At 59.7% G+C, this 228,930-nt stretch carries 214 protein-coding genes and 1 pseudogene (1 of these 215 only partly in view); 98 read left to right on the plus strand and 117 right to left on the minus strand.

The window, feature by feature from the left end; genetic code table 11:
* Positions 1-141: 141 nt before the first annotated feature.
* Complete coding sequence (gene ettA, locus WA225_RS12915; RefSeq protein ID WP_064118743.1) at positions 142-1,806, minus strand: energy-dependent translational throttle protein EttA; 1,665 nt, start codon at positions 1,804-1,806, stop codon at positions 142-144.
* A gap of 425 nt (positions 1,807-2,231) precedes the next feature.
* Between ettA and morA the strand changes: the two genes are divergently transcribed.
* From morA to WA225_RS12940, 5 genes are all read left to right on the plus strand, one after another.
* Complete coding sequence (gene morA, locus WA225_RS12920) at positions 2,232-6,080, plus strand: cyclic di-GMP receptor MorA (RefSeq protein WP_422608223.1); 3,849 nt, start codon at positions 2,232-2,234, stop codon at positions 6,078-6,080.
* Between the two features lie 239 nt (positions 6,081-6,319).
* A complete protein-coding gene (gene glyA, locus WA225_RS12925) occupies positions 6,320-7,573 on the plus strand; it encodes a serine hydroxymethyltransferase (RefSeq protein WP_007909785.1) in 1,254 nt (417 codons plus the stop codon).
* A 276-nt stretch (positions 7,574-7,849) separates the two neighbouring features.
* Positions 7,850-9,163, plus strand: coding sequence for a C4-dicarboxylate transporter DctA (locus WA225_RS12930; RefSeq protein ID WP_422608224.1), 1,314 nt, complete (start codon positions 7,850-7,852; stop codon positions 9,161-9,163).
* A 49-nt stretch (positions 9,164-9,212) separates the two neighbouring features.
* Positions 9,213-9,917 (plus strand): FadR/GntR family transcriptional regulator, encoded by a 705-nt coding sequence (locus tag WA225_RS12935; RefSeq protein ID WP_422608225.1) that lies wholly within the window; start codon positions 9,213-9,215, stop codon positions 9,915-9,917.
* Between the two features lie 19 nt (positions 9,918-9,936).
* Positions 9,937-10,647, plus strand: coding sequence for a GntR family transcriptional regulator (locus WA225_RS12940; RefSeq protein WP_422608226.1), 711 nt, complete (start codon positions 9,937-9,939; stop codon positions 10,645-10,647).
* Between the two features lie 115 nt (positions 10,648-10,762).
* Here the strand turns inward: WA225_RS12940 and yjiA are convergent, their stop codons facing one another.
* The 3 genes from yjiA to WA225_RS12955 all read right to left on the minus strand — a co-directional run bounded on the left by yjiA (position 10,763) and on the right by WA225_RS12955 (position 14,176).
* The gene (gene yjiA / locus WA225_RS12945) at positions 10,763-11,734 is read right to left on the minus strand and encodes a GTPase (RefSeq protein WP_422608227.1); all 972 of its coding nucleotides are present in this window, start codon (positions 11,732-11,734) and stop codon (positions 10,763-10,765) included.
* Positions 11,735-11,896: 162 nt separating this feature from the next.
* The gene (locus WA225_RS12950) at positions 11,897-12,094 is read right to left on the minus strand and encodes a YbdD/YjiX family protein (RefSeq protein WP_003228401.1); all 198 of its coding nucleotides are present in this window, start codon (positions 12,092-12,094) and stop codon (positions 11,897-11,899) included.
* Between the two features lie 15 nt (positions 12,095-12,109).
* On the minus strand, positions 12,110-14,176 hold the full coding sequence (locus tag WA225_RS12955; protein ID WP_422608228.1) for a carbon starvation CstA family protein: 2,067 nt from the start codon (positions 14,174-14,176) through the stop codon (positions 12,110-12,112).
* A 159-nt stretch (positions 14,177-14,335) separates the two neighbouring features.
* On the opposite strand from WA225_RS12955, the gene WA225_RS12960 reads away from it, so the two are divergent.
* Positions 14,336-14,704, plus strand: a complete 369-nt coding sequence (locus WA225_RS12960) for a PilZ domain-containing protein (RefSeq protein ID WP_422608229.1) — start codon at positions 14,336-14,338, stop codon at positions 14,702-14,704.
* A 65-nt stretch (positions 14,705-14,769) separates the two neighbouring features.
* On the opposite strand, the gene radA is transcribed toward WA225_RS12960, so the two are convergent.
* The 3 genes from radA to katB are packed head-to-tail and all read right to left on the minus strand — an operon-like array spanning position 14,770 to position 18,328.
* A complete protein-coding gene (radA, locus tag WA225_RS12965; RefSeq protein ID WP_126366560.1) occupies positions 14,770-16,137 on the minus strand; it encodes a DNA repair protein RadA in 1,368 nt (455 codons plus the stop codon).
* A 46-nt stretch (positions 16,138-16,183) separates the two neighbouring features.
* A complete protein-coding gene (locus WA225_RS12970) occupies positions 16,184-16,729 on the minus strand; it encodes an ankyrin repeat domain-containing protein (protein WP_422608230.1) in 546 nt (181 codons plus the stop codon).
* A gap of 57 nt (positions 16,730-16,786) precedes the next feature.
* Complete coding sequence (gene katB / locus WA225_RS12975; protein ID WP_422608368.1) at positions 16,787-18,328, minus strand: catalase KatB; 1,542 nt, start codon at positions 18,326-18,328, stop codon at positions 16,787-16,789.
* A gap of 286 nt (positions 18,329-18,614) precedes the next feature.
* Between katB and mscL the strand changes: the two genes are divergently transcribed.
* Positions 18,615-19,028, plus strand: a complete 414-nt coding sequence (gene mscL / locus WA225_RS12980) for a large-conductance mechanosensitive channel protein MscL (RefSeq protein ID WP_064118754.1) — start codon at positions 18,615-18,617, stop codon at positions 19,026-19,028.
* Between the two features lie 44 nt (positions 19,029-19,072).
* On the opposite strand, the gene WA225_RS12985 is transcribed toward mscL, so the two are convergent.
* Complete coding sequence (locus WA225_RS12985; protein ID WP_422608231.1) at positions 19,073-19,849, minus strand: ferredoxin--NADP reductase; 777 nt, start codon at positions 19,847-19,849, stop codon at positions 19,073-19,075.
* A gap of 322 nt (positions 19,850-20,171) precedes the next feature.
* Between WA225_RS12985 and WA225_RS12990 the strand changes: the two are divergent.
* Positions 20,172-20,884 (plus strand): annotated as a pseudogene (locus WA225_RS12990) (autoinducer binding domain-containing protein).
* A 174-nt stretch (positions 20,885-21,058) separates the two neighbouring features.
* Positions 21,059-22,183, plus strand: a complete 1,125-nt coding sequence (locus tag WA225_RS12995) for a methyltransferase (protein ID WP_422608232.1) — start codon at positions 21,059-21,061, stop codon at positions 22,181-22,183.
* Between the two features lie 71 nt (positions 22,184-22,254).
* Here WA225_RS12995 and WA225_RS13000 read toward each other — a convergent pair whose 3' ends face one another.
* The 3 genes from WA225_RS13000 to WA225_RS13010 all read right to left on the minus strand — a co-directional run bounded on the left by WA225_RS13000 (position 22,255) and on the right by WA225_RS13010 (position 24,949).
* Positions 22,255-22,422 carry a DUF2474 domain-containing protein gene (locus WA225_RS13000; protein ID WP_007909751.1) on the minus strand — a complete coding sequence of 56 codons (168 nt, stop codon included), beginning with the start codon at positions 22,420-22,422 and terminating at the stop codon, positions 22,255-22,257.
* Between the two features lie 70 nt (positions 22,423-22,492).
* Positions 22,493-23,500 (minus strand): cytochrome d ubiquinol oxidase subunit II, encoded by a 1,008-nt coding sequence (cydB, locus tag WA225_RS13005; protein ID WP_093434736.1) that lies wholly within the window; start codon positions 23,498-23,500, stop codon positions 22,493-22,495.
* Positions 23,501-23,503: 3 nt separating this feature from the next.
* Positions 23,504-24,949: a cytochrome ubiquinol oxidase subunit I gene (locus WA225_RS13010; RefSeq protein WP_422608233.1), complete on the minus strand. Its 1,446-nt coding sequence runs from the start codon at positions 24,947-24,949 to the stop codon at positions 23,504-23,506.
* A gap of 394 nt (positions 24,950-25,343) precedes the next feature.
* On the opposite strand from WA225_RS13010, the gene WA225_RS13015 reads away from it, so the two are divergent.
* Positions 25,344-26,582, plus strand: a complete 1,239-nt coding sequence (locus tag WA225_RS13015; protein WP_422608234.1) for an MFS transporter — start codon at positions 25,344-25,346, stop codon at positions 26,580-26,582.
* A gap of 5 nt (positions 26,583-26,587) precedes the next feature.
* Here the strand turns inward: WA225_RS13015 and WA225_RS13020 are convergent, their stop codons facing one another.
* Positions 26,588-27,139, minus strand: coding sequence for a DJ-1 family glyoxalase III (locus tag WA225_RS13020; RefSeq protein ID WP_422608235.1), 552 nt, complete (start codon positions 27,137-27,139; stop codon positions 26,588-26,590).
* 66 nt (positions 27,140-27,205) lie between these two features.
* Positions 27,206-27,655: a DUF4879 domain-containing protein gene (locus WA225_RS13025; RefSeq protein WP_422608236.1), complete on the minus strand. Its 450-nt coding sequence runs from the start codon at positions 27,653-27,655 to the stop codon at positions 27,206-27,208.
* Positions 27,656-27,877: 222 nt separating this feature from the next.
* Between WA225_RS13025 and WA225_RS13030 the strand changes: the two genes are divergently transcribed.
* Together WA225_RS13030 and trmA are read left to right on the plus strand one after the other, a co-directional pair.
* Positions 27,878-29,173, plus strand: a complete 1,296-nt coding sequence (locus tag WA225_RS13030) for an NCS2 family permease (protein WP_016986174.1) — start codon at positions 27,878-27,880, stop codon at positions 29,171-29,173.
* Positions 29,170-30,249: a tRNA (uridine(54)-C5)-methyltransferase TrmA gene (trmA, locus tag WA225_RS13035; protein WP_422608237.1), complete on the plus strand. Its 1,080-nt coding sequence runs from the start codon at positions 29,170-29,172 to the stop codon at positions 30,247-30,249. Before WA225_RS13030 ends, trmA begins: the two co-directional genes overlap by 4 nt.
* A 53-nt stretch (positions 30,250-30,302) precedes the next feature.
* Here the strand turns inward: trmA and WA225_RS13040 are convergent, their stop codons facing one another.
* The gene (locus tag WA225_RS13040) at positions 30,303-30,749 is read right to left on the minus strand and encodes a DUF2442 domain-containing protein (protein ID WP_422608238.1); all 447 of its coding nucleotides are present in this window, start codon (positions 30,747-30,749) and stop codon (positions 30,303-30,305) included.
* Complete coding sequence (locus tag WA225_RS13045; protein ID WP_422608239.1) at positions 30,746-31,174, minus strand: DUF4160 domain-containing protein; 429 nt, start codon at positions 31,172-31,174, stop codon at positions 30,746-30,748. Before WA225_RS13045 ends, WA225_RS13040 begins: the two co-directional genes overlap by 4 nt.
* Before the next feature lie 314 nt (positions 31,175-31,488).
* On the opposite strand from WA225_RS13045, the gene aroQ reads away from it, so the two are divergent.
* A complete protein-coding gene (gene aroQ, locus WA225_RS13050) occupies positions 31,489-31,929 on the plus strand; it encodes a type II 3-dehydroquinate dehydratase (RefSeq protein ID WP_064118766.1) in 441 nt (146 codons plus the stop codon).
* Positions 31,930-31,934: 5 nt separating this feature from the next.
* Complete coding sequence (locus WA225_RS13055) at positions 31,935-32,789, plus strand: shikimate dehydrogenase (RefSeq protein ID WP_422608240.1); 855 nt, start codon at positions 31,935-31,937, stop codon at positions 32,787-32,789.
* Between the two features lie 54 nt (positions 32,790-32,843).
* Here WA225_RS13055 and WA225_RS13060 read toward each other — a convergent pair whose 3' ends face one another.
* Together WA225_RS13060 and quiC are read right to left on the minus strand one after the other, a co-directional pair.
* The gene (locus WA225_RS13060; RefSeq protein WP_422608241.1) at positions 32,844-33,521 is read right to left on the minus strand and encodes a TetR family transcriptional regulator; all 678 of its coding nucleotides are present in this window, start codon (positions 33,519-33,521) and stop codon (positions 32,844-32,846) included.
* Positions 33,522-33,622: 101 nt separating this feature from the next.
* Positions 33,623-35,524: a 3-dehydroshikimate dehydratase QuiC gene (quiC, locus tag WA225_RS13065; RefSeq protein ID WP_422608242.1), complete on the minus strand. Its 1,902-nt coding sequence runs from the start codon at positions 35,522-35,524 to the stop codon at positions 33,623-33,625.
* Between quiC and WA225_RS13070 the strand changes: the two genes are divergently transcribed.
* Complete coding sequence (locus WA225_RS13070) at positions 35,523-35,768, plus strand: hypothetical protein (RefSeq protein WP_422608243.1); 246 nt, start codon at positions 35,523-35,525, stop codon at positions 35,766-35,768. The genes quiC and WA225_RS13070 overlap by 2 nt on opposite strands.
* A 24-nt stretch (positions 35,769-35,792) precedes the next feature.
* On the plus strand, positions 35,793-37,130 hold the full coding sequence (locus WA225_RS13075; protein WP_099757240.1) for an MFS transporter: 1,338 nt from the start codon (positions 35,793-35,795) through the stop codon (positions 37,128-37,130).
* A 115-nt stretch (positions 37,131-37,245) separates the two neighbouring features.
* On the opposite strand, the gene WA225_RS13080 is transcribed toward WA225_RS13075, so the two are convergent.
* The 4 genes from WA225_RS13080 to WA225_RS13095 all read right to left on the minus strand — a co-directional run bounded on the left by WA225_RS13080 (position 37,246) and on the right by WA225_RS13095 (position 41,020).
* Positions 37,246-38,124, minus strand: coding sequence for a DMT family transporter (locus tag WA225_RS13080; RefSeq protein ID WP_422608244.1), 879 nt, complete (start codon positions 38,122-38,124; stop codon positions 37,246-37,248).
* Positions 38,125-38,223: 99 nt separating this feature from the next.
* Positions 38,224-39,039: a sugar phosphate isomerase/epimerase family protein gene (locus WA225_RS13085; protein ID WP_422608245.1), complete on the minus strand. Its 816-nt coding sequence runs from the start codon at positions 39,037-39,039 to the stop codon at positions 38,224-38,226.
* A gap of 2 nt (positions 39,040-39,041) precedes the next feature.
* Positions 39,042-40,103, minus strand: coding sequence for a Gfo/Idh/MocA family protein (locus WA225_RS13090; protein WP_422608246.1), 1,062 nt, complete (start codon positions 40,101-40,103; stop codon positions 39,042-39,044).
* A gap of 140 nt (positions 40,104-40,243) precedes the next feature.
* Entirely contained in the window at positions 40,244-41,020 is a 777-nt protein-coding gene (locus WA225_RS13095; RefSeq protein WP_422608247.1) for an IclR family transcriptional regulator, read from the minus strand.
* Positions 41,021-41,197: 177 nt separating this feature from the next.
* On the opposite strand from WA225_RS13095, the gene WA225_RS13100 reads away from it, so the two are divergent.
* The 4 genes from WA225_RS13100 (at position 41,198) to WA225_RS13115 (ending at position 45,788) form a co-directional block, all read left to right on the plus strand.
* Positions 41,198-42,937 carry an FAD-dependent oxidoreductase gene (locus WA225_RS13100; RefSeq protein ID WP_422608248.1) on the plus strand — a complete coding sequence of 580 codons (1,740 nt, stop codon included), beginning with the start codon at positions 41,198-41,200 and terminating at the stop codon, positions 42,935-42,937.
* The gene (locus tag WA225_RS13105) at positions 42,921-43,754 is read left to right on the plus strand and encodes an aldo/keto reductase (RefSeq protein WP_422608249.1); all 834 of its coding nucleotides are present in this window, start codon (positions 42,921-42,923) and stop codon (positions 43,752-43,754) included. Before WA225_RS13100 ends, WA225_RS13105 begins: the two co-directional genes overlap by 17 nt.
* Positions 43,755-43,946: 192 nt before the next feature.
* Positions 43,947-44,834, plus strand: a complete 888-nt coding sequence (locus WA225_RS13110; RefSeq protein ID WP_422608250.1) for a neutral zinc metallopeptidase — start codon at positions 43,947-43,949, stop codon at positions 44,832-44,834.
* Positions 44,835-45,788: an alpha/beta fold hydrolase gene (locus WA225_RS13115; RefSeq protein WP_422608251.1), complete on the plus strand. Its 954-nt coding sequence runs from the start codon at positions 44,835-44,837 to the stop codon at positions 45,786-45,788. It abuts the gene before it with no gap.
* 115 nt (positions 45,789-45,903) lie between these two features.
* Here WA225_RS13115 and WA225_RS13120 read toward each other — a convergent pair whose 3' ends face one another.
* From WA225_RS13120 to WA225_RS13130, 3 genes are all read right to left on the minus strand, one after another.
* Positions 45,904-46,497 (minus strand): HAD family hydrolase, encoded by a 594-nt coding sequence (locus WA225_RS13120; protein WP_422608252.1) that lies wholly within the window; start codon positions 46,495-46,497, stop codon positions 45,904-45,906.
* Positions 46,494-47,363, minus strand: a complete 870-nt coding sequence (gene tesB, locus WA225_RS13125) for an acyl-CoA thioesterase II (RefSeq protein ID WP_003228466.1) — start codon at positions 47,361-47,363, stop codon at positions 46,494-46,496. Before tesB ends, WA225_RS13120 begins: the two co-directional genes overlap by 4 nt.
* 109 nt (positions 47,364-47,472) lie before the next feature.
* Positions 47,473-48,042 (minus strand): GNAT family N-acetyltransferase, encoded by a 570-nt coding sequence (locus WA225_RS13130; protein ID WP_064118780.1) that lies wholly within the window; start codon positions 48,040-48,042, stop codon positions 47,473-47,475.
* A gap of 82 nt (positions 48,043-48,124) precedes the next feature.
* Between WA225_RS13130 and WA225_RS13135 the strand changes: the two genes are divergently transcribed.
* Positions 48,125-49,045, plus strand: coding sequence for a histone deacetylase (locus tag WA225_RS13135; protein WP_422608253.1), 921 nt, complete (start codon positions 48,125-48,127; stop codon positions 49,043-49,045).
* 292 nt (positions 49,046-49,337) lie between these two features.
* Positions 49,338-50,585 (plus strand): TIGR03862 family flavoprotein, encoded by a 1,248-nt coding sequence (locus WA225_RS13140; RefSeq protein ID WP_422608254.1) that lies wholly within the window; start codon positions 49,338-49,340, stop codon positions 50,583-50,585.
* A gap of 187 nt (positions 50,586-50,772) precedes the next feature.
* Here the strand turns inward: WA225_RS13140 and WA225_RS13145 are convergent, their stop codons facing one another.
* Both WA225_RS13145 and yedA read right to left on the minus strand, forming a co-directional pair.
* Entirely contained in the window at positions 50,773-52,110 is a 1,338-nt protein-coding gene (locus WA225_RS13145; RefSeq protein WP_422608255.1) for a DEAD/DEAH box helicase, read from the minus strand.
* Between the two features lie 52 nt (positions 52,111-52,162).
* Entirely contained in the window at positions 52,163-53,098 is a 936-nt protein-coding gene (gene yedA / locus WA225_RS13150) for a drug/metabolite exporter YedA (protein ID WP_422608256.1), read from the minus strand.
* 162 nt (positions 53,099-53,260) lie between these two features.
* On the opposite strand from yedA, the gene WA225_RS13155 reads away from it, so the two are divergent.
* Entirely contained in the window at positions 53,261-53,716 is a 456-nt protein-coding gene (locus WA225_RS13155) for an Lrp/AsnC family transcriptional regulator (protein WP_422608257.1), read from the plus strand.
* Between the two features lie 128 nt (positions 53,717-53,844).
* Here the strand turns inward: WA225_RS13155 and WA225_RS13160 are convergent, their stop codons facing one another.
* The 3 genes from WA225_RS13160 to WA225_RS13170 all read right to left on the minus strand — a co-directional run bounded on the left by WA225_RS13160 (position 53,845) and on the right by WA225_RS13170 (position 55,849).
* Entirely contained in the window at positions 53,845-54,450 is a 606-nt protein-coding gene (locus WA225_RS13160; RefSeq protein ID WP_422608258.1) for a PolC-type DNA polymerase III, read from the minus strand.
* A 22-nt stretch (positions 54,451-54,472) separates the two neighbouring features.
* The gene (locus tag WA225_RS13165; RefSeq protein ID WP_186532398.1) at positions 54,473-54,952 is read right to left on the minus strand and encodes an NYN domain-containing protein; all 480 of its coding nucleotides are present in this window, start codon (positions 54,950-54,952) and stop codon (positions 54,473-54,475) included.
* 138 nt (positions 54,953-55,090) lie between these two features.
* Positions 55,091-55,849 carry a DUF2076 domain-containing protein gene (locus WA225_RS13170; RefSeq protein ID WP_422608259.1) on the minus strand — a complete coding sequence of 253 codons (759 nt, stop codon included), beginning with the start codon at positions 55,847-55,849 and terminating at the stop codon, positions 55,091-55,093.
* Between the two features lie 178 nt (positions 55,850-56,027).
* Here WA225_RS13170 and WA225_RS13175 point away from each other — a divergent pair, with 178 nt between their 5' ends.
* Both WA225_RS13175 and WA225_RS13180 read left to right on the plus strand, forming a co-directional pair.
* Positions 56,028-56,702 (plus strand): YciC family protein, encoded by a 675-nt coding sequence (locus tag WA225_RS13175; RefSeq protein WP_422608260.1) that lies wholly within the window; start codon positions 56,028-56,030, stop codon positions 56,700-56,702.
* A gap of 75 nt (positions 56,703-56,777) precedes the next feature.
* Positions 56,778-57,857 carry an endonuclease/exonuclease/phosphatase family protein gene (locus WA225_RS13180; protein WP_422608261.1) on the plus strand — a complete coding sequence of 360 codons (1,080 nt, stop codon included), beginning with the start codon at positions 56,778-56,780 and terminating at the stop codon, positions 57,855-57,857.
* 36 nt (positions 57,858-57,893) lie between these two features.
* On the opposite strand, the gene WA225_RS13185 is transcribed toward WA225_RS13180, so the two are convergent.
* The 4 genes from WA225_RS13185 to WA225_RS13200 all read right to left on the minus strand — a co-directional run bounded on the left by WA225_RS13185 (position 57,894) and on the right by WA225_RS13200 (position 62,510).
* Complete coding sequence (locus tag WA225_RS13185) at positions 57,894-58,730, minus strand: ABC transporter ATP-binding protein (protein WP_422608262.1); 837 nt, start codon at positions 58,728-58,730, stop codon at positions 57,894-57,896.
* Positions 58,718-59,521 carry an ABC transporter permease gene (locus WA225_RS13190; RefSeq protein ID WP_422608263.1) on the minus strand — a complete coding sequence of 268 codons (804 nt, stop codon included), beginning with the start codon at positions 59,519-59,521 and terminating at the stop codon, positions 58,718-58,720. Before WA225_RS13190 ends, WA225_RS13185 begins: the two co-directional genes overlap by 13 nt.
* A gap of 10 nt (positions 59,522-59,531) precedes the next feature.
* On the minus strand, positions 59,532-60,518 hold the full coding sequence (locus tag WA225_RS13195; protein WP_422608264.1) for an ABC transporter substrate-binding protein: 987 nt from the start codon (positions 60,516-60,518) through the stop codon (positions 59,532-59,534).
* Positions 60,519-61,019: 501 nt separating this feature from the next.
* Positions 61,020-62,510, minus strand: coding sequence for an aldehyde dehydrogenase (locus WA225_RS13200; protein ID WP_422608265.1), 1,491 nt, complete (start codon positions 62,508-62,510; stop codon positions 61,020-61,022).
* A gap of 221 nt (positions 62,511-62,731) precedes the next feature.
* On the opposite strand from WA225_RS13200, the gene WA225_RS13205 reads away from it, so the two are divergent.
* The gene (locus WA225_RS13205; protein WP_422608266.1) at positions 62,732-63,646 is read left to right on the plus strand and encodes a LysR substrate-binding domain-containing protein; all 915 of its coding nucleotides are present in this window, start codon (positions 62,732-62,734) and stop codon (positions 63,644-63,646) included.
* Between the two features lie 21 nt (positions 63,647-63,667).
* Here WA225_RS13205 and WA225_RS13210 read toward each other — a convergent pair whose 3' ends face one another.
* The gene (locus WA225_RS13210; protein ID WP_422608267.1) at positions 63,668-64,123 is read right to left on the minus strand and encodes a winged helix-turn-helix transcriptional regulator; all 456 of its coding nucleotides are present in this window, start codon (positions 64,121-64,123) and stop codon (positions 63,668-63,670) included.
* A 149-nt stretch (positions 64,124-64,272) separates the two neighbouring features.
* On the opposite strand from WA225_RS13210, the gene WA225_RS13215 reads away from it, so the two are divergent.
* The 9 genes from WA225_RS13215 (at position 64,273) to WA225_RS13255 (ending at position 74,389) form a co-directional block, all read left to right on the plus strand.
* Entirely contained in the window at positions 64,273-65,535 is a 1,263-nt protein-coding gene (locus WA225_RS13215) for an MFS transporter (RefSeq protein ID WP_422608268.1), read from the plus strand.
* A 94-nt stretch (positions 65,536-65,629) separates the two neighbouring features.
* Positions 65,630-65,926 carry a 2Fe-2S iron-sulfur cluster-binding protein gene (locus WA225_RS13220; protein ID WP_158960136.1) on the plus strand — a complete coding sequence of 99 codons (297 nt, stop codon included), beginning with the start codon at positions 65,630-65,632 and terminating at the stop codon, positions 65,924-65,926.
* An 88-nt stretch (positions 65,927-66,014) separates the two neighbouring features.
* On the plus strand, positions 66,015-66,767 hold the full coding sequence (locus tag WA225_RS13225) for a hypothetical protein (RefSeq protein WP_422608269.1): 753 nt from the start codon (positions 66,015-66,017) through the stop codon (positions 66,765-66,767).
* 15 nt (positions 66,768-66,782) lie between these two features.
* The gene (locus tag WA225_RS13230) at positions 66,783-68,135 is read left to right on the plus strand and encodes an ATP-grasp domain-containing protein (protein ID WP_422608270.1); all 1,353 of its coding nucleotides are present in this window, start codon (positions 66,783-66,785) and stop codon (positions 68,133-68,135) included.
* 59 nt (positions 68,136-68,194) lie between these two features.
* Positions 68,195-69,526: an ATP-grasp domain-containing protein gene (locus WA225_RS13235; RefSeq protein ID WP_422608271.1), complete on the plus strand. Its 1,332-nt coding sequence runs from the start codon at positions 68,195-68,197 to the stop codon at positions 69,524-69,526.
* Positions 69,527-69,557: 31 nt separating this feature from the next.
* The gene (locus tag WA225_RS13240) at positions 69,558-70,787 is read left to right on the plus strand and encodes an ATP-grasp domain-containing protein (RefSeq protein WP_422608272.1); all 1,230 of its coding nucleotides are present in this window, start codon (positions 69,558-69,560) and stop codon (positions 70,785-70,787) included.
* A gap of 31 nt (positions 70,788-70,818) precedes the next feature.
* Positions 70,819-71,715, plus strand: a complete 897-nt coding sequence (locus WA225_RS13245; RefSeq protein ID WP_422608273.1) for an EamA family transporter — start codon at positions 70,819-70,821, stop codon at positions 71,713-71,715.
* Positions 71,716-71,795: 80 nt separating this feature from the next.
* The gene (locus WA225_RS13250; RefSeq protein WP_422608274.1) at positions 71,796-73,082 is read left to right on the plus strand and encodes an aminotransferase class V-fold PLP-dependent enzyme; all 1,287 of its coding nucleotides are present in this window, start codon (positions 71,796-71,798) and stop codon (positions 73,080-73,082) included.
* Between the two features lie 113 nt (positions 73,083-73,195).
* The gene (locus WA225_RS13255) at positions 73,196-74,389 is read left to right on the plus strand and encodes a hypothetical protein (RefSeq protein WP_422608275.1); all 1,194 of its coding nucleotides are present in this window, start codon (positions 73,196-73,198) and stop codon (positions 74,387-74,389) included.
* A gap of 25 nt (positions 74,390-74,414) precedes the next feature.
* Here the strand turns inward: WA225_RS13255 and hrpB are convergent, their stop codons facing one another.
* Positions 74,415-76,934 (minus strand): ATP-dependent helicase HrpB, encoded by a 2,520-nt coding sequence (gene hrpB, locus WA225_RS13260; RefSeq protein ID WP_422608276.1) that lies wholly within the window; start codon positions 76,932-76,934, stop codon positions 74,415-74,417.
* A gap of 110 nt (positions 76,935-77,044) precedes the next feature.
* Between hrpB and WA225_RS13265 the strand changes: the two genes are divergently transcribed.
* Positions 77,045-77,464: a hypothetical protein gene (locus tag WA225_RS13265; RefSeq protein ID WP_016986146.1), complete on the plus strand. Its 420-nt coding sequence runs from the start codon at positions 77,045-77,047 to the stop codon at positions 77,462-77,464.
* Between the two features lie 12 nt (positions 77,465-77,476).
* The gene (locus tag WA225_RS13270) at positions 77,477-78,385 is read left to right on the plus strand and encodes a cation diffusion facilitator family transporter (RefSeq protein ID WP_422608277.1); all 909 of its coding nucleotides are present in this window, start codon (positions 77,477-77,479) and stop codon (positions 78,383-78,385) included.
* Here WA225_RS13270 and WA225_RS13275 read toward each other — a convergent pair.
* Positions 78,379-79,449 carry a DUF6515 family protein gene (locus WA225_RS13275; RefSeq protein ID WP_422608278.1) on the minus strand — a complete coding sequence of 357 codons (1,071 nt, stop codon included), beginning with the start codon at positions 79,447-79,449 and terminating at the stop codon, positions 78,379-78,381. The genes WA225_RS13270 and WA225_RS13275 overlap by 7 nt on opposite strands.
* A 446-nt stretch (positions 79,450-79,895) precedes the next feature.
* Between WA225_RS13275 and WA225_RS13280 the strand changes: the two genes are divergently transcribed.
* The gene (locus tag WA225_RS13280; RefSeq protein WP_008081091.1) at positions 79,896-80,375 is read left to right on the plus strand and encodes an Lrp/AsnC family transcriptional regulator; all 480 of its coding nucleotides are present in this window, start codon (positions 79,896-79,898) and stop codon (positions 80,373-80,375) included.
* A 279-nt stretch (positions 80,376-80,654) separates the two neighbouring features.
* Positions 80,655-80,864 carry a DUF2788 domain-containing protein gene (locus WA225_RS13285; protein WP_007909655.1) on the plus strand — a complete coding sequence of 70 codons (210 nt, stop codon included), beginning with the start codon at positions 80,655-80,657 and terminating at the stop codon, positions 80,862-80,864.
* On the opposite strand, the gene WA225_RS13290 is transcribed toward WA225_RS13285, so the two are convergent.
* The 4 genes from WA225_RS13290 to WA225_RS13305 all read right to left on the minus strand — a co-directional run bounded on the left by WA225_RS13290 (position 80,859) and on the right by WA225_RS13305 (position 87,359).
* Positions 80,859-81,494, minus strand: a complete 636-nt coding sequence (locus tag WA225_RS13290) for a pseudouridine synthase (protein ID WP_422608279.1) — start codon at positions 81,492-81,494, stop codon at positions 80,859-80,861. The genes WA225_RS13285 and WA225_RS13290 overlap by 6 nt on opposite strands.
* 72 nt (positions 81,495-81,566) lie before the next feature.
* Complete coding sequence (gene amn / locus WA225_RS13295) at positions 81,567-83,066, minus strand: AMP nucleosidase (protein WP_016986142.1); 1,500 nt, start codon at positions 83,064-83,066, stop codon at positions 81,567-81,569.
* Positions 83,067-83,257: 191 nt separating this feature from the next.
* A complete protein-coding gene (locus WA225_RS13300; RefSeq protein ID WP_422608280.1) occupies positions 83,258-84,907 on the minus strand; it encodes an acyl-CoA dehydrogenase family protein in 1,650 nt (549 codons plus the stop codon).
* 97 nt (positions 84,908-85,004) lie between these two features.
* The gene (locus WA225_RS13305; protein WP_422608281.1) at positions 85,005-87,359 is read right to left on the minus strand and encodes a 7TM diverse intracellular signaling domain-containing protein; all 2,355 of its coding nucleotides are present in this window, start codon (positions 87,357-87,359) and stop codon (positions 85,005-85,007) included.
* 348 nt (positions 87,360-87,707) lie between these two features.
* Here WA225_RS13305 and WA225_RS13310 point away from each other — a divergent pair, with 348 nt between their 5' ends.
* The 4 genes from WA225_RS13310 (at position 87,708) to WA225_RS13325 (ending at position 91,228) form a co-directional block, all read left to right on the plus strand.
* On the plus strand, positions 87,708-88,505 hold the full coding sequence (locus WA225_RS13310; RefSeq protein ID WP_016986138.1) for a hydroxymethylpyrimidine/phosphomethylpyrimidine kinase: 798 nt from the start codon (positions 87,708-87,710) through the stop codon (positions 88,503-88,505).
* Between the two features lie 18 nt (positions 88,506-88,523).
* Positions 88,524-89,147: a thiamine phosphate synthase gene (thiE, locus tag WA225_RS13315; protein WP_422608282.1), complete on the plus strand. Its 624-nt coding sequence runs from the start codon at positions 88,524-88,526 to the stop codon at positions 89,145-89,147.
* Positions 89,148-89,164: 17 nt separating this feature from the next.
* A complete protein-coding gene (gene hemL / locus WA225_RS13320) occupies positions 89,165-90,448 on the plus strand; it encodes a glutamate-1-semialdehyde 2,1-aminomutase (RefSeq protein ID WP_422608283.1) in 1,284 nt (427 codons plus the stop codon).
* 225 nt (positions 90,449-90,673) lie between these two features.
* On the plus strand, positions 90,674-91,228 hold the full coding sequence (locus WA225_RS13325) for a tetratricopeptide repeat protein (protein WP_003228518.1): 555 nt from the start codon (positions 90,674-90,676) through the stop codon (positions 91,226-91,228).
* A 122-nt stretch (positions 91,229-91,350) separates the two neighbouring features.
* Here WA225_RS13325 and WA225_RS13330 read toward each other — a convergent pair whose 3' ends face one another.
* A complete protein-coding gene (locus WA225_RS13330; protein ID WP_003185742.1) occupies positions 91,351-91,680 on the minus strand; it encodes a DUF1820 family protein in 330 nt (109 codons plus the stop codon).
* 133 nt (positions 91,681-91,813) lie between these two features.
* Here WA225_RS13330 and miaB point away from each other — a divergent pair, with 133 nt between their 5' ends.
* From miaB to lnt, 5 genes are all read left to right on the plus strand, one after another.
* On the plus strand, positions 91,814-93,142 hold the full coding sequence (miaB, locus tag WA225_RS13335) for a tRNA (N6-isopentenyl adenosine(37)-C2)-methylthiotransferase MiaB (protein WP_007909647.1): 1,329 nt from the start codon (positions 91,814-91,816) through the stop codon (positions 93,140-93,142).
* Between the two features lie 228 nt (positions 93,143-93,370).
* Positions 93,371-94,369: a PhoH family protein gene (locus tag WA225_RS13340; protein WP_008081076.1), complete on the plus strand. Its 999-nt coding sequence runs from the start codon at positions 93,371-93,373 to the stop codon at positions 94,367-94,369.
* The gene (ybeY, locus tag WA225_RS13345; protein WP_422608284.1) at positions 94,362-94,856 is read left to right on the plus strand and encodes an rRNA maturation RNase YbeY; all 495 of its coding nucleotides are present in this window, start codon (positions 94,362-94,364) and stop codon (positions 94,854-94,856) included. Before WA225_RS13340 ends, ybeY begins: the two co-directional genes overlap by 8 nt.
* A gap of 5 nt (positions 94,857-94,861) precedes the next feature.
* Positions 94,862-95,701 carry an HlyC/CorC family transporter gene (locus WA225_RS13350; RefSeq protein WP_007909641.1) on the plus strand — a complete coding sequence of 280 codons (840 nt, stop codon included), beginning with the start codon at positions 94,862-94,864 and terminating at the stop codon, positions 95,699-95,701.
* Between the two features lie 17 nt (positions 95,702-95,718).
* A complete protein-coding gene (lnt, locus tag WA225_RS13355; protein WP_422608285.1) occupies positions 95,719-97,242 on the plus strand; it encodes an apolipoprotein N-acyltransferase in 1,524 nt (507 codons plus the stop codon).
* A 42-nt stretch (positions 97,243-97,284) separates the two neighbouring features.
* Here the strand turns inward: lnt and WA225_RS13360 are convergent, their stop codons facing one another.
* Positions 97,285-98,052, minus strand: coding sequence for a YdcF family protein (locus tag WA225_RS13360; RefSeq protein ID WP_422608286.1), 768 nt, complete (start codon positions 98,050-98,052; stop codon positions 97,285-97,287).
* Between the two features lie 104 nt (positions 98,053-98,156).
* Positions 98,157-98,480, minus strand: a complete 324-nt coding sequence (locus WA225_RS13365; RefSeq protein WP_422608287.1) for a hypothetical protein — start codon at positions 98,478-98,480, stop codon at positions 98,157-98,159.
* Positions 98,481-98,733: 253 nt separating this feature from the next.
* On the opposite strand from WA225_RS13365, the gene leuS reads away from it, so the two are divergent.
* From leuS to WA225_RS13390, 5 genes are all read left to right on the plus strand, one after another.
* Positions 98,734-101,340 carry a leucine--tRNA ligase gene (gene leuS, locus WA225_RS13370; protein ID WP_422608288.1) on the plus strand — a complete coding sequence of 869 codons (2,607 nt, stop codon included), beginning with the start codon at positions 98,734-98,736 and terminating at the stop codon, positions 101,338-101,340.
* Positions 101,341-101,427: 87 nt separating this feature from the next.
* Entirely contained in the window at positions 101,428-102,033 is a 606-nt protein-coding gene (gene lptE, locus WA225_RS13375; protein ID WP_422608289.1) for an LPS assembly lipoprotein LptE, read from the plus strand.
* Positions 102,034-102,072: 39 nt separating this feature from the next.
* Positions 102,073-103,110 (plus strand): DNA polymerase III subunit delta, encoded by a 1,038-nt coding sequence (holA, locus tag WA225_RS13380; RefSeq protein ID WP_422608290.1) that lies wholly within the window; start codon positions 102,073-102,075, stop codon positions 103,108-103,110.
* Between the two features lie 183 nt (positions 103,111-103,293).
* Positions 103,294-103,458 (plus strand): alternative ribosome rescue factor ArfA, encoded by a 165-nt coding sequence (arfA, locus tag WA225_RS13385; RefSeq protein ID WP_053124158.1) that lies wholly within the window; start codon positions 103,294-103,296, stop codon positions 103,456-103,458.
* Between the two features lie 61 nt (positions 103,459-103,519).
* Positions 103,520-104,842 (plus strand): lytic murein transglycosylase, encoded by a 1,323-nt coding sequence (locus WA225_RS13390; RefSeq protein ID WP_422608291.1) that lies wholly within the window; start codon positions 103,520-103,522, stop codon positions 104,840-104,842.
* 126 nt (positions 104,843-104,968) lie between these two features.
* Here WA225_RS13390 and WA225_RS13395 read toward each other — a convergent pair whose 3' ends face one another.
* From WA225_RS13395 to WA225_RS13455, 13 genes are all read right to left on the minus strand, one after another.
* The gene (locus WA225_RS13395) at positions 104,969-105,919 is read right to left on the minus strand and encodes a S66 peptidase family protein (protein ID WP_422608292.1); all 951 of its coding nucleotides are present in this window, start codon (positions 105,917-105,919) and stop codon (positions 104,969-104,971) included.
* Between the two features lie 172 nt (positions 105,920-106,091).
* Positions 106,092-107,090: a lipoyl synthase gene (lipA, locus tag WA225_RS13400; protein ID WP_161986515.1), complete on the minus strand. Its 999-nt coding sequence runs from the start codon at positions 107,088-107,090 to the stop codon at positions 106,092-106,094.
* A 25-nt stretch (positions 107,091-107,115) separates the two neighbouring features.
* Positions 107,116-107,763 (minus strand): lipoyl(octanoyl) transferase LipB, encoded by a 648-nt coding sequence (gene lipB / locus WA225_RS13405; protein ID WP_008087909.1) that lies wholly within the window; start codon positions 107,761-107,763, stop codon positions 107,116-107,118.
* Entirely contained in the window at positions 107,763-108,038 is a 276-nt protein-coding gene (locus WA225_RS13410; protein ID WP_422608293.1) for a DUF493 domain-containing protein, read from the minus strand. The genes lipB and WA225_RS13410 overlap by 1 nt, the downstream gene beginning before the upstream one ends.
* 85 nt (positions 108,039-108,123) lie before the next feature.
* Positions 108,124-109,281: a D-alanyl-D-alanine carboxypeptidase family protein gene (locus WA225_RS13415; RefSeq protein ID WP_007909601.1), complete on the minus strand. Its 1,158-nt coding sequence runs from the start codon at positions 109,279-109,281 to the stop codon at positions 108,124-108,126.
* A 184-nt stretch (positions 109,282-109,465) separates the two neighbouring features.
* A complete protein-coding gene (locus WA225_RS13420; RefSeq protein WP_422608294.1) occupies positions 109,466-110,476 on the minus strand; it encodes a septal ring lytic transglycosylase RlpA family protein in 1,011 nt (336 codons plus the stop codon).
* On the minus strand, positions 110,476-111,486 hold the full coding sequence (mltB, locus tag WA225_RS13425) for a lytic murein transglycosylase B (RefSeq protein ID WP_422608295.1): 1,011 nt from the start codon (positions 111,484-111,486) through the stop codon (positions 110,476-110,478). The genes WA225_RS13420 and mltB overlap by 1 nt, the downstream gene beginning before the upstream one ends.
* 17 nt (positions 111,487-111,503) lie before the next feature.
* The gene (rodA, locus tag WA225_RS13430; protein ID WP_422608369.1) at positions 111,504-112,607 is read right to left on the minus strand and encodes a rod shape-determining protein RodA; all 1,104 of its coding nucleotides are present in this window, start codon (positions 112,605-112,607) and stop codon (positions 111,504-111,506) included.
* 31 nt (positions 112,608-112,638) lie between these two features.
* Entirely contained in the window at positions 112,639-114,534 is a 1,896-nt protein-coding gene (mrdA, locus tag WA225_RS13435; protein ID WP_422608296.1) for a penicillin-binding protein 2, read from the minus strand.
* Positions 114,535-114,544: 10 nt separating this feature from the next.
* A complete protein-coding gene (rlmH, locus tag WA225_RS13440; protein WP_003185785.1) occupies positions 114,545-115,012 on the minus strand; it encodes a 23S rRNA (pseudouridine(1915)-N(3))-methyltransferase RlmH in 468 nt (155 codons plus the stop codon).
* A 9-nt stretch (positions 115,013-115,021) separates the two neighbouring features.
* Positions 115,022-115,516 carry a ribosome silencing factor gene (gene rsfS / locus WA225_RS13445; RefSeq protein WP_042561254.1) on the minus strand — a complete coding sequence of 165 codons (495 nt, stop codon included), beginning with the start codon at positions 115,514-115,516 and terminating at the stop codon, positions 115,022-115,024.
* 72 nt (positions 115,517-115,588) lie between these two features.
* Positions 115,589-116,311 (minus strand): nicotinate-nucleotide adenylyltransferase, encoded by a 723-nt coding sequence (gene nadD, locus WA225_RS13450; protein ID WP_422608297.1) that lies wholly within the window; start codon positions 116,309-116,311, stop codon positions 115,589-115,591.
* Entirely contained in the window at positions 116,280-117,551 is a 1,272-nt protein-coding gene (locus WA225_RS13455) for a glutamate-5-semialdehyde dehydrogenase (RefSeq protein ID WP_422608298.1), read from the minus strand. The genes nadD and WA225_RS13455 overlap by 32 nt, the downstream gene beginning before the upstream one ends.
* 177 nt (positions 117,552-117,728) lie before the next feature.
* Here WA225_RS13455 and WA225_RS13460 point away from each other — a divergent pair, with 177 nt between their 5' ends.
* From WA225_RS13460 to WA225_RS13475, 4 genes are all read left to right on the plus strand, one after another.
* Positions 117,729-118,427 carry a DNA-3-methyladenine glycosylase gene (locus tag WA225_RS13460; RefSeq protein WP_422608370.1) on the plus strand — a complete coding sequence of 233 codons (699 nt, stop codon included), beginning with the start codon at positions 117,729-117,731 and terminating at the stop codon, positions 118,425-118,427.
* Positions 118,428-118,498: 71 nt separating this feature from the next.
* Entirely contained in the window at positions 118,499-119,815 is a 1,317-nt protein-coding gene (locus WA225_RS13465; protein ID WP_422608299.1) for a bifunctional DedA family/phosphatase PAP2 family protein, read from the plus strand.
* A gap of 309 nt (positions 119,816-120,124) precedes the next feature.
* Entirely contained in the window at positions 120,125-122,125 is a 2,001-nt protein-coding gene (locus tag WA225_RS13470; protein ID WP_422608300.1) for a hypothetical protein, read from the plus strand.
* 81 nt (positions 122,126-122,206) lie between these two features.
* Complete coding sequence (locus WA225_RS13475; RefSeq protein WP_422608301.1) at positions 122,207-125,707, plus strand: calcium-binding protein; 3,501 nt, start codon at positions 122,207-122,209, stop codon at positions 125,705-125,707.
* 471 nt (positions 125,708-126,178) lie between these two features.
* Here WA225_RS13475 and WA225_RS13480 read toward each other — a convergent pair whose 3' ends face one another.
* The 3 genes from WA225_RS13480 to WA225_RS13490 are packed head-to-tail and all read right to left on the minus strand — an operon-like array spanning position 126,179 to position 127,858.
* Positions 126,179-126,769 (minus strand): LON peptidase substrate-binding domain-containing protein, encoded by a 591-nt coding sequence (locus tag WA225_RS13480; protein ID WP_422608302.1) that lies wholly within the window; start codon positions 126,767-126,769, stop codon positions 126,179-126,181.
* Positions 126,770-126,779: 10 nt separating this feature from the next.
* A complete protein-coding gene (locus WA225_RS13485) occupies positions 126,780-127,496 on the minus strand; it encodes an LrgB family protein (protein ID WP_122608110.1) in 717 nt (238 codons plus the stop codon).
* Complete coding sequence (locus WA225_RS13490) at positions 127,496-127,858, minus strand: CidA/LrgA family protein (RefSeq protein ID WP_422608303.1); 363 nt, start codon at positions 127,856-127,858, stop codon at positions 127,496-127,498. Before WA225_RS13490 ends, WA225_RS13485 begins: the two co-directional genes overlap by 1 nt.
* 180 nt (positions 127,859-128,038) lie before the next feature.
* On the opposite strand from WA225_RS13490, the gene WA225_RS13495 reads away from it, so the two are divergent.
* The 3 genes from WA225_RS13495 to WA225_RS13505 all read left to right on the plus strand — a co-directional run bounded on the left by WA225_RS13495 (position 128,039) and on the right by WA225_RS13505 (position 130,993).
* Positions 128,039-128,494, plus strand: a complete 456-nt coding sequence (locus WA225_RS13495; RefSeq protein ID WP_007909575.1) for a MaoC family dehydratase — start codon at positions 128,039-128,041, stop codon at positions 128,492-128,494.
* A gap of 102 nt (positions 128,495-128,596) precedes the next feature.
* Positions 128,597-130,324, plus strand: a complete 1,728-nt coding sequence (locus tag WA225_RS13500; protein WP_422608304.1) for a C13 family peptidase — start codon at positions 128,597-128,599, stop codon at positions 130,322-130,324.
* A gap of 27 nt (positions 130,325-130,351) precedes the next feature.
* Entirely contained in the window at positions 130,352-130,993 is a 642-nt protein-coding gene (locus WA225_RS13505; RefSeq protein ID WP_008083662.1) for an oxidoreductase, read from the plus strand.
* Between the two features lie 135 nt (positions 130,994-131,128).
* Here WA225_RS13505 and WA225_RS13510 read toward each other — a convergent pair whose 3' ends face one another.
* The 4 genes from WA225_RS13510 to WA225_RS13525 form a co-directional block, all read right to left on the minus strand.
* Positions 131,129-131,413, minus strand: a complete 285-nt coding sequence (locus tag WA225_RS13510; protein WP_422608305.1) for a YceK/YidQ family lipoprotein — start codon at positions 131,411-131,413, stop codon at positions 131,129-131,131.
* Positions 131,406-132,053 (minus strand): flavin prenyltransferase UbiX, encoded by a 648-nt coding sequence (gene ubiX / locus WA225_RS13515; protein WP_422608306.1) that lies wholly within the window; start codon positions 132,051-132,053, stop codon positions 131,406-131,408. Before ubiX ends, WA225_RS13510 begins: the two co-directional genes overlap by 8 nt.
* Positions 132,050-133,399 (minus strand): UDP-N-acetylmuramate:L-alanyl-gamma-D-glutamyl-meso-diaminopimelate ligase, encoded by a 1,350-nt coding sequence (mpl, locus tag WA225_RS13520; protein ID WP_007909560.1) that lies wholly within the window; start codon positions 133,397-133,399, stop codon positions 132,050-132,052. The genes ubiX and mpl overlap by 4 nt, the downstream gene beginning before the upstream one ends.
* Before the next feature lie 363 nt (positions 133,400-133,762).
* The gene (locus WA225_RS13525; protein ID WP_422608307.1) at positions 133,763-135,676 is read right to left on the minus strand and encodes a sigma-54-dependent Fis family transcriptional regulator; all 1,914 of its coding nucleotides are present in this window, start codon (positions 135,674-135,676) and stop codon (positions 133,763-133,765) included.
* Positions 135,677-135,977: 301 nt separating this feature from the next.
* Between WA225_RS13525 and WA225_RS13530 the strand changes: the two genes are divergently transcribed.
* The 9 genes from WA225_RS13530 to WA225_RS13570 all read left to right on the plus strand — a co-directional run bounded on the left by WA225_RS13530 (position 135,978) and on the right by WA225_RS13570 (position 145,472).
* Positions 135,978-137,498 carry an aldehyde dehydrogenase family protein gene (locus tag WA225_RS13530; RefSeq protein ID WP_422608308.1) on the plus strand — a complete coding sequence of 507 codons (1,521 nt, stop codon included), beginning with the start codon at positions 135,978-135,980 and terminating at the stop codon, positions 137,496-137,498.
* A 304-nt stretch (positions 137,499-137,802) separates the two neighbouring features.
* Positions 137,803-139,173, plus strand: coding sequence for an ethanolamine permease (eat, locus tag WA225_RS13535; protein ID WP_422608309.1), 1,371 nt, complete (start codon positions 137,803-137,805; stop codon positions 139,171-139,173).
* 190 nt (positions 139,174-139,363) lie between these two features.
* Entirely contained in the window at positions 139,364-140,758 is a 1,395-nt protein-coding gene (locus WA225_RS13540; RefSeq protein ID WP_422608310.1) for an ethanolamine ammonia-lyase subunit EutB, read from the plus strand.
* Between the two features lie 5 nt (positions 140,759-140,763).
* Positions 140,764-141,588 carry an ethanolamine ammonia-lyase subunit EutC gene (eutC, locus tag WA225_RS13545; protein ID WP_422608311.1) on the plus strand — a complete coding sequence of 275 codons (825 nt, stop codon included), beginning with the start codon at positions 140,764-140,766 and terminating at the stop codon, positions 141,586-141,588.
* A gap of 115 nt (positions 141,589-141,703) precedes the next feature.
* Positions 141,704-142,165, plus strand: coding sequence for a GNAT family N-acetyltransferase (locus WA225_RS13550; RefSeq protein WP_003228592.1), 462 nt, complete (start codon positions 141,704-141,706; stop codon positions 142,163-142,165).
* A 229-nt stretch (positions 142,166-142,394) separates the two neighbouring features.
* Positions 142,395-143,045: a DedA family protein gene (locus WA225_RS13555; RefSeq protein ID WP_422608312.1), complete on the plus strand. Its 651-nt coding sequence runs from the start codon at positions 142,395-142,397 to the stop codon at positions 143,043-143,045.
* Between the two features lie 4 nt (positions 143,046-143,049).
* Positions 143,050-143,862: a zinc-dependent peptidase gene (locus WA225_RS13560; RefSeq protein WP_422608313.1), complete on the plus strand. Its 813-nt coding sequence runs from the start codon at positions 143,050-143,052 to the stop codon at positions 143,860-143,862.
* Between the two features lie 112 nt (positions 143,863-143,974).
* Positions 143,975-144,502, plus strand: coding sequence for an inorganic diphosphatase (gene ppa, locus WA225_RS13565; RefSeq protein ID WP_003205933.1), 528 nt, complete (start codon positions 143,975-143,977; stop codon positions 144,500-144,502).
* 223 nt (positions 144,503-144,725) lie between these two features.
* Positions 144,726-145,472, plus strand: coding sequence for a S24 family peptidase (locus WA225_RS13570; protein WP_422608314.1), 747 nt, complete (start codon positions 144,726-144,728; stop codon positions 145,470-145,472).
* 876 nt (positions 145,473-146,348) lie between these two features.
* On the opposite strand, the gene WA225_RS13575 is transcribed toward WA225_RS13570, so the two are convergent.
* Genes WA225_RS13575 through WA225_RS13590 form a run of 4 tightly spaced genes read right to left on the minus strand, consistent with a single transcriptional unit; the run spans position 146,349 to position 151,759 of the window.
* Positions 146,349-147,065 (minus strand): hypothetical protein, encoded by a 717-nt coding sequence (locus WA225_RS13575; RefSeq protein WP_422608315.1) that lies wholly within the window; start codon positions 147,063-147,065, stop codon positions 146,349-146,351.
* A gap of 2 nt (positions 147,066-147,067) precedes the next feature.
* Complete coding sequence (locus WA225_RS13580; RefSeq protein ID WP_422608316.1) at positions 147,068-149,002, minus strand: N-6 DNA methylase; 1,935 nt, start codon at positions 149,000-149,002, stop codon at positions 147,068-147,070.
* Between the two features lie 21 nt (positions 149,003-149,023).
* The gene (locus WA225_RS13585) at positions 149,024-151,567 is read right to left on the minus strand and encodes a DEAD/DEAH box helicase family protein (RefSeq protein ID WP_422608317.1); all 2,544 of its coding nucleotides are present in this window, start codon (positions 151,565-151,567) and stop codon (positions 149,024-149,026) included.
* On the minus strand, positions 151,568-151,759 hold the full coding sequence (locus WA225_RS13590; protein WP_422608318.1) for a hypothetical protein: 192 nt from the start codon (positions 151,757-151,759) through the stop codon (positions 151,568-151,570).
* A gap of 320 nt (positions 151,760-152,079) precedes the next feature.
* On the opposite strand from WA225_RS13590, the gene WA225_RS13595 reads away from it, so the two are divergent.
* Entirely contained in the window at positions 152,080-153,000 is a 921-nt protein-coding gene (locus tag WA225_RS13595; RefSeq protein ID WP_422608319.1) for a restriction endonuclease, read from the plus strand.
* A gap of 307 nt (positions 153,001-153,307) precedes the next feature.
* Here the strand turns inward: WA225_RS13595 and WA225_RS13600 are convergent, their stop codons facing one another.
* The 6 genes from WA225_RS13600 to WA225_RS13625 all read right to left on the minus strand — a co-directional run bounded on the left by WA225_RS13600 (position 153,308) and on the right by WA225_RS13625 (position 158,289).
* Positions 153,308-153,526, minus strand: coding sequence for a hypothetical protein (locus WA225_RS13600; protein ID WP_422608320.1), 219 nt, complete (start codon positions 153,524-153,526; stop codon positions 153,308-153,310).
* A gap of 204 nt (positions 153,527-153,730) precedes the next feature.
* Entirely contained in the window at positions 153,731-155,296 is a 1,566-nt protein-coding gene (locus WA225_RS13605; protein ID WP_422608321.1) for an AAA family ATPase, read from the minus strand.
* 155 nt (positions 155,297-155,451) lie between these two features.
* The gene (locus tag WA225_RS13610; RefSeq protein ID WP_422608322.1) at positions 155,452-155,673 is read right to left on the minus strand and encodes a hypothetical protein; all 222 of its coding nucleotides are present in this window, start codon (positions 155,671-155,673) and stop codon (positions 155,452-155,454) included.
* Positions 155,673-155,906, minus strand: a complete 234-nt coding sequence (locus WA225_RS13615) for an AlpA family phage regulatory protein (RefSeq protein WP_422608323.1) — start codon at positions 155,904-155,906, stop codon at positions 155,673-155,675. Before WA225_RS13615 ends, WA225_RS13610 begins: the two co-directional genes overlap by 1 nt.
* Before the next feature lie 110 nt (positions 155,907-156,016).
* Entirely contained in the window at positions 156,017-156,946 is a 930-nt protein-coding gene (locus tag WA225_RS13620; RefSeq protein ID WP_422608324.1) for a DUF6387 family protein, read from the minus strand.
* A gap of 98 nt (positions 156,947-157,044) precedes the next feature.
* The gene (locus tag WA225_RS13625; RefSeq protein WP_422608325.1) at positions 157,045-158,289 is read right to left on the minus strand and encodes a tyrosine-type recombinase/integrase; all 1,245 of its coding nucleotides are present in this window, start codon (positions 158,287-158,289) and stop codon (positions 157,045-157,047) included.
* Between the two features lie 281 nt (positions 158,290-158,570).
* Here WA225_RS13625 and WA225_RS13630 point away from each other — a divergent pair, with 281 nt between their 5' ends.
* Positions 158,571-158,810 (plus strand): type II toxin-antitoxin system RelB/DinJ family antitoxin, encoded by a 240-nt coding sequence (locus WA225_RS13630; protein WP_242206912.1) that lies wholly within the window; start codon positions 158,571-158,573, stop codon positions 158,808-158,810.
* Positions 158,800-159,108 (plus strand): type II toxin-antitoxin system RelE family toxin, encoded by a 309-nt coding sequence (locus tag WA225_RS13635; protein ID WP_422608326.1) that lies wholly within the window; start codon positions 158,800-158,802, stop codon positions 159,106-159,108. Before WA225_RS13630 ends, WA225_RS13635 begins: the two co-directional genes overlap by 11 nt.
* 66 nt (positions 159,109-159,174) lie before the next feature.
* Here WA225_RS13635 and WA225_RS13640 read toward each other — a convergent pair whose 3' ends face one another.
* The 6 genes from WA225_RS13640 to WA225_RS13665 are packed head-to-tail and all read right to left on the minus strand — an operon-like array spanning position 159,175 to position 169,358.
* Positions 159,175-159,987: a YfaP family protein gene (locus WA225_RS13640; RefSeq protein ID WP_422608327.1), complete on the minus strand. Its 813-nt coding sequence runs from the start codon at positions 159,985-159,987 to the stop codon at positions 159,175-159,177.
* A gap of 3 nt (positions 159,988-159,990) precedes the next feature.
* Complete coding sequence (locus WA225_RS13645) at positions 159,991-161,610, minus strand: DUF2300 domain-containing protein (protein WP_422608328.1); 1,620 nt, start codon at positions 161,608-161,610, stop codon at positions 159,991-159,993.
* Between the two features lies 1 nt (position 161,611).
* Complete coding sequence (locus WA225_RS13650) at positions 161,612-166,186, minus strand: alpha-2-macroglobulin family protein (protein WP_422608329.1); 4,575 nt, start codon at positions 166,184-166,186, stop codon at positions 161,612-161,614.
* On the minus strand, positions 166,183-166,833 hold the full coding sequence (locus WA225_RS13655; protein WP_034153738.1) for a DUF1175 domain-containing protein: 651 nt from the start codon (positions 166,831-166,833) through the stop codon (positions 166,183-166,185). The genes WA225_RS13650 and WA225_RS13655 overlap by 4 nt, the downstream gene beginning before the upstream one ends.
* Complete coding sequence (locus WA225_RS13660) at positions 166,818-168,530, minus strand: DUF2138 domain-containing protein (protein WP_422608330.1); 1,713 nt, start codon at positions 168,528-168,530, stop codon at positions 166,818-166,820. The genes WA225_RS13655 and WA225_RS13660 overlap by 16 nt, the downstream gene beginning before the upstream one ends.
* 36 nt (positions 168,531-168,566) lie before the next feature.
* Positions 168,567-169,358 carry a YfaP family protein gene (locus tag WA225_RS13665; RefSeq protein WP_422608331.1) on the minus strand — a complete coding sequence of 264 codons (792 nt, stop codon included), beginning with the start codon at positions 169,356-169,358 and terminating at the stop codon, positions 168,567-168,569.
* A gap of 278 nt (positions 169,359-169,636) precedes the next feature.
* Between WA225_RS13665 and WA225_RS13670 the strand changes: the two genes are divergently transcribed.
* The 5 genes from WA225_RS13670 (at position 169,637) to WA225_RS13690 (ending at position 176,041) form a co-directional block, all read left to right on the plus strand.
* Positions 169,637-170,770, plus strand: a complete 1,134-nt coding sequence (locus WA225_RS13670; protein ID WP_422608332.1) for a Fic family protein — start codon at positions 169,637-169,639, stop codon at positions 170,768-170,770.
* A gap of 106 nt (positions 170,771-170,876) precedes the next feature.
* The gene (locus WA225_RS13675) at positions 170,877-171,119 is read left to right on the plus strand and encodes an exodeoxyribonuclease VII small subunit (RefSeq protein ID WP_003228627.1); all 243 of its coding nucleotides are present in this window, start codon (positions 170,877-170,879) and stop codon (positions 171,117-171,119) included.
* The gene (ispA, locus tag WA225_RS13680) at positions 171,116-172,003 is read left to right on the plus strand and encodes a (2E,6E)-farnesyl diphosphate synthase (RefSeq protein ID WP_422608333.1); all 888 of its coding nucleotides are present in this window, start codon (positions 171,116-171,118) and stop codon (positions 172,001-172,003) included. Before WA225_RS13675 ends, ispA begins: the two co-directional genes overlap by 4 nt.
* A 91-nt stretch (positions 172,004-172,094) precedes the next feature.
* On the plus strand, positions 172,095-173,993 hold the full coding sequence (gene dxs, locus WA225_RS13685; RefSeq protein ID WP_422608334.1) for a 1-deoxy-D-xylulose-5-phosphate synthase: 1,899 nt from the start codon (positions 172,095-172,097) through the stop codon (positions 173,991-173,993).
* Between the two features lie 164 nt (positions 173,994-174,157).
* Complete coding sequence (locus WA225_RS13690; RefSeq protein ID WP_422608335.1) at positions 174,158-176,041, plus strand: TonB-dependent receptor domain-containing protein; 1,884 nt, start codon at positions 174,158-174,160, stop codon at positions 176,039-176,041.
* A gap of 111 nt (positions 176,042-176,152) precedes the next feature.
* On the opposite strand, the gene WA225_RS13695 is transcribed toward WA225_RS13690, so the two are convergent.
* The 12 genes from WA225_RS13695 to nrdR all read right to left on the minus strand — a co-directional run bounded on the left by WA225_RS13695 (position 176,153) and on the right by nrdR (position 184,986).
* The gene (locus WA225_RS13695; protein WP_422608336.1) at positions 176,153-176,953 is read right to left on the minus strand and encodes a cobalamin-binding protein; all 801 of its coding nucleotides are present in this window, start codon (positions 176,951-176,953) and stop codon (positions 176,153-176,155) included.
* Complete coding sequence (locus WA225_RS13700; RefSeq protein ID WP_422608337.1) at positions 176,953-177,372, minus strand: MFS transporter; 420 nt, start codon at positions 177,370-177,372, stop codon at positions 176,953-176,955. The genes WA225_RS13695 and WA225_RS13700 overlap by 1 nt, the downstream gene beginning before the upstream one ends.
* Positions 177,369-177,986: a GTP cyclohydrolase II gene (ribA, locus tag WA225_RS13705; protein ID WP_008081835.1), complete on the minus strand. Its 618-nt coding sequence runs from the start codon at positions 177,984-177,986 to the stop codon at positions 177,369-177,371. The genes WA225_RS13700 and ribA overlap by 4 nt, the downstream gene beginning before the upstream one ends.
* A 239-nt stretch (positions 177,987-178,225) precedes the next feature.
* Positions 178,226-178,963 (minus strand): substrate-binding periplasmic protein, encoded by a 738-nt coding sequence (locus WA225_RS13710; protein ID WP_422608338.1) that lies wholly within the window; start codon positions 178,961-178,963, stop codon positions 178,226-178,228.
* Between the two features lie 37 nt (positions 178,964-179,000).
* Entirely contained in the window at positions 179,001-179,504 is a 504-nt protein-coding gene (locus tag WA225_RS13715; RefSeq protein ID WP_007910933.1) for a phosphatidylglycerophosphatase A, read from the minus strand.
* On the minus strand, positions 179,501-180,466 hold the full coding sequence (gene thiL, locus WA225_RS13720; protein WP_422608339.1) for a thiamine-phosphate kinase: 966 nt from the start codon (positions 180,464-180,466) through the stop codon (positions 179,501-179,503). Before thiL ends, WA225_RS13715 begins: the two co-directional genes overlap by 4 nt.
* A 27-nt stretch (positions 180,467-180,493) precedes the next feature.
* Positions 180,494-180,994: a transcription antitermination factor NusB gene (nusB, locus tag WA225_RS13725; RefSeq protein WP_016984114.1), complete on the minus strand. Its 501-nt coding sequence runs from the start codon at positions 180,992-180,994 to the stop codon at positions 180,494-180,496.
* Positions 180,991-181,467, minus strand: a complete 477-nt coding sequence (gene ribE / locus WA225_RS13730; RefSeq protein ID WP_003228649.1) for a 6,7-dimethyl-8-ribityllumazine synthase — start codon at positions 181,465-181,467, stop codon at positions 180,991-180,993. The genes nusB and ribE overlap by 4 nt, the downstream gene beginning before the upstream one ends.
* A 91-nt stretch (positions 181,468-181,558) precedes the next feature.
* Complete coding sequence (gene ribBA, locus WA225_RS13735) at positions 181,559-182,650, minus strand: bifunctional 3,4-dihydroxy-2-butanone-4-phosphate synthase/GTP cyclohydrolase II (protein ID WP_008081846.1); 1,092 nt, start codon at positions 182,648-182,650, stop codon at positions 181,559-181,561.
* A 16-nt stretch (positions 182,651-182,666) separates the two neighbouring features.
* The gene (locus tag WA225_RS13740) at positions 182,667-183,344 is read right to left on the minus strand and encodes a riboflavin synthase (protein WP_422608340.1); all 678 of its coding nucleotides are present in this window, start codon (positions 183,342-183,344) and stop codon (positions 182,667-182,669) included.
* Positions 183,345-183,391: 47 nt separating this feature from the next.
* Positions 183,392-184,525, minus strand: a complete 1,134-nt coding sequence (gene ribD, locus WA225_RS13745) for a bifunctional diaminohydroxyphosphoribosylaminopyrimidine deaminase/5-amino-6-(5-phosphoribosylamino)uracil reductase RibD (RefSeq protein ID WP_422608341.1) — start codon at positions 184,523-184,525, stop codon at positions 183,392-183,394.
* The gene (nrdR, locus tag WA225_RS13750) at positions 184,522-184,986 is read right to left on the minus strand and encodes a transcriptional regulator NrdR (RefSeq protein ID WP_007910946.1); all 465 of its coding nucleotides are present in this window, start codon (positions 184,984-184,986) and stop codon (positions 184,522-184,524) included. Before nrdR ends, ribD begins: the two co-directional genes overlap by 4 nt.
* A 128-nt stretch (positions 184,987-185,114) precedes the next feature.
* On the opposite strand from nrdR, the gene WA225_RS13755 reads away from it, so the two are divergent.
* The 3 genes from WA225_RS13755 to trxA all read left to right on the plus strand — a co-directional run bounded on the left by WA225_RS13755 (position 185,115) and on the right by trxA (position 187,284).
* Positions 185,115-185,579 (plus strand): YbaY family lipoprotein, encoded by a 465-nt coding sequence (locus tag WA225_RS13755; protein ID WP_422608342.1) that lies wholly within the window; start codon positions 185,115-185,117, stop codon positions 185,577-185,579.
* Positions 185,576-186,229, plus strand: a complete 654-nt coding sequence (locus WA225_RS13760; protein ID WP_422608343.1) for a class I SAM-dependent methyltransferase — start codon at positions 185,576-185,578, stop codon at positions 186,227-186,229. The genes WA225_RS13755 and WA225_RS13760 overlap by 4 nt, the downstream gene beginning before the upstream one ends.
* A gap of 182 nt (positions 186,230-186,411) precedes the next feature.
* A complete protein-coding gene (gene trxA / locus WA225_RS13765) occupies positions 186,412-187,284 on the plus strand; it encodes a thioredoxin (protein ID WP_422608344.1) in 873 nt (290 codons plus the stop codon).
* 4 nt (positions 187,285-187,288) lie between these two features.
* Here the strand turns inward: trxA and WA225_RS13770 are convergent, their stop codons facing one another.
* The gene (locus WA225_RS13770) at positions 187,289-187,648 is read right to left on the minus strand and encodes a hypothetical protein (RefSeq protein ID WP_422608345.1); all 360 of its coding nucleotides are present in this window, start codon (positions 187,646-187,648) and stop codon (positions 187,289-187,291) included.
* Positions 187,649-187,783: 135 nt separating this feature from the next.
* On the opposite strand from WA225_RS13770, the gene WA225_RS13775 reads away from it, so the two are divergent.
* The 5 genes from WA225_RS13775 (at position 187,784) to WA225_RS13795 (ending at position 191,978) form a co-directional block, all read left to right on the plus strand.
* Positions 187,784-188,383 (plus strand): DUF2796 domain-containing protein, encoded by a 600-nt coding sequence (locus WA225_RS13775; protein ID WP_422608346.1) that lies wholly within the window; start codon positions 187,784-187,786, stop codon positions 188,381-188,383.
* Between the two features lie 140 nt (positions 188,384-188,523).
* Entirely contained in the window at positions 188,524-189,234 is a 711-nt protein-coding gene (locus WA225_RS13780; RefSeq protein WP_422608347.1) for an ABC transporter ATP-binding protein, read from the plus strand.
* Between the two features lies 1 nt (position 189,235).
* The gene (locus tag WA225_RS13785) at positions 189,236-190,501 is read left to right on the plus strand and encodes an ABC transporter permease (protein WP_422608348.1); all 1,266 of its coding nucleotides are present in this window, start codon (positions 189,236-189,238) and stop codon (positions 190,499-190,501) included.
* 11 nt (positions 190,502-190,512) lie between these two features.
* A complete protein-coding gene (locus tag WA225_RS13790) occupies positions 190,513-191,031 on the plus strand; it encodes a DUF3299 domain-containing protein (RefSeq protein WP_129395710.1) in 519 nt (172 codons plus the stop codon).
* A 248-nt stretch (positions 191,032-191,279) separates the two neighbouring features.
* The gene (locus WA225_RS13795; RefSeq protein ID WP_007910962.1) at positions 191,280-191,978 is read left to right on the plus strand and encodes an OmpW/AlkL family protein; all 699 of its coding nucleotides are present in this window, start codon (positions 191,280-191,282) and stop codon (positions 191,976-191,978) included.
* 365 nt (positions 191,979-192,343) lie between these two features.
* Here WA225_RS13795 and WA225_RS13800 read toward each other — a convergent pair whose 3' ends face one another.
* Both WA225_RS13800 and WA225_RS13805 read right to left on the minus strand, forming a co-directional pair.
* Positions 192,344-193,276 (minus strand): NAD-dependent epimerase/dehydratase family protein, encoded by a 933-nt coding sequence (locus WA225_RS13800; RefSeq protein ID WP_422608349.1) that lies wholly within the window; start codon positions 193,274-193,276, stop codon positions 192,344-192,346.
* The gene (locus WA225_RS13805; RefSeq protein WP_422608350.1) at positions 193,269-194,153 is read right to left on the minus strand and encodes a sugar nucleotide-binding protein; all 885 of its coding nucleotides are present in this window, start codon (positions 194,151-194,153) and stop codon (positions 193,269-193,271) included. The genes WA225_RS13800 and WA225_RS13805 overlap by 8 nt, the downstream gene beginning before the upstream one ends.
* Positions 194,154-194,477: 324 nt before the next feature.
* Here WA225_RS13805 and WA225_RS13810 point away from each other — a divergent pair, with 324 nt between their 5' ends.
* Positions 194,478-198,764 carry a DEAD/DEAH box helicase gene (locus WA225_RS13810; protein ID WP_422608351.1) on the plus strand — a complete coding sequence of 1,429 codons (4,287 nt, stop codon included), beginning with the start codon at positions 194,478-194,480 and terminating at the stop codon, positions 198,762-198,764.
* A gap of 122 nt (positions 198,765-198,886) precedes the next feature.
* Here the strand turns inward: WA225_RS13810 and WA225_RS13815 are convergent, their stop codons facing one another.
* Complete coding sequence (locus WA225_RS13815; protein WP_422608352.1) at positions 198,887-200,980, minus strand: mechanosensitive ion channel family protein; 2,094 nt, start codon at positions 200,978-200,980, stop codon at positions 198,887-198,889.
* Positions 200,981-201,379: 399 nt separating this feature from the next.
* On the opposite strand from WA225_RS13815, the gene WA225_RS13820 reads away from it, so the two are divergent.
* From WA225_RS13820 to WA225_RS13835, 4 genes are read left to right on the plus strand one after another with little or no spacing between them, the layout of a single operon-like run.
* A complete protein-coding gene (locus tag WA225_RS13820) occupies positions 201,380-202,306 on the plus strand; it encodes a DUF72 domain-containing protein (RefSeq protein ID WP_422608353.1) in 927 nt (308 codons plus the stop codon).
* Positions 202,303-203,100, plus strand: coding sequence for an endonuclease/exonuclease/phosphatase family protein (locus WA225_RS13825; RefSeq protein ID WP_422608354.1), 798 nt, complete (start codon positions 202,303-202,305; stop codon positions 203,098-203,100). Before WA225_RS13820 ends, WA225_RS13825 begins: the two co-directional genes overlap by 4 nt.
* A complete protein-coding gene (gene clsB / locus WA225_RS13830) occupies positions 203,097-204,371 on the plus strand; it encodes a cardiolipin synthase ClsB (RefSeq protein WP_422608355.1) in 1,275 nt (424 codons plus the stop codon). Before WA225_RS13825 ends, clsB begins: the two co-directional genes overlap by 4 nt.
* Entirely contained in the window at positions 204,368-205,354 is a 987-nt protein-coding gene (locus WA225_RS13835) for a lysylphosphatidylglycerol synthase domain-containing protein (protein WP_422608356.1), read from the plus strand. Before clsB ends, WA225_RS13835 begins: the two co-directional genes overlap by 4 nt.
* Positions 205,355-205,470: 116 nt before the next feature.
* Here the strand turns inward: WA225_RS13835 and WA225_RS13840 are convergent, their stop codons facing one another.
* The 3 genes from WA225_RS13840 to WA225_RS13850 all read right to left on the minus strand — a co-directional run bounded on the left by WA225_RS13840 (position 205,471) and on the right by WA225_RS13850 (position 208,521).
* The gene (locus tag WA225_RS13840; RefSeq protein ID WP_422608357.1) at positions 205,471-206,229 is read right to left on the minus strand and encodes an alpha/beta hydrolase family protein; all 759 of its coding nucleotides are present in this window, start codon (positions 206,227-206,229) and stop codon (positions 205,471-205,473) included.
* Positions 206,219-207,328: a DUF3182 family protein gene (locus tag WA225_RS13845; RefSeq protein ID WP_422608358.1), complete on the minus strand. Its 1,110-nt coding sequence runs from the start codon at positions 207,326-207,328 to the stop codon at positions 206,219-206,221. The genes WA225_RS13840 and WA225_RS13845 overlap by 11 nt, the downstream gene beginning before the upstream one ends.
* 170 nt (positions 207,329-207,498) lie before the next feature.
* Positions 207,499-208,521, minus strand: coding sequence for a GlxA family transcriptional regulator (locus WA225_RS13850; RefSeq protein WP_422608359.1), 1,023 nt, complete (start codon positions 208,519-208,521; stop codon positions 207,499-207,501).
* A gap of 101 nt (positions 208,522-208,622) precedes the next feature.
* Between WA225_RS13850 and WA225_RS13855 the strand changes: the two genes are divergently transcribed.
* From WA225_RS13855 to WA225_RS13885, 7 genes are all read left to right on the plus strand, one after another.
* The gene (locus WA225_RS13855) at positions 208,623-209,177 is read left to right on the plus strand and encodes a cysteine hydrolase family protein (RefSeq protein WP_422608360.1); all 555 of its coding nucleotides are present in this window, start codon (positions 208,623-208,625) and stop codon (positions 209,175-209,177) included.
* Positions 209,178-209,321: 144 nt separating this feature from the next.
* Positions 209,322-209,990 (plus strand): YjfI family protein, encoded by a 669-nt coding sequence (locus tag WA225_RS13860; protein WP_422608361.1) that lies wholly within the window; start codon positions 209,322-209,324, stop codon positions 209,988-209,990.
* 17 nt (positions 209,991-210,007) lie between these two features.
* On the plus strand, positions 210,008-210,706 hold the full coding sequence (locus tag WA225_RS13865; protein WP_064118871.1) for a PspA/IM30 family protein: 699 nt from the start codon (positions 210,008-210,010) through the stop codon (positions 210,704-210,706).
* Between the two features lie 212 nt (positions 210,707-210,918).
* Complete coding sequence (locus WA225_RS13870; RefSeq protein ID WP_422608362.1) at positions 210,919-211,569, plus strand: DUF2491 family protein; 651 nt, start codon at positions 210,919-210,921, stop codon at positions 211,567-211,569.
* Between the two features lie 15 nt (positions 211,570-211,584).
* The gene (locus WA225_RS13875; protein WP_422608363.1) at positions 211,585-212,010 is read left to right on the plus strand and encodes a DUF350 domain-containing protein; all 426 of its coding nucleotides are present in this window, start codon (positions 211,585-211,587) and stop codon (positions 212,008-212,010) included.
* Between the two features lie 17 nt (positions 212,011-212,027).
* Positions 212,028-212,726, plus strand: a complete 699-nt coding sequence (locus WA225_RS13880) for a DUF1190 domain-containing protein (RefSeq protein ID WP_422608364.1) — start codon at positions 212,028-212,030, stop codon at positions 212,724-212,726.
* Between the two features lie 2 nt (positions 212,727-212,728).
* Complete coding sequence (locus tag WA225_RS13885; RefSeq protein WP_422608365.1) at positions 212,729-213,886, plus strand: glutathionylspermidine synthase family protein; 1,158 nt, start codon at positions 212,729-212,731, stop codon at positions 213,884-213,886.
* 110 nt (positions 213,887-213,996) lie between these two features.
* Here WA225_RS13885 and WA225_RS13890 read toward each other — a convergent pair whose 3' ends face one another.
* Entirely contained in the window at positions 213,997-214,521 is a 525-nt protein-coding gene (locus WA225_RS13890) for a single-stranded DNA-binding protein (protein ID WP_008081898.1), read from the minus strand.
* 9 nt (positions 214,522-214,530) lie between these two features.
* Positions 214,531-215,928 carry an MFS transporter gene (locus tag WA225_RS13895; RefSeq protein WP_242206871.1) on the minus strand — a complete coding sequence of 466 codons (1,398 nt, stop codon included), beginning with the start codon at positions 215,926-215,928 and terminating at the stop codon, positions 214,531-214,533.
* A gap of 191 nt (positions 215,929-216,119) precedes the next feature.
* Between WA225_RS13895 and uvrA the strand changes: the two genes are divergently transcribed.
* A complete protein-coding gene (gene uvrA, locus WA225_RS13900) occupies positions 216,120-218,954 on the plus strand; it encodes an excinuclease ABC subunit UvrA (protein ID WP_422608366.1) in 2,835 nt (944 codons plus the stop codon).
* A gap of 65 nt (positions 218,955-219,019) precedes the next feature.
* Here the strand turns inward: uvrA and bfr are convergent, their stop codons facing one another.
* From bfr to rplE, 17 genes are all read right to left on the minus strand, one after another.
* Entirely contained in the window at positions 219,020-219,487 is a 468-nt protein-coding gene (gene bfr, locus WA225_RS13905) for a bacterioferritin (RefSeq protein ID WP_007918444.1), read from the minus strand.
* A gap of 149 nt (positions 219,488-219,636) precedes the next feature.
* Positions 219,637-221,091 carry a catalase gene (locus WA225_RS13910; protein WP_422608367.1) on the minus strand — a complete coding sequence of 485 codons (1,455 nt, stop codon included), beginning with the start codon at positions 221,089-221,091 and terminating at the stop codon, positions 219,637-219,639.
* A gap of 240 nt (positions 221,092-221,331) precedes the next feature.
* A complete protein-coding gene (gene rplQ, locus WA225_RS13915; RefSeq protein WP_003176402.1) occupies positions 221,332-221,718 on the minus strand; it encodes a 50S ribosomal protein L17 in 387 nt (128 codons plus the stop codon).
* Positions 221,719-221,760: 42 nt separating this feature from the next.
* Positions 221,761-222,762, minus strand: coding sequence for a DNA-directed RNA polymerase subunit alpha (locus tag WA225_RS13920; protein ID WP_003186012.1), 1,002 nt, complete (start codon positions 222,760-222,762; stop codon positions 221,761-221,763).
* Positions 222,763-222,784: 22 nt separating this feature from the next.
* Positions 222,785-223,405 (minus strand): 30S ribosomal protein S4, encoded by a 621-nt coding sequence (gene rpsD / locus WA225_RS13925; RefSeq protein ID WP_003176404.1) that lies wholly within the window; start codon positions 223,403-223,405, stop codon positions 222,785-222,787.
* Positions 223,406-223,423: 18 nt separating this feature from the next.
* Positions 223,424-223,813, minus strand: a complete 390-nt coding sequence (gene rpsK, locus WA225_RS13930; protein ID WP_002555466.1) for a 30S ribosomal protein S11 — start codon at positions 223,811-223,813, stop codon at positions 223,424-223,426.
* A gap of 30 nt (positions 223,814-223,843) precedes the next feature.
* Entirely contained in the window at positions 223,844-224,200 is a 357-nt protein-coding gene (gene rpsM / locus WA225_RS13935) for a 30S ribosomal protein S13 (RefSeq protein ID WP_009045849.1), read from the minus strand.
* A 129-nt stretch (positions 224,201-224,329) separates the two neighbouring features.
* The gene (gene rpmJ / locus WA225_RS13940; RefSeq protein ID WP_002555468.1) at positions 224,330-224,446 is read right to left on the minus strand and encodes a 50S ribosomal protein L36; all 117 of its coding nucleotides are present in this window, start codon (positions 224,444-224,446) and stop codon (positions 224,330-224,332) included.
* A 27-nt stretch (positions 224,447-224,473) separates the two neighbouring features.
* Complete coding sequence (gene secY / locus WA225_RS13945) at positions 224,474-225,802, minus strand: preprotein translocase subunit SecY (protein ID WP_003228718.1); 1,329 nt, start codon at positions 225,800-225,802, stop codon at positions 224,474-224,476.
* Complete coding sequence (gene rplO, locus WA225_RS13950) at positions 225,803-226,240, minus strand: 50S ribosomal protein L15 (RefSeq protein WP_003228720.1); 438 nt, start codon at positions 226,238-226,240, stop codon at positions 225,803-225,805. It lies immediately after the preceding gene.
* A 3-nt stretch (positions 226,241-226,243) separates the two neighbouring features.
* Positions 226,244-226,420, minus strand: a complete 177-nt coding sequence (gene rpmD / locus WA225_RS13955; protein ID WP_003176408.1) for a 50S ribosomal protein L30 — start codon at positions 226,418-226,420, stop codon at positions 226,244-226,246.
* A 2-nt stretch (positions 226,421-226,422) separates the two neighbouring features.
* Positions 226,423-226,923 (minus strand): 30S ribosomal protein S5, encoded by a 501-nt coding sequence (rpsE, locus tag WA225_RS13960; protein WP_003186035.1) that lies wholly within the window; start codon positions 226,921-226,923, stop codon positions 226,423-226,425.
* Positions 226,924-226,926: 3 nt separating this feature from the next.
* Positions 226,927-227,277: a 50S ribosomal protein L18 gene (gene rplR, locus WA225_RS13965; protein WP_003186037.1), complete on the minus strand. Its 351-nt coding sequence runs from the start codon at positions 227,275-227,277 to the stop codon at positions 226,927-226,929.
* Positions 227,278-227,287: 10 nt separating this feature from the next.
* Positions 227,288-227,821, minus strand: a complete 534-nt coding sequence (gene rplF, locus WA225_RS13970) for a 50S ribosomal protein L6 (protein ID WP_003176412.1) — start codon at positions 227,819-227,821, stop codon at positions 227,288-227,290.
* A gap of 12 nt (positions 227,822-227,833) precedes the next feature.
* Complete coding sequence (gene rpsH / locus WA225_RS13975) at positions 227,834-228,226, minus strand: 30S ribosomal protein S8 (RefSeq protein WP_007918458.1); 393 nt, start codon at positions 228,224-228,226, stop codon at positions 227,834-227,836.
* A gap of 209 nt (positions 228,227-228,435) precedes the next feature.
* The gene (gene rpsN / locus WA225_RS13980; protein WP_007918460.1) at positions 228,436-228,741 is read right to left on the minus strand and encodes a 30S ribosomal protein S14; all 306 of its coding nucleotides are present in this window, start codon (positions 228,739-228,741) and stop codon (positions 228,436-228,438) included.
* Positions 228,742-228,754: 13 nt separating this feature from the next.
* Positions 228,755-228,930, minus strand: the 3' portion of a protein-coding gene (gene rplE, locus WA225_RS13985) for a 50S ribosomal protein L5 (protein WP_003176415.1). 364 nt of this gene lie beyond the right edge of the window; only the last 176 of its 540 coding nucleotides appear in the window; its start codon lies off the right edge, out of view; it ends in the stop codon at positions 228,755-228,757.

Consider the following 228,930-nt stretch of genomic DNA (forward strand, 5'->3'; position numbering starts at 1 on the left):
AGCAAGCTCGCTCCCACATTTGAAATGCGTTCCCCTGTGGGAGCGAGCTTGCTCGCGATGGGTTCGACTCGGTTAAACCTGAAAAACACAGAAAAAAAACGGAGCCCGAAGGCTCCGCTTTTTCATGCAACCAACCTGATATCAGGCCAGTTTCTTGTGACGTACCCGGTGTGGCTGGGCAGCCGCTTCGCCAAGGCGCTTTTTGCGATCCGCTTCGTACTCGGTGTAGTTGCCTTCGAAGAAGATCGCTTGCGAATCGTCTTCGTACGCCAGGATGTGCGTCGCCACGCGGTCAAGGAACCACCGATCGTGAGAGATCACAATGGCGGCGCCCGGGAAGTCCAGCAGGGCTTCTTCCAGCGAACGCAGGGTTTCCACGTCGAGGTCGTTGGACGGTTCGTCGAGCAGCAGGACGTTGCCACCCTCCTTCAGGGTCAGCGCCAGGTGCAGACGACCGCGCTCACCACCGGACAGATCCTTGACGAACTTCTGCTGATCGCCGCCCTTGAAGTTGAAGCGACCAACGTAGGTGCGCGACGGGATCTCGTAGTTGCCGATGCGGATCTGATCGGAACCGTCGGAGATTTGCTGGAATACAGTCTTGCTGCCATCCAGGTCATCACGGCTCTGGTCAACGCAGGCCAGTTGCACGGTTTCGCCGACTTCGATGCTGCCCGAATCCGGTGTTTCCTTGCCCATCAGCATGCGGAACAGGGTCGATTTACCGGCACCGTTACCGCCGATCACGCCGACGATCGCGCCTTTGGGCATCGAGAACGACAGGTTGTCGATCAGGACGCGATCGCCGTAGCCCTTGGTGACGTTCTTGAATTCGATGACCTTGTCGCCCAGGCGCGGACCGGCCGGGATGTAGATCTCGTTGGTTTCGCTGCGCTTCTGGAATTCCTGCGATTGCATTTCTTCGAAGCGTTGCAGACGAGCCTTGGATTTCGACTGGCGGGCTTTCGCGCCTTTGCGCACCCACTCCAGTTCTTCTTTCATGGCTTTTTCGTGGGCCGACTGCTGCTTGGATTCGGCGGCCAGACGATCGGACTTGGCTTCGAGCCAACCCGAGTAGTTGCCTTCGTACGGGATGCCCGCGCCGCGGTCGAGTTCCAGAATCCAGCCAGCGACGTTGTCGAGGAAGTAGCGGTCGTGCGTGATCGCTACCACAGTGCCCGGGAAGTCGTGCAGGAAGTGCTCGAGCCACGCAACGGAATCGGCGTCCAAGTGGTTGGTCGGTTCGTCGAGCAGCAGCATGTCCGGCGCGGACAGCAGCAGACGGCACAGGGCCACACGGCGTTTTTCACCACCGGAGAGGAATTCGACCTTGGCGTCCCACGCCGGCAGACGCAGTGCGTCGGCGGCCACTTCCAGTTGGCGATCAAGGTTGTGACCGTCGCTGGCTTGCAGGATCGCTTCGAGCTTGGCCTGCTCGGCAGCCAGTTTGTCGAAGTCGGCGTCCTCTTCAGCGTAAGCCGCGTAGACCTCGTCCAGGCGCGCCTGGGCGTTCTTGATCACGCTGACCGCTTCCTCGACCACTTCACGCACGGTCTTGGTTGGGTCAAGTTGCGGCTCTTGCGGCAGATAACCGATGTTCAGCTCGGGCATCGGACGGGCTTCGCCCTCGAACTCGGTGTCGACGCCGGCCATGATTTTCAGCAGCGTGGACTTACCCGAACCGTTGAGGCCGAGTACGCCGATTTTGGCGCCCGGGAAGAACGACAGCGAAATGTTTTTGAGAATTTCCCGCTTCGGCGGAACAACTTTGCCCAGCCGATGCATGGTGAAGACGTATTGAGCCATGGAGAACCTTGGGTCAGTGACAGATGAATGATTGCAGCGCAGGCGAAGCCCGGCCAGACCATGCGCGTCGTTCACTTGATGGTTATCAATGCGTGCGCGCTGAAAAAGTCTGAGTCTAGGAGCTGGACCAGACGCTGTTAAAACGTAACGAGCGAAGGAAAGACAAGGCGAAAACAGGCGAGGACGTGGAGTTTACGGGTTGTAAATGAGCAGTCCGAGCCTGTTTTCAACGCAGTATTTCCGAGCGCAGTAGTTTTAACAGTGTCTGGGCTCCCGCGTAACCGGCAAAGCTACCTTAATGATCAAAGGCAGTCCAGCCGAGCGGGGCTGGCACTTCGCCACAACTCAAGGCATGCTAGCCGCCCTTTGGGCGTCCGGCTTATAGTGCACGTCGCGCCAGTCCAGCCAAACCGCAGGATTACAGCTTGTCCAATGTCACTCCGCCAGCCTCTGTGAGCAGCACCCAACCGGCGCCGGGCTCGCCCCTGCGCGGGACATTAAAGGGCGCGCTGGCGACACTGGTGCTTTTGCTATTGGCGCTGCTGTTCTGGCAATTGCTCGATCAACTGCGCGAAACCCAGAAAAACCAGCGCCAGTACACCATCGATTACACCGCCGACCTCGCCTCGCAGGTCAGCCTGAATATGGCGCTGAACGCGCAAATCGCCCTCAATCTGCTACCGATCGTCGAACAGCCACAATCAGCCGACGAACAGCAGGCACTGTTGCGCAAGCTCCAGCAATCGTTGCCGGACCTGCGCAGCATGGCGCTGCTCAGTCCTTCCGGGCGGATCATCAGCGACAGCGCTGCCGACAGCAACGACGCCGATTACCTCACCGAGCTGGTACGCCGCAGCCGCTCCCAGGCGCACTATTTCAGCAACGCCGATGATGGCTCGGTGGTGCACCTCTTGCTGCATCAGGCCAGCGGCAGCACCCGCGGCTATTGGGCCTTGCGGCTTACGCCGACGTTTTTCGACTCGCTGACCAAACAAAGCGAGACCGGCCTGCGTCCACTGTGGCTGGTGGAAAATCGTATCAACCATCAGATCATCAGCCGCGACGAAGCATTGTCCTCGGCCAAGCCTGGCGTGCTCAGCCCGGACGATCTGGCCAACACCGTGCTGACCGTGCCGCTGAGCAGCAGCGACTGGCAACTGCGCGGCCTGTTCGACCGCCAGCGCGTGCTCGAAGAATTGCTGCCAGCCTTCATCGGCAAATGCCTGTTGGGCCTGGCGTTCTCGATGCTGCCGGTGATCGCGCTGTTGAACATGCGCCGCCGCCAGCGCCAGTTGCATGAAGGTCGCCGGCGTTATCAGGACATTTTCGAAGGCACCGGCGTCGCGCTGTGCGTGCTCGACCTGTCCGGGCTCAAACAAGTCTTCGACAAGGCGCAGATCCAGACCAGTGATCAGCTCAAGGCCTGGCTCGATCAGCCGCAGCAGCGCCAACAGTTGCTGCAAGAATTGCGCGTGACCGAGGTCAATCAGGTGGCGCTGCAACTGCTCGAGGTCAATTCCTGCGAGCATGCCTGGCAACTGCTGATCGATGGTCATCCGCACTATCACTGCGCAATCGGCAATCAGGTGCTCGACGCGGTTCTGCAACAGCAAAAGCAGCTGGAACTGGAAGTCAAACTGCCTGGCAGCAGCGGGCGCGACCAGCACCTGTGGATGGTCTTGCGCCTGCCGCAGGAGCAGCACGACTACAAAGCGGTGATCCTCAGCATCAACGACATCACCAGCCGCAAGCTGATCGAACTGTCGCTGCTCGAACGCGAAGGTTTCTGGTCGGACGTGGTGCGCACCGTGCCGGATCATCTGTATGTGCAGGATGTGATCAGTCAGCGGATGATTTTCAGCAACCACCACCTCGGCCAGACCCTCGGCTACAACCGCACCGAACTGCACCAGATGGGCGAGTATTTCTGGGAAATCCTCCTGCACCCGGAAGATGCCGATTACTACCATCGCTCGCGGCAGATGCAGCGTCACGCCGGTTACAGCCAGTTGCTGCAATGCCAATTGCGTTTCCGCCATCGCGACGGCAAGTGGCGGCGTTTCGACATCCGCGAACAGGCGCTGGCCCGCGACAAGCACGATCAGGTCACGCGGATCATCGGCGTGGCCAAAGACATCACCGAACAGATCGAGGCCAGCGAATCGCTGCGTGACAGCGAACAGCGCTACCGCATGCTCGCGGAAAGCATCAGCGACGTGATCTTCTCCACCGACAGCAAGCTCTCGCTGAATTACGTCAGCCCGTCGGTGCAAGCCGTACTGGGTTACGACGCCGAGTGGATTTTCCAGAACGGCTGGCAATCGACCATCGCCAACCCGCAGCAACTGAGCGGCATTTACACGCTGATGGATCGGGTCAGCAAGGCGCTGGACAAACCCGAGCAACTGGCAGTGTTGCGCAATCAGGTGCAGACGCAGTTGTTCCTGTTCGATTGCCTGCGCGCCGACGGCCGCAAGATCCCGATCGAGCTGCGCCTGGTGCTGGTGTGGGACGAGCATGGCGCGTTCGAAGGCGTGCTCGGTGTCGGCCGCGACATCAGCCAGCAGCGCCGCGCCGAGAAAGACCTGCGCATGGCCGCCACGGTATTCGAGCATTCGACGTCGGCGATCCTGATCACCGACCCGGCCGGTTACATCGTTCAGGCCAACGAGGCTTTCAGCCGCGTCAGCGGTTACGCGGTGAGCGAAGTGCTCGACCAGTTACCGAACATGCTCACCGTCGATGAACAACAGGACGCGCACCTGCGGTATGTGCTCAAGCAATTGCACCAGCACAACACCTGGGAGGGCGAAGTCTGGATGAAGCGGCGTAATGGCGAGCATTACCCGGCGTGGGTCGGCATCACCGCGGTGCTCGACGACGAGGGCGATCTGGCCAGTTACGTGTGCTTCTTCAGCGACATCAGCGAGCGCAAGGCCAGCGAGCAGCGCATTCACCGCCTCGCCTACTACGACGCCCTGACCCACCTGCCGAACCGCACGCTGTTCCAGGATCGCCTGCACACCGCGCTGCAATCGGCTGAGCGGCAGAAGTCGTGGGTGGTGTTGATGTTCCTCGACCTCGACCGTTTCAAACCGATCAACGACTCCCTCGGCCATGCCGCCGGCGACCGCATGCTGAAAGACATGGCCACGCGCCTGCTGGCCTGCGTCGACGATGACGACACCGTGGCGCGCATGGGTGGCGACGAATTCACCTTGCTGCTGCAACATCGCTCCAGCCGCGAAATGGCCTTGAACCGGGCGATTCATGTCGCCGAACAGATCCTCGGCAGCCTGGTGCGGCCGTTCGTGCTTGAAGGCCGCGAGTTCTTCGTCACCGCCAGTATCGGCATCGCCCTGAGCCCGCAGGACGGCAACGAACTCAGCCAGTTGATGAAGAACGCCGACACCGCGATGTATCACGCCAAGGAACGCGGCAAGAACAACTTCCAGTTCTATCAGGCCGACATGAACGCCAGTGCGCTGGAACGTCTGGAGCTGGAAAGCGACTTGCGCCACGCCTTGGAACAGAACGAATTCGTCCTGTATTACCAGCCGCAATTCAGCGGCGACGGCAAACGCCTGACCGGCGCCGAAGCGCTGCTGCGCTGGCGCCATCCGCGTCGCGGCCTGGTGCCGCCGGGGGATTTCATTCCGGTGCTGGAAGAACTCGGTCTGGTGGTAGACGTCGGCGACTGGGTGATCAGCGAGGCGTGCCGCCAGTTGAAGACCTGGCACCAGAACCGTGTGCGCGTGCCGAAGGTGTCGGTGAACATTTCCGCGCGACAGTTCTCCGATGGCCAGCTCGGCACACGGATCGCCACGATCCTGCGCGAGACCGGCCTGCCGCCGGCATGCCTGGAACTGGAACTGACCGAAAGTATTCTGATGCGCGAAGTCAGCGAAGCCATGCAGATTCTCGCCGGGTTGAAAAACCTGGGCCTGAGCATTGCGGTCGATGACTTCGGCACCGGTTATTCATCGCTGAACTACCTCAAGCAATTCCCGATCGACGTGCTGAAAATCGATCGCACGTTTGTCGACGGTTTGCCGTCCGGTGAGCAGGACGCGCAGATTGCCCGGGCGATCATCGCCATGGCGCACAGCCTCAATCTGGCGGTAATCGCCGAGGGCGTGGAGACCCATGAACAGCTGGACTTCCTGCGCGAGCATGGTTGCGATGAGGTTCAGGGGTATCTGTTCGGGCGGCCGATGCCGGCGAGCCGGTTTGAGGCGCAGTTCAGCAATGACGCGCTGTTCATGTTCGACTGAAGATTTGCGGCGCGGCATTCGCGAGCAAGCTCGCTCCCACACGGGATTGATGTCGGTCAGAAAATCGCAGAGCACCTCGGTTACTGTGGGAGCGAGCTTGCTCGCGAAGGGGCCTTCAAAAGCACCGCACATCTGTCATGAATGCCACTTGTCTGCGACATGATGTCGTTTCATATGCCATCCAAAACCCATTGGGTTAGAATGCCCCCCTTTTCTGCCCCCGATCCTTGAGGACCGCCATGTTCAGCCGTGATTTGACTATTGCCAAGTACGACGCCGACCTTTTTGCCGCCATGGAGCAAGAAGCTCAGCGCCAGGAAGAACACATTGAGCTGATCGCTTCGGAAAACTACACCAGCCCAGCGGTGATGGAAGCTCAAGGCTCGGTCCTGACCAACAAGTACGCTGAAGGCTACCCGGGCAAGCGCTACTACGGTGGTTGCGAGTACGTCGACATCGTTGAGCAACTGGCCATCGACCGCGCCAAAGAGCTGTTCGGCGCCGATTACGCCAACGTTCAGCCGCACGCCGGTTCGCAAGCCAACGCCGCTGTCTACCTGGCCCTGCTGCAAGGTGGCGACACCATTCTGGGCATGAGCCTGGCCCACGGCGGTCACCTGACCCACGGCGCCAGCGTTTCCTCCTCCGGCAAGCTGTACAACGCCGTTCAATACGGTATCGATGCCAACGGCCTGATCGACTACGACGAAGTCGAGCGTCTGGCGGTTGAGCACAAGCCGAAAATGATCGTTGCCGGTTTCTCTGCATACTCGCAGATTCTCGACTTCCCACGCTTCCGCGCCATCGCTGACAAGGTTGGCGCTTACCTGTTCGTCGACATGGCTCACGTGGCCGGTCTGGTTGCTGCGGGTGTTTACCCGAACCCGGTGCCTTTCGCTGACGTCGTGACCACCACCACGCACAAGACCCTGCGCGGTCCACGTGGCGGCCTGATCCTGGCGCGCGCCAACGCCGACATCGAGAAGAAACTGAACTCCGCAGTCTTCCCGGGCGCCCAGGGTGGCCCGCTGGAGCACGTGATCGCCGCTAAAGCGATCTGCTTCAAGGAAGCGCTGCAGCCAGAGTTCAAGGCTTACCAGGAACAAGTGGTGCTGAACGCCCAGGCCATGGCCGAAGTGTTCATCGAACGCGGTTTCGACGTGGTTTCCGGCGGTACCAAGAACCACCTGTTCCTGCTGTCGCTGATCAAGCAGGACATCTCCGGTAAAGACGCCGACGCCGCTCTGGGCAAAGCCTTCATCACCGTGAACAAGAACTCCGTGCCAAACGATCCACGCTCGCCGTTCGTCACTTCCGGCCTGCGCTTCGGTACGCCGGCTGTGACCACTCGCGGCTTCAAGCAAGCTGAGTGCAAAGAGCTGGCTGGCTGGATCTGCGATATCCTGGCTGACCTGAACAACGAAGCGGTGATCGACGCCGTTCGTGAGAAAGTCAAAGCCATCTGCAAGAAACTGCCGGTATACGGCGCTTAATTGCGACGTTAAACCCGCAGCATAAAAAACCGGCCAAGTGATTGGCCGGTTTTTTTTCGCCCGGATTTTTTCAAACGCCCGAACCGCTCAAGAATGGGACTTGTCGCACAACTGGTCAGACCGGTCATGCCAATTCGTCATTTTTCACTTGCGATCATGGAAAACCAGCGCCTAGACTGCGCCTGCACTGGACATACCGGTAAGACCACAATAATTAAGTCCTGAATCTGATGCGCCACGCGCACGGCAGCCAGGACACCGACCAGGATTCCTCCCATGCTCAGATGGTGCTCGCGTTCAATCTTCCTCCAAGTGGTTCTCGGACTGGTGCTCGGCATCGTCTGTGGGCTGACCCTTCCTGAATACTCGGCCCAGCTCAAACCGCTCGGCGACGGCTTCATCAAACTGATCAAGATGCTCATCGGCCTGATCGTGTTCTGCGTGGTGGTCAGCGGCATCAGCGGCGCCGGCGATCTGAAGAAGGTCGGGCGCATCGGCCTCAAATCGGTGATCTACTTCGAAGTGTTGACCACCATCGCCCTGGTGATCGGTCTGGTCTTCGCCTTCAGCACCGGCATCGGCAGCGGCGCGAATATCCATCTGGAGCAACTTTCCGCCGCGGACATGGGCGACATCGCCCAGCGCGGTCAGCACATGCACACCACCACGCAGTTCCTGATGGATCTGATCCCGACCTCGGTGCTCGGCGCCTTCGCCGACAACAACATCCTGCAAGTCCTGCTGTTCTCGGTATTGTTCGGCAGCGCGTTGAATCTGGTCGGCGAAGCGGCGTCCGGGATCTCGCGGCTGATCAACGAACTGAGCCATGTAATCTTCCGCATCATGGGCATGATCGTGCGCCTGGCGCCGATCGGCGTGTTCGGCGCCATCGCCTTCACCACCAGCAAATATGGCCTCGATTCGCTGCAGCACCTGGGCAGTCTGGTCGGTTTGTTCTACCTGACCTGCATCGCCTTCGTCAGCGTGATTCTCGGTCTGGTGATGCGCGCCTCCGGCCTGCGTATGTGGCCGCTGCTCAAGTACTTGCGTGAAGAACTGTTGATCGTCATGGGCACCGCCTCGTCCGACGCCGTGCTGCCGCAGATCATGCGCAAACTTGAGCACTTGGGCATCGGCAGCTCGACTGTCGGCCTGGTGATTCCGACCGGCTACTCATTCAACCTCGACGGTTTCTCGATCTACCTGACCCTGGCCATCGTCTTCATTGCCAACGCCACCGGCACACCGCTGGCGATGACCGACCTGCTGACCATTCTGCTGGTGTCGCTGATTACCTCCAAAGGTGCCCACGGTATTCCCGGTTCGGCACTGGTGATTCTGGCAGCAACGTTGACGGCGATCCCGGCAATCCCGGTGGTCGGTCTGGTGTTGGTGCTGGCGGTGGACTGGTTCATGGGCATCGGCCGGGCGCTGACCAACCTGATCGGCAACTGCGTCGCCACTGTGGCCATCGCGCGCTGGGAAAAGGACATCGACGTACAGCGAGCGAACAAGGTGCTCAACGGTGAGCAGGGCTATAACTTTCAGCCGAGAAAACCGGTCGCCCAGGCGGCGGCCAAAGAATTCTGAATGACCGCCGTGCCTGCCCCTGCGCAGGCACGGCTCATGGAGCGAATACGTGATCACTACATCAACCGTCGTCAACTCAGTGGTAGAAAAACTGCGGGCCGCTTTGGCCCGTGGTCAGTGGCGCTCCGGCGACATGCTGCCGGGTCAGCGCGAACTGGCCGAACAACTGGGCATCAGTCGCCCAAGCTTGCGTGAAGCGGTCATCGTCCTGGAAACCCTGGGTCTGGTGCGTTCGATGCCGGGCAAAGGCGTGGTCGTGCTCGACGCGCAAATCGGCGATAGCCAGAACCACGACAGCGCGGTCGCAGGCGCCAGCCTCGAAGACGTGCTGCAACTGCGTTACACCCTTGAACCATTCATCGTCGGCCTGGTTGCGCAGTCGATCAGCAGCAAGGAAGTCGGCCAGTTGCGCCTGACTTTGATGGACATGCGCGAAGCCCTTGAAGCCAGCGACAGCGAGGCCGGGGTCAACGCCTACATCGCCTTTCATGAAGAGCTGTTCACCCTCACGTCCAACCCGATTTTCCAGAGCGTGGTGCAACAGACCAGCAACGCGCTCAAACAAAGCGCCGAAGTGCTGCGCAATTCCCCGGAACATCTGGCCGAACGGCTCGAAGAAAACGAAGCCGTGGTCCGTGCCATTCGCAGCAAGAACAGCGCCCAGGCCAGCGCCGAAATGCGTCGGCACATTCTGCGTGAAGGTCAGCGCATGGGCATTGAGCTGAATATTCCGGAAGACAACTTGAGTCGCTGATCCCTATTGGAGACAGGCCATGAACAGTTTCGCCTCACCGTCGCACACCCAGCCGGCTGCTGCGCCCCTGCCCTTCTCCCGCGTCAGGATGCCGGCGGACGATCTGTATCCGCGACTGTTGGATGCGATTCTGGAACAGCGCATCGACTCGACCAGCCGCTTCACCGAGGACAGTTTGAAAGAGATGTTCTGCGTCAGCCGCGCCGATGTGCGCAGGGTGCTGACGCAGTTGTCGCTTGAGCAAGTCATTGTGCTGCGCGCCAACCATCGCCCGCGTGTGGCTGCACCTGATCGGGAGCAGACCCGGCAGACTTTGCATGCGCGGCGGCTGACTGAAAACACGTTGGTGCGTCTGGCCTGCCAGCGCCCGCAAGCAGAAGGCTTGAAACGGCTGCGCGGGTTGATCGAGCGCGAACGTCAGGCGGTCGAGCAAGATCGGCGCGGGGCGGCGATTCGCTTGTCCGGGGAGTTTCATTTGCAATTGGCGCGGATGGCGGGGAATGCACCGTTGGCGCATTTTTTGGGCAGTCTGGTGCCGTTGACGTCATTGGCGATTGCGCGAAGTGAGTGCCAGACGCACAGCTGTTGCGCGTGGCAGGAGCATTTGGCGTTGGTTGAGGCGGTGGGAAATCGGGATGCTTCCAAGGCCGGGATGCTGATGAATCAACATCTGGATCATCTTGAGCAGACCCTGCTGGGTTCAGACCTTGAGCGATGTGCTGTCGGTTAGATCGCCTTCGCGAGCAAGCTCGCTCCCACAGTGAATTGCATTCGACTGACAGAGTGCGGTCGACTGTGGGAGCGAGCTTGCTCGCGAAGAGGCCATCACTGACAACCAAGATCCATCAGGCAGAAGCGACTTTGGCAAACCCCGCCCGAATCTTCTCTTCCGGCAAATCATCAGCAATGAACACAATCACGCTTTCCCGCGCCTCACCCTCGGCCCATTCGGTGTCCCAGTCGAAGCCATACAGCTTCAACACGCCCTGAAACACCAATCGCCGATCTTCCCCAGCAATGTTCAGCACGCCTTTGTAGCGCAGCAATTGCTTGCCGTGTTCTTCCAGCAGTTCGTTCATGAACTCGCTGAGCTGATTGATATCCAGCGGTTGATCGGTGCGCAGCACCAGACTGGAAATGCGATCGATCGACGGCGCCTTGCTCACCGGGCGCAGGCTCAAACCGCCGCCAAGATCGGCATTGAGATTGAAGCCGCGCACATCCAGCAGTTCAGCCAGATCGATGTTGCCGTGATCAACCACACGGATCGGCGCGCGACGGTTGATCCGCGTCAGGCGCTCGCTCAGTGCGTTGAACGTGGCTGCGTCGACCAGATCAGTCTTGCTCACCAGCAAGCGATCAGCAAAACCGATCTGCGCCTGGGCGATGGTCTGGGTCAGGTGCACGTCCGCGTGCGCGGCATCGACCAGGGTGATGATGCCGTCGAGCAGGTAACGCTCGCGCAGTTCTTCATCGATGAAAAAGGTCTGCGCCACTGGAGCAGGGTCGGCCAGACCGGTGCACTCGATCACCAGGCGGTCGAAGGCGATTTCGCCACTGTCCAACCGCTCAAGCAGCAGGTACAGGGCTTTGGTCAGGTCAGTATGAATGGTGCAGCAGACGCAGCCGTTGGCCAGGGTCATGACTTGCACCGGCTCATCACCTAACAACTGAGTGTCGATGCCGGCGTCGCTGAATTCGTTTTCGATCACGGCGATTTTCAGGCCGTGCTCGGCTTTCAAAATGTGGCGCAACAAAGTGGTCTTGCCGGCGCCAAGGAAACCGCTGAGTACCGTTACAGGTATGGGAGAAGACAAAACAGATCCCCTTCACAAAATGAATGAACAACACAAAAACAACTGTGGGAGCGAGCTTGCTCGCGAAAGCGGTGTGCCAGTCAAATCATTCATCAACTGACACTCCGTATTCGCGAGCAAGCTCGCTCCCACAGGGGATTACCTCAACCTTGCGCTGTCAGCTCAACAGCACTTCGGCCCACCCTTGCCACCGTAACGGGCTTCCTGACGTTCGCGGAAGAACATCTCGTAGCTCATCACCGGTTTGTCCGGGTGCTTGGTTTGCATATGCTCGACGTAGGTGTCGTAGTCGGGCATGCCGACCATCAGGCGCGCGGCCTGACCGAGGTATTTACCGAGGCGACTCAGGTCATTGAACATGGTGCAACCCTCTGGTTACGCGTCCGGCAGGGCCTGGAATGGCGATTCTTTATCCGTGCGCTCTTTTTTGCCCCAGGCGGCGATGCCGACCTTGAGCGCATAGAACAGGATGCTGAAGACCACGAACAGGAACAGCGCGGTAAGCGTTGCGTTGGTGTAGGCGTTGAAGATCACGTGCTGCATCTGATCGATGCTTTTGGCCGGGGCCAGAATCTGACCGTTGGCCAGCGCGTCGCTGTACTTCTTGGCCAGCGACAGGAAGCCGATCGCCGGGTTGGCGTCGAACAGCTTGATGAAGCCTGCGGTCGTGGTGCAGATCAGCAGCCAGGCGGCTGGCAACAGGGTGACCCAAATGTAGCGCTGACGCTTCATTTTGATCAGGACCACGGTGCCGAGCATCAGCGCGATACCGGCCAGCATCTGGTTGGAGATACCGAACAGTGGCCACAAGGTGTTGATACCGCCCAGAGGATCGATCACGCCCTGGTACAGCAACCAGCCCCACATCGCCACACAGCCGGCGGTGGCGATCAGGTTGGCGGTCCACGATTCGGTACGTCGCAGTGCCGGCACGAAGGAGCCGAGCAAATCCTGGAGCATGAAACGTCCGGCACGGGTACCGGCGTCGACTGCGGTCAGGATGAACAGCGCTTCGAACAGGATCGCGAAGTGGTACCAGAACGCCATGGTGTTTTCACCCGGCAGGACACTGTGCAGGATCTGCGCAATACCGACCGCCAGGGTCGGCGCACCACCGGCACGGGCCAGAATGGTGGTTTCACCGATGTCATGCGCCACCGCTTGCAGCGCCTCCGGCGTGATCGCAAAGCCCCAACTGGAGACCACTTGCGCAACCGATGCGACGTCACTGCCAACCACGGCGGCCGGGCTGTTCATGGCGAAGTACACGCCAGGCTCGATCACCGAAGCGGCAACCATAGCCATGATGGCGACGAAAGACTCCATCAGCATGCCGCCGTAACCGATGTAACGGGCGTTGGTTTCGTTATCCAGCAGCTTCGGCGTGGTGCCCGAAGAAATCAGCGCGTGGAAACCCGATACCGCACCACAAGCGATGGTGATGAACAGGAACGGGAACAGACCGCCCTTCCACACCGGGCCGGTGCCGTCGACGAACTGGGTCAGCGCCGGCATTTTCAGCTCGGGCATGGTCACCAGAATACCGATCGCCAGGGCGATGATGGTACCGATCTTCAGGAACGTGGACAGATAGTCACGCGGCGCCAGAATCAGCCAGACCGGCAGCGATGCCGCGACGAAACCGTAACCGACCAGCATCCAGGTAATCTGCACGCCGGTGAAGGTGAACGCCTTGGCCCACACCGGATCAGCGGCAATCTGCCCACCGAGCCAGATCGAACCGAGCAACAGCAACACGCCGACCACGGAGATTTCGCCGATGCGTCCCGGGCGGATGTAGCGCATGTAAATGCCCATGAACATCGCGATCGGGATGGTCGCCATCACCGTGAAGATGCCCCACGGGCTCTCGGCCAGCGCTTTCACCACGATCAGCGCCAGCACCGCGAGGATGATGATCATGATCAGGAAGCAGCCGAACAGGGCAATGGTGCCGGGCACGCGGCCCATTTCTTCACGCACCATGTCGCCCAGGGAGCGGCCGTTGCGACGGGTCGACATGAACAGCACCATGAAGTCCTGCACCGCGCCCGCCAGCACCACCCCGGCAATCAGCCACAGCGTGCCGGGCAAGTAACCCATTTGCGCCGCCAATACCGGGCCGACCAGCGGCCCCGCGCCAGCGATGGCAGCGAAGTGGTGACCGAAAAGAATGTGTTTGTTGGTCGGCACATAGTCCAGACCGTCGTTGTTGAGCACGGCGGGGGTGGCCCGACGCGGGTCCAGTTGCATCACATTGTTAGCGATGAACAGACTGTAGTAACGGTACGCAACCAGATAAATGGCCACGGCTGCGACCACGATCCACAAGGCGTTGATCGCCTCGCCGCGGCGCAATGCCACTACGCCCAGGGCGCACGCTCCTACGATTGCCAGCACTAGCCAGGGTAAGTGGCGTAGCAGGCTATTATTATTTTTCATTTTATTATTCCAGCCAGGGTGGACAAGAAAGACAGCCACCCCGAGTTTAGCGCTTACGGCGCCAAAGGCCATACCCCGACGTTGGTCTAGACGCTTTAGCGATTGGCTGGCGCCCGCATTCGCGGTCTATAGTCAGCGAACCTTCATGAGGATTGCGCCATGAGCGAGCACCCCGCCAATCGACGTCGTTTCAAACGTATTGCGTTCGATGCCAGAACCGAGCTGAGTCAGGGCGAGTACATCTGGCCGGTCAAGCTGATCGACCTGTCGCTGAAAGGGTTGCTGATCGAGCGGCCAGAGCCGTGGCTGGGGGACTCGGGGAAGGATTTCTTCGTCGACATTCATCTGAGCGATGACGTCGATATCGAGATGGACGTGCACTTGGCCCATGAGGAAAACGGCCAGCTTGGGTTTGTCTGCCGGCATATCAGCCTGGAATCGATCCAGCGCTTGCGACGGTTGATCGAGCTGAATCTCGCGGATGAGGTCGAACTGGAGCGCGAGTTGGCTGCCCTGATCGAAATCTAGAATCCACAATTGAACCCTGTGGGAGCTGGCAAGCCAGCTCCCACAGGTTATGCGGTGGGTTCAAGCTATTCGAAGAGTGCGTCGAGGGCCTGTTCGAGGCGGGTCACGGCAATGATCTGCAAGCCCGGCGGGGACTCTTTCGGGGCGTTGCCCTTCGGCACGATCGCCCGTTTGAAGCCATGCTTGGCGGCTTCCTTCAATCGCTCCTGACCGCTCGGCACCGGACGCACTTCGCCAGACAAGCCCACCTCGCCGAACACCAACAGATCATGCGGCAACGGCCGGTTGCGCAGGCTCGACATAACAGCCGCCATCAACGCCAGGTCAGACGCCGTCTCCAGCACCTTCACCCCGCCGACCACGTTGAGGAACACGTCCTGATCGTGGGTCGGAATACCGCCATGGCGATGCAAGACTGCAAGCAACATCGCCAAACGGTTCTGATCCAGACCCAGCGTCACCCGGCGCGGATTGGCCAGATGACTGTCATCGACCAGCGCCTGCACTTCCACCAGCATCGGCCGCGTGCCTTCCCATGTCGCCATGACCACACTGCCCGGGACTTCTTCCTGCGCACGGGTGAGGAAAATCGCCGAGGGGTTGGAAACTTCTTTCAAACCCTTGTCAGTCATGCCGAACACACCCAACTCGTTGACCGCACCGAAACGGTTCTTCACCGCGCGCAGTAAACGCAGACGGCCATCGGACTCCCCTTCGAAATACAGCACGGTGTCGACCATGTGTTCGAGAACGCGCGGACCTGCAAGCGCGCCTTCCTTGGTCACGTGGCCAACGAGGAAAATGGCCGTGCCGCTTTGCTTGGCATAACGCACCAGCAGCGCCGCACTCTCGCGCACTTGCGATACACCGCCGGGCGCCGATTGCAATTGTTCGGTGAAAATCGTCTGGATCGAGTCGATCACCATCACCTTGGGCTTTTCCTGACGGGCGGTGGCGATGATGGTTTCGATGCAGGTTTCGGTCATCACCCGCAACTGGTCCTGCGGCAAGCCGAGGCGGCGCGCGCGCATGGCCACTTGTTGCTGGGATTCTTCGCCAGTGACGTACAGCGCTGGCATGCTCTTGGCGAGATTGCACAGGGTCTGCAACAGAATCGTCGATTTACCGATCCCCGGATCACCGCCGATCAGCACCACGGAACCGTCGACCAGACCGCCACCCAGCACCCGATCCAGTTCACCGGATGCCGTCGAGAAGCGCGGGATCTCTTCAATACTGACTTCGGCCAGTGTCTTGATCTGCGCCTGCTGCCCGGCCCAACCCGTGCGACCGGCGGGCGCCGCGGCACCACCGCTTTCGATCATGGTTTCGGTCAGGGTGTTCCAGGCACCGCATTCACCGCACTGCCCGGCCCACTTGGGAAACGTTGCGCCGCATTCGGTGCAGCCGTACATGCGCTTGGCCTTGGCCATCTGAACCCCCGGGGCAAAACCGCGATGATAACGCAGACATCGCGGCTCAGCGCGGCGCCGCCGTGCGGATCTCGCCACTGGCCAGACGCGCGGCGCTATTGCCCAGCGGATCTTCGGCATTCAAGTCGGCGCCCTTGGCTTTCAGCGCCGCGAGCAATTCTTCGCGCTTGAACAACCCGGCGTACATGGCAGCGGTCTGCCCGGCGCCGTTACGTTGGTCGGGGCTGCAATCGGTGGACATCAAGCGCCTGGCGATCTGCAACTCGCCTTTGAAAATCGCCCCCATCAACGCCGTGTTGCCGCGTTGATCCTGGGCACAGGCATTCGCGCCAGCCGCAAGCAAACGCTCCACCGCCGGCGCCTGACCGTGATAAGCCGCCAGAATCAGCGCGGTGTAACCCTGGCTGTCACGGGTATCGAGTGAATAACCGGACTCGATGAAGGTTTCGAGCATTGGCACATCACCACGCCGGGCGGCGTCGAAATAGTAGTCCTGGAGTTGTGCCTGAATCGCCTCAGGGGTTTGCTCGACCGGTGCCGCCCACGCCGCGAACGACAGGCACCCGGATAACATTAAAAGACAGATTCGCATCAGCCATCTCCTTGAACGGAACGGGGCCTGACTCAGGCCCCGCCTGCTATATCGCAATCAGTCGACCAGTTTGGCCGCCAGCGCCTTGACTCGGCTCAGGTCGCCCCTGGCCACGTCTGTCACACCGCTTCCGTACTCCGGGTCGGCCTTATAAAGGAAGGACAGGATGATGTGCTTGCTCTCGTCATCGGTGCTGGCCAGCGAGCCACCGAAGTTTTCAATCAGATCGCGGCGTTCTTTTTTGCTCAGCGAACGATACAGATCGCCAGCCTGTTTGAAGTTCTGCTCGCGCTGGATCTTCGCCTGTTGAGTGCTGCCCGCCAGCGCCGCCTGGCTATAGCGCGCATTGGCTGTTTCTTCGCGCGGCTGCAAACGGCTCGGCTGATAGTTGACACCGGAGTTGCTGGCGCCAAGGTTCATCGCACCATCCTGGTTGCCGTTATTCACAGCGACCTTGGGCGCATTGATCGGCAGTTGCAGGGCATTGGCACCCAGGCGATACATTTGCGTATCGGCATAAGAGAACACTCGGCCTTGCAACAAACGGTCTTCCGACGGTTCGATACCCGGGACAACATTGGCCGGTGCCATGGCAACTTGTTCTGTTTCCTGGAAGACATTCGCCGGATTGCGGTTCAACACCATTTGTCCAACTTTTCGCTCAGCAACACCTGGCCAAATCTTGGTAGCATCCAATGGATCGAAGTCAAACTTGGACAGATCTTGTGGTTTCAGCACTTGAATGTACAAGTCCCACTTGGGGAAATTGCCTTTGTTAATGTTGGTAACCAAGTCGTTGGTCATATGACTGTAATCCTGACCTTGAACTTTCGCGACTTCTTTAGGCGCCAGATTCTTTAGTCCCTGCAAACTCTTCCAGTGAAACTTTACATAGCTGACTTCACCCTTGGCGTTAATCAACTTGTAGGCATGTACACCATTGCCGTCCATCTCACGATAACTGGCTGGCGTGCCGGCGTTGGAATACAACTCGGTTAATGTGCGGGTGGCTTCCGGTACGTGCGAGAAGAAATCGAAACGACGAGAATCATCATCAAGGTTAGTGCGCGGGTCAGGTTTGAAGGCGTGAACCATGTCCGGAAACTTGATTGCATCGCGAATGAAGAACGTCGGGAAGTTATTACCGACCAGGTCCCAGTTACCATCAGCGGTGTAGAACTTGGTGGCGAAGCCGCGCGGATCGCGCAAGGTTTCCGGAGAATGGTTACCGTGCACCACCGCGGAAAACCGCACGAACACCGGTGTGCTCTGGCCGGCAGCAAATACTTTGGCCTTGCTCAGGTCGCTGAGAGCGTTGGTGACCGTAAAGGTACCGTGGGCACCCGTGCCGCGGGCATGTACCACACGCTCGGGAATGCGCTCACGGTCGAAACGCTGCAGCTTCTGGATCAATTGCACATCCTGCAACAGCACCGGGCCGTTGGCTCCGGCGGTCTGCGAATTCTGATTGTCCCCCACCGCGGCGCCGTTATCGCGGGTCAACGGCGCGGCATGCACGGAGAAGGTCAGCAGGCTGGCGGTGAATACGCCAAGGGTGCGGCGATAGGGAAAAGCCCCCAAGCCAGGAGTGGTCGTCATATCAGGTTCCTCTGGTTTTTTTGGGCGCATCCAGGTGCGCCAATCAGAGGCTAGAGGGCGGAACCGGCAAACATAAATAGAAAGTTCGTAACTCGATGATTGAGAAATTTAGCTTCCCGATCAGCGAGTTACAGCGTATTTCGCGCGCGATTAGTGGCACTTTGCAAACTATTCGCCGATTAATGTGTCGATAAAAACGGGCATTGTAAGAAGGTGTTTCGCGCAGGACGCGTTTTGCTGATTTACACTGCGTACACCAAACTCATCTGTAACAAGGAAATAACCTATGGGCGTGCTAAGTGAGTTCAAGGCCTTCGCGGTCAAAGGCAATGTGGTCGACATGGCCGTCGGTATCATCATCGGTGCGGCTTTCGGCAAGATTGTTTCGTCGTTTGTCGGTGACGTCATCATGCCGCCAATCGGCCTGCTGATCGGTGGGGTGGACTTCAGTGATTTAGCCATCACGCTCAAAGCCGCCGATGGCGCTGCGCCTGCGGTGGTGATGGCCTACGGCAAGTTCCTCCAGACCATTCTGGACTTCGTGATCGTCGCTTTCGCGATCTTCATGGGTGTCAAAGCGATCAACCGCCTCAAGCGCGAAGAAGCCGTGGCCCCTACCCTGCCGCCGGTGCCGACCAAGGAAGAAGAACTGCTTGGCGAGATCCGCGATTTGCTCAAGGCCCAGAACAATCGGCCCTGAACCTGCTGCACAATAAACAACGGCGCCCGCGAGGCGCCGTTTTTTTACCAGTAGTTTTCCACCGCCACCTGACCAGGCCGGCGGGTAAGGCTGAGGCTCATGTGGCGTTTTTTCAGCAGCGCGCGCGTGTCATCAATCATCTGCGGATTGCCGCACAGCATCACCCGCGAATGTTCGGCTGACAGCGCCACACCGGCGGCGCGCTCCAGTTCGCCACTTTCGATCAGCGTAGTGATACGCCCATTTAGCGCACCGGGATGCGCCTCGCGAGTGACCGTCGGGATGAACTGCAATTTGTGCGCATATTCGCTCAGGTATTCGCGTTGCGTCAGTTCGGCAATCAATGCCTGATAGGCCAGTTCCCGCGCCTCGCGCACGCTGTACACGAGGATGATCCGTTCGAATTTTTCCCAGACCTCGAAGTCCTGCAGGATCGACAGGAATGGCGCCACCCCGGTGCCGGTGGATAACAACCACAGATCCCGACCGTCGACGAAGCGATCGAGGGTCAGATAGCCGAACGCCTGACGATCCACCAGCAATGTATCGCCAACCTTGAGCCGGCTCAGCTCACTGGTGAATTCACCGCCCGGCACCACGATGGAGAAGAACTCGAGAAACTCGTCGAACGGCGAGGACACCATCGAATAGGCACGCCAGACGATGCTGCCATCAGCCTTGGTGACGCCCAGCCTGGCGAACTGCCCCGCGCGAAAACGAAACCCAGCGTCGCGACTGGTCCGCAAGGTGAAGAGGCTTGGGGTCAGGGGTTGCACGTCAAGCAAGGTCTGCGTGGTGTACTTCTCTGCGCTGGCGGTCATGGGGCACTCCATTGAACGATCGCCGCCAGTGTCGCGCAAATGACGCGGGTTAAACACCGATGATTGGTAATGTTATTCGCAACGTTTGGCCACAAATACCAACAGAATCATTCCATTAAAAAAAAAATAAAAACTCTACTTCTTGAGATGTCACTTTAAATTCCATTACCTGACTCATTGCTAAGAACACTTTATGAAGATTCACTTCTGTTCAAGAGCGAAAAAATTTAGAGCCTATTGTAGGAATCATCCTACACTGCGATGCGTGCCGGATCTTTTGGATCCATTCGGTGCCCCCCGCTACACCAATGGAGATTCAGTAATGGAAACGTGGAAGGAATCGCAGTTGAAACAACTGACTTTCGCCAAGGGAATAGATGCTGCCTATCCGATTTTACTGCGATTTGCCGAAAACCTCGGGTTTAACTATTGCGCAATCGCAGTGACCTCTCCGCATCGGGAGTTACATCTTAATACCTTGCAAATCAACAATTACCCCAAAGAATGGAACCTGCAATATGAACAAAAAAGATACAGTCAAATCGACCCGGTAATAGCACACTGCAATCATTCAATGATGCCACTGGTATGGAATGAAGCGGTGTACAGAGATACCCCGGCGTTATGGCAAGCCTTGCAACAACACGGACTGCAACACGGCTGGACGCAGGCGTTCCACGACGAAGAAAGTGGCTTGTGCAGCATGATCAGTCTGGCCCGAAACCACTGCCCGATCAGTTCATTGGAGTTGTATGAGCATTTTGGCTATATGTTCTACGCCACCAGTCATCTGAGCGAACTGTCGCCAGGGCTTTGCCGGCGCAGGCCATCAAGCCCCGCCAACCGCATCTTTCGCCACGCGAACTGGAGGTTCTGCAGCTGTCCGCTAACGGCAAGACGGCCTATGAGATCTCGAAAATCCTGAGCCTGAGCGAGCGGACGATCAACTATCACGTGCAAAACGTGATCGAGAAACTCAACGTGTGCAACAAGATTTCCGCCGTTATCGCGGCCGCCAGAGCCGGCATCATCTAAACACCCAGCCTTGCCCCCGGATCAAAACTTGCGAGTATTTACAGAGAAAAAAACGTACCATTTGTGGCCTTTCTGAGTGATGACGTGAATGTTGCGTTGCAGTCCACTCAGTCAGTTCCGCCGCACGACGCCAGGGCAGCGGAACATCCGTCGATTACCCTGAGTCCCCGCCCCATGCCTTTGCTCGATACGCCCTTCGCTCAACTTGACCTGATCCGCCAGCCCGAACAGCAGGATGAACCGCTGCAGGCTTTCGATGCCGCAGACGAATACCTGCTCAACCATTTGGCGGCGCAGCAACCGACGATCGACACACGGGTACTGGTGCTCAACGACAGCTTTGGTGCACTGGCGGCCAGCCTGCTCGGCAAGGTTGCGGTCAATAGCAGTGGCGATTCATTCCTGGGTTTTCAGGGGCTGGAAAAAAACCTGCTGCGCAATGGTCATGCGTTCGACGCGATCAACCCGGTTCCGGCCAGCGCGCCGCTCAACGGACCGTTTGACTGTGTACTGATTCGTGTACCGAAAACCCTGGCGCTGCTGGAAGAACAACTGATTCGTCTGCAAGGGCAACTGGCACCCGGCGCGCAGGTCATTGCCGCCGCCATGGTCAAACATCTGCCGCGCGCGGCTGGCGATTTGCTGGAACGCTATATCGGCCCGGTACAAGCGTCTCTGGCGGTGAAAAAGGCCCGACTGCTGATCGCCACGCCCGAGGCGAAAGCCGTGGTGATTTCGCCCTACCCGTCGAGTTATCGTCTCGATGAGCCGGCCATCGAATTGCGCAATCACGCCAACGTGTTCTGCCGCGAAGGCCTGGATATCGGCACGCGCGCTTTCCTTCCACATCTGCCGAAGAATCTGGGTAGCGCACGTGTTGCCGATCTCGGCTGTGGCAACGGTGTGCTGGCGATTGCCAGCGCGCTGCAAAACCCTGATGCGCATTACACGCTGGTCGATGAATCGTTCATGGCGGTGCAATCTGCGCAAGAAAACTGGCGCGCGGCACTCGGTGATCGCGAGGTGATTGTGCGTGCTGCAGATGGCCTGGCCGGGCAAGCACCGCAATCGTTGGACGTGGTGTTGTGCAACCCCCCGTTCCATCAGCAGCAAGTGGTTGGCGACTTCCTCGCCTGGCGCATGTTCCAGCAGGCCCGCGAGGCGCTGGTGGTGGGCGGTGCGCTGTACATCGTCGGTAACCGTCATCTGGGTTATCACAGCAAACTGGCGCGGTTGTTCCGGGGCGTTGAGCAAGTCGCCGCCACACCGAAATTCGTCATCCTCAAAGCGCGCAAGTAAAGCGCAGGCAAAAAAAACCCTCCGCAAGGAGGGTTACAAAACCGTATCCGAAGGCGCCGGAACGGGATGATTCAATGCGTGGTCAGGCCTGCGGCATTCATGAACATGCGCATCAGACTGGCGGCGATAAACAGCACGCCGACGCTACCGACCCAGATCAAGGCCAACCAGCCGAGCCGCTGCCACAGCGGTTTTTTTTCGGCTTCTTCAATGTCGTGCAGGGAATGTTTGCCGGGCATTGTTGCGGTCCTCAGTCAGATTGATGGCGCCGCTACCGACGCCATCGCGGGCAAGCCCGCTCCCACAGGATTAGTGATAACCGTCTTCATGGGTGACCTTGCCGCGGAACACGTAGTAGCTCCAGAAGGTGTAACCCAGGATGAACGGGATGATGAACAGCGTGCCCACCAGCATGAAGCCCTGACTTTGCGGGGGTGCCGCGGCGTCCCAGATCGAGATCGACGGCGGTACGATATTCGGCCACAGGCTGATGCCCAGACCGCTGTAGCCGAGGAAGATCAGCACCAAGGTCAGCAGGAACGGCATGTAGTTGGCATTGCGCGCCACGGCGCGGATCAGGCCGTACATCGTCACCAGCACCAGAATCGGCACCGGCATGAACCAGAACAGATTCGGCATGCTGAACCAGCGCGAGGCGATTTCCGGGTGCGCCAGCGGCGTCCACAGGCTGACGACACCGATCACTGCCAGCAGCACGAACGCCAGTGGCCGCGCCAGATTGTGCATCTGCTCTTGCAGCTTGCCTTCGGTTTTCATGATCAGCCAAGTGCAGCCGAGCAAGGCATACGCCACGACCAACGCGGCGCCGCAGAACAGCGTGAACGGTGTCAGCCAGTCGAGTGAGCCACCGGCAAACTGCCGATTGACCACTGGCAGGCCGTCGATGAATGCACCCAGCGCCACGCCCTGGAAAAACGTCGCCGCTACTGAACCGCCGATAAAAGCCTTATCCCAAAGATGCCGCTTGTCGTCCTTGGCCTTGAAGCGGAACTCGAACGCCACGCCGCGGAAGATCAAACCGATCAGCATGAAAATCAACGGCAGGTACAGCGCCGACAACACCACCGAATAAGCCAGCGGGAACGCGCCGAACAACGCCGCGCCGCCCAATACAAGCCAGGTTTCGTTGCCGTCCCAGACCGGTGCGACGGTGTTCATCATTACGTCACGGTCGACTTTGCCGGGGATGAACGGGAAGAGAATCCCGATGCCCAGGTCGAAGCCGTCCATGACCACGTACATCATGATGCCGAAGATGATGATCACGGCCCAGATCAGCGGAAGATCAATACCCATGAGTCAAATCTCCTTGGTCAGGCGGACGTCGTCGCCGTGATCGGCATCCGCCGAATCGTCGGCAGCGGACAACGGACGAGCCGGTGTGCGTTTTTTGCCTGGACCACCCTCCGGCGTTTCCGTGCCTTCGCTGATCTTCGGCCCTTTGCGCACCAGGCGCATCATGTAACCGAGACCTGCACCGAACAGCGCGAAATACACCACCACAAACATGATCAGGGTGATGCTCATCTGCACGAAGCTGTGGTTGGAAGACGCATCCGCCGTGCGCATCAGACCGTAGACCACCCACGGCTGACGACCGATTTCCGTGGTAAACCAGCCAGCAAGAATCGCGATCAGACCGGATGGCCCCATCCACAACGCCAGATACAGGAACGGCCGCGAGGTGTAGAGCGTGTCGCGCTTACGCAACCACAGGCTCCACAGGCCGGTGAAAATCATCAGGAAGCCAAGGCCGACCATGACCCGGAACGACCAGAACACGATGGTCGAATTCGGCCGGTCTTCGGGTGGAAACTCCTTGAGCGCCGGCACCTGCTTGTCCAGCGAGTGCGTGAGGATCAGGCTGCCGAGGTACGGAATCTCCACGGCGAATTTGGTTTTCTCTTCTTTCATGTCCGGCCAGCCGAACAGAATCAGCGGCGTCGCTTCGTCGCCCTTGTTTTCCCAGTGACCTTCGATCGCGGCAATTTTCGCCGGCTGGTGTTCGAGAGTGTTGAGGCCATGGAAGTCGCCGATGACCGCCTGGATCGGCGCGACGATCAGCGCCATCCACATCGCCATCGACAGCATGGTGCGGATGGCCGGGTTGTCCTTGCCGCGCAGCAAATGCCACGCTGCCGACGAGCCGACGAAGAACGCCGTCGCAACAAAAGCAGCCGTTGCCATGTGCATCAGGCGATAGGGAAACGAGGGGTTGAAGATGATCGCCAGCCAGTCGGTGGGGATGACTTGCCCGTTAACAATCTCGAAGCCCTGCGGGGTCTGCATCCAGCTGTTGGAAGCGAGAATCCAGAACGTCGAAATCAGCGTGCCGATGGCCACCATGACGGTGGAAAAGAAGTGCAACCCGCGTCCGACCTTGTTCCAGCCAAACAGCATCACCCCGAGAAACCCGGCCTCGAGGAAGAATGCCGTGAGCACTTCATAGGTCAGCAATGGCCCGGTAACGGCGCCGGCGAAATCCGAGAAGCGGCTCCAGTTGGTGCCGAACTGGTAGGCCATGACCAGACCGGAGACCACACCCATGCCGAAGTTGACGGCAAAGATCTTCGACCAGAAGTGGTAGAGGTCACGGTAAGTGTCGTTGTGGGTTTTCAGCCACAGGCCCTCGAGTACCGCAAGGTAGCTCGCCAGACCGATGGTGATGGCCGGGAACAGGATGTGGAACGAGATGGTGAACGCGAATTGAATTCGGGCGAGATCTAGTGCCTCTAAACCGAACATATGGCTTCCTCTGTCAGGTAGTACCGGCTGCGGACCCGGAGGCCTGCACCCACTGCCCCCACGGATATGGAGTGCGGCGAATTCTGATTCGTTCTTTTTAAACAACCATCGCAACGCAGGGAGTCTGGCCAACTGGCCACCGGATCAATTCCGTCTGGGGTCTTGATCTGGATCAAGCAACGTTGAAAGAGTAGTCCCATTTTTGCCGATGAACTGCGTGGTCGTTTGCCGCGTGACAAGTTGCCTCATCGGCGTGGCAATGCTCTGCAATGGATTTCTTGCGGCGAGCTTGAGGAAATCGATGTCTGGCTAACTAAATTTTTTGTCATAGCAACTTCCTGTTACAGACTGGTGATAATCTCGCGGTTCCCCCCCGAGCCAGACCTGCCTTCAGATGCCCAGCCAAGAGCCCCTGCTGTTACGTCACCATCGTCCTTTCCTTGCGTTTTGGCTGGCGCGGATTTTTACCGCCAGCGGTTTTCAGATGCTCACCGTGGCGATTGGCTGGAACCTCTATCAGTTGACCGGCAACGTCCTTGATCTGGGTCTGGTCGGCCTGGTCGAATTCGCCCCGCGCGTGCTGTTCATGTTGCACACCGGGCATGTCGCCGACCGCTATGACCGGCGCAAAGTCGCGGCGATTTGCCAGTCGTTGCAGGCGTTGATCGCGCTTGCACTGGCGATCGGCAGCGCCACCGACCACGTGACCCGCGAAATGATCTTCATCCTCGCCTTCCTGCTCGGCGCGGCTCGCTCCTTCGAAATGCCCACCACTCAGGCGTTGCTGCCGAGCATCGTCCCCAGCGCGCTATTCCCGCGGGCAGTGGCGGCAGCACAGTCAGCGCAACAGTCTGCGACCATCGTCGCCCCGGCCCTCGGCGGTTTGCTCTATGCGTTCGGCAGTGTCTGGGTGTATGGCCCGACGGTGCTGCTTTATGTCATTGCCTGCACGCTGATGCTCAACCTGCCTGCGCGGCAGACGCCGTTGAACAAAGGCAAAGCCACACTGGATTCGTTGCTCGCAGGGATTCGCTTCATTCGCAGCCGCCCGGACATTCTCGGGGCGATTTCGCTGGATCTGTTCGCGGTACTGCTCGGCGGGGCCACGGCGCTGTTGCCGGTGTTTGCCAAGGACATCCTGCTGACCGGGCCGTGGGGCCTCGGCCTGCTGCGTTCGGCACCGGCAGTTGGCGCGCTGGGGATGTCACTGTTCCTCGCCCGATTTGCCGTGGAGCGCAATGTTGGCCGGGTGATGTTCACGGCGGTCGGCGTATTCGGCGTAGCGACCATCGCCTTCGGCCTGTCCACCTCGTTCTGGTTCTCCCTGGCGGTGCTGGTGGTGCTCGGCGCGGCGGACATGATCAGCATGGTGATCCGCGCCTCTTTCGTACAACTGGAAACCCCGGACGAAATGCGCGGCCGGGTCAGCGCGGTCAATGGCCTGTTCATCGGCGCTTCCAACCAGTTGGGCGAATTCGAATCCGGCGTGACCGCCCACTGGTTCGGCACCGTACCGGCAGTGGTCATGGGCGGCATCGGCACGCTGGTGGTGACGGGAACGTGGATCAAGTTGTTCCCGACGCTGGCTAATCGGGATCGGATGCATGTGCCGGTGGAGGAGGCGAAGGTCTGAAGCCTTCAGACCAACAACTCCCCCGCCACTTTCGCCCGCAAGGCCCTGCCGCCCAGTTGCTCGACCAGTGTCAGGGCAAATTCCAGCGCAGCGCTGGAGCCTTGCGCGGTGACGCAGTTGCCGTCGACCACCACTGATTGATCAACAAATGTACAGCCCGAGAGTTGATGGCTGGCGCTGGGTAAACAGGTCATCCGTCGTTGACGCAGCACACCAGCGGTTTGCAGGGCGACCGCCGGGGATTCGGCGATGGCGGCGAACAGGCGGCCGGCGCTGGCCTGATCCTTGAGCAGTTGTTGCAGCGGTTGATGTGCCGCCAGGTGTTGCGTACCGACGGCGCCGCCGGGCAAGACGATCAGGTCGAAGGTTTGCGCCAACACATCGACCAGCATGCCGTCAGCGGTCAGACGCGTACCGCGGGCGCAGGTCAGCATACGCCGGCCTTCAATACTGGCCGCTACCACTTCGACGCCGGCGCGGCGCAGCACGTCGATCAGGGTCACGCTTTGCAGATCATCGATGCCCTCGGCGAGGGTAATCAGGGCTCTAGAGGTCATGGGCGCTATCCGCTGGGTAATACTTCAAGCGTAGTCAGCTTCACCCGGATCGCGCTGCAACAGCCGTTACTTGATGTAAAGCTGGGTCGACATCGTGTTGCGCGGCGCGTTGATCGACGTATTGCTGAAACTGAAGGTGCCTTCCTGTTTGCCTGCAAGATCGAAGGTATAGAGAGACCCAACGGTGCTGCGGCCAGGGGTGCATTCGGTCAGGTTGCCATTATCGAAAGCACACACAGGGGTCCGGGTGCCATTGACTTCAAAACCGTCCAGGGTAGCGCGCGGCTGATTCTGGCCGTAACCGACCTCCAGCACATAGACCTTGATGCTCGGGCCGTTGTGATTGCATTGGGTCTGCGTCTGCCCGTCGCCGATGTCTTCTAGCCCGCAGGCAGGCGATTGCACCTTGATCACTTTCACTTGCGTCAACTGCGCTGCCGACGCCGCCCAGGCACTCGAGGCTGCGGCCATCAGCAATGCGATTAACCCGAAAGCGTTCATCCAGCCCTTGCTCATACGATCCCCAGCGCAAAAAATTCAGCGCGCAGTATGGCCCAGTTGGCTTCAGCGCAAAACTTCGCCGACGATCGACACCAACAACCGCCATATTCCTCACGCTGCTGGTATGATGCGCGGCTTTTTCCGGCCCACCACAATTTTCCAGGCGCTTGCGACGGTCTGTGCTTTGCTGTTGAGGTCGATACATTCACGGCGCCACGCGCGCCACGGGGAGCAGACATGCTGGAAAGGCTGTTTCAACTCAAGGCACATAACACCAACGTGCGCACCGAGATTCTGGCGGGCATCACGACTTTCTTGGCCATGGCCTACATTCTGTTCGTCAACCCGAGCATTCTCGGCGAGACCGGCATGGACAAGGGTGCTGTGTTCGTCGCCACCTGTCTGGCCGCCGCGATCGGTTCGACCGTCATGGGCCTGATCGCCAACTACCCGATCGCCCTCGCCCCGGGCATGGGCCTGAACGCCTTCTTCACTTACACCGTGGTTCTGCACATGGGCCACACCTGGCAAGTGGCGCTGGGCGCGGTGTTCATTTCGGCGGTGCTGTTCTTCCTGCTGTCGATCTTCCGTATCCGTGAATGGATCATCAACAGCATCCCGCTGCCACTGCGTTCGGCGATTGCCGCCGGTATCGGTCTGTTCCTGGCCCTGATCGCCCTGCACAACGCCGGCATCGTCGTCAGCAACCCGGCGACCATGGTCGGCCTCGGTGACCTGAAACAACCGGCACCGATTCTCGCCACCCTCGGTTTCGCCCTGATCGTTGCCCTCGAAGCGCTGAAAGTGCGCGGCGCGGTGCTGATCGGCATTCTGGCGGTGACCATCGTCTCGATCGCCATGGGCTTCACCCCGTTCGGCGGCGTGACCTCGATGCCTCCTTCGCTGGCCCCGACCTTCCTGCAACTGGACATCAAAGGCGCACTGGACATCGGTCTGGTCAGCGTGATTTTCGCCTTCCTGTTCGTCGACCTGTTCGACAACTCCGGGACCCTGATCGGCGTCGCCAAGCGCGCCGGCCTGATGGGCAAGGACGGCCACATGCCGAAAATGGGTCGCGCATTGATCGCCGACAGCACCGCGGCCATGGCCGGCTCGCTGCTGGGCACTTCGACCACCACCAGTTACATCGAATCCGCAGCCGGCGTCAGTGCCGGCGGCCGTACTGGCCTGACGGCCATCGTCGTGGCGATTCTGTTCCTGCTGGCGCTGTTCTTCTCGCCTCTGGCGGCCAGCGTTCCGGCGTTCGCCACCGCGCCGGCACTGCTGTTCGTCGCCGTGTTGATGACGTCGGGCCTGGCGGAAATAGACTGGGACGACATCACCGTTGCCGCACCAGTCGTGGTGACCGCGCTGGCCATGCCGTTCACTTACTCGATCGCCAACGGCATCGCCTTCGGCTTCATCTCCTGGACCGTGATCAAGCTGCTGTCGGGCCGTGCCCGTGAGCTGAACCCGGCGCTGGTGATTCTGTCGATTCTGTTCGTGATCAAGTTGGGTTGGTTCAACGCATGACATTCGATTCCCAGGCTTACGCCGAGCAACTAGACGCCAAGGTCACGCGTTTGCGTGACCTGCTGGCACCGTTCGATGCCCCACCGCCGACGGTGTTCGACTCGCCGCTGCAGAACTTCCGTCTGCGCGCCGAGTTCCGCCTGTGGCGCGAGGGCGGCGATCGGCATTACGCAATGTTCGCTCAGGACGACAAACGCACGCCGATCCTCATCGAAACGTTCCCGATTGCCAGCCTGCGCATCAATCAGTTGATGCCGCAGTTGAAGGCGGCGTGGCAGGCCAGTTCGGCACTGAGCCACAAGCTGTTTCAGGTTGAATTCCTGACCACGCTGGCCGGCGATGCGATGATCACCCTGTGCTACCACCGTCCACTGGACGAACACTGGCACGCGGCGGCGACCAAACTGGCGGCGGATCTCGGCGTCAGCATCATCGGTCGCTCGAAAGGCAAACGCGAAGTGCTCGGCCTCGATTACGTGGTCGAGAAACTCGACGTCGGCGGTCGCACGTTCAGCTATCGCCAGCCGGAAGGCGCGTTCACCCAGCCTAACGGCACGGTGAACCAGAAGATGCTCAACTGGGCGTACGAAGCGCTGGGCGATCGCACTGACGACTTGCTGGAGCTGTACTGCGGCAACGGCAACTTCACTTTGCCGCTCGCCACCCGCGTGCGCAAAGTGCTGGCCACCGAAATCAGCAAGACTTCGGTCAACGCCGCCTTGAGCAACCTCAGCGAAAACGCTGTGGATAACGTCACGCTGGTGCGTTTGTCCGCCGAAGAGCTCACCGAAGCGCTCAACGAAGTGCGCCCGTTCCGCCGCCTGCAAGGCATCGATCTGAAGAGCTACGAGTTCGGCAGCGTCTTCGTCGACCCGCCACGCGCCGGCATGGACCCGGACACCTGCGAACTGACTCGGCGTTTCGACAACATCCTGTATATCTCCTGCAACCCGGAAACCCTGGCAGCCAACATCGCCCAGTTGCACGACACGCACCGCATTACCCAGTGCGCGTTGTTCGACCAGTTCCCGTGGACGCATCACATGGAATCGGGTGTGTTGCTGACCCGACGCTGATTGCGGGACGCTGAAACGAGAAAGCCGTCGTGATTGACGGCTTTTTTGTGCCTTTACAACGCGGGATCGGCCTTGCGTGGTCGCCCGCCCTTCTTGCCATTCGCTCGAGCAGCTTCGGACTTTGCAGCACTGCTTTGACGACCGTTACGCGATGCAACCACCGACGCAGCCATCTTCATGAGTGACGGGCTCGCTGAAATCATCCCGGCAATGGAAACGTCAAGGTCTTTGCCCTCATGGCAAAGCGCAGTCCCTGCGAATCCGACGGTTAGCCCCTCGTAATCGGCTACATCAAACCCGTCAAACTCTGGATACTGGTTCACCGGAAGCAACACACCGCTGCCATCCTCAAAACGGATGACCAGAGATGATTCTTCAAAGGTTACGGAGACAGCCTGCAAGCTACTCGCTCGGCGTGCCTCCCCTTGCAGGATGGCGGCGTCGATCATCTCCTCCGTCAGGGGACGATGTGTGGATGGCTTAGCCTTGATGACTTTCATAAATCGATTTCCACTCCTTCCAATGCGCCTATCAATGTCAGGAGGGTTTTGCCCTCTTCTGGCAGATAACGCGCCGATCCCACTCTGTATGTCGTGTCAGTGACGAGTTTCATCCCCAGCACTTCGTTTGAATGGCTGTCCCACAATTGATTGTCGAGACAGACAGTTTGCAATCTTGACCACCAGATCCCGCGTGCTCGTCGCAGATGAGCAGGCTGCTCAAGAGATCGACACAAGCCTTCCAGCACGGTTAACGGTGGTCGACGAGAAAGCGGCATGACATCCCAAAGCTCAATATCGTTGTGCCAGAAACTGAACTGTAATCGGGCGCTCCAGCTACCAGCATTCACGTGAACGTGCGGGGGGCAATGCTCATCTCGCAACATGATGACAATCGACAATCCTTTGTAGCTGCACACCTTCATGCTAACCCATCCGTTAGGTTAATAAGTTTCAGGATTCAAGATTCCTTTCAAATCCGACGACTGGTGATCGGCACATGACGTTTCACCGCTTTTCAGGCTAGCGTCGCAACCGGTCATGAGCCGGTGAATCTCCAGTGAAAAACGTAAGCAAAGCTGTCGTCATATCTCGATCAATATTGCTTCTGTGCGATCACCGAACATAAACCGCCACGTCCAATTTTGTTCAATTGACCATGGTAACCATCTAGTACATTTTATCTCCACAGGCTGAAACCCTCGGCCAAAGCCAAAAACAATAAGTGGAGTCACCCCTCATGCCCCCTATCGTTCTGGTGCTCAACGGCCCGAACCTGAACCTGCTCGGCACCCGCGAGCCGGCGACTTACGGTCACGAAACCCTGGCGGACATCTCGGCCCTGTGCGGTCGTGCGGCCGAAGAATTCGGCCTGGCCGTCGAGTTTCGCCAGACCAATCACGAAGGCGAACTGCTCGACTGGATTCACGCCGCCCGTGGCCGTTGCGCCGGGATCGTGATCAATCCGGCGGCGTGGACGCACACTTCGGTGGCGATTCGCGATGCGCTGGTGGCCAGTGAATTACCGGTGATTGAAGTGCACTTGTCCAACGTCCACGCCCGCGAACCGTTTCGTCATCACTCGTTTGTCTCGGCGATTGCCACGGCGGTGATGGCCGGTTTTGGCAGCAATGGCTATCGCCTGGCGCTGGAACATTTCAGTCAGCGGTTGAAGGGGTGAATCACATGTCTCGCGATAACGTAATACTCGCCGGGCTGATCGGCGCTGGCATTCAGGCCTCGCGTACGCCGGCGCTGCATGAACATGAAGGCGATGCGCAGGGCATGCGTTATCTGTATCGATTGATCGATCTCGATCAGTTGCAAATGGACAGCACCGCCCTGCCCGACCTGCTGCTGGCGGCCGAGCGGATGAACTACACCGGGCTGAACATCACCTTCCCATGCAAGCAGGCGATCATCCCGCTGCTCGATGAGTTATCACCGGAAGCCGAAGGCATCGGCGCGGTGAATACCGTGGTGCTGAAGGACGGCAAGCGTGTCGGCCACAACACCGATTGCCTCGGTTTCGCTGAGGGTTTTCGCCGCGGTCTGAAGGACGCTGCCCGTGAGCGTGTGGTCCAGATGGGTGCCGGTGGCGCAGGCGCGGCGGTGGCCCACGCGTTGTTGAGCGAAGGCGTACAGCAACTGAGCATTTTTGATGTCGACAGTGAGCGCGCCGAGAGTCTGGCGAACAACCTCAATCAGCATTTCGGCTTTGCTCGTGCGGTGGCCGGCCGGGACTTGCCGAGCACGCTGAATCAGGCCGACGGTCTGGTCAACACCACGCCGATGGGCATGGCCAAACTGCCGGGCATGCCGGTGCCGGTCGAGTTGCTGCGCAAGGAATTGTGGGTGGCGGAGATTGTGTACTTCCCGCTGGAGACCGAACTGCTGCGCAATGCTCGCGCGCTCGGTTGCCGGACGCTGGACGGCGGCAACATGGCGGTGTTTCAGGCAGTGAAGGCGTTTGAGTTGTTCAGCGGCGTGGTGCCGGATGCGCAGCGCATGCTCGCGCATTTTCAAAGCATGAACGGCTGAAGATCAACCTTGTCCCCTGTGGGAGCGAGCAGGCTCGCTTCCACAGGGACAGCGTCAGGCTTGCAGGTAGCGCAACACCGATTCGCAAATCATCTCGCGATGCCGCTGCTTGATGCTTTCATCCGGCAGATCGATCTGAAAAATCTCGCCAAAGGTGTGCCGGTTCGACACGCGATAGAAGCAGAACGAGCTGATCAGCAGATGCACATCCAGCGCATCAAGCCCGGCACGGAACACACCTTCATCAGCGCCACGCCGCAGAATCTCGCTCAGCGAATCGAGGATGGTGTTATTCATCGCCTTGATCGCATCGGAGCGCTTCACGTATTCGGCGTTGTGGATGTTTTCGATGCTGACGATGCGCACAAAATCGACGTTACGATCATGGTGATCGAAGGTGAACTCGACCAATCGGCGAATCGCCGCCACCGGTGCCAACTCGGCCAGGTGCAGACGGTTTTCAGTGCTGCGGATATCACCGTAAAGCTTCTCCAGCACCTCGACGTACAACTGCTCCTTACTGCCGAAGTAGTAATAGATCATGCGCTTGGAGGTGTGGATACGCTCGGCGATCGCGTCGACGCGGGCACCGGACAAACCCTGCTGGACGAACTCGACGATCGCCTCCTGCAGGATGTTCTCGCGGGTCTTTTCCGGGTTGTTCTTGCGACTCTTGCGCGGCTCTACAGCGGAAGCTTCAGGAGCTGCGGAAAGTTCTGTATTCATCGTCATTGCGGGCTCACGGCCATCACTGCACAGGCGGCGATTATGGGCCGCGCAGCACAGTGAAGGAAGCCGCGCGGCCTGTGTTTAATCCCGCGTTTACGAATTTCCTACAACTTCGCCTGGCGCACGGCGCCACTGCGTGATTTGGCCATCGCCGCCAACCGCACCGCGACATTCGCTGCGCCGTAACCGGCGTAGCCGTTCTTGCGCTGAATGATCTCGAAGAAGAAGCGCCCTTCGAACGGCTCGGTGTAGACGTGAAACAGCTCGCCGCCCTGCGCATCGCGGTCATATAGCACGTTGTAATACGCCAGTTCACTGAGGAATTCGTCGTCGAAATCAAAGCGTGCGGCGAGGTCGTCGTAATAGTTGAGCGGGATATCCAGCAGCGGCACGCCGGCCTCTTTGGCGCGACTGACTTCGGCGAAGATGTCGTCACAATCGAAGGCGATGTGATGCACGCCGGAGCCGCGATAACTCGACAGCGCGTGGGAAATGGCGGTGTTGCGGTTCTCGGAAATGTTCAGCGGCAAGCGAATCGAACTGTCGCGGCTGCGCAGTGCACGGCTCTTCACCAGACCGTAGGGGTCGGGCAGCACCACCTCATCATCGGCCTCGAAATCCAGCAGGCTCTTGTAGAACAGCACCCAACTGTCGAGACTGTCGGCCGGCAACGCCATAGCCATATGATCGATACGCTTGAGACCGCCACGGGCCGGCGCTTCTGCCAGCAGGTTGAAATCGGTGCCGTAGACGTCGGCCTGTTCATCCACCAGATAAATCAGGCTGCCGTCCGGTGCGCGCACCGCCGCCAACTCCAGTTCGTTGGGGCCGACCAGACCGCGATAAGGCTGACCTTTGTAAGCGACGGCACGAGCCAAGGCACTGGCGCTGTCGTTGACTCGCACAGCCGTGGCACACAGTGAAGGGCCGTGGGCTTCAAAAAAGCTGTGAGCAAACGAATACGGTTCGGAGTTGAGGATCAGGTTGATGTCGCCCTGACGCAACAGGCTCACACTCTTGGAACGGTGCTGCCCGGCCTTGACGAACCCCAAGCGCTCCAGCCAGTTCGACAGTTTGGCGCCGAGGCTTTCATCGACGGCAAACTCGAGAAACTCGATGCCGTTGTACTCGCTGGCCTTCGGCGTTTCGAAGAGAATTTCGCGGTTGGCCACAGGTTCAGCTTCCTGCTCCAGACGCTGGCGGGTCTTCTCTTCCAGATACAGCAGCGAACGCAAACCGTCGGCAGCGTTGGCCCGTGGTGGTGCGGCGCGGAAACCGTCGTTGAAGATTTCCAGCGACAGCGGCCCGGTGTAACCACTCTGGATGATTGGCGCGAGGAACCCCGGCAAATCGAACTCGCCCTGGCCTGGGAAGCAACGGAAATGCCGGCTCCACTCCAGCACATCCATGGCCAGAATCGGTGCGTCAGCCATTTGCACGAAGAAGATTTTGTCGCCGGGAATGTCGGCGATGGCACGGGGATCGCCCTTCAACGACAAGGTATGAAAGCTGTCGAGCAATACGCCGAGGCTTGGGTGATCGGCCTGACGCACGATGTCCCAGACCTGTTGATAAGTATTGACGTGGCGGCCCCATGCCAGCGCTTCGTAGCCAATACGCAGGCCGCGCGCGCCCGCGTGTTCAGCCAGCAGGCGCAGATCATCGACCAGGATTTGTTGATCGCCGAGGCTGTCGGCCGAGGCGTTGCTGCAGACCAGCACCAGGTCGGTGCCCAGTTCCTGCATCAGGTCGAACTTGCGCTCGGCGCGCTCAAGATTGCGCGCCAGGCGATCGCGGCGGCAGCCTTCGAAATCGCGGAACGGCTGAAACAGAGTGATGGCGATGCCGAGGTCGGCGCACATCTGTTTAATTTCTCGCGGACTGCCGTCGTAATACAGCAGATCGTTTTCGAAAATCTCCACCCCGTCGAACCCGGCGGCGGCGATGGCTTCGAGTTTTTCCGGCAGGGTGCCGCTCAAGGAAACGGTGGCAATGGAACGCTGCATGTTTCAACTCCCGGACTTCGCCGCTTTTGGCTGGGATGGTTTTTGTAGTGAGGGAAATTATTGGCTGCATCGAACGCGGCAGCAATTTAAAGTGTACTACCCGGTTAGTTTTGCGTGCGATTATCGAACACAATGGCGGTTTGGCGAATTGACGATTTTTCGTCCACTGCCCACCATCGACTGCACATTGAGTCCGGATCTGAACCACCGGTCGCAGCGTGCACAGAAAAAGCACACCAAATAACAAATCCAAAAACGGGTGGAACACATGATTCCTTCACAGACTTCCCGCATGGCTCCGGCCATGAGCACTGCCACGGGTGGCATCGGCGACAAGATCCGCGGCGCCATGGCTGTCGGCAAGACCCGTTGGGGCATGCTGGCGCTGGTGTTTTTCGCCACGACCCTGAACTACATCGACCGCGCCGCCCTCGGCGTCATGCAGCCAATCCTCGCCAAGGAAATGAGCTGGACGGCGATGGATTACGCCAACATCAACTTCTGGTTTCAGGTCGGCTACGCGATCGGTTTCGTCCTGCAGGGACGCTTGATCGACCGGGTCGGCGTCAAGCGCGTGTTCTTCTGCGCCGTGCTGCTCTGGAGCCTGGCCACCGGTGCTCACGGTCTCGCGACGTCGGCCGTCGGTTTCATGGTCTGCCGGTTCATCCTCGGCCTGACGGAAGCGGCGAACTACCCGGCCTGCGTGAAAACCACGCGCCTGTGGTTCCCGGCCGGCGAACGTGCTGTCGCTACCGGCATCTTCAACGCCGGCACCAACGTCGGTGCGATGTTCACGCCGATGCTGCTGCCGCTGGTTCTCCACGTCTGGGGCTGGCAAGCGGCGTTCCTGTGCATGTCGGCACTTGGCGGGATCTGGTTGCTGTTCTGGGGCTTGAAGTATTTCAACCCGGAAGATCATCCGAGCGTTAAACAGTCCGAACTGGACTACATCCAGCAAGAAGTCGAACCGGAACAGGCCCGCGTGCCGTTCTCGAAAATCCTCCGTATGCGCGGCACCTGGGCCTTCGCCCTCGCCTACTCGCTGACCGCGCCGGTGTTCTGGTTCTACCTGTACTGGCTGCCACCGTTCCTCAATCAGCAATACAACCTGGGCATCAACGTCACCCAGATGGGCATTCCGCTGATCATCATCTACGTCACGGCTGACTTCGGCAGCGTCGGTGGCGGCATCTTGTCTTCGTTCCTGATCGGTCGCGGGATGAACTCGATCAAGGCGCGGCTGTTGTCGATGTTCCTGTTTGCCTGCTGCATCATCGGCGTGATCATGGCGGCTGGCTCGGCCAATCTGTGGGTGGCAGTTGCTGCGATCTCTCTGGCCATCGGTGCGCATCAGGCCTGGACCGCGAACATCTGGAGCCTGGTGATGGACTACACGCCCAAACACATGATGAGCACGGTCTTCGGTTTCGGCGGCATGTGCGCGGCGATTGGCGGGATGTTCATGACCCAGATCGTCGGCCACATCCTCACCGTGACCAACAACAATTACACCGTGTTGTTCACCCTGATTCCGGCGATGTATTTCATTGCGCTGACGTGGATGTACTTCATGGCACCGCGCAAGATTCCTACCGTTACTGAATAAACCGGCCACTTGATTGACCCCTTGCTCGCGAACGCGCACTGACAGTCGAAAAAAATGTGACTGACACAGCGCTTTCGCGAGCAAGCTCGCTCCCACAGTTTCTTGTGTTGTCAGCTCAGCGGCGGCTTTGCTGCCACGCTGCCGCCAATCCGCTGCAACAAATCACCGCAATGCCGATCACCGTCAACAGGCTAGGCGTGTGATTGAACAGCAACCAGCCCAACAACCCCGCAAACACGATCTGGCAATAACCGAACGGCGCCAGCAGCGCCGGGGCGGCATGGCGGAACGCCTGGGTCAGAAACAAATGCGCGGTCATCCCGCAACTGCCCAGCGCCAGCATCAGCCCGGCATGGGTCAGCGTCGGCACCTGCCAGAAGAACGGCACCAGCGCACTCATCACCAGCGTATTGCACAGCCCGGCAAAAAAGTTACTGGTGGTCGGGCTGTCGACTTGCGCAAGCTTGCGGGTCAGCAACTGATAGAAGCAGAAAAACAGCGCCGAACAGAACGGCAGCAACACCGCAGGCGTGAACAATTCCCCGCCGGGGTGGACGATGATCAGCACGCCGATAAAGCCGCAAATCACCGCGATCCATTGGCCGCGAGTCACCCGTTCCTTGAGCAGCGGCACCGACAACGCCGTCACCAAAACCGGCGCAAGAAAGTTCACCGCCGTGGCTTCCGCCAGCGGGATATACAGCAGGGCTGTGGTGAAAAACAGGCTGGTGCCGAGCAGGCAAAGTGCTCGAACCAACTGCCATAACGGCTTCTTGGTGCGCAGGACGCGCAGCCCGGACTGCGGCAGAAAAATCCCCGCCATCAGCAGCGTGTGCACCAGGTATCGCGCCCAGACCACCATCACGATCGGATAGAAACCGGACAGGTATTTCGACAGTGCGTCGTGGCTGGAGAACAGGAAGGTTGCCACGACAATCAGCAAGATGCCCTTGAAGGGTTGGTTGACACCGGAGAGCGGGGTGCTGACGGTCATTGGGTTTCCTTGTCGAGCCATAAAAGATCAAGAGCTTCGCAGGCAGGCTCGCCTCCCCCTGTGGGAGCGGGCTTGCCCGCGATAGGTGCGCAGCACCGCTTAAAGGCGCGCCAACAACGCTCGTGTTTTATCAATCGCCATCTGCGCCCGCTGTAATCCGCTCACGCCCTGCTCGAGCAATTTCACCGTGGGAATTTCCAGGCTCAGTGGAATATTAGTCGGCAGCGCTTTCAACAACCCGAGCAGATCGCAATCGCCCTCGCCGGGAAACCGCCGCTCGTTGCGCGCTTGACGCAAGATCTCGGCCATGTCTGACGGCCTCGGCCCAGCCACATCACATAATTGCGCATAACGCAGGCGCGCCGCTGGCACCGTCTGCAGATCCTCCAGCCGCGACGCCGAACGATCAAAGTGGAACGCATCAACCAGCACCGCAGCGTTTTCCCGATCAGCGTTTTCGACAATTCGCAGCGCTTGTTCGAGGTTGCGCGCATCGGTCCAGGGCATGAACTCCAGATGCGGGTGCAACCCGTAAGGCGCCGCCAGATCGCACAGCGCCGCAAAGTTATCGGTCAGCCGCTGTTCGTCAGGATCGTTACCGGCGACCAGTAATTCAGTAGCACCAAATTCCGCGCCGACCGTAAGAAGTTTCTCGAAGTCAGCGACGACGGTTTGCGGCCTCAGACGCAGGATTTCCACATCGAGCACGCGGATGCCGGTGTCACGCAATTGCGCCAACGTCTGACGCCGCAAGTCGCCATCGGCCACCAACGGGAAGTGATATTCCTCTGGCGTCGCCGGCTCAAGGCGCAAACCGACATGGCTGTAACCGGCACGCACCGCCACTTCGACCATTTGCGGTGGCGACAACTCCAGCACCGTAAGGCTGGCCAGGGAGAGGATGCGTTCGCTCATGTTCAAGCCTCGATCAGTGCAGGGGCGCAGGCACGACCGGTGGCGGCGGCCTCGCGAATGGCTTCAATCAGCGCAAGGGTGCGCGCGGCATCGGCAGCGCTCACCAGCGGCTCGACTTCACGCCGCGCCACACGTACGAAATGCTCTAACTGCAAACGTAAAGCGTCGTCACGGGTGTAGGACTCTTCCACCACCCGTAACGGTTCATGCCAACCGGCGTCGACCTGATCAGCGGCGTAATGCCAACGCTTGAGCTGCGGAATGCTCAAGGCCCCGGCAGTCCCGGCCAGCAGATAACAGGGCTGATCGGCCTGACGCGGGTACACCGGGTTCTCGCCGCAACTCAGCTCCCAACTCCATGGCGCGGCGACCGCATCCGATCCGCTCAACGTGCCCAACGTGCCGCCTTCGAATTGCAGCAGCGCCGCCACGCTGTCCTCGTTGGCGAAACCGCGCACTGCATTGTCGGTGATCGCTTGCACCGAGCGCACTTCGCCGCACAGATGTCGTAGCAGGTCGAGGTCATGAATCAAATTGGTCAGCAACATCCCGGCGCCCGGTTCGCGGCGCCACGGGATCTCGAAATAGCTGTCGGGTTTGCGCAACTGGAACAGCGCCGTGACCGTGGTCAGTCGCCCGAGCGCCCCGCTCTGCACCAGCTCATGGGCGCGCACGATCAGCGGATTATGGCGTCGATGGTGGCCAACCAATACCGGCACGCCGCTGCTTTTCACCGCGGCCACCAATTCGCGCACTTCATCGAGGTGCACGCCGACCGGTTTCTCCAGAAGCACCGGCACACCCGCCACCAGGCAATCGAGCGCCGTGCTGACGTGTTGATTGTTCGGATTGGCGACGATCACCGCGTCTGGCCGGATTTGCTCCAGCATCTGACGATGATCAGCGAAATGCCTTACACCCCATTCGGCCGCAAGCCCTACTGCTTGCGGCCCAGGATCAGCCACCGCGCACAGCGTCGCTTCGCTGAGGGTTTGCAGGTGCCGATAATGTTGCTGGCCCATGATGCCGGCGCCGATCAGGGCGATTCGAAGGGGCGAATTCAAGGCGCGATCCTCTTGTGATTGTTGTTGGAATATCACTCCAGCAACAATTTAGAACCGAGTTCCAGAATCAAAAACCCAACAATCGCAAAACCGTTCGAACACCGCACAACTTGTTGTCAAACGATCTGTGTGAATTCAGATTAGATAAACAGTTCCGAGGCCAGGCTAGCCGCTGATAATTCTTCGGTGAATGTCAGCAATAACGGCGCCAGCTCATGCAGGCGCGCCCCCGGCATGCGCGCACTCGGCCCGGCGATACTCAGTACGCCGATCACCCGCCCATCCGTTGGATGCCTGACCACTGCGGCAATCGCCGAAGTGCCAACCGCCGAACTCTCTTCGACACAGGCATAGCCCTGCTCGCGCGCCAGACGCAGGCGCTCCAGCAACTCGATATTGGAGCGCGGCGCATTCGGCCCGACACTCTCCGGGACTTCCGCAGCCTGGCGCTCGACCAGCGACAGCGCCTCGGCGTCGCTCATGCACGCCAGCCACGCATGCCCGGAGGCGGTGTAAAACAGCGGCGCATCGCGGCCCATGTCCGGGTCATAACGCAGACCGGTGCGGGCGCCTTGCGCCTTGGCAATCCAGGTCTGCCGTTCGCCATCGATCACACCCAGACGCACCAGTTCACCGGTTTCCTGGGCCAGCCGATCGAGCACCGGTTGCACGATGTCGGCACCGCTGCTCGACAGGTATTGAAAACCCATCGCGACCAGTTTGGTCGACAGGTGATAGCGCAAGGTCTCCGGGTTCTGCCGCACGTAGCCCAGGCGTACCAGTTCGGCGAGCAGGCGGTGGGTCGCGCTTTTCGGGATATCCAGTTGCTCGGCCAGCGTCTGCATCGGCAGCCCGCGCGGATCACTGGTGAGGCTTTCCAGCACACTGAAAACCCGTTCGATTTGACTGCCGGCCATGGGGACATCCAAAGGAAATTTCGCCGATTCTAGAAGACATTGACGGCAAAGCGAAATCTGGAACCGGTTGTTCGATAACCGCCCGCTTTGTTGCTTCAAGGCTTGTCGCGCGATGCCGCCGCTGGTTATTTTCTGGAATCAAATTCCAAAAAAAATTCATCGCTGGAGCGTTGTTTGATGTCTGCCGAACTCCCTGATATCGACTGCGACGTATTGGTCGTCGGCTCCGGCGCCGCCGGGTTGTCGGCCGCCGTCACCGCTGCATGGCATGGCTTGAAAGTCATCGTTGTCGAGAAAGACCCAGTGTTCGGCGGCGCCACCGCATGGTCCGGTGGCTGGGCGTGGGTGCCGTGCAATCCGCTGGCCCGTCGCGCCGGCATCGTCGAAGACATCGAACAACCGCGGACCTATTTGCGCCATGAACTGGGCGAGCATTTTGATTCGGCGATGATCGATGCCTTTCTTCAAGCCGGGCCGCGCATGGTCGCGTTTTTCGAGCAGCACACTGCCCTGCAATTTGCCGATGGCAACAGCATCGCCGACATTCATGGCGACACGCCGGGTGCCGGTACTGGCGGTCGCTCGGTCATCGCGGCGCCTTACGACGGACGCAAGGTCGGACGTTTGCTCAAGCGCCTTCGTACAACGATGCGCGAAACGTCCTTCATGGGCATGCCGATCATGGCCGGTGCCGATCTGTCGGCGTTTCTTAACCTGACCCGTTCGTTAAGAGCGGCTTGGCACGTGAGCCGACGCTTTACTCGGCACCTGCTCGACCTCGCGGTACATGGCCGCGCGATGCAACTGGTCAACGGCGTGGCGCTGGTGGCAAGGCTGGCAAAGTCCGCCGAAGACCTTGGCGTTCTACTCTGGGAATCGGCGCCGGTGACGGAACTGCTGCGTGATGGCGCGCGCGTCTCGGGGGCTGTGGTTAACACAAACAAAGGCTTGATCCGCATTCGTGCACGCAAAGCCGTGGTGCTCGCCGCCGGCGGTTTCGCCAATGACATCGAGCGGCGCAAAGCCTTGTTCCCACGCACGCCGACCGGCCATGAACACTGGGCACTGCCACCGCTGGCCGTCAACGGCGACGGCCTGCGCCTGGGCGAAAGTGTCGGCGCACGGGTCAATGCCGATGTGGCTTCGCCCGTGGCGTGGGCGCCGGTATCGCAAGTGCCACATTCCGACGGCAGCACCGGCCATTTCCCACACATCATCGAACGCGGCAAACCCGGGATCATCGGCGTGCTGAGTAACGGCCAGCGCTTCGTCAACGAAGCCAACGGTTATTACGATTACGTCAGTGCCATGGTCGCCGCTGCACCGGAAGGCGAAGAAGTCGCCTCCTGGCTGATCTGCACCCATGCCTTTCAACGGCGTTATGGCTTGGGCATATCGCGGCCGTTTCCGCTGCCAGTGTCAGAATTTATCCGCAGCGGCTATCTGAAAACCGGTAACACCGTTGAAGAATTGGCCCTCGCCTGCGGCATCGACCCGAGCGGCTTGCGCCAGACTGTGGATAACTACAACCGCCATGCCCGTCACGGCGAAGACCCGTTGTTCGGTCGCGGCGCAACACCCTACAACCGCAAACAGGGTGATCCGGCGAACCTTCCCAACCCCTGCGTTGCCCCAATAGACAGCGGCCCGTTTTATGCCGTGAAAGTCCAACCCGGATGCTTTGGCACCTTCGCCGGACTCAAGGTCAACCCCCACGCGCAAGTGCTGGACGCCCACGAACAGCCTATCGCCGGCCTCTACGCAGCGGGAGGCGACATGGCCAGCATCATGGGTGGCCACTACCCGGCGGGCGGCATCAACCTCGGCCCGGCCCTGACTTTCGGTTACATCGCCGCCCGGCACATTGCCGGCATGACTGCTTTCGAACAGGAGATCGACCATGCAGCACATCGTTAACGCCCAAGGTTTGAACATGCCGAAACTCGGTCTCGGCACCTGGCCCATGCTCGGTGACGAATGCACGCGCGCCGTCGAGCAAGCGCTGGAACTCGGTTATCGACACATCGATACGGCAGCGGCCTACAACAATGAAGACGCGGTCGGACAAGCACTGGCGAATACACCGACACCGCGCGAGCAGATTCATGTCACCTCCAAGGTCTGGTGGGACCAGTTGCAACCCGACGCGATGCGCCACTCCATGGATCGCAGCCTCACAGCCCTGCGCAGTGATTACGTCGATCTGTTCATGATCCACTGGCCGACCACTGACTGGGACCTGCCACGCACCCTCGAAACGCTCGCCTCGTTCAAGGAGCAAGGCCTGGCGCGCAACATCGGCGTGGCGAATTTTCCGCTGCCGTTACTGCGCAAAGTCGTCGAGGAATACGGCATCGGTCTGTCAGCCATTCAGGTCGAGTACCACGTACTGCTCGGCCAAAACGCCCTTCTCGACTACGCCCACCAACACAATATGGCGCTGACGGCCTACACGCCGCTGGCGCGCAACAAGGTCTCGGACATCCCGCAGATTCAACAGATCGCCAATAAGCACGGCGTGCTGCCGACCCAGGTAGCGTTGAAATGGTTGCTCGATCAGCCCAACGTTGCAGCCATTCCCAAGGCCAGCAGCCGCGCCAATCAACTGGCCAACCTGGCATCACTCAAGGTCGAACTCGACGATGAAGACCGTGCACTGATCGCTGCGCTGTCGAAACGCGAACGTCAGGTCAGCCCGGATTTTGCCCCCGAGTGGGATGCGTTTGATCGCTGATTAATGATCCGGCGATAGAAATCCGGCGCGGGATTGAATTTGCCGCGCGCCAGACCGTCAATAACAGGCCCGACCTCGTCAGCACGAGGCCGGGCCTGTTTGCGTGTGGTCAATAGACGGACGACCGGACTGGCGCCACACTCACACAGCAGCAACACTCATCAACACCCGATACAAACAGAGGATTCCCACATGCTATGGAAAAAAGGCCGACGCAGTGACAACGTCGTCGATGCCCGTGGTGATGATGCCGGCGGTGGCGGCGGCATGCGTTTCGGCGGCGGCAAAGGCCTGAGTCTGGGGGCCATTCTGTTGATCGTCGGTATCGGCTGGATCACCGGGCAGGACCCAATGCAGATCCTCGGCCAACTCGCCGGGCAATCTACCCAGCAATCGGCACCGACCTCGCAAACCCGCCAGGCTCCTCCCGCAAACGATGAACAGGCCGAATTCGTCCGCTCGATCCTCGGCGACACCGAAGACACCTGGGGCGCGATTTTTCAGCAGGCCGGTCGGCAATATAAGGACCCGACCCTGGTGCTGTTCAGCAATCGGGTGAATTCCGCCTGCGGTCTGGCGACCTCGGCAACCGGCCCGTTCTACTGCCCGGCTGACCAAAAGGTCTATCTGGACATGGCGTTCTTCCAGGAGATGTCGCAACGTTTCAAAGCCGCTGGCGATTTCGCCCAGGCCTACGTGATCGCTCACGAAGTCGGACACCATGTGCAGACGCTGCTCGGCGTCTCGGCGAAAATTCAGACAGCCCGCCAGCAAGGTCGGCAAATGGAAGGCGACGGCGGCTTGCTGGTGCGCCAGGAATTGCAGGCCGATTGCCTGGCGGGGGTCTGGGCCTATAACGCACAGAAGCGTTTGAACTGGCTGGAACCGGGCGACATCGAAGAAGCCTTGAACGCCGCCAACGCCATCGGTGATGATCGCCTGCAACAACAGGGTCAGGGCCGTGTGGTGCCGGACTCGTTTACCCACGGTACGTCGGCGCAAAGGGTGCGCTGGTTCAAAACCGGATTCGCGCAGGGCCAGGTCGGCCAGTGCGACACCTTCGCGGCGAAAAACCTGTAAATGCATAAATGGCTTTTAGCGTTACTGATCATTGGCAGTACCGCGCACGCTGCGGGTGTCGACGCAATCAGTCCCGGTCGTTTGCAGCTCAAGGCCGGGGAAATGGCGGTGGGCATCGGCGCCGCGCCAGACAAGATCGAGCGTGTGCTGATCGTCATTCATGGCCGTTTGCGCAACTCGGAAACCTATCGCAAAAGCGCCGAAAGCGCGGCCGAACTGGCGAGGCAAACCGCGCATACGCTGGTAATTGCCCCGCAGTTTCTCAATGAAAGCGACGTAGCCCTGTATTCGTTGCCGCCGACGCTGTTGCGCTGGCAAGGCAACGAATGGATGGGTGGCGGGTTATCCACAGGGCCGAATCCGCTGAGCTCCTATGCAGCACTCGATGAGATCGTCGCGCGGATCAGCGATCGCAAACAGTTTCCGGATGTGAAGCAGATCGTGATTTTCGGCCACTCCGGTGGCGGTCAGGTGGTGCAGCGTTATGCCCTGCTCGCCAAGGACCAGCCAGCACTGAAGGCCAATGGCATTCGTCTGCGCTATGTGGTGGCGAATCCGTCGTCGTACGCTTATTTCAATGAGCAGCGACCGGTGGCGTTCGATCACGCCAAATGCGCAGGCTTCAATCGCTGGAAGTATGGTCTGTCAGACATGCCGGTGTACGCCGGTGGGCAAACGCCGCTGCAGCTTGAGAGCAGTTACGTCAAACGCGAGGTGATTTATCTGCTCGGCCAACAGGACATCGATCCCAACCATCCGGCGCTGGACAAGCGTTGTGAAGCCGAGGCGCAAGGCGCGTATCGCCTGGAGCGTGGGAAGTTGTACTTCGGCTATTTGCTGCGTCGGCATCCGGAAGGGGTGAATCAGCGGTTGGTGGAAGTGCCCGGGGTTGGGCATAACGGCGACGGCATGTTGACCTCGCCGGAGGGGCAGAAGGCGTTGTTCGATCAGTAAGCTGTTTGGCGGATTTTATGCCCTCTTCGCGAGCAAGCTCGCTCCCACAGGGGAATGCATTCCAAATGTGGGAGCGAGCTTGCTCGCGAAGAGGCCAGTTCAGGCAGCAAAGATTTCAGGCCAGCAGCATCCGCCGCAACTCGACACAATCCTTCGCATGCCAATCGGTCAACTCGGGCCACGGGTTTTCCGGCAGATTCACCAACACCGTCCGCGCCCCTGCTGCACGCCCGCAATCGAGATCAAAACGGTAATCACCGACCATCACCATCTCGCTCGCCGGCACGTCCCAGGCCTCTGCCAGCTTCAGCAAACCACCCGGATGCGGTTTCGGCGGCGCTTCATCGCGGCCCAACACATCGTCCACCGCGAAGCAGTCAGCCAGACCAATCGCCTCCAGCGTCACATGCGCCAGTTCCCGCGCATTGCGGGTCAGAATGCCCAGGCGATAACCGCGCGAATGCAGATCACGCACCAGCTCCACTGCCCCGCTAGCCGGGGTCGAACCCAGCGCCAGCTCGCGCTCGTGCTCCAGCAACCAGGCATGTTTCGCCGCGGCCTCATCCGCCGGCAATGCTGCCAGATGGGTGAGGATGTCGTCTTGCGGCGGAATCGCCAGCGCCACGCGAATCGCCGCAAAATCATGCACGGCGACGGTCAGCGTGCCATCCATGTCGAACACCCAGTGCTTCACATCCTTCAGGCTCATGCCCAATCCTTGCGATGGCGGATCAAGCCTTCCTGCGTCACCGAAGCGACCAGTTGGCCGGCGCGGTTGTACACGCTGCCACGGGAGAAACCACGGGAATTACCGGCCCACGGACTGTCCATCGCGTAGAGCAACCAGTCATCGGCACGCAGATCGTTGTGGAACCACAGCGCGTGATCGAGGCTGGCGACCTGCATGTCTTTCTGCCACACCGACTTGCCGTGGGGCAGCATCGAGGTGGTGAGCAAACCGAAGTCCGAGGCGTAGGCCAACAGGTATTTGTGCAGCGCCGGGATGTCGGCCAAAGCGCCGTCGGCACGGAACCACACATACTTCACTGGATCGGCCGGTTGCGGGTTGTACGGATCTTTTTCGGTGACCGGGCGCACTTCGATCGGTTTCGGGCACAGCAGTTTTTCACGCATGTGTTCCGGAATCAGGTGCGCGCGTTGCTGGGTCAATTCCAGCTCCGATGGCAGGTTTTCCGGGCCGACCACGACCGGCATCTGACTCTGGTGCTCGAAGCCTGCCTCGTCGTACTGAAACGAAGCGCTGCAGGTGAAGATCGGGTGGCCCTTCTGAATGGCAGTGACCCGACGCGTGCTGAAACTGCCGCCATCGCGCACGCGGTCAACGGAGTAAACCACCGGCAACTTGGCGTCGCCCGGGCGCAGGAAATAGCCGTGCATCGAATGCACATGACGCGCCTCTTCAACGGTCTGACTGGCCGCCGACAGCGACTGACCGAGCACCTGACCACCGAACAACTGACGGAAACCCAGGTCCTGGCTACGGCCACGGAACAGGTTTTCTTCGATCGGTTCCAGGGTCAGCAGGTCGACCAGATCTTCCAACACTTGGCTCATTCAGACTCTCCTCACACAAAGCTATGCCGCGCAGTCTTGGCTGCGGCGGCCGATTCAGATTCTGGCACGGGCCAATGATATGGCGGCCATTGTAAACGTCCGTGTCGGCTTATCCATGCAAGGTTTGCAGCCATTGTTCCCGAGTGATGCGGTACAGCACATGCCGTCTCAGCGGATGATCGACAGCAAGCTTCGGATGATCGAAATCATCCTCCGGCGCGTGATGCATACCGATCGCCTGCATGACTTTCTCCGAGGGCAGATTGCTTTGCGCGGTGAAGGAAACGATTTCCTTCAAGGCCAAGCGATCAAAGCCGCAACGCAGAGCCGTCCACGCCGCTTCACTGGCATAACCGAGCCCCCAATGTTCCTTGGCCAGGCGCCAGCCAATTTCCACCGCCGGAGTGAACGGCGCATCGAAGCCGACCACGCCGAGCCCGGTGAAACCGATGAACTCGCCGCTGTCCTTGCGCTCCAGCGCCCACAAGCCGAAACCGTGCTCGGCAAAATGTCCGCGCACGCGGCCAATCATCGACGCGCTTTCCAGTCGGCTCAACGGTGCCGGAAAATAACGCATGACCTGAGGATCGGCACACATCGCTGCAAATGCCGGCAAATCCTCGTCCTGCCACTGTCGCATCAGCAGGCGTGCGCTTTGCAGTTCCAGTATCGGCTCCATCGTGCCCCTCCGTTTCCATGCCGCAAGTCTACATCGCTGGTAGGATCCTTCACTCTTTCCTACGTTCCTACATGAAACCGCCATGCCATTGCCGCTGATCTACCACGAAGACTACAGCCCTGAGTTTCCGGCGGATCACCGCTTTCCCATGGACAAGTTTCGCCTGCTGCGCGATCACCTGGTCGACAGCGGTCTGACCCGCGACGCCGATCTGCTGCGGCCGGAGATTTGTCCCAACGACATCCTCGCCCTCGCCCATGACCGTGCGTATATCGAACGCTACATGAGCGGCGAGTTGTCCCGCGAAGACCAGCGGCGCCTTGGCTTGCCGTGGAATGAAGCACTGGCGCGGCGCACGGTGCGCGCGGTCGGCGGTTCGATTCTGGCAGCGGAAAAAGCCCTGGAGCATGGCCTGGCCTGTCACTTGGCGGGCGGCACTCATCACGCGCATTACGACTACCCGGCGGGGTTCTGCATTTTCAATGACCTGGCAATCATCAGCCAATACCTGCTGCAAAGCGGTCGGGTCAATCGCGTGCTGATCTTCGATTGCGATGTGCATCAGGGCGACGGCACCGCGCGGATTCTCCATGACACACCGGAGGCGATTACCGTTTCCCTGCACTGCGAGAAGAATTTTCCTGCACGCAAAGCCGAAAGTGACTGGGACATTCCGCTGCCCAAAGGCATGGGCGACGCTGACTATTTGAAAGTGGTCGACGACACACTCAATTACTTGTTGCCGCTGTATCAACCGGACCTGGTGCTGTACGACGCCGGCGTTGATGTGCACAAGGACGACGCCCTCGGTTATCTGCAACTGACTGACGAAGGCGTCGCTGCCCGTGATGAAAGCGTGATGCGCCATTGCCTGGGCCGCGACATTCCGGTGATGGGCGTGATCGGCGGCGGCTACAGCAAGGACCGCCACGCCCTTGCCCGCCGCCATGGCATCCTCCATCACAGCGCGCAACGGGTCTGGCAGTCACACGGTTGTCATTGAGCTGTGCTGCGTTACCCACAATCGCTGTGGAACGGCCTGTGGATAACCTGAGTGAAAGGGACTACAGGCCATACCTACTGCGGTCTACAGAACACTGGCTATTTTTTAACCAGACACTGAATCCACCAATCCACCCTGTGGGAGCGAGCTTGCTCGCGAAAGCGCCAGTGCATTCAAAATCAAACTGACTGACCCACCGCTTTCGCGAGCAAGCTCACTCCCACAAGGATCTCCCACATTGATCTGCGCTGTTAGAATGCGCGCCTTATCCCGCCATACCGCAGCGCACGCCATGACCCAGACTTCCGCCTCCTCCCCCGCTCACGTCGCCATCATCGGCGGTGGCCCCGCCGGCCTGATGGCCGCTGAAGTACTGAGCCAGGCCGGAATCCGCGTCGATCTCTACGACGGCATGCCCTCGGTGGGCCGCAAATTCCTGCTCGCCGGCGTCGGCGGCATGAACATCACCCACTCCGAAGCCTACCCGGCATTCCTGTCGCGCTACGCCGAACGCGCACCGCAGATCGCACCGTTGTTGCGCAGCTTCGACGCCGATGCGTTGTGCACGTGGATTCATGATCTGGGCATCGAAACCTTTATCGGCAGCTCCGGCCGCGTGTTCCCCACCGACATGAAAGCCGCCCCGCTGCTGCGCGCCTGGCTCAAACGCCTGCGTGACAGCGGCGTAATTATCCACACCCGCCACCGCTGGCTCGGTTGGGATAAACACGGCTCGCTGCGCATCGACAGCCAGGAAGGCGAAATAACCGTCAAGCCCGACGCCACCCTGCTCGCCCTCGGCGGCGGCAGTTGGGTGCGCCTCGGTTCGGATGGCGCGTGGATGCTGCCCCTAGAGCAAAAAGGTGTAGGACTTGCGCCGTTACAGCCGAGTAATTGCGGCTTCGAGGTGCAGGCCTGGAGCGAGTTGATGGTGAGCAAATTCGCCGGTGCGCCGCTGAAAAACATCGCCATCGGTTTGAACGACGATGCACCGCGCTTGGGCGAATGCGTGATTACCGCGACCGGGATTGAAGGCAGTCTGATTTATGCACTGTCGGCGCCGATTCGTGAGGCAATCAATCAACATGGCGCGGCGGTTATTCACATTGATCTGTTGCCCGGCCGCCCTGTGGATAAATTGCAGACGGCGTTGAGCAAGCCACGCGGTTCGCGTTCGATGGCCAAGCATCTGCACAGTCAGGTCGGGATTGATGGGGTGAAAGCGGCGTTGTTGCGGGAGTTGACTGACGCGGCGACGTTCGCTGATCCGGCGCTATTGGCGCGAGCGATCAAAGCCTTGCCACTGACGTTGGTCAAAACGCGACCATTGGACGAGGCGATCAGCAGTGCCGGGGGCGTGACGTTCGAGGCGATGGATGAGCGCATGATGCTCAAGGCGTTGCCGGGGGTGTTCTGCGCGGGGGAGATGCTTGATTGGGAAGCGCCGACGGGCGGCTATTTGCTGACGGGGTGCTTTGCCAGCGGGCGCGCGGCTGGGTTGGGGATTGTGCAGTGGCTCAAGTCCGAGGCGTCTGCCTGAACCCTCACCCCAGCCCTCTCCCAGAGGGAGAGGGAGCCGACCGAGGTGTCTGGCGTCCAACATCGACCTGAAACACCGAGTCGATTATGGATTCAACCCTGCAAGATCAGGTCGGCGTATTTCGAATATCCACCTCGGTCAGTCCCCTCTCCCTTTGGGAGAGGGTTAGGGTGAGGGGCTTTTGACCTTAAGGTTTGCGCTTGCGCGGCCCAGTGTTAAACACCGGCACTTTACGCACAGGCTTGACCGAAGGCTCCGGCGCCTGCGTCTCGCCGCTGTCGACCCACTTGCCCAGATTGCGCTTGCCGCCACCGCCAGAAGCTTTCGGCTTCTTCGGTTTCTTCGGCTTCTTGATCACCTGGCCGCTGGCATCGGTGTCCGGCACACGATGCTCAGGCTCGAAATCCGGCTCGTTCTGGCGCTTCAAGGTCTGCCGCGTCAGCATCTCGATCGCCGACAACATGTTCACTTCATCCGCGCACACCAGCGAAATCGCCTCGCCCGTCGCGCCAGCACGACCAGTACGACCAATGCGGTGGATGTAATCCTCAGCCACGATCGGCAGGTCAAAGTTGATCACCAGCGGCAAGTCTTCAATATCCAGACCACGGGCAGCCACGTCGGTTGCGACCAGAATCTGCACTTCACTGAGCTTGAAGCGATCCAGCGCCCGCTGACGGGTTGCCTGCGGTTTGTCGCCGTGAATACCGTCGGCATTCACACCTAGGCCCTGAAGTTTTTCCACCAGCGCATCGACGCCGTTGCGGGTCTTGGCGAACACCAGCACCTGCTTCCACTTGTTCTTGCGCATCAAATGCACGAACAGTTCGGCCTTGCGCTTTTTGTCTACCGTGACGATCCACTGCTTGACCGTGTTGGCGGCGACGTTGCGCGGGCTGACTTCGACGGTCAGCGGATCGTTGAGCATCTGCCCGGCCAGCAGGCGGATGTCATCGGAGAAGGTTGCGGAAAACAGCAGGGTCTGGCGCTTTTTCGGCAGCATGCGGTAAATGTTCGCCAGCTCTTCGGAGAAGCCCAGGTCGAGCATACGATCGGCTTCATCCAGCACCAGAGTCTGCAACTGATCGAGTTTCAGCGCATTCTGGCGGAACAGGTCGATCAGGCGACCGGGCGTGGCGACCAGCACATCGACGCCGCCGCGCAGCTTCATCATTTGCGGGTTGATGCTGACGCCGCCGTACACCGCGTAAGTGCGCAGCGGCAGGTTTTCGGCGTACTGGCGCACAGACTCATGAACCTGCTCGGCCAGCTCGCGGGTCGGCACCAGAATCAGCGCACGTGCCGAGTTGGCAGCGACTTTCGGCCCTTCCATGCTCAGCAACTGCAACAGTGGCAAAGCGAAACCGGCGGTTTTGCCGGTGCCGGTCTGCGCCGCTGCCATCAGGTCACGACCGGCCAGCACGGCCGGAATGGCTTGCGCCTGAACCGGCGTCGGGGTCTGGTAGCCGAGCTTCTCAAGGGAGCGCAGCAAGGGTTCGATCAGGCCAAGGGTGGCGAAAGTCATGGGAGTACCGTAGGAAAAAATAACGCAGGCATGCAATGCCGCGCAGTTTACCCTAATTCGTACGCGTTTCTGTGGGAACGGCTGTCGGCGCCACGACTGGCGGCTGCGTCGGACGACGCCACTGCGGCAGACCAATCAACACCACCGCGCTGATGATCACCAGCATCGCCAGCGCTTCTTCGATGCCGATGGTCTCGCCCACAAACACAATCCCCAGCAACACCGCCACCGCCGGATTGACGTAGGCATAACTGGTCGCCGCCGCCGGACGCACGTGCTTGAGCAAGTACATGTAGGAATTGAAGGCGATGATCGAGCCGAAGAAGATCAGGTAGGCCAGCGCCAGCCAGCCTTCAATCGGCGGCACGGCTTGCAGGTGTTCACCGCTGACGGCGCTGCCGATCAGCAGCACCACACCGCCGACCAGCATCTCCACCGCGCTGGCCATCGCGCCCTGCGGCAACGGCAAGTGTCTACTCCACACCGAACCGAACGCCCAGGTTGCCGCCGCGAAAATCAGTAATGCTGCGCCCAGCGGACTCGATTGCAGGTTGGAGCCCATGTTGAGCATGGCAATACCCACAATCCCCAACGCCACCCCGGCCCACTCCAATCGGGTGTTACGCGCTCCCCAGAAGTAACCGCAGAGCAACGTAAACAACGGCACCGTCGCCACCGCCAACGCAGCAACACCGGAAGCCACGCCCGTGTGCTCGGCCACGCTCACCGCGCCATTACCGAAACTGAGCAGCAAAATCCCGATGATCCCCGCCGCTTTCCACTGTGCCCAGGTCGGCGCCGGAGCCCCGCGCCAGCGCAGAAACGCATACATCAACGAACCGGCAATCACGAAGCGCACACCACCGAGCATCAGCGGCGGCCAGTACTCGACGCCGATGCGGATCACCAGATAGGTCGATCCCCAAATCACGTACAGCGCAAAAAACGCGGCGATCAGCGGCAAGGAAAAACGGCGCAAGGCAGGCATGGGCAGCTCGAAAGTCAGAGATAGCGGATGAATTATTCTAGAAAGGCTGACGAGCAAAAATAAGCTACAAAACCTGTTTATAGGGCCGGTACACTTTTGAAAGAACGGAGATCATCGGGATAAACCGGGATTTCGAAAGTCTGGCATTTTCAGGAGACGATCTTGGACAAATACGACCGCATGCTGCTCAGCGCTCTTCTCGAAAACGGTCGTGCGTCCTACGCCGATCTGGCGCGCAAGGTGAACCTCTCTGCCCCCGCCGTCGCCGAGCGCGTGGCCAAGCTTGAAGCGTCCGGGGTAATTACCGGATATGAGGCAAAAATTGACCTGTCGAAAATCGGCCTGCCGATCCAGTGCATGATCGAATTGCGCCTGCACCAGAACGGCAGCCAGAAGGTCTACGACGAACTGGTGAAAATCCCACAACTGACCGAGTGCTTTCGAGTGACAGGCGATCCATGCGTGATGATGAAGGCCGCGGTGGGATCGATGACGGAGTTGGAAGAGCTGATCAATCGGGTGGCGAAGTTTGGGTTCAGCAAGACCTCGATTGTGCTGTCGAGCGCGATCGAGAAGCGTGTGCCGCTCGGCCATATAGAAAGCAACGGTAAAACCTGAGGACGATGAAGCCCCCCTGTGGGAGCGAGCTTGCTCGCGAAAGCGGTAGATCAGTCACATAGAAGTTGAATGACACACCGCATTCGCGAGCACGCTCGCTCCCACAGGGGTTTTGTGCGGATTCGGGATCAGCGATAGCGCTGCAGATGTTCAGTGACTTTCGCGGCAGGGACTTTCTGTAGTTTGCACAGCAGGTCGTGCGATAGCTCACGTACACCATGCTTGCCGCGCAATTCTTCCGCCAGATGCGCCATCAGATTCGCCGCCATCTCCGCATCCGCCATCGCCCGGTGAGCCTGCCCCGTGTGCGGCAAACGCGCAAACGTGGTCAGCGTACCGAGCTTGTGATTCGGCGCCGCCGGCATCAACCGCCGCGCCAGCAGCAACGAGCAGGCAAAGTTTTGCAACCGCGTGCGTTTGATTCGCCCCAGCTCAAAGTCCCAGAATTTCTGGTCGAACGAGGCGTTGTGTGCGACCAGCGGCGTACAGCCGACAAACTCGTTGACCTCGTTCATCACCTGTTCGGCCGGCGGCGCGGTGCGCAACATGGCGTTGCTGATGCCGGTCAGTTGTTCGATGAACGCAGGGACGCGCACGCCGGCGTTCATCAGGCTCTGGTAACGCTCGACGATGCGGCCGTTTTCCAGCATGACCACGGCGATTTCCGTGGCGCGGCAGTTGCTGTTCGGCGACAGGCCAGTGGTTTCAAAGTCGATGACTGCAATGCGTTCCAAACCGGGTTCAACTCCGTTCAAATCAATTCTTGAGCAACAGCGCGCCTTCGATCGGCACGTAACGGCTGGCCGCGCGGATCAGCGAGTTGGCGGTCAGGCCGGGCACGCCATAGGCGACCGCGTGCACGCCGTGTTTGCTGATGATGCGCTCCAGCAGCATGTCGAAATCACCGTCACCGGAAGCCAGGACGATTTCGTCGACGTGGTCGGCGGCGTCCATGATGTCGAGGGTGATGCCGACGTCCCAGTCACCCTTGGCCGAGCCGTCGCTGCGCTGGATGTAGGGCTTGAGCTTCACGGTGAAACCGAGGTTGCGCAGGATCTGCTGGAACTGCTGCTGCTTGCTGTCGCCACGGTCGATCGCGTAGGCGTAGGCCTCGACGATCTGCCCGTCCTTGCTGATGTCGGCCCACAATGCGGCGTAGTTGAAGTGACAACCATAAGCCTGACGCACGGTGTAGTAGAGGTTCTGCACGTCGGCGAACACTGCGATTTTTTTCACCGGAGTTCCTGTGGGCGCGCAAGCGCACGAAGCGGGATCAGGCGCCAGGCCCGAAAAAGGCGCTCAGTATGCCAGCCATCAGGAGGGTTCCGCGAATAATCGGCCCGAAGCCCCAAGGGGCTCCGGACGAATGGTGAATCAGACGAAGGAATCGTCGTCATCGAAGAACGAAGAATTGTCGTCGCTGTAATCGGTGTCGGTGAAGCCGCCCTGGTCATTGCCAGAGAAGCCGTTATCGGCCACACGCTGATCATCGCCCCAGCCATTGTTGCTCTGGTCGGCGACCTGTGCCGGCTCTTCCTTGATCACTTCAACGATTTCTTCCGGCTGCTGATTGTGATGAAACAGGCTGCTGATGCCTTGCGCCAGCATCACGCCACCGGCCACACCGGCCGCAGTTTTCAAGGCACCTCCGAGGAAACTGCTGCCTGCCGCTGGAGCCGCTTGTTGCGCATAGTTAGGCGGCGCTGCGCCGAAGTTCTGTTGTGGCGCCGGGGCCGCGTAATTCTGCTGCGGTGCCGGTTCCCGCCAGCCGCCCGTCGACGAAGGCGCAGCACTCTGGGTCGGCGCCGGACGCGAACTGCCACCAAAAATGCTCGACAGGAAACCGCCACCACCGCTCGGCGCCGGGGCGGCACTCTGCGCCTTGGCCGCTTGCAACTCGGCCTGCAACTGCTGGACTTGCTGAGTCAGCTGCTTGTTCTGCTCGTCGAGGCTCTTGAGCGCCGCCTCTTGCACCAGAATCGCCTGGGTCATGAAATAACCTGCCGCCGGTTGGCGCGTCAGGTGTTCCTTGATCCGCGTTTCAGCCTGGGCGTCGCGCGGGGCTGCCTCCGTTTCGGCCTGTTGCAGCCGGGAAAACAGTCCATCGATCAGGGTTTGCTCTTCGCTGTTCATGGCGACCTCGTAGATTGCCGGGGATAACGTTGCCCTCGTCCACGTTGGCCGAGGTGCTCTCCTGTAATGGAGGCGATGACAAAACGTTTCAATGACCTTTACCGAATGTTTACGTTTGTGTCGCGCCAGCCATCATCGGTTAAAGTGAGCCACTGTTTTCGACCTGCGATACCGACCGATGAATGCCCTCGAAGTACTGCGCGACTCTCTGTATTTTTTCAAACGCCACTTGGGCAGCATCGTGCAGTTGTGCCTGCCGCTGGTGATTTTCGAAGCGTTTCTGCAACAGGTGGTCGATCACGCCACCGGGCCGGAAAATTTCTCGGCCATCAGTGTCGTCGTCGGCCTGCTGGTGTATCCGCTGTACACCGCCGCGCTGATTCTGTTCCTCGATGCGCGCAGCCGTGGCGAGGCGCCGCGCAACCGCGATCTGCTGGCGATGGCCGCCACCCTGTGGCCACGTTTCGCTCTGCTCACGGCGCTGAACACCTTGCTGATTCTGTTGGGCCTGTCGCTGTATTTCCTGCCGGGCTTGATGTTGATGGTCATGCTCGCGTTCGGCGAATACCTGCTGGTGCTGCGCGGCATGGGGCCGTTGCAGGCCATGAAGGAAAGCCTGCGCCTGACCCGCGGGCATTTCTGGCGGATCATGCTGTGCATTCTCTGCGTGATGACGCCGCTGTGGTTGCTCAAGGGCGCCACCTTGGCGGTGTACCCCGAGCCGCAAAACCCTGTGATCGCGATATTGATCGACAGTGCTCACAGCTTCCTGCAACTGTTCACCAGCGTGGTGCTGTTCCGCCTGTTCATGCTGATCAGCGAATTGCCGGACAAACGTGACGGCGCACGCTGACCGCTCTGCGCTTGGGCTTCGCGCCCGCGCTCAGGTATGCTCGGGGCCACTTTCTGTAACGCTATAAGTCGAGCCATGACCCGCCTACTGCGCTACACCCTGTTGCTCGTTGTGCTCGCCATCGCCGTGATCGGCGGGCTGATGTTCAGCCTGACCTGGCGCCCCGACGCCCGCGAAACCCTGCCGGTCAGTTGCACCGCCACCGTGCCGACGCTGGTGCCCGGGCAAGCGCTGAAAGTCATGACCTGGAACGTGCAGTTTCTGGCCGGCAAACGTTACGTGTTCTGGAATGATCTGGCGCAAGGCGATGACGAAGCGCCGACGCTGGAAGACATGGCCTTCAGCCTCGACGAAGTGGCGCGGGTGATCCGCGACGAACAACCCGATGTGGTGCTGCTGCAGGAACTCGATGACGGCGCCAAGGCCAGCGACTATCAGAACCAGCTCAAACTGTTGCAGGAACGCGTCGCCGATTTGTACCCGTGCAGTGCCAGCGCCTTCGACTGGAAAGCCGATTTCGTCCCTGACCGACACATCTTCGGCAGCGTCGGCCGGCAACTGGCGACACTGAGCCGCTACCGCATCGAGCACGCCGAGCGCCTGCAATTGCCGGTGGCCTCTGCCAATGTCATCAGCCGTCAGTTCCAACCGAAAGACGCCCTGCTCGCGACCAAACTGCCCTTGAGTGACGGCGGGCAACTGACCGTGTTCAACACCCATCTTGAGCGCGTCAGCCAGCCGAATGACACGCCGGGCGCACAAGTGACGGCGGTGGCCAAGGTCCTCGACAAGTATGAAAGCCAGGGCCTGCCGTGGCTGATCGGCGGAGACTTCAATCTGTTGCCGCTCGGCCAGTACCGCCGCTTGCCTGCCGAACAGCGTACGCCCTACTCCGCCGACAGCGAACTGCATCTGCTGTGGGACAAATATCCGATGATCCCGACCAATAACGAAGCCAGCGGCATCGACCGTGCGCAGTGGCTGACCCACTACCCCAACGACCCCGGCCTGAATGGCCCGGACCGTACGGTCGACTACCTGTTCTACAGCCCGAAAATCAAACGGGTCGAAGCGACGGTGCGCCAGGACGATACGTTGCGCATCTCCGATCATCTGCCGGTAATCGCGCGCTTCTTGTTGCCTGCTGCGCCCTAATCCCCCCTGCGGCAGCTCCTACCGGGGATTTCGGGGTCAGTGGACTTCTTCCAGGTCGTCATGCAGCAGCCCGAAGATCTGCCGTTTCATATCGATGAACGAGCGCTCCATGACCATGTCCAGTGAGCGCGGGCGTTCGATCGGCACATCGAGAATCTGCTTGATCCGCCCAGGTTTCGCGCCCATCACATAGACCCGATCACCGAGCAGAATCGCTTCGTCGATGTCATGGGTGACGAACAACACGGTCTTCTTGCTGTTGCCCCACACCCGCAGCAACAACTGCTGCATCTGCAAACGCGTCTGGCTGTCCAGCGCGCCGAACGGTTCGTCCATCAGCAAAATCTGCGGGTCGTTGGCCAGTGCGCGGGCAATCGCCACGCGCTGCATCATCCCGCCCGACAGCTGCTTGGCGTAGTTGTCGGCGAACCCGGTGAGGCCGACTTCGTTGACGTAATAATCGACGATTTCCTTGCGCCGCGCCGCCGGCATGCCGCGACGCTTAAGGCCGAACTCGACGTTCTGGCGCACCGTCAACCACGGAAACAATGTGTAGCTCTGAAAGACCATGCCGCGATCTGCGCCGGGGCCTTGCACCTGCTGGCCGCCGACGTAGATCTCGCCGGAGGTCGGCTCGGCCAGGCCCGCAGTCAGATACAGCAGGCTCGACTTGCCGCAACCCGACGGCCCGACCAGCACGGCAAACTGCTGATCCGGCACCTCGAACGACACCTCTTCCAGCGCAGTAAACGTGCCACCGTCGGGCTTCTTGTAACGCAGGCTGACCTTGTCCACTTGCAAGCGCGGCGCCGCCTGCGCCGGCGTCGCAACGGGTTCGATAAAACGATGATTGGCAGCAGTCACTGAGCCCATGCGGCAACCCTCAAACGGAGAAAACGGAACAGTTGATCGGTGACCAGACCGAGCAGGCCGATGATCGCGATGGCGAGGAAAATCACGTCGACCTGAAAACCGCGCATGGCCTTCAGACTCAAATAACCCAAACCGCTGGAGGCGGCGACCAGTTCGGCCACCACCAGATAGGTCCAGGCCCAGCCCATGGTCACCCGCAAGGTGTCGAGCACACCGGGCACCGAGGCCGGCGCGATCACGTGCAACACCGCATCGCGACGGTTCGAACCCAGGGTGTAAGAGGCGTTGATCAGATCCTTGGAAATGCCTTTGGATACGTCGGCAATCATCACCAGTTGCTGGAAAAACACGCCGAAGATAATCACTGAGACGCGCTGCTCCAGACCGATGCCGATCCACAAAATGAACAGCGGCACGAACGAGGTCACCGGCAGGTAGCGAATGAAGTTCACCAACGGTTCCAGGAAGGCCTGAACGATGCGGAAACTGCCCATCAGCAACCCCAGCGGCACCGCCACCAGCGACGACACGATGAAGCCGACCATCACCACTTCGACACTGGCCCACACGTGTGTGCCGAGCGTGCCGTCACGGCCCAGGCGCACGGCGGCTTCAGCCACCGCGCCCGGCGTCGGCAAAAACATTCCCGGGACAATGCCGCCGTAAGACAACCCAGCCCATAAGCCGACCAACAACACCCAGGCCAGAGCGCTGGCGCTCCACACCACTTGCACCGGCAACGCGGTTTTCGGCGTGAGGCTGCGGCTCAGCCACGAATTGCGCTTGAACATGACAGACCTCCTAGAGCGGGCTGACGAAACGGTTGTCGACCAGTTCGTCGTTGCTGACGTTGTAAGGTTTGCCCTGCAATTCGCTGGCGGTTTCGTTGGCCAGTTTGATCAGCGGTGCGCTGTCGCCCGGTTTGCCCGGTGAGCCGAGAAGTTTTTCGCTCATGGCCTGATCGTAGAAGCGCACGCCTTGTGCGGCGGCGGCCAGTTCCTTCGGATCGGACAAGTAACCGCCGACGCCTTTGGCCATGATTTTGTAGGCGTCTTGCGGGTGATCCTTGGTGTACTGCACGGCTTTGTACAAACCGGCGACCAGCGCTTTGACGTCTTCCGGTTGCTTATCGATGACGCTGCAATTGAGCGCGACCACATCAACGATCACGCCGGGGGTGCTGCTGCTGTCGATCAGCACTTTGCCTTGCTGCTTGTCGCGGACCATCGACAGGTGCGGTTCCCAGGTCACGGCGGCGGGGACGCGACCGGCGATGAAGGCGGTGGCGGCATCGTCAGCGGTCATGTTCTGCACGGTGATGTCGCTCATGCTCATGCCGTTCTTTTTCAGCAGGTACGAGAGCCAGAACTGTGAGGTTGAACCCTCGTTGACCGCGACGGATTTGCCCTTGAGCTCCTGCAAGCTCTTCACATCCTTGCCGACCAGCACGCCGTCGCCGCCATGGCTGTCATCCAGCGCTGCGACCGCTTTGAAGCAGAATTGCGGACGGTACTTGAGCACTTCATCGATGGTCGACGCCGAACCGGACAATTGCCCAGACGCCTGCGCGGCCATGTACATCGAGGCCTCTTCGACCACCGGCAATTCGACAGTCAGGCCGTTTTCCTTGAAGTAGCCCAGGTCCTGAGCCAGATAGAGGGTGCCGTAGCCGACCCACGTGGTGTGGCCGATGGACAAGGTGCCGGCCTGGGCGCTGGTCGCGACCGTGGCAGCAAGGGCGGTGATTGCCAGAGGATGAGTAAGACGTGAACACAAGGACTTGATCATGGAGCACTCCCGACGCTGTTGATTTAGTTTTGTCATGGGCAGTACGGTCGCCGGCCGTTGTGCAGTTGCTGCCGTTGGTCTCTCGCGGACGCTTGGGCGGACAACATTCGGCTGGCGGGCAAGATCGATGGTGGCCCATGTGCACGGTGAGGAAAATCAGGAAATTGTTGGCTGCAAATGATGAAAAAACTGGGTAGCGCGCACTGCTAAAGGGCGGCGATTGCGCGGGTGCGCAAGGTGGGTGCAGATCGGGGATTTTCTGTGGCTGGGAGAATGCCATCGCTGGCAAGCCAGCTCCCACAAAGATCTCGAGCGCCCACTGGATTTGTAGACACCACTGAACCCTGTGGGAGCTGGCTTGCCAGCGATGGCGCCGTATCAGTCGATATTTTCGCTGCTGACCCACCGCTTTCGCGAGCAATCTCGCTCCCACAGGGGATCTTCGGGGTGACATAGATCCAGTGTGGGAGCGAGCTTGCTCGCGAACGGGACGACCCGGTTTCAGCGCAATTGAAACCAGGTAGTTTTCAGCTGGGTGTATTTGTCGAACGAGTGCAGCGACAGGTCGCGGCCAAACCCCGATTGTTTGCCGCCGCCAAACGGCACCGTCACATCCAGTGCATCCACCGTGTTGACCGACACTGTGCCAGCGCGCAACTGCCGCGCCACTCGATGGGCGCGGTTAAGGTCATCGGTCCACAGCGACGCCGCCAGCCCGTAGACACTGTCGTTTGCCAAACGCACCGCTTCCTCTTCACTGTCGAACGGCACGACCGCCAACACCGGCCCAAATACCTCTTCGCGAAACAGCGGCATGTCAGCTGTCACACCGGTAAAAATCGTCGGCTCAATAAAATTATCCGACCCGTTGAAACGCCGCTGCTGACCGCCACAAACCCGCGTCGCCCCCGACTGCTCGGCACTGCGAATAAAGCGCATGATGCCCGCCGTCTGTTTGCTGTCGACAATCGCCCCGGCGCTGCTCTGCGGATCCAGCGGATCCCCCGGCAACCAGCGTTCAGCCTGCGCTTTCAGGCGCTCGACGAACTCATCATGAATCGAGCGCTCCACCAGCAACCGCGAATTGGCCGAGCAGACTTCACCCTGATTGAAGAAAATCCCGAACGCAGCTTTCTCCGCCGCCAGATCGAGATCCTGACAATCGGCGAACACCAGATTGGCACTCTTGCCACCGCACTCCAGCCACACCTGTTTGAGGTTCGACTGCGCGGAGTACTGCATGAAATATTTGCCGACCTGCGTCGAGCCGGTGAACACCAGACAATCGACATCCGCGTGCAAACCCAAAGCCTTGCCGGCCTGTTCGCCAAGCCCCGGCAACACATTCAGCACACCCGGCGGCAGCCCTGCCTCCAGCGCCAGCTCGGCCAGACGCAACGCCGAAAACGGCGACTGCTCGGCCGGTTTGAGGATCACCGAATTACCCGCCGCCAATGCCGGCGCGAGCTTCCATGCGGCCATGTCCAACGGGAAATTCCATGGCACCACCGCCGCCACCACGCCCAGTGCTTCACGGGTGATCGTCGCCAACACATTCGGCGCACTGGGCGCGACCTGATCGTAGAGTTTGTCGATGGCTTCGGCGTACCAACGGAACACCCCGGCAGCGCCTGGCACGTCGATGTTGTAGGCATCCATCACTGGTTTGCCCATGTTCAGAGAGTCGAGCAAAGCCAGTTCTTCACGATGCGTCATCAGCAAATCCGCCAAGCGCAGCAACACTTGCTTGCGCTCGGCGGGCGGGCGTTGCGACCAGGTTCCCGCCTCAAACACTTGCCGCGCATTGCGCACGGCCGCGTCGACATCTTCCTCGCCACACGCAGCGACATTCGCCAGACACTGCCCGGTCGCCGGATTGATCGCGGCGAAGGTCTGCCCCGACTGCGCGGCGCAATGTTGGCCGTCGATCACGGCTTGATCGGGAAATTTCAACGCAACGGCACGGCGCTGCCACTCTGCAAGCTCGAACACGACGGATGCTCCTGAGACGTTATTGTGAATCGATGGTCGCTCAGGCCGGCATGGGCTAAAAATAGTAAAAATGTCTTCGCAGGCAATAAAAACACTGGGCAATGACTTCCCCCAAACGCCGCGCAGGTGGCTATGGTTGAGGGATAACAACATCGTCGCGCAACGGACGTGGCGGCGCACAAATTGCTTGAAAGTCGAGTCCGCTCGTCCTGAGGTTTGCCGTGGCCGCCTACAATTTGCGTCAGTTGAAATACTTCATCACCACCGTCGAATGCGGCAGCGTTGCCGAGGCTTCGCGCAAGCTGTACATCGCGCAACCGGCGATTTCCACCGCGATCAAAGGCCTGGAAGACAGCTTCGGCGTGCAACTGCTGATCCGTCATCACGCCCAAGGCGTGTCGCTGACGCCCAGCGGGGCGCGGTTTTTCCGCAAGGCACAAGAACTGCTGCGCATGGCCAAGGAGTTCGAACAGAACGCACTGGCCGACAACGACATTGTCGCGGGACAAATCGATATCGGCTGCTTTGAAACCGTCGCGCCGCTGTACCTGCCGCAATTGATCGCCGGGTTTTCCGCGCTGTATCCCGGAGTGAAAATCCGCATCCGCGACGGTGAGCAGCAAGAGCTTGTGCAAGGCCTGACCGCCGGTGCGTTTGATCTGGCCATCCTCTACGAACACGACCTCGATGCGACTATTCAGACCGAGCCGTTGATGCCGGCGCAACGGCCTTACGCGCTGCTGCCCGCCGACCACCGCTTCGCCGAATACAATCAGGTTTCGCTGAGGGATTTATGCCTGGAACCGATGATTTTGCTGGACGTACAACCGAGTCGAACCTACTTCGTCAGCCTGTTTGAAGAGTTGGGGCTGACGCCGCGCATCGAATTCAGCTCGCCGTCGATCGAGATGGTGCGCGGGATGGTCGGTCAGGGGTTTGGTTTTTCGATTCTGGTGACCAAACCTCACTCGGAATGCACCTACGATGGCAAGAAAGTCGTCTGTGTGGACATCGTCGAAGACGTCACCGGTTCAGGCTTGGTGGCCGCGTGGCTCAAGCGCGGGCAGTTGACCAAACCGGCGCAGTTGTTTGCCGATTATTGCCGCGAACACCTGACAGCCAAAGCCGCGGGCTGAAGCCCCAAGCCCGCGCAGACTTCAAGTGCGGCGCTTGACCACGCGACGGTGGCAATCCGCCGGGCTCAGCACCTTACCCGCCCTGGAACGCACAGCAATGATCTCGACCGGCTCCGCGTGATCATTGTCCAGAAGCACTGAATAGCTCTCGCCCTTGCTGAACAGATAACGCTCCCCCCACTGACGCATGCTGATCACGATGGGAAACACCGCACGCCCCATCTCGGTCAGCACGTATTCCTTGTAGGCCGAGCCGTCGGAAGCGGGCTGGATGTCGAACACACCCAGCTCGACCAGCCTCTTGAGTTTCACCGTGAGGATGTTCTTCGCCAGGCCCAGACGTTTCTGGAATTCACTGAAGCGACGCACATCATCAAACGCGTCACGGATGATCATCAACACCCAGCGATCGCCGATAGCCTCAAGCGTGCGGGCCACAGGACATTCGCTTTGTGCCAGTAGCTGCTGTCTGGCCATGTTTCTCCAATTTGAGGGAAGTGCGTTGAAAAAGAGTTCTAAGGTCAGACAAAAATATTTTGAAAAACTAGTTGTAGATTAAAACCAGTTTTGCTAAAAATCAACGCATCGGTTTCGTTTAGAAACCAGTTATTCCCAAGGATGGAATGATGTCGCTGAACCCTCAAAAGCCTTCGAAGATGGACGTCGAAGCCGAAAACACGGGCGCCGGAGCCGCCGCTTGCGCGCCTTTACAGAGTCCAGGCCGCGCCGGTTTAAGTCGTTACCAGACATTTCTCTTCGCCATTACCTGCGCCATGGCCGTGGCCAACGTCTACTTCGCTCAACCGTTGCTGGAGTCGATGGCTGCCAGCCTTTCGGTCGCTCCGAGCACGATTGGTATCGTGGTCACAGCGACACAGGCTGGTTACGCAGTTGGTCTGCTGTTTATCGTGCCGCTGGGCGACTTGCTCAACCGAAAAGGCCTGATCCTCACGCAGATGTTGCTGAGTGCCGTGGCGCTGTGCGCGGTCGGGCTGGCTCAGGACTGGGGCATGCTGCTCGGCGCGATGGTGCTGGTCGGTTTGATGGCGGTAGTGGTGCAAGTGGTGGTCGCCTACACCGCGACCCTCGCCAGCCCGGATCAACGTGGTCAAGCCATCGGCACCGTGACCAGCGGTGTGGTGCTGGGCATTCTGCTCGCGCGCTTCGTTTCTGGCGCAGTAGCCGACCTCGCGGGCTGGCGCGGCGTCTACTTCGTGTCGGCAGCCTTGATGGTCGGCATGGCGCTGGTGTTGTATCGAACCATGCCGGCCTCGACCACGCCGCCCACCAAAGTCAGCTACTGGCGCCTGCTCGGCTCGGTGTTCCAGTTATATCTCAGCGAACCCACGCTGCGCGTCCGCGGCACGTTTGCTCTGCTGATCTTCGCCGCCTTCAGCGTGTTGTGGACCGCCATGGTGTTGCCACTGAGCGCGCCGCCATTGTCACTTTCACATACGCAGATTGGTCTGTTCGGTCTGGCCGGCGTGGCGGGTGCGCTGGCGGCGGCACGCGCCGGACGTCTGGCCGACCAGGGTCTGGGCAATCGCACCACCGGCATTGCCCTGGCACTGTTGACCCTGTCCTGGTTGCCGACTGCATTCGTTGAAAGCTCGTTGCTCGCCATGGTGGTCGGTGTGGTGCTGCTGGACTTCGCCGTGCAAGCGGTACACGTGACCAACCAGAGCCTGATTTTTGCCGCACGGCCTGATGCGCAAAGCCGTCTGGTGGGCGCCTATATGTGTTTCTACTCGGTGGGCAGTGGCGCCGGTGCAATTGCAGCCACTTACACCTATGCGCATTGGGGCTGGGTGGCTGTTTGTATATTAGGTGCAACTTTCAGCGGCATTGCTTTGCTCTACTGGATGTACCTCGAGTTGACCTCTCGATAACTTTTCCATCGCGACAAGTAACGTTCACAGCCGACACAGTGCGGCGTGAAACTGTGTGCCTGCCACACGAACTTTACTATTGATAGGGGCATGTATGGCGCTGCACACATTAACCATTAATGCGCACCAACTTGAATTTCAGTTACCGACTAACGCGCCCTTTACCGATATCGAATACGAAGCCGGCGGGAAGAATCTGATCCCGCTGGGCTGTCGGGTCGGGGCGTGCGGGGCTTGTCTGATCAAGGTGACGTCAGGTATCGAGGCGTTGAACCCTCGGGATGACGATGAAGAAGCATTTATCGAAGTACTGGGTTACAGCGGTGAAGAATACCGCCTGGCATGCCAGTGCCTGCTGAGAGGTGAAGTGGCCATTGACATCATTGGCTGATGTAACGCTGTTGAAATCGTTGTGCAAGTAACACTGGAAGTTTGGTCATTGTTTAAACCGTTATCCATAAACTAAAAAGGACTTGATGATGCTTAACCGTGTAAAGAATGTTGGCTATGGTGATACCACACCTTTCCTCAATGCTGCCGGCTCGGTCAATCTGCGCGCCGAGATCGACAAGATCATCGACGTGCAAGTGGAGCAGTGGTACGCCACCGTCCCCCAAGCCGCGCATCTTGAAGGCAAGGACGTTAACAGCGAGTACTACAAGCGCCACCTGATCGAAACCGCATGGCGCATCCGTCTGCTGCGCGTTGCCGAAGCCAAGGCACTGGTCGAAGTGGCCAAGGTCAGCCCTGCCGCCGCGCAGATCTGGGCGCACTACGAACAGGAAGAGATGCTCCATGACGAACTGTTCATCGATGACCTGAAGCGTGTCGGTGTCAACCGCGAAGAGTTCCTCGCCACCGAACCGTACCTGTCGACGAAGCTGCTGGCCGGTTTCTTCTCCTACCTGCTCGACCATGAAGGCCCGCTCGGCGTAATCGCCTATTCCTACCTGGTTGAATACGTCAACGTGAAGCTTGAGCCGCGCAAGCTCGAAGCACTCAAGGCATCGGTGGGCGAGACCAAGATTGTTGGCCAGGTGTCCCATTCGCATACCGACATCAACGATGACCACCCGGGTGAAGTCTGGGCAGCCCTGCGCTTCCTGATCAAAGGCGAGCAGGACATTGCCGCGTTGAAACGCTACCTCGAGGAGCACCAGAAAATCCTCGCGATGTACTTCAGCGAGCTGTACATCAACACCCTGGCCAAGCCGCAAGACAAGGCCGCTTAAGCCATGGAGCAGGCAATGAATTCGAACCAACCCGGTGTTTTGATCCTGAGCCACTGCGGCTTTTCTTTTCTCGAAGATCTGAAGGAGGAGTTGCAGCGCCGCCAGCTCCGGTGTTTCGTGCTGTCTTCATTGCCGCTTCCGGAACATGTACCGGCCCGCCTGGAACAGATTCACGCCTGGGCGGACCGGCTATACACCACTGACAACCATCAGTTGAAGCCGGGGGATGTGCAAAACGCACTGGAGGCCCTGCGCAAGTCGGGCGAACAGGTGACTTGCTGCATCAGCGTATGGGAAGGCTATCGCCACTTGATGGCCACAGCCAATGCGTCGCTCGGTACTTATGACATTGATCCGGGGCAGGCGCTGGCTCTGCGCAACAAGCTCAATGTGCGCAACCGACTGGCTGAAGCGGGTCTGTCGCAAGCCAACGCATTTGCGCTGACGGCTGCGGTGCTGGAAACCTTGCAGGCACAGGATCAACGGTATTTCATCAAGCCAATTTACGGTATTGCTTCCTACGCAGCATTTGCGCTGCGCCAGGACACCACTTGGGATGCACTGGAGGCGCTGCGTCTGGCCTCTGCCGAGGACACGGTGTACGCCTCGGCATTCAACGATGGACTGACATTCATGGCGGAGAACTACATTCCCGGCCACGAGTTCAGCTTCGAGACTCTGTTAGTGGATGGCCAGGTGCACGTCGTGGCCATCCATGAAAAACACGAAGTAACCGAGACCGCCGAAACGGTACTTGAAGACAGCTGCACCACGCCCCCTGCCAGCCTTGACCAGGCACAGATCGCTGCCGGCCTGGATTGGCTGAAACAGGTGCTCGATTGCATGCAGCTGAAATGGGGCTGCTATCACATCGAAGCCCGTTTCACTGGCAAGCACTGGGATCTGATCGAAATCAATCCACGCGTGGGTGGCAGCCTGATCTCGCACAGTGTCGCGGCTGTGACGAACGGCCACAGCATGCTTTCGCTGTGGCTGGATCTGCTGCTGGCCAGTCAGGACGAGAGTCAGCCACGCGAGGCATTGCTCCAGCACCTGGCGGCGTTTGAATGGCAGGCCGATGGCAGCTGCGAGCAAACCCTGGCGACCTTCTTTCGGGTGTACTTCGCCCAACCGGGAACCCTGAGTTCGGTGACGCTCAACGAGTTACCGCTGGATCCGGTGGTGCAGCACATCCTGCTGAAAGCCGGCGATGTCATTCCGGCCCATGCGCGTGAAGTGTTTCTGGGGCAATTGTTGTGGACGTTCAAGCGCGTCGATCGCGTCGCCGAGTTGCAACGCCTGGCGCACATTTCCCCCACCGCGCTGGATATCCGCTATGAGGCCGATAGCACCCTGGAACATCGCTGAGCAATCGCCTGGAACATTACCGCTGTCGATGTCACACCCCATGGATGAGGAAGAACAACATGTCGTTGCGAGCGCCTGTATTGCTGATTGTGGACTACAACCTGAGCCGGATCGCCGACGTCCGCCACTTGCGTGACCACGCGCGCCAACAATGGGGCGCGCAGACCTGGCTCGTCAGGGCCAATCCACAGGCTCATGATCAAGGCATCAGCGACCGGGTGATCGATGCCGATCCACTGGCCGCCGATTTCATCAACCTCGCCTTGAATCAATTGGGCGATGACGCTGCGCGGATCAGCGCCGGCATCGTCTTTTCCGACAACGCGGTGGCCAGTGGTGCCGGGCTGCTCGAGCGTCTCGGGCTGGCGGTGGACTGTGCGCAACTGGCACTGGGCGCGTTCGACAAACTGGCATACCGCATCGCCGAAAATCGCCTGCGCCCGGCGCTGAACCAGTTGGGTGTGAACCTGCCGGATTTCGCGCAGATCGGCTGCATCGACGATGTGCGTCATTTTGCCGGCCGCCAGGAGCGTGGCTTCGTCATCAAGCCTGCGTGCGAAGGCAACAATCGCGGGGTCGTGATGGTCGCGCCGGGCGGTGATTGCGAGCAGGCGTTTGCCGAAGTCGCACCCTATCTGCACGGCGGTGTGTTGGCCGAAGCGTTCATCTCGTTCACCCGCGAATACTCATACGATGGCCTCGGCAAGCTGTGGTTCATCACCGAGAAAGTCAGCGCCACCGGCCGCTATCCGGTCGAAGTCGCACAGATTCTGCCAGCGCGTCTGAGCGAGCAGGAACGGCTGGCGATTCACGTCGCGGGCGAGCAGGTCAACCGTCTGGTCGGCCAGCGTATCGGCCCGTTTCATAACGAGATCAAGCTCAGCGACGACGGCAAGAGCACGGCGGTGATTGAACCGAACCGGCGCCCCGGGGGAATGAAAATCTGGACGCTGGCGCAAGCCGTGTACGGGCTTGACCTGTATGCGGCCTGGGTCGATTCGGTGTTTGCCGGGCAAGTTGCAGACGAACTGCCTGCCGCTACCTGCAGTGCCGCCACGGTGATGTTCGGGGTGCCGCGCGACGTCACGCTCGAAGTCGCTGAACTCGGTGACCTGGCAGGCCTGATCGCTGAAACGCTGGAGCTGGCGGCAGAGACCCTGAACCTGGCGCGCGCCGACATTGCCCTGCTCGAGAGCGCGTGGGTAGCCGGCGAATCGCGGCTGATCCATGCGACACCGCGTGACAACAGCGACTTCGTCGCCCATGCCTGTGTCGCTCTGCACAATCCGTCTGTGGACATCCGTGATCTGGTGCGAGTCCTGCGCGAGCAGTGGCTGCAGGTGCTTGATCGCTCTCTGAGCGTCGAGCTGCTGTTCAAAGTGGCGTCCTGATTTCCGTCTATAACGTTTCGAGAGTACGCGCATGAAAATTCTGATTCTGCATCGAGTGCCCTACCCGCGCATCGAGTACCACCGTGGCATCGATCATGATCTGCACGAGGTCACCTATCTGGGCAAACAGTCGGCGATCGATACGCTGCCACCGCAACTGCGCTGCACCCGGATCGTCCGGCCGGGGCTGGCCAGCGCTTACGATGAAGCCATGGCATTGCTTGCGAATGATCTGCAACGTTTTGACCGGATCATCTCGATGTCCGAATACGAACTACTCGACGCCGCACGCCTGCGCGAAGCATTGAATGTCGAAGGCGCATCGCTGGCGGCGGTCAATCTGGCGCGCAACAAGCTCGACATGAAGGCCGCCGTGCAGGCGCGCAAATTGCGCGTGCCACGCTTCATGTCGCTGGAACGCTATCTGGCATTGCAGGGCAACGTGCCGTGGCGCGGGGCGACCGTGCTCAAGCCGCACAGTGGCGCGTCGAGTCTTGATGTCAGCATCCACCAGCAGCCGGCCTGCGCCTTCGATGAAATTCGCCACAAGGTCAGCCAGCTGTCGTTGCGCATCGAAGAGTTTCAGGTCGAAGAATTCATCAGCGGCCCGATTCGGCATTTTGACGGTCTGGTGCAGGACGGACAAATCCTCACCCTGCTCTCCAGCGAATACGTCGGCACATGTCTGGACTACATGGAGCGCGGTCAGCCGTTGGGCTCTTGGCATCTTGAAACCACGGCGACCATGAAGGCGTGGGTCAGCGCTGCGCTGGCAGCGGTGCAGATTCACAACGGTGCATTCCATCTTGAAGCCATCATGGAAGGTGATGAGCCGGTGTTTCTTGAGGTCGGCAACCGGGTCGGCGGCGCTGATGTCGTCGCGACCTACGAGTTGGCCACCGGTATTCATCTGCCGTCGCTGGAGCTGCGTATCCATATTGAAGGCGCACTCGATCTCGAACACCTGAATCTTCAGGCACCCGACCTGGGTTTTGGCTGGTTTGTGTTCCCCGGACACACGCTGTCCGAGCGCAACTATCAAGGCCTCAACGGCGCAGAGGAACTGCGCACCAGTCCCGTCGTGGTGCAGTGGAACGAGCTGCAGCCGGGCGCGTTGCTGCCGGAACACGTGACTTATTCAGCGTTCGAGGCACCGCTGGCCGGGATCGTCAAGACTGCCGACCCGCAACAGACCCGCGCCTGGATGCAAACGCTGTTTGCCCGAGTGAGCCTTGCCGAACACCTGACATCCGTCGCGTGACACCGCCCACCCTTATCAAGGCGATTCCTTTATGAAACCACTGCACGTCGTATTGGCTGTACTGATCACGGCAATCTGGGGGGTTAATTTCTCGGTGATCAAACTGGGACTGGCCACCGTAGACCCGTTCATCCTCGCGGGGATTCGCTTCAGCCTTTGTGCGTTACCGGCGATCTTTTTCATCCGCAAACCGAATGTGCCGTGGCGCTACATCGTCGGTTACGGGCTGGTGTTCGGCATCGGTCTGTGGGGCATCGTCAACCTCGGCATCAAGGCCGGACTGTCGGCGGGGATTGCTTCGCTGGTTCTGCAATTCAGCGCCTTCTTCACCATCCTCCTTGGTGGCTGGGTATTCAAGGAAGCGCTGACGCGTTTTCAGGTGCTGGGCATGCTGATCGCGCTCGGCGGTTTGCTGTGCATCATCCTGATCAGCGACGGTTCGGTGAGTTTGCCCGGTGTGCTGCTGGTGCTGCTGGGCGCCGTGTCGTGGAGCATCGCCAATATCATCAACAAGAAGGCCAGCACCAAGGAGGTTTTTGCTTTCCTCGTCTGGTCCAGCGCATTCGCGCCGATTCCGTTATTCGCCCTCGACTACGCGGTTAACGGCAGCGCCGGCTACACCACGTTCGTCAGTCAGGTTGATACGACCGCCGTGCTGTCGATCCTGTTTCAGGTTTACCCCAACACGCTGTTCGCCTACTGGATCTGGAACTCGTTGCTCAAGACTTATCCGGTATCGACCGTCGCGCCGCTGTCGTTGCTGGTACCCATCTTCGGCATGCTCGGTTCGGTGCTGATCTTTCACGAAAGCGTGCCGGCGAGCAAAGTCCTCGCGGTGATTCTGATCGTGCTCGGCCTGGCGGTAGGCCTCTATGGCCAGCGTATTTTCAATGCTATGTTTGCGCGTCCTGCGCGCAGTTCAATATGAATCGACAGGGAGTCCGTATGGGTCTGGGAAGACGTGAATTCGTGGGGGCCGCCGTGGGCGCGACCCTGGCTGGAGGCAGCATGATTGCAAGTGTGGCAAATGCACAGGTGAGCAATTCGCCTGTTCACAAAGACGCGGCAACACCCCTGAACCCCAACGATTGGGCTTCAGTGCGGGCGCAGTTCAACCTGTCGCCGGAGTTCGTGCACCTCTCCAACTTTTTCCTCGCCTCCAACCCGAAACCGGTGCGCGATGCGATGGCCCGCCACCGCCAGGCCTTCGATGAAAACCCGTACACCTACCTCGAAGACAACATGTTTGCCAAACCGGAGGACATGGTCTGGCGCAAGGTCTGTGCGGCCGCAGCCGAGTACACCGGCGGACGCCCCGAAGACATCGCCCTGACGACCAGCACCACTCAGGGTCTGGCGATGGTCTACAACGGTTTGAAACTCGCTGCGCACCAGGAAATTCTCACCACTCATCACGAGTGGTACACCCACGACGAGGCGATGCGCCTGGCGGTGGTCAAATGGGGCGGCAGCATTCGCCGGATCGATCTCTACGAAGGTCCCGAGGATGTCAGCACGGATGCCATCGTCACGCGCATTGAACAAGCCATCAGACCTGCCACCCGTATTCTTGCCATGACCTGGGTACATTCAGGCACCGGCGTGCGCTTGCCGGTGCGTGAGATCGGTGCTCTGGTGGCGGGCATCAATCGTGATCGCGCCGAAGCCGACCGGATCATCTACGTGATCGACGGCGTGCACGGCTTCGGCTGTTCCGAGGCGCAAGTGGCGAGTCTGGGCTGCGACTTTTTCAGCGCGGGCACTCACAAGTGGATTTTGGGCCCACACGGCACGGGGCTGGTCTGGGCCCGTGAAGGTCAGTGGGCACAGATCACACCGACCATTCCGACCATCATGGCTGCCGAACCGGCCAATGCCTGGCGCCAGCAACGGGATCCACAGGGCCAGACGCAAGCGGCCTGGGTCAGCCCCGGGGGCTTCCTCGCGTTCGAAAACCAGTGGGCGATGATCGCCGCCTTCGAGTTCATTCAACAGATCGGCCGCAAGCGCATTGCCGAGCGCGTGTCTGAACTCAATGGCCAGCTCAAGGAAGGCCTGGCCAAGCTGCCCGCCGTTTACTTGCATACGCCACAGGCCGAGCAGTTCTCGGCCGGATTCGTCTGCTGTGATGTCAAGAATCGCGACCCCAGGGAGATCGTCGCTCGGCTCAAAGAGCAGAAGATCATCGCCAGCGCCACGCCCTACCGCCATTCGACGGTGCGCTTCTCCGCCGGGATCATCAACACGCCCGAAGACATCGACAAAACCCTCAAAGTCATGCGCTCGCTGGTCTGACACCCAGACCGAATCAACGTCTGCTTCATGCACTGGCTTACCGCCGGTGCAGTCGCGGGTGCCCGCCTTTTAATTGAACAATCGCCGCGTCTCCAAGGGCAAGGATCGATGACATGAATAAAAACCCCGCTGTCACTCATAGTGCCGCCAAAGAGCTGGCAATGTTCCTGTTCTGCTCGACGGTTTATCGGTTGTTTTCCGGGGCGTTGCTCGTCTCGTTGACGTGGACGATCCTCAACCAGAACGAGGGCGGATACTGGCCGCTGGCGCTAGCGATTTTCTGCTCGTTCATCCCCGCATTTATAACGCCGGCAATCATCAAACGCCTGGCGATTCGTATGAACGGACGTCAGATGAGCAGCTGGTTTGTGTTCGGGCTGACCGCACTGGCGCTGGTTTCCGGAGTGTCGCGTGACTTCACTGCTGGTTTGCTGATCACCAATCTGTTCGTATGGCTGATGATCATGTCGCTCGAGGCCAGCCTGGACATGTGGTTCACCCAACTGCAACGGGGCATGGACGAAACCAAAGTGCGACGCATCAGTGGTGCAACCACTGCCACCAGTCAGGCGGCGCTGATGATCGGTCCATTGCTGGCGGCCGGATTGATGCCGATCCTGCCCGGAATGGGCTTTTCGCTGGTGCTCAGCAGCGGATTTTTCATGGTCGCGGCAATTTGCTTCACCCGCGACAGCTTGCCGACGGTGGTGACCGAAACAGACCGGATCGTAGCACCGGCCAAACTGCCGCTGACGCTGTTTATCCCGATGGTCCTGATCTGGCCGATCCTCGGCGCATTCAACTTCATGCTGCCGGTGTATGTGTCGAACCATGGCTGGGCGCTCTTTGAGCTGGGCGTGCTGGATGCGGTATTCGGCATGGGCATGGCGCTGATCGGTGTGCTGGTGATCATTGCCAATACCGGACGCAACCTGATGGCGTACTTGTCCGGCCTGATCGCACTGGCGGTGATTTCCACCTCGATGTGGCTGCTGATGCCCGACACGCTATTGCTCAAGGCGCTGAGCCTGTTGATTCTCGGTATGGCGTTCGGTGGCGCACGGGTGCACATCCGCGTGGCCATTGCCTGCCGCTACAGTGAAGCGGCTGTCGGCTTGTATGTCAGCCGGGCGAATGCCTTGGCCACGCCGGTGCTGCTGCTGATCCTCAGCCTGCAATTGGCAATGATCGAGAATGCCTGGCTGCTGCCGTTCTTGTTGGTGACCTTGAGCGTCGGACTGCTATTGCAAACCTCGGCGACGCGCTTTGCCCAAGGCCATTCGCGCGGCGAGGTTGTCAGCGTCTGAAACCAGCGCGGCGCGCAGTCCTGGGTCAGGTGCCCCGGGGCTTCGCCCGCGCAGTAGCCTCCGCCACCAACGGATCATCCGGCCAGTAATGCTTCGGATACCGTCCCTTCAAATCCTTCTTCACCTCGGCATAGGTGCTGCGCCAGAAGTTGGCGAGATCCTGCGTGACCTGCACCGGCCGCCGCGCTGGCGATAGCAGATGTAATTTGACTACCTGCCGGCCGCCGGCGATTCGTGGCGTATCGGCCAGCCCGAACAACTCCTGCAAACGCACTGCGAGAATCGGTGGAAACTCGCTGTAGTCCAGACGAATCGACGACCCCGACGGCACGCTCAAATGATGCGGCGCCAGCTCATCGAGCTTTTGCGGCAGCGGCCACGGCAGCAGATTACGGACGATGCTCGACAGGTCCAGATTGGCAAAATGACTGAGCCGCGAGACCTTGCCCAGATACGGCATCAGCCAATCTTCGAGGGTGTTGAGCAACGTTGCATCGCTGACATCCGGCCACTGACTGTCTTCCTGAGCGTTCAATTGCAACTGGCGCAATAACGCCACCCGCGCCTGCCACTGACGCAATTCCGGCGTCCACGGCAACAGTTCCAGACCCTTGCGCCGCACCAGATTGACCAGCGCCTGACTGCGCGCATTTTCATCGAGACCGGTCAGCGGTTCACGGCTGAGAATCAGCTCGCCAACCTTGCGCTGACGCTCGGCGCGCAACACGCCTTCGCGCTCGTCCCAGTCGAGTTGATCGACGTTGCGCACCTGTTCGGCGAGCACCGAATCGAACAGCGCCGGATCGAAATCCGCCGCCAGATAAATCCGCTCTTCACGCTGGCCCTGACGGCTGCCGAGGTCGGCGATGACGATCCACGGTTCTTTCATCAGGCTGTCGGCTTCGGCGAACAGCGCCGCGCGGCCGTTGGCCAGACGATATTCAGCGCCACCGGCTCGCCGCTGCTGGGCGACGCGATCCGGATAGGCCAGCGCCAGCAACGCGCCGAGCCAGCGCGGATGATCGGGATCGCTGACCGGCTCGCTGGCCTTGCCGCGCAGGTAACCGCGATATTGCCGCGCCAATTGCTTAGCGCGCTGCACCCCGCCCTGCGCACCACGGGCGGCGCGCTCTTCGCCGCAAAGCAGCACCAATCGACTGTGCAAATCCGCTCCAGCGCCACGCAAAATATCGCGCTCACCGAGCAACGCGGCGACATTGCACGCCATGTTCGCCAGGCCCAACGCCTGACCGCGCAGCAGTAAATGACCGATACGCGGATGTGCCGGCAATTCCGCCATGGCCTGACCGTGAGTGGTCAGCGCTTCACCCTCCAGCGCGCCAAGTCGCTGCAACAAGTCCTGCGCCTGGGCATACGCCGCCGCTGGTGGAGCATCGAGCCAGACCAGTTCGCCCGGCGTCACGCCCCAGCGTTCCAGTTGCAAGGCAAGGCTGGCGAGATCCGCCGAGAGAATTTCCGCACTGCCATAAGCGGCGAGTTGTTCGTGCTGATCCTGCGACCACAAGCGATAACAAACGCCCGGTTCCAGTCGCCCGGCGCGGCCCGCGCGCTGCGTGGCGCTGGCCTTGGAAATCCGCTGGGTATCGAGGCGCGTCATGCCGCTGCCCGGGTCGAAACGCGGCACCCGCGCCAGCCCGGCATCGATGACCACGCGCACGCCGTTGATGGTCAGACTGGTCTCGGCGATGTTGGTCGCCAGCACCACTTTGCGCTGACCGGGCGGCGCCGCATCGATCGCCGCGCGTTGCGCATTGAGGTCGAGTTCGCCGTGCAACGGACAAAGCAAAACATCACTGCGCTCACCGATCGCGTCAGCCAATTGTTGATGCACACGACGGATTTCCGCCTGCCCCGGCAGGAACACCAACAGGCTGCCGGTTTCATCGTGCAGCGCTTCGAGCACGGTTTGCGTGACACGCTGATCGATGTATTCGCCGGGCTGAAACGGCCGGCCCCAGCGCATCGTCACCGGATACATGCGGCCTTCGCTGCGCAGGATCGGTGCATCGTCGAGCAACCCGGCCAGACGCTCGCCTTCGAGCGTGGCCGACATCAGCAAAATCTTCAGCGGCTGTTCAGCTCGAAACAACTCGCGACCGTTCAGACTTAAGGCCAGCGCCAGATCGGCGTCGAGGCTGCGCTCGTGAAATTCGTCGAAGATCAGCAGGCCCACGCCTTCCAGCGCCGGGTCGTCCTGCAAGCGCCGGGTGAGAATGCCTTCGGTGACCACTTCGATGCGTGTGTTGGGGCCAACCTTGCTGTCGAGACGAATGCGATAACCGACGGTTTCACCGACCTTCTCGCCCAGCTCGCTGGCCAGCCGTTCCGCCGCTGCTCGCGCGGCGAGGCGGCGCGGTTCAAGCATCAGAATGGTCTGCCCGGCCAGCCATGTTTCATTGAGCAAGGCCAGCGGCACGCGGGTGGTTTTACCGGCGCCGGGCGGTGCTTCGAGCACCGCTTCGTGGCGAGTCGCCAAGGCTTCACGCAGGGCGGGTAGAACTTCATCGATTGGCAAAGAATTCATGCTGGCTCCCAAACAGAGCGGCGAGTATAACGGCGAACTGGCGGGCGTTCGTCAGGGTCTTAACTTCACACGACAACGCTTCGTTCTTAGATGAATCAGGAGATTTTCCCATGCGCTTACCTTTTCGCCTGATCGGCGGTGTACTGGTCGCCACCCTGCTCACGCAAATCACCGCGTGCGGTTCGATTTTCTATCCGGATCGTCGCGGTCAGATCGACGGCAAGATCGACCCGGCGATTGCCGTGCTCGACGCCGTGGGGCTGCTGTTCTACATCATCCCCGGCTTGATCGCGTTTGCCGTCGACTTCGCCACTGGCGCGATCTATTTCGAACCCGGCCACACCGCGCAGATTGATCCGGCCAAGCTCAAACAAGCCATCGGCCCGGACGGTCAGGTCGATAATCACAAGCTACAGGCTATTCTCGAAAGCGAACTTGGACGGGACTTTCCTCTGGACGACCCGCGCCTGATTCAGCACAAGGGCAGCACTCAACAACTGGCCATGTTCGGCCTGCAACCCGCCGCTTAAAAAGGACGTTAAATGACCTCCAGCCCCGAACACGCCCGCCTGCTGCGGCTGGCGACCCGCGCCTCGGTGGCGGTCGCCTGCACGCTGATCGTCGCCAAAGCCATCGCCTGGTGGCTGAGCGGTTCGGTGAGCATGCTCGCCGGCCTCACCGACTCGGCGCTGGACGGCATCACCTCGATGCTCAATCTGCTGGCGGTGCATTACGCGCTGCGCCCGGCGGATGACGATCACCGATATGGTCACGGCAAGGCGGAATCGCTGGCGGGCATGGCGCAGGCGCTGTTCATTGGCGGCAGTGCGGTGTTGATTGCGTTCCAGGCGTACGAGCGACTGCATGATCCGCAACCGCTCGGCGCGCCGTGGCTGAGCATCGGCGTGATCGTTTTTTCGCTGCTGCTGACGGCGGCGTTGCTGGTGTTGCAGCATCGGGTGATCAAGCAGACCGGCTCCAACGCCGTGCGCGCGGATTCGCTGCACTATCGCTCGGACATGTTGCTCAACGGAAGCATCCTGATTGCGCTGATCCTCGCCGGGTTTGGTTTTGAACAACTGGATGCGTGGTTCGGTCTGGGGATTGCTGCCTACATTCTGTGGAGTGCGGTCCAGATTGCCCGGGAAAGTTTTTCGGTGTTGATGGATGAAGAACTGCCAACGGACGTCAGTCAGCACATGCTTGAACTGGCCTGCAGTGTGCCGGGTGTATTGGGCGCGCATGACTTGCGCACGCGGATCTCCGGCAACCACTGGTTCGTGCAGTTGCACTTGGAATTGCCGGGGGAATTGACCCTGTCAGTGGCCCACGGCATCAGCGATCAAGCCGCCGATGCCATTCACAAAGCCTACCCGCGCGCCGAAGTGCTGGTGCACGCCGACCCGCAGGAAGTGGTCAAGTCTGAACGGGCGCAAACCCGGCTTCAGTAACTGACCTGATAACCGCGACTGCTCAGGCAATTGCCCTGAGCCTGGCGGTACGCCTGAACCACTTCGGGCGCTGGCTGATAGGTCGCGGTGCGCGGGTCGAAACCGCTTTGCTGCACCGCGTACTGATAGCACTGATAACCGTCCTGCTGCACTTGCTCCGGGGACTGGCCATTGGCCGGATAGGCTTCGACGTCATAGCCCTGGGATTGCGGCTGCGCCTGCTGCACCGGCGGCTCGACCACCACGTAATCCTGGGTCGCTTCCTGATACGCGTAGTAGGAACCGGCGGCGAGGAACAGCAGCGAACCACCGATCCACACTTCACGGGCGTAATCCGGCAAATACTGGATGCGGATCCCGCGCGGCGGTTGCACGACGATGTAGCGCGGGCCTTGCGGGCGATACCAGTAGCCGCCGGAAAAGAAGTAATCCTGGCCACGATACGGCACGCGGTAATCGCGATCCGGGAAGCGGTCGATCACATGCCCCGGCCGGTATTGCGGACCCGGGCCCCAACCATTGCCATGTCCGTCCGGACGCCCCGGCCAGCGATTGTCGTTGGGCCGATTATTGGTTTGCCAATGCTGGTTGTTGTAACCGTTTTGCGGACGCTCGTCGCGGTAGTAACCCTGACGCGGCTCCTGGGTCTGGCGCACGGCGTCGGGCCGTGGCTGGATCGGCAGGCTGTTGGCCGGCAGTTGTGGCGGCGGTGGCGGCTGGCGCACCGGGTTCGGGTTGTACGCCGGGCGATTTTGATCGTGGTTTTGCCACTGGCCATTGTTGTTGTGCGGCTGGCCGTTGTGCTCGAACTGGCGGCTGTTGTCGCCACGAATGATCTCGTTGTTCTGCGGGCGCGGTTGATTCTGCGGCGGCTGATTGTTCTGCGGACGCGGCTGCTGATTATTGCCGCCATGCCCCTGATTGTTGCCCTGATGTTCCGGCCCGCGTCCGCCGTTACCGTTGCCATTCGGGCTGCGGCTTTCAGGGTCATCGGCCAGCGCTTGCACACTGACACTCACACACAACACACCAACACCGGCCAGACGCCAGATGCGCGACTTCATGCTTTTCCTCACTGAGGCCTGTAATTAAGGGCGGCCTGTAACTAAGACCGGGTCGGGAACATCCGGTTCTGCAACAGGTTATCAGTCGCGCAACTTATTTATTGAGCGTCTGGCATGAAATCGCAGGCAAGAAAAAAGGGAGACCCGTCGGCCTCCCTTTAGAGAACTTCGTCCTGGCTCGACGCTTTTGACGTCGGCTCACCTCACGCCGTCTTCTGGACAGTGTGCAGCTCGGGGGCCGGCACAACCCCGGTGGGGGTGGCGGCCGCGGCAGGCCGGATAGGGCGGGCCGCGTGGACTGTGTTACCGAGCAGTGATTCTGGTGATAAGAATAGGCCTGGGGCCGCGACAGAGGATTGCGAAGATTGCTGAAATAAACACCACTTGCGCAATTTTTAACCCTGGATAGATAATCCGCCGCAATAGTTACAACCAAGGACAGATTGATGAGCAAACTCGACCGTTACGACCTGAGCATTTTGGCGGAATTGCAGCGCGACGCCCGCATCTCCAACCAGGAGTTGGCCGAGCGCATCGGTCTGTCGCCCTCCCCGTGTTCGCGTCGGGTCAAGCAACTGGAAGACGATGGGTATATCTCGCGTCAGGTGGCATTGCTTGATCGCAAGATGCTCGGGCTGAGCCTGACCGCGTATGTGCTGATCGGCATGGATCGGCACACCCCGGAGCGTTTCGAGAATTTCGAAGCGGCGATTCGTACCTTGCCGCAGGTGCTGGAGTGCAGTCTGGTGACGGGGGTTGATGCGGATTACCAGTTGAAAGTGGTGGTGCCGGACATGGATCACTATCAGAAGTTGTTGCTGGGGCATTTGACGCGGATTGAAGGCGTGACCAGCGTTCGTTCGAGTTTTGTGCTGAATCAGGTGTTGAACAGCACGGAACTGCCGCTGACCCACCTGCGCAACTGATCAAAAGCCCCTCACCCCAGCCCTCTCCCGGAGGGAGAGGGGGCCGACCGTGGGTTGCTCAAGATGTACGCCGACCTGAACGTTGTGTAGTGAATCCATAATCGACTCGATTTTTCAGGTCGATGTATGACGCAAGACACCTCGGTCAGTCCCCTCTCCCTCCGGGAGAGGGTTAGGGTGAGGGTCAGTCGTCAGATCAGACCCAGATCAATGCCCCCCCACACACCTTGGCGTATACTCGCCGCGCCCTTTTAGCCGCGCGCGCGTCGGAGAAACCCAATGGATCCAGCACTATTAGAAGAGTGGATGATGACCGGCCTGGTCAGCATCCTGATCATTTTCATGGGTTTTATCGTCTGGGATCTGGCGAAGAAGTCCAAGGCCGGGCGCTTTGGCTCGTTTATTCTGTTCTTCGTGCTGGGCCTGGGCGTGGCCGCGTTCATCATCAAGAGCGTGGTGATTGGCCTGATCGAATCCGGCGCTCTATAAGCGCGCCGGCACTTCCTTCCACTGGCCCTGATCAAGCCCTTCGATCGACCAGTCACCAATCTTCACCCGCACCAGCCGCAACGTCGGCAACCCGACCGCCGCGGTCATGCGCCGCACCTGACGGTTGCGCCCTTCGCGAATCACCAGTTCCAGCCATGAAGTCGGTATGGTCGCGCGAAAGCGCACCGGCGGATTGCGCGGCCACAGCTCGGGCTCGTCCAGTTGCCGCGCTTCGGCGGGCAAGGTCATGCCGTCGTTCAGTTCGACGCCATCACGCAAGCGCTGCAATTGCTCGGCCGTCGGCACACCTTCGACCTGCACCCAATAGGTTTTCGCCAGTTTGTGTTTCGGATCAGCGACGCGCGCCTGCAACTGCCCGTCGTTGGTCAACAGCAACAAGCCTTCGCTGTCGCGATCAAGGCGTCCGGCCGGATAAATCCCGGGCACATCGATAAAATCCTTGAGCGTCGCCCGCCCTTCGCCGTCGCTGAATTGCGTCAACACATCGAACGGTTTATTGAACAGGATCAGCTTCGGCTCGGCCGGGGGGGCCTTGGCAACACGGCGCGGCGAAGCAGACTGAGGCTTCACACCAGGACGGCGAGAAGGAGGACGCGGAGGACGGGACATGGCGAAAAGAACATCTAACGGTCAGGGCTGCTAATGCTAGTGCCCCGACCGCCAAATGACCACGACTAACCGTTAACGGAACGGCGGTTCGTCGAAGCTGCGCAGTTTGCGCGAGTGCAATGAATTGAGTTCGGTGCGCAGCAAGTCCACCGCTTCGATGCCGATCTTCAAGTGCTGGCTGACCGCGCGTTCATAGAAGGCGTTGGCCGAACCCGGCAGCTTGATTTCACTGTGCAGCGGTTTATCCGAGACACACAGCAACGTGCCGTACGGCACCCGCAAGCGATAACCCTGCGCGGCAATCGTGCCGCTTTCCATGTCCACCGCGACCGCGCGGGACAGGTTGATAAGCGGCCGCTCCTGAGCCCAGCGCAATTCCCAGTTACGGTCGTCGTAAGTCAATACGGTACCGGTGCGCAGGCGTTTTTTCAGGTCGTCGCCCTTCTCGCCAGTGACATTCGCCGCTGCCTGCTGCAGCGCCATCTGCACTTCGGCCAGGGCCGGGATCGGAATGTTCGGCGGTACAACGCGGTCAAGAATGCCGTCGCGACGCATATAAGCGTGGGCCAACACGTAGTCGCCGATGGTCTGCGACTGACGCAGGCCGCCGCAGTGGCCGATCATCAGCCAGCAATGCGGACGCAGCACCGCCAAGTGGTCGGTGATGTTCTTGGCGTTGGACGGGCCGACGCCGATGTTCACCAAGGTCACGCCGTGGCCATCGCTGGCAATCAGGTGATAGGCCGGCATTTGGTATCGGTGCCAGACCACACCGGCAGCAATCGCCGACGCTTCGCCGTGATCCATGCCCTTCTCGATGATGACATTGCCCGGCAACACCATGCGTACGAAACGCGGGTCGCGGCGCAGTTGCTCCAGACCATGGACGATGAACTGGTCGACATAACGGTGATAGTTGGTCAGCAGAATCCACGGCTGCACATGCCGCCAGTCACTGCCGGTGTAGTGCACCAGACGGCGCAGCGAGAAATCCACACGCGCGGCGTCGAACAAGGCCAGCGGCAGCGGATCAGTGTTTTCCCAGTCGTAGAGACCGTCGGCGATGCCATCGGTGGCGGCGGACAGGTCGGTACTCGGGAACACCCGCGCCAGCACGGCGGCGGTGACGCCGGAACCGGCGAGTTCATCGCCCTGCTCGACCACGTACGGATACGGAATGTTCTGCTGGCTGACGCCGACTTCCACGGTCACGGTGAAGTCGTGCATCAACGGCACAAGTTGTTCGAGCAGGTATTTGCGGAACGCCGCCGGGTGGGTGACGGTGACGCTGTAAGTGCCCGGCAGTTGCACCTTGGCGTAAGCGCGGGTGGTCTGCGGGACTTCACCCTGGCAATGGTAGGTCAGACGCAGTTCGGGATAACGAAACAGAGCACGCTGTGCAGCGTCGGGCTCGACGCGATCCTTGAGGTAACGCTTGAGCGCCGAGTTCAGCGCAGTGGTGGCCCGCTCATGCAGCTCGGCCAGACGGTCCACGGCTTGTTCGGCGGTTTGAACGACAATAAACGCTTCGGTCACGATCAGCTTCCTGTGTTCTGACTTGCAGAGCTTCATCTTGCCTGCATCGTGGCGTCACGGGAACAGTGGCGTTGTGGGTGTAGCCAAATCTTTCAGACGAAGCGAACACCTGTGGGAGCTGGCTTGCCAGCGATGAGGCCGGCACATTCAACATCGATGTTGACTGATAGGCCGCTATCGCTGGCAAGCCAGCTCCCACAGGGTTTTGGGGTGTTTGAGAGATTGAGTCAGAAACCTTGCGGGGTTGAGCGGGCGACGATGGCTTCGACGTCCAGCCCACGTGGCAAGGCGCCGTAGACGCGGCCGCCACCACTCAATCGGCTGGCAATGAACGCGTCGCTGACCACCGCGTTGCCGGCTTCCAGCAACAGCTTGGCCTGCAAACCGAGCGCAATATCTTCAGTCAACTGCCGCGCCCGGTACTGAATATCACTGGTGTCCTTGAACTGCGCCTGCAACTGCTGAATATGCGCAGCCAGACGCTTGTCGCCATGCCCGTCGCCCAACTCGCTGAACAACACATCCAGCACACCCGGTTCTTTCGACAACGCCCTCAGCACGTCGAGGCACTGCACATTCCCCGAGCCTTCCCACGTCGAGTTCACCGGCGCCTCGCGGTACAGGCGCGGCAGAATGCTGTCCTCGACATACCCGGCGCCGCCCATGCATTCGGCCGCTTCATTGATCATCCCCGGCGCACGCTTACAGATCCAATACTTGCCCACCGCCGTCACCAGGCGGGCAAATTGTGCTTCGTGGCGGTCATCCAGATGATCCAGCGCCTGGCCCATGCGCAAACTGAGGGCCAGCGCGGCTTCGCTTTCCAGGGCCAGATCGGCGAGCACGTTTTGCATCAACGGCTGTTCGCTGAGCAGTTTGCCGCCGACCTTGCGGTGCGCGCAGTGATGGCTGGCCTGGGTCAGTGCCTGGCGCATCAGCGCACTGGAACCGACCATGCAATCGAAGCGGGTCATGGCAACCATTTCGATGATGGTCGGTACCCCGCGCCCTTCCTCGCCGACCATCCACGCCAGCGCGCCACGGAACTCCACTTCGCTGGAGGCGTTGGATTGATTGCCGAGTTTGTTTTTCAGACGCTGGATGTAGAACTGATTGCGCGTGTCGTCCGGGCGATGACGCGGCAACAGGAAGCAGCTCAAACCCTTGTCGGTCTGCGCCAGCGTGAGGAAGGCATCGCACATCGGCGCCGAGCAAAACCACTTGTGCCCGACCAGTTCATAGGCCTGACCCGGACCGCTGGCGCCGACCGGATACGCCTTGGTGGTGTTGGCGCGCACGTCGGTGCCGCCCTGTTTCTCGGTCATGGCCATGCCGATGGTCACGCCGGCCTTGTGCGCCATGCCGACGTTGCGCGGGTCGTATTGGGTGGCGAGGACTTTCGGCAGCCACTGCTCGGCGATGTTCGGCTGCAAACGCAGGGCCGGCACGCTGGCGAAGGTCATGGTCAACGGGCAACCGCTGCCAGCCTCGGCCTGACTGTGCAGATAACTCATGGACGCGCGGGCGACGTGGGCACCGTCCTGCGGCTGGGTCCACGGCATCGACGTCAGACCGTGCTCGATCGCCGTGCGCATCAACTCATGATAGGCCGGATGAAATTCCACCAGATCGATGCGATGACCGTAGCGGTCGTGGCTGGCAAACGTTGGTTTGTTCTGATTGGCGAGAAACCCGGCTGCCATCAGCGGGCCACCGGCGAGCGCGCCGTAGGCATCGATCCGCGACTCCGCCCAACCGGCCCCAAAGCGCCGCGACCATTCCTGCAACGGCAGGTCGATGCGGTAAAGGTTAGTACCGTCCAGCGACGGTGGCTGGTTGGTGACTTCGTGGGTTTCGGCGAACTGATGCAGGTTCATGACGGGGCTCCTTTGGGCAACCAAGGAACTCAGTTAAGCACCGCACCGCAAGCGGTCAAAGTGTCATATCAGCCGAATTTGCGGCGCTTTTACCCTGTCAGCAGCACAACACACGCCGTTCCAGCGCAGATTGCAGGTCTTCGAATTTCACCGGTTTATTCAGATAATCGATCGCGCCCGCCGTTGCGCAAAGCTCTCGATCAGCGCTCAACGCCAGCATGAACACCGGCAGATTGGCGCAGCCCGGCAGCGCATGAATCTGGCAGCACAATGAAGCGCCTTCGTGGCTCGGTAGCTGGCAATCGATCAGCACCGCATCGACCGTTTCACGCTGCAGGCAATCGAGCGCTGCCGCGCCGTTGTCGGCCGTGCGCACGCGAAAACCGAGTTTGAGCAACATGCCGCGCATCACCAGTTGGTTGACGCTGTTGTCGTCCACCAGCAACACCGTGCAGTCCTGCGGCGCACGCACGCAATCGCGCGAGGGTATCGGCGTCGATGCCGCCTCAACCACCGGCAACTCAAATTCGACATCCAGCTGGAAGCGGCTGCCACGCCCGGGCTCCGAGCGATGAGTGAGTTTGCCCCCGAGCAACTCGACCAACTGTCGGCAGATCGCCAGACCAACGCCCAGTCCGCCATATTCGCGGGTCATCGAACCGTCGAGCTGGAAGAAACGCTGATACATCGTCGCCTCACCCAGATCGGTGAAACCGATACCGGTGTCGATCACCGCAAACGACAGCGCCAGACGATTGTCCGTCGACGGTTTGCCAGTGACCCGTAGCGCCAGACCACCGATGCGGGTGAACTTGATCGCGTTATCCAGCAGGCATTCCAGGCATTGCGCGAGTTTGGCGCTGTCGCCGTGCAGGCGATCCGGCAAGGTCGGCAGTACTTCAACTTTGAAGTCCAGCGACTTGCTCGACGCATTGCCATCGAACTGCACCCGCAACGCTTCGACCACCGCGCGCAGGCTGAAGCTGCCCGGCGCAGCCTTGAGCTTGCCGGCCTGCAATTCGGTGAGGGTGAGGATGCCGTTGACCATGCGCATCATGTCTCGGGCGGAACCGGCGGCGGTCTGCTGGTATTGCTCAAGCTCCGGATCCAGCTCGACGGTCTGCATCAGTTCCAGCGAACCGATCACACCGTTCATCGGCGTGCGCAATTCGTGGGTCAGGGTCGCGAGGAATTCGTCCTTGAGCTTGTTGCTGTGCGCCAGTTGCTGGTTGAGCACTTCGAGTTTTTGCCCGGCGTCGTACAGGGTTTGCGCCTGTTGCTCGCGCATCGCGTTGATGCGGTCGGCCAGTGCCAGCGACAGCAGCGCCACTTCGATGGCCGAACCGATCTGGCTGGCGTACATGGTCAGGAACACGTTCGGCAGCAGGCCCAGCACCATCAGCGTGTTGACGATGCCGCCGAGCAGGAACGCCGACCAGGCAATGATGAAATAACGCGCCACGCGCAAGCCGCGCCACCAGGCCAGAATCCCTGCGGCGAAAATCACCACGGTGAAGGTCAGCGCCAGTATCGTCGCCAGGCGCAGCGACAATGCGTAACTGGTCATCAGCGACAAGCCAACCACCAGCGCACCGAACGCGATCAGTGCAATCAGCAGGCGGTCGAGCCAGCGGCTGTGGTTTTTGGTCTGCAGGAAACTGCGGGCGAACTGACTGCCGAACAGGCCCGCACAGCCGATGAAGAACGGCGTCGCGGCGTTGGCCCACCAAGGATTGTCCGGCCAGAAATACTCCACCGCCGCGCCGTTCACCGACAGTTGATAGAGACCGAACGAGGCAATGTAGAAGATGTAATAGAGGTAACTGGTGTCGCGCACGCTGAGGTAGATGAACAGGTTGTAGACCAGCATCCCCAGCAACACGCCATAAATGATGCCGAGTACATACAGGCGCACCGGTTGGTCTTCGAGGTACGCGGTGCTCGACCACAACGTCACCGGGGCCTGGATCGAGCCTTCGCTGGCCAGACGCAGGTACACGGTTTGCTGTTGATCGGGTTGGAATGCAAGGTCGAACAAATAGTTGTTCTGGCGAATTTCGCGGCTGGAGAACGGCCAGGCATCACCGGTCTGGCGGACGAGGCGGTAGTCGCCACGGGCGTCAGGCATATAGAGGTCGAGATGATCGAGCGGTGGATACGCCAGCTCCAGCAGCCAGGTGCGCTGGGCGGCGGGATTGCTCGGACGGTAATGCAGATCAATCTTCAGCCAGAACGCCGAGCGCGAGTAACCGGCATTCAACGTGGCTTTATCGTGGGGTTTGAAATTGCCGGCGGCTGCCTGCGCGCGAACATCGGCAATGCTCGCCTGACCGCTCGGGTCTTCGAACACTTGCAGCGATCGGCCCAGAGGGAGGCTCTGGGTGAACTCGTCGAATTCGACGGCGCTCGCCAGGAGGGGCAAGCAGAACAGCAACATCAGCAAATAGCGCATTGAAGCCCCAGCGTGGCTCGTCCGGTTGTGTCAGGAAGCCCCCCATTCCCTTTGAGTAGACGTAAAACCGGTATTACCTGTTATTGGTTTGGATCCAGACTAGCATAGCCGTTGATGGCCATTGTGCACCATCGAAATTTTTCCTACAAAGGCTCTAGAACGGGCGTTCCAGAGCAAAGCAGCGGACTAGAGCTGTTGAGTCGGTCAGCTCACTACAACACCTGATGATGTGAATACCTTTGTGGTGAGAGGATTCATCCGGTTAGCTGCAGTGTTGTCCGACAATCTGCTAGCGAACACCCTCAGGACTGAACCCGAAAATCAGCTTTGGTGGTAAGCTCGCGCACCATGAATATCTACAGCTCTCGCCCCGTTGTCCTCTGTCTCTCCGGCCACGACCCAAGTGGTGGCGCCGGCTTGCAGGCAGATATCGAAGCCCTGCTCGCGCAGGGTTGCCATGCGGCTCCGGCCGTCACCGCCCTGACCGTGCAAGACACCGTCAATGTCACTGACTTCCGCGTCCTCGATCGTGAGTGGGTGTTGGCCCAGGCCAATGCCGTGCTCAACGACTCCGAAGTCGCCGCGGTCAAACTGGGCATGCTCGGTTCGCTGGAAATGGTCGACACCGTTGTCGAACTGCTCTCGGCGCACCCGCACTTGCCGGTGGTCTGCGACCCGGTGCTGCGCGCCGGCGGCGGCGGACGTCTGGGCAAGGACGAGGTGGGATATGCGATGCGTGAGCGTCTGCTGCCGCTGTCGATCATTGCCACCCCTAACCTCCCTGAAGCGCGCATCCTCGCCGAACTGCCTGAAGGCACGGCCGACGAATGCGCTGAAAAACTCCTGCCGTTCGTCAAAAACCTGCTGATCACCGGCGGCCATGGCGACGAAACTGAAATCCATAACCGCGTGTACAGCCGCGACGGTCTGCGTGAAACCTTTGTCTGCCAGCGTCTGCCGGGCAGCTATCACGGTTCCGGTTGCACTCTGGCCAGCGCCCTCGCCGGCCGACTGGCCCAGGGTGAACACTTGGCCAGCGCCGTACGCAGCGCACTGGATTACACCTGGCGCACCCTGCGCGATGCCGAACAACTGGGCAAAGGCCAGTTCGTCCCGCGTCGCCTGCCGCTGGATTTCTGCTCGTAACGTCGTGAGGTCTGCCCGATGAAACTACGTGGCCTGTATGCCATTACCGACAGCGAACTGCTGGCCGGCAAGTTTCTGTCTTACGTGGAGGCGGCGCTGGAAGGCGGCGTCACCCTGCTGCAATATCGCGACAAGAGCAGCGACGAGGCCCGCCGCCTGCGCGAGGCCGAAGCGCTGCGCGATCTGTGCGAGCGTTACAAGACTCAGCTAATCATCAACGATGACGCTGAACTGGCGGCGCGCCTCAACGTCGGCGTGCACCTCGGTCAGACCGACGGCCCGCTGTCGCCGACCCGCGCGCTGCTCGGTTCGAAAGCGATCATCGGTTCGACCTGCCACGCGCAAATCGCGCTGGCCGAACAAGCCGCCAAAGAAGGCGCGAGTTATGTCGCCTTCGGCCGCTTCTTCAATTCCAACACCAAGCCCGGCGCACCGACGTGCAGCCTCGATCTGCTCGACGAAGCCAAGCGCACACTGCACCTGCCGATCTGCGCGATTGGCGGCATCAGCCTCGACAACGCTGCGCCGCTGGTCGCCCATGGCGTCGACCTGCTCGCTGTGGTCCACGGTCTGTTTGGTGCCCAGAGCACCGCCGAAGTGACCCGCCGCGCCCGCGCATTCAACGAATTGTTCAAATCCTGAAGATTGAGAGCCCGATCATGTCTCGTTCCGAAACCCTGTTTGCCAACGCCCAGAAACACATTCCCGGTGGCGTCAACTCGCCAGTCCGTGCGTTCAAGAGCGTTGGCGGCACGCCGTTGTTCTTCAAGCACGCTGAAGGCGCCTACGTCACTGACGAAGACGACAAGCGCTATGTCGATTACGTCGGCTCGTGGGGCCCGATGATCCTCGGCCACAGCCACCCGGACGTGCTCGACGCGGTGCGTAATCAGCTGCAACACGGCTTGTCCTACGGCGCGCCGACCGCGATGGAAACCGAAATGGCCGACCTGGTCTGCTCGCTGGTGCCGTCGATGGACATGGTGCGCATGGTCAGCTCCGGGACCGAAGCGACCATGAGCGCCATCCGTCTGGCCCGTGGCTACACCGGTCGCGACAGCATCATCAAGTTCGAAGGCTGCTACCACGGCCACTCCGACAGCCTGCTGGTCAAGGCCGGTTCCGGCGCCCTGACCCAAGGCGTGCCGAGCTCGGCCGGTGTACCGGCAGCCTTCGCCAAACACACCCTGACCCTGCCGTTCAACGACATCGACGCTGTGGAAAAGATGCTCGCTGAAGTTGGCGAAGAAGTGGCGTGCATCATCGTTGAGCCGGTGGCTGGCAACATGAACTGCGTACCGCCAGCGCCAGGTTTCCTCGAAAGCTTGCGTTCGCTGTGCGACAAGCATGGCGTGGTGCTGATTTTCGACGAAGTGATGACCGGTTTCCGCGTCGCCCTCGGCGGTGCTCAGGCGTACTACGGGGTCAATCCTGACCTGACCACCTTCGGCAAGATCATCGGTGGCGGCATGCCCGTGGGCTGCTTCGGCGGCAAGCGTGAAATCATGCAGCGCATCGCGCCGCTGGGTCCGGTCTATCAGGCGGGCACGCTGTCGGGTAACCCGCTGGCGATGGCCGCTGGTTTGACCACGCTGCGCCTGATCAGCCGTCCGGGGTTCCACGCCGAGCTGACCGACTACACCACGCGCCTGCTCGATGGCCTGCAACAACGCGCCGATGCCGCTGGCATTCCGTTCGTGACCACGCAGGCTGGCGGTATGTTCGGTCTGTACTTCAGCGGCGCCGACGACATTGTCACTTTTGAAGACGTGATGGCCAGCGACGCTGCGCTGTTCGGGCGCTTCTTCCATCTGATGCTGGAAGGTGGCGTGTACCTGGCACCGAGCGCCTTCGAAGCCGGTTTCACCTCGATCGCTCATGGCGAAGCCGAGCTGAAACTGACGCTCGACGCTGCCGAGCGCGCCTTCGCCGCACTGAAGTAATCTCCGCACCGCTGACGTTGGCTATCGCCAGCGTCAGCTTTCACCTACACCTCGCCGGTTTTTCCGACGCTTCTGCCAAAAAGCTTGCATAAAGTGGGCGATATATTCCCCGCGCAGCAGAAAAACGAGTAAAGACTTTGTAAGGTTGGCCCCGCTTATTTCATAATGCGCGCTTATTGGATCCCTCGATGGGTCCGCGTGCCCTTCAGAGGTAAGTCGATTCCCATGAACCGCACCGGCCGCACCCTTGCCTTGGGCTGCCTGTTGCTCCTTCAGCCCCTGCTCGCGCATGCACAAGCAGGCGGCAACTCGTTGTTGATCCCGGCGATGGGTCGTTGCACCCTCAATACTCAGCCGCAAGACGTCACGCAGGCATTGGCCGCCTGCCAGAAAGCGGCGGACGAAGGGGATGCGCAAGCGCAATACGAGTTGGGTGAGTTCTACTACGACGGCAAGAACGCGCCGCGCGACCTCAATCAAGCCCTGAGCTATTTCGAAAAAGCCTCGTTGCAAGGCCACGCTCAGGCACAGTTCAAGCTCGGCACGATGTTCTTCCACGGTGAAGGCGTGCAGGCCAACAACATCCAGGCGTACATCGTGCTGAAGATGGCTGCGGTCAACGGCGCTGAAGACGCGCTGGATACGGCTGACGAGGTCTCGGAAAAAATGTCCCGTGAAGATCTCGAGACTGCCACGCAGGTGCTCGGGCAAATTTTCCGTAAATACCTGATGGAACTGCAGAGCGCCGATGGGCGTACGCCTTTCTCCCCTCTTCCCTGACCGCCGATAGTTCCCACGCTCTGCGTGGGAATTCATCCCGTGACGCTCCGCGTCACCGACGCAGAGCGTCGAAGGCGGCATTCCCACGCAGAGCGTGGGAACGATCAATCCAGGATCTGTTGTTACTTCTCAGGCATCGGCATCGGAAACGGCATCACATTGCCGACCGCACCACGGGCTTCGCTGATTTTCGGGGTACCCAGACGTTCCACCTCGTCGATGCGCACGATCGAATGCATTGGCACAAAACTGCGCACCACACCTTCGAACTGCGCCTTGAGCTTTTCTTCGCTCGGGTCGACGACCACTTGCGTGCGCTCGCCAAAGACGAACTCTTCCACTTCCAGAAAACCCCACAGATCACTTTGATAGATCTGCTTGGCGTACATTTCGAACACCTGGCCCTGGTTGAGGAAAATCACCTTATAGATTGGAGCTTCGCGTTTGGTCATGGCGGGGGGATAACATCGGGGATAAAAATGAGGGCGCAAACTATAGCATAGCCTCCGGACGCACAGCGGTAGGAACCTGCGGGCTTGTTCCCTATAATGCCGGGTTCTTTGAATCACGTGACGACCCTAATCCATGGCCAAGAAGCTTTACATCGAAACCCACGGTTGCCAGATGAACGAGTACGACAGCTCGCGCATGGTCGATCTGCTGGGCGAACATCAGGCCCTGGAAGTCACCGCGCGTGCCGAAGACGCCGACGTGATTCTGCTCAACACCTGCTCGATCCGCGAGCGCGCGCAAGATCGCGTGTATTCGCAGCTGGGTCGCTGGCGTGAACTGAAGCTGGCCAACCCGGAGATGGTGATCGCCGTCGGCGGTTGCGTGGCCAGCCAGGAAGGCGCGGCGATCCGTGATCGCGCGCCGTACGTCGACGTCGTGTTCGGCCCGCAGACCCTGCACCGTCTGCCGGAGATGATCGACGCCGCGCGCATCACCAAGCTGCCGCAAGTCGACGTGTCGTTCCCGGAAATCGAAAAATTCGACCACTTGCCCGAGCCGCGCATCGATGGCCCGAGCGCCTATGTGTCGGTGATGGAAGGCTGCAGCAAGTACTGCACGTTCTGCGTGGTGCCTTACACCCGCGGCGAAGAAGTCAGCCGGCCGTTCGACGACGTGATCGCCGAAGTCATTCACCTTGCCGAAAACGGCGTGCGTGAAGTGACGCTGCTGGGGCAGAACGTCAACGGCTATCGCGGTACGACCCATGACGGTCGTCTGGCCGATCTTGCCGAACTGATCCGCGTAGTCGCTGCCATCGATGGCATCGACCGCATTCGCTACACCACTTCGCACCCGCTGGAATTCTCCGACAGCCTGATCCAGGCCCACGCCGACGTGCCGGAACTGGTCAAGCATCTGCATTTGCCGGTGCAATCGGGCTCCGACCGGATTCTCGCGGCGATGAAGCGCAACCACACGGCGCTTGAGTACAAATCCAAGCTGCGCAAACTGCGCGCGGCGGTGCCGGGGATCTGCATCAGCTCGGACTTCATCGTTGGTTTCCCCGGCGAGACCGAGAAAGATTTCGAACAGACCATGAAGCTGATTGCCGACGTCGGTTTCGACTTTTCCTACTCTTTCGTCTACAGCCAGCGCCCGGGCACCCCGGCTGCCGATCTGGCCGACGAGACGCCGGAAGAGTTGAAAAAGGAGCGCCTTAACGCGCTGCAACATCGTTTGAATCAGCAAGGTTTCGAGATCAGCCGACAAATGGTTGGTTCGATCCAGCGCATTCTGGTGACCGATTACTCGAAAAAAGACCCGGGCGAGCTGCAAGGGCGCACCGAGAATAATCGTATCGTCAACTTCCGCTGCGACAATCCAACCCTGATCGGCCAGTTCGCCGACGTGCATATCGACGCGGCGCAGCCGCACTCGCTGCGCGGCTCGTTGATCCAGTAACAGATACCAGCAGCACAGAAGAACCTGTGGGAGCTGGCTTGCCAGCGATAGCGGTGTAACTGGCGACGGTTTCGCTGGTTTTGACGGCCTCATCGCTGGCAAGCCAGCTCCCACAGTGAACTGCACTGTTCTTGAGATTGTGCTCATTAATTTAAGAGCTTTCGCACCCAGGCCTCTGGCGTTATCCTTGATTTCATCTTAATTGCCCCAGGGCGGCTAAATACGACCTTGAACGCACCCATAGAACCACATCGTTTTATCCTCGAGCCCTTTGAGGCTCGCCGCTTCGCCAATCTGTGCGGGCAATTCGACGAGCATTTGCGCTTGATCGAACAGCGCCTGACCATCGAGATCCGCAACCGCGGAAACCAGTTCGAGCTGATCGGCGACCCGAAACACACCACGTCTGCGGAAAATCTGATTCGTCGCCTGTACCGGGAAACCAAAGGTTCAGAGCTGTCGCCAGATACGGTTCACCTGTTCCTGCAGGAATCGGCCGTGGTCGAGCTGGACAATCACGCCCCCGCCGAAGCCTCCGTCGCCCTGCGCACCAAGAAAGGCATGATTCGCCCGCGCGGCTTGAATCAGCTGCGCTACGTGAAGGAAGTCCTCGGCAACGACATCAACTTCGGCATCGGCCCGGCCGGTACCGGCAAGACCTATCTGGCCGTGGCTTGCGCCGTCGATGCACTGGAGCGCGAGCAGATCCGGCGCATCCTGCTGGTGCGCCCCGCGGTTGAGGCGGGTGAAAAGCTCGGCTTCCTGCCCGGCGACCTGTCGCAGAAGATCGACCCGTACCTGCGCCCGCTCTACGACGCGCTGTACGAGATGCTCGGCTTCGAATACGTGGCCAAGCTGATCGAACGTCAGGTCATCGAAGTTGCGCCGCTGGCCTACATGCGCGGCCGTACGCTGAACAACAGCTTCATCATTCTCGACGAAAGCCAGAACACCACCGTCGAGCAGATGAAGATGTTCCTCACCCGGATCGGCTTCGGCTCCACTGCAGTCATCACCGGTGACATCACTCAGGTCGACCTGCCGAAAGGCACCAAGTCGGGTCTGCATCATGTGATCGAAGTGCTCAAAGACGTGCCGGGCATCAGCTTCACGCACTTCCAGCCCAAGGACGTCGTGCGTCATCCTTTGGTACAGCGGATCGTCGAAGCCTACGAGCGCTTCGAAAACCGTGACGAAGCACCCAAGGACACCTCGCGAAATGCTTGAGCTAGACCTGCAAATCGCGACTGACGCGAACGCGCCGAGTGAAGCCGACTTCCGTCTGTGGTGCGAACTGGCCCTGCGCCAGCGCACCGCCGACTCGGAAATGACCATTCGTCTGGTCGACGAGGAAGAAGGCCGTGAGCTCAATCACACCTGGCGCCACAAGGATTACGCGACCAACGTCCTGTCGTTCCCGGCTGAAGTGCCTGACGAGTTTCTCGACATCCCGCTGCTCGGCGATCTGGTGATCTGCGTCGCCGTGGTCGAACGCGAAGCTGCCGAGCAAGGCAAGGAACTAAACGCCCATTGGGCACATCTGGTCATTCACGGCTGCTTGCATCTGCTCGGTTACGACCATATAGATGACGAAGAAGCCGAGGAAATGGAAGCACTGGAACGCGAGTTGCTTGCCGAATTGGGCTATCCCGATCCGTACGCGGATGACGAAACCGAAACATCCCCTATCGTTACAACAAAGGATTCAGAGTAATCGCTATGAGCGAAGATCGATCGAGCAACGGGCAGAAGTCATGGCTGGGTAAACTGACCCAGGCTTTTGCCCACGAGCCGAAGAACCGCCAGGAGCTCCTCGAGCTGCTGCGTGATGCACATCAGAACAAACTGCTGGACAGCGAAGCGCTGGCCATCGTCGAAGGCGCCATTCAGGTGGCTGACCTGCAAGTACGCGACATCATGGTGCCGCGTTCGCAGATGATCAGCATCAAGGCGACCCAGACACCGCGTGAGTTCCTCCCGGCCGTGGTCGACTCGGCCCACTCGCGCTATCCGGTCATCGGCGAAAGCCATGACGACGTGATGGGCGTGCTGCTGGCCAAGGATCTGCTGCCGCTGATCCTCAAGGAGAACGGCGACAGCTTCAACATCAAGGATTTGCTGCGCCCAGCCACCTTCGTGCCGGAGTCCAAGCGTCTGAACGTGTTGCTGCGAGAATTCCGCGCCAACCACAACCACATGGCCATCGTCATCGACGAATACGGCGGTGTGGCAGGTCTGGTGACCATCGAAGACGTGCTGGAGCAGATCGTCGGCGACATCGAAGACGAGCACGACGTCGAAGAAGACAGCTACATCAAGCCGCTGCCCAGCGGTGACTTCCTGATCAAGGCCCTGACCCCAATCGAGAACTTCAACGAGTTCTTCGACAGCGAGTTCTCCGATGACGAGTTCGACACTGTCGGCGGCCTGGTGATGAGCGCGTTCGGGCACTTGCCAAAACGCAACGAAATCACTGAAATCGGCGCCTATCGTTTCCGCATCCTGAACGCCGACAGCCGTCGGATTCATTTGCTGCGACTGACCCCTATCGCCCGGTAAGAAATCTAAGGACTGAAATGCGCTGGACAACCCGCCCCGGCTGGCCCGGTAACCTGCTGGCCGTGGCGGCCGGTGCTATCACCACGTTCGCTCTGGCACCTTTCAACATCTGGCCGCTGGCTTTGCTGGCGGTCGGCTTGTTCTATGCCGGTTTGCGCGAGCTGAGTCCGCGTCAGGCGCTGGGCCGTGGCTGGTGCTTCGGCTTCGGCCTGTTCGGGGCCGGCACCAGTTGGATTTATTACAGCATTCACCATTTCGGCGGCGCTTCGGTGCTGCTGGCCGGGTTCCTGATGCTGCTGTTTACGGCGGCGATTGCCTGGTTCTTCGCCCTGCCGGCCTGGTTATGGGCACGCTGGTTGCGCCGTAACGAAGCGCCGGTGGCTGATGCCTTGGCCTTTGCTGCGTTGTGGGTTGGCCAGGAAGCGTTTCGCGGCTGGTTCCTCACCGGTTTCCCGTGGCTGTACTCGGGTTACAGCCAGCTCGACGGTCCATTGGCCGGGCTCGCGCCAGTTGGTGGTATGTGGCTGGTGTCGTTTGTTCTGGCACTGACGGCCGCGCTGATCTACAACGCGCCGCGTCTGCTGCAAACCGGCCGCAAAGGTTTTGTTGCGGCGGGCCTGTTGTTGCTCGTCGGGCCATGGGTGGCCGGCATTGCGCTCAAGGGCCATGCCTGGACCAGCCCGTCCGGCGCGCCACTGAGTGTTGCCGCGATTCAGGGCAACGTCGCACAAAGCATGAAATGGGACCCGGCCGAACTCAACGCGCAACTGGCGCTGTACCGCGATTTGAGCTTCCGTTCGAAGCCGGTGGACCTGCTGATCTGGCCGGAAACCGCTGTACCCGTGCTCAAGGAATCTGCCGAAGGCTACCTGAGCATGATGGGCACCTTCGCCGCCGAGCGTAAATCGGCGCTGATCACCGGCGTGCCAATTCGCGAAACGGTTCGTCACGAAAAACGCTTCTTCAACGGCATCACCGTGGTGGGCGAAGGCGACGGCACTTACTTGAAACAGAAACTGGTGCCCTTCGGCGAATACGTGCCGTTACAGGACGTATTACGCGGGTTGATCGCCTTCTTCGACCTGCCCATGTCGGACTTCGCCCGTGGCCCGGCCGATCAGGCGCTGTTGCAGGCCAAGGGTTATCAGATCGCACCGTTTATCTGCTACGAAGTGGTCTATCCCGAGTTTGCCGCCAGCCTGTCAGCGCGCAGCGATCTGCTACTGACGATCAGCAACGACACCTGGTTTGGCACCTCGATCGGCCCGCTGCAACATTTGCAGATGGCGCAGATGCGCGCACTGGAAGCCGGGCGCTGGATGATCCGCGCGACCAACAACGGCGTGACCGGTCTGATCAACCCGTTCGGGCAGATCACCGAGCAGATTCCGCAGTTTGAACAAGGCATTTTGTACGGCGAAGTGGTGCCGATGCACAACCTGACGCCGTATCTGCAATGGCGTTCGTGGCCGTTAATCATTGTCTGCTTGCTGCTGTTTGGCTGGGCATTGATGGCGAGCCGGATGTCGAAAACCCTTTAAAGCCTGCGACAATGATCGTTCCCACGCTCCGCGTGGGAATGATCAGTCAGCTTGGTAAAACAGTGAATACCCCACCTGCCCCACCGCTTCATTCAGCAACTGCCCGCTCTGCCAGATCGATTTGAATTCCGGCAACCAGCCACCAAACGGCCTCGCGTTATCAGTGCCCAGAAAGCCCACCGGCGCTGGCACCACGTCAAACCCTGCCTGTTCAAAGCTCCACACCGATCGCGGCATGTGCCAGGCCTGCGTCACCACGACCACACGCTTGATCCCCTGCGGCAACAGAATGTCAGCGCTGAGTTTGGCGTTTTCCCACGTCGTCCGGCTTTCACCTTCCTGCCAACGCACGGTCACGCCGAAGTCATCACGCAACGAGTCCGCCATCAGCTTCGCCTCGGTCGGCGGCGTTCCGTAATGCAGGCCGCCACTGGTCAGAATCGGCAGACCGGACGCCTTGGCCAGCCGCGCCGCATAACGCTGACGCTCAAGCCCGACACCGGTCGGCTGATCCTCGCCCCAGGCCAGATCGCCGCGCTCGCGCCCGGAACCCAGTACCACAATCGCATCGGCCCGCTGCGCCAACGTCGCCCACTCTTCACGGGCCAACGGCGGCTCGCGCTCCAGCACCTTGGCGCCCCATTGCACCACCACCGGCAGACTCATCAGCCACATCCCGCCAAAACCAATGGCGAAACACACGCCGGCCAGCCGCGGCCGTGAGCGGCGCAGCCACCAGGCAGCCAGTAACAACAGCAAGAGGATGCCGGGCGGCAAAAGAAGTTGTTTGATGAAATAACGAAAAGGCATCGGGCATCTCCAAAGATGCCCGAAGCCTAAGAGTGTTAATAAAGCGTTACAACCGATAGGTGGGATCCTGTTGAAAAAGATCCGGTTCTTGACCTGCCATGCGCTTACTTGGCCTGCAGAGAGCGAACCTTGACGGTGTCTCTGCCGGGTGCCTTGTCCTTGAGCCAGATGACCTTGGCCGAATGTGCTGCATCGAGTTGCTTCACTGCTTGTGACAAGCATCCGTGCGTTTCACGCTCACTGCGATCCAGATAGGCCTTGACCAGTTTGAACTCGGCGGGGCTCAAGCCACGCAATTCCAGTTCCAGGGGGCGCTCATCGCGCAGCCGGTCAGCGGTTTTTACTGCGTCCAGGGCCATACCCAGACGGTCGATCAACCTCTCGTACAGCTCGGGTTTCGTTACGTTTTTTTTCCGTTGCTCCACCATCCCTCACCTCATTGAAGATAAGACTCACTCCCCAGTTAGAGCTTAGCTTCGCTGCACAAACCGGCTGCACGCCGCGACCAACGGCCCTCGTGCAAATATTGCGGGGTATGTAGCTGTAATCAGGGTTTCCCTAGGCCAAGCGCGGTCATGTATGCTACGGCGCTTCCTGTAATTCCACTTCCAGCTCGTCCGGGGCATCCCGGAACCTGCGTTGAAGAGGATTAGGCCACCCCTATCCAGTACAAAAGTAGCCATGCACGAACAATATCAGCCCCGTGAAATCGAAGCCGCCGCCCAGTCGTTCTGGGACGAGCAAAAGTCCTTTGAAGTCAGTGAACAGCCAGGCAAGGAAACCTACTACTGCCTGTCGATGTTCCCTTACCCCAGCGGCAAGCTACACATGGGGCACGTGCGTAACTACACCATCGGCGACGTGATCTCCCGCTACCAGCGCATGCTCGGCAAGAACGTTCTGCAACCGATGGGCTGGGACGCTTTCGGCATGCCGGCGGAAAACGCCGCGATGAAAAACAACGTCGCCCCGGCCAAGTGGACCTACGAAAACATCGCCTACATGAAAACCCAGCTGCGCAGCCTGGGTCTGGCGGTCGACTGGTCGCGCGAAGTCACTACCTGCAAGCCGGATTACTACCGCTGGGAACAATGGCTGTTCACTCGCCTGTTCGAAAAAGGCGTGATCTACCGTAAAAACGGCACCGTCAACTGGGACCCGATCGATCAGACCGTTCTCGCTAACGAACAGGTGATCGACGGTCGCGGCTGGCGTTCCGGCGCGCTGATCGAAAAGCGCGAAATCCCGATGTACTACTTCAAGATCACCGCCTATGCGGATGAGTTGCTGGAGAGCCTCGACGAGCTGACTGGCTGGCCTGAACAGGTCAAGACCATGCAGCGCAACTGGATCGGCAAATCCCGCGGCATGGAAGTGCAGTTCCCGTACAACGTCGACTCGATCGGCGAAGCCGGCACCCTCAAAGTCTTCACGACCCGTCCGGACACCCTGATGGGCGCGACCTATGTCGCCGTGGCTGCCGAGCATCCACTGGCCACTCTGGCCGCGAAAAACAACACCGAGCTGCAAGCGTTCATCGCTGAATGCAAGGGCGGCAGCGTTGCCGAAGCGGACGTTGCCACACAAGAGAAGAAAGGCCTGCCAACCGGCCTGTTCGTCGAACACCCGCTGACCGGTGAGAAGCTGCCGGTGTGGGTCGCCAACTACGTGCTGATGCACTACGGCGACGGCGCGGTGATGGCTGTACCGGCGCACGATGAGCGCGATTTCGAATTCGCCCACAAGTACAACCTGCCGATGAAATCGGTCGTGCGTACCAGCTCTGGCGACAGCAACCCGGCCCCGTGGCAAGACGCCTACGGCGAGCACGGCACACTGATCAACTCCGGCGAGTTCGACGGTCTGGACTTCGCTGGCGCATTCGACGCCATGGAAGTCGCCCTGATCAAAAAAGAACTCGGCGCCTCGCGCACTCAGTTCCGCCTGCGCGACTGGGGCATCAGCCGTCAGCGCTACTGGGGCTGCCCGATCCCGATCATCCACTGCGATGCATGCGGTGACGTGCCGGTACCGGAAGATCAACTGCCTGTGGTCCTGCCGGAAGACGTGGTGCCGGACGGCGCCGGCTCTCCGCTGGCGCGCATGCCAGAGTTTTACGAGTGCAGCTGCCCGAAATGCGGACAGCCTGCCAAGCGTGAAACCGACACCATGGACACTTTCGTCGAATCGTCGTGGTACTACGCCCGTTACGCCTCGCCGCACTTCGAGGGTGGCCTGGTGGAAAAATCCGCGGCCGATCACTGGCTGCCGGTCGATCAGTACATCGGCGGTATCGAACACGCGATTCTGCACCTGCTCTACGCGCGTTTCTTCCATAAACTGATGCGTGACGAAGGTCTGGTCAGCTCCAACGAGCCGTTCAAGAACCTGCTGACCCAAGGCATGGTGATCGCCGAAACCTACTATCGTCGCGAAGCCAATGGTGCCTACACCTGGTTCAACCCGGCGGACGTGGAACTTGAGCGCGACAGCAAAGCCAAGGTCATCAGCGCCAAGCTGAAATCCGACGGCTTGCCGGTGGAAATCGGCGGCACCGAGAAGATGGCCAAGTCGAAGAACAATGGCGTCGACCCACAGTCGATGATCGATCAGTTCGGCGCCGATACTTGCCGCCTGTTCATGATGTTCGCCTCGCCGCCTGACATGAGCGCCGAATGGTCCGACTCCGGCGTTGAAGGTTCGCACCGCTTCCTCAAGCGTGTCTGGCGCCTGGCGCAAGCCCACGTTACACAGGGTCTGCCGGGCAAACTGGACATCGCCAGCCTGAACGACGAGCAAAAAGCCGTTCGCCGCGCGATCCATCTGGCCATCAAGCAGGCCAGCCACGACGTCGGCCAGAACCACAAATTCAACACTGCCATCGCTCAGGTGATGACGCTGATGAACGTGCTGGAAAAAGCCGCGCAAGCCACTGAACAGGATCGCGCGCTGGTTCATGAAGGCCTGGAAGCCGTGACCCTGTTGCTGGCGCCTATCACGCCGCACATCAGCCACGAACTGTGGAATCAACTGGGTCACGCCGGTGCGGTGATCGATGCCGGTTGGCCTGCGGTGGATGAAACTGCGCTGGTGCAGGACAGCCTGACCCTGGTCATCCAGGTCAACGGCAAGCTGCGCGGTCAGATCGACATGCCGGCCAGTGCCACACGTGAAGAAGTGGAAGCGGCAGCGCGCGCCAACGAAAACGTCCTGCGTTTCGTCGACGGCCTGACTATTCGTAAAGTGATTGTTGTGCCGGGGAAACTGGTCAACATCGTCGCCAGCTAATTGGATCGGGCGTCAGGTTCGCCTGACGCCAAGTAAAACCTTTCGGGTCGCACAGTCGGCCCACGTGGTTTCAAGGGGAGCAACACAATGATCAAACGCAATCTGCTGGTGATGGGCCTCGCCGTTCTGTTGAGCGCCTGCGGTTTCCAGCTGCGCGGCACTGGCACCAATGAACTGACGATCAAGGAACTTGATCTGAGCGCCCGTAACGCCTACGGCGAGACTGTCACGCAACTGCGTCAGGTGCTGGAGTCGAGTGGCGTCAAGGTTTACAACGGTGCTCCGTACAAACTGTTCCTGGCTGACGAGCAGGAAAACCAGCGTATCCTCAGCTACGCCGGTGCCGGCCGTACGGGCGAATACCAGGTCAACACGGTTCTGAACTATGAGATCCGGGGCGACAAGAACCTGCAACTGCTGAGCGACAAGCTTGAAGTGCAGAAGGTGTTTATCCACGACGGCAACAACCTGGTCGGTTCCGATCAGGAAGCCAACGACGCTCGTCGCGACATCCGTCGCGAACTGGTCCAGCGCATGATGCTGCGCCTGCAACAACTGACCCCAGGTCAACTGCAGCAGTTGCAACAAGCGGCCAACGACCGCGCCAAGGCCGAAGCCGATGCACTGCAAGCGGCGCAAAAGGCTGAAGCGGAAACCCCGCGTCAGTCGCCGCTCGAAATACCGCAGCAGTAAGACGTTCGGGGCGCTCAGGCGCCCCGTTCGACCTTTCTTATGAAGCTCGCTCCCGCCCAACTCGGTAAACACCTGCAAGGTGCTCTGGCGCCGGTCTACATCATCAGCGGCGACGACCCGCTGCTGTGTCAGGAAGCCGCCGACGCCATTCGCAGTGCTGCGCGCCAGCAAGGTTTTGACGAACGCCAGGTCTTCGCCGCCGACGCCAATTTCGATTGGGGTACGTTGTTGCAGGCCGGTGCCAGCATGTCGCTGTTTGCCGAAAAACGTCTGCTGGAACTGCGCCTGCCTTCGGGCAAGCCCGGTGACAAGGGGGCGGCTGCATTTATCGAATACTGCTCGCGCCCGGCTGAAGACACCGTACTGCTGATCAGCCTGCCCAAGCTCGATGGCAGTGCGCAGAAGACCAAATGGGGCAAGGCGCTGGTTGAAGGCCAGCAGACCCAGTTCATCCAGATCTGGCCGGTGGACGCCAATCAGTTGCCGAGCTGGATTCGTCAGCGCTTGTCTCAGGCTGGCTTGTCAGCGAGCCAGGACGCGGTCGAACTGATTGCCGCCCGCGTCGAAGGCAACTTGCTCGCCGCCGCGCAGGAAATCGAAAAGCTCAAGTTGATGGCCGAAGGTGGGCAGATCACCGTCGAAACCGTGCAGGCCGCTGTGGCGGACAGTGCGCGGTTTGACGTGTTCGGCCTGACCGATGCCGTGCTCAATGGCGAGCCGGCCCACGCATTGCGCATGCTTGAAGGCCTGCGCGGTGAAGGTGTCGAACCGCCGGTGATCCTCTGGGCGCTGGCGAGAGAGCTGCGCCTGCTGGCCAACATTTCGTTGCAATACAGCCAGGGCACGCCGCTGGACAAGTGCTTCAGTCAGGCCAGACCGCCGGTCTGGGACAAGCGCAAACCGTTGATGAGCAAAGCCCTGCAACGCTACTCGGCGCAACGCTGGGCGCAGTTGTTGCTCGAAGCTCAGCGTATCGATGCGCAGATCAAGGGTCAGGCGGCCGGTTCGCCGTGGATGAGTCTGAGCCGCCTGGCGTTATTGATGGCTGGCCAACGCCTGACACTCCCCGCCGAATAATCTGTTCTACCGCATAACGGCCATTCGCGAGCAAGCTCGCTCCCACATTGAAATGCATTGCAAATGTGGGAGCGAGCTTGCTCGCGAAAGCGTCAGAACATTCCTACATATCAGGGACTGGACAGACGCCCGACATCGGCAGATTATTTGCCGCGCAAAACCCACCCCATCGAGAGAACCCTCATGAGCAAAAAGCCAGCAAAGCATGGCCCCAACAAGGCCAAATCCATCGTCGCCCAACCCTTGTTCCGCAGTCGTCAGGAACGACCAACCAAGGGCAAAGGCAGCTACCGCCGCGAAGCCTTCCAGTCTGACAGCTGGGAGGCTTCTTACTTTCTGGCTGCCTGAAGCGCAGCACCCCTCGGTCATGTTAATGTCTGCACCTGATTCGTTTCCCCTGGAACTGTGCATGCCCCTAAGTCTTTCCCGTCGCTGGCCTGTTCGCCAGATGATCGCTGCCGCAAGCTTCATTCTGCTGGTCGCCTGTGCGGAAAAACCCACCGCCGCCGACGCGCAACCTCTGCAAACCGCCCCTGTCGCCACGGCCCCAGCGATCATCCCGCCGGTAGTGCCGTCCGCCGACCCGCTCGACCTTCAGCCGACCCAGACCTTTGCCGAATGGCAGGCAGGCTTTCGCAAAGATGCGCTGGCCGCCGGGATTCGTCCTGATCTGTTCGATCGCGCCTTTGCCAACGTCAGTTTCGACGCCAGCGTGATTCGTGCCGACCGCAGCCAACCGGAGTTCTCCCGCCCGGTGTGGGAATACCTCGACGGCGCGCTGTCGCCTCTGCGCGTACGTAAAGGTCAGGCACTGATCAGCCAGTACGCCGACATCCTGCAAAGCATCGAACAACGTTACGGCGTTGATCGCCAGGCACTGGTGTCGGTGTGGGGCATGGAAAGCAACTTCGGTCAGTTCCAGGGCAGCAAGTCGGTGATCAACTCGCTGGCCACCCTCGCCTACGAGGGCCGTCGCCCGGGTTTCGCCCACGCGCAATTGATCGCTGCCCTGCAGATTCTGCAACAGGGCGACATCACGCCCGAGAAGATGCTCGGTTCCTGGGCCGGCGCGATGGGTCAGACTCAGTTCATTCCGACCACCTATAACACTCACGCCGTGGACTTTGACGGCGACGGTCGCCGCGACATCTGGGGCAGCCCGGCCGATGCGCTGGCCTCCACCGCACATTACCTGCAAAGCTCGGGCTGGCAACGCGGCCAGCCGTGGGGTTTTGAAGTGCAACTGCCGAGCAGTTTCAATTACACGCTGGCTGATGGCGCGATTCGCAAGAGCGTTGCCGAATGGCGTCAGTTGGGCGTGATTCTGCCGAACGGCGGCCAGGCGCCTGCGGGCACTGATCAGCTGTCCGCCGCCCTGTTGCTGCCCGCGGGCTATCGTGGCCCCGCGTTCCTGATCCTCGATAACTTCCGGGCGATCCTCAAGTACAACAACTCTTCGTCGTATGCCTTGGCGGTGAGCCTGTTGTCCGAGCGTTTCAACGGTGGCGGTTTGATCGGTGGCACCTGGCCGAAAGATGACCTGCCGCTGAGCCGTACCGAGCGCATGGAGTTGCAGACCCTGCTGAGTGCGCGCAATTACGATGCGGGCGCGGCGGACGGGATCATCGGCGCCAATACGCGCAAGGCGATTCGCAGTGCCCAGCAGTCGTTTGGCTGGCCGGCGGATGGCTATCCGACGCACAAGTTGCTGGAAAGCCTGCGTACTCAATAATGGGTAGGTTGTATGGCTGATGGCGCCTTCGCGAGCAAGCTCGCTCCCACATGGGTTCTGTGAACGCAACAGATCAAATGTGGGAGCGAGCTTGCTTGCGAAGACTGACTATCAGACGACTAGCCTTTAAGCCTTGATCACCACATCCTGCTCCAGCATCAATTCCTTCTTCCCGGCATCCAGCCGTACCAACGCGCCCATCGGCAATGTCAGGTTCGGATCACAATGCCCGCTACGCCACCCCGAAAGCACCGGAATCCGCAGCGGCTCGAACGTCTGCTTGAGCAGGCGGTTCAATGCCGCGACATCCACGCCTGCAATGTCCCCCACCAACACGCCACGCAATTTGGCCAACTTGCCGGCCAGACGCATTTGCGTCAGCAATCGGTCGATGCGATACAGCGGCTCGTTGATGTCTTCGATGAGCAGAATCACCCCTTCAACATCGATTTCGTATGGCGTACCCAGCGTCGATGCAATCATCGCCAGATTGCCGCCAAGCAAACGCCCGTGGGCGATGCCGGGCTCGACCGTGGTCAACGGATAAGCCACCGGATGGCTCAGCACGCTCCCCGCTTTCACTTGCCCGCGCAGCATGGCGAAGAATGACGTGACGGTCGGTGGCTCCTTGTCACCCAGCAGATCAGCATTGAGCAGCGGCCCGTGAAAGGTCACGAACCCGGCATAACGACTGATGGCCAGGTGCAGCGCGGTGATATCGCTGTAACCGACAAAGGGCTTGGCGTGGCGACTGAGCAGGTCGTAGTCGATGCGGTCCAGCAGGCGCGGCGTGCCGTAGCCACCGCGCAGGCAGATGATCGCGTCCACCTCCGGATCAGCGAACGCCGCGTGCAGGTCTCGCAGGCGCACATCATCACTGCCGGCCAGATAGCCATCCTTTTCATAGACACCTGGAAACACCTTCAGCCCATAGCCACGCGCGCGCATCCATTGCACCGCTTTATCGGTGTCCAGGGTTCCGGGGCCGGCAGGCGCAATGACGCCGATCAGCCCTTCTGAGGGCAGCGCGGGCACGGCTCTGTGCGGACAAAGTGTGTGGGTCGGTCGAACAGTCATCCTTGGATCTCCCTGTGAGTCATGCACACACAGTAGTCAGGAACGGGGGCAAACAGAAGAGGGTCGGCCACGCCGCAGGTTGCAGGAAAAATCAGCAGCGAATGTAAGACAGGCAAAAAAATGCCCGCCGGGCGTTAAAGCCTCGGCGGGCATTTTTTGATTCAGCGCCGGATCAGGAACCCAGCAGCTCAGCCTTGACCAGCTTCGCCTGCTCGTCGGCGTGGTACGAAGAACGTACCAGCGGACCCGATGCAACGTTCTTGAAGCCCATCTTGTAACCTTCCTCGGCGAACCAGGCGAAGGTGTCCGGGTGCACAAAACGCTGCACCGGCAAGTGGCTGCGCGACGGTTGCAGGTACTGGCCGAGGGTAAGCATGTCGATGTCATGTTCGCGCATGCGCTTCATTACTTCGATGACTTCTTCGTCGGTCTCGCCCAGACCCAGCATCAGGCCGGATTTGGTCGGAATGTGCGGCATCATCTGCTTGAAGCGTTGCAGCAGGGTCAGCGACCACTGGTAATCCGAACCTGGACGCGCAGCCTTGTACAGGCGCGGCACGGTTTCCAGGTTGTGGTTGAACACATCCGGCGGCTCGGCGGCGGTGATTTCCAGCGCGACGTCCATACGGCCACGGTAGTCCGGCACCAGGGTTTCCAGCTGCACGTTCGGCGACAGTTTACGGATTTCGCGGATGCAGTCGGCAAAGTGCTGGGCACCGCCGTCACGCAGGTCGTCGCGGTCAACCGAAGTGATCACCACGTACTTGAGCTTGAGGTCGGCGATGGCGATGGCCAGGCTTTCCGGCTCGTTGACGTCCAGTGGCTTCGGACGGCCGTGGCCGACGTCGCAGAACGGGCAGCGACGGGTGCAGATGTCACCCATGATCATGAAGGTCGCGGTGCCGCCGGAGAAGCACTCGCCGAGGTTCGGGCAGGAGGCTTCTTCGCAGACACTGTGCAGCTTGTGTTTGCGCAGCAGGCTCTTGATCCGGTCGACTTCCGGCGAAACCGGGATGCGCACGCGAATCCAGTCAGGCTTCTTCGGCAGTTCGGTGGTCGGAATGATCTTTACCGGGATGCGTGCAACCTTCTCGGCGCCGCGCAGCTTGACGCCGGCTTCTACCTTGGGACGCGGGGCCGGGCGCTCGGTCACGTCGAGCGTCGGGATCATGGTTTGCACTGCATCAGTAGTCATATCAGTCGATTCCGCCCGTCAGGGTCGTCTGCTCAGCATAGTCGAGGTGTTTGACGAGCTGCGCGCGCAGCCGGGCACTTACCTCGGCAAATTCAATCGATCCTGCATGATCGCTCAGCTGGGTCATCGCCAGCCCGGCATAGCCGCAGGGATTAATCCGTCGAAACGGTTCCAGGTTCATATCCACGTTCAGGGCCAGGCCATGAAAGGAACAACCGTGGCGAATCCGCAAACCCAGAGAAGCGATTTTCGCTCCATCGACATAGACGCCGGGAGCATCTGGCTTGGCTGCAGCGGTTACGCCGTAGCTGGCCAGCAGTTCAATCAGGCAAAGCTCCATGCGACTGACCAGATCACGCACGCCGAAACCCAGCTTGCGTACATCCAGTAACAGGTAGGCCACCAACTGGCCGGGGCCATGATAAGTCACCTGTCCGCCGCGATCGACCTGCACCACCGGGATATCGCCCGGCAGCAGCAAGTGTTCAGCCTTGCCGGCCTGGCCCTGCGTGAACACCGGCGGGTGTTCGACGAGCCAGATTTCGTCGGCGGCATCGCTGCCGCGTTCGTTGGTAAAGCGTTGCATGGCATGCCAGACCGGCTCGTACGCCATCTGGCCGAGCTCACGAAAGCCCAGCGTGCCCGGCATCACAACACCATGTGCACGAAGCCGGTCGCCCGCAGTTCGCTGTTGATGTTGTACAGCTGATCCTGATCGGTCGCGACGATGTGCAACTGAATGGTGGTGTATTTGCCGTTGCTGCTCGAACGCTCGTCGACACGCTCATCGTTGATCGTCGCGAATTTCTTCACGATCTCGATGATCTTGTCCTTGTGACCCACACCCGTGTCGCTGATCACCTTAATCGGATAATCAGTCTGGGGGAATTCGATCTTTGGCGCCTTTACTTCAGTATCGGTCATGGCGTAACGGCCTCTAGAGCGCAAGCCGTGGTAACGCACATGGCCCCGCACCGGATCGGGGCGGGGCCATGCAGGTCAACACAAATCAGTTGAACAAGCCGTAGAAGAATAGACGGATGCTATCCCACATGCGGCGGAAGATACCACCCTCCTCGACGCCATCCAGAGCGATCAGGTCAGCGCTGTGCACGACCTTGTCTTCCAGTTTGACTTCGACTTTACCGATCACGTCGCCCTTGGCGATTGGCGCGGTCAGTTGCGGGTTCATGGTCATGCTGGCAGCGAGCTTCTTCAGCTGGCCTTTTGGCAGGGTCATGGTCAGGTCTTCAGCCAGGCCGGCCTTGACTTGATTGGTGGTGCCTTTCCACACCGGGGCCTGAGCCAGCTCGGTGCCCTTCTGGTAGAAGGTCTGGGTTTCGAAGAAGCGGAAACCGTAGGTCAGCAGCTTCTGGGTTTCAGCGGCGCGAGCCACTTCGCTGTTGGTGCCGAACACCACGGCGATCAGGCGCTGGCCATCACGTACTGCCGAGGACACCATGCAGTAGCCGGCTTCGTCGGTGTGACCGGTTTTCAGACCATCAACGGTCTTGTCGCGCCACAGCAGCAGGTTGCGGTTAGGCTGTTTGATACCGTTCCAGAAGAACTCTTTCTGCGAGTAGATCGCGTAGTGAGCCGGGTCTTCGTGGATGATCGCGCGGGCCAGGATCGCCATGTCGTGAGCCGACGAGTAGTGCTCAGGGTTCGGCAGACCGGTCGGGTTCATGAAGTGGGAATTGGTCATGCCCAGATCAGCTACGGTCTTGTTCATCAGGTCGGCGAACGCGTCTTCGCTGCCAGCGATGTGCTCGGACAAGGCGACGCTGGCGTCGTTACCGGACTGAATGATGATGCCGTGCAGCAGGTCGCTGACAGTCACCTGCGAGCCGACTTTGATGAACATCCGCGAACCGCCGGTGCGCCAGGCGTTTTCGCTGACGGTCACCGGATCGTTTTCACCGATCTGGCCACGACGGATTTCCAGCGTAGCGATGTACGCGGTCATCAGTTTGGTCAGGCTGGCCGGAGGCAGACGCTGGTCGCCATTGTTCTCGACCAGCACGTTGCCGCTGCTGGCATCCATCAGAACGTAGGCTTTGGCGGCCAGTTGCGGTGGCGACGGCATCATCTCGGCCGCGAAGGCGGCTGGCGAGAGGAGCAGCGGGACTAGCAGACACAGGCGTTTGGCAAAGGTGGTGATGTTCATCCGTCTCTCGAAATCGCTAATGGAAACTTGCCCGAAGGCAAAAACTAATCAAATAACCTTCTAACGGGTTATCGCGTGTTCAGTTGCTCACTCCAGTCACCCTTGCCGGGCTTTTGTTCTTCGACGAGCCAACAACCTGATTCACCCCCCAATCGCTGGCGAATCGTCAATCAAGTTCTACGTATTACTCGGTGACCACACTTGGTGAACCAAGGTTGGCCAGGCGCACGCTGTTCTGCACCTGGGCAATTTCACCCGGCGAGCCGATCGGCCCCAGGCGTACCCGGTGCAGAGTCTGCTGATTGCGCACGATCGAGCTGATGAACACCGGAGCGCTCACCATCCCGCTGAGCTTCGACCTCAGGAGTTCTGCAGCGTCCGGGTTGGCGAACGCGCCCACCTGCAGATACTGGCCAGTCGCTGTTGCAGAAGCGTTTTTTTTTGCACTCATCGGCACGGGGACGGTGTCAGAGGCGTGTTGTTGCGGTGGCGGCGTCCATTGCTCGACGGTGCCGGCCGAGGCCGTGATCACCGGTGCGCTGTTCTGCGCGACCTGCGGCTCGTTGAGCATCAACGGTGCCGGACGGCCCTTGGCTGCCCAATATTGCTGCGGATCGATGCCTTCGACCTTGACGTGCGCGGTGCCGGTTTCGGCATAACCGAGTTTTTTTGCGGCGGCGTAAGACAAGTCGATGATGCGATCGGAATAGAACGGCCCACGGTCGTTGACCCGCAGGATCACGGTGCGGTTATTGTCCAGGTTGGTCACCCGAACGTAACTTGGCAGCGGTAATGTCTTGTGTGCGGCACTCATGCCGTACAGGTCGTAGACCTCGCCGTTGGCGGTGTTCTGACCGTGAAACTTGGTGCCGTACCACGACGCCGTGCCGGAAGCGACGTAGGTCTTGGATTCCTGCAGCGGGAAATAGGTTTTGCCCAGTACGGTGTACGGGTTGGCCTTGTACGGGCCGGTGTGCAGCGTCGGCGTGGCATCGGGGATGCGCGACACGTCGACGTCCCACCACGGCGCGCCGTCTTTGTGCGCACGGTTGATATCCAGACCCGGTTGCGCACGTACCACGTTATTGGCGGTTTTCGGCGTCGGCGAACGACTGGTCGTGCAACTGGCGACCAGCACTGCCAACGCAGCGAATGCCACCAGCTTCAGGGGTTTATTGTTAGGCAATGCCCGCATTACTTGACGCCCCGTGCTTGTACCAGCTGTTCAGACAGTTGATGTACGGCCATGGCGTACATCACGCTGCGGTTATAACGCGTGATCGCGTAGAAATTCTTCAGGCCCATCCAGTACTCAGGGCCGTTGTCGCCTTCGAGGCGAAATGCAGTAACCGGCATATCATCGCGCAGCGCATCATGACTTGACCAGCCCAGCGCTCGCAACTCTGCGACGGTCTTCGTCGGCTCGATGCCAGTGGTCAGGCCTTCATCGACCTGCTCGCCACGTACATCGGCGCGGCTGACCACCGGTTCGCCGGCGACCCAGCCGTGACGCTTGAAATAACTGGCGACGCTGCCGATCGCATCATCCGGGTTGTTCCAGATATTGATGTGGCCGTCACCGTCAAAGTCCACCGCATACGCACGAAAGCTGCTCGGCATGAACTGCGGCAACCCCATCGCCCCGGCATACGAGCCTTTGAGGGTCAATGGATCGATCTGTTCTTCGCGCGCCAGCAGCAGGAACTCACGCAGTTCCTTGCGGAAAAATTCGGCACGGGGAGGATAGTCGAAACCGAGCGTGGACAATGCATCGATCACCCGGAAATTACCGGTATTACGTCCGAAAAAGGTCTCGACGCCGATAATCGACACGATGACTTGTGCCGGTACGCCGTATTCCTGTTCGGCACGGGCCAGAGTCGCCTCGTGCTGGCGCCAGAAGTCCACACCACGGGCGATGCGCGCGTCGGTGATGAACATCGGACGGTATTCTTTCCACTGTTTGACCCGTTCGGCGGGTTTGGAAATGGCGTCAAGAATCGACTGCTTGCGCTCGGCCTCGCGGAACACCCCCATCAGTTGTTCACCGGCGAAACCATAGTCGCGGGTCATTTCACCGACGAACTCGGCCACCTGCGGCGAGCCTTCGTATTCGCCGGCCAGCGCTTCCTGCACGCTCCCCAGCAGGCCCATCAGGCCTACTAATGGCGCGCATCGAGTCGCCCAGCCACGCATTACTTGCATTGAACTCTTCACCTTATTCAAACCTGTGCGATCCACTTGCGATGGGTATGGATCGACATCAAAACCCCAAACGCTGACAGCAGTGTCACCAGCGAAGTTCCTCCGTAGCTAATGAACGGCAACGGCACCCCTACGACCGGCAACAGGCCACTGACCATACCGATGTTGACGAAAACGTAAACAAAAAACGTCATGGTCAACGCTCCGGCGAGCAATTTGCCGAACAGCGTTTGCGCCTGAGCGGTAATCACCAGACCGCGGCCGATCAACAATAGATAGATCAGTAACAGCGCACAAATGCCCACCAGCCCGAACTCTTCGCCGAGTACGGCAATGATGAAGTCGGTGTGGCTTTCCGGCAGGAAGTCCAGGTGCGACTGGGTACCGAGCAGCCAGCCTTTGCCGAAGACGCCGCCGGAACCGATCGCGGCTTTCGACTGAATGATGTTCCAGCCCGTGCCCAACGGATCGCTTTCCGGATCGAGGAAGGTCAGGATTCGCTGCTTCTGGTAGTCGTGCATGATGAAAAACCACATGGCGACGGCCACGGGTACCGCCGCCGCCAGCACGCTGAGGATCCAGCGCCAGCGCAACCCACCCATGAACAGCACGAACGCCCCGCCCGCCAGAATCAGCAGCGAAGTACCGAGGTCAGGCTGACGCACGATCAGCACAAACGGCACGCCGATCAGCATCAAACTGATGCCGACGTGCTTGAGTTGCGGCGGCAGCGTGCGCTTGGACAGGTACCAGGCAATGGTCGCCGGCATCAGGATCTTCATGAACTCCGAGGGCTGGAAGCGAATCACCCCGGGAATGTTGATCCAGCGTGTCGCGCCCATGGCGTTGTGACCCATGATGTCCACAACCATCAGCAGCACCACCCCGATCACATACCCGAGCGGCACCCAACGGGCCATGAAACGCGGTTCGAACTGAGCGATGACGATCATCGACACCAGGCCGATGCCGAACGAAGTGGCCTGTTTAGCCAAAAGATCCCAACTCTTGCCGCTCGCCGAATACAACACGAACAGGCTGCCCGCCGCGAGAATCAGCAGCAGGATCAGCAACGGGCCATCGATATGCAGTCTTTGCAGCAACGTCGCGCGGCGACGCATCACATCCTCACTGGAGAGCATGCGATCAAAATTATTCATCACGGGCCGTAGCCTCCGCACTGATTGGGCTGGCGTATTCGGCCTTCAAACGTCCGTCCTGATCGAGCAGCCAGGCATCCATGACCTGACGCACCACCGGCGCGGCGACGCCGGAACCGGATTCACCGTTCTCGACCATCACCGACACGACGATGCGTGGATCATCGGCCGGGGCAAAACCGACGAACAAGGCGTGGTCGCGGTGACGCTCCTGAACCTTGGAGCGGTCGTACTTCTCGCCCTGCTTGATCGCCACCACCTGCGCGGTACCCGACTTGCCGGCGATGCGGTATTGCGCGCCAATGGCGGCTTTACGCGCGGTACCGCGCGCGCCGTGCATGACCTGCTGCATGCCGTGGTTGACCTTGGTCCAGTCCGACGGGTCGCGCAGAACGATGTCCGGCATCGGGTTTTCATCCACCGGCTTCACCCCTTCGAGGGATTTGGCCAGGTGTGGACGGTTCCACACGCCTTTGTTGGCGACCAGCGCCGTGGCTTGTGCCAACTGCAGCGGAGTCGATTGCATGTAGCCCTGGCCGATCCCGAGGATCAGGGTTTCGCCAGGGAACCACGCCTGTTTGCGCGTCGCCCGCTTCCATTCGCGGGACGGCATCAGGCCGGGGGATTCTTCGAACATGTCCAGCGAGACCTTCTGGCCGATGCCGAACTTGTTCATGTAAGTCGACAGCCGATCGATGCCGAGCTTGTGCGCCAGGTCATAGAAGTAGGTGTCGTTGGACCGCATGATCGCCGTGTCGAGGTCGACGAAACCGTCACCGGTACGGTTCCAGTTACGGTATTTGTGATCATAGTTGGGCAGCATGTAGTAGCCGGGGTCGAACACTCGGCTCGACGCCGTCACCACACCCGAGTCGAGGCCGGCAATCGCCACCGCCGGTTTGATCGTCGAACCCGGCGGATACAGACCGCGCAGCACGCGGTTGAACAATGGCCGGTCAATGGAATCACGCAACTCGGCATAGGCCTTGAAGCTGATGCCGGTGACGAACAGGTTCGGATCGAAACTCGGCTGACTGACCATCGCCAGCACTTCACCGGTCTTCGGATCCAGCGCCACCACCGCACCACGACGCCCGCCCAGCGCAGCCTCGGCCGCTTCCTGCAACTTGATGTCGAGACTGAGGACAATGTCCTTGCCGGGAATCGGATCGGTACGCTTGAGCACACGCAAGACGCGGCCGCGGGCGTTGGTTTCAACCTCTTCGTAACCGACCTGACCGTGCAATTCCGGCTCGTAGAAACGCTCGATGCCGGTTTTGCCGATATGGTGGGTGCCGCTGTAGTTGACCGGATCGAGGCTCTTCAGCTCTTTCTCGTTGATCCGCCCCATGTAGCCCACCGAGTGCGCAAAGTGCGCGCCCTGCGGGTAGTGACGAACCAGTTGCGCGACCACTTCCACGCCCGGCAGACGGAACTGGTTCACCGCGATCCGGGCGATCTGCTCTTCGGTCAGCTCGAACAGGATCGGCACCGGCTCGAACGGCCGGCGCCCCTGACGCATGCGCTTCTCGAAGATCACCCGGTCCTCGGGCGTCAGCTCCAGCACTTCGACAATGACGTCGAGCACTTGCTGCCAGTCGCCGGAGCGTTCGCGGGTCATGCTCAGGCTGAAGCTCGGACGGTTGTCCGCCACGACCACGCCGTTGCGGTCGAAAATCAGCCCGCGGGTCGGTGGAATCGGCTGCACATGAACGCGGTTGTTTTCCGACAGCGTCGAGTGGTACTCGTACTGGATCACCTGCAAGTAATACAGCCGCGCAATCAACACACCGATCAGCATCACGATCGCAATGGCCCCGAACACGACGCGGCTACGCACCAGACGGGCGTCCTTTTCGTGGTCCTTGATGCGGATCGGCTGAGACATGAGGGCAGGCTTACTTGTGGTAAGGGTGACCGGACAGCACGGTCCAGGCACGGTACAACTGTTCGCCGATCAGAATCCGCACCAGCGGGTGCGGCAACGTCAGCGGCGACAACGACCAGCGCTGATCCGCGCGGGCACAGACTTCCGGCGCCAGCCCTTCCGGGCCACCGACCATGAAATTGACCGTACGCGAATCCAGCCGCCAGCGGTCGAGTTCGACCGCCAACTGCTCGGTGCTCCAGGGCTTGCCGTGGACTTCCAGCGTGACGATCCGCTCGTTCGGCCCGACCTTGGCCAGCATGGCTTCGCCTTCCTGGCGGATGAATCGGGCCACGTCGGCATTTTTGCCACGGGTATTGAGCGGTATTTCCACCAGTTCCAGCGCCAGCTCGGACGGAAGACGCTTGGCATATTCATGCCAGCCTTCTTCCACCCACTTGGGCATGCGTGAACCGACGGCGATCAGGCGCAGTCGCACAGCAATCCCTTACAGCTGATCTTTGTTGAGCTTGGTGAAGTGCTCGTGGGTGTTTTCCGGGCTGTGGTGTTTGGCATCGGCCGCACGGCTCTGCTCGGCACCGGCCCACAGACGTTCCAGGTCATAGAACTGACGTGCGGAGGCAGTCATCATGTGCACGATCACCAGGTCCAGGTCCAACAGCACCCAATCGCTGTCGCCCTTGCCTTCTTCGCCCAGCGGCTTGGCGCCCTGCTTTTTGACTTCTTCGCGAACCTTGTCGAGCATCGCGTTGATCTGGCGGTTGGACGTACCGGTGGCGATGATCATGTAGTCAGTGATGCTCTGCTTGTCGCGAACATCGATGATCTGGATGTCTTGTGCCTTGACGTCTTCCAGGGCAGCTACGGCCAGTTTGACCAGCTCGTCGCCCTTCAGCGGCTCGTTGGTGTTGGCCACTTCCGGCAGCGGCGCGCTTTTGAATGTGCCTTTGCGTTTTACTTTCGGTAGGTCTTTGTCAGTCATATAAAACTCGTTTTGCTCATATATTCGGCGGCTTGGCGATACGTGGATTCGTATCAGTGAAGCACGCCTTGCTCAGTTCGACGCACGGTAAAGACCGTGCGCATCGATGTAGGCCAGGACCGCGTCGGGCACCAGGAAACGTACCGACTTACCGCTGGCCAGCAGTTGACGGATCTGGGTGGCGGAAACCGCGAGCGGTGTCTGCCAGACGAATGCAATCTGTCCGCTCGGCCCTTTCAAGGCCAGCGGGTCGCTCACCGAACGCGCTGCCAGCAGGTTGCGCAAGGCATCCGGCGGTTCGCTGTCGGCGTCCGGGCGCTGTAGCACCAGGATGTGGCAATGCTGGAGCAACTCTTCCCAGCGGTGCCAAGTGGGCAGGCCGCAAAATGCGTCCCAGCCCAAAAGCAGAAAAACCTGGGTTTCAGCGGGCATTTCGGCGCGCATCAACTCCAGGGTATCAATGGTGTAGGACGGTTTGTCCCGCTGCAATTCGCGGGCGTCCACCACCAGCGGCGGCACTCCGGCCACCGCGCACTCGACCATCGCCAGGCGGTCCTGCGCCGATACCTGCGGCGCATTGCGATGCGGCGGCCGCGCACTCGGCGTTAGACGCAACTCGTCGAGCGCCAGCGCTTCGGCAACTTCCAGCCCACCGCGCAAATGGCCGATGTGCACCGGATCGAACGTGCCACCCAGTACGCCAATGCGGCGGGGGCGGGACTCGCTGCCGGATTGCGGCGCTGTCAGGTCGAGGTCGGTCAAGTCAGACCGTCGCCTGGCCGCGCAACTGGCCATCACCGACCACGATGTACTTCTCGCAGGTCAGGCCTTCGAGACCCACCGGGCCGCGGGCGTGCAGCTTATCAGTAGAAATGCCGATCTCGGCACCCAATCCATATTCAAATCCATCGGCAAAGCAAGTCGGGGTGTTGATCATCACCGACGCCGAGTCGACTTCCGCTACGAACCGGCGAGTATCGGCGAGGTTTTCGCTGACGATCGAGTCGGTGTGATGGGAGCCGTAATGGTTGATGTGTTCGATGGCCTGATCCAGACCGTCGACGACGCGGATCGACAAAATCGGCGCCAGGTACTCGGTATTCCAGTCGTCTTCGCTGGCCGCCACGGCCTCGATGATCGCGCGGGTACGCTCGCAACCGCGCAGTTCAACGCCTTTTTCGCGGAACTGGGCCGCCATCGATGGCAGGAAATCCCTGGCAACAGTCTGGTCAACCAGCAGCGTCTCCATCGCCCCACAGATGCCGTAGCGATAGGTCTTGGCATTGAAAGCAATGCGCTGGGCTTTCGGCAGGTCGGCGTGGGCACTGACGTAGACGTGGCAGATGCCGTCCAGATGCTTGATCACCGGTACGCGGGCATCGCGACTGATGCGCTCGATCAGGCCACGGCCACCGCGCGGCACGATCACGTCGACGTACTCGGGCATGGTGATCAGCGCGCCGACGGCGGCACGGTCAGTGGTTTCGACCACTTGCACCACGGCGGCGGGCAACTCGGCCTCGGCCAGACCGCGCTGGATGCACGCGGCAATCGCCCGATTGGAATGAATCGCTTCAGAACCACCGCGCAGGATCGTCGCGTTGCCGGACTTCAGGCACAGGCTGGCGGCATCAATGGTCACGTTGGGACGGGATTCGTAGATGATCCCGATCACGCCCAGCGGCACGCGCATCTTGCCGACCTGAATGCCCGACGGACGGAAGCTCATGTCACGGATCGCGCCGACCGGGTCCGGCAACGCAGCCACCTGACGCAGACCGACGATCATGCCGTCGATGCGCGCCGGGGTCAGTTCCAGACGCTCCAGCAGTGCCGGCTCCAGACCATTGGCGCGACCGGCGGCCAGATCCTGCTCATTGGCTGCAGCAAGCTCGGCACGTGCAGCGTCCAGCGCATTGGCAGCAGCCTGCAAGGCGCGGTTTTTCTGCGCGGTGCTGGCACGGCCAATGACCCGGGAGGCTTCGCGGGCGGCGCGACCCAATCGGGTCATGTAGTCAAGAACGGACTCAGTCATGGTCTGCTGGGGTCTTGGCAAAGAGGAAAGCGGCAGATTATAGCTGTCGCGTCCCGGGACTAACAGCGGTGACGGGCGGATGGTCGAAATGAACCGCGAATCGCCGACGTTCAGCCGTAATTAAGCTGTGGATTGTTATCATCACGACCTCTTCAGCCTGGATAAACCGTGCCTGCCATGTCCAACCTGACCGTTCGCTCCCATCCCGAGCGCCTGCCGCTGGGGCTCCCGGACGCTTTTTTCGACCGTGACGCCCAAGTGCTCGCCCGCGATCTGCTGGGCAAAGTCATCCGCCACCGGGTCGGCAGTCTGTGGCTGAGCGCGCGCATCATCGAAACCGAAGCCTATTACTGCGCGGAAAAAGGCAGCCACGCTTCGCTCGGCTACACAGAAAAGCGTAAGGCTTTGTTTCTGGATGGCGGCCACATCTATATGTATTACGCCCGTGGCGGCGATTCGCTGAATTTCAGCGCACAGGGGCCGGGCAATGCCGTGCTGATCAAATCGGCCTATCCCTGGGTCGATGAAATCAGCGGGCCGGCGAGCCTGGCGCAGATGTTGTTGAACAACCCGGATGCACAAGGTCGCCCGCGGCCGTCGCAAAAACTCTGCGCCGGGCAGACCTTGCTGTGCAAGGCGCTGGGTTTGAAAGTACCGGTATGGGACGCCAAGCGCTTCGATCACGAAGTGCTGCTGGTGCAAGACTCCGGGCCTGCGCCCGGCCACATTATCCAGACCACACGATTGGGCATCCCCCACGGTCGCGATGAACACCTGATGTACCGCTTTGTCGACGCGGCGTATGCGCAATGGTGCACGCGGAACCCGCTGCGCCGGGGTCAGGTCGAAGGCCGGGATTATTTCCTGCTGAGCTGAAATGACAGCCATTGTGCAAAAGATGAAATCCCCCAGTGGGAGCCAATTGAAGATTTGATGGAGTGGTTTGTATGGGCCCATGGCTCGATAGCGTGACCGGTTGGCTGGCGGCCAATCCACAGTGGCTGGCCGCAGCAGTGTTTATTGTCGCGTGCGTCGAATGCCTGGCGATTGCCGGATTGATCGTGCCCGGCACGGTGTTGCTGTTTGCGGTGGCCGTGCTGGCCGGCAGCGGCGCGCTGTCATTGAGCGAAACCTTGCTGCTGGGTTTTCTCGGCGGGATTCTGGGTGATGCGATTTCGTACTTCCTCGGCCGCCACTTTCACCAGAACATCCGCCGTCTGCCCGGCCTGCGTCATCATCCGGAATGGATGGCTGGCGCCGAGAGCTACTTCCAGCGTTATGGCATTGCCAGCCTGCTGGTCGGGCGCTTCATCGGCCCTCTGCGACCGATGCTGCCGATGGTCGCGGGGATGTGCGACATGCCCTTCGCGCGTTTTGCCGCCGTGAGCCTGCTGGCCGCCGCGGGCTGGAGCGTCGCCTATCTGCTGCCGGGCTGGGCCACGGGGGCGGCGATTCGCTTACCGCTGCCGGAAGGCTTCTGGCTGCAGGCCGGCATCGTCGCCGCCAGTATTGCCGTGATGGTCGGCCTCAGCGTCAACAGCAGCCTGCGCCGACATCGCCGCGCATCCGTGTGGATCAGTAGCATGAGCTTGTTGATTCTGATCGGCCTGTTCATCGGCTACCCCTACCTGACCGCCCTCGATCAAGGTGTGATGACGCTGGTGCAGGAACACCGTCAACCGCTGCTGGATGAGATCGCCGTCACGTTCACCCTGATCGGTGAGTTCCGCAACATGCTGATGTTCAGTGCCCTGCTCGTAGCCCTGCTGTTGCTGTGCCGACAATGGCGCCACGCGCTGTTTGCCGGCGGCACACTGCTGGTCACCGCGCTGGCCAACACCGGGACAAAATACTTTTTTGCCCGGGTGCGCCCCGAAGTGCTGAGCGATCCGCTGACCACCTACAGCATGCCCAGCGGCCATGCCTCGGGTTCGTTTGCGCTGTTTCTGACCCTTGCGGTGCTGGCAGGTCGAGGCCAGCCGCCGCGCATGCGCCTGACCTGGCTGCTGATCGGCTGCATACCGGCGCTGGCCATCGCCCTGTCGCGGGTTTATCTGGGCGCGCACTGGCCGACCGACGTTCTCGCCGGTGCCATGCTCGCCAGTTGCGTCTGTGCTGCAAGCCTGTGGCTGAGCCAGCGCTCGACGCCGCTCAAGCCCATGCCCTTCAAGGTCTGGTGGCTGATCCTGCCGGCATTGGTGGCAATGTTCAGTTTCTTCGTCCTGCGCCATTTGCCACACACCCTGTTGCGTTACGCCTACTGACCGTCCCCACACCGCTCCGCGGCCGCGCCAAAGAGCGGCTGCTGCCCCCTCCCCATAGGCTGGCCAGAAGTTTTGATGAACTCGAAACTTCTGGTTAATGCTGCGCGCATTAAAAACCTCAAGTTACATATTCAACCCCAAACAATTCAACCAGCACCAACTATCCACCCTAAAAATCAATTAGATTAAAAATATAAACCGCACCAACAAAAAACAAACATCTATATACAAATAACTTCACACCGAACTTCCACATTATTAACACGCAAAAACTCACACCTATAAAAACCAATTAACCACGAGTTCTCCATGAGTCCAAAAATACCGCGCAAACCCGCTGCATCGACATCTAGTGGTGCAGAAACAACCACTCATTCCGCTGCACGACCCGACAACTCGGCCGAGCCCTTCTTGTTTCGAAACACGGAGTTCAATTCGCCCGACACCAACAACCCATTTCAAACTCTTCAGCAACCTTCGAGTAACAGACCGCCGCAAACATCCGCCGTTGAAGTCACGCCAATAGTGACCCGCAACATCGTCGACCCGGCTGAAGACTCTTCAATTGAAACTTACTGGCTTCCCGAAGCATTACTGCGCGGCATGCAAGCGCCGGATGAAACCGGCGTGCGCCACATCGTCGGGCGAAAATTTGTCGATGTGGAATACGAGGGCGTGCTGCACACCGTGAATGTCGCCCAAGAGCCCATCAACGGTGCGTACCGCATAAAGCGCCTGAGAGAGAGGGATGCCTCCGGCCCGCTGGTGGTAAAAAATCCGCAGGCACCGACCTGGCGTCTGGATGCAAGCACGCCGCTGCCGCAAAAACGTCCGGCGCCGGCAACGACTGATGCCCCTCAGGCGCAACGACCACGCTCGGCCACCCCGCTGGTGTATGCGGATGCCTCCGCCTACTCAGCGACGCTGCGCTCTCCCGACGCGCAAGGCTATTACGAGTTGACCCCGCGCTGGTCATTGCCCACGGCCGCCTCCGAGACGTTGTTCGCGTTTCGCGCCGACGACAACAAATGGATTCAGGTGGATCCGCCCAGCGGTGGATTCGGCGCAAAACCGGCCAATCTGGCGCACTGGACCGACAAAGAGATTTTTGATCTTTACCGCATTCACGGCGCAGACATCGAACGCTTTCGAACGCAGGCACAGGCGTCTGGCATGCCGCCGAAATGGGTTGAGCCGGTCATCGCCCAAACCCCGGTCACGGACCTGCTCAACAATGGTCTCAGGTGGCTGCACCCGCAGATGAACGCCAGCCAACGCGAAAGCTGGCTGCAAAGTTACAACCTGCTTCCCAGCCAGTTAACCCGCCTGCAACAACACCTGCGCACCGAACTGAGCCTGCCACACTGGGCCGAGTCGCATAAACAGTTGACTCAAGACCTGGCCCACCCGCAACGCCTGGAGCAACTCGCCCGCGACACCGTCACGGAACTGGAACTGAAACGCGGCGCCAAACACCCTTGGTATTCACCAGAGTCTTCCATGACCCCGGCACTGCGCGAGACGCTGTTGAAGCAGATGGGTTACCGGCGCAACAAGCACAACCTGCTCTATCTGACCGATGTCCCCGCACTGTTCAGGGCCGACGATCGCACGCCGTTCGAAATCGCCAACGACGACGCCATGCTGCCGCGCATGAAACACAAACCCGGCGCCACCACCGAAGACCGGCCGATGAGCGCCACGTTCAGCCTTAACGAGGGGATGATGTATGCCAAAGCCCCAGACCCCGAATACCTGCTCTACAACACCCAGACCAATAAGCATCCCGGCAAGAAACCCACAGACACTGATGCCAGCGATTCGAGTGACAGCGACAGCAGCGACGCCAGTGATTCGTCCGATGATGAAAGTACACGAGCCTGGGATCACGAGCGCAATTACACCGCAGTCAGAACGCGGCAATCGGAAATGTTTCTCTACCTGCTCGATACCCGGAACATCGAAGTCGTCCCTCGCGAAGAAAATCACTCGTTTAACTGGGGCGCTCAAAAAGACCCCGCCTGGTTTCCGGAGGACGACTTCGAAGGATTGATTTCAGTCTCGCGCAGCGGACTCGACGCTGATCGCATCTGGTTATTGAATTCTGCCCGCACCAAAGCGGCAAACGTCGACGACATCCGGGTGCAGGCAGGCACCCGCGCCGAACGCATCGAGTGGGCCACTCAGGCCGGTCACGCCAACTCACACGAATACGATCAATTGATCGACGGGGTCGAAGCGGCAGGCAAGCCGATCCTCAAGCTGTCGGGCAGCCAGAAAGAGTTCGGTTATGACATCCAGTGGCCCTGAGGCAGACACGCCACCACGCAACATCACCGACACCCCGGTACGGATACCGGCTGCAAGCGCTCACCATTAAAGGACTAATACGTGTCAAAACTCATCGCATCTGCCGATCCAGCATTGGCGGCATCACCCATCCAGATAGCGCCGCTCACGGCCCTGACCAATCCGCATGCACCCGAGGCTGGCAGGCTGGCCAGCTCACACGCATCGAGCGCTGTCCCCGCTTCGACCGCCGGTGCTGATCAGGTCCAGCACAAAACCCTCAAAGCCCTGGACAAACATTTCGGCCCGCTGCGCATCGGCGAGATTCTGACCAGTCGGGTCGAGCTCAAAGCCCTGGGCGCCACGGTCAATGGCCAGGCAATCAGCCCGGCGAATGCCGGCATGCAGAGCGCCGATCAGGCTTTTCTGGACGGGCTCAACTTCGATTCGGACACAGTCGTGGTGCGACTGAAGTCCGTCGACAGCCCCGACAGCGGCGTCGCCGCCCTGCTGTTTTACGAAATTGCCTGCAAACGTTCGATCGGTGCCCCGCCGCTGTTTTCCAGCGTTACCGGGCTGGAACCTGGCAGTGCGGTAGATCGCCTGAATCAATTGGGTAAAGCCGCGCAAAAACTGGATATTCATCGAGTCGTATCGTTTGAAAATACGCCCGATTGGGTCAATCGCAATAAAAGCTACTTGATGAGTGGTGCCGGCGTTGGCCTGCAAGCGTTCGGCATTTATAGCGGTTACAACGCGATGATCGACGCGATCAAACGCGGCGACAGCCTCGAAGCGGTGTTTCAGGGGGGCTCGATTGCCGCCGAACTGGGATCACTGATTATCGAACAGGGCCTGACCAAAACCGGTCAGGCGATGCTCACCAACGGCGCGACCGCGTTCAAGTATTTCCCCCTGTCGTCGGTCGGCAAATACATGAGCCGTGGCGCGGGCATGTTCGCCAGTGCGATCACCCTGCCGTTCGACATTGCTGATGCAGTGAAATCGTTCAATGCCGCCGCCGCATCGCAAGGCAAGGAAGCGCAGGATCATTATGTCAGCGCGGGTCTGAGCGTCGCGAGTGCCGGCATCAGCCTGGTGCTGGGCGTCGCCGCGCTGGCAGGTTTCGGCAGCACCGCCGGCCCGGTCGGCCTTGCCGCCGCCGCGCTGCTCATTGCCGGCTCGATGATTTATCAGGCGGCCAGAGTGGTCGACGACATCGATGACTACATCGAGCTCAGCGCGCACGAACGCCTGCGCTCGGGCTGGTTTGCGTTCACCGGCCAGGAGCTGGACAAGGACGTCATGGATCGCTTCAAACTCTCCAAGGGTTTCGCTGATCACCAGAAGCAGTTGCAGTTGTCGGCCAGGGAACTGCTTGAAGGGGCTTACAAGAATTCCATCGAACACGTGATCAACGGTGCATTCAAGGTCGAGTTGGTGCCCGTAGAAATCTGGCGCTATCAATGGGACGAAAGCGCTGGCGAGAAACCGTTCAAACTCGACACCCAAGTGACCATCGTCGGCGCTGACGATGTCATCGATGCCAGCAAGGGCTTGCCGGCGGACCTCAACGGCAAGGTCTCGGGCAGTGCCGGCGAAGGCAAAGGTGTGCTCTGGCGTCTGGGCGATGGCAGTGACCAGATCACCGGCGTCCAGGCCACACCCAACGTATTCACCTATCGCGACGGTCAGAAAACGCTCAGCGGCGGCGACCGGGATGATTTATTCCATCAAATAGTTAGCGCAGAGCAACTCAATCGCGCGGCAACACCGGCTCGACTCAGTCACCTGGATGGCGGCGCCGGCAGTGACACGCTGGCGCTCGAAGGCAGCCGCCCGCGCATGGAAACGCGCCATGTCGGTCATGACATCAATCTGCAGAACGGCACGCTGGCGTTACGCAACTTCAATACGGCGGTGGCCAACGACGCTATTGCACAGCTGTCATCCATCGAAAATGTCTCGACCTTGCATCAAGGCTCAAGCGTGGTCATCGGTAATGACGACGCCAACCGGATCTGCGCCAATGGCAACGATCGCATCAACGCGGGCGCTGGCGACGACAGGATTGACCTGACCGGAGCCTTCTCGATTGCGAACGGTGGCAGTGGCGCCGATCACTATCGCATCGCCAACACCAACGTGCAGACGACCATCATTGAAGACGCTAAAGACTCCAGCCTGATCGAATTGGGCTGGCCGCTGGCGGATATTCAACAATGGGAGATCGACGACACCCACCTGATCGTGCGCTCATTGCGTGACAAGGATGGCGACGAAGCGCTGCATGAATTAAGCCTTATTGATATTTATCAGCGGGTCGATGGCGAACGCCTGTTGAAGAATGCGCAGTGGCGGTTCAAGACTCAGGATGGTTTTGAATTGCAGGCGCTGTTGCCCGTGCAACCGGGACAAGCGCCGAGACTGTCTGTTGAAGTTGCAATAAGCATTGATGGAAAACCGGCGCCCGCGCCGGAAATTGTCAACAGCGGCACGGTTGAAATCACCGGCCAAAGTTTGCATCAGCATTTTGTCGCGCGCACCGATCATCGAGTCGAATTTGACGCCGTGCGAAACACATCGGAATCGGCCAGGACCGTTTACCTGGACTTCAAGGACAGTGAAATCGTCGACGTGGTCGTGAGCTATACCGCGCAAATCCACGAGGGTGTTTCCGGTAACCAGCACCTGACGTACCAGGACATCACGCTCTCGATTCTGCTGCCATCGAAAGTCGTAATGTTCAAAGGCGTGGTTCAACCCATTGCCGCGGCTACCGGTTACAGCGGGCGTAACGGCCTGAAGGTCACTACGGTGCGGCTGATACACGACACGGTCATTACCCTGCAGGACGGCGTTTCTTATCGGATTCAAGTTCCCGATCTGAACTACGAAGCGGATGCACGCGAGCCCGGCACCAAGATCTACAGCAGCCGTGGCTGGCTCAAGCGCCGCAATGGCCAGTACCCGCTTGTCAGGCCGTTAGCCACCGAACGCAAACTTCTTGATGCCAGTGCCAGCAAGATCACCATCGACACCAGAGCCCACACCGGCATCTATGTGTTCGAAGGGCAAAGCTCCATTTATGACGTGCATTTGGCCAGCAACTCGATTGTTCGTTTGTCGACGCCGGGGGCTGCCGCCAAGACGGCCAACGCCTCCATCTGGAACCTGTACACCCAGGCACTGAAAGAGCCGGTGACCCGCGAAGATATCCGACTGGACGGCAACACCCTGCTGATCGCCAGCGTCACGGTCGAGTTACCCGCTATCGACGAAGACGCTCCGGTCGAATCCATCAGCGTGGCAACTACGTCCGGCAATGTGTATGAAGTGTCACTGCTGTTTGAAGTGTTCCAGCTCTACGTTATCGATGCCCGCGGTTACGCCAGCGTTGAAGCGCTGATGGCCGATATCGATCGGCATCAACAACGACACGAACTGGCCGGCAAAGTCTATGTCAGCCACCTCGGCCTCAAATCCGCGAGCACGGGCACGGTGTTTTATAACTCGATAAAGCAATACTGGAGCCTGAATAACGACCCGCAGGTGCGGATCAAAACCGACGATCTGGTGATCCTGCGGGCGGAAAAAGCCTGACCTTTTTACATGGCCTTATCTGCTGGTGCGGCCTTTAGGGGCGGCACCAGCGTTCAGCTCGACGCAGCCAATGGATGGCTGTTTGATCAACATTACCGCGTCTGACAAAAAAAACGCCATTCACTTTAATCATGAATGGCGTTTTTTTATTAAAGAAACTTACACGTTACTTAAGCACTCTGATCACAAATATTGCAGGCTTGTTATTGAATGCATTATGCCCGGAAACATTGGGATCTACATTCAGGAACGTGCTCATTTCAGCTTCCACGTTGCGATACAAGGGCTTGTTGTGCGGTTCGCTTACCTGCCAGCAATATCGTCCCAGAACAGCCATTCGTCTTCGTATACAGTCATGAGTTCATCCTTATTACAAGTCAAGTTGCCCACTCCCTGTGGGCAATTCAAAACTAAGATAAAGACAAAACTAAAACAATGCTGGCAAGTGCCAAGACTTGATTCAAAGTAAAACTAAGCGAACAGCTCACCTTGCAACTCATCGAGCAAGGCTTGAATCGCATCCAGGCGTTGCTGCGGGTCATCCAGTTGCAGCAAGTCGATCTTGTCTTCCTCGGCGAAGGGCAGCAGATACGCCAACTGGTTCGCCAGGGACTGCTGCCCCAGCGCCTCGGTGCCCATGTTCAGCGCTTCGACCATCGGGTGTTCGGCCAGCGCCTTGAGCAGCGCCACCAGATCGGCATCTTCTTCCTGCAACGGTTGCTCGGGCTCATCGTCCAGCCAGTCGACTTCGGCGAGGATCAACTGGTCGCGTTGCACTTCAGTGCGCAAGACCGTGAAGCGCCGGCCGCCCTGCACGCGAATCCCCAGCAGGCCGTTGTCCTGTTGCTGGAAGTCGGTGATGCGCGCTTCGCAGCCGACCAGGGCAAAGCCTTCGGGTGCGACGCCGACTTCGTGGCCGTCAAGAATGCAGACCACACCGAAGCCACCACCCTGTTTCATGCAGCGGCCGATCATGTCCAGATAGCGCGCCTCGAAGATCTGCAAGTCGAGGTTGCAGCCGGGAAACAGCACTGTGTTCAGCGGAAAAAGCGGCAGACTCATAGACATTTCCTTACACCACCATCGACACCGCCAACGGCAGGAAGACCGCCGTGGCCACGCCCATCAGACTCATAGCCAGCGCCGCGAAGGCACCGCACTCATCACTTTCCTGCATCGCCACCGCCGTGCCAACCGCGTGGGCAGTCATGCCCAGCGCCATGCCGCGCGCCTCGGGACTGTGCACGCCGAGGCGGGTCAGCAACGCCGGGCCGAAGATCGCACCGATCACCCCGGTGATCAACACGAACACCGCCGCCAGCGCCGCAACGCCACCAATCTGCTCAGCCACCAGCATCGCTATCGGCGAGGTCACCGACTTCGGCGCCATGGTCATCAGGATCATGTGCTCGGCACCAAACCACCAGCCCAGCAACACGCCCATGCCCGTTGCGACCACCCCGCCTATCACCAGCGTAGTAAAAATCGGCCAGAACAATTGGCGAATGCGCCGCAGGTTGAGATACAGCGGCACCGCTAGTGCCACGGTTGCCGGGCCCAGCAGAATGCTGAGGATCTCGGTGCTCTTGCGGTACTCGGCGTAGGTCAGGCCGCAGCCGACCAGCACACCGATCACCAACAGCATGGAGACCAGCACCGGTTGCAGAAAGATCCAGCGGGTTTTCTCGAACGCTGCCAGCACCAGTTGATAGGCACCGAGGGTGATGCCGATGCCGAACAGCGGATGATGAATGACCGAAGCCCAGGCGCCTTGCCAATCAAACAGCATCAGGATTCCTCCGACCGGTGCGCGTGACGCTTGACCAGGCGCTGCATCAGCACCCCGGCGAACGCCATCGACAGGATCAGCGACAGCACCAGTGCGCCGACAATCGCCCAGAAATCCGCGGCAATGTCGCTCGCATAAACCATCACGCCCACCGCCGGCGGCACCAGCAGCAACGGCAGATAACGCAGCAGACTGCCGGCGGCAAGGTTCAGCGGTTCACCGACTTCACCGCGAACGATCAGGAAGATCAGCAACAACAGCAGGCCGATGATCGGCCCCGGCAATACCGGCAACAGCAAGTGATTGAGCGCCGTGCCGAGCAATTGGAACAGCACCAGCATGGTCAGGCCACGTAACAACATCAGACATCTCCCCCGCAAGTCGCCCGCATTATAAGCACGCCTGCGCTATGGATCGGCATTCGCCAAAAGCATGGTCGGTTGACCGGAGCAAACCGCCATGATGATCTACAGTGGTTCGCAGGGAGGTCAAATCCCCCCACCTGAAAAACTATAAAACCGATGAACCCAAGGAGAGTCTCAATGCCCTATGTTCCAGTTGCAGAGCTCAAAGATTATGTCGGCAAGGAACTCGGACGTTCCGAATGGCTCACCATCGATCAGGAGCGTATCAACCTGTTCGCCGAAGCCACCGGTGATTATCAGTTCATTCACGTCGACCCGGTCAAAGCCGCGCAAACGCCATTTGGCAGCACCATCGCCCACGGTTTCCTGTCGTTGTCGCTGATCCCCAAACTGATGGAAGACATCCTGATCCTGCCGCAAGGCGTGAAGATGGTGGTCAACTATGGTCTGGACAGCGTGCGTTTCATCCAGCCAGTGAAGGTCAATTCGAAAGTTCGCCTCAAGGTCGATCTGGGTGAAGTGACCGAGAAAAAGCCCGGCCAATGGCTGCTCAAAGCGACCGCAACGCTTGAGATAGAAGGCTCGGACAAACCGGCCTACATCGCCGAGCCGCTGTCGCTCTGCTTCGTCTAAACGTTCCGGATGCGAAGCAGCGCACGCTGTTTCGCGTCACGTCTCTATTTATGCGACGCATAGCTGCGGCATACTCGGTCGCCTAATTGCCCGGATCCCGCTATGCGCTCACTCGCTTCTCTTGCACCCATTGCCCTGACCTTGATGCTCACCGCTTGCGGCGACGGCGAGTCGCTGTTGCCGCCGGATGCGCGCCTGCCGGACGGCGGACGCTATCGCGGTGAACTGGTTGATGGCTTGCTGCAAGGTCAGGGGCGCGTCGACTACCCCAACGGCAGTTGGTACGCCGGCCAGTTCGACAAGGGCCAATGGCATGGCCAAGGGGAATGGCACGGCAGCAATGGCGAGGTCTATCGCGGCCAGTTCCAGCTAGGACTGTTCGATGGCCAGGGCAGCCTGACCACCAACGCCAGCAGTTACACCGGCGGCTTCAAGCAGGGCCGGCGTGACGGCGAAGGTACGCTGAAAGAAAACGCCATGACCTACCGTGGCGAGTTCAAGGCCGATCAATATTCCGGGCTCGGTCGTCTGGAGATGGACGACGGCAGTTCCTATCAAGGCCAGTTCGCCCACGGCAAACCCAACGGCGAAGGGCAGCGCGGCGATGCCAGCGGCAATTCGTTCAGCGGCCATTTCGTCAACGGTCAGCTGGAAGGCAACGGCACCTTCAACAGTGCCGACGGCGACATCTACGTCGGCGGTTTCAAGAACAATCAATTGCACGGCAAGGGTCGCTACGAAAACGCTGACGGCGACGTCTGGCTGGGCCAGTTCAAGGAAGGCGCGCTGACCGGCAAGGGCGAACTGATCGGCGCCGACGGTAGCCATTACATCGGCACGTTCAGCGACTGGCGCTTCAGCGGTCAGGGCCGCTTGAACCTGTCCGATGGCAGCTTTTACATCGGCGGCTTCGACAACGACAGCTACTCCGGACGCGGCACCCTGGTGCTCACCGATGGCAGCGTGATGAGCGGCATCTGGATCAACGGCCAGCGCGTGCGCGATGCCGATGGCAAGTTGCTGCCCGACACCCTTGAACTCGGCCTGCTTGCTCAGGGCCGCCTGCTCGATGACGCGTTGGCCGCCATCCCCGCATCGACCCCGGCAGTCGAGCTGTACACCCTGACCCTTGGCGGTGACGGCAAGCAAAGCGTGTTCCTGCGCGAATCCGATTACGTCGCCAACATGCTCAGCACACGCTTCGGTGCCTATGGCCAGATCCGTCTGGTCAACCACCGCGACCACCTGGCCGACCGGCCGATGGCCACCCGTGAAAACCTGCGCCGCGCCGCGCAAACCCTCGCCGAACGCAGTGGCCCGGAAGACTTGCTGTTCATCTACCTGACCAGCCACGGCACCGCCGAGCATGAACTGGTGCTCGACCAACCGCGCATGGAACTGGCCGACCTGCCCGCCGACGAACTCGCCGCCGTGCTGGCGCCGCTGAAAAACCGCGACAAGATCATCGTGATTTCATCGTGCTATTCCGGCGGTTTCATCCCGGCGCTGAAAGACGAACGCACGCTGATCATGACCGCCTCGCGCGCTGATCGGGTGTCCTTCGGCTGCTCGGAAGAAGCCAACTTCACCTACTTCGGCGACGCCCTGTTCGCCCAGGCGCTGAACCAGACCGATGATCTGGAGCAGGCTTTCAAACTGGCCAAGGCCACTGTTGCCGAGCGTGAACTGGCGGACAATTTCGAAGCCTCGGAGCCGCAGATCTGGGCACCGAAGACCGTGCTGGCGCACTGGCAACTGTTGCGCAAACAGCAAGCGAGAAAAGCATTGCAAAGTGCTGCGTTGAACGACGGAGCGACAAAGAGCAACTAAGCTGAACAGTATCAAGGGAGAGACACTATGTACTTGACGCCTCAGCACGTATTGCTTGCGGGAGCCACCGGCTTGACCGGTGAACATCTGCTCGACCGTTTGCTTAACGAACCAACGATTTCGCGCGTGCTCGCCCCTTCGCGCCGGCCATTGGCCGAACATCCGCACCTGGAAAACCCGGTCGGCGATCCGCAGGTGTTTCTGCCGCAGCTCAGTGGCCGCGTCGATATCGCCTACTGCTGCCTCGGCACCACGATCAAGCAGGCCGGCTCGGAAGCTGCGTTTCGCGCGGTGGATCTGGACATGGTCGTGGCGTTCGCCAAACGTGCGCGGGAAATGGGCGCGCGGCACCTGATTGTGATCAGCGCGATCGGCGCCGATCCGAAGTCGTCGGTTTTCTACAACCGGGTCAAAGGCGAAATGGAGCAGGCACTGCGCGCGCAGGACTGGCCGCAACTGACCATTTGCCGGCCTTCGCTGTTGCTGGGTGAACGAACTGAACCGCGCTTGGCCGAGCAACTGGCCGGGCCGTTGTCCAAGCTGATTCCGGGTAAATACCGCGGCATCGAAGCCTGCCAACTTGCCCGGGCAATGTGGCGCCTGGCCCTGGAGGAGCAGGATGGGGTTCGCGTGATCGAGTCGGATGATTTGCGCAAACTGGGCAAATAATCTTGCGGTGCCTGGGCTGGCCTCTTCGCGGGCAAGCCCGCTCCCACAGTATTTTTCAGCGACCACAGATTCTGTGAACGACATAGAAACCTGTGGGAGCGTGGCTTGCCCGCGAATGGAGTGCGCAGCACTCCCCTACAATCCACCAGTCGCCTGAAAACTCACGCCGATTACGGTCAGCAATGACAGCGGCAACAGCAGTGTATCGAGCAACGCACTCGCTGGCAGATCCACGCCCGGGTAGCTCGGCGCCTCAGCCCCGAACCGATCCATCGCGCAGCACCCGCCATTCATGGCGTACAAGTCCAGGCGCGTGCCCGAGTACACCACCGGCGCGCCGGGCTTGGCCGCATCCAGCGTGCGCGCCGTGGCGCACCCGCTCAGTTGCAACACCAGCACCAGCGCCAGCAGCTTATTCATCGCTGCTCAGATGATGCTCACCCCAACGCGGCAGCATGTCCTGGGGAATGCCGAGCAGATTGAGAATCCGTGCCACGACGAAATCGATCAGGTCGTCAATGGTCTGTGGCTGGTGATAAAAGCCCGGCGAAGCCGGCAGAATGGTCACGCCCATGTTCGACAGCTTGAGCATGTGCTCCAGATGAATACTCGAATACGGCGCTTCGCGCGGCACCAGAATCAACTGGCGGCGCTCCTTCAAAGTGACATCGGCAGCGCGCTCGATCAGGTTGTTGCAGGCGCCGGTGGCAATCGCCGACAGCGTGCCCGTCGAGCACGGCACCACGACCATCGCCGCTGGAGCGCCCGACCCCGAGGCCACCGGCGACATCCAGTCTTCCTTGCCGTACACGCGGATCTGTCCCGCCGCCGCCCCGGTGTATTCGGTCAGGAATGCCTGCATCGTCTGAGGCTTGGGCGGCAGCGTGACATCGGTCTCAGTGGCCATCACCAGTTGCGCAGCCTTGGAGATCAGGAAGTGCACTTCGCGATCTTCGCGCACCAGACAATCGAGCAGGCGCAGACCGTATTGCGCGCCGGACGCGCCGGTCATCGCCAGCGTGATGCGTTCGGGTCCGTTGCTCTCAAAACGAGCGTTCATTGCAGCGCCTCGGCGAGTTTGCCGTGCAGGCCGCCGAAGCCGCCGTTGCTCATGATCACCACGTGTGTGCCGGGCTGGGCCTGGCTCTTCACGCGTTCGATGATGCCTTCCAGCGAATCGCTGACAATCGACGGCACGGTGCACAGCGCGGCAGTGCCGGCCAAATCCCAGCCGAGGTTGGCCGGGGCGTACCAGATCACCTGATCGGCATCGACCACGCTGTCCGGCAAACCATCACGGTGCGCACCGAGTTTCATCGAGTTGGAGCGCGGCTCGATGATCGCGATCAGTGGCGCGTCGCCGATGCGTTTGCGCAGGCCGTCCAGAGTGGTAGCGATGGCGGTCGGGTGGTGGGCGAAGTCGTCGTAAATGGTGATGCCGCGTACTTCAGCGACTTTCTCCATACGCCGTTTGACGTTCTTGAACGCGCTCAACCCGGCGATGCCCATCGACGGCACCACGCCAACGTGACGTGCAGCCGCCAGCGCGGCCAAGGCGTTGGCGACGTTGTGCTGACCGGTCAGCTCCCACTCGACAGTGCCTTGCGACACGCCTTCGAACATCACTTCGAATGCCGAACCGTCTTCGCTCAGCAGTTTGACCTGCCATTGACCGCCGGCACCGGTGGTTTGCACCGGGGTCCAGCAGCCCATTTCGATCACTCGCTGCAAGGCCGGCTCGGTGGTCGGATGGATGACCAGGCCTTCACTCGGAATGGTGCGTACCAAGTGATGAAATTGCCGCTCGATCGCTGGTAGATCCGGGAAGATGTCCGCGTGATCGAACTCAAGGTTATTGAGGATCGCGGTGCGTGGGCGGTAATGGACAAACTTCGAGCGCTTGTCGAAGAAGGCGCTGTCGTATTCGTCGGCCTCGATCACGAAGAACGGCGTGCCGCCCAAGCGTGCCGACACCGAGAAGTTCTGCGGTACGCCGCCGATCAGGAAGCCCGGGCTCATGCCGGCGTGTTCCAGGACCCAGGCGAGCATGCTGCTGGTGGTGGTCTTGCCGTGTGTGCCGGCCACCGCCAATACCCAGCGCCCTTGCAGCACGTGATCGGCCAGCCACTGCGGGCCGGAAACGTAGGGCAGGCCTTTGTTCAGCACATATTCCACCGCCGGATTGCCGCGCGACATAGCGTTGCCGATCACCACCAGATCCGGTGCCGGATCGAGCTGCGCCGGGTCGTAACCCTGCGTCAGCTGAATGCCCTGGGCTTCAAGCTGCGTGCTCATCGGCGGATAGACGTTGGCGTCGGAACCGGTCACGTGATGGCCCAGCTCTTTGGCCAACACTGCCATCGAGCCCATGAAAGTCCCGCAGATACCCAGAATATGAATGTGCATAGTCGACCTCGTAAAACATGGCCGCAGGTTAGCGTAGGGAGGGGGAAATCGCACTCTTTAGGTGATTGAGCGGGGATGGTTGGGCCTGGCATTTGGCTCGACTGTAGATTGTCGCCCCTCACCCCAGCCCTCTCCCAAGGGAGAGGGAGCCGATCTGCGTTGCTTTCAAATCCAGAGTTCGGCTCGATATTTCAGGTCAGCGTAAATCGCCAAAACACCTCGATCGGTCCCCTATTCCTTTAGAGGGCCGATCTCGATTGCTTTCAATCCAGAGCTCGGCTCGATCGTTCAGGTCGGCGTAGATCAGTAGACCGACCCGGTCAGTCCCCTCTCCCTCCGGGAGAGGGCCAGGGTGAGGGGCTTCTAACTGACTCGCCGCTCAATCCCATGCTTACGCAGCTTTCTATAAAGGGTATTGCGGCTGACACCCAGTTGCTGCGCCGTGTGGGTCATGTGCCAGCGGGTTTGCTCCAGCGCATTAAGCAGAGCCGACCGTTCGGCGTCTTCCAGCGGATGATCGGATTCCTTGATCGCTAATACTGTCGGCCGCCCCTGCCGAATCATCACCGGCAAATCCTCAATCCCGATCCGCCCTTCATCACACAACGCCGCCAGCGTGCGCAGCACATTGCGCAACTGCCGCACATTCCCCGGCCAGTTGAAGGCCAGCAACGCCTGACGCGCCGCCTCGTCGATCAGGATCGCTTCAGCGCCCGCCTCTTCAGCCAGCAAAAAATCCAGCAATTGCGATTTATCACTGCGCTCGCGTAACGCAGGTAACGCCACTTCCAGGCCGTTGAGCCGGTAATACAAATCCTCGCGGAAGCTGCCGTCCGCGACCCGCTCCAGCAAATTGCGGTGCGTCGCACTGATGATCCGCACGTTGACCGACTCCGGCTCGCCGCCGATCGGCACCACTTGCCGATCCTCCAGCACCCGCAACAAGCGCGTCTGCAAGGCCAACGGCATGTCACCGATTTCATCGAGGAACAACGTGCCGCCATCGGCCTGCTGCAACTTGCCGCGCATTCCGTCCTTGCGTGCGCCGGTGAAACTGCCGCCGCGATAGCCGAACAATTCACTCTCGATCAGGCTTTCCGGAATGGCCGCGCAATTGAGCGCAACGAAGGCTTTGGCGGAGCGTTGACTGGCCTGATGCACAGCCTTGGCGAAGGCCTCTTTGCCGGAGCCGGTTTCGCCGTTGATCAGCAGCGGTACGTCACGCTCGAAGACGCGCAAGGCTTTACGGAAATCCGCCTGCAACGTCTCATCACCAAGGCAGATGCCTGACAGGCGCGGCGCTTGCGCTACAACTGGCGCCGGTACCATCGGTAAAGGTTTGCGCGATTCGCCGCGCAGCACGGCAAACAGATGCCGGCCGTCGCGGGTGCGCAACGGCCAACTGGCACTGGCATTGGCACTCGCGCGGCCAAGCAATTCATCCAGCGAACAATCGAAAAACGCTTCCACCGGTTTACCCAGCAAGCCGCCGCGAATGTGCCCAAGCAAATTCAGCGCACTCTGGTTGACTGCACTGATCCGCCCTTCGCCGTCAAACGCCAACAAACCTTCGCTGAACAACCCGACCGATTCGGCCTGCAAATGAAAACGCAACAACCATTGGTTATCGAAACAGCGCAGGAAGTAGCAACTCTCGATCATCTTCGCCGACAGATTGACCAGCGCCATGGTGTGGAACTGGCTTTGCCGTGAAACATCGTGGCGCGCCGAAGACACGTCGAGCACCGCGAGCAGTTCGCCGTGCGGGTCGAATACCGGGCTCGCCGAACAGGTCAGGCCGGTGTGGCGACCGCGAAAGTGTTCATCCTGATGGATCGTCAGTGCCTGGCGCTCGACCAGGCAGGTGCCGATGCCGTTGGTGCCTTCACAGGCTTCGCTCCAGTCGGCGCCGAGCCACAGGCCGGCACGTTCGAAGATCTTGCGTTCGGCTGGCGCGGTGACGCAGTTGAGGATCACCCCGCGCGCGTCGGTCAGCAGTACCGCGTGGCCGGCACCGGAGAGTTGTTGATGCAGGCTGCTCATTTCATTGCCGGCGATCTGCAACACTTGCTGCAGGCGCTCACGGCTTTCGAGAACGCGGCCGTGTTCGAGCACGGTCGGCGCGATGGCCAAGGCTGGATCGAGATGGTAATCCTCAAGACAGCGCAGCCACGAACGGGCAATCGACGGGTCGGCACCGGGACCGTGCAGGTGCGGTTTGCCCTGGGTCACGGTGAGAACCTGTTGGGCATGGCGACTCAAATGGTTGTCGTGCATTTCTTATTGTTCTCCCCGAGGCTCGACGGCCCAATGCTGAGGTGACGCCCAGCATCCTCCAGCCATCGATGCATTGCAATGCTGGCAAGACTGCCCGGTCACACGCTGTGCCGAAAGCGGTACAAACTGTCACCCCCTCTGTACCGAAACCATCACAGACGCCATCCATTCGTCCGACAAAAACCACGCAACACCTTGATTTACCTGACCTGCACGGCAGTGGCCCGACCTTTGCTCTACGCTTATAGCAAGCGCACTTGCGCGTTTCTCTAATAAGTACAAAGCCAAGGAGAACATCATCATGCGTTACGCTCACCCCGGTACTGACGGCGCCAAAGTCTCGTTCAAAGCCAAGTACGGTAACTACATCGGCGGCGAGTTCGTCGCGCCTGTAAAAGGTCAGTACTTCACCAACACCTCGCCGGTCAATGGCCAGCCAATTGCCGAATTCCCGCGTTCCACTGCCGAAGACATCGACAAGGCACTGGACGCTGCTCACGCCGCTGCCGATGCGTGGGGTTCCACCTCCGTGCAGGCGCGCTCGCTGATTCTGCTGAAAATCGCCGACCGCATCGAACAGAACCTCGAACTGCTGGCGATCACCGAAACCTGGGACAACGGCAAAGCCATCCGCGAAACCCTCAACGCCGACATCCCGCTGGCCGCTGACCATTTCCGCTACTTCGCTGGCTGCCTGCGCGCCCAGGAAGGCAGCGCTGCCGAAATCGACGGCAACACCGTGGCGTATCACATTCATGAACCGCTGGGCGTGGTCGGCCAGATCATCCCGTGGAACTTCCCGATCCTGATGGCCGCGTGGAAACTCGCACCAGCGCTGGCCGCCGGTAACTGCGTGGTACTCAAGCCTGCCGAGCAAACCCCGCTGGGCATCACCGTGTTGCTGGAACTGATCGGCGATCTGCTGCCGCCGGGCGTACTGAACATTGTTCAGGGCTATGGCAAAGAGGCCGGCGAAGCACTGGCCACCAGCAAACGCATCGCCAAGATTGCCTTCACCGGCTCGACGCCGGTCGGCTCGCACATCATGAAATGCGCCGCCGAGAACATCATTCCGTCCACCGTGGAACTGGGCGGCAAATCGCCGAACATCTTCTTCGAAGACATCATGCAGGCCGAACCGACGTTCATTGAGAAAGCCGCTGAAGGTCTGGTGCTGGCCTTCTTCAACCAGGGCGAAGTGTGCACCTGCCCTTCCCGCGCACTGGTACAGGAATCGATCTACGACGAGTTCATGGCCGTCGTGATGAAGAAAGTCCTGCAGATCAAACGCGGCGATCCGCTGGACACCGACACCATGGTCGGCGCGCAGGCGTCCGAGCAGCAATTCGACAAGATTCTTTCGTACCTGGAAATCGCCAAGGGCGAAGGCGCCGAGCTGCTGACTGGCGGCAAGGTGGAGAAACTCGAGGGCAACCTGTCGACCGGCTATTACATCCAGCCGACCCTGCTCAAGGGCACCAACAAGATGCGCGTGTTCCAGGAAGAAATCTTCGGCCCGGTGGTGAGCATCACCACGTTCAAGGACGAAGCCGAAGCCCTGGCGATTGCCAACGACACCGAGTTCGGCCTCGGCGCCGGCCTGTGGACCCGCGACATCAACCGCGCCTACCGCATGGGCCGCGCGATCAAGGCCGGTCGCGTGTGGACCAACTGCTACCACCTGTACCCGGCGCATGCCGCGTTTGGCGGCTACAAGAAGTCCGGCGTGGGGCGTGAGACGCACAAGATGATGCTCGATCACTATCAGCAGACCAAAAACCTGCTGGTGAGCTACGACATCAATCCGTTGGGCTTCTTCTAAACCTGCGGGCGACTCAGATATTTCTGTGTCGCCCGTTCAACCGCTTTCGCGAGCAAGCTCGCTCCCACAGGGATCTCTACAAGGTCTCGATATTGGGCTCACCACAGAAACCTGTGGGAGCGAGCTTGCTCGCGAAGGCGCCCTGTCTGACACACCATCAATGGCCTGGCCGCTCTGGCACGGCCCTTGCGTACCCGTCATTCAGGTTTTGCGTGATAACTGCCGCTGCGTGAACAGCATCCATCCACCCAACCGCGCCACCCGAAAGTCCAACAGATCAAACAATAAAAAACAGAGAGGACTTATGACTTCCACCACACAGCTCAAACCCACACTCGGCACCCTGCACCTGTGGGGCATTGCCGTCGGCCTGGTGATTTCCGGCGAATACTTCGGCTGGAGTTACGGCTGGGGCACCGCCGGCACATTGGGTTTTCTGGTCACGGCCTTGATGGTCGCGACGATGTACACCTGCTTCATCTTCAGTTTCACCGAATTGACTACCGCCATCCCACACGCCGGCGGGCCATTTGCCTACAGCCGTCGGGCGTTCGGCGAAAAAGGCGGATTGATCGCCGGCATCGCCACGCTGATCGAGTTCGTCTTTGCGCCACCGGCGATTGCCATGGCCATCGGCGCTTATCTCAACGTGCAATATCCGGAGCTTGATCCGAAGATCGCCGCCGTCGGCGCGTATTTCGTGTTCATGACCCTGAATATTCTTGGCGTCAGCATCGCCGCGACCTTCGAACTGGTGGTCACTGTGCTCGCCGTCGCCGAATTGCTGGTGTTCATGGGCGTGGTTGCGCCGGGCTTCAGCTTCAGTAACTTCGTGCTGAATGGCTGGTCGGGCTCGAATGAGTTCACCATGGGGTCGATCCCCGGGATCTTCGCGGCGATACCGTTCGCGATCTGGTTCTTCCTCGCCATCGAGGGTGCAGCCATGGCCGCCGAAGAAGCCAAAGACCCGAAACGGACGATTCCCAAGGCTTACGTCAGCGGCATTCTGACCCTGGTGTTCCTCGCCATCGGTGTGATGGTCATGGCCGGCGGCGTTGGCGACTGGCGCCAATTGTCGAACATCAACGACCCGCTGCCACAAGCGATGAAAGCCGTGGTCGGCAACAATTCTTCGTGGATGCACATGCTCGTGTGGATCGGCCTGTTCGGGCTGGTGGCGAGTTTCCACGGGATCATTCTTGGCTATTCGCGCCAGTTCTTTGCCCTCGCCCGCGCCGGTTATTTGCCTAAAGGCCTAGCCAAGCTGTCGCGCTTCCAGACCCCGCATCGGGCGATTCTGGCCGGTGGCGTGATCGGCATTGCGGCGATTTACAGCGATGGTCTGGTCAATCTGCAAGGCATGACCCTGACCGCCGCGATGATCACCATGTCGGTGTTCGGCGCGATCGTGATGTACATCATCAGCATGCTCAGCCTGTTCAGACTGCGCAAAACCGAGCCGAACCTGGAACGGACCTTCCGCGCACCGGGCTACCCGATCGTGCCGGCGATTGCGCTGTTTCTGGCAGTGGTGTGTCTGGTGGCAATGGCGTGGTTCAACACGCTGATCGGCTGCGTGTTCCTTGGCTTCATGGCCGCCGGTTACCTGTATTTCCAGCTGACCGCCAAGCAACGCGCCGAAGCGCCGGCAGACGCTATGCTCGAAGGTATCTAGTTGCACCGGCACCGGGCCTTTCGCCCGGTGCCCGCTATATAGAAGTGCATGAAGATCCAATGTGGGAGCGAGCTTGCTCGCGAAGGCGTAGTGTCAGGCGATAGTGATGCTGAATGACCCACCGCATTCGCGAGAAAGCTCGCTGCCACAGGGAACTGAGTTATCCACAGAATCAGGAGGACACCGCCCCATGGCCGCATTCGCCCATTCCGTCGGCGCCCAGACCTATCGCTTCGACAGCCTCAAGGACGTCATGGCCAAGGCCAGCCCGGCGCGCTCAGGAGACTTCCTCGCCGGTGTCGCCGCGCTCAACGACGGCGAGCGTGTGGCCGCGCAAATGGCGCTGGCCGAGATCCCGCTCGCGCACTTCCTGCAGGAAGCGCTGATTCCCTATGAAGCCGATGAAGTCACCCGGTTGATCATCGACACCCACGACAAGCAGGCCTTCGCCGTGGTCAGCCATCTCACCGTGGGTGGATTCCGTGACTGGCTGCTCAGTGACGCCGCCGACGAAACCAGTCTGCGCAATCTCGCTCCCGGCCTGACCCCGGAAATGGTCGCCGCCGTGTCGAAGATCATGCGCGTGCAAGATCTGGTGCTGGTGGCGCAAAAGATCCGTGTCGTCACCAGGTTTCGCGGCACCCTCGGCCTGCGCGGGCGCCTGTCGACGCGCCTGCAACCCAATCACCCGACCGACGAACCGTCCGGCATCGCCGCGAGCATTCTCGACGGCCTGCTCTACGGTAACGGCGACGCGATGATCGGCATCAATCCGGCCACCGACAGCATCGCCTCGATCTGCGCGATGCTGGAAATGCTCGATGCGATCATCCAGCGCTACGACATCCCGACTCAGGCCTGCGTGCTGACCCACGTCACTACCTCCATCGAGGCGATCAACCGTGGCGTGCCGCTGGACCTGGTGTTCCAGTCGATTGCCGGCACCGAAGCAGCCAACGCCAGTTTCGGCATCAATCTCAACGTATTGCAGGAAGGTTACGACGCCGGCCTGAGCCTGAATCGCGGCACGCTCGGGCAGAACCTGATGTATTTCGAAACCGGTCAGGGCAGCGCGCTGTCGGCCAACGCCCATCACGGCGTCGACCAACAGACCTGCGAAACCAGGGCCTACGCCGTGGCGCGGCATTTCAAGCCGTTTTTGGTCAACACGGTTGTAGGATTTATCGGCCCGGAGTACCTGTACAACGGCAAACAGATCATCCGCGCCGGCCTCGAAGATCATTTCTGCGGCAAGCTGCTCGGCGTGCCCATGGGCTGCGACATCTGCTACACCAACCACGCCGAAGCCGATCAGGACGACATGGACACCCTGCTGACGTTGCTCGGTGTCGCCGGGATCAACTTCATCATGGGCATCCCCGGTTCCGACGACATCATGCTCAATTACCAGACCACCTCGTTCCATGACGCGCTCTATGCGCGGCAGACGCTGGGCCTGAAACCGGCACCGGAGTTCGAGCAATGGCTGGCAAACATGGGCATCTTCACCCAAGCGGATGGCAAGGTTCGCTTCGGTAACAATTTGCCGCCGGCCTTCCGCCAGGCGCTGGCGCAACTGGGATGAGTCACATGGAAAAACCGCCCATCGACCCACAAAACCCGTGGCTGGAGCTACGCCGCCTGACCCCGGCGCGTATTGCTCTGGGCCGCACCGGCACCAGCCTGCCAACCCATGCGCAACTGGACTTCCAGTTTGCCCACGCACAGGCGCGCGACGCCGTGCACCTGCCCTTCGATCATGCTGGCCTCAGCGCGCAACTGAGCGAGCGCGGACGCGAATCCTTGTTGCTGCACAGCGCCGCCGTGGACCGCAACAGCTACCTGCAACGCCCGGATCTGGGGCGCAAGCTCAGCGAAGAATCGGCGCAGGCCTTGCGCGAATACGCGGCGGCGCATCCGGGCGGTGTCGATCTGGCGATCGTCGTGGCTGACGGCCTGTCGGCGCTGGCGGTGCATCGGCATACCTTGCCGTTTCTCACGCGACTGGAAGAACAGATGAGCGCCGACGGCTGGTCGATGGCGCCCGTTATCCTGGTGGAACAGGGCCGCGTTGCCGTCGGCGACGAGATCGGCCAATTGCTCGGCGCAAAAATGCTGGTGATGTTGATTGGCGAACGCCCGGGCCTCAGTTCTCCGGACAGCCTCGGTTTGTATTTCACCTACAATCCAAAGATCGGCCTGACCGACGCCTACCGCAACTGCATTTCCAATGTAAGGCTCGAAGGCTTGAGCTACGGCATGGCGGCGCATCGCTTGCTGTATTTGATGCGCGAAGCTTGTCGCAGACAGCTGTCGGGCGTGAATCTGAAGGACGAAGCACAGGTTCAGACGCTGGAGTCGGACGCCGGTGCGGACATGAAAGGAAACTTCCTACTCAGCCCGCCTTCTGCCTGAACCGTTTCCGCATTGCGTTTCTGCGCCGGTTTCAGGCAGGATCGATGCACGGCCGCACGGGTTTCCCATCGCCGTCAGAGCAGTTGAAGACAGCCACTTGAAGACGAGACCTATCATGCGGATTATTCAAGCGACCCTCGAACATCTGGATTTGTTGACCCCGTTGTTCGTCAAATATCGCGAGTTCTACGGTTCCCTGCCTTACCCCGACTCCTCCCGCGCGTTCCTCGAAAAACGCCTGCGCCGCAAGGAATCGGTGATCTATCTGGCCCTGGCCGATGATGACGACAAAAAACTGATGGGTTTCTGTCAGCTCTATCCGAGCTTTTCATCGTTGTCGCTCAAACGCGTGTGGATCCTCAACGACATCTATGTCGCCGAAGACGCCCGCCGCCAACTGGTCGCCGACAACCTGATCCGCACTGCAAAAAAAATGGCCAAGGAAACCCAGGCCGTGCGCATGCGCGTGTCCACCAGCAGCAATAACGAAGTCGCGCAGAAGACCTACGAATCCATCGGATTCAAGGAAGACACCGAGTTCAAGAACTACGTGCTGCCGATCAGCGACGAACTCTGACCGCGCATGCAGCCTGTGATGAGGGAGCCTGCTCCCTCAGCCACGTTAAATACATCCTGACAATTGTTCACACCTCGACATCCCTCGCTACAAAACCAACGCGCTTTTCATCTTTCAGACCGTATAATCCCGATCTTTCCGGCTTGTAAGAAAAACTACACCCGCTTGTAGGCTTACACGAAGTCATCCGCACAGGCCTGCCGAGTCGGGCCGTCAAACAGGTGCCCCCATGGATTTCAACCCGCTCGACCTTATCCTGCATCTCGATGTTTACCTCGACTTGCTAGTGAACAACTACGGGCCATGGATCTACGCCATCCTGTTTCTGGTGATTTTCTGTGAAACCGGTCTGGTGGTGATGCCATTCCTGCCGGGTGATTCGTTGCTGTTCATCGCCGGCGCCGTTGCTGCTGGCGGCGGCATGGATCCGGTGCTGCTGGGCGGTCTGCTGATGCTCGCGGCCATACTGGGCGACAGCACCAACTACGTGATCGGACGAACGGCCGGCGAAAAGCTGTTCAGCAACCCGAACTCGAAAATCTTCCGTCGCGATTACCTGCAACAAACCCACGACTTCTACGACAAGCACGGCGGCAAAACCGTGACGCTGGCGCGCTTCCTGCCGATCATCCGCACCTTCGCGCCGTTCGTCGCCGGTGTGGCAAAAATGCCGTATCCGCGTTTCTTCGGTTTCAGCGTGCTGGGCACCATCCTCTGGGTTGGCGGTCTGGTGACTCTGGGTTACTTCTTTGGCAACGTGCCATTCATCAAGAAAAACCTGTCGCTGCTGGTCGTCGGCATCATCCTGCTGTCGCTGGTCCCGATGATCATCGGCGTGGTTCGCAGCCGTTTCGGCGGCACCAAAGCCCAATCGCACTAAGCCGATGTGGTCGCTGAGCGCCTGGCGTCGCCGGCGACTGCTGGCAAAGCACCCGATTGCCGATGAAATGTGGCAACGGGTGCGCCATCACCTGAGCTTTCTTGACGGCATCAGCGCTGCCGAAGACCAGTGGCTGCGCGAAGCCTGCGTACTCTTCCTCGACGACAAACACCTGACCGCCCTGCCCGGCGTCGAACTGCATCAGGAGCAACGCCTGCTGCTCGCGGCCCAGGCGCAATTGCCGCTGCTGCATCTGGGCGATTTGAACTGGTATCAGGGGTTTCACGAGATAGTCCTGTATCCCGACGACTTCCTCAGCCCGCAACGTCACCGCGACGCCAGCGGTGTCGAGCACGAATGGGACGGCGAGCACAGCGGCGAAGCCTGGCAACAGGGGCCGATCATCCTCGCCTGGCCCGGCGTGATGGCCAGTGGTGGCTGGGAAGGCTACAACCTGGTGATCCACGAACTGGCGCACAAACTCGACATGCTCAATGGTGACGCCAACGGCCTGCCGCCGTTGCATGCCGACATGCGCGTCAGCGACTGGGCCGAGGTCATGCAACACGCCTACGACGACCTCAACCGTCAACTCGATCGCAACCCTGATGCCGAAACCGCCATCGATCCGTATGCGGCGGAAAACCCCGCCGAGTTCTTTGCCGTCACCAGCGAGTACTTTTTCAGCGCCCCGGATCTGCTGCACGAGGCTTATCCACAGGTCTATGTGCAGCTACAGCTTTTCTACCGTCAGGACCCGCTGGGCAGGTTGCGGCAACTTCAGGCCACAGACCCGGTCTATCAGGCGCACGACTAAGCGCTGCACGACTTTCGGTACATGGCGTCGACGGCAGAATATGCCTATAATCGCCGCCACTTTTTGGTCAATCCGGCCAAGTGTTTTTGGTCAACTACGGGGGCAACGCCCAATGAGCTACAGCAAGATTCCGGCTGGCAAAGACCTGCCGAACGACATCTACGTCGCGATCGAGATTCCGGCCAACCACGCGCCGATCAAATACGAAATCGACAAAGACAGCGATTGCCTGTTCGTTGACCGTTTCATGGCCACCCCAATGTTCTACCCGGCCAACTACGGTTACATCCCGAACACCCTGGCTGACGACGGTGATCCCCTCGACGTGCTGGTTGTGACCCCTTACCCGGTTGCGCCAGGCTCGGTGATCCGCGCCCGTCCAGTCGGCATCCTGAACATGACCGACGACGGCGGCGGCGATGCCAAAGTTATCGCAGTGCCACACGACAAGCTGTCCCAGCTGTACGTCGATGTGAAGGAATACACCGATCTGCCGCCACTGCTGATCCAGCAGATCGAGCACTTCTTCGCGAACTACAAAGATCTCGAAAAAGGCAAATGGGTCAAGATCGAAGGCTGGGCCGGTGCAGACGCCGCCCGCGAAGCAATCACCAAGTCGGTTGCGGCCTACAAAGGCTAAGCTCCCGCGCTACGCGTGATGCTTGAAGAAAACCCCGGTTGATCCGGGGTTTTTTGTGCCTGTGAAAATCCGCCTTAAACAGAGTGTTTATGGCGGACTACAGAAAAGTTTTAACCTGTGTAATTTCCCACAAGAACGTCTTACATCCCGTCGCAAAATTCAGCCCTTTTTTGAACGCCCGGTTTATTCAAACTGCTCTAGCACGGCCGTAGACTCCGTGTTTATGAGAAAGAACACTAGCGGTCCAAGATTCAAGGCACTCCTGGAAGCTGCGAACATCTCGACGACGGGTTTCGCAAAGTTCTGGGGCACGGAAGCCCAAAATGTCCACAACTGGTACACCCGGGGCGTCCCGGCGTATCGCATGGAAGAAGTCTCACGCCTGCTGTCCGTCAACAGCGAATGGCTTAAAACCGGCGAAGGCGCCAAGGAATCGCCGAGCCTGACACCCCCTGCCAGCAACGGCGACACCTACGACGCCCACGATCCTCAGGGCGCCTATCGATTCATCAATCCCAACGACATCGACCTGGCCTTCTTCAAGGAAACGCCGCTCACCAACGGCTCCGGCAAAACCCACGTCATCCATGACCCGGACCAATCCATTCGCCTGCTGCGCGCGCACCTCGACAAACTGGACATTCGCCACACAGACGCCATCTGCGCGCACATGATCGGCAACAGCATGGCCGAGCGCATCGAAGACGGCTCCGTCGTCGCCATCGATCGCGGCCTGACCCAAGTCGTCGACGGCGAAATCTACGCCATCGAACACGACGGCATGCTACGCATCAAATACCTGCATCGCATGCCCGGCAACGGCTTGCGCCTGCGCAGCCACAACAACACTGAATACCCGGACGAAGTGTTCCACCCGGCGCAGATTGAAGAGCAGCGGATTCATATATTGGGCTGGGTGTTCTGGTGGTCGACAGTGAGCAAGCGGCGGCCGGTGGTGCCGTTTCTCTGATCTCACCGCCTGCAAAGCCCCGGTAGGAGTGAGCCTGCTCGCGGTGAGGCCCTGATAATCGGTACAAATCTCGAATTTGTTCGACTGCGGTCGCTCTAAACCGCACTTCAGGCTGGGAATCCACAGCAAAACTCAGTATCCTGCGCCCCACATTTGCGCATCGACCCGCCCCGCGGCTCAGACAGCGCCCGACGCGGCAGACCAACGTCTGACCAAGTCCCACAGCCGGACGCAGATCCGGATGTACGTTTTGAAGGCTGGCAAGGCTTACCAAAAATAGGCCAAGCCAGTCCCCGAGAAGCCGGCCACAAGCCGGCTTTTTAATGCCTGAAAGCCATACAGAGTGCGGGCCCCTTACCGAATTAAATTCCCGACCCACACTTTGACCCACACCTTAGCGCTGGGATAACCGCCCCCCTCTCCTCCACCCGTTCAGTTTTTGTGGCATAGATGATCAGTGCTATCTCGCGCTCCCAGTGCCCAGTTGCACTGGTTTCAACCACTAAAGATGGGCATCGATCACCGTAATGGTTGCCCTCAAGGCGCTTCCACTGCCCCTCTTTACCGAGAAACAAACCATCAAATGCGAGCACCTTATTCACCTAACGAGGGGCCGTCTCATAATTCTCGTCACCGACGGCCTTACCGAAGCGATGATTGCCCTACGATGAACGCGGACACTCGCTAGCCACAAAGTCGACTTTTCGCCACGCCAACAGATTGATATTCATGCGTCGCCATTTAGTTTTTTGCACAGAGGCATCGATGATGCTCCGTGATGCAAACAAGTGAGCCAGTTGAGTATTTGTGACCGTTCACCAAGCTCGTGCAATGAATTCGAAGTGGTATGTGTTGAACGCGGTAACCGTGACTTTTTCAGTCCTCCATTTTTTCCCTGATCAAGTTCACGAGCGCGTGCACTTCGCCCAGGAAAGGACTGTCATTGAACTCGCCCAGGTCACAGGCAAGACAAGTTTCAATATCCTTACGTGATAGATAGTGTTTGTGCAGAAAATTTATTTCCACATGGTCTGCCGCATCTACGATCTCGCGATCATCCGGATTGGCGCTGTCACGCAGGAACTGCAGCAGACAGCCATGTAGAACGGATGTCATGTGTACTTGAATACCGCGTATCTGCTGCATAACCTCTTCGATACGCAGGTCGGCGGCGGCCTGATCGCTGAAAAAGATGTTGCCATTGGGGTGAGCTATCTCATTACGCTGATCAACTAGCTTCTGGAATTTGCCGATATGCTGGTTTTCGCAACCTGCCAAGCGTAGAAATTTGAAGATGCTACGCTCGTTGACCTCGCTGAAAGTGAAGGGGGAGCTGGCGGTCAGCAGCTCCTTTTCCTTCTGCTGGAATAGCACAGCATGCGTGAAGGCTTCAGGTTTTGCCTGCTTGATCTGCCAAACCGAGAAATATACGTAGCTCATATAAAGCATGTGAAAGGCCAATATAGAAAATTGGTACTTTCCAGACTGGTAATTGCTTTCAAATGCTTCCCATACAAAGCGTATGTACTCACCTTCATTGGCCGAGGGGTAGGCCTGCGGCAGGTATTCATGGATTACAAGGGCGTTTTCCATGCTTAACCTTCCCAAACTCGATCAATGGCGGTTTTGATGTCTTGCTCGCGCTCGGCGACCTCTCGCTTTAACTCCTCAATACGCTGTTGGTAGCCTTCGATTTCCTTGACGATTTCGTGCTGAACGTCGATGGGAGGAAGTGGAATTTGGAATGACTCGACCACGGCACGGGGAACACGCTGCAATCCGCCTGTACCGGTCATTTTTGAAGTGGCTGCTTCGTGAAAACGATTTGAGGTGACCATGTAATACAAGTATTCCGGCAACACTCGTTCGGACGCGCGGAGTACGTAGAACTCGCTTGATCCGAAGCCAATGCCGTTCTCTAGCCCTTGGGCAAGACCTGCCTTACCGTTTTCAAAGCAAGGAGTTACCTTGGCGATCAAAACGTCATTATCACGAAAATAAGTGTAGGCCCCTTCTCGTACATCCTTGAGCGTCCTAACCTGCTGGGGCTTGAACGAAATGGTGTGCTCGCCCAAGTCCTGCATCGGTAAGAAAGATACCGAGGTTTCGGGTGCTAGCGCTGAAATCTCAGATTTTTTCGGATTGACTTGGCAAATATCGCTAAGTACGACCACTTCGTAATGTGCATGTTGAAATTCAGTCAACAGGTAACGGTCGCCACTGAGACTCCAATCCGCACTCCCGGCAATTTGTGCTCGGCTAACGCAGTGTGCTAACGCGCTCGAATGGACATCCGCCGGGCTGCCGAAGAATGTTGTCAGAGCCGCCTGTGCTTCAGGCAAATCGTCCTGCTCTATAGCTCGACGCTGGGCTCCTAAGCCGTACCCGTCATTGTTGATCTTGACGAATAGAACCTTGTCAGTCCGCTTGGCCAAGTGCTTGTCGAAGATCAGGATAGAGGTTTTAACGCTGCTATATGGCTGGAACACTCCAGCAGGCAGTGAAACTACGGCCACCAACGACGTCTTTACCAGTGTTTCCCGAAGTGCCTTATAAGCGGTACCGTTCTGGAAAATGATGCCTTCGGGCACGATCACCCCCGCCCGACCGTTTGGGCTGAGATGCTCGTGGATGTAATCAACAAACAGGACTTCAGAACGAGTGGCCTGGATGGAAAAGCGCTTATGCGGCTTGATACCACCCTTCGGCGACATGAAGGGAGGATTGGCGAGGATCACGTCGAAGTGTTCGTTCCATTTGTCTTCGCTGGTTAGCGTGTCATATTCATCCACGTGTGGATCAGTGAACCCATGCAGATAGAGATTGACCAGCGATAGTCGCACCATATCCGGCGAAATGTCGTAGCCATGAATGTTGGCCGCAAGCTTGTTACGCTGGTCCGGCGTTAACAGGTCACCAGGCCTAGCCTTCTGATTTTGCTCCAGGATGTGCTTCCAAGCCGAGATCAAAAAGCCGCCTGTGCCGCAGGCCGGATCAAGTATGCGCTCGTGTTTCTGCGGGTTGATGACCCGCACAATGAAGTCAATGATGTGTCGTGGTGTGCGGAACTGGCCAGCGTCACCTTGGCTACCTAGAACGGAAAGAAGGTATTCGAAGGCATCACCTAGTCGTTCGGAATGGTCGTAACTGAAGCTGTCGATTTCCTTCAGAAACGCTTTCAGAGTCTCCGGATCGCGATAAGGCAGATAGGCGTTCTTGAAAATGTCGCGGAACAGCGCAGGTAAGTGCGTGTTCTCGGTCATCTTGCTGATGGCCTCTGAATAGAGATTCAACGTGTCTTGACCGCCCATGTTGGGCGCAAGCAGTTTGCTCCAGCCATATTGCCCAAAAGCGTTTACGAAGAAACTGCGCTTTCCACCCAACTCTTCGGCTTGGGCGTCCATATCGTCCATAAACTTATAAATCAACGCGATAGTGATCTGCTCGACTTGACTCTTCGGGTCAGGCACCTTGCCCACGAGAATATCGCGACAAGTGTCGATGCGGCGCTTGGTATCGGTGTCCAGCATGGTCGTTGGTCTGCTCAGTAATTACATGAATTGGTTCAGGGGTACGTAGTCTTTAACGTACTCCGGGATGCCGTCGCGCCATTCAAGCGGAACAGCTTTCAAGTCACCAATACCGAAGGCCGGATTGACGTTCAGCTCAGTGAAGCGCTTGTCGTCGATGATGGCGCGCAGGGCTGCATCGGTGGTGTAGGCCTTGAAGTAGTACTTCATTGCGAGCACAGCGCTACCTTGGTCTTCGGAGAGCCTGCTTTGGTTGGCTAACAGAAACTCTTGAAACTCATCCTCCAGCAGTTCGTCCTTACTCTTAAAATAGGGGATCAAGCCGAAAATTTTCTGCAATATTTCTTTGAGACTTATTCGGCGATCAACTGCGGCTGCGCGACGCAGCTTATCGATACTGAAGTATTCGTTGGGCTTGTCAAACAGTTGGGTGACCACGTATTCGATAGCCTGTTCCCACTGCCCGTTTTCCACCTGTTGTTGGAGGGTCGCGTCTGACTTGACCTGATCTTCGAATTTCTCGAAGAACATGCGGTCGATTTTCATTCCCTCGTAGCCAATTAACTGCTCAGCAACTTGATGGAGGGTGTCGGTACCCAAGTGCTCATAGAGCCCGCTGGGTGGTAGTGATGCCCCTCCCCCACCGCCTTCACCCGTACGAACGGGCAGCTTGAGTACCTCGTCGTAGTCAAACTTTTCCTCGAAGTATTCGCAGTTGGCGAAAAAATCGAAGAATTTGAAGCGCTTTTTATCTGGCTCGGCAATTAGTGGTTTGAGGTCGAAGTCAAAGAGCTGTTCGAGGAAGTCGTGTTTACGTGTACCGCGTCCCTTGATTTGCACGAAATCGGACGGTGAATAGACCGGACGCATCAACGCCAAGTTGAGGATATCCGGGCAATCATAACCCGTGGTCATCATACCGACCGTTACGCAGATGCGCGCCTTGCTGGTCTTGTAAAGCTCGGAGAAATTGGCCGACCCCAACAATTTGTTGTTGGTGAAGTTGATTGTGTACTGCTGTGCCTCGTTCACGCTGGAGGTGACCTGAACCGCGAAGTCCGACTGGTATTTGCCAGGCCACAACTTGTCGGCGATCTCGTTCAAGAGCTGAGTGAGCTTAGCAGCATGGTTCTGGCTGACCGCGAACACCAAGCCTTTGCCAAACTCGCTCGTCACTGGGTCCCGAAGGCCATTGTTGATGAATGTTTCGCAGAACACGAGGTTGGTGGCTTCGGAGAAGAACTTTTTTTCGAAGTCCTTGGAGATGAAGCTCTGCTCTTGCTCACCCTCTTCACTAGCAGGAGCCATGATGGCGTAACCCTGCTCAGAGAGCAGCCTAGTGGTAATATCTGTCCGGGCGTCAACCACCACAGGGTTGATTAGGAAGCCATCCTTGACGCCATCCAGTAGCGAGTACCTGAACGTTGGCTGCCCAGTCTCGCACCCGAAGGTGCGATAGGTGTCCAGCAACATACGACGTTCCTGTTCGCGTGGATCTCGCGTGCTGGGCTTGCTGGCGTCAAAGCTCTTCAGGTAATCGCGCGGTGTCGCAGTTAATCCCAGCTTGTAGCCCACGAAATACTCGAACACTGCACGTGCATTGCCACCGATGGATCGGTGGGCTTCATCAGAAATTACTAAATCGAAATCTGTAGGCGAGAACAGCCGCTTGTACTTATTGTTGAAAAGCAGTGACTGGACCGTGGTGACTACAATTTCCGCCTTCCGCCAATCATCTTTGCGCTCTTTGTAGATGACCGTGCTGTAGTCATTCTTCAAATAATCCTTGAAGGCCTTAGCTGCCTGCTCTTCAAGCTCAAGACGATCCACCAGGAAAAGAACCCGGCGAGCGTTCCCAGTACGAAGAAACATTTTGATGACGGCAGCGGAGGTCAGCGTCTTGCCCGTGCCGGTGGCCATCTCGAACAGGAAGCGTGTTTGGTCATCGGCTACCGCGTCCTGGATCGCACTCAATGCCTTCTTCTGGTAGTCGCGCAGGAAGCGGAGCTTGTTTTTGGCTATGAAAGTGGGCCGCTCGCCTGCACTCAACCACCCTGCTTCTTTTTCATACCGGGGCATCTGGGTTTGGACAATGTAGTCCCGCTCCACGCGCTCAACTATCAGACGGCGCTGATCTGGCTCGAACCTCTGGTAGCTCTTGAGTGAGTCCGGCGTTGGATAGGCCGTGATGATGTGCGGATTACCCTGCTGCAGATCCCAGAAGTAGTGCAGATTGCCGTTCGAGAGAATCACAAACCGACAATTGAGCGACTTGGCGTATTTACGCGCCTGTTCCTTACCGACTAAAGGATTTTTTTCCTCAGACTTGGCTTCAAGCACCACCAGCGGAAAGCCCTTGTCATCGAGCAGCAGAAAATCAATGAAGCCATTCTTGGTCGATTCGAAGTTTTCGCCCAAGTCGTCGATCTTTGTTCGGTCGAGCTTGACGTTGAGTTCTAGCGCAATATTGGCTTTATCTTTACCTTCATCGAAGAAGCGCCAGTCGGCAGCCTCCAGCAGCTTATTGATTTTGATACGTGCTTGCGCTTCCTTGGCGGCAGCCATTCAGGCTTTCCTCTGAGTAGTCGTGCGGTCAGTTTGATCGGGCTGCAAATTGTGCTGCTGGGCGTAGCCCAGGATCAGAACTTCAATCATCGAAGCGGCAGAGCGATGTTCCCGCGCTGCTGCCTGGCGTAGCAGTTGCTTGATCTCAGCAGAGGTGCGAATTGATAGGGTTTCGTCCTTCAAATGCTTCATGGCATGACCCAAAAATTGGTAACTGTAAATGTACTGCGTTTCGCCTTACACGCCCAGGCAAAGTGGCGCATTTTGCAATGCCTTTGCCATTTAAGAAGAGGAAGGAGCGCGTATGAAGTTTCCGCAGGGAATCTACGCCAAACAATGACCTTCGGCGATGGAATGAGTCGTTAACTGCAACGCGTACAAATGAATCCGAATAGGAAACGGTCTCTGACCACAATCGGAAAACCCAATGCCGACTCACCAAATAAAAAACAATGCAAAACCTCCAACCTTCAACCTTTGCCCACGCCATCAACCTTGCGCCCGGAGTTGCAATGTCCGTCCCTACATACGACCAGTTTATTGAGCCAATACTGCGCTACTTGGCAGCTACACCCGAAGGCGCGATAGCTCGTGACGCCCATGAAGCTGCTGCAGGAGCCCTAAATCTGTCGGAATCACAACGGCAAGAGTTGATTGCGAGCGGACAGGCAACATACAAGAACCGTGCAGGATGGGCCCATGACCGCCTCAAACGCGCAGGCCTATCCACCAGCGCTAAACGAGGCTATTGGAAACTAACCGATGCAGGCATCACCTATGCCGCGCAGCATCCCTATCCCCTTACTCCAAATAAGGTAGAACAGCTCGCCATCGGCTTTATGGATGTAAGGCTCAGGGGGCCATCTGACGCCATCCCGCTCGACGGGCAAGAACCGATTGCTCAGTCAGCAAGCTCAGCCACTGTCAGCCCAGACGATCGGCTGGAGCACGCCTTGCGGGAGCTACGCGAAGCGACTGCAGTCAACTTACTGGACAGTCTTCTGCAAGTCAGCCCTAACCGCTTCGAAGTCATAGTACTGGATGTGTTGCACAGCCTTGGCTACGGCGCTAGCCGCAATGACTTGCAGCGCGTGGGCGGTAGCGGAGATGGTGGAATCGATGGGGTAATCTCGCTCGACAAGCTCGGACTGGAAAAGGTCTACGTCCAAGCCAAACGTTGGCAAGGCACGGTAGGCCGGCCCGATCTGCAAGCCTTCTATGGCGCACTTGCCGGGCAAAAGGCCAAGCGTGGAGTATTTATTACCACCTCTGGATTCACTGCACAAGGCATCGAATTTGCCCGTACGGTGGAGGGTATGGTGCTGGTTGATGGAAATCGGCTTGTTAACCTGATGATGGATCACGAAGTCGGAGTAACGTTGCGGCTACTCAAGTTGCCGAAACTGGATAGCGACTACTTCGATGAGGAATGAGGCTATTGAATTGGTCCTAGGCTTCAGGTGTGTGCCCATCATCGGAAGCGGGTTAAGTGCTCGTACCGTGAGCGTCCGCTAATGACTAATCGCTGCCGTCGCTACTTCGACGTGCAGCGGACAATCCAGGTGAAAGCGTTGTCAGCATCAAATCAACTGGGTGGTGATCGCCCCCCCCCAAGTGGCTACGCCGTAGACAGGTCGCTTGGTGATGGTCTACGCGCGCGTACGCGCGTACTGCTACAAAAATCATCAAAGTTTGCACAGTCAATGGCCTACGAAAATCATCCATCCGACTCAAATACGCTTAGGGGACAGCCGAAGCACGGTTCTGAAACCGAACCATGTCACGCTCCAGCTTCTCTTCGATTGCCAAGCGCACGAACTCCGAACGGTTGCCCTTAGCCGGATGCCCGCTGCCAAGGGGATAACCAATAAGCTCGTCAATGGTTTCCACCGTATCCCCCTCAACGGAAACGATCAGACGGATCTTTGGCTGATTCTTGAACAGTCGGTTCTTGCTCATCGCTTACTCCTCGGTCTCAATTTATTACATGCCCGCCGCCGCGTAATCTGAAGATTGGGCGGCACTTGGGGTGGGCTCTAATTTGCGCAGATTGCGCCGGTGGTGTTCGGCGCTGCGCCGGTCATGTTTGGCGCACTGGCGCAAGCATCCAATGCGCTGCGCCGATGCGCTGAGGGGGTTATAGGGGGTGGCGCGGCGCACTTTTTAAACGCACTGAATGGGCACATTGTCGATCGAGTCTGAGGCTTTCACCGGCAGCTCGACCAGCACCAGACGCTCGCGGTTCTTACGATTGGGAGTCTTGTACTCTGTGCGCCGGATGCGCCCGACACGGATCAGCGCAGTAATGGCGAGTGCGGCGCGCTGACGACCCGGTTTGCCCCGGAAGGTATGGCAATACTCAGGGAGCGACTCAAGCGCCTTCATAGCCGAATACGCGCCTGGAGTCAGACTGGCGGGCACGTTGATACCCGCCTCATGGGCCGCAGTAAACGCGCGAAGGATCTCGGCGTGATCGAAGCTCTCAGTGGTCAGGCCTTCAATGTGAAAACCAGCCTCAGGCACGGGAACCCCATCCACAAACATGAAGGCCAAAGGCTCTGCCCGCACGCTAAGGTTAGCCTTCTCCTGTACGAGCAGAATGCGCCCCTCCTGCCCCATCAGCGCCAACCGCGAGCGAGCGCTGTTGTGCCAGGCAGTCGAACCACTGTAGTTGTTACCGCGTGCGCCTTCCCTGGCAGCGCTCTTATCGATATGCGCCAGCAGGACCACGGCAGCATCGCGCTCGCGGGCAATGTCGACCAGACCACGCATAAAAGCACGTACCATGCGGCGGCTGTTTTCGTTCGCATCGAAAGCATCAGAAGCGTTATCGAGCACGATCAACCCTGCACCGTGAGCAGCATCCACCAGTTCCCGGTATGCCTGGGTGAAAACGGGCTGTGCGCTGAACCCGTCCCCCTCCGTCATCAGAGCGGCGATGTTCTGAGTACCGTCCAACAGGCGAAGGGAGGCAAGCACACGTTCCGCGGGCAGCCCGTATGCTTCAATGATACTCCGCAGGCGCAGACGCACGATGCAGGCCTCATCTTCCAAGCTCACGAACAGAACGGTGGATTGCTCGACTGGCAAACCGGCGAAGGGAAGGCCGCATGCAACATGTGCGCTGATGGCTAGGGCAAGGCTCGACTTACCGATACCACCATGCCCCCCCAGCAGGGTCACGTGCCGACGAGGCATCCATGGGTTTACGGCATAGCGAACGGTTTCCAAACTGGCGCTCATAACGTCGCCCAACTTCACCTCCCGCAATGCACGGTACGGCGGTGTTTCGGAGCTACCCAGCTCTTCCAATTGGCGATTCAAATGGTCGACTCGCTCCTGTGCCAGTGCCAGCCGGGCGGTGCTCTCCTCACTCAAGGCGCCGGCCATAGCCTCGGCTTTTGCCGCCTCGATAATCAAATACTCCGAACCGCGCACTGTTTGCAGCTTGATGCGCCGAAATTGCTTGCGCTGCTCTTGGCTCAAACTCTCCGGGAACAGGTCTCGCATTTCCAAGCCTACAGCGCCCAGTACGTCACGGGTCTTGCAACCGGCAAAACAGTGAACCAGTGCGCGGCCATCCTCGGCCTGCGACAGACTCAAGGATGGGGACTTGTCTTGATGAGCGGGGCATACGGCCATGAAGCGGTCGCCGTGTTGCTTGACACCTTTCAGACGCGAGCGCAGCACGGCGAGTGGTTCAACGTTGTGAATGGCGATTTTGCTCATGCTGCCTCCATAATCAGCCGATACAGAAGTGCTACAAACGTCAGCAGCACAGGCAGGCGGAGGGCGTACTCAAGGACCGACAAGACGCCGATGAGGGTGATAAGCTGACCACGCGACGGGCTGCTCTGCTGGTATGGGGGGCGGCTCTTTTTCATTTAGAGCACCTCGCCGATGTACACACCACCAGCCTTCAGGCTACCGAAGCAGCCCTTATCGACGGGGTCGGAAGACAGCAGATACCAGCCGTTCTGACTGCCAGGCTTGTCACCGGGGACGTGAAAGCGATGGATATTGCCGTCTGGCATTGGCAGAAAATCAAGCGGCCCATAAGCGGATTGCAGTTCATCAAGAAACAACAAGGAGTGGCCGTTATTCATTACAGGCCCTCCAACTGCTCGGAAATCCAAGCTTCGATCTCCAGCGAGTCCCAGCCAACAACATTCGCACCGGCGATGCGACGAGCCTTCGGAAACCGGCCCTCCTTCATCAAATCATAGATTTTGGTACGCCCCAAACCCGTTGCAGACTTCACAGCGGGGAACCGCAAGATGCGGCGCTGCTGACGCTGGGTGGCTTTCTGTTGGGCGTATTCTTGGTTGGTTGCAGCCATTGTCGTTTTCCTCGCGACTTCGCAGCGGCGCTGCGGATGGCTACGTATTCAATAGACCAACGCGAGTGAGTTCGATCCAAGTGTCTACGGTCAACAGTTTCCGGAAAGACTCAGTCCTCGAGTGTTTCCGGAAACACTCCGCCCTCGAAAGCTTTCTGGTCGGCTGGCGCTCGGGCAGCAACCATCGTTTGAAGTGTCGAAAGGCTACCCATCAGGTCTGCAGCCAAAGGGACTAAGGTTTTGCGCAAATTTGCTTCGCCCGCGTCGTAATGGCTTACGGCTGCGGACAATACCCGGTCGGGAATATGGGTTTCGGTCTCCATAGCCCAAATCAATAGGTCGAGGTATGGCAGCAGCCCATAACGTGCCCAATTCGTATGAGATGGTTTTTGACGCTTTGCTTTGGTCTGCTGATCAGCACGGACTCCTTTCAGCCACGTATCAAACCCTTGTTTAATCTCGCCATCGGTTGCATCGAGATTAACCATGACGGCCGCCCTGGTTACTGGCTGTGGGGTGAAGGGACGATGATATATAGCCTTACGGCTAACCTCCTCACACTTGAAAGTATCAATATAATCTTGTAACAGGGACGAGGTTCCGCTCCTTTTTATCGTCAAAGCTCCTTGTACAAGCACGCCGTGCATGTCACCTATAGTCATGCTCGATACAGGCTGCGCTTTCTTGATGTATTTATGGTCCCACTCAACTGCGAATGGGGATTCGCGCAACGTAGAGGCCGCGTTACCAACCCATTTTCTCCAATCAGACATCGCTTCGGCGTCATCCATAGCGACGTCTCCGGCGAACAATAATGCTCCGTCCGATACGATTTCACCGTTCTCATCTTTGTATGTGATTTCCTTGGCGATAGCGCGCGTTACCGTCCGACGAATAGGGTATTCCGGATTGTTCGTCAGCAACCATTTTCGATAGGCTAGTTGCTCGAACCACTCTTTCTCCCCGAACGTTTCAGCCTGGCGGTACTTCTCCAGATCGAACCAAACCGGCAGATCTTTTACTCGGTCAATTTTTGCCACTGCTGCGCTTCCTCCGGCGACCCACATAGGACGTGACCAGTCAGCAGGGTAGGTATTCCCGCTTTTCGCGCAACCGGGCAAGGCTGGTCGTAAATTGATCAGGCGCGCTTGAAGCCACCTTGAATTACGTTTGACGCTGGCGGCGTGGTAATGAAATTCGCCCAATCAGCCATCAAGGCGCGGCGTTTCTCGACGAAATCGGATCGGGAGTAAGCCGCCTCGGTCTGATCACGCTCGTCGTGGGCCAGCGCCAGCTCGCAGACTTCACGCGGAAATTGAGTGCATTCACTTGCCCAGTCACGGAAGCTCGACCGAAAACCATGGCGGGTCACGTCATCATGCCCGAGGCCGTGCAACAGGTTGCGGATAGCGTTGGCATGCATAACCCCAGTCTTGCCCTGACCAGGGAAAAGATACGAGCTGTCGTCGTCGCGCGGGAGGGCTTCCATTAGCTCGATTACCTCGCGAGCCAAGGGAATGTTGAAGGCCTGACGCATTTTCATCCGCTCGGCAGGCAGCGACCAAATACCGGCCTTCAAGTCAAACTCCGACCATTTTGCAAAGCGGACCATGAGCGCGCGCGCACCGGTGAGGATGAGCAGTCGAGCCGCCATAGAGGCGCGAGATTCGTCCATCGCCAGCTTGACCATAAGCGTCGGCACATCCTTCCACTTCATCGCTGGGAAGTGCTGACGCTGACGAGCTTTTTTCTTTTCCACTTTGCTCAGCAGGCTGTCCAGATGCCCGCGCCAGCGTGCCGGGTTGTCGCCATCGCGCAGTTTGTGCGCCTTGGCGGCATCAAGTACTTGCTCAATTTGTCCACGCACCTCATCGGCAGTGCGGGTCTTGGTTGCCCAGATGGGGCGAAGTACTTTCAGGACCTGCTCGGTCTGAATCTCGGCAGCAGGCAGCTTGCCGATGATGGGGAAGGCATACAGCTCCAGTTTTCGTAGCCAGCCTTTACGCCACTTCTCCGACCAAGCCGAGCCATGCGCTTTTCGGTATTCGGTGGCAAGCGACTCAAACGTCACACGACGCGTTTGGGCTTGTCGCTCGGCTTCGCGCTTCACTTCTCGCTCGGAATCACGGGCAGCCAGAGGGTCATCGCCAGCAGCCAAAACCTTGCGTTGATCTGCTGCCAGTACGCGGGCCTTCGCAAGCGTGATGGTTGGATAAGGGCCCAGGCCCATTTCACGTCCTTTGCCCTCAATCTTGTAACGGAAAATCCAACTAGACACCCCGGCTTTGCTTATCTGGAAATACAGACCATCACCGTCGTTGGTTTTGCCTGCGTCTCCAGACCGGGCAAGTGATTCGATTGCCTTGATCGTCAGCTTGCCCATAAAGCCTCCTCAGTCCGACCCACACTTTGACCCACACCCTGATCGCGGTTTCCAGCAATCAACGGCGGGGACTTACGGACTGATAGTAGGCTCAAAGCCTAGTAAAATCTAGGCTTTGAGGAAAACTGCAAGAAGCTGCGGATCATAAGAATGCCGGCCACAAGCCGGCTTTTTAATGCCTGAAAGAAACCTAACATACCGTCAGAAACATAAATTCGCGCTTGTCGGATATGAAAGCTTCTTGCTACCGTAAAGACAAACGTCATTACAGGTATCCCATCATGGCCTCCATCAATATTCGCATCGACGATGAGCTGAAACAGCGCTCCTTCGCCGAGCTGGAAAAGCTCGGCGTAACTCCGTCAGAGCTTCTGCGCCAGACACTTCAATACGTCGTCGAGCGGGGCAAGCTGCCCTTCAAAGCGGCATTAATCAGCGAGGAAGATGAAGCCCTCATCGCCGTAGTCACCGAACGTCTCGCCGCTCCTCAGCGAGTCAAGGTAAGTCTGGATGACCTATAACCTTGAATTTGATCGTCGTGCGTTAAAGGAGTGGAACAAGCTGGGCGATACGGTTCGCCAACAGTTCAGGAAGAAGCTAGCTGAGATACTGAAGAATCCTCGAATAGAAGCCAATCGACTTCGCGAGCTGCCGGACTGCTACAAAGTGAAGTTGAAAAGCGCTGGCTATCGATTGATCTATCAGGTGCTTGATCAGGAGATCGTGGTGTTCGTAGTCGCTATCGGGAAGAGAGAGCGAGAGGCTGCTTACGAGGTTGCGCAAGACCGACTGCCCCCCAGCGTTGAGTCAACTCAATGATTGAGATTCTCTGAAACAGGTCAGCAGCCTGCTGACCTGCTCGCTAGTTCAGAACCCGTCGCCCCTTCACGGATAACTGAACGACTTCACCAGCGTCAGCTCACCCACCGCGCGCATCGGGATCAGAAACGTCTCCATCTTCTCGTTCGGTGTGCCTTCTTCAGTAATCACCGTCACCTGCGCCGTGGTCAGCGGCTGCACCGCTTCATCCCCGCCCTCGTCATCCCCGCGATAGCCACCGCCGTAGTAATTCACGTACACCAGATACTGGCCCTTGATCGGCGCCGGCATGGCGAAGATTTCCGGGCCGTAGCCGGTGGTGACGTCGACATCGAGTGCTGCGCCGTTAGGTGCGACGCGATTGCCGTACCAGATGTGCGCGCCGTCGGGGGTGACGAGGTGCAGGTCGAGGTCGGTGCCGTCGCTGTCCCACGCCAGCAGTACGCGCAGTTTCGCCGGGGTCGCGCCGCCGCTGGTGTTGAGGAATTGAGTGCGGTGGCGTTGCAGGCCGTCGGGGCTGCGTACTTCGACGCTATTGCTGCCGTTGGGAAAGGAGAACGGGCGATCGAAGTGGCCGCTGTCGTCGATTTTCAGCGGCATGCTCACGCCGTTGACGATCAGTCGGCCAGGCTCGTTGCTTTTCGGCGAGGCTTTGATGTCACCGCTGATGCGGGCGGTGTTGGCTTGGCCGACCGGGGTGTTGACCGACGAAGCCGGGTAGTTGACGGTCTGACGGAAGCTTTCGCCCTCACCTTCCGGCGCGCCGCTGCGCCAGCCGCCGACCGGAGTGTCGAGTTTGACGCTGTCGGCAGCGATGGCCGGCGATAGCGCGGTCAAGGTGCAGAGCAGCAGCAAGACCTGTGGATAACGGAGTGTCATGGTCTATTCCAGCAAAAGGTGACGGGCGAGCCCTTCGATGTAGGTTTCATCCTGGCCGTTGGGATGTGCTTCAAAGGCCAGGTGCAGATATTCGTGGGTCAGGTCGAGGCGATCCTGCAGGGTCAGCACGCCACGTACGTAAATGCGCTGACGTTCACGATCGACGAAGGGCCGGCCGAAGGCCAGTTTGCACACGGCGAAAGTGCTGACTTCGTTGTAGCCGGTTTCGCTTTCCAGCGTCGGGCGCCAACCGCGTCGCTGTTTCTGCAGCCAGTCTTGCGCAGCGGGCAGCGCTTCGCAGGACGCGACCGGATTGTCCCAACGGCTGAGGCTCGCGCGCGGATAGGCGTGCAGCAGAATCGCGTCGTAACGTTGACCGGCGTTGGCTTGCTCGACGGCTTGTTGCCAGGCGAGTTTGTCCGGGCCGGGTTGATCGGAGTGATAGGTGACGGTGCTACCGGCCAGTACCAGATCCGCTGTCCACGCCGCGATGTTGCGTGATTCCACCGAAGCTGGCCGTGGTGCGACACGTTGGCGATTGCTGCTGTCATCAATGCTCAGACAATCGCCGTTGCGCGTGGCGTTCTGCAGCAGATACGTGCGAATCGCCACGGCCAACGCCTTGGCGGCTTCGGCCGGTTCCGGTTTGGCTTCACGCTCCAGTACTCGCGCAACGTATTCTTCGCGATCAAGCCGTGCGACGAGTTTGTCGTTGAGCAGAAACAGTTCGCCGTCACTGTGGATATCCAGCGCGTTGCCGTTGGCGAATTCGACGCGGTAGTCGCCCCGCAACGGGCCGGACGTCACCACCCGCTCGCCAGCCAAAACCCGCGTAAACGGATAGCGCGAGAACAACCCGACTTCAACACAACGGCCCGTCTCTGCCGGCCATGTCGCTGGCAACATCGTCGCCAGCGCCTGCCCATAATGGCGCAAAACCATCTGACTGGTACCGCGTCCGCCCGCCCAGACCGGCGAGCCATCCGCCGTCCAACCGGCAAACCCACCCTGTCGTGATTGCGGGTCCTGATCGCCGAGCCAGCTCCAGGTTTTCACCCGCAAGCGCCCGCCCAGTTCACCGACGACATTGCCGTCCGCCACATTCAGCACCACATCGAGCAGCACTCGACGCGCCTGATCCTGCGCCGGCAACACGGCCAGGACCTTCAGCAATTCAGCCACGGAAACCCGTTGCGCCGGTTGCACCGACGGCAAATCCAGCAACCACGACGGTGCCTGACGCGCCTGCCAATACGTTCGCCAATCCGCGGCCGCAATCCCCAACCGCGCAGGCTCGAAATACAACCCGCAGGATTTCACCAACGCCTGATCACGCTCGACCTTGCCACCCGTCGCGCAGCAATAAACCTCGTCCTTCGACTGCCCGCGGCATTCATAGGCCGGTTCCCGCGCGCCGGTATCGACCAGCCACGCATAGACAAACAACTTCCACAGACTGCCCAGCGGCGTATCCAGCGATGACGGCAACGGTTCACGAGCGATCAGTTGTGTCTGATTCAGCGACAACAACTCGCCCTTATAGGCCACGCGCAGCGGCTCATCCTGCGCCGTCGCCAGCGCAGGCATCACACACATCAGCAGCCACAACAGCGGCCGGCGCATGTCAGTTGACCGTGACCTGACCGAGGGCGGCTTTCGCTTCCTGGGCCTGATGCTGCGGCGCGTAGACTTGCGTGAAGCGCACCGGCGGCAGGTTGAACTGGCCCTTCTGTGAGAAGCGCACCAGATGACGCAGGCGCAATTCTCCGCTCAGCGCATCGACCGGCACCGCGTAGGCCAGTTGCCCCGGTTCAAAGCGTGCCTTCTCCAGCGCCGTCGGCTCGGTGCCGTCCTTGCCCTGCAACTTGATGCCCCACGTCGTGCGCTCGACGTCGGCGCCCGGTGGCAGCGGCACTTCGAGCATGCCGTAGCGCAGCGGTTTCGGTGCTTTGCTGGTGAGGATCACTTCGTCCAGATACAGACTGTCGCTGGACAACGGCTTGCTGCCGACCGGCTCCAGTTTGAAGGTGAACGCTTCATCGCCCGGCACCAGTCGCGACAGGCGACGGGTGATGGTCACGGCCATCGGATCGACTGCCGGTTGCTGAGTCTGGAAGCTCAGCGCCGCACGCAGCGGACGCTCCTGTGTGCCCGACACGCTCAACACGCTTGGCACTGGTGTCGCGCCTTGCCACGTCCAGTACATCTCGCCGCTGGCACCGTAGTTTTTCTTCCAGCCTTCACCCGGCGTCAGGGTAATGGTCGGCGATGCCTGAGCGATGCTGCGCTGCAGCCAGGTCAGCGCCAGCGCACGTTCCAAGGTCGACTGTTGCGGCAGCAGGCGTTGCAGCAGCGCTTGCGCACGCGCCTGATCGAATGGCTGCAACGACAAATTCAGCGCTTCGGCGAACGGCTGCGAACTGACCGACAGACGCTGTTGCGCAGCAGCCACCTGACGATTGAACGCGTCTGGCAAGGCCACTTTCGCCTGCGTGGCCAACGAAGCGGTCAACACCCGCGCCGCCGCCAGACCGAGCGCCGAATCCGGATCACTCATCACCAGACTGTCTTCACCATCGTCCATCAGCGTCTGCGCATTGCCTTCACCGGCCTTGGCCAGATCATCGATCAAACCGCTGAGCAGTGTGTTCACCGGCAAATGCATCTGCTTGGCGAACGACAGAATCAGTGCCCGTTGCAGCAACGGCGTGTTTGGCGCTTGCTTGGCGTAAACCTCCAGCACCCGCTGCCAGTGCTCCGGCGGCAAGGTCAATTCCAGCACCTGGCTGGCATTCCAGTCGGCGTAGTAGGCGTAAGCAGTGAGGAACGCATCCGGCTCACCGTCGTAACCCCACCAGGTGAAGCTCGCCGACGGCCCGGCCATTTGCACCAGACGCAGACGACTGTTCTGCATGATCAGGCGCAAGCGATCACGGATCTGCGGATTCGACGCGAGCGACGGATAAGCGATGCTCAATGGCAGCAAACGACTGGCCGTCTGCTCGACGCCGCCGTACGGATAGCTGAGCAGATCATCGAGTGCGGAACGGAACAACGCTTGCGGACTGTCATCCAGACGCAGGCGAATATCGCTGGCATCTGCCGGCAGACTCAGCGCGGTATCGCCGCTGGCGACATCGAGGCTTTGCGTCTGCGTCACTTGCCAGCCGTCACCGGTCGCACTCAAGCGCACGGCGAGGGCGTCGGCGGTTTTGCCGTCCTGCACCAACTCCGCCGTCCACTCGCCGGAAGCCAGGGCGAACGCCGGCAGCGGCAGGTAGTTGATGCCGTTGTTCAGGGTCACCGGCAGACGCTGTTCGGCGCCAGCATAGTGAGTCACCAGTTCAGCCTTGACCGGTTTCTCGGCCTGACTGAACGCAAACACGCCAAGTTGTGGCTGATCGCCCTTGCGGAATTTGCTCGGGCCGCTCCACTTCAGGTACAGCGGTTTTTCCGAGCGAACGAACTGCTTCTTCTGCCCGACCTGACCGTCATCGGCGATGGCGCGGGCGGTAATGCGCCAGCGGGTCAGCGAGTCCGGCATCTTGAAGGTGAAGCGGGTCTTGCCGTCGGCACCGGTCAACAACTCCGGCTGCCACGCGGCGGTATCAACGTCTTCCCGACGCGGCCGCTCCAGCACTTTCACCCCGCGTTCACTGCGGTTGGCTTTGCCTGGCGCGCCTGGGCTGCCCGGCAACGCCACGTCGTAACTGATGAACGACAGGCTGGCACTGGTGCGCACGTTGTTGCGGCGCGGGTGGTAGAAGAACTGGTCGATGGTCGGCGCGACTTCCGGTTGCAGCGCGTAGACCATTTCGTCGACGACGCTGACGGTCAGATGTGCCGGCACCGCTTTGCCGGCGAACTGCGTGGTCAGGTCAACCGTGACCGTGTCGCCCGGCAGATACACCGCTTTGTCAGTGCTGATCGCCACGTCGATTTGCGGCGCGACCACTTTGATCCCGGCGTTCTGGAAGCTGTACTGACCGCCCTTGGTGTAGAGCACCGAGAAGGTCAGGTTCGGCGCAAAGTTGTCCTTCACCGGGATGCGCGCGCGGTATTGGGTGTCGCTGATTTTTTCCAGTTTCAGCCAGTCGCCGCCCTTGGCCAGCAGCGCAGTGGCTTCGACCTTGTCGCGTTCCAGCGACAGCAACGCATCACTGACCGGTTCCGGGAAGGTGATCAGCGCCAGTGCTTCATCGCCCGCCTTGTACTCGGCTTTATCGAGGACGATTTCCACAGTGCCCGGCACCGCTTTGACGCCGTCGCCAGTAACCGAATGCCCCGTGGCACCGAGCACGCGACCGTGTTGATCTTTCAAGGTCAGGTTGTAGGTGCCCGGCCGATCAAACGCCAGGCTGAAGCCCTTGTCCGTCGCCGCGAGTTTGCCTTCACCGCTGCTCTGGTCTTCCAGACGCACCCAGCCATAGGTGCTCGGCGTCACCGCTTTGCTTTGCTCGCTACCGCCCTCGTTGGCGTAGCTGAACGCAACCTTGTCGCCGACCGCGCTGAAGCGTTGCGGCGCGCTCAGACGGAAACTCGCCGCGCCACGGTCGATAAGGATTTCCTTGGTGGTCTTGACCCGATACGCCGCGCCATCGCTGGCGAACACGGTGAGCATGTAGCGGCTCGGTTTGTCGGCGGCTGGCAGATCAAGGGCCGCGTTACCTTTGCTGTCGGTGGTCAGTTCGGTGCTGGTCAGTTCCACCGGGAATTGCCCGAGGTATTGCAGCTCGTTGTCGACCATCGACAGTTGCTGGGCACGCAGGCTCAGGGTCAGTTTGGCGTTGGCCACCGGTTTGCCGTCCGGGTAAAGCAACAGCAGACTGCCTTTGACCGGCTCGCCAGTACGGTAATCCTGTTTGGCCAGATTCAGCGAAATCTCGAAGTGCGGCTTGATGTATTCCGCCACACGGAAGGCGCTGCTGTAGGCCTGATCCTTATAGTTGAAACGAATCTCGTAACCACCGGCCACGGCGTTGTCCGGCAACTGGAAGCGGCCTTGAGTACCGGCCTTCGAATCGAGTTTCAAATCGAGGTGCTGCAACTCGGTGCCAGTGGCATCGAGCACGCTGACCGTGACATCCGCCGCCCCCGGCAACACCGAATCCCGCGCATTCTTGAATTCGCGACCGACGATTTTCAGCGACACCCAATCACCCGGGCGATACAGCGGCCGGTCGGTGAAGGCATACAGTTTGGTGTCGTAGATTTCGCTGTCGTAGTAGAAGTTTTCCGAAACGAATACGCCGCCCTCTTCGTCCTCGCCGATGACGAACGAACGCTCCGGGCTGACGTGTTTCAGGCGCAGCAAACCATCGGTATCGGTGGCGCCGCTGCTCATCACGCCGAGGCCGTCAGTCCACAGCACGTTGACCTTCGGCACCGAACTGCCTTCGTGTTTGCGCGCCGCCCAGACCAGCAATTCATCGCCGGCAATCTTGCTCACCGCGACCGTGTTGGAGACGAACACCATGGTAGTCGCGCGGTACTTGCCGATCAGCGCTTCGACCAGGTACAGGCCCGGTTTCAAATTGCCCAACGGGATGTAAACGTTGCCGGGTGCGACGCTAACGAAATCACTGGAAGAACCGGCCAGATTCACCCCTTCCGGCGGCTGAATCGGCTTGGCCTGCCACAGCGGATAGCGGAACTGGCTGACCACCGGCAGACCCGGAATCAGCGCAAATTGCGGCTGCGCGTCGTACGGTGTCGGCGCGGCGATGGCGTTGCCCATCTTCAGTTCCGGCACTTCTTCGGTGACCTGTTTGCGCGATTCATAAGAGAACGCACGCTGCATCACCCGCCGGGATTTGCGGTACCAGTTGTCCCACAGATACGCGAGGGTGTTGGACAGGCCTTCGCCCTTGAACTGGCCGTCGCTGACCACCCGATGCAGGTTCTTCTGACGCTTGAGGAAGTCCAGCGGCTTGTCGATACGGTACACGCGAATGTCGGCGCCGCCGTAGGGTTCCATGCGGAAACGACGATAGTCACGACCCGGTGCTTCGAGGCGCACCATCGCCTGTTCATCGGCAGCGAAGCTGCTGTCGGCCAAGAGGAAAAAGCTCTCACCGGAGACCGGCGTGTAGTTACTCGACTCGACCGAGTCTTCGGCGTTGACGGTGGCCAGTGGCAGCAACAGCGCCAGCAGCAGAGGAATTCGGGAGCAGAGTCGCAACATGCGGGCACCGGTCATTGGGAGAGAAAGTTCAGTCGATAGACGCCGATGAAGTTGGGGTTGGCTGCGTCGGGTATCCATCGGGTGTCCTTCCATGTCATGAGTTGCTGCAGGCTTGCCGAACGCATGCCGTTGTCAGTCGGGGTGGTAGTGCCGGTGTGATAGGCGATGTAGCGGCCCATCCAGATCATCAGGTGCTGGTCGTCGCCCTGATCGAAAAACATCAGATCACCGGGCCGTGCTTGCGACACGTCGCGGCTGACCAGATGGCTGTTGAACTGAATCAGTTTGATCGCGTTGACGTACGGTCCGACCTTGCCACCGCCCTGCTGCCATTGCTGGGCGAGCTTGCGTTGCTCATCGCTAAGCGACAGTTCCGGCGGCAGATAACGATTGGACAGGCCATTGCTGCGCAGCCACTTGTCGTCATGAACTTTCAGCGCTTCGTTGGCGGCAAAGCGCACCAGCCCGGCACAGTCCTGCTGATACCAGCGCGGGCTCGGGCCTTGGCTCAGTTGCTCCTGGGCGATACGCACGAACCAGGCGCGGAATACCTGGGACTGCGCCGGATCGAGTGCCGGCGCTTCGACGGCGCGGGCGCCCGCACTGAGCAACAGCGCGAGCAAGCCGAGGCTGCGGATCAATGCTGTCACAGCGCTTTCCATTCCAGCGGCAACCACTGCCAGTGGCCGTCAGGCTCGCTGCCTTCAGGCAGGGTCAGCGCATATTTGCCGTAGCCGCCGAGGGTGCGCAGTTTCGGGATCAGGTAAGTTTGTGCGGCGTTGTAAAACACCGGTTCCATGTCCTGCGGCAGGCTGTCGAGGGTCTCCTGCTGCATCAGTTGCGCCATCGAGTCCGGGCCGAAGTAGATCGGCATCAGCACATCTTTGGGCAGCACGTCGGCCATTGGCGGGAAGCGTTTGTCGAGAGTGCCGATGGCTTTGTCGACGAGCTTGTCGTCGAGGGAAAACAGCAGCGTCGAGCCGTGACGGGCGAGGCTGACTTTCATGAACGCCTTGCCGGAAATGGCATCCGGATTTTCGGCAGTCTTCGCCGCATACGGGCCGAAGTTGGAGCTGACCTGACGCTGCCAGACGTGGTTCTGGCCTTCCTGCTTCTCTACTACCGGGAACACGTTTTCGTCGACGTTGGCCTCGAACGCACCGACCATCGAACCGAACAGTTTGCCGAGGTCGCCGTCGAGTTTGCTGCTGTCCTCGTCTTTCAGGCTGGCCACCAGCAACGGCGTATACAAACGCGAATCGGCATACCAGCACAGGCCTGCAGCGCCGGCCACGTGTTCGGTGAGCGTTTGCGCCACCGCTTCTTCGGCGCCGAGTTTTACCAGCAATGGCTTTTGCGGTTCGGCAGCGATCGGCAAGGTCACGCAGGCACTGGCACCCAGCGGCATCGCTTGCCAGACCGGTTTGAAATCGAAGTCTGGCTGGTTGTCCAGTTCGTCCATGGCCAGGTAGCTGTGCCAGCCCTTGTCATCCATGTCGAAGCGCAGCCCGGCGAAGTTCGGGATGAAACGCTGATAACCCATGGCCAAGACACTGGAGTTCACCGACAGGCGCTGTTTGGTTTCCGGAGTTTTCGCCGGCAGGCCGAAGGCTTCAGGGAAGAGTTTTTCGCCGTTGAGCAGCGCCGCCAGCGCTTGTGGCGAGACGTGGCCGGACTCTTCAGAGGCGCCGCTTTGCGGGTCGTAGTACTTGGCCGGATTGGACAGCACCACCAGTTTGTCGCCGTGGGAGGCGAACAACAGGGCTTTGCTGGCGTTGTAGGTCAGTTGGTACAGCGGCACGCTATCGCCGCCGACTTTGAGTTCGCCCATCTGGCTGAGTTGCGTGTCATCCAGCGCAACCTTTGCCAATGGCTCAAGCAGTTTCGCCAGCCCGCCGCGATCCATCACCAACAGGAAATCCTTCAAGCGACCGTCCGCCCCGCGCCACAGTGCGACATCGGCCGGTTGATCGAAGAGCTGCTCGATCAGGCTGTCCTGCAACTTCAGGTCATGCTCGTAGATGATCCGGCGCAGACTGCCGATCAAGCCGAGGCGATCAGCATGGGTCTCGTAATAGAAGACGAAATCTTCGGTCAGCGTGGCCTTGAGGAACGGCACGGTCAGCAAGTCTTTTGGCAACTGGCTCAGCGAGCGGGTTTCCAGCAACGCATCAGGGCGGCTCAAGCCGAGCTTGTCACTGGCCAGCTCCGCCGGTGGAACCTTGGGTTTGTGCAGCAGCCAGCCAAGACCGCCCGCGACCCCGGCCACCAGGCACAGCCCGGCCAGCAGCAACGGCCATTTCCGGGAAGGTTGAGTCGCTGGCGTAAGGGCAGCTGGAGTCACAGTGTTATCACTCATCGTTAACAAAACCCGATTTCATCCGTGGCGGGATGCTTAATAGTTGAAAGTCTTGACCAGCAGCAGATCACCGATCGCCCGCAGGGGCACGATGAACGTCTCGCGTTTTTCGTCGACGGTGTTTTCGTTGAGCACCAGCGTGATTTGCGAGGTGATCACCTCGTTCTGGTTGCTGGTCTCCTCGAAGTTATAGCCGCCGTTGCCGAAGTTGCCCCAATAGTTGACGTAAACCAGATAAGTGCCGTGCAGCGGTGCGGTCATGGTGAACATTTCCGGGCCGGGGCCATCGACGCCATCCGGGTCCAGACCACCGCCATTGCTCAGCGCCGGCTGCGCCCAAAAGGCATGCTGACCGTCGGGCGTGACAATGTGCAGATCGAGCTCGGCTTTCGGGTCGTCCCATCCCAAGACAAGACGAATTCGTGCCGGCGTGCGCAAGTTATTTGCTTCATAAAATTGCACGCGCTTGAGCGACTGGCCCTCGGCGCTGATCACTTCGACGCTGTTGGAGCCGGCGCCGAACGCATACGGCCGGGCGAAACGGCCCTGGTCGTCGGTGTACAGATTCAATGGGTTGCCATTCACGGCGAGGCTGTGTGGCGGGCGCATATGACCGATGGCCTTGAGCTGGCCCTGGATCATCGTGCGATTGCGCTGAATGCCGCGATCGATCGGCGGCGTGGGATAGGCGACTTGCGGATTTTCCGTGCGATCGAGCAAGCCGTGATAGCGCCAGCCTCCGACCGGTTCCGACAACTCGGCCGTCGGCGCGGCCCACAGCGCAGGCGCACAGGCCAAGCCGATCAGCAGCCAAAGAAATGAACGCATGTAATGCCTCCTGCCATGCCTGAACGAAACCTTGCACCCGATCCTCGGTACTTCACAGCGGTGAAAACTGCGTTTCGTCTGAAAGACCCGTGACTATTGGGTCGTAGAAGGCGCGAAGATTAGCGATTCGGCGGTTTTTTAACAATCAGATACATGTGCAATCGCTGTAGGAATGATGCCAATCGGATGGACTGTGAGCCGAATAGGCGTCATATTCGGCTCATAAAATGAGCCGAATAGCTTTTCTATTCGGCTCACGGACTCAAGGCAGGCATTCGATGGCAACTCACTGGATCTGGCAGCAGCCCGATTGGCCCGACTTCAACTGGCAGGCAGAAAGCCTGACGCCACTGTTGCGAGCGTGCGTGCAGGCGCAAGGTCAATTGATGGGTATGGCCGGTTCGGTGGACAGTTCTTTAGGGGGGCAGAGCGAACTGGATGCCCTTCTGCAAAATATCGTGACCTCCTCGGCCATTGAGGGTGAGCAATTGAATGTCGGCTCCGTGCGCTCGTCTTTGGCGCGACGCCTGGGTGTGGAATTGACCGACGGCGATAAAGTCAGTCAACGCAGCGAGGGACTGGCGCAACTGATGCTTGATGCCACCCGCCGATACGCCGAACCGCTGACGCTGGAGCGCTTGCTGGAATGGCACAGATGGCTATTCACCGCCCAGGAGACTGACCTAGCTGCGCGCTCAATGCATGGGGGTGCGCTACGCGGTGATGAGCCAATGCAGGTGGTATCCGGGCGCATCGATCGTCCGACGGTTCATTTCGAGGCGCCACCTCGCAAAGGCCTTGAGCAGCGTCTCGAGCAATTTATTGATTGGTTCGAAGCCAGTCAGCATCAAACCGCGCTGGACCCTTTGCTTCGCGCGGGCATCGCCCATTTCTGGTTTGTCACCTTGCACCCGTTCGACGATGGCAACGGTCGCCTGACCCGCACCATCGCTGACTTGGCACTGGCGCAGGGCGAGGCGCTGGCCATCCGTTTCTATGCGATGTCGGCAGGCATTCTTGATGATCGCTCCGGCTACTATCGGATTCTGGAGTCGAGTCAGAAATCCACGCTGGATATCACTGAGTGGCTCACATGGTTCCTGCAAACGTTGCTGCGCAGCCTGCAACAAGCCATCACTCGCATTCAAAGCGTGCTGGGCAAGACGCGCTTCTGGCAGGCGCACCGCGAGTCCGGGTTTTGCGTGGAGCAAGTCAAAGTGCTCAATCGTTTGCTCGACGGCGGCGAGCGGGGCTTTGAGCACGGCATCAGCGCCGGGCAATATCAAGCGGTGGCGAAAGTGTCGAAGGCTACAGCGACCCGGCATCTGGCAGAGTTGCTGGACAAAGGTTGCCTGCAACGTTTGCCCGGAGGTGGCCGCAGCACGCGCTACCAGATCAACTATCCCGATTAGTCCACTGTGGCGAGGGAATAAATGTCGGCCACGACCTGCTCATTTGCCCATAAACCCCCTATCTGCTAGTGTCGCGCCGGTTTAACGTCAACCGGAAATCGCCGCCATGGCCCGCAAAAAAGCTGCACTGGATTTCGAACAGTCCCTCGCCGACCTGCAAACATTGGTCGAGCGTCTGGAGAACGGTGAATTGTCGCTGGAAGACTCGTTGACCGCTTTCGAGCAGGGCATCGGCCTGACCCGTGATTGCCAGGCAGCGCTGGCGCAGGCCGAGCAGAAGGTGCAGGTGCTGCTGGAGCGCGATGGCGAACTCGCCGAGGAACCCTTCGACGCGGAACAGCCAGAATGATTGCGGCGTACACGGCGACCAGCCAGACCCGGGTCAACGCCGCTCTGGAAACCCTGTTCAATGCGCCGCTGCCGGAGTTGGCGCGGCTTTACCAAGCCATGCGCTACAGCGTGATGAACGGCGGCAAACGCGTGCGTCCGCTGCTGGCCTACGCCGCGTGCGAAGCGCTCGGTGGTCAAGCCGAGCAAGCCAATGGCGCCGCCTGCGCGGTCGAGTTGATCCACGCTTATTCGCTGGTGCACGATGATTTGCCGGCGATGGACGACGACGATCTGCGTCGCGGCCAGCCGACCACGCACAAGAAATTCGATGAAGCCTGCGCGATTCTTGCCGGCGACGGTTTGCAGAGCCTGGCCTTCAGCGCCCTGCTCGACCCGCGCCTGAGCGATTGCAGCAGCGACATCCGCCTGCAAATGGTCACCGCGCTGGCCCAGGCTGCGGGCCCGGCAGGCATGGTCGGCGGTCAAGCCATCGACCTCGGCTCGGTGGGCCTGAAACTCGATCAGAAAGCCCTCGAACAGATGCACCGGCACAAGACCGGCGCGCTGATCGAAGTCAGCGTCAAACTTGGTGCTCTGGCCAGTGGCCGTGCCGAGAAGGATGAACTCAAGGCCCTGCAGACTTATGCACAGGCCATCGGCCTGGCCTTTCAGGTGCAGGACGACATCCTCGACGTCGAAAGCGATACTGAAACCCTCGGTAAACGCCAGGGCGCCGACATCGCCCGTGACAAGCCAACCTACCCGGCCCTGCTCGGTCTCGACGCGGCCAAGGCTTACGCGCTGGAACTGCGCGATCAGGCCCTGCACGCCCTGCGACCGTTTGACGCGGCAGCCGAGCCCTTGCGCGAGCTGGCCCGGTATATCGTCGAGCGGCGCAACTGACGGCGTATCCGCCAAAAAAAACCAACGCGTGGGCAGGGGGCGATGCATCAGGTAAACTGCCGCATCTTTTATACCTATAACGATTCGCCTGATGCCCACGACGTTTCATGAGATTCCCCGCAAGCGCCCGACCACGCCCCTGCTCGACCGCGCGAATACGCCGGACGGCCTGCGCCGGTTAGGCGAAGCCGAGCTGGAAACCCTGGCCGATGAGTTGCGCCTGGAATTGCTCTACACGGTCGGCCAGACCGGTGGGCATTTCGGTGCTGGCCTGGGCGTGATCGAGCTGACCATCGCGTTGCATTACGTCTTCGACACGCCGGACGACCGGTTGCTGTGGGACGTCGGTCATCAGGCGTATCCACACAAGATCCTCACCGGTCGCCGCGAGCGCATGGGCACCCTGCGTCAAAAGGACGGCATTGCTGCCTTCCCGCGTCGCGCCGAGAGCGAGTACGACACTTTTGGCGTCGGCCACTCCAGCACCTCGATCAGCGCTGCGCTGGGCATGGCGATTGCCGCCCGCCTGCAAAACAGTGATCGCAAGGCGATTGCCGTGATTGGTGATGGCGCGTTGACCGCCGGCATGGCCTTCGAGGCGCTGAACCACGCGCCGGAAGTGAACGCCAACATGCTGGTGATCCTCAACGACAACGACATGTCGATCTCGCGCAACGTCGGCGGTCTGTCGAATTATCTGGCGAAAATCCTTTCCAGCCGCACTTACGCAAGCATGCGTGAGGGCAGCAAAAAAGTCCTGTCGCGCCTGCCCGGCGCCTGGGAAATCGCCCGCCGCACCGAAGAATATGCCAAAGGCATGCTGGTCCCCGGCACGCTGTTCGAAGAGCTGGGCTGGAACTACATCGGCCCGATCGACGGCCACGACCTGCCAACGCTGATCGCCACGCTGCGCAACATGCGTGACCTCAAAGGCCCACAGTTCCTGCACATCGTCACCAAGAAAGGTAAAGGCTTCGCCCCGGCGGAAGTCGACCCCATCGGTTACCACGCCATCACCAAACTGGAACCACTGGACGCTCCGGCCGCTGCGCCGAAGAAGGCCGGCGGGCCGAAGTATTCGGCGGTGTTCGGTGAGTGGCTGTGCGATATGGCCGCTGCTGACCCGCGTCTGGTCGGGATTACCCCGGCGATGAAAGAAGGCTCGGATCTGGTCGCGTTCAGTGAACGTTTCCCGCTGCGCTATTTCGACGTGGCGATTGCCGAGCAACACGCGGTGACGTTCGCCGCCGGCATGGCCTGCGAAGGCGCAAAACCAGTGGTGGCTATCTATTCGACGTTCCTGCAGCGTGGTTACGACCAGTTGGTGCATGACGTCGCGGTGCAGAACCTCGACGTGCTGTTCGCCATCGACCGCGCCGGTCTGGTCGGCGAAGACGGCCCGACCCACGCCGGCAGTTTCGACCTGTCGTACCTGCGTTGCATCCCGGGTATGGTCATCATGACCCCGAGCGATGAAAACGAATTGCGCAAAATGCTCACCACCGGCCACCTGTACAACGGTCCGGCGGCAGTGCGTTATCCGCGCGGCAGCGGCCCGAATGCGACCATTGAGAAAGACCTCGAGCCAATCGAAATCGGCAAGGGCATCGTCCGTCGTCAGGGCAGCAAAGTCGCCCTGCTGGTGTTCGGCGTGCAACTGGCCGAAGCGCTGAAAGTTGCCGAGAAGCTGGATGCTACGGTGATCGACATGCGCTTCGTCAAACCACTCGATGAAGCGCTGGTGCGCGAGATTGCCGGCAGCCACGAATTGCTGGTGACCCTCGAAGAGAACGCGATCATGGGCGGCGCCGGTGGTGCGGTCAGCGAGTTCCTGGCCCGCGAGAACATTCTCAAGTCGATGCTGCATCTGGGCTTGCCGGATGTTTACGTCGAACACGCGAAACCTGCGCAAATGCTGGCCGAGTGCGGGCTGGACGAGGCCGGGATCGAAGCGTCGATTCGTGAGCGTCTGGCTTTACTCGACAAATAAACGCAATACCTGCACAAAACCCTGTGGGAGCGAGCTTGCTCGCGAAAGCGGACTGTCAGTCGACTCATTTTTGACTGACACACCGTATTCGCGAGCAAGCTCGCTCCCACAGTGGTTTGTGTCACTGCCAAATTGAATCCGCCCCAAGCGTCAACGGACCACTGATGAACCTCTCGCGCTTCGCCCTGCCCTTCCTTCTGCTGCCAACCGCCAACGCCCTCGCCGATAACTTCGAGCGTGACCAGGCACTGAAACTGCCGGATACGCTGATCTCCGCCAACCGCCAGGTCGAAGCGCGCAACGACAGCAGCGCCGCCAACACGGTATTCACCCGCGAAGACATCGACCGCCTGCAACCGAGCGACGTACCGGATTTGCTGCGTCGCGTACCCGGCGTGCAAGTAGCGCAGGCCGGCGGGCGCGGCAGTCTGCCGGGGATTTACATTCGTGGCACGCAGTCGGCGCAAAGTCTGGTTCTGGTCGACGGCCAGCGCATCGGCAGTTCCACTTCTGGCGACAGCAACCTGCAGCATCTGAACATCGAGCAGATCGAGCGGGTGGAAGTGCTGCGCGGTTCGCGTTCGGTGATTTACGGCAGCGACGCGATTGGCGGGGTGATTCAGATCTTCACCCGACGCGGCACCGAGCAAGGCTTGCAACCACGGATGCATGTCGGCTTCGGCAGCAACCAGACGTGGGAGCGCAGTGTTGGCTTGTCCGGCGGCGATGAAAAAACCCGGTTCAATCTCGGCGCCAGCCTCGATGAAACCGCCGGGATTGATCGCACGCATGAGTCGTACCCCAGCGATGGCGATCACGATGCCTACCGCAATAAATCCGCCAGCCTGAGCCTCAGCCATGCGCTGACCGATGACATCGAAATCGGCGCCAATCTGCTGGATAGCCGTGGCAAGAGCGAGTTCGATAATCCGTTCGGCCGCTTCGACATGACCACGTTCGAGTCGGTGCAACAGCAGCCGTACAGCGATTTCGACGTCAGCAGCATCAGCAGCTATGTCGATGCGCGGATCAACGAAACCTGGAAAACCCGCGTCGAATTCGGCCATACCGAGAACCGCGAGAAGACACTGGACAAGCTCAGCGACGAGCGCACGGTGTTCAACACCTACCGCGACTCGGTGAACTGGCAGAACGACCTGACACTGGACGCGCGTAACAGCTTGATCGTCGGTGGCGACTGGTACGAAGACCGAGTCAACAGCAGCACCGCGTTCGATGAAGACAGCCGCTGGAACCGCGCCGCATTCATTCAGCATCGTTATCAGGCTGACAGTTTTTCCACCGAACTGGGCCTGCGCCATGACGATAACCAGCAATTCGGCAGCCAGAACACCTGGAGCGGTACATTCACCCTGCCGTTGAACCCGGACAATGATCTGTTGCTGAGCTATAGCGAAGGCTTCCGTGCGCCGACCTTTAACGACCTGTACTACCCGGATTTCAGCAACCCGGACTTGAAACCGGAAACCTCGAAAAGCTACGAGCTGCAATGGCGCAGTCAATTGAGCGACAGCAGCCGGCTGGAAGCGTCGATTTACCGAACCGATCTGGAAGACGCGATCATTTTCGGCAGCAACTCACGTCCAGAGAACGTGGCTTCGGCACGGATCAACGGTTTTGAAGCAGCGCTGAAGCAGGAGCTGTTCGGCTGGCAGAGCAACCTGGGCGTAGCGATCATCGACCCGCGCGATCGCGATACCGGCCACACATTGGCGCGGCGCGCACGGCGGACGTTGAGCTGGGATCTGGATCGACAGTTTGATCAGGTCAGCGTTGGAGCCAGTTGGCAGGCGGTCAGCAGCAGCTATGACGACAAGGACAATACGCAGGCGCTGGGTGGCTATGCGCTGTTCGGCTTGCGCAGCAGTTGGGCGCTGAACCGTGAGATCAAGCTGGATCTGAAGGTGGATAACGTTTTCGACAAAGGCTACAGCCGGGCGAATTACAGCTATGACGGCAGTCAGTATGGTTATCGTGAGGAGGGTCGGGCGTGGATGTTTGGCGTCACCTGGACTCCTGAGCTTTGATCTGAGATTTACAGTGTTTTGGCTGGCCTCTTCGCGAGCAAGCTCGCTCCCACATTTGGAATGCAATCCTCCTGTGGGAGCGAGCTTGCTCGCGAAGAAGTCATGCCGGCTTCAGCGGTCAGGCGCGATCAATTGGCAAAGCTTGGCGGTGGCGCTGATCATTTGGCCGCTTGGGCGCTCAAGACCTTTGTCGGTGACCAACAGTAATTTTGCTTGCTTCACCGCGGCTACCTGCGGCCACGACTTCCAGGCATTAAGTTGGGCCTGATCACTCGCCAGAATCACCTCTGGATCACGCTGCAACACCGCTTCAACACTCACCTGCGGCGCCGGCAGAATCAGGTCGGCGAACACATTGCGCGCCCCGCACACTTCCAGCGCATCACTGATGATCTGCCCGCCACCGACGGTGTACAGCGGCTTGTCCCACACTTGATAGAACACCCGCAACGGCACATCGCGGCGATAGCGCTGGCGCAGTTCTGCGAGTTGTTTGCGCAATTGCGCCGCCCGTTTCAGCCCACGCTCCGGTCGCCCCAATTGCGTGGCAATAGCTTCTATCTGGGCAGTGAGTTGCTCGAAGGAATGCGGTTCGGCGACGAAGGTCGGGATGCCCAGACGCTTCAGTTGATCACGCTGTGCCGGGCCGACGCTGCCGGGCCACAGCAACAATAAATCAGGTTTGAGGCTGAGCAGTTGTTCCATGTCGAGTTGGCCATAACGACCAACAGAGGGGACGCTGGCGATCGCCGCCGGCCGCTCCCCGGCATCGAGAACACCGACCAACAGATCTGCCGAATCCAGCTCAACGACAATTTCAGAAAGCGACGGCGCGAGGCTGACCACCCGCAGGTTCGCCAGCACCGGGCCACTGACAGCCAGCAGTAGAATCGCCAGCCAGAGACGGCGCATCAGCCGAGCTGACGGGGGATACGGTAGAGATAAAACAGCACCGCCGTGGACAGTGCCAGCAGCATCAATGGCACCGCTTCCAGACCAACGAACACTGCCAGTGCGCCGATCCACGCCGGCAAGGCTGCCGCAAGAAACGCCGCACGACGACGTGCTGCAAGAGCAATCCATGCGGCCGGCTCGTCTGGAGTATCGAGGGCTTTTTGTGTGGCGATCAGCGCGTGTTTGTAGCGGCCGAAAAACTTCAGGCTGACAAACATCGATGCCACACCGGCAATGAAGAACGGCATCGCCAGCACCGGCAGAATCCCTTCGCCCTCACCGAACAAGGCGTTGAGCACGAACAGCGGCAGCAGCGCCAGTGCGAGGTATTTCCACCAATCAACCGATAACCGGCGCCGCACCTGACCCCGCGTCACGCGCGATCGACCTCGCCCTGATGCTCGTTGCCCATCATGTGATCGAGCTTGCTGGCCTTGGTCGCCAGATAGAGTTTGTTGTGCGGGTTGTGACCGGTGTGCAGCGGCACGCGCTCGGCGACGGTAATGCCCATGTCGGTCAAGGCTTTGACCTTGCGCGGATTGTTGGTCATCAGGCGCAGGGACTTCACGCCCAGATGCTCGAGCATCGGCAGGCACATGGCGTAGTCACGCTGATCAGCGGCAAAGCCCAGACGCTCGTTGGCTTCAACGGTGTCGGCGCCGCCATCCTGTAATTCGTAGGCACGGATCTTGTTCAACAAACCGATGCCACGACCTTCCTGACGCAGGTAGAGCAATACACCACGGCCTTCACGGGCGATGGCCTTAAGCGCGCCTTCCAGTTGCGAACCGCAGTCGCAACGCTGGCTGAACAAGGCATCGCCGGTCAGGCATTCGGAGTGCAAACGGCCGAGAACCGGGGCACCGTCGGCAAATTCACCCAGGCTCAGCACGACGTGCTCGCGGCCGGTGGCTTCATCGAGAAAACCGTGCATGGTGAATTGCGCAAAAGGCGTTGGCAGCTTGGAAGCGGCGACAAAGACGACAGGCACCGGTGTGCTCCTGATCTAAAGAGTCTGAAAATTCGCAGGCCGGCATTGTAACAGCAGGTTCCTACAGACGCTTAGGCTGAATTATCGGGCATAACGATCAAAAAGTTTGATAACTGCGCCTCCTGTGGGAGCTGGCTTGCCAGCGATGGCGGTATATCTGCCGCCACTCTGGTGACCGACTCACCGCTATCGCTGGCAAGCCAGCTCCCACAGCGTTCTTTATCAGTCGGGCAATCGCGTCAGTTCGAGCCGAAGGGATACGGCTGCTTCCACTTCTCGAAGATCGGCTTCAACTCACCGCTCTTCACCAACTGCTCCATGCGTTGGTCATACAGCGCCATCAGGGTTCGTGCCTGTGGCGTGTCGGCAAAGCCAAGAAACAGCGGCAACTCGGCCAGATGCGAATAGCGATATTGCGTTTGGTCGGCCGCCGTTTTCACCACCGCTTCAATCTCGGTCAGCGCATCGATGTAGTAATCCGCCCGCCCCTGCTTGAGCATCGACAGAATGCCGGTGCGCCGCTCGATCTGGTTGTAACGCTTGATATTGGGCAGGTAGTTTTCATAGCGATAACCGCGTACCCAAGCCAGCCGATACTTGCCCAGCGTCGCCTGGGTGGGCGAAGGATTGCTCGCCAGACCCAACGCATAGATGTGGTCGGAATCGAAGTTCCAGTGCGGGTACAAGACCTTTTCGGCTTCGTCGCGATAGGAGCCGACCAGCGCATCGACCTCCTTCAACTGCACCAGCCCCACCGAACGGGTGTACGGCACGCTGCGGATATCCAGCTTGACCCCGGCCGGTTCAAACACCTTGCGCAACACGTCCCAACCGAGGCCATGGCCGTCGGCGGCGGTGTAGTCTTCCCAGTCTTCGCTGGCCAAGTGGATGACCGCCGGCGTCGGCGCAGCTTCTTGCGCACCGGCCACGGTGCTCAACAAAGCCAAAACCACTAGCGCCAACCAGCGTCGAGCCATCCCTAGTCCCCTCACTTGACCCTGATATCCCTTGGAATCAGGCGAAAATCCACACCAATCCCTGCATCGCCAGCCAGGCAAACACGCCGGCCAGCACGTCGTCGAGCATGATGCCGACGCCGCCATGCACATGCCGGTCGATCCAGCGGATCGGCCATGGTTTGAGAATGTCGAAGAAGCGGAACACCAGAAAACCCGCGAGCAACCAGTACCAGCCTTCCGGCACCAGCCACAGGGTGATCCACATCCCGACCATTTCGTCCCAGACGATGCCTTCGTGGTCGTGCACTCGCAGATCGTCGGCGACTTTGCCGCACAGCCAGAAGCCGAACAGCATGGTGATCCCGAGCATCAGCCAGTAACCCCAGTCGGGCAACATCTGCCACAACGGGATAAAGGGTAGCGCAACCAGCGAGCCCCACGTGCCCGGCGCCTTGGGCAAGGTGCCGGAACCAAAGCCGAACGCGAGGAAATGCCAGGGATTGCGCCAGACCGACGGCGGAACGAATTCGGCCGGAACCTGTTTCGGGTGATCTGTCACGGTGTCTCCTGAAAATGTTGATAGCCCCGGATTTGCGGGGTGATGTCGTGCCCTTCGCGATCCATCAGGACCACGCCCTGACCTTCTGAGACACGACCGATCACGTGGATCGGCCAGCCATTGGCCAGCAGCGCCGGCAACTCGACGGACGGTAGGGTAAACGCCAGCACGTAATCATCGCCACCACTCAACGCCGCGCGCTCGGCACCACGCTGACCGAGAAACGCCACTAAAGCATCCGACAGCGGTACGCGCTCGCGTTCAATCTCAAGCCGCACCTTCGACGCCAGTGCGATGTGGCCACAGTCGGCGAGCAGGCCATCAGAGATATCCAGCGCCGAGGTGGCTTTACCGCGCAGGGCCTGACCGAGGGCCAGTTGCGGTTGTGGCGACCAGTAATGATCGAGCAGCGGTTGGGCGATATGCGCTTCGGCATCACGTTGACCGAGCACCAGCGGCAGCGCGCCGGCGGCATTGCCCAACTCACCGCCGACACAGAGCAAGTCGCCCGGTTGCGCGCCGCTACGGGTCAATGCCTGACCCGCCGGCACTCGACCAAACACTGTGACTGTCAGGCTCAACGGCCCGCGTGTGGTGTCGCCGCCCACCAGCGCGACGCCGCAACTCTGCGCCATACGGTTCAAACCGTGGGCATAGGCTTGCAGCCAATCGGCGGTCACCGTCGGTACAGTCAGGGCAAGGGTAAAGGCAACGGGTGTGGCGCCCATGGCGGCCAGATCGCTGACCGCGACGGCCAGCGAGCGCTGACCGAGCAGAAACGGATCGCAGGGGTCGGCGAAATGCACACCGGCCACCAGCGTATCGGTAGAAATCGCCAGCTGTTCCCCGGAAGGAACAGCGAGCAAGGCGCAGTCATCGCCGATCCCCAGAGCAACGCCTTCGCCGCCCTGCGCACAAGGCGCGGCGGCGAAGAAGTTACGGATCAGCTCAAACTCGCCCATGGCTGAGACAAAGGATTCAAGCGCCGATCAGCGCTTGAACGCCTTCACTTCAGCTTCACGCAGGCGCGGGGCCAGCTTGTCGAGCACACCGTTGACGAACTTGTGACCGTCGGTGGAACCGTAGACTTTCGCCAGTTCGATCCCTTCGTTGATCACAACGCGGTACGGCACGTCGACGCGCTTGAGCAGTTCCCAGGTCGACAGGCGCAGTACGCACAGTTCAACCGGGTCCAGCTCTTCGATGGTCAGGTCCAGGCACGGTGCCAACGCAGTGTCGATCTCGGTCAGACTGGCCGGAACACCGTGCAGGATGTCGTGGAAGTAGCTGGCATCGGCGAAGGTGAAATCGTTATCGACGCGGAACTGCGCTTCGATTTCGTTCAGCGAAGTCTTGGCCATGTGGCGCTGGTACAACGCTTGCGTCGCCAACTGACGGGCAGCGCGGCGCTTTTCACTTTTCGAAGGCTTGCCGGCGTCGGTTGGACGCGGCTCGCGCGGGTTGAAACGATCGCTTTCGTCGCTAATCACTTGGCCTCCAACTGTGCCAGCAGGCTGACCATTTCCAGAGCGGACAGGGCAGCTTCGGCACCTTTGTTACCGGCCTTGGTGCCGGAACGTTCGATGGCTTGCTCGATGGAATCAACGGTCAGGACGCCGAAAGCGACCGGCACGCCGAATTCCATGGACACCTGGGCCAGACCCTTGGTGCATTCGCCCGCCACGTATTCGAAGTGCGGAGTACCGCCACGAATGACCGCGCCGAGGGCGATGATGGCTGCGAATTCACCTTTCTGGGCGACTTTCTGCGCAACCAGCGGGATTTCGAAGGCGCCAGGTGCGCGGATGATGGTGATGTCGCTTTCGCTCACGCCGTGGCGAACCAGGGCATCAACTGCACCGCTGACCAGGCTTTCAACAACGAAGCTGTTGAAACGGCCCACTACCAAAGCGTAGCGGCCTTTAGGGGCGATGAAGGTACCTTCGATGGTCTTCAGGGTCATTCGTCAGTTCTCTTAAAGAGCCGGGACGCGTCTGCTACGCGTCCCTCAGTGATTTATTTGCCGCGAATCGGAGCCCGGAAACAACCGGTCATTATTCGGAGGGCACGTATTCTACAACTTCCAGATCGAAACCGGATATCGCATTAAATTTCATTGGTGCAGACATCAGGCGCATTTTGCGCACACCGAGGTCACGCAGGATCTGCGAACCGGCACCGACGATGCTGTAAGTGGTCGGTTTTTTCGGCGCGGGCTGATCACCGGTTTCACGGATATGCGCCAGCAACACGTCGCCATCGAGCGGGTGACCGAGCAACAGCACCACACCGCTGCCCGCCTCGGCAACCGCCGCCATGGCGGCGCGCAGGCTCCAGCGGCCCGGCTGTTTGACCATCAGCAGGTCGCGCAGCGGGTCCATGTTGTGCACGCGAACCAGCGTTGGCTCTTCGGCGCAAACAGTGCCCAGGGTCAGCGCCATGTGCACGTCGCCTTCCACCGAATCACGATAGGTCACCAGGTTGAATTGGCCCAGTTCGCTGTCCAATGGCTGCTCGGCAATCCGCTGAACGGTACGTTCGTGGATCATCCGGTAGTGAATCAGGTCGGCGATGGTGCCGATCTTGATGTTGTGTTCAGCGGCGAAAGCTTCCAGTTCGGCGCGACGGGACATGGTGCCGTCGTCGTTCATAACTTCGCAGATCACGCCGCTCGGTTCGAAACCGGCCATGCGCGCCAGGTCGCAAGCGGCTTCGGTGTGGCCAGCGCGAGCGAGGGTGCCGCCAGCCTGAGCCATCAGCGGGAAGATGTGGCCCGGGCTGACGATGTCTTCAGCCTTGGCGTCCTTGGCGGCTGCCGCTTGCACAGTGCGCGCACGGTCAGCGGCGGAGATGCCGGTGGTGACGCCTTCGGCCGCTTCGATCGAGACGGTGAACTTGGTGCCGAAACCGGAACCGTTGCGCGGCGCCATCAGCGGCAGCTTCAACAGTTCGCAGCGCTCACGGCTCATCGGCATGCAGATCAGGCCACGGGCGTGCTTGGCCATGAAGTTGATGTGTTCGGCCTGGCAGCATTCGGCGGCCATGATCAGGTCGCCTTCGTTCTCGCGGTCTTCGTCATCCATGAGGATGACCATCTTGCCTTGGCGGATGTCTTCAACCAGTTCTTCGATGCTATTGAGCGCCACAAGGCACCCCCTTCAGTCAGGATTTGAGATAGCCGTTGGCGGCCAGAAAGCTTTCGGTGATCGTGCCGCCAGGCTTTTGTGAAGAGCCGGGTTCTGCGGCCTTGTCGCCCAAGAGCAGACGCTCCAGATAACGCGCCAGCAAATCGACTTCCAGATTCACCCGGCGACCTGGCGTGTACGACGCCATGATGGTTTCGCTCAGGGTGTGCGGAATGATCGTCAGCATGAATTCGGCGCCATCGACCTCGTTCACGGTCAGGCTGGTGCCGTCGACGGTGATCGAGCCTTTATGGGCGATGTACTTGGCCAGTTCTTTCGGCGCGCGGATGCGAAATTCAACGGCGCGGGCATTGTCACTGCGCGAGACGATTTCGCCGACACCGTCGACGTGGCCGCTGACCAGATGCCCGCCGAGACGGGTGGTCGGGGTCAGGGCTTTTTCCAGATTGACCGGGCTGCCGCTTTTCAGGTCATTCATGGCGGTGCAGTCCAGCGTTTCACGGCTGACGTCGGCGGCAAAGCCGTCGCCCGGCAGCTCGACGGCCGTCAGGCAGACGCCGTTGACCGCGATGCTGTCGCCGAGTTTGACGTCGCTCAGGTCGAGCTTGCCGGTGGCGACGTGGACCCGCACATCACCGCCCTTTGGGGTCAGTGCGCGGATACTGCCGATGGATTCGATGATGCCGGTAAACATGGGGTTCTCCTTGAGAACTAAGCCAGCGCTAACGCGATGGCCGGGAATTATACGCTCGCCGCTTGAGCAGGGATGGCAGTGACTCGCCAGTCATCGCCCACCGCACGAATTTCAGTGATTTTCAGCTCCGGCGCATCCTTCATATAAGCCAGCGGCCAGTCCAGCAATGGACGCGCCGTGGAGCCGAGGAACTTGCCGGCGATGAAGATCACGAACTCGTCGACCAGACCGAGCTGAGCGAAAGCGCCGGCCAGGCGTGGGCCGGCTTCGACCAGCACCTCGTTGACGCCACGGTTGGCCAGTTCAATCAGCAATTGATGCAGATCGACCTGACCGTCATCACCCGGCACGATCAGGCATTCCGGGCCGTGAGCGTATTGCTCTTCGATCGCGACGCAGGTGGCGACCAACGCCGGGCCGGCCTTGAAGAACGGCGCATCCAGCGGCACCCGCAGGCGCCCGTCGATCAACACGCGCAGCGGCGGACGGCTCATGGCCAGCGCGGTTTGCTCGGGGTCCAGACCGAGTTCGTCGGCACGCACAGTCAAACGCGCGCCATCGGCGAGAACGGTATCGGCGCCAGTCAGCACCACCGCTGCCTGAGCGCGCAACCGCTGGACCGCCGAACGCGCAGCCGGGCCGGTGATCCATTGGCTCTCGCCACTGTCCATCGCCGTGCGCCCGTCCAGACTCATGGCCAACTTGACCCGCACGAACGGCAAGCCGTGTTCCATGCGTTTCAGAAAACCTTGATTGAGCTGGCGCGACGCGGCTTCGAGCACACCACTTTCAGTGGCAATGCCGGCATCGGCCAGACGCTGCAAACCACGACCGGCAACTTGCGGATTGGGATCACGCATGGCCGCTACGACTCGGGCGACACCGGCATTCACCAGCGCATCGGCGCACGGCGGCGTACGCCCGTGGTGGCTGCACGGCTCGAGGGTCACATACGCGGTAGCGCCCCGGGCCAACTCACCGGCAGCGCGCAGGGCGTGGACTTCGGCGTGGGGTTCGCCGGCGCGTTCGTGCCAGCCTTCGCCGACAATCTGCCCGTCGCGCACCACCACGCAGCCGACCCGAGGATTGGGATGGGTGGTGTAGTGACCTTTGCGCGCCAGTTCCAGCGCACGCGCCATGAAGTGGGCGTCGAGGATGGCCTGCTCGGCGACGGTGGTCATTCTTTCACCGGTTCGCGGGCGAGGCGGTCGATTTCCTCGCGGAATTCGTTGAGATCCTGGAAGCGCTTGTACACCGAAGCGAAACGGATGTAGGCGACTTCATCAAGCTTTTGCAGCTCGGCCATCACCAGCTCGCCGACCACGAGGGATTTGACCTCGCGTTCGCCAGTGGCGCGCAGCTTGTGCTTGATGTGAACCAGTGAGGATTCGAGGCGCTCGACGCTCACCGGACGTTTCTCCAGCGCGCGTTGCATGCCGGCGCGGAGTTTTTCTTCGTCGAACGGTTGGCGGCTGCCGTCGGTTTTGATCAGGCGCGGCAACACCAGTTCGGCCGTCTCGAACGTCGTGAAACGCTCGCCGCAGGCCAGGCATTCACGCCGGCGGCGCACCTGTTCGCCCTCGGCGACCAGACGCGAGTCGATGACCTTGGTGTCGTTGGCACCGCAGAAGGGACAGTGCATGGTGGCTGGCAACAAAAAAAGGGAGGGCCATGGTAGCGCATCCCGGTGGCAAGACAAGCCATAGGCTTTGCGGTATACAGAACGGCATGATCGTTTGATCCATGGATTTCATTTTGCTGGAGCATCCAATGCCGTTACGTCCGCTCGTTTTGCTCAGTCTTTTCAGCCTGCTGGTGGCCTGTGGCAGCGATGCACCCAAGCCTCAGCCGCCGACGCCGGGCCCGGCGCCGCAGCAAGCGCAGAAAAAAGCCAAAGAGGCCGCCGACCTTGGCCCGCTGCCAGCCTATCAACGCGAACTGAGTGGCACCCTGCAAGGCGTGCCGGCCGGTGCCGAAGTCGAACTGGCGCTGCTGGTGATCGACGAGAAGGATCGCCCGCAACAATTGCTCGCCAGTTCCAGCCTGATCGGCAACAACCAGATCCTGCCGTTTCGCCTGCGCTTCAATCCGGACGCCTTCCCGGCCGGTTTGCGGGTTGAACTGCGCGGTCGCGCCAGCCAGTCCGGCCAGTTGATTCTGCATTTGCCGTCGCAGACCATCAGCCAGCCGACCACTCAGGCGCTGGGCCAACTGCAATTTGTCAAAGCACCATGACGGCACCGCTCGACCTGCAACAGGCGTTAGGTGAATTGCTCGGCGACGCCAGACTCAAGGTCTGCGCGTTGCCGGACACTGATTTACGGCTATGGCTGATCGACGGCGACAACATGGATCGCCAATTCAGTCAGGAAGAAATTCAGCGAATTCTGCACGAGCCGCCGTACTGGGGCTTCTGCTGGGCCAGTGGTCTGGCGGTGGCGCGTTATCTGGCCGAGTTTCCCGAGTGGGTGCGCGGCAAACGCGTGCTGGATTTTGGCGCCGGTTCCGGGATTGCCGGTATCGCGGCGGTGAAGGCCGGGGCGCTTGAAGTGGTGGCGTGCGATCTCGATCCACTGGCGGTTGCTGCGTGTCGGGCGAATGCCGAGCTTAATGATGTGCAGATGAGTTATTCGACGGATTTCTTTGCCGAGGCCGATCGCTTCGATCTGATTCTGGTGGCGGATGTGTTGTATGACCGGGCGAATCTGCCGTTGCTCGATACGTTTTTAAGCCGTGGCCGTGAGGCGCTGGTCGCAGATTCGCGGGTTCGGGATTTTCGCCATCCGTTGTATGCGCGCATTGAGATGCTTGAAGCGATGACCTTGCCGGATCTGGCGGAGCCGGAAGAGTTCAGGCATGTCAGCCTCTACCATGCGCGACGCTAGCTAAAAGCTTCGCGAGCAGGCTCGCTCCCAAAGGGTTTTGTGAACGACACAGATCCAATGTGGGAGCGAGCTTGCTCGCGAAGGCGTCCGCCCATGCAACACACCTCTCAAAGGCTGACCGCTTCCGGCCACCCCCCGCCAAGCCGTATAGTTGCCCCATCCACGCTTTGACGAGATCCCCCATGAGTGAGCAAACGCCGTACATCTTCGACGCCACGACGGCCGATTTCGACCAGTCGGTGATCGAGGCTTCCTTCAACAAACCGGTGCTGGTGGATTTCTGGGCCGAATGGTGTGCGCCGTGCAAAGCGTTGATGCCAATGCTGCAAGGCATTGCGGAGAGCTATCAGGGCGAACTGCTGCTGGCCAAGGTCAACTGCGACATCGAGCAGGACATCGTCGCCCGTTTCGGTATTCGCAGCCTGCCGACCGTGGTGCTGTTCAAGGACGGTCAGCCGGTCGACGGCTTTGCCGGTGCACAACCGGAATCCGCTGTGCGCGCCCTGCTTGAGCCGCACGTGCAGATGCCACCACCGGCGGCGGCCGACCCTTTCGAACAGGCTCAGGCGTTGTTCGATGACGGCCGTTACGCCGATGCCGAAGCCGCGTTGGTGGTCATACTCAATGAAGACAACACCAACGCCAAAGCGCTGATTCTCTACGCCCGCTGCCTGACCGAACGCGGCGAACTGGACGAAGCGCAAACCGTACTCGACGCGGTCAAGAGCGATGAGCACAAAGCCGCGCTGGCCGGGGCCAAGGCGCAGATCAAGTTCCTCGGTCTGGCACGCGATTTACCGGATGCCGCTGACCTGAAAGCGCGCCTGGCGAAAGATCCGCAGGACGATGAAGCGGTGTATCAACTGGCGATCCAGCAGCTCGCTCGCCAGCAGTATGAAGCGGCGCTGGATGCACTCTTGAAGCTGTTCATCCGCAACCGCAGCTACAGCGAAGGCCTGCCGCACAAGACTTTGCTGCAGGTGTTCGAGCTGCTGGGCAATGATCACCCGCTGGTGACGGTTTACCGCCGCAAGATGTTTGCGGCGCTGTACTAAGCGCTCACTCGATCCAGCTGTAGAGCGGCGTATCCCCGCCGCTCACCACTTTCACGTCCGAACTATGGCGCAGGCGTACCAGCAAGCGCTTGCCCGCCGCCGCACTCCCGGTCAGCCCTTCCAGTTGATCAAGCAGATCCGGCCCGCTGAGCTGCCCGGCCTTACGCAACAGATCCCTGGCCACCTGCCACAACGCATCGTCCTGATTCAGCGGTTTCGCCGCCGGGGCCGGCGCCGCTGCTTCAGATTGCGCAATCGGTGCCTGCGCACTCAGCGCCGAACCGAGCTTTGCCCAGTCGTTGTCATCCAGTTCCACCGTCAAGTCCACCGGCACATCACCGGCGGTTCCGCGTATCCGCAACATTGAGTTCGCTCCCGCACTTTTCTGACCTGCATGCTCCCACGGGACTTGTGCAACGCCAAGCGCACGGGCAAACTCTGCGCACTTTCGTTATAAGATTACATAACAAACTCTTCACTTTACTTCCCGGAGACCGCCATGCGTCGTCTGCTGCTCGCTTTGCCGTTTGCCCTGTTGCCGCTGGCCATCGCCCACGCGGCTGATGAGCATGACCACGATCACGACCATGAACACGGCAGCCTTGGCGCGCATGAACACGGCGTCGGTCGCTTGAACGCGGCGCTGGATGGCCAGACCCTGGAGCTTGAGCTGGAAAGCCCGGCGATGAACCTCGTGGGTTTCGAGCACGTCGCCACTTCGGATGCCGACAAGGCCAAGGTCGCCGCTGCCCGTGCGCAACTGGAAAAACCCTTGGCCCTGTTCAGCCTCCCTGCCGCCGCCGGGTGCAAAGTGGTCAGTCAGGAACTGGAAAGCCCGCTGTTCGGCGACAAGCCGGATGCCGACGACCATGACGACGATGAAGCGGATAAGGACGGGCACGAGCATCACCACGACCACAGCGAAATCCACGCGCATTACCAATTCAACTGCGCCACACCGGGTGCGTTGAAGACCCTGGATCTGGCTAACGTCTTCAATACCTTCCCGGCGACGCAGAAAATTCAGGTACAACTGATCAGCGCCAGCGGCCAGCAAGGTACCGAAGTGACGGCCAAGGCTGCCGCGTTGAAATTCTAAGCCTCACCGAAATACCCTTGTGGGAGCGAGTTTGCTCGCGAATGCGATTCGTCAGGCGCCTTTGAATTGACTGATCTGCCGCTTTCGCGAGCAAGCTCGCTCCCACAGGGGTTATGTGTTCACTTCATGAAACTGGTGCCATGACCCAAGCACTCATCGAACTGTCCGACCTGGGCTTCAGCTGGCCCGGTCACCCGCCGCTGCTGGACATCCCGGCGTTCCGCCTGGAAGCTGGCGAAACGCTGTTCCTCAAGGGCCCCAGCGGCAGCGGCAAGACCACCCTGCTCGGTTTGCTCGGCGGTGTGCAGAAACCCGACCGCGGCAGCATTCGTCTGCTCGGCCAGGAACTCACCGAACTCTCAGCCGGCGCCCGCGATACCTTTCGCGTCGATCACACCGGCTACATTTTCCAGCAGTTCAACCTGCTGCCGTTTCTTTCGGTACGCGAAAACGTTGAGCTGCCGTGTCACTTTTCCAAGCTGCGCGCGCAACGGGCGAAACAGCGTCACGGCAGCGTTGACCAAGCCGCCGCCACCCTCCTCGCCCACTTGGGTTTGAAGGATGAAAGCATCCTCAGCCGTCGCGCCGATTCGCTGTCGATCGGCCAACAACAGCGCGTCGCTGCCGCCCGTGCCTTGATCGGTCAGCCCGAGTTGGTGATCGCCGACGAACCGACTTCGGCCCTCGACTATGACGCCCGGGAAAACTTCATTCGCCTGCTGTTCGCTGAATGCCGCGAGGCCGGCTCGAGTCTGCTGTTCGTCAGCCACGACCAGAGTCTGGCGCCGCTGTTCGACCGTCACCTGTCCTTGGCCGAGCTCAATCGCGCCGCCACGTCTGCCGAGGTCTGAGATGTATATGTTTCGTCTGGCCATGGCCAGCCTGGCCAATCGCCGCTTTACCGCTTTGCTCACCGCATTCGCCATCGCCCTGTCGGTGTGCCTGCTGCTCGCCGTTGAACGAGTGCGCACTGAAGCCAAAGCCAGTTTCGCCAGCACCATCAGCGGCACCGACCTGATCGTCGGCGCGCGCTCCGGCTCAGTGAACCTGCTGCTGTACTCGGTATTTCGCATCGGCAACGCCACCAACAACATTCGCTGGGACAGCTTCGAACACTTCGCCAACAACCCGAAAGTGAAGTGGGCGATCCCGATGTCCCTCGGCGACTCCCATCGCGGCTATCGCGTGATGGGCACCACTGAAGCGTATTTCGAGCACTACCAGTACGGTCGCAAGCAGCATCTGGAGTTGGCCGACGGTCGCGCGTTTGCCACCGATCCGTTTGAAGTGGTGCTCGGCGCCGAAGTGGCCGATGCGCTGCATTACAAGCTCGGCGACCAACTGGTGCTGGCCCATGGCGTGGCGGCGATCAGTCTGGTCAAGCACGACGACAAACCGTTCACCGTGGTCGGTATTCTCAAGCGCACCGGCACCCCGGTCGATCGCACGTTGCACATCAGCCTCGGCGGCATGGAGGCGATTCACATCGACTGGCACAACGGCGTGCCGGCGCGCGGCAACGGGCGGATCAGCGCAGATCAGGCGCGCAACATGGACCTGACGCCGCAGGCGATCACCGCGTTCATGCTCGGCCTCAACAGCAAGATTTCCACGTTTGCGCTGCAACGCGAGATCAACGAATTCCGTGGCGAGCCGATGTTGGCGATCCTGCCGGGCGTGGCCTTGCAAGAGTTGTGGAGCCTGATGAGCACCGCCGAAAAAGCGCTGTTCGTGGTCTCGTTGTTCGTGGTGTTGACCGGGTTGATCGGCATGCTCACGGCGATTCTCACCAGCCTCAACGAACGGCGCCGCGAGATGGCAATTCTGCGTTCGGTCGGGGCACGGCCGTGGCACATCGCAAGCTTGTTGGTGCTTGAGGCGTTCGCCCTGGCGCTGACCGGGGTGATTGCCGGGGTAGCGCTTTTGTACATCGGCATCGCCGCCGCGCAGGGTTACGTGCAGGCCAATTACGGGCTGTACCTGCCGCTGGCGTGGCCGAGCGAGTATGAATGGACGCTGCTCGGTGGCATTCTGGCGGCCGCGCTGCTGATGGGCAGCGTGCCGGCCTGGCGCGCGTATCGCCAATCTTTGGCCGATGGCCTGTCGATCCGTCTATGAGGATGTTCACCATGCCCCGCGCCTTGCTTGCGCTGCTGTTGCTGGTCGCCCTGCCTGTGTGGGCAGCGGCGCCGAAAGACCTGACGTGGTCGGAAATGATTCCGCCGGACGCCGCGCCGGAAGTGCCGAACATGACCCCGCTGCATGACATGTCGAAGATGAGTGATGCGCTATCGGCGGAGTCCGCGCCAGCGGCCAAGCAGGACCTGCCGAACGCGCCGGTGGTGCAGGCACTCGACGGGCAGAACATTCGCTTGCCGGGCTATATCGTGCCGCTGGAAGTCAATGAAGAAGGACGCACCACCGACTTTTTGCTGGTGCCGTATTTCGGCGCCTGCATCCATGTGCCGCCACCGCCGTCGAACCAGATCGTGCATGTGAAAAGCGAGTTGGGCGTGAAGCTCGACGAGCTGTATCAGCCGTACTGGGTGGAGGGGCCGTTGCAGGTCAAGGCGTCAAGCAGTGAACTGGCGGATGCCGGGTATCAGATGGATGCCGACAAGATTTATGTGTATGAGCTGCCGGAGTAATCCCCGGTAATTTTGTGCTGTCTGTAAGGGCCCTATCGCTGGCAAGCCAGCTCCCACAGTGATTGAGTCGTTCACAAATTTTGTGATCACCAACAAAACCTGTGGGAGCTGGCTTGCCAGCGATGAGGCCCTCGAAGTTCCCACAGAAATCTGCTCCTTCACTGTTTCATTGAGCTGAGTCAAAAGACCGTATCAGTTGGCTTCGTACCATAGGACATCAGAAATTTTTAACGTCCTTTGGAGCCCCCATGAACAAGTCCTTGCTCAGCGCTTCGCTGTTTGCCCTCGCGCTCGCAGCCCCGCTCGCCCACGCCCACGAAGCCGGTGACATCCTCATCCGCGCCGGTGCGATCACCGTCAACCCGAAGGCCGACAGTTCCAGCGTCAAGGTCGATCAGGGTCCGTTGAGCGGCACCAATCTGGGCGGCAAGGCGACCATGAGCAGCGACACTCAACTGGGTCTCAACTTCGCCTACATGCTCACCGATCACGTCGGCCTCGAACTGCTCGCGGCCACGCCATTCGAGCATGACGTCAAGCTCAAGGGCACTGCCCTGCCAGCGGCGAACGGCAAGCTCGGCACCTTGAAACACCTGCCGCCAACCCTCAGCGTTGTGTACTACCCGCTGGATTCGAAGTCGCCGTTCCAGCCGTACGTCGGCGGTGGCATCAACTACACCTGGATCTATGACGAGCACGTCGGCAGCGAAGCCAGCGCCAACGGTTTCAGCAACTTCAAAGCAAAAAACTCCTGGGGTCTGGCCTGGCAGGTCGGTGCCGACTACATGCTGACCGACAACATCATGCTCAACGCTCAAGTGCGTTACATCGACATCGACACCCGCGCCACCGTCGAGAACAACGCGGTGGCGCCGGGCACTCGCGCACGGGTGAACGTGGATGTGGATCCGTTCATCTACATGGTCGGTTTGGGCTATAAGTTCTAAGTCGATTGACCGAACATTCACGTGGTGGTGGATGAGGCTTGGTGGTGAGCAGACTTGAAACTGAAGGCGACTGCTGCGCAGTCGATCGGGGATAAATCCCCTCGCCACAGGGATAGCGACATATTCCGGCCGTGAAAAAGGCGCCTGTCAAAGGGCGCCTTTTTCATGTCTGCCTGGAATTTTTTGGCGTGAACTGGATTTCCCCCTCACCCCAGCCCTCTCCCTCAGGGAGAGGGGGAAAGGGAGCCGATTTGTGTGCTTTTCAAATTCGAGTTCGACTCGATATTTCAGGTCGACGCATCTCGCACAAACACCTCGGTCAGTCCCCTCTCCCCCCGGGAGAGGGTTAGGGTGAGGGGCTCTTTTCAGGCACGCCCCAACAACCGCGCCAACCCCACGCTCATCGGCGTCTGCTCTGGCAGCTTGAAGCGCTCCAGCAAGCGCGCGTTGTTCGCCCGCGAATGCCGTATATCACCTGAACGCGCCGGGCCATAGCTGATCGGCGGCAGTTCACCGACCACCGCTTGCAGGGCTTCAAGCATCTGCTTGAGGCTCATCGCCTGATTCCAGCCGACGTTCACCGCACCGACTTCCACCTCAGGCTTTTCGATCGCCTGCACTAGCAGATCGACCAGGTCCTCGACATAGAGAAAATCACGCGTCTGCTCGCCATCGCCGAATACGGTAATCGGCAGGCCTTTCTGCGCACGTTCGCTGAAGATGCTGATGACCCCGGAGTACGGCGAGGACGGATCCTGACGCGGGCCGAAGATATTGAAGAAGCGGAAAATCACCGGTTCCAGCGCATGCTGGCGGCGATAGAAATCGAAATAATGCTCGCCCGCCAGTTTGTCCGAGGCGTACGGCGTCAACGGCGCCTTGGGCGTGTCTTCATCAATCGAGGCGCCCTCGCCATTGTTGCCGTACACCGCCGCACTGGAGGCGTACAGCACACGTTTGACGCCAGCCAGACGCATGGCCTCGCAGACGTTCAGCGTGCCGATGAAGTTGCTCTGATGGGTTTTCACCGGATCATCCACCGACGCCTGCACCGACGCCACGGCGGCCAGGTGGGCGACGGCGCTGCAGCCTTGCATCGCCCGGGCAACCAGAGCGGCGTCAGCGACGTCACCGACAATCAGTTCAACCTTGGGATTATCCAGTGGCAGATTGCTGCGCTTGCCGGTCGACAAGTCATCGAGCACTCGCACCGAATGCCCCTTGGCGAGCAAGGCGTCAGTCAGGTGCGAGCCAATGAAGCCGGCGCCACCGGTGATTAAAACAGTCCCTTCAGCCATGACGGTAGAACCTATCCAGTAAGCCCGGGAGTGCCGCGCGCCAGGCGCGGGGTTTGATCCCGAAAGTGTGCAGAATTTTTTTACAGGCCAGTACCGCGTGTTGTGGCTCTTCGGCAGCGTCCGGGTGCGCGGCGTGGGCCTGGGCGGTCGGTGCTTCGATAGCCAGCGCATGCAGGCTGCGTGCTTCGGTCAGAATCGCTTGCCCCAGCGCCAGCGGTGTCGTCGCTTCGTGGCCGGCGTAGTGATAAGTGCCCCACAGCGGCGCCGCGCAATCGAGTTGCTTGAGCACCGAAATGATCACCCGTGCGGCGTCATCGACCGGCGTCGGATTACCGCGGCGATCATCCGCCAGCAGTAATTCTTCTGGCTGCTCGGCACGCGCCAGGAAGCGACCGAGAGTGCCATCCGGGCTGTCATCGAGCAACCAGCCAAATCGTAGCAAAACGTGTTGCGGGCACGTGGCGCGCACACTTTGCTCGATCCGCCACAACGCCTGCCCGCGCAAGCCCAGCGGTACGGGCTCGTCTTTTTCGCTGTAGGCGGTGGCGCGCGAGCCGTCGAATACTCGATAACTCGACGGTTGCACAAGAACGATGTTGTGGTGCTGGCACAGTTCGGCCAGCCGTTCGATGGCACGTTCCTGCCCGGCCATACGGCTTTCGCTGACGGTTTCGGCCTGAAACCAGTCGAAATAGTAGGCGAGGTTGATCAACGCATCGGGACGGGTGTCGTCGAGCAATTGAGTCAGGCTCGCGGCATCCCAGCCGTCTTCGGGCGGGCGGGGGGCGAGGAAACCGATGTCTTCCTCTGCACCGAGGCGAATCAGCGCCTGCCCAAGGGCATTTCCGCCGCCCAGTAACATAAGGCGCATTCGCATAGAGTCAGCAGGCCCAGTCTGATTGGAACGATGGCTGTAGCGACGGATCTTGTGGAACCGTCGTCGATAATTGCCGGAATCGTTGCATTTTGCGGGTTTAGTGCGCAACCGTCATCCGTAAAGTGTACATCCCCGGGATTTGTGTCATGGCCACTGGCCCCATCGCTGGCAAGCCAGCTCCCACGGGATTCAGTGCTGACCACAAATTCTGTGAACCACCGCAATCCTTGTGGGAGCTGGCTTGCCAGCGATGAGGCCCTATCAGACAGCCGAGATCCCCAGCGGTACTTGCATCTTCCCCCCTGCGCCCGCATAACTTAAGCCATGAATCTGCCCATCCCCACGGACGCGGCCCTGGCAGGCTTTCACCCCGCCGTCAGTGCCTGGTTCAGCAAGACTTTCCCGACGGTCACCGCCGCCCAGGCCCGCGCATGGCCGTTGATCCGCCAGCGCCGCTCGACCCTGATCGCCGCGCCCACTGGCTCCGGCAAGACCCTCACTGCCTTCCTCGCCGTGCTCGACGACCTCGTCCACCGTGGCCTGGAAAACCCCGACGGTTTGCCCGACGAAACACTCGTCGTGTATGTCTCGCCGCTGAAAGCGCTGTCCAACGACATTCGCATAAACCTGCAAAATCCCCTGGCCGGGATCACCGCACAGTTGCGGCAAATGAACCTGCCGGAAATACACATCACCACCGCCGTGCGCACCGGCGACACCCCGCAGAAAGAACGCGCCGCCATGCGCAAAACCGCGCCGCACATTCTGGTGACCACGCCAGAATCGCTCTACGTGCTGCTCGGCTCCGAATCCGGGCGAAAAATGCTCGGCACCACGCGCACAGTGATCATCGACGAAATCCACGCGATGGCCGCCGGTAAGCGCGGCAGCCATCTGGCCCTGAGCCTTGAGCGCCTGCAAGCGCTGTGCGCCGAACCGCTGACGCGCATCGGCCTGTCCGCCACGCAAAAACCTGTCGAAGCCGTGGCGCAATTTCTCGTCGGCCATGACCGTCCTTGCGAGATCATCGACATCGGTCACGCCCGCCCGCGAGACCTGGGCATCGAAGTGCCGCCAGTGCCGTTGTCGGCAGTCATGGCCAATGATGTCTGGGAGCTGGTCTACGACCGCCTCGCGGAACTTGCCCGCGAGCACCGCACCACGCTGATTTTCGTCAACACCCGGCGCCTGGCCGAACGCCTGAGCCGGCACCTCAGCGAGCGCCTCGGCAAGCACGCAGTAGCCGCGCACCACGGCAGCCTGGCCAAGGAGTTTCGCCTCGACGCCGAACAACGCCTCAAGCGCGGCGAACTGCAAGTGCTGATCGCCACTGCCTCACTGGAATTGGGCATCGACATCGGTGAAGTCGATCTGGTCTGTCAGATCGCCTCGCCGCGCTCCATCGCCGGTTTTCTGCAAAGGGTCGGCCGCTCCGGACACCAGGTCGGTGGCACGCCAAAAGGTCGGTTGTTCGCGACCACCCGCGACGACCTGATCGAATGCGCCGCCCTGCTCGACTGCGTGCGCCGTGGCGAACTCGACACCCTGCACATCCCCGAAGCGCCGCTGGACGTACTCGCGCAGCAAATCATCGCCGAAGTCAGTTGCCAGGAATGGCCGGAGGACGCCTTGCTGGCGATGTTCCGCCAAGCCTCGCCCTATCGCGATCTTGACGAAAGACACTATCAAGCCCTGCTGAGCATGCTCGCCGAAGGCTACAACGGTCGCCAGGGCATCCGCAGCGCCTACCTGCATCGCGACGCCGTGAGCCGCACCTTGCGTGGCCGCCGTGGTTCGCAACTGACCGCCGTGACCAGCGGCGGCACCATTCCGGACAACGCCGATTACAGCGTGATGCTCGAGCCGCAAGGCCTGAACATCGGCAGCGTCAACGAAGACTTCGCCGTGGAAAGCATCGCCGGCGACGTGTTCCAGCTCGGCAACACGTCCTATCGGATTCTGCGCGTGGAAACCGGCAAAGTGCGCGTCGAGGATGCCCACGGCCAGCCACCGACCATCCCGTTCTGGCTCGGTGAAGCGCCGGGGCGCAGCGATGAATTGTCGGCTGCCGTGGCACGCCTGCAAGCGCAGCTCGACGAACTGCTCGGCGCCAGCCCCGGCGATCTGCAACCGGCGCTCGACTGGCTGACGCACACCCTCGGCCTCAACCGCGCCAGCGCCGAGCAACTGGTCGAGTATCTGGCCCGCGCCCGGCAAGCCCTCGGCGCCCTGCCCTCGCAGGACACGTTGCTGATGGAGCGCTTTTTCGACGAGTCCGGCGGTACGCAGTTGATCATCCATTCGCCGTTCGGCAGTCGCATCAACCGCGCCTGGGGTTTGGCCCTGCGCAAGCGTTTCTGCCGCACCTTCAATTTCGAATTGCAGGCTGCCGCCAGCGAAGACGCGATCGTGTTGTCGCTGTCCACCAGCCACAGTTTTGAACTCGATGACATCTGGCGTTATCTGCACAGCAACAGTGCCGAGCATCTCCTGATTCAAGCAGTACTCGATGCGCCGCTGTTCGGCGTGCGCTGGCGCTGGAATGCCGGAGTCGCGTTGGCGCTGCCGCGCTTTACCGGCGGGCGCAAAGTCGCCCCGCAGTTGCAGCGGATGAAAAGCGAGGACCTGATCGCCAGCGTGTTTCCCGATCAGATTGCCTGCCTGGAAAACCTCGCCGGCGAACGGGAAATCCCCGAGCATCCATTGATCGAGCAAACCCTGGACGATTGCCTGCACGAAGCGATGGACAGCGAGGGCTGGCTCAATCTGCTGCGGCGTATGGAGCGTGGCGAAGTGCGTTTGATCAGCCGCGACCTGCCGGCACCTTCGCCGCTCGCGGCCGAAATTCTCAGTGCGCGGCCGTACACCTTTCTCGACGATGCACCGCTGGAAGAACGTCGCACCCAAGCGGTGCTCAATCGACGCTGGAGCGATCCGCAGTCGACCGATGATCTCGGTGCGCTGGACACGGACGCGATTACCGCCGTACGTGAAGAAGCGTGGCCGACGCCCAATGCTGTGGATGAAATGCACGAGGCGCTGATGAGTCTGGCGTGCGTCAGCGAGGCGGAAGCTCAAGCGAACGAAGGTTGGCGTGAATGGTTGCAGACCCTGGCCGGCAGTGGTCGCGCCTGCCGTTTGCAGATCAACCCGGAGCATGGCGTGTGGCTTGCCCGCGAACGCCTGACCTGCCTGCAAGCGCTTTATCCACAGGCCAGATTGCAACCCGAGCTGGAGGCATTGCCGGGATTCGATCAAGCCTGGACGTTCGATGAGGCGCTGGTCGAAGTGATCCGCGCGCGCCTCGGGGCGTTCGGCCCTTTGCCGTTAGCCGCCATTGCCGAGCCGCTCGCGCTGCCGGCCACTCAAGTCCAGCAAGCCCTCGCGCAACTGGAGCGCGAAGGGTATGTGCTGCGCGGCCAATTCACGCCCAAGGTCCACGTCGAGGAGTGGTGCGAACGGCATCTGCTCGCGCGCATTCATCGCTACACGGTCAAGCGCCTGCGCCGGGAAATCGAACCGGTGGCGTTGCAGGATTTCATGCGGTTTCTGTTCGACTGGCAGCATCTGTCGCCCTCGACTCGCGGTCAAGGCAGCGCCGTGTTGCCGGCGATTGTCGGCCAGTTCGAAGGCTACGCGGCGGCGGCTTCGGCGTGGGACAGCGACATCCTCCCGGCGCGATTAAAAGACTATTCGCCGAGCTGGCTGGATGACTTGTGCCGCAACGGCAAACTGGTGTGGACGCGCCTCAGTGCCCGGCAAAAAATCAGCGGCACGGCGTTGCGCAGCACGCCGATTGTGTTGCTGCCACGCAGTCAGGTCGGCCTGTGGAGTGCACTGGCTGAGCAGACGCCGGTGAGCGAACTGTCGCCGAAAACCCAGAAGGTGTTTGAAGCGCTGAGTCAGCACGGCGCGCTGTTTTTCGATGAGTTGATTCATGAAGCGCGCCTGCTGCGCACCGAGCTGGAAATCGCCTTGCAGGAACTGGTCGGCGCCGGCCTGGTGAACGCCGACAGCTTCGCCGGCCTGCGCGCACTGATCACCCCGCCGAGCAAGCGCCAGCAGCGCAGCAGTCGGCGTGGGCGCGGCGCGTTTATCGGTGGCATGGACGATGCCGGGCGTTGGGCGTTATTGCGGCGCGGGGCGGCTGTGGATAACAGCGAGACGCTGGAGCACGTGGCGATGACCTTGTTGCGGCGTTACGGCGTGGTGTTCTGGCGTCTGCTGGAACGCGAGGCGGATTGGCTGCCGAGTTGGCGGGAATTGCTGCGCACGTTTCATCGGCTGGAAGCACGCGGCGAGATTCGTGGCGGGCGGTTTGTCAGTGGGCTGGCGGGGGAACAGTTTGCCTTGCCTGAGGCAATTCCGTTGTTGCGCGAAGTACGGCGGCGGCCGCATGACGGCAGTCTGGTGGCGGTGTGCGGGGTTGATCCGTTGAACCTGGCCGGGACGTTGTTGCCGGGGGTGAAAGTGCCGGCGCTGGTGAGTAATCGGTTGGTGTATCGCGATGGGTTGCCAGTAGCGGCGGAGATCGCCGGCAAGCCGCAGTTTTGGCTGGAGCTGGATCAGCCGGAAATGGCTGAGATACGACACAAGCTGATCCAGCATTGAGGTTGTCTTCACCGGCCTCTTCGCGAGCAAGCTCGCTCCCACAGGGTTTTGCGGCGTACACAAATCCAATGTGGGAGCGAGCTTGCTCGCGAAGGGGCCGGCACTGCACCACTAATCTTGCGTTAAGTCCGCGATTCCTGCGGCACCTCGCTCGCCACTACCTCTCCCTCCTGCTGCCGCTTCGGCAACAACACCTGCTGTGGATAAGTCTGCGCGAAATGCACCGTGGCGGTGTTATCCACAAGCTTTTTCAAACGCTGATTGAACGCCCGGCTCACTGCATACTGCCCGCCCGACACCGTACGGAACTGCGCCGTCAGCACCACGCCGTTCAAATCCATCCTGTCGACGCCAAAAACATCCAGCGGCCCTTGCAGGTTGTATTTGAGGAACGGGTCTTCGCGGATCGAATCGCCGGTCTCGCGGATCAGTTCGATGGCTTTATCGACGTCCGTGTCGTAGGTGAACTGCACCGAGAAAAATGCGAAAGCAAACTGCCGCGATTGGTTAGTCACAGCCTTGATCTGCCCAAACGGCACCGAGTGAACAAAACCCTTGCCGTCACGCAGCCGCAACGTGCGAATGGTCAGCCCTTCGACCGTGCCGGCATGACCCGAGTCGAGCACCACCCAATCGCCAATCGACAGTGTGTCTTCGATGATGATGAACAGCCCGGTGATCACGTCCTGCACCAGTTGCTGCGAACCGAAACCGATGGCCAGCCCGACCACACCCGCGCCGGCCAGCAACGGCGCAACGTTGATCCCAAGGTTGGCCATGGTGGTGATCGCGCAGATCACCACGAGGATGATTTTGATCGCGTTGCGCAGCAGCGGCAGGATGGTTTTCACCCGCGTGCTCGGCTGGCGTGCGCCGCGTTTGCTGACCGGTGGTTTCAGCGCCTCCTGAATCGCCGTGTCGAGCACCACCCACAGCAGCCACGTCACCAGGAAGATCAGGCCGATGCTGCTCAGCGCGTTGCTGATTGCTCGTCCGACCGTACTGCTCTGGGCGAAATCGAGCAGCGACACACCCCAAATCCGCCCGAGAATATCGATGAAGGCGATGGCGATGACGATGCGCAACAATGCGTGAAGCAGACTGAGAAAACGTTCTTTGTAGGCACTGCTGCGCTGGATTGCTTCGGCCTTTCGCGACTTGAACAAGTGCTGCAGGATCGTGCTGAGGAACACCGTACCGATTAACAAAACCGTGGTGAACAGTGCACAGCGCAGGGCTTTTTGATTGTCCTCGCCGATGCCGATCAGATTCACCGCCGAGACCAGCACCATCAACACGATCGGCCAATACCACAGCCCGGAAAAAATCCGCAGTGACTCCTGCAACGAGGGTTGTTTCAGCCGTTGGCTCAGCGGGCGATTGCGAATCAGATGCGCCACCGGGCGACGCAGGCGAATCACCAGCAGGCCGAAAATCACCGAGGCGAGCAGCCCGGTGAACACGGCGATGCTGCTGGTGATATTGCCACCCAGCTGCCGGGCGATCTGCGGGCTGGTCAGTGCATCGCTGAGGGCCGCGAGGAAGCCGATCAGGAACAATGGTTTCGGGCAGTAATCACGGATAATCCGCGCCGCCGGACGTTTGTGGCCGACGTTGAACATCACTACCACGCACAACAGCATCGACGTTGAAAAGATACCGCTGCTGGTGGCGTAGGCCAGACACAGCGCCAGCGCACGACCTACCGACGCTTGCAAAAAGTGGCTGACGTACAGAGTCAGCGGTAGACAGATCAGCGCCGGCACGGTGTATGGCAGCAGGTAACCGAGCAGATCCTGGCTGCGTTGACGGGTGCGCAGCCAGCGCCCTTCACGCAGGCGTTTGGCCAACAGGCTGCCGAGCACGGTCAACAACGCGAAACTGCCGAGCCAGGTGCCGGACAACGAAAGGAAATCCCCGACGACGCTCCAGACCGAGCGGTTCGATGGCTGGTTGACCAGTTTGTCGACTTCATCGGCGGCGCGGTCGGCACGCAGGCGCCAGGCGTCGACCAGATGTTCGTTAAGGTCGAGTTTGTCTTGTACGTCATCAATGCTCGAACTGATCGCACCGAGCAGCCCGCCCTGCACCAGCGGTTCGGGTTTGGCCGCTTCTTCGGCGGCGGCCGGGACGCCCGGCAGTGCGGCGGCGTCGATTTCACTGGCGCCGAGAAACAGCAGTGCTCCCAGCACAATGGCGATCCTGAACTTGATCAAAACTCCGAGCTCCCGTGGCTGAACCTGTAAGGAACTGATCGATATTTGTACGGCAAGTTCAAGAGCGCCCTCACCCCAGCCCTCTCCCCGAGGGAGAGGGAGCCGACCGAGTTGAATATTAGAAGTACACCGACCTGCAAGTCCGGAGTCGAACTCAAACCCTGAAAACCATAAAGACCAGCTCCCTTCCCCCTCGTGAGTCGAACTCAAATCCTGAAAACCCTGAAGATCGGCTCCCTTCCCCCTCGCCCCCTTGGGGGAGAGGGTTGGGGTGAGGGGGAGCGCTTTTGATCTTCGCCTTAAAGACGTGACCGTCGGTAACGCCATCGAAACTTTCCCGAACCGCCCGCAGTCATCAAAAGACAGCGGCAACACGAGGACTTTCGACGGGAGGGTGGCATGGCGACGATTCACATCGGTATTTCCGGCTGGCGCTACGAGCCGTGGCGCGGCGACTTCTACCCCGAGGGACTGGCGCAAAAACGCGAATTGCAGTTTGCCTCGCGGGCGGTCAACAGCATCGAAATCAATGGATCGTTCTACGCCCTGCAACGCCCCGAGCGCTATGCCCAGTGGTACGCCGAAACCCCTGAGGACTTCGTTTTCAGCGTCAAGGCGCCACGCTTCATCACCCACATCCGCCGCTTGCGCGAGATCGAAAAACCGTTGGCGAATTTCTTTGCCTCCGGGGTGCTGGAACTTAAGGAAAAGCTCGGGCCGATCCTTTGGCAGTTCCCGCCGAATTTCAAATTCGAGCCTGAGCGTTTCGAACACTTCCTCGCATTATTGCCCCACGACACCGAAGCCGCTGCCACCCTCGCCCATCGACACGATTCCCACCTGCACGGCCACGCGAGCATGAAAGCCTGGCGCAAAAAACCGCTGCGCCACGCGGTGGAGATTCGCCACGACAGCTTTATCGATCCCGACTTTGTGCGCCTGTTGAAACGCCACAACACCGCGCTGGTGATCGCCGACACCGCCGGCAAATGGCCGTACCGCGAAGACCTCACCAGTGACTTCGTTTACCTGCGCCTGCACGGTGCCGAAGCACTTTACGCCAGCGGCTACACCGCGCCAGCCCTCAAGCGTTGGGCCGAGCGCATCGACGCCTGGCACCACGGCGAGCAACCGAAAGATGCCCATCTGATCGCCCCGCGCTTGAAGCCACGCGCACGCAAATCCCGCGAAGTGTTCTGCTATTTCGACAACGACATCAAAGTCCGCGCGCCCTATGACGCCCGTGATCTGTTGCATCGCTTCGAGCTGGATAAAGACCTCGCCACCACTCCCGGTGAATTAGCCGATGAAGGAGTGTTGTCATGAGTATTCCAGAACCGGTCGGCTTCACCGATGAAGGCTCGGTGGTCGCACCAACGGTGCGCACTTTCACCGTGCTGACGGTCAATACCCACAAAGGCTTCACCGCCCTCAACCGACGCTTCATCCTGCCGGAACTGCGTGAGGCGGTGCGCAGCGTCGCCGCCGACGTGGTGTTCCTCCAGGAAGTCCATGGCACTCACGAGCATCACCCCAAGCGCTACACCAACTGGCCGACGATGCCGCAGTACGAATTCCTCGCCGACAGCCTCTGGCCGCAGTTCGCCTACGGGCGCAACGCGGTGTACCCGGAGGGCGATCACGGCAATGCGCTGCTGTCGAAATTCCAGATCATCCGCCACGACAATCTCGACGTATCGATCAGCGGCCATGAGAACCGTGGCCTGCTGCATTGCGTGTTGCGCCTGCCCGGCGATGGCATCGAGATCCATGCGATCTGCGTGCATCTGGGCCTGCGCGAAAGTCATCGCAATGCCCAACTGGATTTGCTCATGCAACGCTTGGCGGAGTTGCCCGACGACGCGCCAGTAATCGTCGCCGGCGACTTCAACGACTGGCGCCAGCGCGCCGATGCCCAACTCAAGCCCTGTGGCCTGCGCGAAGTATTTGCCGAGCATCAGGGCAAACCGGCGCGCAGTTTTCCCGCGCGCCTGCCAACACTGCGGCTCGACCGTATTTACGTGCGCAACCTCAAGGCCAGCCAGCCGAAAGTCCTGGCGAACCGGCCTTGGTCGCACCTTTCCGACCACGTTCCTTTATCGGTAGAGATCGAACTATGAGCAGTGCGCCGCTGGAGAAGTCCGCCGTGGAACCGGTAGCCATCAACCCGCCGATACGCGAGCCGGGCAATGTCGACGTCGAGTACCGCTGGCAGGGCAACAACCGTGTCGAGTTGCTGGAAAATGGCGAGGAGTATTTCCCTCGGGTATTCGCAGCAATGCGTGCGGCGAAGAGTGAAATCCTGCTGGAGACCTTTATCGTTTTCGAAGACAAGGTCGGCGCCGAGTTACAGGAGATTCTTATTGATGCGGCAAAGCGCGGTGTGCGCACCACCGTCAGCTTCGACGGCTTCGGTTGCGGCGAGTTGAGCACCGCTTATCTCACCGCGCTGAGTGAGGCCGGCGTGCATTTGCAGATCTTCGATCCGGCCCCCAAACGTCTGGGCATTCGCACCAATTGGTTCCGCCGTCTGCACCGCAAGATCGTGGTGGTCGACGGGCTGCTCGCGTTCATTGGCGGGATCAATTTTTCCGGCGATCACCTGGCCGATTTCGGCCCCGAGGCCAAGCAGGATTATGCCGTGCAAGTGCAAGGCCCGGCGGTGGCGGACATTCATCATTTCGCCCTGCTGCAAAGCGGTCGTCCCGGACGCGCAAGGTTCTGGTGGCAGCGCCGGCGCCAGCGTCGCGCGGAAATGGCCTTCAACGATCACGACGGACAAGTACGGTTGGTGTTCCGCGACAACGATCAGCACCACACCGATATCGAAGACGTTTACCTGCAGGTGCTGCGCCGCGCCAAACGCCGCGTGGTCATTGCCAACGCCTACTTCTTCCCCGGTTACCGCTTGCTGCGCGAGATCCGCAATGCTGCACGTCGCGGTGTTGACGTACGCCTGATCCTGCAAGGCCAGCCAGACATGCTGGTGGCCAAACTCGCGGCGCGCATGACTTACGATTATTTGCTCAAGGCCGGCGTGCAGATTCACGAATACTGCCAGCGCCCGTTGCACGGCAAAGTGGCGCTGGTGGATGAAGAGTGGAGCACCGTCGGTTCGAGCAATCTCGACCCGCTGAGCCTGTCGCTGAATCTGGAAGCCAACGTGCTGATCCGCGACCGGACATTCAATCAGCATTTGTTCGAGCGCCTCGAAGACCTCAGCCAAAATCACTGCAAAGCCATGGACGCGAGCAAATCCCCGCGTGGACGCATCTGGCACATGACCGTGGGGTTTCTGGTGTTTCACTTTCTGCGGCATTTTCCGGCCATGGCCGGTTGGCTGCCGGCGCACAAACCGCGGCTCAAGCCGTTTCGAGGTGACCGTTCATGAGCCATTCCGAAGCGCACCCGAGTGGTCATTCGGCGCCAGCGACGCACTCGAAATGGAGTCGCTGGAAGCGTCCGCTGACCCTGCTGTTTTTCCTCGCCCTGATTGTCTTGCTGACGCTGTTCGCTACACGCATCGAATGGGCGGAGGTGCTGCAAACCCTCGCCGACTTCAAGGTGCGCACGCTGATCATTGCCGCCGGCCTGACGCTATTGAGTTTTCTCGTTTACGCCAGCTTCGACCTGATCGGCCGCACTTACATTCGCCAGGACCTGACCTGGAAACAGATCCTGCCGGTGGGGATCATCAGCTACGCCTTTAACCTCAATCTCAGTGCCTGGGTCGGCGGCATCGCCATGCGCTATCGATTATATTCGCGCCTCGGTGTGAGCAAAGGCAACATCGCCAAGATTCTCGGCCTGAGCCTGGCGACGAACTGGTTTGGCTACATGACCATTGCCGGTGCGGTGTTCAGCAGCGGACTGGTCAGCATGCCGCCGGGGTGGAAAGTCAGCAGTGATGCGTTGCAAGGCATTGGGGTTTTATTGCTGTTGACCAGCGCCGGATATCTTGCGGCGTGCCAGTTTTCCAAGCGCCGCGAATGGGCGATTCGTGGGGTGGAAATCAATCTGCCGTCGTTGCGCATGGCCGTCCTGCAACTGCTGCTGGGCGCACTGAACTGGTCGTTGATGGCGGCGGTGATTTTCACCTTGCTGCCGAGCAAACTGGATTATCCATTGGTGCTGGGTGTGTTGCTGATCAGCGCGATTGCCGGGGTCATTACACACATCCCGGCGGGGCTCGGTGTGCTGGAAGCGGTGTTTGTCGCGCTGCTGCAACATGAGGCTTCGCGGGGCAGTCTGGTGGCGGGACTGCTGGCGTATCGGGCGATTTATTTTCTGTTGCCGTTGCTGATTACGGTGGTGATGTATCTGGTGGTGGAGGCCAAGGCCAAGGCGCTGCGGATCGAGAAGAAACCTTCCTGAAATAGTTGCTGAGGCTGATGGCCTCTTCGCGAGCAAGCTCGCTCCCACATTGGAAACGCGATCCCCGGTGGGAGCGAGCTTGCTCGCGAAGGCGGCCGAGAGAGCAGCACAAAAAATCATGTCGATTGAATAATGCTCAACCGTTCGCCCACCACCATCTCGGTAATCCAGTCCACCAGAATCGAGGTATAAGCCTGCTGCGACACCGGTTCGCTCAACGCATGATCGGCGCCATCGATAATCCGGTGTGTCAGTGAATGGGTCTGCTGGCACGCCGCGCGGTAACTCATGATCGCCGCATGGGGTACGTAGTCGTCGGTTTCCGACTCCACCAGCAACACATCGCCGGTGAACTGCGAGCACGCATGCAGCGCACGGTTGCTATCGGCGCGCACCAGCGTGCTGCGGTAATCACGCAAATCTGCTTTATCCAGATCCCGTTTGGGCGTGTGCCATTGCTCATCGCGGTACAGCGCCGGTACCCGCAGAGCCAGCCAGCGTACCGGGCGCAGCGACGTGAGAATGGCCGCCAGATAGCCTCCATAACTGGTGCCGACTACGGCGATGGCCGAGGTGTCGAGCGCCGGGTGCGCGAGCAGCCGATCATAGGCCGCCAGCAGATCGCGCAGATTGTCTTCACGGGTGACCCGGGTCAGCGGAATCCCGGTGCCACCGGTGTGGCCGCGCAAGTCAAACGTCAGACACACGCAACCCAGCCCGGCGATGCCTTTGGCCCGTTCAAGATCGCGCTCCTGACTGCCGCCCCAGCCGTGGACAAACAGCACTCCCGGCACTTTCGATTTGGGACTGAGAAATGTCCCGCTCATCTGCTCATCATCAATGTCGATTTGAATGCTTTCACTTCTAGCCGTCATAGGATTTGACCGTTACGTATTTGAGGAGAAATTCACTGTTCTCAGCCGGGCCGCGATAGACCTCGATGGCGTCCGCCGGCAGCGGCTGATCGATATAGGTTTCCACCGAGGACACGCGAATCGCGCGCATCGCCGGATCGTTGACGAAGCTTTGCAGCGCTGCGACTTCGGCACTGCTGGCGCCGCCCATGCGCCAGGATTGTTCGAGCACGCCGCTGCGTGATTTACCATTGCTGTCCAGGCCCTGGGCGATGTCGTAGTTGCGCCGCGAGGCATAAAACCGAGGGTAGGCTTCATCCGCAGCACTGTCGAAAATCTGTGCCTGTTCGATGGCCAGTCGCACATCGTCGGGCAATTCAAGCGCCAGCAGATCGTCATAACCGCCCTGCACCACCAGCAGATTCGAGCCGCCGTATACCGCTTCGCCGTGGGCGTCTTCGGTCAAGTATTGATCACCGCAGTAGCTCAGCACTTTGTCGCCGATGAATGACTGGCCGACGCTGTGGGTGATCACGTCGCTCAAGTCCTGTTCCAGCACCACGCCTTCGCTGAACTGTTTTTCAATGTCGGGGCGAGCGAGGATTTCGTCGAAAGCGTCGAGGCTCCTGACCACTTCCTGGCCGCGACCGGCGCAGGCGTGAACAGGCTTCAGGCGGATCGGGCCGCTGTACAACAGATGCTCGGCGGCGGGTCGCGCGTCTTCCAGCGCAAACACGCTGAGACCATCGAGTACCACGTTGCGCACCCGCTCGGAAAACAGCGGCGCCCAGCCTTGCGGTGCGTGCGCCAGGTGACTGCGCAAGCCGTGGCTGATGGCTTTGGTGCAGATGAAGTCGTGTTCGACAAAGCCGCCCCACAGATCGCCCGGGCCCTTGATGCCGAGCTCTTGAGCCTGGGTGGCGCCGACAATGGTTTGCGTCGGCAACAGATACAGATCACGGCCACGGTGTTTTTGCGGGTCGTAACTGCCGCCGAATTTGAACCCGAGAATCTGCGCCAGCCAACGTGCCAGGGCTTTGTTGGTGTGCACTTCATGCTGCGGCGCGTCGGGGCGCACCGAGTGGGCGACGACGATTTTTCTGCGAGGTGTCGGGGTCATGCGTCCCCCTTCCATCGGTTCGATGATTGTAGCGGTGAGAGGTGCAGAGATCAGGCCAACCGCCGATTGGTGAAAAACCTCGGCGAATCAGGCCGTTGCCGAAATCGTGCTGGCACCGCGCCTGTTTCAAACTGCACGACGGCCCATAAAACCCCGGCAATTTGCACGATCTACAGCGCTGTGGAGTTCAACGTGGGGGTCGATGCTTTCGATAACGGGGTTACACCAAACCGCGCCCGATAATCACTCGGGGCCAGCCCGGTAATCTTCTTGAAGATCGCCCGAAATGCGCCGGGATCCTGATACCCCACTGTCCAGGCAATGTGATCAATCGTGCCATTGCCGAACTCGAGCATCTCACGCGCCTTGCCCACCCGCAGATGCTGGCAGTACTCGGTCGGTTTCAGCCCGGTCGCCGCGCGGAACCGCCGCAGAAACGTGCGCTCCTCCAAGCCTGCCCGCTCAGCCATCGCGGTCAGCGAAACATCCGTTGCGCCAGTGCTCTGCAGCCAGTGCTGGACCTTCAGGATCGCAGCGTCGCCGTGCCCCAGAATCGGCGCGAAGTTACTGCCGCACTCGCTGGCACTGTCACTGTGCTCCACCACCAGAAACCGCGCCGTGCTTGAAGCAATGCTCGGCCCGAGCAGGCGATCAACCAGGCGCAGGCCCAACTCTGACCAAGCCATCAATCCGGCCGTGGTGATCAGGTCGCCGTCATCGACAATCGGCGTATCCGCCTTGAGTCTGATCTTCGGATAACGCTCGGCAAAGGCCTTGGCCGACGTCCAGTGGGTAGTGGCGCTACGGCCGTCGAGCAGACCGCTTTCAGCCAACATCAGCGAGCCTACGCATACCCCGCCCAGCGTCGCACCGTGGGCATGCTGATCGCGTAACCATTGCATCAGGCTGGCCGGAGCCTGCGCCGCCGAAAACCCGCCGATCGATGGCGGAATCAGCACCGCCAGCAAAGCGCTGTCGTCACCCGCATGACTGCTGTAAATCCGCGTTGGCGGCTGATCACCTTCGACCTGCCAATGACTGACCCGCAGCAACGGCAATTGCGCAGCCTGATGTTCGGCGGCAATCCGGTTGGCCACCGCGAACAGATCGGTCAGACCATGCACCGCCGCCATTTGCGCACCGGGGTAAATCAACACGCCCAGCTCAGCAACAGCGGCCCTTTCTGCGCCCATTGTCAGTTTTCCCCTGTCTATTGTCGGTGCGGCCAATCCTCGAATCGCTGGCCAGCGCCAATACTTAAGCCACTTTCAGCCCATCCATCGAGGACACACCCATGGCCAAGCAAGCGCTCATCGTAGTCGATATCCAGAACGACTACTTCCCCCAAGGCAAGTGGCCGCTGGCCGGTGCCGACGCCGCCGCCGACAACGCCGCCCGACTGATCGCCGCGTTTCGCGAGGCAGGCGATTCAGTGGTGCATATCCGCCACGAATTCACCTCAGCGGACGCGCCGTTTTTCACCCCCGGTTCCGAAGGTGCCAAGCTGCATCCGAAAGTGCTCAATCGTGCCGATGAACCGGTGGTACTCAAGCACTTCGTCAATTCGTTTCGCGAAACCGAGCTGCAGTCGATTCTTGATGAGCGAGATATCAAGGAATTGGTGGTGGTCGGCAGCATGAGCCACATGTGCGTCGACGGCATCACCCGCGCCGCAGCGGATCTGGGCTACAGCGTCACAGTGATTCACGACGCGTGCGCCAGCCGTGATCTTCAGTTCAATGGCCTAACCGTGCCGGCCGCACATGTCCATGCCGCCTTCATGTCGGCACTGGGCTTCGCCTACGCCAGCGTGGTATCGACGGATGAATTCCTCGCCGCTAATCGCTGAGTAATATTCGGCAAAACACCAGGCCCGCCTTGCTGCGGGCCTTTTTTCGCCTGTCATAAAAATCTCACGCGTGAGCCATTGCTGGCGCTCGATATTGCTTGTAGTGTGGCTCACGCGTGAGATATCCATAGCCGAGCCGTTGCCATGAAAAGCCGTTCCCCCACAACGAAGTCAGACAGCCCCAAGGGAGAGCGTGCGAAAGCGTCCGCGAAAAAACCGTCGAGCTTTTATATGAAGCAGATGCGCGCGGGCCTCGCGGCCGCCGGTTATGTGAAACACGAAACTTGGGTGCTTCCCGAAAACCGAAGCTTGCTCAAGCAAATGGAGCAACAGCTACGCCAACCGATTCTGGCTGGCTCTTTCATGTCGGAGAATTACATGAGCGCAGGCAACAACTGGAACATCGATAGCCTCTTCAACGCCCTCAAGGCTCTGGACGAGGTGGCTTCGCAGGAGATCACGCTGTCGCTGATCCAGAGCTCCGAACCCAGCATCAAACTGGAAATGAATGAATTCGGCGGTCTGCCGATTCACATCGCCCTGGCCGGCCAGCAGATCATCGTCGACACCGTGCTGGTGGACATCGATTCGATCAGCGACGTGCGCGCCTTCAACGACGCCGTGCTGCGCAGCCGCGAAATGTTCCCGCTGTCGTCGATCGGGATCGAGTCGATGCCGAACGGGCAGACCGTTTACAACATGTTTGGCGCCCTCAGCGCCGACTCGAGCCTGACCAACGTCGTCACCGAGGTGAAAACCCTGGTCGACAACGTGCAGCGCGCGAGTGAAGCCTTCGAACACTTCTTCAAGTAATCAACAGGGAATATCCAATGACTCAGTCCATCTGGAGCAAGTTGTTCACCGCACTGCGCGGCGGCGCCAATGAAGTCGGCGAAGCGATCGCCGACCAACAGGCCTTGCGCATTCTCGACCAGGAAATCCGCGACGCCGATACCGCACTGTCGAATGCGCGCCGTGAACTGGTCACCATCATGGCCAAGCACAAACTGGCGGCCGACCGCGTGAGCGAGTACGACGCCAAGATCAAGGATCTGGAAGCCAAAGCCGTCTCGGCCCTGAACGCCGGCCGTGAAGACCTGGCGCTGGAAGTGGCCGAAGCGATTTCGACCCTGACCAACGAGCTGGATGTCGAGAAAAAGCAGAGCGACGAATTCGGCACTTACGCCGAAAACATGCGCAAGGACATCAGCAAGGCCGAATCGCGGATCAAGAGCCTGCGCCAGCAAGTGGACATGGCCAAGGCCCGTGAAAGCGTGCAAAAAGCCCAGGTCAGCGCTTCCATCGCCAGCGGCGGCGCCAATGGCAAACTGGAAACCGCAGTCGGCACCCTCAACCGCTTGCAAGCCAAGCAGCAGCAGCGCGCAGCCGAACTGAGCGCAGCAGATGAACTGGCTGACGCTTCGACCGGCAACGACCTGGAACGCAAACTGCGCGATGCCGGCATCACGCCGAACGAAGGCAGCGCCAATGCGATCCTTGAGCGCCTGAAGCAAAAGTCCGCTCAGTAAACACTGCGGAAAAAACCTGTGGGAGCGAGCTTGCTCGCGAAAGCGTCGTATCAGTCGACATCAATGTTGACTGACACGCCCTCCTCGCGAGCACGCTCGCTCCCACATGGTTTACGGCGTAGAAATCGCTATGCTCGTTCGCCGCTCGGCCCGGTACACTAGCGATGCTTTTTCGCCGACGAACACTTCCACCCGCTTCAAGGAACGTACCCATGGGATGGTTTAAAGATTTGCTGGGCACCAGCAACTGGCAGACCGCTGCGCCAACACCCACCGTTGCCAGTGGCCCACTCGGCATGGCCCAGGGCAAGGCAGTCAGGTTTGATACGACGCTGGCGCTGTTGCTCGATGGCTCGACGACGGTGCGGGTGCCTTTCGATCAGGCGATCTGGAGCCACGGTTGGGTCGACCTCGGCCAATCGAACAAACTGCATCGCTATTACATGAACGACGAGGATTTCTGGCTGCAGATCCACGTCACCGGTGAGGATCAGGTCGAATCCGTCACGCTGTTCAACTACGCCAGCTACGTGACCGTCAACAGTGACGCCGAGCTGCAGCGCCTGGCGGGCCCGAACAGCCTGATCGGTCTGCCGGCCTACACCCATGAGGGCGTCGAATACACCCGCGAATGGGGCACCGAACAAGGCCAGACCGAACTTGTGCCGATGACCGAACAAGTGGTCAATCCGGACGAAAGCTACACCATCGAACACCACTCCATGCTGTATGCACGCGACACCGGCCTGACCGATCGCCGCGAACTGCTGCTGTTCTCTGTCGAGCAAGACGAAGAAGGCACTGTCAGCCTGAGCACTTCGCTGGGCATCTCGCTATACACGACTGACCTGAGCACCATTTAAAAAAGGAAGTTTTTCATGCTGGAAGTGCTGGCCGTTTCCCTGAACAAGACCGCATTGGTCGGTTTCGTCGTCTATCTGATCGGCGCCGTGCTGCTGTTCATGCTGTTTCAATTCATCTATACGCGGATCACCCCGCACAAAGAGTTCGAGCTGATCCGCTCCGGCAATATCGCTGCCGCCATTGCCCTGTCTGGCGCGATCATTGGTTTTGCAATCCCGGCCAGCAACGTGATTGCGTTTTCGGTCAACGTCCTCGACTTCGTGCTCTGGGCGGTGATTGCCGCGGTGGTGCAGCTGCTGGCTTTTCTCGCCACCGGCCTGGTACTCAAAGGCACTTCCCAGCGCATTGCCAACGGTGAAATTGCTTCGGGCATTTATGTAGCAGCGGTCGCAATCAGCGTCGGCATGCTCAATGCGGCGTGCATGACCCCGTCCAACTGACCGGCAGGAAGCCTTAGATGAAACGCAGCAAATACGTTCAGCTGTCCCTCGCCGCCTCGGTGGCCATGGCCGTTTCCGGCCAGGCGGCAGCCGCGGAGCAACCACGCAACTTCCAGAGCGTGGAACAGTGTGTCGACGCCGCAGTGGCTGCCGATATCTGCTCCAACGCTTACGTCGCCGCGCTGGCTGAGCACCGGCGCATCGCCCCGGCGTACGACGACAAAAGCAAATGCGACGCGGATTTTGCCGCCGACTGGTGTCAGAAAAATTCCGATGGTCGCTTCGTGCCAAAACTGGGCGGTTTCAAGGTGCCGCGCGACGGTGACGCCGCGCAGAATCTCGATGCTATCGCCAACGCGCAGTTGCCCGCCGGTGAAGCGGCCGCCGCGCAAAATGTGCAGAGCACCTCGCACGCTTCCGGCGGCGGTGGTGGTGCAGGCAACGGTTGGTTGACCGGGTGGCTGATCGGCAACGCCATGAGCAACAACGCCAACCGCACGGTTTACCGCGATCGCGATACTCGCCAGACCTACAACACGTCGACGCAGTACCGCAGAGCGGAAACGACGTCGCGCAGCCAGACGGATTACGAGACCAGCAAAAGTAAACCGGTCAACGTCGCCTCGTCGACATCGCGCGGCGGCTTCGGCAGCCAGTCCAGCGCCCGCAGCGGTTGGGGTGGCTGGGGTAGCAGTTCTGGCCGTTCGAGCAGCTGACAATGAAAAAGGTCCATTGCGCCGAGCGCCCCGACTGGAAATACACTGCCGAGAGTCTCGGCTTCATGTTCCACACGATCGATGACGAGCCCTACTGGGACGAAAGCGCGTACTACCAGTTCACGCTTGCACAAATCGAAAACGATCTTGAGGACCCGACCACCGAACTGCATGAGATGTGCATGGATCTGGTCGATCGCGTAGTGCACAGCGAAGAGCTGCTGGATCGCCTGAGCATTCCGGCGCCGTACTACGACATGATCCGAACCTCCTGGCTGGAAGGTCATCCGCATCTGTACGGGCGCATGGACTTTTCCTACAGCGGCAACGGCCCGGCGAAACTGCTTGAGCTCAACTACGACACGCCGACCAGCCTCTACGAAGCGGCGGCGTTTCAGTGGGGCTGGCTGGAGCAATGCATCGAGCGCGGCATGCTGCCGCGCCATGCCGACCAGTTCAATAGCATCGATACCAAACTGCATCAGGCGTTTGCCGAATTGCAGCTCAAGCGGCCGTTCTATTTCGCCTCGATGAAAGACTCGGTCGAAGATAAAGGCACCACGGACTATCTGCGGCTGATAGCCGAGAAGGTCGGCATCGAATCGCGGCACATCGATATCGAAGACATCGGCCTGACAGCCGAGGGTCGTTTTGTCGATCTGGAAGATCGCTGGATCCCGCATCTGTTCAAGCTGCACGCCTGGGAATTCATCTTCCACGAACCGTTCGGCGCGGCGATTGCCGAGTGCGACACGCAGTTTTTCGAGCCAGCGTGGAAGGCGATCCTGTCCAACAAAGGTGCGTTGCCGTTGCTGTGGGAACTGCACAAGGGCCATCCGAATCTGCTCGCGGCGCATCTCGACCCGAATCCGGCCAGCGCTGTGCCCAAGGGCTGGGTACGCAAGCCGTACTTTTCACGGGAAGGCGCCAACATCGAGCTGCAAACGGCGGAAGGTCTGATCGTCAAAGAAGACGGCCCCTACACCGATGCGCCATTTATCCTGCAGGAATTTGCGCCACTGCCGAAGTTTGGTGAGAGTTACACGCTGATCGGCTCCTGGGTCGTTGGCGATCAGGCGGCGGGGATTGGCGTGCGTGAAGACAACAGTCTGATCACCAAGGATTCAAGCCGGTTTCTACCGCATTTGATCCTCGACTGAAACACCAATACCTGTGTGGGAGCGGGGGGATTGCAGGTTCTTTGCTCCACAAAAAAGGCCCGTCGCATTACGCGACGGGCCTTTTTATTTGCAGCGTTTACAACAGCGAATCAGAACGGAATGTCGTCATCAAAGCTGTCGAAATCCGGAGCTGGCTGCGGTGCGGCCTGCTGTGGAGCCGGAGCCGAACGCTGTTGCGGAGCCGACTGCTGCGGGCGCGGAGCCTGCTGACGTGGAGCCGGAGCCGATTGCTGGTAGTTGTTGCCACCGCCTTGTTGGTCGCCCTGTTGTGGACGGCCGCCGAGCAGTTGCATGGTGCCTTGCATGTCGACCACGATTTCAGTGGTGTAACGCTTGATACCGTCTTTTTCCCACTCACGGGTCTGCAGCTTGCCTTCGATGTAGACCTGCGAACCTTTGCGCAGGTATTCACCGGCGATTTCGGCGACTTTGCCGAACATCGAAACACGGTGCCACTCGGTCTTCTCGACCTTCTGACCGGTTTGCTTGTCGGTCCACTGTTCGCTGGTTGCCAGACTCAGGTTGGTCACCGCGTTACCGTTAGGCAGGTAGCGAACTTCGGGATCCTGGCCGCAAGTGCCGACCAATATGACTTTGTTAACCCCACGGGCCATAACGTTCTCCTAGGCTTCGCAAGCAGCCCCGGCCGGGTTGTTCACCAGGCGTTCGAGGGTGTCGCGATCCACTAATTCTTTGTCCAGTTTGATGTAAACAGCCGCTTCGTCAGCAACTATCACTGCATCGGTTACCCCTACGAGGGCCTTGAGGCGCTCGACCAGACCCGCTTCGCGGATCGCCTCGGGCGACAACGGCAAGCGCAGGCTCGTCACGTAGGGAGGTTCACGCATGGTAACAGCAAAGGCCAGCCAGATGGCAGCCAGACCCGCGCATCCAAGGAACACAACCGACAGACCGCCATGCTGAAACAGCCAGCCGCCGAGTATCCCGCCGAGTGCCGAACCGAGGAACTGGCTGGTGGAGTACACGCCCATGGCCGTGCCCTTGCCGCCCGCCGGTGAAACCTTGCTGATCAGTGACGGCAATGAAGCCTCCAGCAGATTGAACGCGGTGAAAAACACCACCGTGCCGATCACCAGAGCCCGCAAGCTGTCACCGAACTGCCAGAAGAATAGCTCAGTCAGCATCAGCGTCAGGACGGCGCCGAGCAAAACTCGTTTCATTTTGCGTTTCTTCTCGCCATAGATGATGAACGGGATCATGGCGAAGAACGAAATCAGCAGCGCGGTGAGGTAGACCCACCAGTGCTGTTCCTTGGGCAAACCGGCTTTTTCGACCAGCGCCAGGGGCAATGCAACGAAGCTCGACATCAACATGGCATGTAACACAAAGATGCCCAGATCAAGGCGAAGCAGGTCAGGATGCTTGAGCGTCGGCATCAAAGCCTGACGCGCCACGCCGGACTCGCGATGCGTCAGCGGTCCAGTGGACTTGGGCACCATAAACATCACGATGACGATGCCCACCAGCGCCATGCCACCTGTGGCCAGGAACAACCCGGACAAGCCGAACGCGCGGGTCAGCAACGGCCCGACGACCATGGCCACGGCGAACGACAGGCCGATGGTCATGCCAATCATCGCCATCGCTTTGGTACGGTGTTGTTCGCGGGTGAGATCGGAGAGCAACGCCATGACCGCAGCGGAAATCGCCCCGGCGCCTTGCAGGATCCGCCCGGCAATCACGCCCCAGATCGAATCGGCTTGCGAGGCCAGGACACTGCCGAGGGCGAAGACAATCAGCCCGAGGTAAATCACCGGGCGGCGGCCAATACGGTCGGAAATGATCCCGAACGGAATCTGGAAAATCGCCTGGGTCAGGCCGTAAGCGCCGATGGCCAACCCGATCAGGGCCGGGGTCGCACCTGCCAGATCCATGCCGTAGGTCGCCAGTACCGGCAACACCATGAACATGCCCAGCATACGGAAGGCGAACACCAGGGCCAGACCGCTCGCCGCGCGGGTCTCGCTGCCACTCATGCGTTCGCTGTGGGGATCGTGCATGGAAAAACCTCGTGTGAACCGGCGGCGATTCTACCAGTCCCATCGAAAGACGGGGTAGATCGCGACGCTTTGACGCGTACAGATGAAACACTCTTCATTCAGGGCAAACAACGCTACGCTTGATAGTGTGCATCCATCCAGTATTTGCCCGTATACTCTTACGCTTTCGACGCCCGCCGAGCGAGGCCACTTTGGACAAGATCCTGATACGTGGGGCCCGTACCCACAACCTGAAGAACATCGACCTGACCCTGCCACGGGACAAGCTGATCGTCATCACCGGCCTGTCCGGATCCGGCAAGTCGTCCCTGGCCTTCGACACACTGTACGCCGAAGGTCAGCGCCGCTATGTCGAATCGCTGTCGGCTTACGCCCGCCAGTTCCTGTCGATGATGGAAAAACCCGACGTCGACACCATCGAAGGCCTGTCGCCGGCGATCTCCATCGAACAGAAGTCGACCTCGCATAACCCGCGCTCCACGGTCGGCACCATCACTGAAATCTACGATTACCTGCGTCTGCTCTATGCACGCGTTGGTACGCCACGCTGCCCGGATCACGACATTCCGCTGGAGGCGCAGACCGTCAGCCAAATGGTTGATCTGGTGTTGGCGCAGCCAGAAGGCAACAAACTGATGTTGTTGGCTCCGGTGATTCGCGAACGCAAGGGTGAACACCTTTCGGTCTTCGAAGAGCTGCGCGCCCAGGGTTTCGTTCGTGCGCGAGTCAACGGGCGGATCTGCGAGCTCGACGAATTGCCGAAACTCGATAAACAGAAGAAGCATTCGATCGATGTGATCGTCGACCGCTTCAAGGTCCGCGCCGATCTGCAGCAACGTCTGGCCGAGTCTTTCGAGACCGCGCTGAAACTGGCGGACGGCATCGCCCTGGTCGCGCCAATGGACGACGAGCCGGGCGAAGAGATGATCTTCTCCGCGCGCTTCGCCTGCCCGATCTGCGGCCACGCCATTAGCGAACTTGAGCCGAAGCTGTTTTCCTTCAACAACCCGGCCGGCGCCTGCCCGACGTGCGATGGTCTGGGCGTGAAGCAATTCTTCGACATCAAGCGGCTGGTCAACGGCGACCTGACCTTGGCCGAGGGTGCGATTCGCGGCTGGGACCGACGCAACGTCTACTACTTCCAGATGCTCGGCTCACTGGCCTCGCACTACGGTTTCAGCCTCGAAGTACCGTTCAACGAACTGCCGGCCGATCAGCAGAAATTCATCCTGCATGGCAGCGGCTCGCAGAACGTCGACTTCAAATACCTCAACGACCGTGGCGACATCGTCAAACGCTCGCACCCGTTCGAAGGCATCGTGCCCAACCTAGAGCGGCGCTACCGCGAAACCGAGTCGGCGAGCGTGCGCGAAGAACTGGCCAAGTTCCTTAGCACTCAGTCCTGCCCGGATTGCCGCGGCACTCGCCTGCGTCGTGAAGCACGTCACGTCTGGGTTGGCGAGAAGACTCTGCCGGCGGTGACCAATTTGCCAATTGGCGATGCTTGCGAGTATTTCGGCCAGCTGAAAATGACCGGCCGCCGTGGCGAGATCGCGGACAAGATTCTCAAGGAAATCCGTGAGCGTCTGCAGTTCCTGGTCAACGTCGGTCTCGATTATCTGTCGCTGGATCGCAGCGCTGACACCCTTTCCGGTGGTGAAGCACAACGTATTCGTCTGGCCAGCCAGATCGGTGCGGGGCTGGTGGGCGTTCTGTACATCCTCGACGAACCGTCCATTGGCTTGCATCAGCGTGACAACGATCGACTGCTCGGCACGCTCAAGCACCTACGCGATATCGGCAACACGGTGATCGTGGTCGAGCATGACGAAGATGCGATTCGCCTGGCCGATTACGTTGTGGATATCGGCCCGGGTGCCGGTGTGCATGGCGGGCAGATCGTTGCCGAAGGTACGCCGGCCGAAGTCATGGCCCACCCTGACTCTCTGACCGGCAAGTACCTGTCCGGCCGAGTGAAGATCGAGGTGCCGGCCAAGCGCACGCCGCGCAACAAGAAGCTGACGCTGTCGCTCAAGGGCGCGCGCGGCAACAATCTGCGCAATGTCGACCTTGAGATCCCGATCGGTTTGCTGACGTGCGTTACCGGTGTGTCCGGCTCGGGCAAATCGACGCTGATCAACAACACGCTGTTCCCGCTGAGCGCCACCGCACTCAATGGCGCGACCACGCTGGAAGCCGCTGCGCACGACAGCATCAAGGGCCTGGAGCATCTCGACAAAGTCGTCGATATCGACCAGAGCCCGATCGGTCGTACGCCGCGTTCCAACCCGGCGACGTACACCGGGCTGTTCACGCCGATCCGCGAGCTGTTTGCTGGCGTACCGGAATCACGCTCGCGTGGTTATGGCCCGGGGCGCTTCTCCTTCAACGTCAAGGGCGGTCGTTGCGAGGCTTGTCAGGGCGACGGCCTGATCAAGGTGGAAATGCACTTCCTGCCGGACATCTACGTGCCCTGCGACGTGTGCAAGAGCAAGCGCTACAACCGCGAAACCCTTGAGATCAAATACAAGGGCAAGAGCATCCACGAAACCCTCGAGATGACTATCGAGGAAGCCCGGGAGTTCTTCGATGCGGTGCCGGCGCTGGCGCGCAAGCTGCAGACGCTGATGGATGTCGGTCTGTCGTACATCAAGCTTGGGCAGTCGGCGACGACGTTGTCCGGCGGTGAGGCGCAACGGGTCAAACTGTCTCGCGAACTCTCCAAACGCGACACCGGCAAAACCCTGTACATCCTCGATGAGCCGACCACGGGTCTGCACTTCGCCGATATCCAGCAACTGCTCGATGTGCTGCATCGCTTGCGTGACCACGGCAACACGGTGGTGGTGATCGAGCACAATCTGGATGTGATCAAAACCGCCGACTGGCTGGTCGATCTCGGTCCGGAGGGTGGCTCCAAAGGTGGACAGATCATTGCCACCGGTACACCGGAGCAAGTGGCCGAGATGAAGCAATCTCACACCGGCCATTACCTCAAGCCGTTGCTGATCCGCGACCGGGCTTAAACGCCGGGCATGAAAAAGCCCCTGTCACTTCATCAGTGACAGGGGCTTTTTTATATCGACTGCAATCAGGACGTGTGGGATTGCAGGTAATTCTCGAGACCGATCAGCTTGATCAGGCCCAACTGCTTTTCCAGCCAGTAGGTGTGATCTTCTTCGGTGTCGTTGAGCTGAACCCGCAGGATCTCGCGGCTGACATAGTCTTTGTGCTGTTCGCACAGTTCAATGCCTTTGCACAGCGCCGCGCGAACTTTGTATTCGAGACGCAGATCAGCTTCGAGCATCTCCGGCACAGTGGTGCCGACATCCAGATCATCCGGACGCATGCGCGGTGTGCCTTCGAGCATCAGAATCCGGCGCATCAACGCATCAGCGTGACCCGCTTCTTCTTCCATCTCGTGGTTGATTCGCTCGTAGAGCTTGGTGAACCCCCAGTCCTCATACATCCGCGAATGAACGAAATATTGATCACGCGCGGCCAGTTCGCCGGTCAGCAACGTGTTGAGGTAATCGATTACGTCTGGGTGGCCTTGCATCGCCCTACATCTCCCTACTTGAAAGTCTGTAGTTTGAACCAAGCTGACCGGAAGGTCACCCGATTAGCGCAATAAAAGCGAAGATATTCTTAGAAAAGCAGCCTAAATAACGCAAAAACCGCCCAAATGAGGGCGGTTCTGCTTCTCGTTTAGACTTCGTTAAGCTGTACGTTGAGCAGCTTTGCGATTGCTTCTCCATACGCCGGGTCGGCCTTGTAGAAGTGCTGCAACTGGCGATCGACGACATCACTGGAAACACCACCCATCGCACCGGCGATGTTGCTGACCAGCAGTGCTTTCTGCTCATCACTCATCAGGCGAAACAGCGCGCCAGCGTGGCTGTAGTAATCGGTGTCCTCGCGATGATCGTAACGATCAGCCGCACCGCTCAAGGCCAGTGCAGGCTCGGCGTAGTGCGGAGCTTGCTTCGGCGATTCGATGTAGCTGTTCGGTTCGTAGTTAGGCGCCGCCCCACCGTTGCTGCCAAACGCCATCGAACCGTCACGCTGGTAAGTGTTGACCGGGCTGCGTGGAGCATTGACCGGCAACTGCTGGTGATTGGTACCGACACGATAACGATGGGCATCGGCGTAAGCGAATACACGACCTTGCAGCATGCGATCTGGCGACAGACCCACGCCTGGCACCATGTTGCTTGGGCCGAATGCCGCTTGTTCGACTTCAGCGAAATAGTTGAGCGGGTTGCGGTTCAGTTCCAGCTCACCCACTTCGATCAGCGGAAATTCCTTTTGCGACCAGGTTTTGGTCACATCGAACGGGTTCTCGTAGTGCGCCGCGGCCTGAGCCTCGGTCATGATCTGAATGCACACGCGCCATTTCGGGAAGTCACCGCGTTCGATTGCCTCAAACAGGTCACGCTGGGCATAGTCCGGATCGGTACCCGCCAGACGCGCTGCATCGGCCGGCGCTAGGTTCTTGATACCTTGCCTGGTTTTGTAGTGCCACTTCACCCAGTGACGCTCACCTTTAGCGCTGATCAGGCTGTAGGTGTGACTGCCGAAGCCGTGCATATGACGGTAGCCGTCAGGAATACCGCGGTCGGAGAACAGAATCGTGACCTGGTGCAGTGCCTCAGGTGAATGCGACCAGAAATCCCACATCATCTGCGCGCTTTTCAGGTTGCTTTGCGGCAGACGTTTTTGCGTGTGGATGAAATCGGGGAATTTCAGTGGATCGCGAATGAAGAACACCGGCGTATTGTTGCCAACAATGTCCCAGTTACCTTCTTCGGTGTAGAACTTCAGCGCAAAACCGCGCGGGTCACGCTCAGTGTCTGCCGAGCCACGCTCGCCACCCACTGTGGAGAAACGCAGGAACGTCGGGGTTTGCTTGCCGACAGCTTCAAACAGTTTGGCGCTGGTGTACTCGGTAATGTCACGAGTCACCGTGAAGGTACCGTAAGCACCCGAACCTTTGGCGTGTACGCGGCGCTCAGGGATGTTTTCACGGTTGAAATGGGCAAGCTTCTCGAGCAGGTGAAAATCGTCGAGCAGCAGCGGGCCACGTGGGCCGGCGGAGCGAGAATTCTGGTTATCAGCGACAGGAGCGCCACTGGCGGTCGTAAGCGTTTTGATCTGGCTCATACGGTCTTCTTCCTCTGTCAGTCTTGAAACTGCCGGCTAATCGGCTTGCTGGGAAGTATCGATCATCCATGTGACAGCCACAAATTCATTAACTTGCAGACATCGATAGATAATTACTAATTATGTTTCCCAGCACATAGTGACAACAGAAGAGCGTCGGAAGCTTGTATGAACCGCGCATTTTCTTGCGGACACAAAAAACCGGGCACTAGGCCCGGTTCTTCGTTTCAGACTGACGTCTTACTCGGCGGATACAGCTTCGCCAGCAGTAGCACGATCAACCAACTCGACGTACGCCATAGGCGCGTTGTCGCCAGCGCGGAAACCGCACTTGAGGATGCGCAGGTAGCCACCCTCACGGGTAGCGTAACGCTTGCCCAGGTCGTTGAAGAGCTTACCAACGATAGCTTTCGAACGAGTACGGTCGAAAGCCAGACGGCGGTTAGCCAGGCTGTCTGTCTTGGCCAGAGTGATCAGCGGCTCAGCAACGCGACGCAGTTCTTTGGCTTTTGGCAGAGTAGTTTTGATCAGCTCGTGCTCGAACAGCGACACCGCCATGTTTTGGAACATGGCCTTGCGGTGCGAGCTGGTGCGGCTCAGGTGACGACCACTTTTACGATGACGCATGGTTCATTCCTTACCAAACACTACGTTCGGTGATTACGACGATCAGGCAGTCGCCTTGTCGTCCTTCTTAAGACTTGCAGGCGGCCAGTTGTCGAGGCGCATGCCGAGGGACAGACCGCGGGAGGCCAGAACGTCCTTGATTTCAGTCAAGGATTTCTTGCCCAGGTTCGGAGTCTTCAACAGCTCTACTTCGGTACGCTGAATCAGGTCACCGATGTAGTAGATGTTTTCCGCCTTAAGGCAGTTAGCCGAACGTACAGTCAGTTCCAGATCGTCAACCGGGCGAAGCAGGATCGGATCGATCTCGTCTTCCTGCTCGACAACCACTGGCTCACTGTCACCTTTGAGGTCGACGAACGCAGCCAACTGCTGTTGCAGGATGGTTGCAGCGCGACGGATAGCCTCTTCAGGGTCCAGAGTACCGTTGGTTTCCAGATCAATAACCAGCTTGTCCAGGTTGGTACGCTGCTCGACACGGGCGTTTTCCACCACGTATGCGATACGGCGAACCGGGCTGAACGAAGAGTCAAGCTGCAAGCGACCGATGCTGCGGCTTTCGTCTTCATCGCTCTGACGCGAGTCGGCTGGTTCATAACCACGACCACGAGCTACGGTGAGCTTCATGTTCAGGGCGCCGTTAGACGCCAGGTTAGCGATTACGTGATCGGGATTAACGATCTCGACATCATGATCCAGCTGAATATCGGCAGCGGTAACCACCCCCGAACCCTTCTTCGACAAGGTCAGCGTAACTTCGTCACGACCGTGCAGCTTGATGGCCAGACCTTTAAGGTTCAACAGGATTTCAATTACGTCTTCCTGTACACCTTCGATGGCGCTGTACTCGTGGAGCACACCGTCAATCTCGGCCTCGACTACTGCGCAGCCGGGCATTGAGGACAACAGGATGCGGCGCAGCGCGTTGCCCAGGGTGTGGCCAAAACCACGCTCGAGAGGCTCGAGAGTGATCTTGGCGCGGGTTGGACTGACAACCTGCACATCAATGTGGCGGGGTGTCAGGAACTCATTTACCGAAATCTGCATGGATGCACCTATTTTCTAGCCCTTACTTGGAGTAGAGCTCGACAATCAGGCTTTCGTTGATGTCGGCGGACAGATCACTGCGAGCAGGAACGTTCTTGAAAACGCCCGACTTCTTCTCAGTGTCTACTTCTACCCATTCTACGCGGCCACGTTGGGCACACAGATCGAGAGCTTGGACAATGCGAAGTTGGTTTTTTGCTTTCTCGCGAACTGCAACCACGTCACCAGCACGAACCTGATACGACGGAACGTTTACGGTCTGACCGTTAACGCTGATCGACTTGTGCGATACCAGCTGGCGGGATTCGGCACGAGTCGAACCAAAGCCCATACGGTATACAACGTTGTCCAGACGGCATTCGAGCAGTTGCAGCAGGTTTTCACCGGTTGCACCTTTCTTGCCAGCAGCTTCTTTGTAGTAGCCGCTGAATTGACGCTCGAGAACGCCGTAGATACGACGGACCTTCTGCTTTTCACGCAGTTGGGTGCCGTAGTCGGACTGGCGACCGCGGCGTTGGCCGTGGATACCAGGTGCTGCTTCAATGTTGCACTTCGATTCGATCGCGCGCACGCCGCTCTTCAGGAAGAGATCGGTGCCTTCGCGACGAGCGAGTTTGCATTTTGGACCAATGTAACGAGCCATTCTTTACAATCTCCTGGATTACACGCGGCGCTTCTTCGGCGGACGGCACCCGTTGTGCGGGATTGGCGTCACGTCGGTGATGCTGGCGATCTTATAGCCACAGCCGTTCAATGCACGGACAGCAGACTCACGACCTGGACCTGGACCTTTGACGTTAACGTCGAGGTTTTTCAGGCCATATTCCAGCGCAGCTTGACCAGCACGTTCAGCAGCTACTTGAGCAGCAAACGGGGTGGACTTGCGGGAACCGCGGAAACCCGAACCACCGGAGGTAGCCCAAGAAAGCGCGTTACCTTGACGGTCGGTGATGGTCACGATGGTGTTGTTAAAAGAAGCATGGATGTGGGCGATGCCATCAACCACTGTCTTTTTAACTTTTTTACGAGGACGAGCAGCAGGTTTTGCCATGATTAATTTCCTGTCGATTCGCGTGGGCGATTACTTGCGGATCGGCTTACGCGGACCTTTACGGGTACGCGCGTTAGTCTTGGTACGCTGACCGCGTACTGGAAGACCACGACGATGACGCAGACCACGGTAGCAACCGAGGTCCATCAAACGCTTGATTTTCATGTTGATTTCGCGACGCAGGTCACCTTCAGTGGTGAACTTCGCCACTTCGCCACGCAACTGCTCAATCTGCTCGTCGCTCAGATCTTTGATCTTTGCGGCTGGGTTTACCCCAGTCTCTGCGCAAATTTTCTGCGCAGTAGTGCGACCAACACCATAGATGTAGGTCAGCGAGATAACAGTGTGCTTGTTATCTGGAATGTTAACGCCTGCAATACGGGCCATTCAGTGGGACTCCAATTGACAGCTACCTACGCCCCGGAAGCCAAGAAATAGGGCGCGAGATAATATCGCTGTAATAACAAATAATCAACCCGGCAGCGCACTAGCTGCCGGGCTTCAAGCAGATCACACTCAGCCTTGGCGCTGTTTGTGACGCGGTTCCGCGCTGCAAATTACTCGAACAACACCTTCGCGGCGAATAATCTTGCAGTTACGGCACAGCTTTTTCACCGATGCACGAACTTTCATCACCAACTCCTCGAACCTTATGGGTACTCAGCGCAACATGCCGCTGCCGTAACCCTTCAGGTTGGCTTTCTTCATCAGGGATTCGTACTGGTGCGAAACGAGGTGCGATTGTACTTGGGACATGAAGTCCATCACAACCACGACCACGATCAGCAACGAGGTCCCGCCAAGGTAGAACGGAACGTTTGCTGCAACCACCAGGAACTGGGGCAACAGGCACACGGCCGTCATGTAAAGAGCACCGAACATGGTCAAGCGAGTCAGAACGCCATCAATGTAGCGCGCAGACTGCTCACCTGGACGGATGCCCGGAATAAAGGCACCGGACTTCTTCAGGTTTTCCGCTACGTCTTTCGGATTGAACATCAACGCCGTATAGAAGAAGCAGAAGAAAATAATCCCTGCACTAAACAGCAGAATATTCAACGGCTGACCAGGAGCGATCGACTGCGAGATGTCCTGCAACCAGCCCATACCTTCAGACTGACCGAACCAGGCACCCAACGAAGCCGGAAACAGCAAAATGCTGCTCGCGAAAATAGCCGGAATAACGCCGGCCATGTTCACTTTCAACGGCAAGTGGCTTGTCTGCGCAGCAAAAACCTTGCGGCCCTGCTGACGCTTGGCGTAGTGAACAGCGATACGACGCTGACCACGCTCAATGAACACCACGAAACCGATAATCGCTACTGCCAGCAAACCGATGGCAACCAGGGCGAAGATGTTGATATCACCCTGACGCGCAGACTCGAAAGACTGCCCGATTGCTCTCGGAAGACCGGCGACGATACCCGAAAAAATCAACATCGAGATACCGTTACCTACACCACGCTCAGTAATCTGCTCACCCAGCCACATCATGAACATCGCACCAGCCACAAACGTGGATACCGCGACGAAATGGAAGCCAAAGTCACCAGTGAACGCAACGCCCTGCCCTGCCAGACCAATGGACATGCCAATAGCCTGAACGAGAGCGAGGACGACGGTGCCGTAGCGGGTGTACTGGCTGATCTTGCGACGGCCAGCTTCACCTTCCTTCTTCAACTGCTCCAGCTGCGGGCTGACGGCGGTCATCAGTTGCATGATGATCGATGCCGAAATGTACGGCATGATCCCCAGTGCAAAGATGCTCATCCGTTCCAGCGCGCCGCCGGAGAACATGTTGAACAAGCTAAGAATGGTCCCCTCATTCTGTCGAAACAGGTCTGCGAGTCGGTCCGGGTTGATACCTGGAACCGGGATGTGTGCGCCTATTCGGTAGACGATAATCGCCAGGAACAGAAAACGCAGACGAGCCCAGAGTTCAGACATACCGCCTTTGCCGAGCGCAGAGAGAGCACCTTGCTTAGCCATTTATTCCTCGAACTTGCCGCCAGCTGCTTCGATAGCCGCACGCGCACCTTTGGTGGCGCCGATTCCCTTGCCGATAGTGACAGCGCGAGTCACTTCACCGGACAGCATGATTTTCACACGCTGTACGTTGACGTTGATCACGTTGGCATCTTTCAGGGACTGCACGGTGACGATGTCGCCTTCCACTTTAGCCAGCTCGGACAGACGCACTTCTGCGCGGTCCATGGCCTTCAGGGAAACGAAACCGAACTTCGGCAGGCGACGATGCAGCGGCTGTTGACCGCCTTCAAAGCCTGGAGCAATGGTGCCACCGGAGCGGGAGGTTTGACCTTTGTGGCCACGGCCACCAGTCTTACCCAAACCGCTACCGATACCACGGCCCGGACGATGCTTTTCGCGACGGGAACCCGGCGCTGGACTCAGATCATTGAGTTTCATCGATTAACCCTCGACACGCAGCATGTAGTAAGCCTTGTTGATCATCCCGCGATTCTCGGGAGTATCCTGGACTTCTACAGTGTGACCGATGCGACGCAGACCCAGACCCTTAACGCACAATTTGTGGTTAGGGATGCGGCCGGTCATGCTTTTGATCAGCGTTACTTTAACGGTAGCCATGATCAGAAGATCTCCTTGACGCTTTTGCCACGCTTGGCGGCAATGGATTCAGGAGACTGCATAGCTTTCAAACCTTTGAAAGTGGCGTGAACCACGTTTACCGGGTTAGTCGAGCCGTAGCACTTGGCCAGAACGTTCTGAACGCCAGCAACTTCGAGGACAGCACGCATAGCGCCGCCAGCGATGATACCGGTACCTTCAGAAGCAGGCTGCATGTACACCTTCGAAGCGCCATGAGCGGACTTCATTGCGTACTGCAGAGTGGTGCCGTTCAGATCAACTTGGATCATGTTGCGGCGAGCAGCTTCCATTGCCTTCTGGATCGCAGCAGGCACTTCACGCGACTTGCCACGGCCGAAGCCAACACGCCCTTTACCATCACCAACCACGGTCAACGCGGTGAAAGTGAAGATACGGCCGCCTTTAACGGTTTTGGCTACGCGGTTAACTTGAACCAGCTTCTCAATGTAGCCTTCGTCGCGCTTTTGGTCGTTATTTGACATAACTTAGAACTCCAGCCCAGCTTCACGAGCAGCATCAGCCAACGCTTTAACGCGGCCGTGGTACTTGAAGCCAGAGCGGTCGAAAGCCACTTGCGAGACGCCAGCGGCCTTAGCACGCGTAGCGACCAGCTGGCCAACCTTTGTGGCCGCGTCGATGTTGCCAGTGGCGCCATCACGCAGTTCTTTATCCAAAGTCGAGGCGCTTGCCAGGACTTTGTTGCCGTCGGCCGAGATGACCTGGGCGTAGATGTGCTGCGACGAGCGGAACACGCAGAGACGCACGACTTCGAGTTCGTGCATTTTCAGGCGTGCTTTGCGAGCGCGACGCAGTCGAGTAACTTTTTTGTCGGTCATTTGCTATGCCCTACTTCTTCTTGGCTTCTTTACGACGGACGACTTCGTCCGCGTAGCGCACACCTTTGCCTTTGTACGGCTCTGGTGGACGGAAGTCGCGGATCTCAGCGGCCACTTGACCTACCAGCTGCTTGTCGATGCCCTTGATCAGGATATCGGTCTGGCTAGGAGTCTCAGCGGTGATGCCTTCCGGCAGTTCGTAATCCACTGGGTGCGAGAAGCCAAGGGCCAGGTTCAAAACCGTGCCTTTTGCTTGCGCCTTGTAACCAACACCGACCAGCTGGAGCTTACGCTCGAAGCCTTGGCTTACGCCTTGGACCATGTTGTTTACCAACGCACGCGTGGTACCGGCCATTGCGCGAGTTTGTTGATCGCCATTGCGAGCAGCGAAACGCAGCTCACCAGCTTCTTCAACGATCTCAACGGACGAATGGATGTTCAGTTCAAGAGTACCCTTGGCACCCTTCACCGAAAGCTGTTGGCCTGCGAATTTTACTTCGACACCGGCTGGCAGCTTAACGGGGTTCTTAGCGACGCGAGACATGCTTATCCCCCCTTAGAACACAGTGCAAAGAACTTCGCCGCCGACACCGGCAGCGCGCGCAGCACGATCCGTCATCACACCTTTGTTGGTGGAGACGATAGACACGCCAAGACCGCCACGAACTTTCGGCAGATCTTCAACGGACTTGTACTGACGCAGGCCTGGACGACTAACGCGCTTCACTTCTTCGATAACCGGACGGCCTTCGAAGTACTTCAGCTCGATGGACAACGACGGCTTAGCGTCGGTGGTGATCTGAAAATCCGCGATGTAACCTTCGTCCTTCAGGACTTTTGCTACAGCCACCTTCAGCGTGGAAGACGGCATGCTTACGACAGACTTTTCAGCCATCTGGGCATTACGGATTCGAGTTAGCATGTCCGCTAACGGGTCCTGCATACTCATGGGCTAGACGCTCCTAATACAGAAAAATTAGCCTTGCGGCTACTACTTGTCGCCGAGAACTTCCGGGCATGAAAAACACGGGCTCAGGCGAGCCGGTCATTCTAGACATACCCCGGAAATGAATCAAGCCCCAAAAGGGGCTTGATTCAGATTCAAGGCCACCGATGGTCAGGTTCTTGCAAACCTGACCATCGAGACTTTGACAGCAATTACCAGCTGGCTTTAACCAGACCTGGTACGTCACCACGCATTGCAGCTTCACGCAGCTTGTTACGGCCAAGGCCGAACTTGCGGTAAACGCCGTGCGGACGACCAGTCAGGCGGCAACGGTTACGCATGCGCGCAGCGCTTGCGTCACGTGGTTGCTTCTGCAGAGCTACGGTAGCTTCCCAACGCGCTTCTGGACTTGCGTTCAGATCAACGATGATAGCTTTCAGCGCTGCACGCTTGGTGGCGTACTTGGCAACAGTGAGCTGACGCTTCAGCTCACGGTTTTTCATGCTCTTCTTGGCCATTTTCCTACTCCAATCAGTTGCGGAACGGGAATTTGAAAGCACGCAGCAGAGCGCGGCCTTCATCATCGTTCTTGGCAGTGGTGGTCAGGGTAATGTCCAGACCGCGGAGAGCATCGATCTTGTCGTAGTCGATTTCCGGGAAAATGATCTGCTCTTTCACGCCCATGCTGTAGTTACCACGACCATCGA

Source organism: Pseudomonas sp. (assembly GCF_049300855.1).
Taxonomy (GTDB): Bacteria; Pseudomonadota; Gammaproteobacteria; order Pseudomonadales; family Pseudomonadaceae; genus Aquipseudomonas.

Bases quoted from the DNA above. Each gene is read 5' to 3' on its own strand.
- rpmJ (WP_002555468.1), bottom strand. From the start codon at position 224,446: ATGAAAGTTCGTGCATCGGTGAAAAAGCTGTGCCGTAACTGCAAGATT.
- lipB (WP_008087909.1), bottom strand. From the start codon at position 107,763: ATGCCGGGCACGCTGGGCTTTCGTGAGCTCGGCCAGATGGCGTACGAG.
- WA225_RS13025 (WP_422608236.1), bottom strand. From the start codon at position 27,655: ATGAGCAAGGGCTGGATGAACGCTTTCGGGTTAATCGCATTGCTGATG.
- WA225_RS13820 (WP_422608353.1), top strand. From the start codon at position 201,380: ATGGCGACGATTCACATCGGTATTTCCGGCTGGCGCTACGAGCCGTGG.
- WA225_RS13860 (WP_422608361.1), top strand. From the start codon at position 209,322: ATGAAAAGCCGTTCCCCCACAACGAAGTCAGACAGCCCCAAGGGAGAG.
- tesB (WP_003228466.1), bottom strand. From the start codon at position 47,363: ATGAGCCAAGTGTTGGAAGATCTGGTCGACCTGCTGACCCTGGAACCG.
- WA225_RS12950 (WP_003228401.1), bottom strand. From the start codon at position 12,094: ATGTTCAATGACCTGAGTCGCCTCGGTAAATACCTCGGTCAGGCCGCG.
- eat (WP_422608309.1), top strand. From the start codon at position 137,803: ATGACTTCCACCACACAGCTCAAACCCACACTCGGCACCCTGCACCTG.
- WA225_RS12940 (WP_422608226.1), top strand. From the start codon at position 9,937: ATGAACAGTTTCGCCTCACCGTCGCACACCCAGCCGGCTGCTGCGCCC.
- rpsN (WP_007918460.1), bottom strand. From the start codon at position 228,741: ATGGCCAAGAAGAGCATGAAAAACCGTGAGCTGAAGCGTCAGCTCACT.
- WA225_RS13030 (WP_016986174.1), top strand. From the start codon at position 27,878: ATGCTGGAAAGGCTGTTTCAACTCAAGGCACATAACACCAACGTGCGC.
- WA225_RS13455 (WP_422608298.1), bottom strand. From the start codon at position 117,551: ATGACTGAGTCCGTTCTTGACTACATGACCCGATTGGGTCGCGCCGCC.
- WA225_RS13525 (WP_422608307.1), bottom strand. From the start codon at position 135,676: ATGCACGACAACCATTTGAGTCGCCATGCCCAACAGGTTCTCACCGTG.
- WA225_RS13810 (WP_422608351.1), top strand. From the start codon at position 194,478: ATGAATCTGCCCATCCCCACGGACGCGGCCCTGGCAGGCTTTCACCCC.
- WA225_RS13645 (WP_422608328.1), bottom strand. From the start codon at position 161,610: ATGCGCCGGCCGCTGTTGTGGCTGCTGATGTGTGTGATGCCTGCGCTG.
- hemL (WP_422608283.1), top strand. From the start codon at position 89,165: ATGTCTCGTTCCGAAACCCTGTTTGCCAACGCCCAGAAACACATTCCC.
- WA225_RS13250 (WP_422608274.1), top strand. From the start codon at position 71,796: ATGATTGCAAGTGTGGCAAATGCACAGGTGAGCAATTCGCCTGTTCAC.
- WA225_RS13300 (WP_422608280.1), bottom strand. From the start codon at position 84,907: ATGAACCTGCATCAGTTCGCCGAAACCCACGAAGTCACCAACCAGCCA.
- lnt (WP_422608285.1), top strand. From the start codon at position 95,719: ATGCGCTGGACAACCCGCCCCGGCTGGCCCGGTAACCTGCTGGCCGTG.
- WA225_RS13635 (WP_422608326.1), top strand. From the start codon at position 158,800: ATGACCTATAACCTTGAATTTGATCGTCGTGCGTTAAAGGAGTGGAAC.
- WA225_RS13710 (WP_422608338.1), bottom strand. From the start codon at position 178,963: ATGGCTCGACGCTGGTTGGCGCTAGTGGTTTTGGCTTTGTTGAGCACC.
- WA225_RS13605 (WP_422608321.1), bottom strand. From the start codon at position 155,296: ATGAGCAAAATCGCCATTCACAACGTTGAACCACTCGCCGTGCTGCGC.
- WA225_RS13845 (WP_422608358.1), bottom strand. From the start codon at position 207,328: ATGACCCCGACACCTCGCAGAAAAATCGTCGTCGCCCACTCGGTGCGC.
- ribD (WP_422608341.1), bottom strand. From the start codon at position 184,525: ATGACCACCGTCGCCGAGCAGGCCATCCTCGACGCCCACTTCATGGCG.
- bfr (WP_007918444.1), bottom strand. From the start codon at position 219,487: ATGCAAGGCCACCCAGACGTAATCGATTACCTCAACACGTTGCTGACC.
- WA225_RS13530 (WP_422608308.1), top strand. From the start codon at position 135,978: ATGCGTTACGCTCACCCCGGTACTGACGGCGCCAAAGTCTCGTTCAAA.
- WA225_RS13665 (WP_422608331.1), bottom strand. From the start codon at position 169,358: ATGCGTTCATTTCTTTGGCTGCTGATCGGCTTGGCCTGTGCGCCTGCG.
- WA225_RS13015 (WP_422608234.1), top strand. From the start codon at position 25,344: ATGCCCAGCCAAGAGCCCCTGCTGTTACGTCACCATCGTCCTTTCCTT.
- WA225_RS13610 (WP_422608322.1), bottom strand. From the start codon at position 155,673: ATGAATAACGGCCACTCCTTGTTGTTTCTTGATGAACTGCAATCCGCT.
- WA225_RS13070 (WP_422608243.1), top strand. From the start codon at position 35,523: ATGTTTCAACTCCCGGACTTCGCCGCTTTTGGCTGGGATGGTTTTTGT.
- WA225_RS13230 (WP_422608270.1), top strand. From the start codon at position 66,783: ATGAATTCGAACCAACCCGGTGTTTTGATCCTGAGCCACTGCGGCTTT.
- WA225_RS13465 (WP_422608299.1), top strand. From the start codon at position 118,499: ATGGGCCCATGGCTCGATAGCGTGACCGGTTGGCTGGCGGCCAATCCA.
- WA225_RS13485 (WP_122608110.1), bottom strand. From the start codon at position 127,496: ATGCTGTTTGATTGGCAAGGCGCCTGGGCTTCGGTCATTCATCATCCG.
- WA225_RS13600 (WP_422608320.1), bottom strand. From the start codon at position 153,526: ATGAGCAAGAACCGACTGTTCAAGAATCAGCCAAAGATCCGTCTGATC.
- WA225_RS13220 (WP_158960136.1), top strand. From the start codon at position 65,630: ATGGCGCTGCACACATTAACCATTAATGCGCACCAACTTGAATTTCAG.
- WA225_RS13365 (WP_422608287.1), bottom strand. From the start codon at position 98,480: ATGGTGGAGCAACGGAAAAAAAACGTAACGAAACCCGAGCTGTACGAG.
- WA225_RS13505 (WP_008083662.1), top strand. From the start codon at position 130,352: ATGTACTTGACGCCTCAGCACGTATTGCTTGCGGGAGCCACCGGCTTG.
- WA225_RS13670 (WP_422608332.1), top strand. From the start codon at position 169,637: ATGGCAACTCACTGGATCTGGCAGCAGCCCGATTGGCCCGACTTCAAC.
- WA225_RS13060 (WP_422608241.1), bottom strand. From the start codon at position 33,521: ATGACGATGAATACAGAACTTTCCGCAGCTCCTGAAGCTTCCGCTGTA.
- cydB (WP_093434736.1), bottom strand. From the start codon at position 23,500: ATGGGTATTGATCTTCCGCTGATCTGGGCCGTGATCATCATCTTCGGC.
- WA225_RS13255 (WP_422608275.1), top strand. From the start codon at position 73,196: ATGAATAAAAACCCCGCTGTCACTCATAGTGCCGCCAAAGAGCTGGCA.
- WA225_RS13180 (WP_422608261.1), top strand. From the start codon at position 56,778: ATGACCCGCCTACTGCGCTACACCCTGTTGCTCGTTGTGCTCGCCATC.
- WA225_RS13040 (WP_422608238.1), bottom strand. From the start codon at position 30,749: ATGAAAGTCATCAAGGCTAAGCCATCCACACATCGTCCCCTGACGGAG.
- WA225_RS13585 (WP_422608317.1), bottom strand. From the start codon at position 151,567: ATGGCTGCCGCCAAGGAAGCGCAAGCACGTATCAAAATCAATAAGCTG.
- WA225_RS13580 (WP_422608316.1), bottom strand. From the start codon at position 149,002: ATGCTGGACACCGATACCAAGCGCCGCATCGACACTTGTCGCGATATT.
- rplR (WP_003186037.1), bottom strand. From the start codon at position 227,277: ATGACCGACAAAAAAGTTACTCGACTGCGTCGCGCTCGCAAAGCACGC.
- lipA (WP_161986515.1), bottom strand. From the start codon at position 107,090: ATGATCCCGACGCTCGACGTGACCGAGCGCCCGGCCCCGCGTCCCAAG.
- WA225_RS13540 (WP_422608310.1), top strand. From the start codon at position 139,364: ATGGCCGCATTCGCCCATTCCGTCGGCGCCCAGACCTATCGCTTCGAC.
- WA225_RS13570 (WP_422608314.1), top strand. From the start codon at position 144,726: ATGAGAAAGAACACTAGCGGTCCAAGATTCAAGGCACTCCTGGAAGCT.
- thiE (WP_422608282.1), top strand. From the start codon at position 88,524: ATGAAACTACGTGGCCTGTATGCCATTACCGACAGCGAACTGCTGGCC.
- WA225_RS12960 (WP_422608229.1), top strand. From the start codon at position 14,336: ATGAGCGAGCACCCCGCCAATCGACGTCGTTTCAAACGTATTGCGTTC.
- trxA (WP_422608344.1), top strand. From the start codon at position 186,412: ATGAGTGAGCAAACGCCGTACATCTTCGACGCCACGACGGCCGATTTC.
- WA225_RS13795 (WP_007910962.1), top strand. From the start codon at position 191,280: ATGAACAAGTCCTTGCTCAGCGCTTCGCTGTTTGCCCTCGCGCTCGCA.
- glyA (WP_007909785.1), top strand. From the start codon at position 6,320: ATGTTCAGCCGTGATTTGACTATTGCCAAGTACGACGCCGACCTTTTT.
- WA225_RS13885 (WP_422608365.1), top strand. From the start codon at position 212,729: ATGAAAAAGGTCCATTGCGCCGAGCGCCCCGACTGGAAATACACTGCC.
- WA225_RS13490 (WP_422608303.1), bottom strand. From the start codon at position 127,858: ATGTTGTTACGTGGCCTGACCATGCTGGTGCTGTTCCAATTGCTCGGC.
- WA225_RS13310 (WP_016986138.1), top strand. From the start codon at position 87,708: ATGAATATCTACAGCTCTCGCCCCGTTGTCCTCTGTCTCTCCGGCCAC.
- amn (WP_016986142.1), bottom strand. From the start codon at position 83,066: ATGAAGCTCTGCAAGTCAGAACACAGGAAGCTGATCGTGACCGAAGCG.
- WA225_RS13875 (WP_422608363.1), top strand. From the start codon at position 211,585: ATGCTGGAAGTGCTGGCCGTTTCCCTGAACAAGACCGCATTGGTCGGT.
- rodA (WP_422608369.1), bottom strand. From the start codon at position 112,607: ATGCGTCGCCGCGCGACGTTGCTGCAAAGACTGCATATCGATGGCCCG.
- WA225_RS13325 (WP_003228518.1), top strand. From the start codon at position 90,674: ATGAACCGCACCGGCCGCACCCTTGCCTTGGGCTGCCTGTTGCTCCTT.
- ribE (WP_003228649.1), bottom strand. From the start codon at position 181,467: ATGACCCTGAAGACCATCGAAGGTACCTTCATCGCCCCTAAAGGCCGC.
- WA225_RS13235 (WP_422608271.1), top strand. From the start codon at position 68,195: ATGTCGTTGCGAGCGCCTGTATTGCTGATTGTGGACTACAACCTGAGC.
- rpmD (WP_003176408.1), bottom strand. From the start codon at position 226,420: ATGGCTACCGTTAAAGTAACGCTGATCAAAAGCATGACCGGCCGCATC.
- WA225_RS12985 (WP_422608231.1), bottom strand. From the start codon at position 19,849: ATGACCGCCAGCGCAGAGAAGTACACCACGCAGACCTTGCTTGACGTG.
- mpl (WP_007909560.1), bottom strand. From the start codon at position 133,399: ATGCACATTCATATTCTGGGTATCTGCGGGACTTTCATGGGCTCGATG.
- WA225_RS13480 (WP_422608302.1), bottom strand. From the start codon at position 126,769: ATGAGTCTGCCGCTTTTTCCGCTGAACACAGTGCTGTTTCCCGGCTGC.
- WA225_RS13395 (WP_422608292.1), bottom strand. From the start codon at position 105,919: ATGACTGTTCGACCGACCCACACACTTTGTCCGCACAGAGCCGTGCCC.
- WA225_RS12930 (WP_422608224.1), top strand. From the start codon at position 7,850: ATGCTCAGATGGTGCTCGCGTTCAATCTTCCTCCAAGTGGTTCTCGGA.
- WA225_RS13410 (WP_422608293.1), bottom strand. From the start codon at position 108,038: ATGACCGATACTGAAGTAAAGGCGCCAAAGATCGAATTCCCCCAGACT.
- WA225_RS13660 (WP_422608330.1), bottom strand. From the start codon at position 168,530: ATGAGTGATAACACTGTGACTCCAGCTGCCCTTACGCCAGCGACTCAA.
- WA225_RS13495 (WP_007909575.1), top strand. From the start codon at position 128,039: ATGCCCTATGTTCCAGTTGCAGAGCTCAAAGATTATGTCGGCAAGGAA.
- WA225_RS13655 (WP_034153738.1), bottom strand. From the start codon at position 166,833: ATGGAAAGCGCTGTGACAGCATTGATCCGCAGCCTCGGCTTGCTCGCG.
- rplO (WP_003228720.1), bottom strand. From the start codon at position 226,240: ATGAAACTCAATGATCTGAGTCCAGCGCCGGGTTCCCGTCGCGAAAAG.
- WA225_RS13460 (WP_422608370.1), top strand. From the start codon at position 117,729: ATGTCCAACCTGACCGTTCGCTCCCATCCCGAGCGCCTGCCGCTGGGG.
- WA225_RS13500 (WP_422608304.1), top strand. From the start codon at position 128,597: ATGCGCTCACTCGCTTCTCTTGCACCCATTGCCCTGACCTTGATGCTC.
- rpsD (WP_003176404.1), bottom strand. From the start codon at position 223,405: ATGGCTCGTTACATTGGTCCAAAATGCAAACTCGCTCGTCGCGAAGGC.
- WA225_RS13910 (WP_422608367.1), bottom strand. From the start codon at position 221,091: ATGAGCCAGATCAAAACGCTTACGACCGCCAGTGGCGCTCCTGTCGCT.
- WA225_RS13145 (WP_422608255.1), bottom strand. From the start codon at position 52,110: ATGACTTTCGCCACCCTTGGCCTGATCGAACCCTTGCTGCGCTCCCTT.
- WA225_RS13760 (WP_422608343.1), top strand. From the start codon at position 185,576: ATGACGGCACCGCTCGACCTGCAACAGGCGTTAGGTGAATTGCTCGGC.
- rpsE (WP_003186035.1), bottom strand. From the start codon at position 226,923: ATGTCAAATAACGACCAAAAGCGCGACGAAGGCTACATTGAGAAGCTG.
- ispA (WP_422608333.1), top strand. From the start codon at position 171,116: ATGATTGCGGCGTACACGGCGACCAGCCAGACCCGGGTCAACGCCGCT.
- arfA (WP_053124158.1), top strand. From the start codon at position 103,294: ATGAGCAAAAAGCCAGCAAAGCATGGCCCCAACAAGGCCAAATCCATC.
- WA225_RS13110 (WP_422608250.1), top strand. From the start codon at position 43,947: ATGCTATGGAAAAAAGGCCGACGCAGTGACAACGTCGTCGATGCCCGT.
- WA225_RS13590 (WP_422608318.1), bottom strand. From the start codon at position 151,759: ATGAAGCATTTGAAGGACGAAACCCTATCAATTCGCACCTCTGCTGAG.
- WA225_RS13175 (WP_422608260.1), top strand. From the start codon at position 56,028: ATGAATGCCCTCGAAGTACTGCGCGACTCTCTGTATTTTTTCAAACGC.
- lptE (WP_422608289.1), top strand. From the start codon at position 101,428: ATGATCAAACGCAATCTGCTGGTGATGGGCCTCGCCGTTCTGTTGAGC.
- WA225_RS13075 (WP_099757240.1), top strand. From the start codon at position 35,793: ATGATTCCTTCACAGACTTCCCGCATGGCTCCGGCCATGAGCACTGCC.
- WA225_RS13595 (WP_422608319.1), top strand. From the start codon at position 152,080: ATGTCCGTCCCTACATACGACCAGTTTATTGAGCCAATACTGCGCTAC.
- rpsK (WP_002555466.1), bottom strand. From the start codon at position 223,813: ATGGCAAAACCTGCTGCTCGTCCTCGTAAAAAAGTTAAAAAGACAGTG.
- WA225_RS13785 (WP_422608348.1), top strand. From the start codon at position 189,236: ATGTATATGTTTCGTCTGGCCATGGCCAGCCTGGCCAATCGCCGCTTT.
- WA225_RS13190 (WP_422608263.1), bottom strand. From the start codon at position 59,521: ATGTTCAAGCGCAATTCGTGGCTGAGCCGCAGCCTCACGCCGAAAACC.
- WA225_RS13095 (WP_422608247.1), bottom strand. From the start codon at position 41,020: ATGGCCGGCAGTCAAATCGAACGGGTTTTCAGTGTGCTGGAAAGCCTC.
- WA225_RS13350 (WP_007909641.1), top strand. From the start codon at position 94,862: ATGAGCGAAGATCGATCGAGCAACGGGCAGAAGTCATGGCTGGGTAAA.
- WA225_RS13245 (WP_422608273.1), top strand. From the start codon at position 70,819: ATGAAACCACTGCACGTCGTATTGGCTGTACTGATCACGGCAATCTGG.
- WA225_RS13630 (WP_242206912.1), top strand. From the start codon at position 158,571: ATGGCCTCCATCAATATTCGCATCGACGATGAGCTGAAACAGCGCTCC.
- WA225_RS13640 (WP_422608327.1), bottom strand. From the start codon at position 159,987: ATGACACTCCGTTATCCACAGGTCTTGCTGCTGCTCTGCACCTTGACC.
- WA225_RS13615 (WP_422608323.1), bottom strand. From the start codon at position 155,906: ATGGCTGCAACCAACCAAGAATACGCCCAACAGAAAGCCACCCAGCGT.
- WA225_RS13135 (WP_422608253.1), top strand. From the start codon at position 48,125: ATGCCATTGCCGCTGATCTACCACGAAGACTACAGCCCTGAGTTTCCG.
- rplF (WP_003176412.1), bottom strand. From the start codon at position 227,821: ATGTCTCGCGTCGCTAAGAACCCCGTTAAGCTGCCAGCCGGTGTCGAA.
- WA225_RS13855 (WP_422608360.1), top strand. From the start codon at position 208,623: ATGGCCAAGCAAGCGCTCATCGTAGTCGATATCCAGAACGACTACTTC.
- WA225_RS13470 (WP_422608300.1), top strand. From the start codon at position 120,125: ATGAGTCCAAAAATACCGCGCAAACCCGCTGCATCGACATCTAGTGGT.
- WA225_RS13415 (WP_007909601.1), bottom strand. From the start codon at position 109,281: ATGAACATCACCACCTTTGCCAAACGCCTGTGTCTGCTAGTCCCGCTG.
- eutC (WP_422608311.1), top strand. From the start codon at position 140,764: ATGGAAAAACCGCCCATCGACCCACAAAACCCGTGGCTGGAGCTACGC.
- ubiX (WP_422608306.1), bottom strand. From the start codon at position 132,053: ATGAACGCTCGTTTTGAGAGCAACGGACCCGAACGCATCACGCTGGCG.
- WA225_RS13550 (WP_003228592.1), top strand. From the start codon at position 141,704: ATGCGGATTATTCAAGCGACCCTCGAACATCTGGATTTGTTGACCCCG.
- WA225_RS13215 (WP_422608268.1), top strand. From the start codon at position 64,273: ATGTCGCTGAACCCTCAAAAGCCTTCGAAGATGGACGTCGAAGCCGAA.
- WA225_RS13305 (WP_422608281.1), bottom strand. From the start codon at position 87,359: ATGCGCTATTTGCTGATGTTGCTGTTCTGCTTGCCCCTCCTGGCGAGC.
- WA225_RS13170 (WP_422608259.1), bottom strand. From the start codon at position 55,849: ATGAACAGCGAAGAGCAAACCCTGATCGATGGACTGTTTTCCCGGCTG.
- nrdR (WP_007910946.1), bottom strand. From the start codon at position 184,986: ATGCACTGTCCCTTCTGCGGTGCCAACGACACCAAGGTCATCGACTCG.
- WA225_RS13120 (WP_422608252.1), bottom strand. From the start codon at position 46,497: ATGAGCCTGAAGGATGTGAAGCACTGGGTGTTCGACATGGATGGCACG.
- WA225_RS13080 (WP_422608244.1), bottom strand. From the start codon at position 38,124: ATGACCGTCAGCACCCCGCTCTCCGGTGTCAACCAACCCTTCAAGGGC.
- WA225_RS13865 (WP_064118871.1), top strand. From the start codon at position 210,008: ATGACTCAGTCCATCTGGAGCAAGTTGTTCACCGCACTGCGCGGCGGC.
- WA225_RS13895 (WP_242206871.1), bottom strand. From the start codon at position 215,928: ATGCACGATCCCCACAGCGAACGCATGAGTGGCAGCGAGACCCGCGCG.
- WA225_RS12955 (WP_422608228.1), bottom strand. From the start codon at position 14,176: ATGAAAAATAATAATAGCCTGCTACGCCACTTACCCTGGCTAGTGCTG.
- WA225_RS13000 (WP_007909751.1), bottom strand. From the start codon at position 22,422: ATGCCCGGCAAACATTCCCTGCACGACATTGAAGAAGCCGAAAAAAAA.
- WA225_RS13010 (WP_422608233.1), bottom strand. From the start codon at position 24,949: ATGTTCGGTTTAGAGGCACTAGATCTCGCCCGAATTCAATTCGCGTTC.
- nadD (WP_422608297.1), bottom strand. From the start codon at position 116,311: ATGGCCAGTTGCGCGGCCAGGCGACGGTCTGACTTGACCGACCTCGAC.
- WA225_RS13185 (WP_422608262.1), bottom strand. From the start codon at position 58,730: ATGGGCTCAGTGACTGCTGCCAATCATCGTTTTATCGAACCCGTTGCG.
- WA225_RS13790 (WP_129395710.1), top strand. From the start codon at position 190,513: ATGCCCCGCGCCTTGCTTGCGCTGCTGTTGCTGGTCGCCCTGCCTGTG.
- ybeY (WP_422608284.1), top strand. From the start codon at position 94,362: ATGCTTGAGCTAGACCTGCAAATCGCGACTGACGCGAACGCGCCGAGT.
- WA225_RS13650 (WP_422608329.1), bottom strand. From the start codon at position 166,186: ATGACCGGTGCCCGCATGTTGCGACTCTGCTCCCGAATTCCTCTGCTG.
- WA225_RS13690 (WP_422608335.1), top strand. From the start codon at position 174,158: ATGAACCTCTCGCGCTTCGCCCTGCCCTTCCTTCTGCTGCCAACCGCC.
- WA225_RS13115 (WP_422608251.1), top strand. From the start codon at position 44,835: ATGCATAAATGGCTTTTAGCGTTACTGATCATTGGCAGTACCGCGCAC.
- WA225_RS13085 (WP_422608245.1), bottom strand. From the start codon at position 39,039: ATGAGCGAACGCATCCTCTCCCTGGCCAGCCTTACGGTGCTGGAGTTG.
- WA225_RS13195 (WP_422608264.1), bottom strand. From the start codon at position 60,518: ATGATCAAGTCCTTGTGTTCACGTCTTACTCATCCTCTGGCAATCACC.
- rpsH (WP_007918458.1), bottom strand. From the start codon at position 228,226: ATGAGTATGCAGGACCCGTTAGCGGACATGCTAACTCGAATCCGTAAT.
- WA225_RS13270 (WP_422608277.1), top strand. From the start codon at position 77,477: ATGACCTCCAGCCCCGAACACGCCCGCCTGCTGCGGCTGGCGACCCGC.
- WA225_RS13360 (WP_422608286.1), bottom strand. From the start codon at position 98,052: ATGCCTTTTCGTTATTTCATCAAACAACTTCTTTTGCCGCCCGGCATC.
- WA225_RS13675 (WP_003228627.1), top strand. From the start codon at position 170,877: ATGGCCCGCAAAAAAGCTGCACTGGATTTCGAACAGTCCCTCGCCGAC.
- ppa (WP_003205933.1), top strand. From the start codon at position 143,975: ATGAGCTACAGCAAGATTCCGGCTGGCAAAGACCTGCCGAACGACATC.
- WA225_RS13890 (WP_008081898.1), bottom strand. From the start codon at position 214,521: ATGGCCCGTGGGGTTAACAAAGTCATATTGGTCGGCACTTGCGGCCAG.
- rpsM (WP_009045849.1), bottom strand. From the start codon at position 224,200: ATGGCCCGTATTGCAGGCGTTAACATTCCAGATAACAAGCACACTGTT.
- aroQ (WP_064118766.1), top strand. From the start codon at position 31,489: ATGCCCCCTATCGTTCTGGTGCTCAACGGCCCGAACCTGAACCTGCTC.
- WA225_RS13055 (WP_422608240.1), top strand. From the start codon at position 31,935: ATGTCTCGCGATAACGTAATACTCGCCGGGCTGATCGGCGCTGGCATT.
- WA225_RS13800 (WP_422608349.1), bottom strand. From the start codon at position 193,276: ATGGCTGAAGGGACTGTTTTAATCACCGGTGGCGCCGGCTTCATTGGC.
- WA225_RS13805 (WP_422608350.1), bottom strand. From the start codon at position 194,153: ATGCGAATGCGCCTTATGTTACTGGGCGGCGGAAATGCCCTTGGGCAG.
- rsfS (WP_042561254.1), bottom strand. From the start codon at position 115,516: ATGACTGACAAAGACCTACCGAAAGTAAAACGCAAAGGCACATTCAAA.
- WA225_RS13555 (WP_422608312.1), top strand. From the start codon at position 142,395: ATGGATTTCAACCCGCTCGACCTTATCCTGCATCTCGATGTTTACCTC.
- WA225_RS13290 (WP_422608279.1), bottom strand. From the start codon at position 81,494: ATGTCCCGTCCTCCGCGTCCTCCTTCTCGCCGTCCTGGTGTGAAGCCT.
- WA225_RS13840 (WP_422608357.1), bottom strand. From the start codon at position 206,229: ATGACGGCTAGAAGTGAAAGCATTCAAATCGACATTGATGATGAGCAG.
- WA225_RS13100 (WP_422608248.1), top strand. From the start codon at position 41,198: ATGTCTGCCGAACTCCCTGATATCGACTGCGACGTATTGGTCGTCGGC.
- holA (WP_422608290.1), top strand. From the start codon at position 102,073: ATGAAGCTCGCTCCCGCCCAACTCGGTAAACACCTGCAAGGTGCTCTG.
- WA225_RS13850 (WP_422608359.1), bottom strand. From the start codon at position 208,521: ATGGGCGCAGAAAGGGCCGCTGTTGCTGAGCTGGGCGTGTTGATTTAC.
- WA225_RS13045 (WP_422608239.1), bottom strand. From the start codon at position 31,174: ATGAAGGTGTGCAGCTACAAAGGATTGTCGATTGTCATCATGTTGCGA.
- WA225_RS13880 (WP_422608364.1), top strand. From the start codon at position 212,028: ATGAAACGCAGCAAATACGTTCAGCTGTCCCTCGCCGCCTCGGTGGCC.
- WA225_RS13510 (WP_422608305.1), bottom strand. From the start codon at position 131,413: ATGAATAAGCTGCTGGCGCTGGTGCTGGTGTTGCAACTGAGCGGGTGC.
- WA225_RS13835 (WP_422608356.1), top strand. From the start codon at position 204,368: ATGAGCCATTCCGAAGCGCACCCGAGTGGTCATTCGGCGCCAGCGACG.
- leuS (WP_422608288.1), top strand. From the start codon at position 98,734: ATGCACGAACAATATCAGCCCCGTGAAATCGAAGCCGCCGCCCAGTCG.
- WA225_RS13390 (WP_422608291.1), top strand. From the start codon at position 103,520: ATGCCCCTAAGTCTTTCCCGTCGCTGGCCTGTTCGCCAGATGATCGCT.
- secY (WP_003228718.1), bottom strand. From the start codon at position 225,802: ATGGCTAAGCAAGGTGCTCTCTCTGCGCTCGGCAAAGGCGGTATGTCT.
- WA225_RS12995 (WP_422608232.1), top strand. From the start codon at position 21,059: ATGCCTTTGCTCGATACGCCCTTCGCTCAACTTGACCTGATCCGCCAG.
- yedA (WP_422608256.1), bottom strand. From the start codon at position 53,098: ATGCCTGCCTTGCGCCGTTTTTCCTTGCCGCTGATCGCCGCGTTTTTT.
- katB (WP_422608368.1), bottom strand. From the start codon at position 18,328: ATGACGACCACTCCTGGCTTGGGGGCTTTTCCCTATCGCCGCACCCTT.
- thiL (WP_422608339.1), bottom strand. From the start codon at position 180,466: ATGGGCGAGTTTGAGCTGATCCGTAACTTCTTCGCCGCCGCGCCTTGT.
- WA225_RS13210 (WP_422608267.1), bottom strand. From the start codon at position 64,123: ATGGCCAGACAGCAGCTACTGGCACAAAGCGAATGTCCTGTGGCCCGC.
- trmA (WP_422608237.1), top strand. From the start codon at position 29,170: ATGACATTCGATTCCCAGGCTTACGCCGAGCAACTAGACGCCAAGGTC.
- WA225_RS13020 (WP_422608235.1), bottom strand. From the start codon at position 27,139: ATGACCTCTAGAGCCCTGATTACCCTCGCCGAGGGCATCGATGATCTG.
- WA225_RS13240 (WP_422608272.1), top strand. From the start codon at position 69,558: ATGAAAATTCTGATTCTGCATCGAGTGCCCTACCCGCGCATCGAGTAC.
- miaB (WP_007909647.1), top strand. From the start codon at position 91,814: ATGGCCAAGAAGCTTTACATCGAAACCCACGGTTGCCAGATGAACGAG.
- mltB (WP_422608295.1), bottom strand. From the start codon at position 111,486: ATGCAAGTAATGCGTGGCTGGGCGACTCGATGCGCGCCATTAGTAGGC.
- WA225_RS13575 (WP_422608315.1), bottom strand. From the start codon at position 147,065: ATGGAAAACGCCCTTGTAATCCATGAATACCTGCCGCAGGCCTACCCC.
- WA225_RS13225 (WP_422608269.1), top strand. From the start codon at position 66,015: ATGCTTAACCGTGTAAAGAATGTTGGCTATGGTGATACCACACCTTTC.
- WA225_RS13280 (WP_008081091.1), top strand. From the start codon at position 79,896: ATGAGCAAACTCGACCGTTACGACCTGAGCATTTTGGCGGAATTGCAG.
- clsB (WP_422608355.1), top strand. From the start codon at position 203,097: ATGAGCAGTGCGCCGCTGGAGAAGTCCGCCGTGGAACCGGTAGCCATC.
- WA225_RS13740 (WP_422608340.1), bottom strand. From the start codon at position 183,344: ATGTTTACCGGCATCATCGAATCCATCGGCAGTATCCGCGCACTGACC.
- WA225_RS13330 (WP_003185742.1), bottom strand. From the start codon at position 91,680: ATGACCAAACGCGAAGCTCCAATCTATAAGGTGATTTTCCTCAACCAG.
- WA225_RS12970 (WP_422608230.1), bottom strand. From the start codon at position 16,729: ATGCGAATCTGTCTTTTAATGTTATCCGGGTGCCTGTCGTTCGCGGCG.
- quiC (WP_422608242.1), bottom strand. From the start codon at position 35,524: ATGCAGCGTTCCATTGCCACCGTTTCCTTGAGCGGCACCCTGCCGGAA.
- WA225_RS13755 (WP_422608342.1), top strand. From the start codon at position 185,115: ATGCCGTTACGTCCGCTCGTTTTGCTCAGTCTTTTCAGCCTGCTGGTG.
- mrdA (WP_422608296.1), bottom strand. From the start codon at position 114,534: ATGTCTCAGCCGATCCGCATCAAGGACCACGAAAAGGACGCCCGTCTG.
- WA225_RS13780 (WP_422608347.1), top strand. From the start codon at position 188,524: ATGACCCAAGCACTCATCGAACTGTCCGACCTGGGCTTCAGCTGGCCC.
- ettA (WP_064118743.1), bottom strand. From the start codon at position 1,806: ATGGCTCAATACGTCTTCACCATGCATCGGCTGGGCAAAGTTGTTCCG.
- WA225_RS13775 (WP_422608346.1), top strand. From the start codon at position 187,784: ATGCGTCGTCTGCTGCTCGCTTTGCCGTTTGCCCTGTTGCCGCTGGCC.
- rplQ (WP_003176402.1), bottom strand. From the start codon at position 221,718: ATGCGTCATCGTAAAAGTGGTCGTCACCTGAGCCGCACCAGCTCGCAC.
- WA225_RS13130 (WP_064118780.1), bottom strand. From the start codon at position 48,042: ATGGAGCCGATACTGGAACTGCAAAGCGCACGCCTGCTGATGCGACAG.
- WA225_RS13105 (WP_422608249.1), top strand. From the start codon at position 42,921: ATGCAGCACATCGTTAACGCCCAAGGTTTGAACATGCCGAAACTCGGT.
- WA225_RS13825 (WP_422608354.1), top strand. From the start codon at position 202,303: ATGAGTATTCCAGAACCGGTCGGCTTCACCGATGAAGGCTCGGTGGTC.
- mscL (WP_064118754.1), top strand. From the start codon at position 18,615: ATGGGCGTGCTAAGTGAGTTCAAGGCCTTCGCGGTCAAAGGCAATGTG.
- radA (WP_126366560.1), bottom strand. From the start codon at position 16,137: ATGGCCAAGGCCAAGCGCATGTACGGCTGCACCGAATGCGGCGCAACG.
- WA225_RS13695 (WP_422608336.1), bottom strand. From the start codon at position 176,953: ATGCGCCGTCTCTGGCTGGCGATTCTACTGCTGGCTGTCAGTGGCCCG.
- WA225_RS13920 (WP_003186012.1), bottom strand. From the start codon at position 222,762: ATGCAGATTTCGGTAAATGAGTTCCTGACACCCCGCCACATTGATGTG.
- WA225_RS13265 (WP_016986146.1), top strand. From the start codon at position 77,045: ATGCGCTTACCTTTTCGCCTGATCGGCGGTGTACTGGTCGCCACCCTG.
- WA225_RS13275 (WP_422608278.1), bottom strand. From the start codon at position 79,449: ATGAAGTCGCGCATCTGGCGTCTGGCCGGTGTTGGTGTGTTGTGTGTG.
- WA225_RS13870 (WP_422608362.1), top strand. From the start codon at position 210,919: ATGGGATGGTTTAAAGATTTGCTGGGCACCAGCAACTGGCAGACCGCT.
- WA225_RS13285 (WP_007909655.1), top strand. From the start codon at position 80,655: ATGGATCCAGCACTATTAGAAGAGTGGATGATGACCGGCCTGGTCAGC.
- hrpB (WP_422608276.1), bottom strand. From the start codon at position 76,934: ATGAATTCTTTGCCAATCGATGAAGTTCTACCCGCCCTGCGTGAAGCC.
- WA225_RS13625 (WP_422608325.1), bottom strand. From the start codon at position 158,289: ATGGGCAAGCTGACGATCAAGGCAATCGAATCACTTGCCCGGTCTGGA.
- dxs (WP_422608334.1), top strand. From the start codon at position 172,095: ATGCCCACGACGTTTCATGAGATTCCCCGCAAGCGCCCGACCACGCCC.
- WA225_RS13770 (WP_422608345.1), bottom strand. From the start codon at position 187,648: ATGTTGCGGATACGCGGAACCGCCGGTGATGTGCCGGTGGACTTGACG.
- WA225_RS13140 (WP_422608254.1), top strand. From the start codon at position 49,338: ATGACCCAGACTTCCGCCTCCTCCCCCGCTCACGTCGCCATCATCGGC.
- WA225_RS13560 (WP_422608313.1), top strand. From the start codon at position 143,050: ATGTGGTCGCTGAGCGCCTGGCGTCGCCGGCGACTGCTGGCAAAGCAC.
- WA225_RS13420 (WP_422608294.1), bottom strand. From the start codon at position 110,476: ATGCGGGCATTGCCTAACAATAAACCCCTGAAGCTGGTGGCATTCGCT.